General features: G+C 63.4%; 161 protein-coding genes and 6 pseudogenes (2 of these 167 only partly in view). 104 read left to right on the forward strand and 63 right to left on the reverse strand.

Annotated features, from left to right (window positions below; all coding sequences use genetic code 11):
• Positions 1-203, reverse strand: partial view of an AraC family transcriptional regulator gene (locus AC3IR9_RS09910; protein ID WP_489295556.1) — the start only. 751 nt of this gene lie to the left of the window's left edge; 203 of the gene's 954 nt are visible here — the first part of the coding sequence; its start codon is at positions 201-203; the stop codon falls past the left edge of the window.
• Between the two features lie 149 nt (positions 204-352).
• Between AC3IR9_RS09910 and AC3IR9_RS09915 the strand changes: the two genes are divergently transcribed.
• The 8 genes from AC3IR9_RS09915 to AC3IR9_RS09950 all read left to right on the forward strand — a co-directional run bounded on the left by AC3IR9_RS09915 (position 353) and on the right by AC3IR9_RS09950 (position 11,478).
• Positions 353-1,732 carry an MFS transporter gene (locus AC3IR9_RS09915; RefSeq protein WP_489295557.1) on the forward strand — a complete coding sequence of 460 codons (1,380 nt, stop codon included), beginning with the start codon at positions 353-355 and terminating at the stop codon, positions 1,730-1,732.
• A gap of 56 nt (positions 1,733-1,788) precedes the next feature.
• A complete protein-coding gene (locus AC3IR9_RS09920; RefSeq protein WP_489295558.1) occupies positions 1,789-2,799 on the forward strand; it encodes an SDR family NAD(P)-dependent oxidoreductase in 1,011 nt (336 codons plus the stop codon).
• A gap of 13 nt (positions 2,800-2,812) precedes the next feature.
• Entirely contained in the window at positions 2,813-4,249 is a 1,437-nt protein-coding gene (locus tag AC3IR9_RS09925; protein WP_489295559.1) for an aldehyde dehydrogenase family protein, read from the forward strand.
• 91 nt (positions 4,250-4,340) lie between these two features.
• A complete protein-coding gene (locus tag AC3IR9_RS09930; protein ID WP_489295560.1) occupies positions 4,341-5,108 on the forward strand; it encodes a MipA/OmpV family protein in 768 nt (255 codons plus the stop codon).
• A 16-nt stretch (positions 5,109-5,124) separates the two neighbouring features.
• Positions 5,125-5,811, forward strand: a complete 687-nt coding sequence (locus AC3IR9_RS09935; protein ID WP_489295561.1) for a response regulator transcription factor — start codon at positions 5,125-5,127, stop codon at positions 5,809-5,811.
• Positions 5,808-7,175, forward strand: a complete 1,368-nt coding sequence (locus tag AC3IR9_RS09940; RefSeq protein WP_489295562.1) for a HAMP domain-containing sensor histidine kinase — start codon at positions 5,808-5,810, stop codon at positions 7,173-7,175. Before AC3IR9_RS09935 ends, AC3IR9_RS09940 begins: the two co-directional genes overlap by 4 nt.
• Positions 7,176-7,261: 86 nt before the next feature.
• Positions 7,262-8,425 (forward strand): efflux RND transporter periplasmic adaptor subunit, encoded by a 1,164-nt coding sequence (locus tag AC3IR9_RS09945; RefSeq protein ID WP_489295563.1) that lies wholly within the window; start codon positions 7,262-7,264, stop codon positions 8,423-8,425.
• Positions 8,422-11,478, forward strand: coding sequence for an efflux RND transporter permease subunit (locus AC3IR9_RS09950; RefSeq protein WP_489295564.1), 3,057 nt, complete (start codon positions 8,422-8,424; stop codon positions 11,476-11,478). Before AC3IR9_RS09945 ends, AC3IR9_RS09950 begins: the two co-directional genes overlap by 4 nt.
• 20 nt (positions 11,479-11,498) lie before the next feature.
• On the opposite strand, the gene AC3IR9_RS09955 is transcribed toward AC3IR9_RS09950, so the two are convergent.
• Entirely contained in the window at positions 11,499-12,092 is a 594-nt protein-coding gene (locus AC3IR9_RS09955; protein ID WP_489295565.1) for a TetR/AcrR family transcriptional regulator, read from the reverse strand.
• Positions 12,093-12,223: 131 nt separating this feature from the next.
• On the opposite strand from AC3IR9_RS09955, the gene AC3IR9_RS09960 reads away from it, so the two are divergent.
• From AC3IR9_RS09960 to AC3IR9_RS10005, 10 genes are all read left to right on the forward strand, one after another.
• Positions 12,224-13,237 carry an NAD-dependent epimerase/dehydratase family protein gene (locus AC3IR9_RS09960; protein ID WP_489295566.1) on the forward strand — a complete coding sequence of 338 codons (1,014 nt, stop codon included), beginning with the start codon at positions 12,224-12,226 and terminating at the stop codon, positions 13,235-13,237.
• A gap of 3 nt (positions 13,238-13,240) precedes the next feature.
• Positions 13,241-15,133, forward strand: coding sequence for an MBL fold metallo-hydrolase (locus AC3IR9_RS09965; RefSeq protein WP_489295567.1), 1,893 nt, complete (start codon positions 13,241-13,243; stop codon positions 15,131-15,133).
• A gap of 209 nt (positions 15,134-15,342) precedes the next feature.
• Positions 15,343-16,449, forward strand: coding sequence for an efflux RND transporter periplasmic adaptor subunit (locus tag AC3IR9_RS09970; protein WP_489295783.1), 1,107 nt, complete (start codon positions 15,343-15,345; stop codon positions 16,447-16,449).
• Positions 16,446-19,544 carry an efflux RND transporter permease subunit gene (locus AC3IR9_RS09975; RefSeq protein WP_489295568.1) on the forward strand — a complete coding sequence of 1,033 codons (3,099 nt, stop codon included), beginning with the start codon at positions 16,446-16,448 and terminating at the stop codon, positions 19,542-19,544. The genes AC3IR9_RS09970 and AC3IR9_RS09975 overlap by 4 nt, the downstream gene beginning before the upstream one ends.
• A 34-nt stretch (positions 19,545-19,578) precedes the next feature.
• The gene (locus AC3IR9_RS09980) at positions 19,579-20,565 is read left to right on the forward strand and encodes an aspartyl/asparaginyl beta-hydroxylase domain-containing protein (protein WP_489295569.1); all 987 of its coding nucleotides are present in this window, start codon (positions 19,579-19,581) and stop codon (positions 20,563-20,565) included.
• Positions 20,566-20,639: 74 nt separating this feature from the next.
• Entirely contained in the window at positions 20,640-21,335 is a 696-nt protein-coding gene (locus AC3IR9_RS09985; RefSeq protein WP_489295570.1) for a response regulator transcription factor, read from the forward strand.
• Between the two features lie 76 nt (positions 21,336-21,411).
• Positions 21,412-22,662 carry a sensor histidine kinase gene (locus AC3IR9_RS09990; RefSeq protein ID WP_489295571.1) on the forward strand — a complete coding sequence of 417 codons (1,251 nt, stop codon included), beginning with the start codon at positions 21,412-21,414 and terminating at the stop codon, positions 22,660-22,662.
• Positions 22,663-22,809: 147 nt separating this feature from the next.
• Positions 22,810-23,607 carry a MipA/OmpV family protein gene (locus AC3IR9_RS09995; RefSeq protein WP_489295572.1) on the forward strand — a complete coding sequence of 266 codons (798 nt, stop codon included), beginning with the start codon at positions 22,810-22,812 and terminating at the stop codon, positions 23,605-23,607.
• 60 nt (positions 23,608-23,667) lie between these two features.
• Complete coding sequence (locus tag AC3IR9_RS10000; RefSeq protein WP_489295573.1) at positions 23,668-25,119, forward strand: efflux transporter outer membrane subunit; 1,452 nt, start codon at positions 23,668-23,670, stop codon at positions 25,117-25,119.
• Positions 25,120-25,503: 384 nt separating this feature from the next.
• Positions 25,504-25,878: a hypothetical protein gene (locus AC3IR9_RS10005; protein ID WP_489295574.1), complete on the forward strand. Its 375-nt coding sequence runs from the start codon at positions 25,504-25,506 to the stop codon at positions 25,876-25,878.
• Between the two features lie 144 nt (positions 25,879-26,022).
• Here AC3IR9_RS10005 and AC3IR9_RS10010 read toward each other — a convergent pair whose 3' ends face one another.
• The 3 genes from AC3IR9_RS10010 to AC3IR9_RS10020 all read right to left on the reverse strand — a co-directional run bounded on the left by AC3IR9_RS10010 (position 26,023) and on the right by AC3IR9_RS10020 (position 28,135).
• Positions 26,023-26,463: a hypothetical protein gene (locus tag AC3IR9_RS10010; RefSeq protein ID WP_489295575.1), complete on the reverse strand. Its 441-nt coding sequence runs from the start codon at positions 26,461-26,463 to the stop codon at positions 26,023-26,025.
• A 69-nt stretch (positions 26,464-26,532) separates the two neighbouring features.
• Positions 26,533-26,796 carry a DUF3653 domain-containing protein gene (locus AC3IR9_RS10015; protein ID WP_489295576.1) on the reverse strand — a complete coding sequence of 88 codons (264 nt, stop codon included), beginning with the start codon at positions 26,794-26,796 and terminating at the stop codon, positions 26,533-26,535.
• 280 nt (positions 26,797-27,076) lie between these two features.
• Positions 27,077-28,135 (reverse strand): hypothetical protein, encoded by a 1,059-nt coding sequence (locus tag AC3IR9_RS10020; protein ID WP_489295577.1) that lies wholly within the window; start codon positions 28,133-28,135, stop codon positions 27,077-27,079.
• A 1,370-nt stretch (positions 28,136-29,505) separates the two neighbouring features.
• Here AC3IR9_RS10020 and AC3IR9_RS10025 point away from each other — a divergent pair.
• Together AC3IR9_RS10025 and AC3IR9_RS10030 are read left to right on the forward strand one after the other, a co-directional pair.
• Positions 29,506-31,167, forward strand: a complete 1,662-nt coding sequence (locus AC3IR9_RS10025) for a hypothetical protein (protein ID WP_489295578.1) — start codon at positions 29,506-29,508, stop codon at positions 31,165-31,167.
• Positions 31,157-32,098: an AAA family ATPase gene (locus AC3IR9_RS10030; RefSeq protein WP_489295579.1), complete on the forward strand. Its 942-nt coding sequence runs from the start codon at positions 31,157-31,159 to the stop codon at positions 32,096-32,098. Before AC3IR9_RS10025 ends, AC3IR9_RS10030 begins: the two co-directional genes overlap by 11 nt.
• A 1,894-nt stretch (positions 32,099-33,992) precedes the next feature.
• On the opposite strand, the gene AC3IR9_RS10035 is transcribed toward AC3IR9_RS10030, so the two are convergent.
• Both AC3IR9_RS10035 and AC3IR9_RS10040 read right to left on the reverse strand, forming a co-directional pair.
• Positions 33,993-34,502: a hypothetical protein gene (locus AC3IR9_RS10035; protein WP_489295580.1), complete on the reverse strand. Its 510-nt coding sequence runs from the start codon at positions 34,500-34,502 to the stop codon at positions 33,993-33,995.
• A 726-nt stretch (positions 34,503-35,228) separates the two neighbouring features.
• Complete coding sequence (locus tag AC3IR9_RS10040; protein WP_489295581.1) at positions 35,229-35,474, reverse strand: helix-turn-helix domain-containing protein; 246 nt, start codon at positions 35,472-35,474, stop codon at positions 35,229-35,231.
• Positions 35,475-35,568: 94 nt separating this feature from the next.
• Here AC3IR9_RS10040 and AC3IR9_RS10045 point away from each other — a divergent pair, with 94 nt between their 5' ends.
• The 6 genes and pseudogenes from AC3IR9_RS10045 to AC3IR9_RS10070 all read left to right on the forward strand — a co-directional run bounded on the left by AC3IR9_RS10045 (position 35,569) and on the right by AC3IR9_RS10070 (position 42,053).
• The gene (locus AC3IR9_RS10045; RefSeq protein ID WP_489295582.1) at positions 35,569-36,369 is read left to right on the forward strand and encodes a hypothetical protein; all 801 of its coding nucleotides are present in this window, start codon (positions 35,569-35,571) and stop codon (positions 36,367-36,369) included.
• A gap of 623 nt (positions 36,370-36,992) precedes the next feature.
• Positions 36,993-37,553, forward strand: a complete 561-nt coding sequence (locus AC3IR9_RS10050; RefSeq protein ID WP_489295583.1) for a cyclin-dependent kinase inhibitor 3 family protein — start codon at positions 36,993-36,995, stop codon at positions 37,551-37,553.
• A 1,280-nt stretch (positions 37,554-38,833) separates the two neighbouring features.
• A pseudogene (locus AC3IR9_RS10055) lies at positions 38,834-39,004 on the forward strand (arginase family protein); the annotation flags it as partial.
• A gap of 358 nt (positions 39,005-39,362) precedes the next feature.
• Positions 39,363-40,130 (forward strand): DUF1353 domain-containing protein, encoded by a 768-nt coding sequence (locus tag AC3IR9_RS10060; RefSeq protein WP_489295584.1) that lies wholly within the window; start codon positions 39,363-39,365, stop codon positions 40,128-40,130.
• Positions 40,131-40,270: 140 nt separating this feature from the next.
• Complete coding sequence (locus AC3IR9_RS10065; RefSeq protein WP_489295585.1) at positions 40,271-40,618, forward strand: hypothetical protein; 348 nt, start codon at positions 40,271-40,273, stop codon at positions 40,616-40,618.
• Positions 40,619-40,947: 329 nt separating this feature from the next.
• A protein-coding gene (locus AC3IR9_RS10070) for an IS3 family transposase (protein ID WP_489295586.1) occupies positions 40,948-42,053 on the forward strand; the annotation gives its coding sequence in 2 pieces (ribosomal slippage) (positions 40,948-41,206 and positions 41,206-42,053; 1,107 coding nt in all).
• A gap of 709 nt (positions 42,054-42,762) precedes the next feature.
• Here the strand turns inward: AC3IR9_RS10070 and AC3IR9_RS10075 are convergent.
• Positions 42,763-43,689 (reverse strand): hypothetical protein, encoded by a 927-nt coding sequence (locus tag AC3IR9_RS10075; RefSeq protein WP_489295587.1) that lies wholly within the window; start codon positions 43,687-43,689, stop codon positions 42,763-42,765.
• A 192-nt stretch (positions 43,690-43,881) separates the two neighbouring features.
• On the opposite strand from AC3IR9_RS10075, the gene AC3IR9_RS10080 reads away from it, so the two are divergent.
• From AC3IR9_RS10080 to AC3IR9_RS10090, 3 genes are all read left to right on the forward strand, one after another.
• Entirely contained in the window at positions 43,882-44,034 is a 153-nt protein-coding gene (locus AC3IR9_RS10080) for a hypothetical protein (RefSeq protein WP_162292569.1), read from the forward strand.
• An 83-nt stretch (positions 44,035-44,117) separates the two neighbouring features.
• On the forward strand, positions 44,118-44,819 hold the full coding sequence (locus AC3IR9_RS10085) for a lasso peptide biosynthesis B2 protein (RefSeq protein ID WP_489295588.1): 702 nt from the start codon (positions 44,118-44,120) through the stop codon (positions 44,817-44,819).
• 81 nt (positions 44,820-44,900) lie between these two features.
• Complete coding sequence (locus tag AC3IR9_RS10090; protein ID WP_489295589.1) at positions 44,901-46,673, forward strand: asparagine synthase-related protein; 1,773 nt, start codon at positions 44,901-44,903, stop codon at positions 46,671-46,673.
• Here AC3IR9_RS10090 and AC3IR9_RS10095 read toward each other — a convergent pair.
• Genes AC3IR9_RS10095 through AC3IR9_RS10110 form a run of 4 tightly spaced genes read right to left on the reverse strand, consistent with a single transcriptional unit; the run spans position 46,670 to position 52,600 of the window.
• Complete coding sequence (locus AC3IR9_RS10095) at positions 46,670-47,380, reverse strand: ABC transporter ATP-binding protein (protein WP_489295590.1); 711 nt, start codon at positions 47,378-47,380, stop codon at positions 46,670-46,672. The genes AC3IR9_RS10090 and AC3IR9_RS10095 overlap by 4 nt on opposite strands.
• 12 nt (positions 47,381-47,392) lie before the next feature.
• Positions 47,393-48,745 (reverse strand): ABC transporter permease subunit, encoded by a 1,353-nt coding sequence (locus AC3IR9_RS10100; protein WP_489295591.1) that lies wholly within the window; start codon positions 48,743-48,745, stop codon positions 47,393-47,395.
• On the reverse strand, positions 48,742-50,205 hold the full coding sequence (locus AC3IR9_RS10105) for a DUF3526 domain-containing protein (protein WP_489295592.1): 1,464 nt from the start codon (positions 50,203-50,205) through the stop codon (positions 48,742-48,744). The genes AC3IR9_RS10100 and AC3IR9_RS10105 overlap by 4 nt, the downstream gene beginning before the upstream one ends.
• Positions 50,206-50,215: 10 nt before the next feature.
• Positions 50,216-52,600 carry a TonB-dependent receptor plug domain-containing protein gene (locus AC3IR9_RS10110; protein WP_489295593.1) on the reverse strand — a complete coding sequence of 795 codons (2,385 nt, stop codon included), beginning with the start codon at positions 52,598-52,600 and terminating at the stop codon, positions 50,216-50,218.
• 172 nt (positions 52,601-52,772) lie between these two features.
• Between AC3IR9_RS10110 and AC3IR9_RS10115 the strand changes: the two genes are divergently transcribed.
• Positions 52,773-54,479 carry an ABC transporter ATP-binding protein gene (locus AC3IR9_RS10115; RefSeq protein WP_489295594.1) on the forward strand — a complete coding sequence of 569 codons (1,707 nt, stop codon included), beginning with the start codon at positions 52,773-52,775 and terminating at the stop codon, positions 54,477-54,479.
• Positions 54,480-55,773: 1,294 nt separating this feature from the next.
• Here the strand turns inward: AC3IR9_RS10115 and AC3IR9_RS10120 are convergent.
• Positions 55,774-56,994: an ISL3 family transposase gene (locus AC3IR9_RS10120; protein WP_489291085.1), complete on the reverse strand. Its 1,221-nt coding sequence runs from the start codon at positions 56,992-56,994 to the stop codon at positions 55,774-55,776.
• Between the two features lie 272 nt (positions 56,995-57,266).
• On the opposite strand from AC3IR9_RS10120, the gene AC3IR9_RS10125 reads away from it, so the two are divergent.
• From AC3IR9_RS10125 to AC3IR9_RS10165, 9 genes are all read left to right on the forward strand, one after another.
• Positions 57,267-61,352, forward strand: a complete 4,086-nt coding sequence (locus AC3IR9_RS10125; protein WP_489295595.1) for an RHS repeat domain-containing protein — start codon at positions 57,267-57,269, stop codon at positions 61,350-61,352.
• Position 61,353: 1 nt separating this feature from the next.
• Positions 61,354-62,256 carry an RHS repeat-associated core domain-containing protein gene (locus AC3IR9_RS10130; protein WP_489295596.1) on the forward strand — a complete coding sequence of 301 codons (903 nt, stop codon included), beginning with the start codon at positions 61,354-61,356 and terminating at the stop codon, positions 62,254-62,256.
• Positions 62,253-62,588 carry a hypothetical protein gene (locus tag AC3IR9_RS10135; protein ID WP_489295597.1) on the forward strand — a complete coding sequence of 112 codons (336 nt, stop codon included), beginning with the start codon at positions 62,253-62,255 and terminating at the stop codon, positions 62,586-62,588. Before AC3IR9_RS10130 ends, AC3IR9_RS10135 begins: the two co-directional genes overlap by 4 nt.
• Positions 62,589-62,688: 100 nt before the next feature.
• Positions 62,689-63,627 carry a hypothetical protein gene (locus AC3IR9_RS10140; RefSeq protein ID WP_489295598.1) on the forward strand — a complete coding sequence of 313 codons (939 nt, stop codon included), beginning with the start codon at positions 62,689-62,691 and terminating at the stop codon, positions 63,625-63,627.
• A gap of 377 nt (positions 63,628-64,004) precedes the next feature.
• The gene (locus AC3IR9_RS10145; protein ID WP_489295599.1) at positions 64,005-66,233 is read left to right on the forward strand and encodes a TonB-dependent siderophore receptor; all 2,229 of its coding nucleotides are present in this window, start codon (positions 64,005-64,007) and stop codon (positions 66,231-66,233) included.
• Positions 66,234-66,300: 67 nt separating this feature from the next.
• Entirely contained in the window at positions 66,301-66,582 is a 282-nt protein-coding gene (locus tag AC3IR9_RS10150; RefSeq protein WP_489295600.1) for a hypothetical protein, read from the forward strand.
• Positions 66,569-66,868: a hypothetical protein gene (locus AC3IR9_RS10155; RefSeq protein WP_040007713.1), complete on the forward strand. Its 300-nt coding sequence runs from the start codon at positions 66,569-66,571 to the stop codon at positions 66,866-66,868. Before AC3IR9_RS10150 ends, AC3IR9_RS10155 begins: the two co-directional genes overlap by 14 nt.
• An 11-nt stretch (positions 66,869-66,879) precedes the next feature.
• Positions 66,880-68,457 (forward strand): PepSY-associated TM helix domain-containing protein, encoded by a 1,578-nt coding sequence (locus AC3IR9_RS10160; protein WP_489295601.1) that lies wholly within the window; start codon positions 66,880-66,882, stop codon positions 68,455-68,457.
• A 449-nt stretch (positions 68,458-68,906) separates the two neighbouring features.
• Positions 68,907-70,021, forward strand: a protein-coding gene (locus AC3IR9_RS10165; RefSeq protein WP_489292866.1) for an IS3 family transposase whose coding sequence is annotated in 2 segments (ribosomal slippage) — positions 68,907-69,159 and positions 69,159-70,021 — 1,116 coding nt in all. Because the reading frame shifts where the segments join, the coding sequence is not laid out codon by codon here.
• Positions 70,022-70,132: 111 nt separating this feature from the next.
• On the opposite strand, the gene AC3IR9_RS10170 is transcribed toward AC3IR9_RS10165, so the two are convergent.
• Positions 70,133-70,384 (reverse strand): hypothetical protein, encoded by a 252-nt coding sequence (locus AC3IR9_RS10170; RefSeq protein ID WP_489295602.1) that lies wholly within the window; start codon positions 70,382-70,384, stop codon positions 70,133-70,135.
• A gap of 513 nt (positions 70,385-70,897) precedes the next feature.
• Between AC3IR9_RS10170 and AC3IR9_RS10175 the strand changes: the two genes are divergently transcribed.
• Positions 70,898-71,347 carry a BLUF domain-containing protein gene (locus AC3IR9_RS10175; protein WP_489295603.1) on the forward strand — a complete coding sequence of 150 codons (450 nt, stop codon included), beginning with the start codon at positions 70,898-70,900 and terminating at the stop codon, positions 71,345-71,347.
• On the opposite strand, the gene AC3IR9_RS10180 is transcribed toward AC3IR9_RS10175, so the two are convergent.
• A protein-coding gene (locus AC3IR9_RS10180) for an IS3 family transposase (RefSeq protein ID WP_489291038.1) occupies positions 71,344-72,449 on the reverse strand; the annotation gives its coding sequence in 2 pieces (ribosomal slippage) (positions 71,344-72,191 and positions 72,191-72,449; 1,107 coding nt in all). The two genes, AC3IR9_RS10175 and AC3IR9_RS10180, sit on opposite strands and share 4 nt — an antisense overlap.
• Before the next feature lie 630 nt (positions 72,450-73,079).
• Positions 73,080-73,979 carry a transcriptional regulator GcvA gene (gcvA, locus tag AC3IR9_RS10185; RefSeq protein WP_489295604.1) on the reverse strand — a complete coding sequence of 300 codons (900 nt, stop codon included), beginning with the start codon at positions 73,977-73,979 and terminating at the stop codon, positions 73,080-73,082.
• A gap of 99 nt (positions 73,980-74,078) precedes the next feature.
• Here gcvA and AC3IR9_RS10190 point away from each other — a divergent pair, with 99 nt between their 5' ends.
• Genes AC3IR9_RS10190 through AC3IR9_RS10205 form a run of 4 tightly spaced genes read left to right on the forward strand, consistent with a single transcriptional unit; the run spans position 74,079 to position 76,981 of the window.
• Positions 74,079-74,933, forward strand: coding sequence for an MBL fold metallo-hydrolase (locus AC3IR9_RS10190; RefSeq protein ID WP_489295605.1), 855 nt, complete (start codon positions 74,079-74,081; stop codon positions 74,931-74,933).
• Positions 74,930-75,796 carry an MBL fold metallo-hydrolase gene (locus AC3IR9_RS10195; RefSeq protein WP_489295606.1) on the forward strand — a complete coding sequence of 289 codons (867 nt, stop codon included), beginning with the start codon at positions 74,930-74,932 and terminating at the stop codon, positions 75,794-75,796. Before AC3IR9_RS10190 ends, AC3IR9_RS10195 begins: the two co-directional genes overlap by 4 nt.
• Before the next feature lie 43 nt (positions 75,797-75,839).
• Complete coding sequence (locus tag AC3IR9_RS10200) at positions 75,840-76,526, forward strand: hypothetical protein (protein ID WP_489295607.1); 687 nt, start codon at positions 75,840-75,842, stop codon at positions 76,524-76,526.
• A gap of 41 nt (positions 76,527-76,567) precedes the next feature.
• Entirely contained in the window at positions 76,568-76,981 is a 414-nt protein-coding gene (locus AC3IR9_RS10205; protein ID WP_489295608.1) for a nuclear transport factor 2 family protein, read from the forward strand.
• Positions 76,982-77,223: 242 nt separating this feature from the next.
• Here the strand turns inward: AC3IR9_RS10205 and AC3IR9_RS10210 are convergent.
• The 3 genes and pseudogenes from AC3IR9_RS10210 to AC3IR9_RS10220 form a co-directional block, all read right to left on the reverse strand.
• A pseudogene (locus AC3IR9_RS10210) lies at positions 77,224-79,752 on the reverse strand (TonB-dependent receptor).
• Positions 79,753-79,836: 84 nt separating this feature from the next.
• Complete coding sequence (locus tag AC3IR9_RS10215; protein WP_489295609.1) at positions 79,837-80,799, reverse strand: FecR domain-containing protein; 963 nt, start codon at positions 80,797-80,799, stop codon at positions 79,837-79,839.
• Positions 80,796-81,377, reverse strand: a complete 582-nt coding sequence (locus tag AC3IR9_RS10220) for a sigma-70 family RNA polymerase sigma factor (RefSeq protein WP_489295610.1) — start codon at positions 81,375-81,377, stop codon at positions 80,796-80,798. The genes AC3IR9_RS10215 and AC3IR9_RS10220 overlap by 4 nt, the downstream gene beginning before the upstream one ends.
• A gap of 197 nt (positions 81,378-81,574) precedes the next feature.
• Here AC3IR9_RS10220 and AC3IR9_RS10225 point away from each other — a divergent pair, with 197 nt between their 5' ends.
• The 4 genes from AC3IR9_RS10225 to AC3IR9_RS10240 all read left to right on the forward strand — a co-directional run bounded on the left by AC3IR9_RS10225 (position 81,575) and on the right by AC3IR9_RS10240 (position 87,356).
• The gene (locus tag AC3IR9_RS10225; protein ID WP_489295611.1) at positions 81,575-82,372 is read left to right on the forward strand and encodes a DUF4198 domain-containing protein; all 798 of its coding nucleotides are present in this window, start codon (positions 81,575-81,577) and stop codon (positions 82,370-82,372) included.
• Between the two features lie 30 nt (positions 82,373-82,402).
• Complete coding sequence (locus tag AC3IR9_RS10230) at positions 82,403-83,308, forward strand: EF-hand domain-containing protein (protein WP_489295612.1); 906 nt, start codon at positions 82,403-82,405, stop codon at positions 83,306-83,308.
• Between the two features lie 112 nt (positions 83,309-83,420).
• The gene (locus AC3IR9_RS10235; protein ID WP_489295613.1) at positions 83,421-84,872 is read left to right on the forward strand and encodes a DUF2271 domain-containing protein; all 1,452 of its coding nucleotides are present in this window, start codon (positions 83,421-83,423) and stop codon (positions 84,870-84,872) included.
• Between the two features lie 123 nt (positions 84,873-84,995).
• Complete coding sequence (locus AC3IR9_RS10240) at positions 84,996-87,356, forward strand: TonB-dependent hemoglobin/transferrin/lactoferrin family receptor (RefSeq protein ID WP_489295614.1); 2,361 nt, start codon at positions 84,996-84,998, stop codon at positions 87,354-87,356.
• Between the two features lie 100 nt (positions 87,357-87,456).
• Here the strand turns inward: AC3IR9_RS10240 and AC3IR9_RS10245 are convergent, their stop codons facing one another.
• Positions 87,457-87,681: a hypothetical protein gene (locus AC3IR9_RS10245; RefSeq protein WP_489295615.1), complete on the reverse strand. Its 225-nt coding sequence runs from the start codon at positions 87,679-87,681 to the stop codon at positions 87,457-87,459.
• The gene (locus AC3IR9_RS10250) at positions 87,615-88,004 is read right to left on the reverse strand and encodes a TonB-dependent receptor domain-containing protein (RefSeq protein WP_489295616.1); all 390 of its coding nucleotides are present in this window, start codon (positions 88,002-88,004) and stop codon (positions 87,615-87,617) included. The genes AC3IR9_RS10245 and AC3IR9_RS10250 overlap by 67 nt, the downstream gene beginning before the upstream one ends.
• A 162-nt stretch (positions 88,005-88,166) precedes the next feature.
• Here AC3IR9_RS10250 and AC3IR9_RS10255 point away from each other — a divergent pair, with 162 nt between their 5' ends.
• On the forward strand, positions 88,167-88,706 hold the full coding sequence (locus AC3IR9_RS10255) for a fimbrial protein (protein ID WP_489295617.1): 540 nt from the start codon (positions 88,167-88,169) through the stop codon (positions 88,704-88,706).
• Positions 88,707-88,793: 87 nt separating this feature from the next.
• A pseudogene (locus AC3IR9_RS10260) lies at positions 88,794-88,994 on the forward strand (hypothetical protein); the annotation flags it as partial.
• A 1,019-nt stretch (positions 88,995-90,013) separates the two neighbouring features.
• On the opposite strand, the gene AC3IR9_RS10265 reads toward AC3IR9_RS10260, so the two are convergent.
• Positions 90,014-92,110, reverse strand: coding sequence for a prolyl oligopeptidase family serine peptidase (locus AC3IR9_RS10265; RefSeq protein WP_489295618.1), 2,097 nt, complete (start codon positions 92,108-92,110; stop codon positions 90,014-90,016).
• 198 nt (positions 92,111-92,308) lie between these two features.
• Positions 92,309-94,384 (reverse strand): S9 family peptidase, encoded by a 2,076-nt coding sequence (locus AC3IR9_RS10270; RefSeq protein WP_489295619.1) that lies wholly within the window; start codon positions 94,382-94,384, stop codon positions 92,309-92,311.
• A 672-nt stretch (positions 94,385-95,056) separates the two neighbouring features.
• Here AC3IR9_RS10270 and AC3IR9_RS10275 point away from each other — a divergent pair.
• From AC3IR9_RS10275 to AC3IR9_RS10285, 3 genes and pseudogenes are all read left to right on the forward strand, one after another.
• Positions 95,057-98,173, forward strand: coding sequence for an autotransporter domain-containing protein (locus tag AC3IR9_RS10275; RefSeq protein ID WP_489295620.1), 3,117 nt, complete (start codon positions 95,057-95,059; stop codon positions 98,171-98,173).
• Positions 98,174-98,283: 110 nt separating this feature from the next.
• Positions 98,284-99,419 (forward strand): annotated as a pseudogene (locus AC3IR9_RS10280) (IS3 family transposase).
• 358 nt (positions 99,420-99,777) lie between these two features.
• A complete protein-coding gene (locus AC3IR9_RS10285; protein WP_489295621.1) occupies positions 99,778-103,068 on the forward strand; it encodes an autotransporter family protein in 3,291 nt (1,096 codons plus the stop codon).
• A gap of 13 nt (positions 103,069-103,081) precedes the next feature.
• Here AC3IR9_RS10285 and AC3IR9_RS10290 read toward each other — a convergent pair whose 3' ends face one another.
• Together AC3IR9_RS10290 and AC3IR9_RS10295 are read right to left on the reverse strand one after the other, a co-directional pair.
• Positions 103,082-103,357: a hypothetical protein gene (locus AC3IR9_RS10290; RefSeq protein WP_489295622.1), complete on the reverse strand. Its 276-nt coding sequence runs from the start codon at positions 103,355-103,357 to the stop codon at positions 103,082-103,084.
• Positions 103,358-104,067: 710 nt separating this feature from the next.
• Positions 104,068-104,988, reverse strand: coding sequence for an aspartyl protease family protein (locus tag AC3IR9_RS10295; RefSeq protein WP_489295623.1), 921 nt, complete (start codon positions 104,986-104,988; stop codon positions 104,068-104,070).
• A 104-nt stretch (positions 104,989-105,092) separates the two neighbouring features.
• Here AC3IR9_RS10295 and AC3IR9_RS10300 point away from each other — a divergent pair, with 104 nt between their 5' ends.
• Both AC3IR9_RS10300 and AC3IR9_RS10305 read left to right on the forward strand, forming a co-directional pair.
• The gene (locus tag AC3IR9_RS10300; RefSeq protein WP_489295624.1) at positions 105,093-105,800 is read left to right on the forward strand and encodes a response regulator; all 708 of its coding nucleotides are present in this window, start codon (positions 105,093-105,095) and stop codon (positions 105,798-105,800) included.
• A 32-nt stretch (positions 105,801-105,832) separates the two neighbouring features.
• Positions 105,833-107,161: a sensor histidine kinase gene (locus tag AC3IR9_RS10305; RefSeq protein ID WP_489295625.1), complete on the forward strand. Its 1,329-nt coding sequence runs from the start codon at positions 105,833-105,835 to the stop codon at positions 107,159-107,161.
• A gap of 229 nt (positions 107,162-107,390) precedes the next feature.
• Here the strand turns inward: AC3IR9_RS10305 and AC3IR9_RS10310 are convergent, their stop codons facing one another.
• The 8 genes from AC3IR9_RS10310 to AC3IR9_RS10345 all read right to left on the reverse strand — a co-directional run bounded on the left by AC3IR9_RS10310 (position 107,391) and on the right by AC3IR9_RS10345 (position 113,801).
• The gene (locus AC3IR9_RS10310; RefSeq protein ID WP_489295626.1) at positions 107,391-107,642 is read right to left on the reverse strand and encodes a hypothetical protein; all 252 of its coding nucleotides are present in this window, start codon (positions 107,640-107,642) and stop codon (positions 107,391-107,393) included.
• Positions 107,639-107,866 (reverse strand): site-specific integrase, encoded by a 228-nt coding sequence (locus tag AC3IR9_RS10315; protein ID WP_489295627.1) that lies wholly within the window; start codon positions 107,864-107,866, stop codon positions 107,639-107,641. Before AC3IR9_RS10315 ends, AC3IR9_RS10310 begins: the two co-directional genes overlap by 4 nt.
• 495 nt (positions 107,867-108,361) lie before the next feature.
• Positions 108,362-109,476, reverse strand: a protein-coding gene (locus AC3IR9_RS10320; protein WP_489292866.1) for an IS3 family transposase whose coding sequence is annotated in 2 segments (ribosomal slippage) — positions 108,362-109,224 and positions 109,224-109,476 — 1,116 coding nt in all. Because the reading frame shifts where the segments join, the coding sequence is not laid out codon by codon here.
• Positions 109,477-110,096: 620 nt separating this feature from the next.
• Entirely contained in the window at positions 110,097-110,585 is a 489-nt protein-coding gene (locus tag AC3IR9_RS10325) for a hypothetical protein (RefSeq protein ID WP_489295628.1), read from the reverse strand.
• A gap of 126 nt (positions 110,586-110,711) precedes the next feature.
• The gene (locus tag AC3IR9_RS10330) at positions 110,712-111,557 is read right to left on the reverse strand and encodes a serine hydrolase domain-containing protein (protein WP_489295629.1); all 846 of its coding nucleotides are present in this window, start codon (positions 111,555-111,557) and stop codon (positions 110,712-110,714) included.
• 227 nt (positions 111,558-111,784) lie between these two features.
• Positions 111,785-112,360, reverse strand: a complete 576-nt coding sequence (locus AC3IR9_RS10335; protein ID WP_489295630.1) for a TetR/AcrR family transcriptional regulator — start codon at positions 112,358-112,360, stop codon at positions 111,785-111,787.
• Between the two features lie 9 nt (positions 112,361-112,369).
• Positions 112,370-113,254, reverse strand: coding sequence for an NAD(P)H-binding protein (locus AC3IR9_RS10340; RefSeq protein WP_489295631.1), 885 nt, complete (start codon positions 113,252-113,254; stop codon positions 112,370-112,372).
• Positions 113,255-113,336: 82 nt separating this feature from the next.
• On the reverse strand, positions 113,337-113,801 hold the full coding sequence (locus AC3IR9_RS10345; protein WP_489295632.1) for a hypothetical protein: 465 nt from the start codon (positions 113,799-113,801) through the stop codon (positions 113,337-113,339).
• Between the two features lie 776 nt (positions 113,802-114,577).
• On the opposite strand from AC3IR9_RS10345, the gene AC3IR9_RS10350 reads away from it, so the two are divergent.
• Together AC3IR9_RS10350 and AC3IR9_RS10355 are read left to right on the forward strand one after the other, a co-directional pair.
• Entirely contained in the window at positions 114,578-115,558 is a 981-nt protein-coding gene (locus tag AC3IR9_RS10350; RefSeq protein ID WP_489295633.1) for an alpha/beta hydrolase, read from the forward strand.
• A 32-nt stretch (positions 115,559-115,590) separates the two neighbouring features.
• Positions 115,591-117,072: an OprO/OprP family phosphate-selective porin gene (locus AC3IR9_RS10355; protein ID WP_489295634.1), complete on the forward strand. Its 1,482-nt coding sequence runs from the start codon at positions 115,591-115,593 to the stop codon at positions 117,070-117,072.
• A gap of 236 nt (positions 117,073-117,308) precedes the next feature.
• On the opposite strand, the gene AC3IR9_RS10360 is transcribed toward AC3IR9_RS10355, so the two are convergent.
• From AC3IR9_RS10360 to AC3IR9_RS10375, 4 genes are read right to left on the reverse strand one after another with little or no spacing between them, the layout of a single operon-like run.
• Positions 117,309-118,493 carry a Wadjet anti-phage system protein JetD domain-containing protein gene (locus AC3IR9_RS10360; protein ID WP_489295635.1) on the reverse strand — a complete coding sequence of 395 codons (1,185 nt, stop codon included), beginning with the start codon at positions 118,491-118,493 and terminating at the stop codon, positions 117,309-117,311.
• A complete protein-coding gene (locus tag AC3IR9_RS10365; RefSeq protein ID WP_489295636.1) occupies positions 118,490-121,906 on the reverse strand; it encodes an SbcC/MukB-like Walker B domain-containing protein in 3,417 nt (1,138 codons plus the stop codon). The genes AC3IR9_RS10360 and AC3IR9_RS10365 overlap by 4 nt, the downstream gene beginning before the upstream one ends.
• On the reverse strand, positions 121,893-122,507 hold the full coding sequence (locus AC3IR9_RS10370; protein ID WP_489295637.1) for a DUF4194 domain-containing protein: 615 nt from the start codon (positions 122,505-122,507) through the stop codon (positions 121,893-121,895). Before AC3IR9_RS10370 ends, AC3IR9_RS10365 begins: the two co-directional genes overlap by 14 nt.
• Positions 122,504-123,931: a Wadjet anti-phage system protein JetA family protein gene (locus AC3IR9_RS10375; RefSeq protein WP_489295638.1), complete on the reverse strand. Its 1,428-nt coding sequence runs from the start codon at positions 123,929-123,931 to the stop codon at positions 122,504-122,506. Before AC3IR9_RS10375 ends, AC3IR9_RS10370 begins: the two co-directional genes overlap by 4 nt.
• Before the next feature lie 63 nt (positions 123,932-123,994).
• Here AC3IR9_RS10375 and AC3IR9_RS10380 point away from each other — a divergent pair, with 63 nt between their 5' ends.
• From AC3IR9_RS10380 to AC3IR9_RS10400, 5 genes are all read left to right on the forward strand, one after another.
• On the forward strand, positions 123,995-124,840 hold the full coding sequence (locus AC3IR9_RS10380; RefSeq protein WP_489295639.1) for a helix-turn-helix transcriptional regulator: 846 nt from the start codon (positions 123,995-123,997) through the stop codon (positions 124,838-124,840).
• A 617-nt stretch (positions 124,841-125,457) separates the two neighbouring features.
• A complete protein-coding gene (locus AC3IR9_RS10385; RefSeq protein WP_489295640.1) occupies positions 125,458-126,624 on the forward strand; it encodes a hypothetical protein in 1,167 nt (388 codons plus the stop codon).
• On the forward strand, positions 126,621-128,393 hold the full coding sequence (locus AC3IR9_RS10390; RefSeq protein WP_489295641.1) for an ATP-binding protein: 1,773 nt from the start codon (positions 126,621-126,623) through the stop codon (positions 128,391-128,393). The genes AC3IR9_RS10385 and AC3IR9_RS10390 overlap by 4 nt, the downstream gene beginning before the upstream one ends.
• 56 nt (positions 128,394-128,449) lie before the next feature.
• Positions 128,450-129,265, forward strand: coding sequence for a hypothetical protein (locus AC3IR9_RS10395; RefSeq protein ID WP_489295642.1), 816 nt, complete (start codon positions 128,450-128,452; stop codon positions 129,263-129,265).
• Complete coding sequence (locus tag AC3IR9_RS10400) at positions 129,262-129,831, forward strand: hypothetical protein (protein ID WP_489295643.1); 570 nt, start codon at positions 129,262-129,264, stop codon at positions 129,829-129,831. Before AC3IR9_RS10395 ends, AC3IR9_RS10400 begins: the two co-directional genes overlap by 4 nt.
• A 412-nt stretch (positions 129,832-130,243) precedes the next feature.
• On the opposite strand, the gene AC3IR9_RS10405 is transcribed toward AC3IR9_RS10400, so the two are convergent.
• Positions 130,244-131,104 carry an ImmA/IrrE family metallo-endopeptidase gene (locus AC3IR9_RS10405; RefSeq protein WP_489295644.1) on the reverse strand — a complete coding sequence of 287 codons (861 nt, stop codon included), beginning with the start codon at positions 131,102-131,104 and terminating at the stop codon, positions 130,244-130,246.
• A gap of 20 nt (positions 131,105-131,124) precedes the next feature.
• On the reverse strand, positions 131,125-131,445 hold the full coding sequence (locus tag AC3IR9_RS10410) for a helix-turn-helix domain-containing protein (protein WP_489295645.1): 321 nt from the start codon (positions 131,443-131,445) through the stop codon (positions 131,125-131,127).
• Between the two features lie 657 nt (positions 131,446-132,102).
• Between AC3IR9_RS10410 and AC3IR9_RS10415 the strand changes: the two genes are divergently transcribed.
• The 3 genes from AC3IR9_RS10415 to AC3IR9_RS10425 all read left to right on the forward strand — a co-directional run bounded on the left by AC3IR9_RS10415 (position 132,103) and on the right by AC3IR9_RS10425 (position 135,109).
• Positions 132,103-132,273, forward strand: a complete 171-nt coding sequence (locus tag AC3IR9_RS10415; RefSeq protein ID WP_019184226.1) for a hypothetical protein — start codon at positions 132,103-132,105, stop codon at positions 132,271-132,273.
• A 215-nt stretch (positions 132,274-132,488) separates the two neighbouring features.
• Positions 132,489-133,603, forward strand: a protein-coding gene (locus AC3IR9_RS10420) for an IS3 family transposase (RefSeq protein ID WP_489292866.1) whose coding sequence is annotated in 2 segments (ribosomal slippage) — positions 132,489-132,741 and positions 132,741-133,603 — 1,116 coding nt in all. Because the reading frame shifts where the segments join, the coding sequence is not laid out codon by codon here.
• A 400-nt stretch (positions 133,604-134,003) separates the two neighbouring features.
• A protein-coding gene (locus AC3IR9_RS10425) for an IS3 family transposase (protein WP_489291038.1) occupies positions 134,004-135,109 on the forward strand; the annotation gives its coding sequence in 2 pieces (ribosomal slippage) (positions 134,004-134,262 and positions 134,262-135,109; 1,107 coding nt in all).
• A gap of 9 nt (positions 135,110-135,118) precedes the next feature.
• Here the strand turns inward: AC3IR9_RS10425 and AC3IR9_RS10430 are convergent.
• Positions 135,119-136,204, reverse strand: coding sequence for a tyrosine-type recombinase/integrase (locus AC3IR9_RS10430; protein WP_489295646.1), 1,086 nt, complete (start codon positions 136,202-136,204; stop codon positions 135,119-135,121).
• A gap of 103 nt (positions 136,205-136,307) precedes the next feature.
• Here AC3IR9_RS10430 and AC3IR9_RS10435 point away from each other — a divergent pair, with 103 nt between their 5' ends.
• The 7 genes from AC3IR9_RS10435 to AC3IR9_RS10465 all read left to right on the forward strand — a co-directional run bounded on the left by AC3IR9_RS10435 (position 136,308) and on the right by AC3IR9_RS10465 (position 163,002).
• A complete protein-coding gene (locus tag AC3IR9_RS10435) occupies positions 136,308-137,225 on the forward strand; it encodes a DNA-binding protein (protein WP_489295647.1) in 918 nt (305 codons plus the stop codon).
• A gap of 1,656 nt (positions 137,226-138,881) precedes the next feature.
• A complete protein-coding gene (locus AC3IR9_RS10440) occupies positions 138,882-140,537 on the forward strand; it encodes a Hint domain-containing protein (protein WP_489295648.1) in 1,656 nt (551 codons plus the stop codon).
• A gap of 63 nt (positions 140,538-140,600) precedes the next feature.
• Positions 140,601-146,129, forward strand: coding sequence for a hypothetical protein (locus tag AC3IR9_RS10445; protein ID WP_489295649.1), 5,529 nt, complete (start codon positions 140,601-140,603; stop codon positions 146,127-146,129).
• A complete protein-coding gene (locus AC3IR9_RS10450; protein ID WP_489295650.1) occupies positions 146,126-149,833 on the forward strand; it encodes a hypothetical protein in 3,708 nt (1,235 codons plus the stop codon). The genes AC3IR9_RS10445 and AC3IR9_RS10450 overlap by 4 nt, the downstream gene beginning before the upstream one ends.
• Positions 149,821-151,074, forward strand: coding sequence for an MBL fold metallo-hydrolase (locus AC3IR9_RS10455; protein WP_489295651.1), 1,254 nt, complete (start codon positions 149,821-149,823; stop codon positions 151,072-151,074). Before AC3IR9_RS10450 ends, AC3IR9_RS10455 begins: the two co-directional genes overlap by 13 nt.
• Positions 151,071-158,462: a LysM peptidoglycan-binding domain-containing protein gene (locus tag AC3IR9_RS10460; protein ID WP_489295652.1), complete on the forward strand. Its 7,392-nt coding sequence runs from the start codon at positions 151,071-151,073 to the stop codon at positions 158,460-158,462. The genes AC3IR9_RS10455 and AC3IR9_RS10460 overlap by 4 nt, the downstream gene beginning before the upstream one ends.
• Positions 158,389-163,002: a hypothetical protein gene (locus tag AC3IR9_RS10465; protein ID WP_489295653.1), complete on the forward strand. Its 4,614-nt coding sequence runs from the start codon at positions 158,389-158,391 to the stop codon at positions 163,000-163,002. The genes AC3IR9_RS10460 and AC3IR9_RS10465 overlap by 74 nt, the downstream gene beginning before the upstream one ends.
• A gap of 191 nt (positions 163,003-163,193) precedes the next feature.
• Here AC3IR9_RS10465 and AC3IR9_RS10470 read toward each other — a convergent pair whose 3' ends face one another.
• Positions 163,194-164,177 carry a LacI family DNA-binding transcriptional regulator gene (locus AC3IR9_RS10470; RefSeq protein WP_489295654.1) on the reverse strand — a complete coding sequence of 328 codons (984 nt, stop codon included), beginning with the start codon at positions 164,175-164,177 and terminating at the stop codon, positions 163,194-163,196.
• Between the two features lie 164 nt (positions 164,178-164,341).
• Here AC3IR9_RS10470 and ptsP point away from each other — a divergent pair, with 164 nt between their 5' ends.
• From ptsP to AC3IR9_RS10495, 5 genes are all read left to right on the forward strand, one after another.
• Positions 164,342-166,843, forward strand: coding sequence for a phosphoenolpyruvate--protein phosphotransferase (ptsP, locus tag AC3IR9_RS10475; RefSeq protein WP_489295785.1), 2,502 nt, complete (start codon positions 164,342-164,344; stop codon positions 166,841-166,843).
• A complete protein-coding gene (locus tag AC3IR9_RS10480) occupies positions 166,840-167,796 on the forward strand; it encodes a 1-phosphofructokinase family hexose kinase (protein WP_489295655.1) in 957 nt (318 codons plus the stop codon). The genes ptsP and AC3IR9_RS10480 overlap by 4 nt, the downstream gene beginning before the upstream one ends.
• A gap of 41 nt (positions 167,797-167,837) precedes the next feature.
• Entirely contained in the window at positions 167,838-169,541 is a 1,704-nt protein-coding gene (locus AC3IR9_RS10485) for a PTS fructose transporter subunit IIC (protein ID WP_489295656.1), read from the forward strand.
• Positions 169,542-169,622: 81 nt separating this feature from the next.
• The gene (locus AC3IR9_RS10490) at positions 169,623-170,879 is read left to right on the forward strand and encodes a carbohydrate porin (protein WP_489295657.1); all 1,257 of its coding nucleotides are present in this window, start codon (positions 169,623-169,625) and stop codon (positions 170,877-170,879) included.
• Positions 170,880-171,150: 271 nt separating this feature from the next.
• A protein-coding gene (locus tag AC3IR9_RS10495) for an IS3 family transposase (protein ID WP_489290575.1) occupies positions 171,151-172,238 on the forward strand; the annotation gives its coding sequence in 2 pieces (ribosomal slippage) (positions 171,151-171,403 and positions 171,403-172,238; 1,089 coding nt in all).
• On the opposite strand, the gene AC3IR9_RS10500 is transcribed toward AC3IR9_RS10495, so the two are convergent.
• The 4 genes from AC3IR9_RS10500 to AC3IR9_RS10515 all read right to left on the reverse strand — a co-directional run bounded on the left by AC3IR9_RS10500 (position 172,166) and on the right by AC3IR9_RS10515 (position 175,870).
• On the reverse strand, positions 172,166-172,453 hold the full coding sequence (locus AC3IR9_RS10500) for a nuclear transport factor 2 family protein (protein WP_489290577.1): 288 nt from the start codon (positions 172,451-172,453) through the stop codon (positions 172,166-172,168). The two genes, AC3IR9_RS10495 and AC3IR9_RS10500, sit on opposite strands and share 73 nt — an antisense overlap.
• On the reverse strand, positions 172,422-173,033 hold the full coding sequence (locus AC3IR9_RS10505; protein WP_489290579.1) for a hypothetical protein: 612 nt from the start codon (positions 173,031-173,033) through the stop codon (positions 172,422-172,424). Before AC3IR9_RS10505 ends, AC3IR9_RS10500 begins: the two co-directional genes overlap by 32 nt.
• A 341-nt stretch (positions 173,034-173,374) precedes the next feature.
• The gene (locus AC3IR9_RS10510) at positions 173,375-174,379 is read right to left on the reverse strand and encodes an extracellular catalytic domain type 1 short-chain-length polyhydroxyalkanoate depolymerase (protein WP_489290580.1); all 1,005 of its coding nucleotides are present in this window, start codon (positions 174,377-174,379) and stop codon (positions 173,375-173,377) included.
• An 87-nt stretch (positions 174,380-174,466) separates the two neighbouring features.
• Positions 174,467-175,870 carry a GntP family permease gene (locus tag AC3IR9_RS10515; RefSeq protein ID WP_489290581.1) on the reverse strand — a complete coding sequence of 468 codons (1,404 nt, stop codon included), beginning with the start codon at positions 175,868-175,870 and terminating at the stop codon, positions 174,467-174,469.
• Between the two features lie 157 nt (positions 175,871-176,027).
• Between AC3IR9_RS10515 and AC3IR9_RS10520 the strand changes: the two genes are divergently transcribed.
• The 4 genes from AC3IR9_RS10520 to AC3IR9_RS10535 all read left to right on the forward strand — a co-directional run bounded on the left by AC3IR9_RS10520 (position 176,028) and on the right by AC3IR9_RS10535 (position 183,003).
• Positions 176,028-178,226, forward strand: coding sequence for a TonB-dependent receptor (locus AC3IR9_RS10520; protein ID WP_489290583.1), 2,199 nt, complete (start codon positions 176,028-176,030; stop codon positions 178,224-178,226).
• A gap of 11 nt (positions 178,227-178,237) precedes the next feature.
• A complete protein-coding gene (locus tag AC3IR9_RS10525) occupies positions 178,238-179,116 on the forward strand; it encodes an alpha/beta fold hydrolase (RefSeq protein WP_489290584.1) in 879 nt (292 codons plus the stop codon).
• The gene (locus tag AC3IR9_RS10530) at positions 179,113-179,598 is read left to right on the forward strand and encodes a MaoC family dehydratase (protein ID WP_489290585.1); all 486 of its coding nucleotides are present in this window, start codon (positions 179,113-179,115) and stop codon (positions 179,596-179,598) included. Before AC3IR9_RS10525 ends, AC3IR9_RS10530 begins: the two co-directional genes overlap by 4 nt.
• A gap of 69 nt (positions 179,599-179,667) precedes the next feature.
• Positions 179,668-183,003, forward strand: a complete 3,336-nt coding sequence (locus tag AC3IR9_RS10535; RefSeq protein WP_489290587.1) for a hybrid sensor histidine kinase/response regulator — start codon at positions 179,668-179,670, stop codon at positions 183,001-183,003.
• A gap of 18 nt (positions 183,004-183,021) precedes the next feature.
• Here the strand turns inward: AC3IR9_RS10535 and AC3IR9_RS10540 are convergent, their stop codons facing one another.
• Entirely contained in the window at positions 183,022-183,696 is a 675-nt protein-coding gene (locus AC3IR9_RS10540) for a response regulator transcription factor (RefSeq protein ID WP_489290589.1), read from the reverse strand.
• A gap of 88 nt (positions 183,697-183,784) precedes the next feature.
• Between AC3IR9_RS10540 and AC3IR9_RS10545 the strand changes: the two genes are divergently transcribed.
• Positions 183,785-185,638, forward strand: coding sequence for a 3-hydroxybutyrate oligomer hydrolase family protein (locus AC3IR9_RS10545; RefSeq protein WP_489290591.1), 1,854 nt, complete (start codon positions 183,785-183,787; stop codon positions 185,636-185,638).
• Between the two features lie 24 nt (positions 185,639-185,662).
• Entirely contained in the window at positions 185,663-187,324 is a 1,662-nt protein-coding gene (locus AC3IR9_RS10550; RefSeq protein ID WP_489290593.1) for a fatty acid--CoA ligase, read from the forward strand.
• Positions 187,325-187,349: 25 nt separating this feature from the next.
• On the opposite strand, the gene AC3IR9_RS10555 is transcribed toward AC3IR9_RS10550, so the two are convergent.
• The gene (locus AC3IR9_RS10555; RefSeq protein WP_489290594.1) at positions 187,350-187,505 is read right to left on the reverse strand and encodes a hypothetical protein; all 156 of its coding nucleotides are present in this window, start codon (positions 187,503-187,505) and stop codon (positions 187,350-187,352) included.
• A 27-nt stretch (positions 187,506-187,532) separates the two neighbouring features.
• Positions 187,533-188,543, reverse strand: a complete 1,011-nt coding sequence (locus AC3IR9_RS10560) for a glycoside hydrolase family 43 protein (RefSeq protein WP_489290596.1) — start codon at positions 188,541-188,543, stop codon at positions 187,533-187,535.
• Positions 188,544-188,648: 105 nt separating this feature from the next.
• Between AC3IR9_RS10560 and AC3IR9_RS10565 the strand changes: the two genes are divergently transcribed.
• From AC3IR9_RS10565 to AC3IR9_RS10615, 11 genes are all read left to right on the forward strand, one after another.
• Entirely contained in the window at positions 188,649-189,578 is a 930-nt protein-coding gene (locus tag AC3IR9_RS10565; protein WP_489290598.1) for a 2-dehydro-3-deoxygalactonokinase, read from the forward strand.
• Positions 189,579-189,771: 193 nt separating this feature from the next.
• Positions 189,772-190,818 carry an aldose epimerase family protein gene (locus AC3IR9_RS10570; RefSeq protein ID WP_489290600.1) on the forward strand — a complete coding sequence of 349 codons (1,047 nt, stop codon included), beginning with the start codon at positions 189,772-189,774 and terminating at the stop codon, positions 190,816-190,818.
• 114 nt (positions 190,819-190,932) lie between these two features.
• On the forward strand, positions 190,933-192,081 hold the full coding sequence (locus AC3IR9_RS10575; RefSeq protein ID WP_489290602.1) for a cellulase family glycosylhydrolase: 1,149 nt from the start codon (positions 190,933-190,935) through the stop codon (positions 192,079-192,081).
• A 75-nt stretch (positions 192,082-192,156) separates the two neighbouring features.
• A complete protein-coding gene (locus AC3IR9_RS10580) occupies positions 192,157-194,898 on the forward strand; it encodes a TonB-dependent receptor (RefSeq protein WP_489290603.1) in 2,742 nt (913 codons plus the stop codon).
• Positions 194,899-194,997: 99 nt separating this feature from the next.
• The gene (locus AC3IR9_RS10585) at positions 194,998-195,714 is read left to right on the forward strand and encodes a FadR/GntR family transcriptional regulator (RefSeq protein WP_489290605.1); all 717 of its coding nucleotides are present in this window, start codon (positions 194,998-195,000) and stop codon (positions 195,712-195,714) included.
• A 10-nt stretch (positions 195,715-195,724) separates the two neighbouring features.
• Positions 195,725-196,360, forward strand: coding sequence for a 2-dehydro-3-deoxy-6-phosphogalactonate aldolase (locus AC3IR9_RS10590; RefSeq protein WP_489290607.1), 636 nt, complete (start codon positions 195,725-195,727; stop codon positions 196,358-196,360).
• On the forward strand, positions 196,357-197,505 hold the full coding sequence (gene dgoD, locus AC3IR9_RS10595; protein ID WP_489290609.1) for a galactonate dehydratase: 1,149 nt from the start codon (positions 196,357-196,359) through the stop codon (positions 197,503-197,505). Before AC3IR9_RS10590 ends, dgoD begins: the two co-directional genes overlap by 4 nt.
• An 8-nt stretch (positions 197,506-197,513) precedes the next feature.
• Positions 197,514-198,275, forward strand: coding sequence for an SDR family NAD(P)-dependent oxidoreductase (locus AC3IR9_RS10600; RefSeq protein WP_489290611.1), 762 nt, complete (start codon positions 197,514-197,516; stop codon positions 198,273-198,275).
• Complete coding sequence (locus AC3IR9_RS10605) at positions 198,272-199,204, forward strand: SMP-30/gluconolactonase/LRE family protein (RefSeq protein ID WP_489290612.1); 933 nt, start codon at positions 198,272-198,274, stop codon at positions 199,202-199,204. Before AC3IR9_RS10600 ends, AC3IR9_RS10605 begins: the two co-directional genes overlap by 4 nt.
• Positions 199,201-200,760: a sodium/sugar symporter gene (locus AC3IR9_RS10610; protein ID WP_489290614.1), complete on the forward strand. Its 1,560-nt coding sequence runs from the start codon at positions 199,201-199,203 to the stop codon at positions 200,758-200,760. Before AC3IR9_RS10605 ends, AC3IR9_RS10610 begins: the two co-directional genes overlap by 4 nt.
• 5 nt (positions 200,761-200,765) lie before the next feature.
• Entirely contained in the window at positions 200,766-201,836 is a 1,071-nt protein-coding gene (locus tag AC3IR9_RS10615; RefSeq protein WP_489290616.1) for a sialidase family protein, read from the forward strand.
• A 48-nt stretch (positions 201,837-201,884) separates the two neighbouring features.
• Here the strand turns inward: AC3IR9_RS10615 and AC3IR9_RS10620 are convergent, their stop codons facing one another.
• Positions 201,885-202,661 carry an AraC family transcriptional regulator gene (locus tag AC3IR9_RS10620; protein WP_489290618.1) on the reverse strand — a complete coding sequence of 259 codons (777 nt, stop codon included), beginning with the start codon at positions 202,659-202,661 and terminating at the stop codon, positions 201,885-201,887.
• A gap of 133 nt (positions 202,662-202,794) precedes the next feature.
• Between AC3IR9_RS10620 and AC3IR9_RS10625 the strand changes: the two genes are divergently transcribed.
• The 3 genes from AC3IR9_RS10625 to AC3IR9_RS10635 all read left to right on the forward strand — a co-directional run bounded on the left by AC3IR9_RS10625 (position 202,795) and on the right by AC3IR9_RS10635 (position 206,998).
• Positions 202,795-204,225: an efflux transporter outer membrane subunit gene (locus AC3IR9_RS10625; protein ID WP_489290619.1), complete on the forward strand. Its 1,431-nt coding sequence runs from the start codon at positions 202,795-202,797 to the stop codon at positions 204,223-204,225.
• A 101-nt stretch (positions 204,226-204,326) separates the two neighbouring features.
• Entirely contained in the window at positions 204,327-205,403 is a 1,077-nt protein-coding gene (locus AC3IR9_RS10630; protein ID WP_489290621.1) for an HlyD family secretion protein, read from the forward strand.
• Positions 205,400-206,998: a DHA2 family efflux MFS transporter permease subunit gene (locus AC3IR9_RS10635; protein ID WP_489290623.1), complete on the forward strand. Its 1,599-nt coding sequence runs from the start codon at positions 205,400-205,402 to the stop codon at positions 206,996-206,998. Before AC3IR9_RS10630 ends, AC3IR9_RS10635 begins: the two co-directional genes overlap by 4 nt.
• Before the next feature lie 45 nt (positions 206,999-207,043).
• On the opposite strand, the gene AC3IR9_RS10640 is transcribed toward AC3IR9_RS10635, so the two are convergent.
• Together AC3IR9_RS10640 and AC3IR9_RS10645 are read right to left on the reverse strand one after the other, a co-directional pair.
• Complete coding sequence (locus tag AC3IR9_RS10640) at positions 207,044-208,618, reverse strand: S15 peptidase family protein (RefSeq protein ID WP_489290625.1); 1,575 nt, start codon at positions 208,616-208,618, stop codon at positions 207,044-207,046.
• A 149-nt stretch (positions 208,619-208,767) separates the two neighbouring features.
• Complete coding sequence (locus tag AC3IR9_RS10645; RefSeq protein WP_489290626.1) at positions 208,768-210,816, reverse strand: TonB-dependent receptor; 2,049 nt, start codon at positions 210,814-210,816, stop codon at positions 208,768-208,770.
• 278 nt (positions 210,817-211,094) lie between these two features.
• Here AC3IR9_RS10645 and AC3IR9_RS10650 point away from each other — a divergent pair, with 278 nt between their 5' ends.
• From AC3IR9_RS10650 to AC3IR9_RS10660, 3 genes are all read left to right on the forward strand, one after another.
• The gene (locus AC3IR9_RS10650; RefSeq protein ID WP_489295787.1) at positions 211,095-211,484 is read left to right on the forward strand and encodes a DUF2946 family protein; all 390 of its coding nucleotides are present in this window, start codon (positions 211,095-211,097) and stop codon (positions 211,482-211,484) included.
• A 139-nt stretch (positions 211,485-211,623) separates the two neighbouring features.
• Positions 211,624-213,663 carry a TonB-dependent receptor gene (locus AC3IR9_RS10655; RefSeq protein ID WP_489290628.1) on the forward strand — a complete coding sequence of 680 codons (2,040 nt, stop codon included), beginning with the start codon at positions 211,624-211,626 and terminating at the stop codon, positions 213,661-213,663.
• 1 nt (position 213,664) lies between these two features.
• Positions 213,665-215,122 (forward strand): PepSY-associated TM helix domain-containing protein, encoded by a 1,458-nt coding sequence (locus AC3IR9_RS10660; protein WP_489290629.1) that lies wholly within the window; start codon positions 213,665-213,667, stop codon positions 215,120-215,122.
• On the opposite strand, the pseudogene AC3IR9_RS10665 reads toward AC3IR9_RS10660, so the two are convergent.
• Positions 215,076-215,459, reverse strand: a pseudogene (locus AC3IR9_RS10665) (LysR substrate-binding domain-containing protein); the annotation flags it as partial. The gene AC3IR9_RS10660 and the pseudogene AC3IR9_RS10665 sit on opposite strands and share 47 nt — an antisense overlap.
• 52 nt (positions 215,460-215,511) lie before the next feature.
• Here AC3IR9_RS10665 and AC3IR9_RS10670 point away from each other — a divergent pair.
• Positions 215,512-215,670: pseudogene (locus AC3IR9_RS10670) on the forward strand (aldo/keto reductase); the annotation flags it as partial.
• 115 nt (positions 215,671-215,785) lie between these two features.
• Here AC3IR9_RS10670 and AC3IR9_RS10675 read toward each other — a convergent pair.
• From AC3IR9_RS10675 to AC3IR9_RS10700, 6 genes are all read right to left on the reverse strand, one after another.
• Positions 215,786-218,041, reverse strand: coding sequence for a TonB-dependent receptor (locus AC3IR9_RS10675; protein WP_489290631.1), 2,256 nt, complete (start codon positions 218,039-218,041; stop codon positions 215,786-215,788).
• Between the two features lie 226 nt (positions 218,042-218,267).
• Positions 218,268-219,296, reverse strand: a complete 1,029-nt coding sequence (locus AC3IR9_RS10680; protein ID WP_489290633.1) for a dipeptide epimerase — start codon at positions 219,294-219,296, stop codon at positions 218,268-218,270.
• 203 nt (positions 219,297-219,499) lie between these two features.
• Complete coding sequence (locus AC3IR9_RS10685; protein WP_489290635.1) at positions 219,500-220,945, reverse strand: serine hydrolase domain-containing protein; 1,446 nt, start codon at positions 220,943-220,945, stop codon at positions 219,500-219,502.
• A 37-nt stretch (positions 220,946-220,982) separates the two neighbouring features.
• Positions 220,983-222,602 carry an N-acyl-D-amino-acid deacylase family protein gene (locus AC3IR9_RS10690; RefSeq protein WP_489290636.1) on the reverse strand — a complete coding sequence of 540 codons (1,620 nt, stop codon included), beginning with the start codon at positions 222,600-222,602 and terminating at the stop codon, positions 220,983-220,985.
• Entirely contained in the window at positions 222,602-223,657 is a 1,056-nt protein-coding gene (locus AC3IR9_RS10695) for an alpha/beta hydrolase (protein WP_489290638.1), read from the reverse strand. The genes AC3IR9_RS10690 and AC3IR9_RS10695 overlap by 1 nt, the downstream gene beginning before the upstream one ends.
• Positions 223,658-223,911: 254 nt before the next feature.
• Positions 223,912-224,835, reverse strand: a complete 924-nt coding sequence (locus AC3IR9_RS10700) for a LysR family transcriptional regulator (RefSeq protein WP_489290640.1) — start codon at positions 224,833-224,835, stop codon at positions 223,912-223,914.
• Between the two features lie 199 nt (positions 224,836-225,034).
• Between AC3IR9_RS10700 and AC3IR9_RS10705 the strand changes: the two genes are divergently transcribed.
• From AC3IR9_RS10705 to AC3IR9_RS10715, 3 genes are all read left to right on the forward strand, one after another.
• On the forward strand, positions 225,035-225,901 hold the full coding sequence (locus tag AC3IR9_RS10705; RefSeq protein WP_489295789.1) for a pirin family protein: 867 nt from the start codon (positions 225,035-225,037) through the stop codon (positions 225,899-225,901).
• A gap of 76 nt (positions 225,902-225,977) precedes the next feature.
• Complete coding sequence (locus AC3IR9_RS10710) at positions 225,978-226,658, forward strand: hydrolase (protein ID WP_489290642.1); 681 nt, start codon at positions 225,978-225,980, stop codon at positions 226,656-226,658.
• Positions 226,659-226,745: 87 nt separating this feature from the next.
• Complete coding sequence (locus AC3IR9_RS10715; RefSeq protein ID WP_489290643.1) at positions 226,746-227,387, forward strand: hydrolase; 642 nt, start codon at positions 226,746-226,748, stop codon at positions 227,385-227,387.
• Positions 227,388-227,444: 57 nt separating this feature from the next.
• Here AC3IR9_RS10715 and AC3IR9_RS10720 read toward each other — a convergent pair whose 3' ends face one another.
• From AC3IR9_RS10720 to AC3IR9_RS10740, 5 genes are all read right to left on the reverse strand, one after another.
• Positions 227,445-227,996 carry a DUF998 domain-containing protein gene (locus tag AC3IR9_RS10720; RefSeq protein ID WP_489295790.1) on the reverse strand — a complete coding sequence of 184 codons (552 nt, stop codon included), beginning with the start codon at positions 227,994-227,996 and terminating at the stop codon, positions 227,445-227,447.
• Between the two features lie 152 nt (positions 227,997-228,148).
• The gene (locus AC3IR9_RS10725) at positions 228,149-228,361 is read right to left on the reverse strand and encodes a heavy-metal-associated domain-containing protein (RefSeq protein WP_489290645.1); all 213 of its coding nucleotides are present in this window, start codon (positions 228,359-228,361) and stop codon (positions 228,149-228,151) included.
• 101 nt (positions 228,362-228,462) lie between these two features.
• Positions 228,463-228,966, reverse strand: coding sequence for a Cu(I)-responsive transcriptional regulator (gene cueR / locus AC3IR9_RS10730; RefSeq protein ID WP_489290646.1), 504 nt, complete (start codon positions 228,964-228,966; stop codon positions 228,463-228,465).
• A gap of 43 nt (positions 228,967-229,009) precedes the next feature.
• A complete protein-coding gene (locus AC3IR9_RS10735) occupies positions 229,010-230,032 on the reverse strand; it encodes a 2Fe-2S iron-sulfur cluster-binding protein (protein WP_489290647.1) in 1,023 nt (340 codons plus the stop codon).
• Positions 230,029-230,686, reverse strand: partial view of a heavy metal translocating P-type ATPase gene (locus tag AC3IR9_RS10740; RefSeq protein ID WP_489290648.1) — the 3' end only. 1,883 nt of this gene lie beyond the right edge of the window; the window shows 658 of its 2,541 coding nt (coding positions 1,884-2,541); the start codon falls outside the window, past its right edge; its stop codon occupies positions 230,029-230,031. The genes AC3IR9_RS10735 and AC3IR9_RS10740 overlap by 4 nt, the downstream gene beginning before the upstream one ends.

Raw genomic sequence — 230,686 nt, forward strand, 5'->3', positions numbered from 1 at the left:
AACACATCGCCCTGGTTGACCCGGACCGGCGACGGCTCGCCATCGATCAGCAGCCAGCAGCCGCCCTTCACCAGGGCGAAGAACTTCAGCTTGTCTGGTACCGGGAAGCGCAGCGACCACGCGCCGCCGGCACTGAAGCCACCGGCGACCACTGGCTGGACATTGGCGAGGCGAAGCACATCGGAGAGTGGATCATTCTGCATATCCGGACTATCGCGCAAGAATTTCGGACGTACAAGCATTCAGCGTCCGGATGCGTCGCCGTAGCCTAGCGTCCTTACTGGACAGCCTGCGGTGAACCGATGCGCCTACCCCCGTTTATCCCGTGCGCGCGTGCGCCAGTGCGGCGGCCATGACGGGGGCTGGCGATGCCGCCGCCCGCCCGGTGCCGGATGCTTCATCCGGGATCGGCGAAGGACGCGCCTGGCTCACCGTGTTCATCCTGCTCCTGTTGGCCATCCTGGCCTCCATCGACCGCAATGCGATCTCGTTGATGGTCGACCCGATCCGCGCCAGCCTCGGGGTCAGCGACCTGCAGATGGGCCTGCTGCAGGGGCCGGCATTTGCGCTGTTCTTCCTGATCGGCAGCCTGCCGATGGGCTGGATCGTGGACCGTTACTCGTCGCGCTGGACCCTGTATCTGGGCGTGACGGGCTGGTCGTTGGCCACCATCGCCTGCGGCATGGCTGGCTCGTTCTGGGAGTTGATGATTGCGCGCTGCCTGGTGGGTCTGGGCGAGGCGGTGCTGCAGCCGGCCGGCTGGACGATGGTGGCGCGGATCTTCCCGCCCCGACGGCTGGCGCTGGCCATCGGGGTGCTCTCGGCCGGTGCGCAGATCGGTGCGGCCAGCTCGTACCTGCTTGGGGGCTACCTGATCGCCAGTGCCGAGTCGCTGGCCGGGTCGCCGCTGCCGCTGGTGGGCCAGATGGCGCCCTGGCAGCTGGTGTTCATCGCCGCCGGCGTTCCCGGCGTGGTGGCGGCATTGCTGGTGTTTGCCGTGCCGGCCGCACCGCGCCAGCCGCTGGGCAGTATGGGCGCACAGGCCCCGGCACAGGGCGAAAGCACCCGCGTGCGCAGCTTCGTGCGCGCCAACTGGCGTTTCCTGGGCCACCATTTTACCGGATTCAGCCTGCATGCGGCTGCCGTGTTCGGCGCCGCGGCGTGGGTGCCTACCTGGTGGATGCGCGGTTACGGCATGGATGTCCGCAGTGTCGGATTGACCTTGGCGTTGCTGGCGGTGCCGATCGGCGCGGCCGGGGTGATCTTCGCTGGCTGGTGGGTGGACCGCCGCTTCGCCGCGGGCCGGCGTGATGCGCATCTGGCGCACTTCGCCAACGTGGCACTGGTCATGGCGCTGGTCGGCGGCGCCGGTTTCGGCCTCGGCGGCCCGGCACTGGTGGCGATCATCGCCTTTGCGGTCATGCAGTTCCTGCAGCCGTTCTCCGGGGTGTCCGGTGCGGTGCTGCAGATCGTGACGCCAGCAGCGCTGCGCGGCCGCATCTCGGCCGCTTACATCATGTCCTACAACGCAATCGGCATGGTGCTGGGGCCGAGCGTGATCGCCCTGCTCAGCGAACACGTGTTCGGCGCCGAACGGCTGGGCATGGCCATCGCCTGCAGTTACGCCGGCTTCGGCGTGCTGGCCTGGTGGCAGCTGCGCGGCGGTCGCCGCCATGCCGCCGACGCGGTCCAACGCCGCCAGCAGCTGGACACCGATCCCGCCCCCCGCTGATCCGATCCCACCTCTTCGCCTGCTGGCACTGCGGCAGGCATCCCTGGAGCATTGCAATGACCACACAATCCCCCTTGGGCACCGGTTTCACGGCGGCCAGCACGGCCAGCGAGGTAGTGGGCCGCGCCGATCTGTCAGGCCGCACCGCGATCGTCACCGGTGGGTACTCCGGGCTCGGCCTGGAGACGGTGCGGGTACTGGCAGCGCGCGGCGCACGCGTGGTGGTGCCTGCCCGCGACCTGGCCCGCGCCCGCGCGCGTCTGGACACCATCGGCAACGCCGAGGTGGTTGCGATGGACCTGCTCGACAGTGATTCCATCGGTGCCTTCAGCGAGCGCTTCAATGCCGCCGGGCAGCCGCTGCATATCGTGGTCACCTCGGCCGGGATCATGGCCAGCCCGCTCAGCCGCGACCCACGTGGCCATGAAGCGCATTGGGCCACCAACCATCTGGGCCATTTCCAGCTGGTCACCCAGTTGTTGCCGTCGCTGCGCCGCGCGCAGGGCGCGCGGGTGGTGTCGGTGTCTTCGCGTGGCCACCGCTATTCCGACGTGGTGTGGGAGGACCCCGACTTCCAGGCGCGTGCCTATGAGCGCTGGGCGGCGTATGGACAGTCCAAGACCGCCAACATCCTGTTCGCGGTCGCCTTGGACCAGCGCGAGCGCACCCACGGCATCGGTGCCTTTGCCGTGCATCCGGGCACCATCGTCGGAACCGGCCTGGAAAAGCACCTCAGCCACGATGAACTGCTGGCCGGTGGGGTCATCACCGCCAACGGCGAACCGATCCTGGATCCGTCCCGGCAGATGAAGACGGTGGCCCAGGGCGCGGCCACCCAGGTCTGGTGCGCGGTGAGCGAGCAGCTGGCCGGCCTGGGCGGGGTGTACTGCGAAGACGTGGATATCGCCGGTTTCATGGACGCCCAGGGCCGGGTCGAGATGGCCGGTGCCAATGCACTGCGCGGGGTGATGCCCTATGCGGTGGATCCCGCGCAGGCGCAGCGGCTGTGGCAGCTGAGCGAACGACACCTTGAACGTGGCGCACCTGCGCCGCACACCCCGACCTGAGGCTGGAACCCTTTTGAAAACCATCGACCAACACTACATCGACGGCCAGTTCGTCGCCTCGCACGGCACCGACATGCTTGAACTGGTCAATCCGGCCAACCGCACCGTGATCGGTACGGTCACCCTCGGCGACGAGGTGGATGCCCGGCATGCAATCGCCGCCGCCAGGCGCGCGTTTCCCGCCTATGCGCGCAGCACCCTGGAGCAGCGGGCGGGCCATCTACAGGCGATCCATGACGCGATCATGGCACGTGCCGAACACCACATCGCCCAGCGCACCGAAGAATATGGCGGCGTAGCCCGACACAATCGGTTCTCCATCGCCGGGGCGGCAAAGGTGTTCCTCAACATGCGCAAGTCGATGTTCGAGGTGCCGTTCCAGCGCCGCATCGGCCAGGCCAGTGTCAGCCTGCGGCCGCTGGGTGTGGCGGCCCTGATCACCCCCTGGAACTCGGCGATCTTCATGATCTGCAACAAGCTGGCGCCTGCACTGGCGGCCGGTTGCACGGTGGTGATCAAGCCCAGCGAGCTCAGTGCGCTGCAGGTGCGCTTGTTGACCGAATGCCTGCACGAGGCCGGGCTGCCACCAGGCGTGGTCAACGTGGTCAACGGCCGCGGTGACAGGGTCGGCACCGAACTGTGCACCCATCCGGACGTGGCCAAGGTGTCCTTCACCGGTTCCACCGCAGTGGGTCGCATCATCATGCGTCATGCCGCCGACAGCATGAAACGGCTGACCCTGGAACTGGGGGGCAAGTCGGCGCATCTGATCCTGGACGATGCCGACCTTGAGCAGGCGATTCCGTTCGCACTCGGCACCGGCTTCATGAACAACGGACAGGCCTGTATTGCCGGTTCGCGCATCCTGGTGCCACGCGCGCAGCGCGATGCGGTGCGGGCGGCATTGCTGCGGCACCTGCCGGCCTGGCCGGTCGGCTTGCCCACCGATGACCGCACCGCGATCGGCCCGGCGGTGAGCCAGGCGCAGTACCAGCGGGTGCAGGCCTACATCCGTGCCGGCATCGACGAAGGCGCCGAGTTGCTGGCGGGCGGCGAGGGCCATCCGCCAGGCCTGGAGGGCGGGTGGTTCACCCGACCCACGGTGTTTTTCGATGTGCACAACGACATGCGCATCGCCCGCGAAGAGATCTTCGGCCCGGTGTTGTCGGTAATCCCGTATGACGACGTCGACCATGCCATCGCGATCGCCAATGATTCGCCCTACGGGCTGCAGGGCTGGGTAAGCACGGGCGATGTGGCGCGTGGCGTGGCGGTGGCGGCAAGGATCGAGGCGGGCATCCTGATGGTCAATGCGGTGTACGACCTGCTTGATGAGGCCGGCGCGCCGATCGGCGGTTTCAAGCAGTCCGGCATCGGCCGCGAATTCGGCACGCATGGCATCCAGGAGTACCTCGAGCCGCAGAGCCTGTTCGCCGGTGCGGCGGCTTAAGCAGTTCCTAAAAACTGCTGCGGACAATCCACCCGGAGCGCCATCAATCGTGGTGGCGCCACCGGCTGGCCTTCCGCAGAGGATTCCCCGCATGTCTGATCGATCGTTCCCTTCCCCGCACGTCGTCCTCTCCCTGGCCGCCCTGGCACTGTCCGGCATGGTCAGCGCCGCCGAGCCCGGGCAGGCCTCCCGCTTCGGCGTCGGCGCCAGCGTCGCCCGCCTGGAGCGCCCGTATGCCGGCGCCGACCGTACCACCGTCGCCTTGCCGCTGGTGTCCTACGAAAGCCGTCGTTTCAGCATCAGTGGCCCGGTGATCGACCTGAAGTTGATGCCCGAATCCAATGTCAGTGCGCGCCTGCGCCTGCGTTACGAGCCTGGTATGGGCTACGAGGCCGCCGATGCGGCAGTGCTGGAGGGCATGGCGCGACGCCGCGGCGGCCTGTGGTGGGGTGGGGCGGCGCAATGGACCACGCCGCTGGGAGAACTGCGCGGTGAGTGGCTGGGCGACCTGTCCGCGTCCAGCCACGGCCAGCGCGGCACGCTGGGCCTGCATTACCCGACCGGGCTGGGCGATCTGACGATCACCCCGCGGGTGGAACTGGTGTGGTTGAACGGCCGTTATGCCGAGTACTACTACGGGGTGCGCGGCGATGAAGCGCATGTCGGCCGCGACGCCTATTCGCCGGGTGCCGTGCTGCAGCCACGGGTCGGCATTCGCGCCGACTACCGGCTGACCTTTTCCGACCGGGTGTTCGTGGATGTCGCGGCGACCCGCCTGGCCTCGGCCGTGGCCGACAGCCCGATCGTCGATGGATCGCGGGTAGCGACGATGTTCGTCGGTTATCTGCACCTGTTCTGATCTGGAGGCTGACCCAGTGAACCTCGCCGAGGCTTGCCCACCGCAGCTGCTGCTGGTCGAAGACGACCCGCTGCTGGCCGAGGCGATCTGCGCCTGTGTTGCCCAGCAGGGCTGGCGCATCGAGACAGCGGGCAGCGCCGCGGCGGCACGAGCGCTGCTGCAGGAATCGGCCTGGTCGGTGCTGCTGCTCGACATTGGCCTGCCCGATCAGTCCGGGTTGTCGCTGCTGCGCTGGCTGCGCAGCCGCTACGATGCAACGCCGGTGTTGATGATCACCGCGCGGGCCCAGCTGAGTGATCGCATCCGCGGCCTGGACGAGGGGGCCGACGACTATCTGGTCAAGCCGTTCGATCTGGACGAGTTGTTGGCACGGGTGCGTGCACTGGTCCGGCGCAGCAAGGGTGCCTTGACCCCTGAGCTGGCCTGCGGCGAGGTGGTACTGGACCCGCGCGCCCGGACCGTGACCCGCGGCGGCCACGAGGTACTGCTCAGCGTGCATGAGTACCGCACGCTGCTGGCGTTGATGGAGCGGCCCGGCAGCGTACTCACCCGCGATGCGCTGGAGCGGGCGGTATATGGCAATGATCTGCACGTGGAGAGCAACACCATCGCGGTGTTCGTGCACCAGCTGCGCCGCAAGCTGGGCGAGGCGATCGTGGCGACCGTGCATGGGCACGGCTACCGGCTGGGAGCGGTACGATGAAGCACCGTTCACTGCAGGGCCGCATGCTGCGCGCGTTGCTGGTGTGGGTCCTGCTGGCCTGGGTGGTGGCGCTGGCCACCCTGCTGTTGTTCACCCAGGCCCGGCAGACCAGCAACTGGGACGAGAAGCTGCAGTCGATGGGGGTGCGCACGCTGCAGCTGCTGCCGGCCGACATCGGCACCCGGCCGCTGTCGACGCCGCGGCTGCAGGCCCGCACGGACAGCCTGGATGCCGCTGATGGATTGACCTTCCAGGTCTGGCAGGATCACCGGGTACTGCTGGCCAGTACCCCCGGCGCCCCGGCGCAGGCATTGCAGCCTACCTTCGGCGCGGGCTTGTCCAACGTGCAGGTGCAGGGGCGGCCGTGGCGGGTGTTCAGCGTCAGCGACCGCAGCGGCCGTTACCAGGTGCAGGTAGGCAATGCACGGGCGCTGATCAACGCTGATTTCCAGAAGCACTCGGCCAAGGCGGTGACGCTGGCCGCACTGGGCATGGGCCTTGCCGGTGGCGTGATGTGGTTGGCACTGCGCGCCGCGCTGCGCCCGATCGCGGCCTTCGAGCAGGGTACCCGGCAGCGCCCGCGGTTCGACCTGACCCCCTTGCCGACCGACACGCTGCCGCAGGAACTGTTGCCGCTGGTGGATGCGTTCAACGCGATGCTGGTGCAGCTGGATGCGGCCATCCAGGCCGAGCGGCAGTTCATCAGCGATGCCGCGCACGAGCTGCGTACGCCGCTGGCGGCGCTGCAGGCGCAGCTGGAGGTGGCGATGCGCGCACGCAGCGACGGCGAACGGGCACGGGCGCTGCAGACCCTGCTGGTGGGGGTCAAACGCAGTGGGCGTCTGTCCGAGCAGTTGCTCGACCTGGCCCGGCTGGAGGTTGGGCAGCATGCCCCCGAGCGCGGATGGCACGACCTGGATGAAATCGTCGGGCATGTCGTGCATGAATTCGAGGTGGGCGCGGTGCGCAGCGGGCGCCTGCTGAGCAGCGCACTGGCGCCGTGCCTGCTGTACTGCGACGTGGACGAGCTGGGCATCCTGGTACGCAATCTGCTCGACAACGCGCTGCGCTACACCCCTGCTGGCGGCGCGGTACGAGTCGCCTGCGGAACGCTCGATACGAACGGCCCGGTCTACGTGAGCGTGTCCGACAACGGCCCGGGTGTGCCTGACAATGAGCACCAGGCGATCTTCCAGCGTTTCCACCGCGCCAGCGGGCGGCCGGCGGCCCGCGGCAGTGGCATCGGCCTGTCGCTGGTGGCCCGGATCTGTGCGGGCTACGGCGCCAGGATCGACACCGGGCCCGGATTTGGCCATCCCGGGTTCTGCGTGCGCGTGTGCTTTCCTGCCGACGGCGCCAACTGAGTGCACCGCCAAGAAGTTCTTAATGCACGCCTGCGAGTCTGCATCGACCGGGCAGGCGCCCCTTGTTTACCAGGATGATCAGCACGATGGACAGCATCTGGACACGTTGGCGACAGCGTTGGCGACGCTCGCGTCGCCACTGGTTGGCGGTGGCCGCACTGGGCACGGTGGGGGTGGGGCTGATCGTGTTGATGCGTCCGGCTCCGGCCCCAGCCGCGGAGGCGGGTGGGCTGCGGACGCGGGCGGCGTTGAGCGTCAGCGTCGCCAAGCCCCGGCTGATGCGCTGGGCCGATACGCTCGATGCCTCGGGCGCGGTGTTCGCATGGCACGAAGCGGTGATCGGCGCGACGTCCAACGGACTGCGGCTGGAGACCGTACCGGCACAGATCGGCGACCGCGTGCGCCGTGGCCAGGTGCTGGCCACCTTCGACGACCGCCCGCTGCGCGCGCGCCGCGCCGAACTGCTGGCGATGCGGCAACGCGCCCAGGCCGACGCCGAGCAGGCAGCGCTCAACCGCGACCGGGCGTTGCGTCAGCGCAGCAGCGGGGCGATCAGTGAACAGGACATTCTGGCCAGCGTGACCCGCGCACGGGTCGCAGCGGCCGAGGTGGCAGTGGCCGAGGCGCAGGTGCAGGCCAACCAGCTGGAGCTGGCCTACACGCGGGTGCGCGCGCCCGATGACGGCCTGATTTCCGCGCGCCAGGCCAGCGTGGGCATGGTCGCCAACAATGGCCAGGAGCTGTTCCGGCAGATCCTGCAGTCGCGCCTGGAATGGCGTGGCGAACTCAGCGCCGAACGCAGCAGCCAGGTGCGGCCCGGACAGCCGGTACGGATCGCGTTGCCCGATGGCGCGTTCAGCATCGGCAGCGTGCGGCAGGTGGCCCCGGTGCTGGACCCTGGCCAGCGACAGGCACTGGTGCAGGTTGACCTGCCCGCCGATGGCGGTGCCCGCGCCGGGATGTATGCCAATGGACAGATCACCCTGGGCGAGCGCTCGGCACTGGTGGTGCCGGCCGCGGCGGTAGTAATCCGTGACGGTCGCGAGCTGGCGTTCGTCGTCGGTGGCAGTGCGGCGTCGGCGACGGTGATGCAGCGGCTTGTGCGGGCGGGCCGGCGGCAAGCGGGCCTGGTCGAGGTGCTGGAGGGGCTGTCGGCGGGCGATGCGGTAGTGGTGCAGGGGGCTGGATTTCTGGCAGACGGTGACCGCGTGCAGGTGGTGGCCGCGGCCGCGCCGGGGGCTGGTCCGTGAACCTGGCAACGTGGTCGCTGCGCAATCCCATTCCGGTGGTGCTGCTGTTTGTGCTGCTGGTACTGGGCGGGCTGCGCAGTTTCCAGTTGCTGCCGGTGCAGGATTACCCGGATATCGAGCTGCCGACCGTGCAGGTGGCAGTGGCCCAGCCGGGCGCGGTGCCGGCGCAGCTGGAAGGTGAGGTCGCGCGGCGGATCGAGGATTCACTGGCCAGCCTGGCGGGCCTGAAATACCTGCGTACCTCGATCAGCGACGGGCTGGTGCGGGTCCGTGTCGAGTTCGAACTGGGCAAGCCATTGTCCGACGCCCTGATCGAAACCAAGGATGCAGTCGATCGGGTCCGCGCGGACCTGCCCGCCGATGTTCTGCCCCCCAGCGTGAGCGCGGTCAATGTCGCGGTCAGCCCGGTGCTGACCTATGCGGTGCGCGCCGATGCGATGGACGAGGCAGCGTTGTCCTGGTGGATAGACGACAGCGTGGGGCGCAGCCTGCTCAAGGTGCCTGGCGTAGCGCGCGTGGGCCGCGTGGGCGGGGTGGAACGCGAAGTGCAGGTCGACCTGGATCCGGCGCGGATGGCCTCGCTGCAGGTCACCGCCAGCGAGGTGTCGCGCGCACTGCGTGCCAACCAGCAGCAATCCTCGGGCGGGCGCCTGCATGTGGGCGACGGACAGCAATCGGTGCGTACGGTGGCCACTGTCGAGCATGCCGACGCTCTGGCCGCCTGGCCGATCGTCCTGGCTGACGGTCGCCGGCTGCGGCTGGACCAGGTTGCGCAGGTGCGCGATGGCCATGCCGAACGCAGCCAGGTGGCCTTGCTGGACGGCACGCCGGTGATCGGTTTCGAGGTGTATCGGGCGCGCAACCACGACCAGTTGGAGATCGCCGAGGGCGTAGAGCGCGCCGTGCTGGCCCTGCAGCAGGCGCATCCGGGCCTGCACATTACCCGCGTGCTGAACCGGGTGGACTACACCCATGAGCAGTATCGCGGCTCCATGCAGATGCTGTGGGAGGGTGCGCTGCTGGCAACGTTGGTCGTGGGCTGGTTCCTGCGCGACTGGCGCGCCACCCTGGTGGCAGCCACGGCATTGCCGCTGTCGATCCTGCCCACCTTCATCGGCATGCAGTGGCTGGGCTATTCGCTCAATACGCTGACCCTGCTGGCATTGGCGGTGATCGTGGGCATCCTGGTCGACGATGCGATCGTGGAAGTGGAAAACATCCAGCGCCACCGCAGCGCCGGAAAACCGATCCGGCAGGCGACCGAAGACGCCGTCAGTGAGATTGCGGTCGCCGTGCTGGCCACCACGCTGACGCTGGTGGTGGTGTTCCTGCCCACCGCCCTGATGCCCGGCGCGGCCGGCCTGTTCTTCCGCCAGTTCGGCTGGACCACGGTGATCGCCGTGCTGTCCTCGTTGCTGGTGGCGCGGCTGCTCACCCCGGTACTGGCGGCCTGGCTGCTACGTGGCGCCGTGCACCCGGCCGCCCGCGTTGATGGGCGGGTGATGGCCCGCTATCTGGGCGCGGTGCGCCGCTGCCTGGCGCATCCGTGGCGCACGTTGCTGGCAGCAGCGCTGTTCTTCGCCGGTTCGATGGCGCTGCTGCCGCTGTTGCCAACCGGTCTGGTGCCTGCCGCCGATCGCGGCTTCAGCTCGGTGCAGTTGGAGCTGCCACCGGGCGTCTCGCTGCAGCAGACCGCGGCCAGTGCGGAGCACGCGCGCAGGCTGTTGTCCGGCATTGATGGCATCGCTGCGGTATTCGTTGCTGCCGGCATCAGCCCGGCCAGCGCCGACGGCGGCGCGCTGGGAGACCCCCGCCGGGCCAGTCTGACCCTGATCCTGGCACCGCGCGGCCAGCGCCCGGCGCAGGCGCGCATCGAAGCACAGGTGCGCACGGCGCTGGCGGCATTGCCGGGTGTGCGCATCGCGGTGGGCGCCGGTGGGCTGGGCGAGCGCCTGGAACTGATCCTGGCCAGCGACAACGCGCCTGCACTGCAGGCCGCCGCGCAGGCACTGGCGCGTCAGTTGCGCGATGTCGATGGCTTGAGCAGCATCCGCTCCAGCGCAATGCTGGAACGGCCCGAACTGGTGGTGCATCCGTACCCTGCATTGGCCGCCGAGCGCGGGGTCAGCGCGGCGGCCGTGGGCGAAACAGTGCGCATCGCCACGCGCGGCGACTTCGACGCGGCGCTGCCCAAGCTCGATCTCGGCAGCCGCCAGCTCAACGTCCGCGTCCAGCTGGCCCCGGCCTACCTGCGCGATGTGGAAGCCATCGCGGGGTTGCAGGTGCCCGGCCGCGATGGGCTGGTGCGCCTGTCCAGCATTGCTGCGATCGACATGGGCAGCGGCCCGGCGCAGATCGAGCGCTTCCAGCGCAACCGTCAGGTCACCCTGAGCGCCGACCTTGGCGGGGTACCACTGGGCACCGCGATGGCGGCGGTGCTGGCGCTACCGGTGGTGCAGGGCTTGCCCTCGTCGGTGGCACTGCTGCGCTCGGGGGATGCCGAATGGGCCGGTGAACTGGCGGCCTCGTTCGGCTGGGCGGCGTTGATGGCGTTGGTGTGCGTGTTCGGTGTGCTGATGGTGCTGTTCAAGGACGTGTTCCAGCCGTTGACGATCCTCTCGGCCATTCCACTGTCGCTGGGCGGTGCGCTATTGGCGCTGCTGCTGGCACGGGCGGAACTGGATGTGCCGTCGATGATCGGGCTGGTCATGCTGATGGGCATCGTCAGCAAGAACTCGATCCTGCTGGTGGAGCACGCCGCGAGCGCGATCAACGGTGGCGTCGGTCGGGGCGAGGCATTGGTGGAGGCCTGCCGCGCCCGTGTGCGCCCGATCCTGATGACCTCCATCGCGATGATCGCCGGCATGCTGCCGATCGCGGCGGGCTTCGGTGCCGATGCGAGCTTCCGCCAGCCGATGGCGCTGGCGGTGATCGGCGGGCTGAGCAGCTCCACTCTGCTGAGCTTGCTGGTGGTGCCGGTGGTGTTCGACCAGGTCGCGCGTGCCGAGCAGTGGCTGCGCGGGCGCTGGTCGACCGTGGCGCCGGTCCGGTGAGCCGGGCCGATGGGCAGTGCTCAAGCGTGGCCGGGGGCGTCCACCAGCGCCTGCAACATCGGGCCGAGCAGGGAGACCAGCAGTGCTGGTTCGGCATCGGCCAACGCGGGCAGGGCGATCATCTGGCGCATGACCTGGAAGCCGGCGACAAATGCCAGGACCAGCGCAGCGCGCTGGTCGGCGTGAGGTCCGCTCAGTGCAGTGGCCAGGTCGGCCTGGTAGTGGGCGTGGATCTGCTCGCTGGCGATCTCGGCCGCACGCTGGCTCGACGCCGAACGCAGCATCATCTGGAAACCGTCCAGCGGGGTCTGCCCGCGCTGGGTGATGGCAACCAGGCCGGCGGCGATGTCGTGGCCCAGGGTGGGCGATTGGAGGGTGGCCGTCGTCAGCAGGGTGGGGGTGGCCATCGCGCCGGCGATCACTTCGGCAAACAGCTTTTCCTTGGACCCGAAGTAGCGGTTGACCAGCATCGCGGTGACGCCCGCACCGGCGGCGATCTCGCGCACCCCGGCGCCGTCGTAGCCGGAATGTGCGAAGGCGGTATGGGCCGAGGCCAGGATGGCCTGGCGGGTGGCGGCGGCATTGCGGCGCCGGGGCGCGGCAGGGTCGGTCATGGCGGTGGCCCAGGATTAGGTATACGGGTGTAGACAAGTCTATCACCCGCGTGTAGTCTACGGCTGTAGACATAAGTATTCCCCGTTTGACCGGCATCGCGCCGGCCCTCCCTCCGATGAGTGCTCTGCCCATGAATGAGATCGTGCTGGTCACTGGTGGCAATGGTTTCGTTGCCAGCTGGTGCATTGTTGAACTGCTGCGTCGCGGCTACCGGGTGCGGACCACGCTGCGCAGCCTGTCCCGGGAGGCTGCGTTGCGCGCGGCGGTGGCCGCCGCAGTCGATGCCGGCGATCGGCTCAGCGTGGTGCAGGCCGACCTGACCGCCGATGCAGGCTGGCAGGCGGCGCTGCAGGGGGTGGACTACGTACTGCACGTGGCCTCGCCGCTGGGTATCGGCAACCCGGCCGACCCGGCCACGCTGGCGGTGCCGGCCCGCGACGGCACGTTGCGGGTACTGCAGGCAGCGGTCGAGGCAAAGGTCAAGCGGGTGGTGATGACCTCGGCAGCCACCACCGCCACGCCGCCGCTGCAGTCGGCCGACAGCCTCAGCGATGAAAGCGTCTGGTTCGACCCGCAGGAACCGGCGGTGGATGCCTATCGCCAGTCAAAGCGCCTGGCCGAGCAAGCGGCCTGGGATTTCATCGGTCGCCAGGGCGGTTCAATGAGCCTGGCCACGGTGTTGCCGGGGGCGGTGTTCGGGCCACTGCTCAGCCACGACAGCCTGGGCTCGGTGCAGGTCATCCAGCAGCTGCTGCAGGGCACGTTGCCGGCCACGCCGCGGTTGGGTTTCGAGGTGGTGGACGTGCGTGATCTGGCCGACCTGCACATCCGTGCAATGACCGCACCGAATGCGGCCAACGAGCGCTTCCTGGCCAACGGCGAATTTGTGTGGATGCACGAGATGGCCACGCTGTTCCGCAGCCAGCTCGGCGCTGCCGGGGTCGAAAGCGCCCACGCGCCGGATGCCGGATTGGGTGTTCCGGCTGGTTGCGCGGTTCCAGCCGCCGCTGCGGGCGATGGTGCCGCGGCTGGGCAAGCGCCACCTGCATTCATCGCTGAAGGCGCAGCAGCGCCTGGGCTGGCGGCCGCGACCGGCCAGTGCCACTTTGCTGGATTGCGCGCGCAGCCTGATCGACGGCGGTGACGCATGAGGCTCCTGCTTTCCGGCGCCACCGGCTTTGCCGGCGGTGAAGTGCTGCGCCAGGCCCTGGCCGATCCGTCGGTCAATGCCGTGACCGTACTTACCCGTCGGCGGTTGGCAATCGACCACGCCAAATTGAAGCAGGTGGTGGTCGAGGACTTCCTGGATTACAGCGGGATCGATCTCTACAACCACGATGCCTGCATCTGGTGCCTGGGTGTGTCGCAGGGCAGCGTCGATCAGGACGAGTACATCCGGATCACCCATGACTACACCGTGGCGGCGGCCAAGGCGATGTGGGCGGCCAATCCAAAACTCCGCTTCTGTTTCGTGAGCGGCCGCAGTGCCGACCCGAGCGAACAACGCGCCTCGCTGTTCAGCCGGATCAAGGGACGCACCGAACGTACGCTGCAGCAGCTTGGCCCCGGTGCCACCTGGATCTTCCGCCCCGGCTACATCCGGCCGACCCGGCGCAGCGGGCCGCAGCGCGATCTTGCGCGTCTGTTCACGCCGATCGGCACCGTCATGGCGTGGTCCAGCGACGCACTCGCAGTGGATTGCGACCAGCTTGCGGCCTGTCTGCTCGACGTTGCCGGCAATGGCGCCGACGAGCCGCTGCTGCTCAACGCCACCATCCGCCATTGGCGCGCGCTCGGCGGCGGCCCGCCGGCGCAGGGAGGTGGCCGGCGCCGCGGGTGGGCGTTGTTCAAATGGGCCGGGATCAGCGTGTTTTCGCTGCTGGGCGGGGTGGTGGCGGTGTTCCTGATCAGCGGCTGGACGGCACTGGGCGCCGCGCCGGAAGGCAGCCGGCTGGTGCGCGCGCAGCAGTCGGGCCAGTGGAGCCACGGCAGCTTCCAGAATCCGCAGCCGCTCTGGGCCGATGCAGGCGGGGCATGGCGACGGCTGTTGTTTGGCCGTTCGGCGATGCACGTGAGCCCGGATGCTCCGGTTCCGGTCGTACGTACCGATCCTGCGCAGTTGGCCACGCCGCCAGCATCCGGCCTGCGGGTGACCTGGTTCGGGCATTCCTCGGCGTTGCTGGAGATCGACGGCAGCCGGGTGCTGGTTGACCCGTTCTGGAGCGAACGCGCCTCGCCGGTCGGCTGGGCGGGTCCGAAGCGCTGGTTCGCCGCACCGATCGCGCTGGATGCGCTGCCGCGGATCGATGCGGTGATCATCTCCCATGACCATGTGGACCACCTTGATTACCGCACCATCGCGGCGATGGCCGGCTGGGACAACGTCTTCGTGGTGCCGCTCGGGGTAGGGGCGCACCTGGCCAAGTGGGGCATCGATGAACATCGCATCGTCGAGCTGGACTGGTGGCAGTCGCAGCGCGTGGGCAGCCTGGAAATCGCCGCTACCCCGGCCCGGCATGGTTCGGGCCGGTTGGCCACCAAGTCCAACCGCACCTTGTGGGCTGGCTATGCGTTGATCGGGCCGCAGCACCGGGTCTGGTACTCGGGTGACACCGGCTTCCACCAGGACCTCGAACGTATCGGTGAACGCTATGGTCCTTTCGACCTGACCCTGATCGAGGCCGGTCAATATGACGCGCTCTGGCCCGATACCCATCTTGGCCCGGAGTTGGCGGTGGAGGCGCATCGGTTGGTACGCGGCAGGATCATGCTGCCGGTGCACTGGGCACTGATCAGCCTGGGCGAGCACCCGTGGACCGAGCCGGCCGAACGGGTGCTGGCGGCAGCGCGCTGCCAGCAGGTGCAGGTGCGACTGCCGCGTCCCGGCGAGAGCATCGAGCCGGCCACTGCGCCGCCCACGGTGCCGTGGTGGCCGCAGGTGGAGTGGCGCAGCGCCGAACAGGATCCGGTGCTGGCCACGCTGGATGGCACGCCGGAGCATCGCGTGGCTGCACCGACCTGCCTGGCGGCGGCTGGCTGAGGCCAGGCCTGCTCGCCTGAGCCTGCCGCGACAGCAGCTGCCGTGCGCGACATTGCGACGACATCCAAGGGCCATTCTCCTCCGCAGCGCTTCGCCACCCAGGCAGAGCGCATCCCAGCGGCAGGATAGCCGCCGTACGAGCAGGCCCGAGGAACACCCCAGCAATGAAACGTGGTCGGATCGCCCTCGCGGGAGGGATCAGCTTGGCAGTGGCACTTGTCGCAACGGTATGGGTGCAGCGCCACAACAACAGTGCAGTGCAGGACCCGGCGCCTGCGCCGGTGATTTCCGTTGGCGTGGTGCGGCCCCTGCAGATGTCGCTGCCGGTAAGGGTGTCGGCCACCGGGAGTGTGGCTGCCTGGCAGGAAGCCAGCGTGGGTGCAGAGGCCAATGGCTTGCGACTGACAGAGGTCCGGGTCAACGTCGGTGACGCAGTGCGACAGGGGCAGGTGCTGGCACGCTTCAGCCCGGACCTGATCCAGGCCGAGCTGGCCGAAGCGGTTGCCGCTGTCGCGCTGGCGGATGCGGAGGCAGTGGAGGCAGCCGCCAACCAACAACGAGCCCAGATGCTGGATGCATCCGGGGCGATATCCCGGCAGCAGGTGAGCCAGTACCACGCCGTCGCACTCACGACCCGCGCGCGTCTTGAATCTGCCCAGGCAGCCGAGAGAAAGGCCCGTCTGCGATTGGTGCAGACCCAGGTGCTGGCGCCCGGTGACGGGATCATCAGCGCACGCACCGCCACCGTCGGCGCCGTGGTGCCCGCCGGCGAAGCGCTGTTTCGACTGATCAGGGACGGCCGCCTGGAATGGCGCGCGGTCGTGTCATCCACCGACCTGCAGCACTTGCAGCCTGGACAGAAGGTGCAGATCACCATGCCCGGCGCCGGCAATGTCGAGGGGCGCCTGAGGATGCTCGCACCGATGATCGACCCCGCCACACGCAGCGGGCTGGCCTACGTGGATCTCCCCGCTGCCGCCCCCTTGCGTGCAGGCGCCTTCGCGCAGGGCTACATCGCGGTAGGCAGCGACACCGTATTGACCCTGCCACACCGCGCGGTTCTGCTGCGCGACGGCTTCCACTACGTCATGCAGGTCGGGCAGGACGGCATGGTGAGTACCCGGAAGATCGGGGTGGGCCGCCGTAGCGGTGAGCGGATCGAAGTGGTCTCCGGACTGGGCGCCTCCGATCCAGTGATCGCCTCCGGCCTGGGCTTTCTCAATGACGGCGATCTCGTGCGGGTGCTGACCGTCGCTGACGCTGGGCCCGCCGGCCCGTCCGCGATGCTGAGCGTTACGGCAAGGGGTGGCCAGTGAACCTCAATCTTTCCGGCTGGTCGATCCGCAACCCGGTCGCGGTCACGCTGTTGTTCGTCCTGCTGGCGCTGGCAGGTACTGCCGGCTTCTGGGCCATGAAGGTACAGAATTTTCCGGATATCGATTTCCCCATCATCACCGTGACGGCGACGTTACCGGGGGCCTCGCCTGCGCAGCTGGAGAATGATGTTGCGCGAAGAATTGAAGACTCCCTGGCCAACATCCAGGGCATCAAGCACATCAAGACCACTCTCACCGACAGCGTGGCGACCATCAGCGCCGAGTTCCACATCGGCAAGCCGGTCCAGCAGGCGATGGATGACGTGCGCGATGGCGTGACCAGCATCCGCGCCGAGCTGCCTGCCGACATGCAGGATCCGGTCATCAAAAAGGTGGAACTGGCAAGTCAACCGGTGGTGACCTATGCGCTGAGTTCGACCTCCCTGGATATGGAAGCGTTGTCGTGGTTCGTGGACAACCAGGTCAGCAAGCGCCTGCTTGGCAAGGCAGGCGTGGGCGCGGTGTCGAGGGTGGGCGGTGTGGATCGGGAGGTGCAGGTGACACTGGATCCGGATCGACTGCTGGGGTTGAACGCTACTGCTGCCGAGATTTCCCTGCAGCTGCGCCAACTGCAGTTGGAAGCTTCCGGTGGCCGGGTGGGCATTGGAGGCGCCGAGCAATCGGTGCGCACCATTGCCACCGTAGACTCGGCGGCACACATCGCCGCTATGGCCATCACTCTCACGGACGGTCGTCGGATCCGGCTGGCCGAGGTCGCCGAGGTTTCCGATACCACTGCCGAGCTGCGAACGGCCGCTCAAATGGATGGGTGGCCGGTGGTGTCATTCGACGTACTGCGTGCCCGCGGGGCGGGTGAGCTGGAGGTGGCCGCGGCGGCCAGTGAGGTGATCGCGCAGTTGCAGCAGGACTTTCCGCAGATTCGGTTCGAAAAGGCGGTTGACCATGTCGCTCCGATTGCCGAGAACTACATCGGCTCGATGCTGCTGCTGCTCGAAGGTGCCGTGCTGGCGGTCATCGTCGTGTTCTGCTTCCTGCGCGACTGGCGCGCGACCTTGATTGCCGCGGTGGCATTGCCGCTGTCGGCCATTCCCACTTTCGCGGCGATGCACTTGATGGGATTTTCCCTCAATACAGTGTCGCTGCTGTCCCTTTCATTGATCATCGGCGTACTGGTCGACGATGCCATCGTCGAGATCGAGAATATCGAACGCCACCTGTTGATGGGGAAGACGCCCTTCCGCGCCGCCGACGAGGCGGCCAGCGAAATCGGCCTGGCGGTGGTCGCCACAACCCTCACACTGGTGGCGGTGTTCCTGCCAACGTCGCTGATGGGGGGCGTAGTAGGGCAGTACTTCGTCCAGTTCGGTTGGACGGCGGCGGTGGCGGTGCTGTTCTCATTGCTGGTCGCACGCATGCTGACGCCGACCATGGCCGCCTACCTGCTGAAGGCGCCAACCCGGCGGCGCCGGCAGCCGCGCTGGGTACTGCGGTATGTAGGGGCGGTACGGGCGTGCATGCGCCGACGTTGGCTTACCCTCGCGGGTGCGGCGCTGGTGATCGGGCTGGGTCTGCTGGTCGCCGCGCAACTTCCAGGCGAGTTCATGCCTGCCGATGACGGCAACCAGGTCCAGGTGAGCCTGACGCTGCCACCCGGCAGCGTCATTGGCGACACCCTTGCGTTGGCCGAGGACGCCCGCGCGCTCATCGCCCATAGTCCCTACGTGGCCTCGGTCCATACGGCCGTTGGTGGGGGCGGCTCCGGTTCAGGCGAACCCGGTGAGTCGGCACCAACAGCGAGTGTCGGCATGGCAGTGCTGACGGCGACCTTGGTCGAACGTGGCCAGCGCAACGGATTTACCAGGTCCACCATCGAGAGTCAGTTGCGCGTGGAGCTGCAGCGGCTACCTGGTGCGCGGGTCAGCGTGGGCAGCGGCAGTGAGGCCTACGAACTGGTACTGAGCGCCGAGGATGGGGATCGACTGACCCGTCACGCACGGATTGCCGAGAGGGAGCTGCGCGGCATTCCGGGGGTAGGGGCGGTGATTTCCTCCGCAGCCCTGGTGCGTCCGGAGTTGGTGGTGCGGCCTGACTTCGCCCGCGCCGCTGACTTGGGGGTCACCTCCAGCGCCATCGCCGACACCTTGCGCGTTGCGACGCTGGGCGACTACCGCCAGGACCTCGCCAAGTTGAATCTGAGCGAACGGCAGATTCCCGTGGTAGTGCGGTTGGCCAACCGCGGCCGCGAAGATCTGGACACCCTGCGTCGCCTGCCCGTTCCAGGGGTACGCGGCCCGGTGCCGCTGGAAAGCGTCGCAGACGTGGCGTTGCTGTCGGGTCCAGCCGAGCTGACCCGCTACGACCGGCAGCGCAACGTCAATCTCAAGGTGGAGTTGAACGGCCTTCCGTTAGGGGATGTGGAGCAAGCAGTGCTGGCACTGCCGAGCATTGCCCAGCTCCCGCGCGGCATTACCCGGACGACCGCCGGCGATGCCGAGGCAATGGGTGAACTGGTGGTGGGTTTTGCCCTGGCCATGTCCGCTGGCGTGCTGTGTGTGTACATGGTGCTGGTGCTGCTGCTTAAGGATTTCGCCCAGCCACTGACCGTACTGATCGCACTATGCCTGTCCATCCCCGGTGCGTTCGTGGCGCTGCTGCTTGCCGGCCAAAGCCTGTCGATGCCCTCGATGATCGGCCTGATCATGCTGATGGGCATTACAACCAAGAACGCCATCCTGCTGGTGGACTACATCATCATCGCGCGGCGCGTTCTGGGCATGAACCGTCACCGCGCGATTATCGATGCGTGCCGCAAGCGTGCGCGCCCGATCGTGATGACCACGATCGCCATGGGCGCCGGCATGCTGCCGGTTGCACTGGGCATGGGTGCCGATCCGAGTTTTCGCGCACCGATGGCCATCGTGGTGATCGGGGGGCTTCTCACCTCAACGGTGCTGTGCCTGCTGGTCATCCCGGTGGCCTACAGCGTGATGGATGACCTCGTCGAAGGCCTGCGCAGGCGCTGGGTTTCACGTCCGGAACGGAATTCCGAACGGTCCGTGGCCCGTCGCGCATGAGCTTCCTCCACATCCTTTCGTTCAAGGCGTCCGCATGAACCTGATCACGATGACGATGGCCGCGCTCCTGGCGTACGTCGCCGGCAGCATCATCTACGTATACCGCTTTCGCGGGCGGCAGCGCTACGCTAGTTTTTCCCAGTACCTGCGCAAAAGCTGGCCGCTGTTCGCGCCCCTGAACTGCCTGCTGTATCTGGCAACGGCGCGCGAGGCGCGCTACCCGGTACTCGAACCGCACTACATCGACGGCATCCACCGGCTCCGCCGCAACTGGCGCCGGATCCGCGACGAGGCCATTCGACTGCATACCGCGGGCGCCTTCGAGGCGGCCTCGGCACCGGGCTCGGCCGGGCATCATGACCTCGGTTTCCGCACCTTCTACAAGCGGGGTTGGCGCAAGTTCTACCTGATGTGGTACGGCAATCCGCACCGCTCGGCCGAGCGCCTGTGCCCGGACACGGTACGACTGCTGGAAGGCATCCCGGGGATACGCGCTGCGATGTTCTCGGTGCTGCCGCCCGGGGCAGAACTGAGCATGCACGCCGACCCGCTGGCATGCTCGCTGCGCTACCACCTTGGCCTGGACACGCCAGATTCCATGCAGTGCTATATCTGCGTGGATGGTCTCTGCCTACCGTGGCGCAATGGCGAGGATTTCGTATTCGATGAAACCTATCCGCACTATGCACGTAATGATACCGATGCGCTTCGCGTGATCCTGATGTGCGACGTGGAGCGCCCCATGAACCTGGCGGGGCGCGCGTTCAACCGGGTCTACTCCGGGCTGGCCAGGGCCATGGCCGTACCTAACACCCCCGAGGACCGGCAGGGTGCCATCAGCTGGCTGTTCGCACGGCTGACACCTCTCCGCGAGCGCGGCCTGGCACTGAAACGCGCACACCGGCCGCTGTACACAGTGCTCAAAACACTGCTCAATACTGCTCTTGTCCTGCTGTTCTTCGGGATGATATTGGCCGTGCTAGAGTTCTTCACGCGGATGCTCGGCATCGTGTGGGACTAGCCGGCCATGACAATCATCGGGCACCGGCAAGGTGCGCATGACACTTGTGGAATACTTGACCAGGTGAGGGTGCCATGACCAGGGAATCGCTTTCGATCCTGATCATCGAAGACAACGCACAGCTGGCGGCAAACCTGTACGACTATCTGGAGGCCTGCGGGCACAGCCTGGATGCCGCACCCGATGGCCTGTCCGGACTCCACTTGGCCTCGTCCCGGGATTACGACGCGATCGTATTGGACTGGAACCTGCCCCGACTGGACGGCTTGACCGTGCTGCGACGGCTTCGCGGCGAAGCCAAGAAGCTGGTGCCGGTCATCATGCTTACCGCCCGGGACCAGGTGAGCGACAAAATCGATGGCTTCGAGGCGGGCCTGGACGATTACCTGGTCAAGCCGGTGGCGCTGCCGGAGATCGAAGTCCGGCTGCGTTCACTGGTCACGCGCCGCCGCCAGTCCGGTGCCGCTGAGAACGTGCTCAGAGTGGGCGACCTGGATTTCGACCTCGGTACCCTGCAGGCACAACGTGCCGGAAGGAAGATCACCCTTACCCGGACCGGCCGTCGCCTGCTTGAACTGCTGATGCGCGAAAGCCCCCAGGTCGTCACCCGCGCCCGTCTGGAACGCGTGGCCTGGGGCGACACATCGCCCGGAACCGACCTGCTGCGATCACATATGTACGTCTTGCGCCGTGCGATCGAACACGATGCCGAGTCGCCATTGCTGCATACCGTGGCCGGTTCGGGTTACAGGCTGTGCGAACGTGACTGACCCCACCTCCGCACCTCCACGCAGCCGCGGCGTTCACTGGTGGACCAGCGTCGCACTGATCCTTCTTGGGTTGTTGATGCTGTTTGCAATCGGTGTGCAGAGCTTCAGTGGGCAGCTGCTGATGGAGGATCGGTACTGGGCCGACCTCACCCGCGCGATATCTGCGGACCATGCCGAACGCGTCCGTGAAGGCAATGCGGCCGACCTGCCGCACCAGGGGCTGGTGCGCTCCTGGTATCTGCTGGATGGCGCCAATCACCCGGATATACCCAGCCGCTTGGCCGATCTTCCGCCGGGATCGTACAGCTCGGAGGCCTCGCTTCTGGGAGATGCGATCAACCTGGATGGCGGTGAGAGCTATCACGCGCTGATCGTCGACCTGCCGCCGGGCAGGCTGCTCACCGTGGTCGACATCGAGCCGCTGGAGCAGCAGCAGAACAGCTATGCGCGCGCCAGTCTGCTATGGGTGGTGTGCTTTACCGCCGTGATCGGTGGGTTCATTGCCTGGCTGCACGCCAATCTGGTGCGACCGGTGCGCGACCTGGCTGAGCGCATGCAATCCATAGATCCCAGCGATACCGGTGCGCGCCTGCCCACCAACTACAAGCGCGACGAAATCCAGGTGATCGCCCAAGCGAGCAATACCCACATTGAACGGGTGGAGCAGTTCATCCAGCGCGAACGCAGCCTGCTGGACCAAGCCAGCCACGAGTTCCGGACCCCGATTGCGGTCATCGCCGGTGCGGTGGATGTGCTCAAGCAGCTGCCGCTGCCAGACGCTTCGCGGCCAGCACTGGGCCGTATCGAGTACGCGGTTGAAGATCTTTCCGAGACCATGGTGGCGCTGCTGTACCTGGCGCGGGAGGCAGCCCCAGGCGGAGAGGTGACCGACCTGACCGCCCTGCATGAGTTCCTGCCAAGGTTGGTACGGGACCATGAGTACCTGCTACGCGGCAAGGATGCCCGGCTGCGGTTGGGCGTGCTGGAGCCTACCTTCATCGCCGCGCCGGAGGCCATGGTCCGCATCGCAGCCAGTAACCTGATCCGCAACGCGATCGAGAACACCGAGGTGGGCTTCGTCGAGATCACGCTTGCGCAGGGAATCCTGTCTGTTGCCGATTCGGGCAGCGGCTTCAATCCGGTGGAAGCAGCGCGTCGCTACCGCGACAGTCTGCGTCTGGCTGGCCCCGCGCGAGGGCAGGGACTTGGCCTGTTCCTGATCGGTCGCATCTGCGACCGCTTCAAGTGGACGCTGAGCATCGATTCCGGGACGCGTGGCACCCGCGCAGACCTGGACGTGTCGGCCAGCATCGTGGATATCCCGTAAGCGTACAGCCCGCATTCATTGCCGCATCGTCGTACGCGACATTTCAGCGACATCGCCACTTCATCCTGACCTGGAACCGGCCGCGCGCAACGCACGCGGCTTCTCCCGCCCACGCGGGTTCCACTTCCTGGTGAGGTCTGACGTCTTATGATCAAGTTCCTGTGGCCCGTGTTGGCATGCAGCCTGTCGTTCAATGTAGTGGCCCAGGAGGGTCCCGGGGGCGACCCCAGCGAGCAGGGGCCACCCCGCTGGGGCCTGGGGCTGGCCGTGGTGGTGACCGACAGCCCTTACGCCGGAGAGGGCACTCGCGTGCTGCCGATCCCGCTGGTCAGCTACCACGGTGAGCGCTTCTACTTCGAAGGCCTGGGCGCCGGCTGGAAGTTCATCGAAAATGATTCTTTCGAGCTGTCGGCCGTGGTCAAAGCGCGGATGGACGGCTTCAAGGTAAAGGACCTCGGGCGAAACGAACTGGCCCGCAATGGGCTGGACTATCGCCTCCTTGAGAACCGCGATATGGGGCTGGACCTGGGTGCCAAGGCGAAGTGGAGTGGTCGTGGCGGCGAACTTGAGGCTGAGCTGCTCGCAGATGCCACCGACACCAGTGGCGGTCAGGAGCTTTCGCTGCAGTACGGCTATGGTTTCAGCGTCGGCAAGGGCCGCCTCACGCCTAACGTAGGCGTGACCTGGCAGTCCAAGGACATGGGCAACTACTACTACGGCACCCTGAAGGAAGAAGTGGCGCGTGGCGTGGTGGACTACAAGCCGGGCGCGGTCACCATTCCCCACGTAGGCGTCAGCTACTTCAGGCCCCTGGGGGAAAAATGGACGCTGCTGGGCTTCGCCCAGTACAAGATGTTGCCGGACAAGATCACCGACAGCCCACTTGTCGAGCGCGACACCAGCGGCAGTGCCTCGGTATTCGTTGGCTTCTCGCGCGGGTTCTGATCGTGGGGCGGCGAGATCGCCGCCCCGTCCATCCATACCCATTGCTGGGGAACGATTCCGGTGGCATTTCGTTGCTTCACTTTCCTGTTGCCAGCGTCAGCGACGATGATTGTGGCGTGCATCGCCCTTGTGGCGGGCTGCTCGCTGGCGCCTGGCCATACCCGACCGGTGCCGCCGATTCCTGCGCAATGGACCGACGGCACCGATGGGGCAGGGGGGCGCAGTGCAGCGGCTGACGCTGCGCCGATGGGCTGGCGCGATCTCATCGCCGACCCCGCACTGGACCAACTGATCGAGCTGGCGCTGCACAACAACCGCAACCTGCGGCAGACCCTATTGAACGTGGAGGCCGCTCGCGCCCAGCACAGGATTCAGCGTGCAGCGCGTCTGCCTTCAATTGGAATCGATGCCGGCATGACACGCCAGCGCGAGACAGCGTCTGGAAACCTCCAGACTACCTATCAGGCCGGCATCGGCATGGCTGCCTTCGAGCTGGACCTGTTTGGCCTTGCACGCAACTTGTCGGACGCAGCCTTTCAGGACTATCTCGCCACCGAGGAAGGCGCCAACAGCGCCCGCATCAGCCTTGTGGCGGACGTGGTCCAGACATACCTGGTGCGCGACGGTGCCCAGCATCGCTATCTGCTGGGCACGCAGTTGTTGGGGGCGCGCCAAAAATCGCTTGAGCTGACCCGCCAACGACGCGACCACGGGCTGGCCAGCGAACTGGATGTACACGATGCCACTGGATTGGTGCAGCAGGCTGAAGCGGATCTGGAGCGTATCGATCGCCAGTTCCGCCAGGCCGGCAATGCACTGGCTCTGCTGGTGGGTAGCACTGACGCGGCCACCCGGCTGCCAACGCTACCAAGTGACGCGCCGGTACTGGTACAGGGGATCGCCGCCGAGCTCCCGTCCGACGTGCTGGACCGTCGTCCCGACATCCGCGCGGCCGAGCACCGCCTACAGGCAAGCAACGCCAACATCGGTGCGGCGCGCGCCGCGTTCTTCCCACGGATAGCACTGACCGGTTCATTCGGCAGCGCCAGTGCCGAGCTATCCGATCTATTCGGTTCCGGACAGCGTGTGTGGTCGTTCTCACCCCAGATCAGCCTACCGATCTTCAGCGGTGGCGCCAATCGTGCCAATCTCGACGTGGCGCATGTGCGCAAGGAGATCTCGATTGCCGCCTATGAGCTTGCGATCCAGGTCGCCTTTCGCGAGGTGTCCGACGCACTGGCGGCAATCGACACGCTTCGCCGCGAAGAACAGGCTCAACTTGCACTGGCCCAGACCAGCGCGCAGGTGCGCCAACTGTCGGAACTGCGCTACCGCAGTGGCATTGACGACCACCTGCGCTACCTGGATGCACAGCGCAGCGACTACAGCAATCAGATGGAGCTCATTGCGGTGCGGACCGAACAGCAGATTGCCTTATCAACGCTACTGCGTGCGCTGGGTGGCGCGTGGTATCCGGTCGGTGGAGGGCAGGCAGGTACACGTGCCCGCTGATGCAACGTGGTCGTAGTTGCGCAGTCCGTTGCGTTGGAAGGGTGGAGTCATAACGCCCGCCCTCCCTGAGGCAGGCTCGCTGCGGGGGACGAGGGATGTTTATCGGGGTAGGAGGAGGGCCCCTCCCACCGCTACTCGACCAAGCCGGCGTAACATAACGAGGTCGCTCACCTCGAGAGTTAGACCATCTGCGCCATGCGAGATCATCGAGACCAGCTACGTGTACACCCGGGCAGGCGTCTTCGGCGTCGAACGCACCGAAGTAGGGTACCGCGTCAGACAGATTGAAGGTCCCAGGCTGAGGGGCGAGAACCTTGAGAACATGATCAAGCAAATTGACAGCTGGAATCGCAAAGGCGGAGCCGCAGCCGCGAAGGGGGTTACATGTTCGTCCAAAAGCTGCTGATCGCGGCAGTGATCGCCGGTGTAGCCGCAGGCTGCTCGAGCACCGCTGCAAAGCCCGTCGGCGATGCCGGGGAAACGCTGATGGAGGTCAAGGGAGTAGTAGAGATCTTTTCCGGCGGCCATGGCTTGGGCTACGTCACATTGGATGACGGCAAGTGCTATGACCTGGCACTTCCGGCCAGCATACTGAAGAACAGCCGGCGCTGGGACACGAAACGGGTCGTAATCACCGGCTCACTTCAGTTCAGGCCCCGAATCGATGAAATGATGTGGTTCGACATCAAAGATCGAAAGGTCGAAGGGTTTGGCTGCTCGGAAGATGTGATCTACGTGGAATCCATCAAGAAGCTCTAGCGCATTCCCCGGGAAAGCTCATGTGGTCAGATAGTTGGTCCAACTCGGAAGGGGGCGAGGGCGATGATCTCGCCCTCTGTGGTTCTGATGTTGGGCATGTGGTTCTGAGGGATGACGTGATGCATCACACTGAGGATTGGTGCCTTAGCAAGGATCGTGAGGAAGATCGCGCCAGCCGCCTTCAATTCGCGAAAAACGCCGTCCTTGTATACACCGCTCTCCAGCACGTAAAGGCGAGGGCGAGTAGTTCTCTACCGGTAGGCGGATTGTCACTTCACGAGGCGATACAGCTTCAACAGCTGCTGCCAGTTCGCGGTCCAGCTTCGCCATCTCGGCCTTCAACTGGGCCTCTTCCTTCGGGGTCATGGGCCTGGTCAACTCTCTTGTCATGGCGGCTGCTTGCCTTCGGGCATTCCATTCAATGAGGCCCATCACGAGAACGACCGCCAGGACAACACCTCCGGCGACGTAGGCCCAGCTCGGTGTCTGCTCAGTCTTGCGTACCGGCTGCGCTCGTTCGCTACGGAAACGAACGTCCTGCAAGTCGGGCGTACTGAAAGTTGGCTCGTGTCGTTCCTTGTCCATGAATCCCCCTAGATCGTGTCCAGGGGCATTCTAGCCGGCGTGTAGGGGCGATACCCCTACGAAGACGCCTCAGCCCGCAGACTGTCCGAAGTGGCGCTCCCGGAAGTCGCCCAAGTCTACAACCACGACCTTGACCATCTGGCGCTGACCGGCTTTTCGTGTGCCGGCCTCAGCCTTGCGCCGGGAAGCGAACCCGGCCAACCTCAGTTCCATGTGGTTACGCCACGCCAGCCCAACAAGGCGCTCGGGGGTCATGCGGTCGCCATCGGGGCTGACAAGGAAATTGCCGCGAACGCTCCAGCCCGCGAAGGGGCCGCTCAGGTACTGACACATGCATCAATGCTCGCTTTGTCCTTGGAACCACAGGGAGGCAAGAACAGCCGGCCCAACTCAAAGTGCTTCTCTCTACGTCAACTAAAATCAATGGGTTGCGGCAGTTGGGGGTCCGGCGGTAACACTTTCCACAGCCCGTTCCTCCAACTAAATTTGATGCATCAGCTGCGCCCCAACTAATCTTGCAACTTTACTGAATGCGTTTGCAAAAGGGGCTTCGCTTGGTTTCTGGGCACCCTGCTGACCGCGGGCTTGGTGGTCAGGTCGGTGGCCTAGCTGCTCATCGCGGCAAGGCGAACACTGGTCCAGTGGCTTGATCTGAATCCACCCTGTCATGCCGGTCCGTGGTGGCAGGCATTCTTCCAGCTTCCGCCGAGGAGAGCCGGCTCAGCTCCTTGTCCCAAAGGGAACTCATTTGCCCCGTCAGGTCGGCGCAGCCCATAAGAACTTCCTCGATTGCTTCGGTTGTTGTTAGGCCCGAAGAGTAGAAAGCGTTCTGGACTTGATACGGATAGGCGCGTTCAAGAACGACCTGACCAAGTGCATCAAGGTGCTTGGCCGCCTGCCGAGCACGAGGCCTGTCCTCGACCAACACCAAGCGAATCCCTATCTCAAGAGGCGGGGGTAGCCCTGGGCTGCGCGTCGAACGTGCGCCGTCGTTCGATATCAAATGGTTGCTTCTTCTCAATTCGGCAATCAGCTCTTCGGCTAGCTCCGCAGCCTCGTCCAGGCCGAGTGAGATCAAGCCGTTTCTGAACGTGCACGCCGCGTCAGCACAAGCGGCGCTCAAGTCGTCGACAACGGGCGTATGGCCCAGGTGGAGTGAATGCCAAACGGCGATGTGGTGAAGCCCGTGGGTGAGTGCAAGGCACTGCGGCAATGGGGTGAGAAGTAAAGAGACTGTAGCCACTGCCGCGGCACCTAAGCCGCTCTCGTCCAGAAGCAAGAGGGTCGCAACGGCCGGGACAGAAAGTGCGAACGCTCCGATCTCGCTGAGCCCGTCTTCTACCAACTTCTGACTTGCCTCGATATGGGGGCAGACATCTCCCAGATAGGGAGAAAGGTCATTGAGAAGCCATTTGGATGATTCCGGGACGCGCGATGAGACGCGCTCAAATAGGTTGAATTTCACAAGGCCATCGGGCGAGTAGATCTCAGGCCAGTACGTCCCGTCGGGCGACCTGCCCAGCTCGTAGGCGCTCTCAAAGAACTTGGGGGCTAGGCGCAACGGCAGAGGGGCTGGCTCGTGCCCAAAAACAAAGGTCTCGAACGGGACAATCGGCAATGCTAGCTGCGCATTCAGCTGTGCAAGCGCATTGCAGCCAAAGCGCGCCTTCATATATCGGGCCCAGATACGCGGCCCGATGCGCTCACCGGCTCCCAGCAGTCTCCTGCCCATAGGTATCGGCCCCTGACGGATAAAAAAAATATCCGATCGAGACAGATTCTGGCTCGCCGATTACGCTCCAAGCAAGTGCTTCAAAAATTTGTTTCATCTGCAACGAAAAACAGCCAGTCCCGGCAAGGACTGGCTGTTGGAACGGGGACGATCCCGTGTGTTGCGATGCCAAGGCTAGATGCCCCGCTACGGGGTGTCAATGGCGTACTTCGTCCATGTGCCTAGCGCCGCGCGGGGAAGTCCTCCTGAATACGGACAGGAGGAAGAATGGCTGGGGTTCAACAGAAATCGCCGCGTCAAGCGCAGCGCGACCGTGTCTCGTCTTCTATCGAGGCGCGGGGAGAGACGGGCGGGAACATCTGGCTAGTTCGGCCCCCGTTTGCCAGCCGGGACTTGGTTCTCAGTAGTGACTTCCAAAGGCAGGCCTTCTATCTGATCGAAGGCGAGCACTCGTTTGTGCGCATCGACTACGCCGAGTCATGGTGGTCTGGCTCCCGCGCGAGCCCGCTGGGCTCTGCGCTTGGCGAGGCTCGGCACTTTGCAAGCGCCTCTACCAATGAAGGGGGGCGGTGCGAGGTCTATCTCGATCCCCGGGGCACCTCGCCCGCTGCCGCAGATACTGGGACAAACGCTGAGCTGCTGTACGTCAGCGACCACACACTTAACGCAAACGCGCAGCGCGTGGAAAACTGGTCGCGGGTTGTCGCCTGCATTCGGAGGCTGCTCGTTGGCGTAAGTCCAGTTGTTGAACGCAGGATCCTGCTTGAGTTGGGGGCCGTCAGAGGCATCTCTATGCGAGAGCTCGCTTACCGATTGGCGGATCTCAATCCTGCAGTTCTTCGAGGTACTGTCGCTGCGCTTCTGCGCAATCGAGAAGTATGCTCCGACTTGGATGTAGCCCCCTGGTCGATGGCGACCAAGCTTCGTATGGCTGAGAGCCCATGAGCGGAGAATTTCGCTGGACCAGGGCGAACACGCCAGTAGGGCGCCTTGCATATGAGAGCTGGACGAGCATCTCTCTGGACGGCTTAGATGATCTGGCGAGTGTGAGGGTCCATCTTCTGACAAAAGCAATCAAAGATTACATCGATGGTGAGCCGCATGATCGGTCCCTGGAAGCGCGCGGCATCTACAGGTCAACCGTCCTGAGGGCATTTCGTCGGTGTACCGCACTGGACTCTTTCGGACGAGTAGTTGGTTGGCCAGGTGTGCTGCCTTACCGTCGGCTGCAGCCTCCGCAGCGACGCGCACCTTTGGTCAGAACGGGACGGATGGCGCAGGGCGGGCTAACAGGAGCACTGGCTAGCACATTGAATAGCTATCCGGCTATCCGAGACGGGATTGATGACTTCCTCATGGGCTGCGCAATGAGGAAGGTGGGGTATGAGGCGGGGATCTCTGCTGCCAGCGTTCACGGCAAGTTCCTCGCGCTTTGCAAGGCAGCCGGCATACCTGAATCAAAGTGGCCGTTCACTACGAAGTACCAGGGTAGAGAGTCGATTCGACGGTACTGCAACAAGTTCGTAAGCGATAACTACGATCAGATCGTGTCAACGCAGTACGGGTCAAAGGCAAGGGCTCGGGCCAATACGTCAACTGGATGCAGGAGCCGACTTGTCTGCACCAGGCCGTTTGACATTGTTGAGCTTGACGAGCACAAGTGCGGATTCATTGGGGCAATAGGCGTTCCCTCCCCAGAGGGGCTTCGCTGGCTGCCCATGGAGCGGATCACGATTGTGATGGTCGTTGAGAGGTTCTACAAGGTCGTGCTGGGCTACGCGGTTGTTCTGCGGCGTGAGGCCAATTCAGGGGACGTGTTGGATGCTTTGAATGTGGCGTTGGGGGCCGATGCGCCTTCTTGCGCTGTCGAAGGCCTCGCCTACTCATCTGTCGCCAAGCTCCCGCGTGAACTATCAGAGACATTCCGGTGGTGTGGGTTTGACGCACTTCTACTAGATAACGCGCTTGCCCATCTAGCTAACGATGTAGTGGAAAGGGCCAGGGACATAATTGGGTGTGACGTGAACTTTGGCCCGAAAGCCCGTTTCGAGCGCAGGGCGCTGGTCGAGAACGTCTTCGGGCTGCTAGAGCGGCGAGGGTTCCGAAGGATTCCGCTCACCACTGGGGTCAGTCCGATAGATCCGCAGCGCCAGTCTCCAGAGAAGGTTGCCGCGCAGGCTCGAATTCCACTGGAGGCATTATTGCAACTCATTGACGATGTTGTCGGCGAATACAACACCCATCAGGGCAAGGCCAACTATGGTGACTCGCCGATGGGGAGGCTGGAAGAGGGTAACGATGACCAAGATGGGATGGGCTTCTTGTTTCCCGTTCTGCCGCCGCTTCCGGCACATGTGGCTGGGCTGGACATGTCCGTCTACAAGGTCTCAGTGTGCGGTAGCAAGAACAAAGGGAGGCGTCCGTACATCACATTCATGAAGGAGGCCTACACTGGTCCCGCGCTATCTAGAGATTTCGAACTTATTGGTAAACGTGTTCACTTGCACGTCCGCCGAAAAGACATAAGGAATATCGACGTTTTCGCTAGATCCGGGAGTTTCATCGACACCTGCACCGTAATGGGTGGGTGGTCCCGGCACGAGCATTCGGTTGATGTGCGTTCGCACATCAACTCACTCATTGCTACAGGGCAGCTCCGCGTTGGCTACGGCGAGTCTGCAGTTGCCAAGTTCAACGAGGCCGTCATGAATGCCTCTGAGTCGGACAAGAAGACACAGCGTCCGAACAAGCGCCTGTTGTCAACCTTTGCCGCGACATCAGAGGTGGCAGGGCTTAAGCCCGAAGAGGGTGGCTCGTCAAGAGGTGCAATGCCTGTGGGTGGCACCAACGCGTTGCATCCCGGGGAGGCTCAGCTGTCTGGGTCCGATGAGGACGCTGATCTGATGCCATCGGATGAGTACCTGGACTACAAGTTCACATCTGTCTTGGGGATGGAGAGCGATGAGGATTGAGGAAGTAGAGAAGTTGAGGGCTCGATACTGGGCACTGCATCCGTTAGTCAAGGCGAACGCGGTCATTCAGACCCGGACGATGAGGGATGCTATCGCTCGCGTGATGCGTGCTGCAACCAGGTCTCGCGCATCGATTGCCTTCTTCGCACATCCTGAATTTGGCAAGTCATTCTGCATCAAGGCACTTGAAGCGGAACTGGCCACAAAATTCCCTAACGCAGGGATTCTGCATCTGGAGTTCGGAGACGATGATCTCGCGCCGTCCGAAGGGCGCATGATTGAGACGATGATGCTTGCTGCAGGCTGCGGAGGGGGAATGGCCAAGTCTGTTGCTGGAAAGCGAGACCAGATTCATCGCGCTCTCCTCGCGCTCTCTGGGGCTAAGAGGCACATCTTTATGCTCATAGACGAGGCTCAGGAAATGAAGAATCAACATTTCCGCTGGCTCAAACGGGTCATAAACCATCTTGCGCGGTCTGATGTTGATGTGACGACGGTCCTGTTTGGGCAGATGGAGCTGGAAGCAACCAAGAAGGAGCTTGAGATTAATGGGAGATCAGACCTGTCAGTTAGGTTCATGAGTCGACTTTACCGGTATCGGGGCGTGAGAACTGCGGAGGACATCGAGGTGATCATGAAGTCGATCGACAATTGCAGGTGGGCTGTTGAGGGGCAGGAGCTCCTCTTTACTGAGTTCCTGTTTCCAAAGGCCTATAGCGCAGGATTTAGGTTCGAGCAGCTGTCAGGAAGCGTGTGTGACGCAGTTGGCAATGTGCCTGGGCTTCAGTTGAAAAAGGGGATTCCAATGGCAGTGATTGGATCGTTTCTCGCCTCGTTGTGTGACGAACTCAAGGACAAGGATGTGGCCGGCATGGAAGTTGATCCACGGCTCATTAAAGCCACATTTATCGCCGCCTATCGTGATGTGTAGGCAGGGACTGAAGGTGGGTGGTCGCCTCCGTAGTTCAAGCTCGCATGACGAGTCTGCATGGAAATGCGATCTCCATGGAATTCTTGCGTAGAGAGGAGTGTGGAGGTGGACGCCTACGCACCTTGGCGGATCGATAGTGAGTTGCCTTACGAAAGTGCGTACTCGCTGTTCAGTAAAGCGGCATGGTGGAAGTCTGTAACTCCCAGTTCCCTGCTCGCCAGCTACGTGGGCGAGGGGAGGCCCACGTATGGGCGCCGGTCACGCATGGTGATGTTCGGAATGCCTGATATTTGGATCAGAAGTCTTTATGGCTTGTCTTGCCTTCCTGCCACGACTCAGGGGACTTTGCTAGACTCCCTCGTTAAGGCAGAGGCTGATCAGAGAGTGGGTGTTGCCGATCTGTGGCAATCGCCAGTGTTAAGGTTCTGCCAGGAGTGTGTCTCACTTGGCGTGCATCTGTGGATCCATCAGCACACTCTCATCGTAAAGTGCCCGGTGCACCTGATTCCGCTTACATCGGCTTGTGCTCGCTGCGGCCAGCCGATTCAAATCTCGTACCGGGTCTCTCAAGCGCCATTCACATGTCTGTGTGGACACTCACTGGTCGGTTCCGCGGGCTGTGCTGCTGTAGCTGAGCGTGAAGACTTTCGGTGCTTGCCCCGGATTGCTGAAGAGATGTCTGGCTGGCTTTCACTTGCCGCCGCACAGGCATCCGCAGTGGAATTGCCGGGAGCGTGGCAGGCGCAACATTTCGCTGAAGTCTGCGCAATCAGTCTGCAGCGGCTTCCTATTCCGGCCTGCATGCGTCGTAAGATCGACCCACGTTTTGACGTTCGTCTCAAGAGCGTTGGAGTTTGCGATGGTTCATTGAAGAGCGTGACCGCCGGGGATCTCGAGTGCGGGAGTTTCCAGTGGCCTACATCAGGAGAGACGGAGCGCAGCGAAGGTCTCGCCTCCGATGGCTCTCCTCCCATTATTGGAGCAGTTGCTAGTGCGTTTCGGAGAGTGGCGATCGCCCATCTTGTGGCCACTTCGAAGCATGCATGCATAGACTTGCCCTGGCTCATGTTTCGTGAGTCGCTTCTATTGTTGCAGGCTGATTCAATGTCTGAGTTGGTGCAGTGCTGTCCGGTCGGTGTAGGCTTCTGGATCTGGAGAATGCTCTGTGACGACCTACTCTCAATGATTCGCCGGAACCCCCTGAATGCTTGGCAGTCTGAGCTGTTGAAGAGTCAGCTAGGTGGAAACTGCGCGCTTTATCTGCTGGCGAGGTCCGAGCTGCACTACTGCATTCGTGCATGCGAGGAGGTGTTCCAGAGGCATCAAGCGGGTCAGATGGATCTAAGTGAAGTTAGGCAGGCGCTATTGGGGCTCAGGGACCTTTCCGGGAGCTGGGGGGCTGTGGGCGGATTTCGTTTGAGGCCCCTGGAGGTCAATGGACGCTGGGTCTATACGTCTGTTGATGTCACTGAGCTTTTTTCAGGTGCGTGCGCAGATGGCGAGACTTGTGCCCCGAGGCTCAAGCGCTTCCTGAGTAGTCGCTACGATGAATCGGTTGCTGCGAGGTACGCTGAGAGTCTTGCGGATAGCGCCAGTCAGAGGCGGCGCGGAACCCCAGCGCTCAGCGGATTGGCGATGGTTGGGTGCGAACGGCGGGTTCTTTTGCCTTACGAAGATGGCGCAAGTTCTATAGGCCAAGTGGGGCGCAACGATCCCTTGAAGAGCGCTGGAATTCAGTGGCTGGACTTGGTCATCTCCCTCCGGGGTCTTTGATCAGATACTCCTGTTGCCGCTTCCGGTACTCATATGCATCCTTCTTCTCGCGACGTACGCGGGGCGCAAAGCGCGATGACCCTCCGGATGTCGGGCGACGCCTGATTCTTCGATGTTCAGATCAAACGGGCTTCCCAAGGAGCATCATCATGGCCACCGATACTCCAACACAACCAACAGTTGAGATGATCGACGCCATGAGTGCACGCCGCGCATTTTCATAGAGCTTTCGCTGCGTCGACCTGCGATTCCTATCCAGCCAGGGGCGGAGGAGTAGCCACAGAATGCCAAGTACCAGAATCAATGGTGAGTTGACAGTCCAGTAGAGCAAGGGCTCTGCAAAGCTCCGATGATTCATCGACCATGCAATCCAATGCGCAAGAAGACCAAGATAAAGGGCCATCGAGCTGATCTGTACCATGTGGAATCGGAAGCCGACCCTCGGGCGGGCCTTTACGTCCAGCTGAGTCACTACGATCTCCAGCCGGTGAATGAGCATCGCGATCGCCGCTGTTGCAGTGATTAGGCTCCATCCAATCGCAGCATAGAGCAGGCCACTGAACTCAAGCATCGTTTCCAGCTGTTCAAAGGCGACTTGGCCAATCGCTGATATAGCCTCGGCCTTGTTCATCTCTACAAACATCGACTGAAGCTGCCGGCATGCCGACACCCACGGGGTAGTCGCGGCGCTCACTAGAGCGAAACCGGCCCAGAAGCGCTTCCAAAAGCTCGGCTGGGGCGTCGCTGAGAAGGAGCGTGGATCGCCCCAGAGGGGAAAAACCGCCAGCAACATGTATGGGCGAGCCTCTGCCCATCTTCTTGCTTTCCGGGTTCGCTTATGTGCGATGGCCTTCAGCGTGCGGATCTTCCGAACGGCCGCATCTTCCAATGAAGAGAGGTGGACCGACACGACATACGTAGCACGACATGCCCACCGGAGGGCGCGAGGAGTGCGTCGTAGTCCGTTGCGAAGTTGGTCTGGAGTAGGACGGAGAAATGTCTTCACCGGAACAACTGTAAGGGCCGTACTTCATCGACAGTCATGATCACTGCGCACATCAGGGTTCCAGAAACCGCCCTAAAGTTTGGCCCGCCCATGCCGAGGCCCTCCGTCCTGGGGCGAATGCGACGGTGTCACCAGTAGGGCGCAAGATCAGGCGTGGCGGGCTGGCGGCTAGAGCATGGTTCAGGCGAGTAGGGCGAAGGGGCAGTCTCCGTGCTATCCAGTCGAAATCTCACAAGAACTGTCAGATTGGAGGGCAGTGTGGGCCAATGGCGTTCGACAGGGTGAGCCTACAGGTGCGGGATGTGAGGTATCTGGTAAGCAGCCAACGAAGCTGCTCCCCTCTTGGAAGCTTCAGCCCTTGAGCCGCTTCTCAAAGTCGGCAATTAGCTTACCTAGCGACAGGCCCGTCAAGCGTGCAATGTCCCTAAGCTCAACCACGTCGATCCTGCGCTTTCCCGTCTCAACATCGCTGATGAACGATTGGCTACGCCCAAGCTTGCTGGACACTTGCGCCTGGGTGAGGCCGGCTGCCACCCGCGCATCTCTGACGGCCTCAATCAGGGCAGCGTATTCCTTGCGATGGATGGACTTGGGCACGGCCGCACCTTGGTTGAGCGGCTTCAGAAGCTATATCCAGTTCTCCGATATCTAAAAACCAGATATGCTCTCTTCCTCACAGAAGGGGCAGAGCATGGGCAACTGGCAACATCGACACACCGTGGCAGCCCACAGTCGGCTTGGCCTGGTGCTGGGACTAACGGTCCTGGCTACCGCCTGCGGCGGACCGATGGACAGAAAGCTGGTCACCGACGGTACGCAGCAGCAGTACAGAGCCTCGATTGATGCGATCGATGCGGAACTGAGTCCACATGAGCGGGATGCCTTTAACTGGGCTGTGGCCGGCCTTGATCTGGACAAGCTCAACGCGGCTTATCCAAACGCCTCTGTAAAAGAGGTCGTCAGGACGCACATTGAGCGCATCAGGGATGCCAACCCAAGGGAAGTTCGAACGCTCCGGGAGCAGGCGCAGGCGCAGTTGGCGACAATCGCAGAGCTTGGAAAGGTTCGTGCGAATGGCCCTAAGCTTGAGATAGAGGACAGCTTCTTTGGCCTCAAGCCGTCCATTGAGGCTCGGATCGTTAACGGCTCATCTTTGCCGCTAAGCCAAGTCAGTTGGGAGGCAGTGCTCTACATCAACGGCGACGCGCAGCCTGCCGCTACGGCGAGGGTCCACAGTGACTTCCGCAAAATTGATGGCCTGAAGCCGGAAGATGGCGTCACGGCCCGATTCAATGTTGGCTTCGTTAAGGGTGACGAGACGTGGACGACGCTCGCGGTCCGACAGGCCTCTTCCACGCACGTCGAACTCACCGTCATCCCTCTGACGGCTATGGACTTCAGTAATAAGCCTTACGTGACGGCCGACCATCAGAAGAGGATTGAGCTTCTTGAGAATCAACTCAAGGAGGCAGACAGATTCTCGGACATCTGATGCTTCGGGACCCGACAACTGCGCTCGGCCGGCACGGGCAGGGCACTTCTCCATCCATTCACGAATCAACCTGCCAACAGAGGTCAGCGACCAATGCGACCGACCATCCTTGCTATGGACCTCGAAGGAACGCTGATCTCAAACGCCGTCAGCCAAATTCCACGCCCTGGACTCTGTCGATTCCTCGAGACGGCCAATGAGCTCTTTGAGCACTTGGTCATCTACACCTCGGTTCCGGAGCCCGCATTCCGCAGAATCGCCGCACTTCTGGTGGGGGAGGGCTGCGCACCTGCTTGGTTCGCTCAAATCCCGTACACGAACTGGAGTGGCGCAACCAAAGACCTTGGGAATGTGTCTCCGACGCTTGGCGCAGCGCTACTTCTGGACGACTACAGGGCCTACATCCATCCAGGGCAAGAAGGCTACTGGGTTGAGGCGTCTCTGTTTGACTCTCCGTACGACGTGAGTGACAACGGTCTGGATGTAGCCCTGCGCGTGCTGAGGGAGCGTTTGACCGCACTCTCGTAGCGCGCCTTACTCAATGAACGGCTTTGCAAGTGCACCTAGTCCGAACTGCACCACGGTTGCCGAGATAGAAAGAGCCAAAGCTCAGGAGAGCCTGCATGATGCGAACCAGTTTGACTCATCCACTGATCATTGCGGAACTCCCTGTTGGCAACAGGGGAGGGGCCATTGGCGTGACCTTCGCGCCGGGCAAGTACCAAGAGGCCGCCATGACCGGAGCATGGGCGAGAGACTTGGAGCGGGACATGTTGGCGATTCGGCAGTGGGGCGCCGCACACTTGATCTCGCTGCTCGAGCCATGGGAATTCATCGAACTTCAGATAGAGAGACTTCCTTCGGTCGCAGCGGGGCAGGGCCTCGCGTGGCACCCGTTGCCAATTGCCGACGGTTCTGCACCAGATCAGAGGTTCCTGCAGGGCTGGCCAGAATTGAGTTCAGAGCTCATCCGTGATCTCCATTCCGGCCAACGCGTCGTCATCCACTGCAAAGGTGGGCTCGGCCGAGCTGGAACCGTTGCAGCCATGCTTCTGCTGCAAAGCGAAACTGCGCAGACACCCCGAGATGCGATGAGAATGGTTCGCCTTGCGAGACCCGATGCGATCGAGACTATGGCCCAGGAAGAGTTCTTGAAGCACTGGGCGCTGTGCTTACGACCGTAATCCGTGGAATGAATGCAGTGCGAGCTTGTTGGGCCTCGACTACGGGGCCCTGACCACCTGCATCAAACACTGGCAGTGGAGTGGATCTCTGAAAGCAGCGACGCCCGCCTTCTTCGCACCTAGCCGTCTCGGTGACTTCTTGCAGTTGGGCGATTCTAATCTGCGTTTCCTGCGAGCCCAGGCGGACCACTAGCTCGCAGCTCGCCTCAGCTTATGCAAGAAAGGATTCGTATCGAGTTTCAATCGCGGAGCCGCTAAAGCCTCCAGTTCTCACTTGGCTCTAACCAGTACTCTTTGCCCAGGGGGATGAACGTCCCCAGTGCAACGTCCAGGATCAACGGCTGACGCCATCCGCGATCAGGCAAAAAGCAGAAGTCGGTTGTCGCAAGCGACCCGAACTGGGCTCGGGTAGCGAGCCATGTACATCTCTTGTTGATCTCGCGATCAAGCACTCGACGAGCAGCTTCCCCATCCATATCGCTTTGCAAGAACTCCGACGCGGCATTGCGCATGCTGGCCCATAGCACGTACCTCTTGCGACCCAGGCTCAACGCATTCCATTCCGGAAGCTGAGTGGATCTTAGGCCATCTCCCAGTGCAGGGCGCAACCGGTGCTTGCGTAGGAGATTGGCGAGGTAGGCTCGGGCTTCGCTTTCAGCGAGCGAGTTTCCCAAACTCCGTTTGGCGCCAACTGGGCATTCGGCGGCCCAGCGGATGAGCGCATTGGTCAACTTAGCCTCTAGGTTCACGCCCTTTCGCGACCAGGCGGCCTGATAAGTCCATGCCAAGGGCTCATACAAGGACCTGGCATCTGGCTTGAGCCCTTCAAAGGGGGGGCGCTGCAGGACCCGTAGCGAAGCAAGCGTATCCAGGGCAGCAGACGCCAGTCCTTCCGCTGCAATAGGCGCGCTTACTGTCCTTGAGCGCTCCAATGCACACCAGGCACAAGCCAGGAACGGCCCGATAGAACGAACGAAATCGTCCAATTCTGGCCAATGCGAAATGAGGGTCGGTTGGGTGACAACATAGGCCACTTTGCTCTCAGGTCGCCGCCTAGCCGGCTAGCATAGCGACAGACTCAGTCAGTGTCTATCTGATCTTCCGATATCGATGAGCCGCAACTGACATGGCAAACGAGCTGGGGTACAACGTCATCCTCACCCAAGATGCCCTCTACCAGTCGCCTGACTCAGTCGCCGAGCAGATCAAAGCCGCAGTGGGGATATGCCTGTCTACATCACCTTCGATAGCAATGCCCTAGATCCTTAGTCTGCCCGGGCACAGGCACCCCCGTACTTGGTGGCCCCTCCACTTTCCAGGCCGGCGAAGTCCTTAGGCGTCTGATCGGTCTCAATGTGGTGGGCGCCGACCTGGTCGAAGTGGCTCCGATGTACGACCCGAGCGGGGTGACGACGCGGTCAGCTGCAGCCGTTGCGCGTGACATGTTGTAGCTGTTGGCGGACCCCTCGGCAGCCAACAAACAAGCTCTTGCTAAGTAATCCGGCCAGCTTGGCCAACGAGAGCGAAAATGACCCTGGTGTCTGGCCATCGGTACGGCCAGACACCAGTCTCAACTCTGCGACCGTCCACTCAGCGGCCGCTTCCCATCCCGCGAGTTGCAGCCGCCCGCATCGATGCTGGCCAACCTGTCAGGGGCTGGCCAGCGTGTCACTGACGCTACCACCTGTCGGCAAATCGCAATGGAATATGGAATATCAGTAGATATTCGTTCAGACTCGGCTGCGCTTGGGTTGAAGGCTGCCCAGGCCAAGGCAATGAAGCCCATTCCCTGAGATCGAGGATGGAACCATGAAGATGATCACTCTAGCGCTTTTGATGGTTGCTTCAGGTGGTGTGAGTGCGGGGGAGTTCACCAAGCCAGTTACGGTCAATCTCTTGCCTAACGGCATGATCGAACTGGCTAACGATGTCATCTACACCGATGATGCAGGCCGAAAGTGGCGAGCTCCAAAGGGCACCATTGCCGATGGAGCGTCGATTCCGCGCATGTTCTGGAGCGTCATTGGTGGCCCGCTTGATGGGGACTATCGAAACGCGTCCATCATCCATGACGTCTATTGCGTCAGTCGCAGCATGCCGTGGAGGGAAGTGCACCGCGTCTTCTATGAGGCGATGCTTGCGAGCAAGGTCGACCCTTACAAGGCTAGAGTCATGTATGCCGCCGTCTATCATTTCGGCCCGCGTTGGAACATATCAGTGCCGATTGAATCCAAAGATGTCGCCGCCGTCAGGCATGAGCTTGCAGATAAATCAGAGCTATTCGGGCTTCCAGGTCAGGCCTCCGAGGTGAAATTCACCTTGCCTGCGAACTCCGGCATGCTGGGAGGCCTGAAGGATGGCTCTTCCAAGTCCATCCTTGTCTCATATTCTGCTCAGGATGCTCTGGATCTTGATGGGACCACACTGAAGAAGCTCCTCACGACCTCCGACTCCGTTCAGCTTTTTGCCACGGCAGATCCAGTGTCATCGGCCAGCGCTGAAGACCTGGAGAAAGTTAAGGAGTACGTGAAACACGATCGCAGTCTCGACGATATCGAATCTATGACCTTTGAGTAGGCTTTATCATGCTACATGCCCAATAGGTAGGACATGTAGCGGAGACTCCTGGGACCCTCCACTGCCTAAGCGGGAGAGTCCTAGTGTCCTTTTCGTATCGCAACAAAAAACAAAGAAAAATCACAGGGAAGAAGTTCTCAATGCCCTATTCCAAAGAGTCGCTGCCGAAACGAGAGCGTCTGGATCTCCTTTTCTCCGCGCTTGAGGCTGCCGAGACTGCCGCTGATCTCCAGGAAGGATGGTCACTCGTAGATCGAGAGCTTAGGCTGATCGAAGACCAATACACGAGCCTTCCCTACGATCGTCCCAGCAACTATGGCCTAGCGCAACGGATGTACATCCCGCCACTAACGCTGCAGGACGCCTGGAGTCAATCAGACGGTTGGAACTCTGTGGACCTCTTTGCCCACCAGCTTAGAATCTCGGAAACTGGCGGCATCGAAATCATTGACAAGAAGACGGGAAAAGCTATCTTTTCCAAGCATTGAAGCGACTCAGCCGGGGAAGCAAAGTCTCGTGCGATCTAGGCCCGCCAGCGATGCATCCACCTGGCTCTGTCATCTCAGTGAACCCTGAATCCCTCATCTGTGGCCAATAGCGCTTTTGCCGTGGTAACTGATGTATGTCGCGACAACTGCGGGCTATCCGCAGCCGGTGCTCATCGCGCAAGACGTGCTCGATCATTCGGTCCGATTTCGCCAGCTCAACGGGCGCGCGTCTGAGGCGGGCGGCCAGCTGTTTGGCACCGTCAACGTCCCCCCAAGATTGAGTAGCGCAGCTGTTTGGAGTCCAATCCTCAGTGACAAGGAGATTGGACGTGAAGAAACGCTTTTCCGAAGAACAGATCATCGGCTTCCTGCGCGAAGCAGAGGCCGGCATGCCCATCAAGGACCTGTGCCGTCAGCACGGCTTCAGCGAGGCTTCGTACTACCTGTGGCGCAGCAAGTTCGGTGGCATGAGTGTGCCCGACGCCAAGCGGCTCAAGGACCTGGAGGCTGAGAGCACGCGCCTGAAGAAACTACTGGCAGAGCAGGTTTTCGAGAACAACGTCATCAAGGATGCGTTGCGAAAAAAGTGGTGACCGCCCCGGCGCGCAGGCTGCTGGTGCGGAGCATGGTCGAGAAGGGGTTGAGCGAGCGGCGAGCGCTGACGGTGGTGCGGATGAGCGCCAGCGCGCTGCGCTATGAGCCTCGGGCCGACCGCAACGTTGAGCTGCGCGAGCAGATCGCTGCGCTGGCGCATCGGCACAGACGCTACGGGGTGGGCATGATCCATTTGAAACTGCGGCAGAAAGGGCTTGTCGTGAACTACAAACGAGTGGAGCGCCTGTATCAGGAAGCGGGCCTGCAGGTGCGTCGCAGAAAGCGTAAGAAGGTGCCGATAGGCGAGCGCCAGCCTCTCCTGCGGCCGTCCGCTGCCAATGAGGTGTGGTCGATGGACTTCGTGTTCGACCGCACCGCGGAAGGCCGGGTGATCAAGTGCCTGACCATCGTCGACGACGCCACCCACGAGGCTGTGGCCATCGAAGTGGAGCGGGCAATTTCCGGGCAAGGCGTGTCCAGGGTACTGGACAGACTGGCCATGCAGCGCGGCTTGCCACGAGTGATCAGGACAGACAACGGCAAGGAGTTTTGCGGTAAGGCGATGGTGGCCTGGGCTCACGAAAAGGATGTTGCCCTGCGTCTGATCGAACCGGGCAAGCCGAACCAGAATGCGTACGTCGAGTCCTTCAACGGACGGCTGCGCGACGAATGCCTCAACGAGCACTGGTTCCCGACGTTGCTTCATGCCCGTACCAGTATCGAAAGCTGGCGGCGCGACTACAACGAAGAAAGACCCAAAAGAGCGCTTGGCGGTCTAACACCCGTCCAGTACGCCGCCCAGTTGGCGGCGAAGAAAGATAACATCAGCACCGGACTCTAAACCCGCCCACTACTCAAGCCGGGGGGACGTCGCCGTGGCTGGCGGGGAAGTGCTGATCACCAGAGCAGCCGGGCCCCATGCCGGCGATACGCGTCGTCGCTATGCCTATCGCTCTAACCCAGGCGCCGCCCAGCGCTGCATCGATGAGTATGGTCAAGTCGGCTTGCTATACCTGGGCGAGTGGCACACCCATCTCGAGACGTCTCCGAACGCATCGACGACCGATGTGGAGGCGATGAGGCGCCTGCGGTCGCCTCGCAGACGCGGGTGAGCACGCTGCTCATGCTGATCCAAGGAAGAGCCCAGGGTGTCGACGGGCTAGCGCTGTGCTCATTCGATGATGATGGGGTCGCCCGGTGGCAGATTGCACAGGGAGTGCATCGGGAGAACGTACGGTAACGGCACATGGTGTTCGCGCTGCGCCGCGGCCAGGATCTGGTCCACGGCGGCGGCCGCTTCTGCAGACAGTCGCGCGCAATCGGGTGGGTGGAGAGCCGATCAACGGTCAAGGAAGGGATGATCCGCGTTCTCGGCGCGCGCCAAACTTCAACGTGTCGATAAGCGTGCCTTATCGTGGGAGCGCTGATATTCGCGATTCTCTCGAGACTGAGGCTGGTGATGCAGACCATCCGCTGGTTGACGCCCATCTTGGCAGGGGCATCAACTCCGCTTCTAACCGCATGGATTCTTTGAGCTGGACCGGTAATCGCTAGAAAGAGGGCACCGTGATCCTCTGTAAATCCAGCTTGGCCCTAAGCGCATAGTGTTTGCGGGTGACCGGCACGATGCAGGTCAGGCTCGGATCGAAGTAATCCTTGAACATCGGCGGTCGCGAAGCGCCCAGATAGAACTGCCGATCCTGCTTGACCGCAGCTGGCAACAACACGTCGGACAGATCGCTGTCCGACGCATCGGTCACCAGGCAGGGCGCATGGCGGAAGCCGAGCCTGCGCAGCAGGTACAGTCGATGTGATCCATTGGTCAGGATGATCCGGCGGCCAACGCGTGTGGCACTGATCAGGTTGTCGCTGAAACCGAGATAGATGACAAGGGCGTGGCTGGCCGCACCGAACGGCTCGTAATCGGCGATGGTACGAGGGTTGATCGTCGCCACGTCGAGGAACCGCAGGTCGTTGGACGCAGATGCGAAGGTGTAGCTGCCATCGGACTGGGTAAAGCGCACATCCGGATGCGCGTGGCGTCCACTTCGTGCCACCAGTTCCATGATCTCGAGTGCATCGGGTGACGCAGCAGTGGTCGCTGCAAGCTGATCGATGTGGCGCAGGTTGATGCATTCCTGGAACACCACCAGCCGGTCGATCTCCACCATCTGCCAACTGCGGGGCACCACGCTCGTCATGCGGTGCATCGAGGGCTGACGGAGGACCTGCTCGGCCAATGGCCGCATCTCTTCGGGCAGGGCGAGGACATCCATGGCATCGGCGTCATCTGCTTCGTCCTGATGAAGACGACGCACCAGGGCGCGTGCGTTCCGCCATTCCTCCACCAGCATCACTTCATCAAAGCTTCCAGGCGGGCAGCGCTCCCTGACGAAGCGGATGAACTTCGGCAGCGGAAACAGGCCCTTCAGCAGAAGGGTGGGATCAAGGCCATCGTCATTGATCTCGGTGGGCATCCATCTCGCTCTCTTGGGAGTCGCTGCAGCGACGCCCGATCACGGTCGGCCGTCACACCAAAATAATATGTTATATCGTAACATTTACATGCCTTGGCGGCAATCGTCCTGAAACACGCAGGGCGACGCTGACTTGGCCGCTATGCATCCACTGCATCGCGTGGGTGCATCCACTGACTAGAGGAGATGTTCATGAACGAACTGATTGAGCTGGGCGTAGTGGCTGGAGAGCAGAATCACGAAGACCAGGGTGAACTGATCGAGCTGGGCTCGGTGGTTTCCGAAACGAAGGCGCACAACCACGGCACGTTGTGGGATGGCGTCTTCCCGACCACCTCGCCCTGATCCATTGCACCCTGCATGACCTGCGGTGCATGCCCCCGCATGCACCGCTCTGATGCCTTTAGCAGCATGAGATCACGCTCGCGATGGACCAGCCTGAAGCCCCTTACTTCCTTTCGAAGCACGCACATGTCTGTGTGACCGGCGACGCGATGGTCATTCTTGACCAGGCCTCCGGCAGCTATCTCTCCATCGATCGGCGCGGGGCGGCGGGGCTTGGCGGGCTGGTGCAGGACTGGCCTCTGGCCAGCGATGGAGCGCCGAGGCCGAGGATGCTCCAGTCGCTGCTCGATCGGCGCCTGATCACGCAGGATCCGCTGCATGGCAAATCCGCAGCAAGCGCCGAAATCGCGTTGCCCCGGCACTGGGTGCGCGAGGGTGAGTCCCGAGGATGTCCGCCGATCACGGCCCGCGATGTGCGCCGCTTCCTGGCCTCGGTCACGCGCGCGGCCTGCAGCAGAACGTTCCTGCCTTTCAGCTATACGGTGTCGGCAGCGCGCAGGCGCGGCCAGGAAGCCACGCCGGGCGAGGTGGACCTGCGGCAGCTGGCCCTCCTGGTTCGGGTGTTCGATTGGTTGCGACCGATCGCCTTCAGGAAGACCGATGAGTGCTTCCTCTACTGCCTGGCCATGCGTGAGTTCCTGTCGCGGTACGGCATCGTTCCCGTGTGGGTGTTCGCGGTGCGGACCCAGCCGTTCGCAGCGCATTGCTGGCTGCAGCGCGGCGACCAGGTCCTGACCGACATCCCCTTCAACCTGCGCCGGATGACGCCCATCCTGGTGCTGTAACCGGCCTGAGGCATGTACCGATACATTGCTCTGTTCTGGAACGAACATTCCGAATCCGCTCGTGCGCAGGCTTTGCAGGCCATGAAACGAATCGAAGCGGGCCGCCCCGGAATCGCCTGCGTGATGAAGGGCAGCGGCGGCACCATCTATGCCCAGAGTGACAACCCCGGTTACTTCGAATACAGCCGGTCCGGCCCGCTGGTGGTACTCGGCAAGCTATTCCACAAGGTGTTCGCCGCCGATACCGTTCCCGCACAGGCATTTCCCGATACTGCATCGGCAGACGCCGCCTGCAGTACGCAGGGCAGGAGCCTTGTGGCGCAGTACTGGGGGCGCTACGTTGCCGTGGGCTACCAGCCGGATACCGCCAGCTGGTTCGTGCTGCGCGACCCGACGGCGGAGATACCGTGCTACATGACCACGGTCGATCAGTTGACGGTGATCTTTTCGAGCCTGGAAGACTGCCTGTTGCTGGGATTGGGTGACTTCAACGTCGACTGGTCGTTCCTTTCCTATTCGCTGCTGTTCCCGTTCCGTGACGGCCTGCAGACAGGCTTTGAAGAGGTCACCGCCCTCGAGGCGGGCGAGGCGGTGGAGATCCGCGATGGCCGGCCGATCGGGCGGCACTACCAATGGGATGTGGTGCGCCAGGCCAGTGAAGCGCCCATCGAAGATCTGGAGGAAGCCGTGCAGCTGGCACGTGCAACGCTGCTGGGCTGCATCGGTGCGCTGGCGAGCCAGCATCGTTGCATCCAGCTTCAGCTGTCCGGCGGGCTGGACTCCTCGATTGTCCTGGCCGGCCTGCTGCATGCGCCCTCCGCACCAGAGGTGAAGTGCGTGCATCACTACGATGCCAGCATTGGTGCCGATGAGCGCATGTTCGCGCGCATGGCCGTTGCCGGTGCCCGTGAGTCCTCCGGAAGAAGCTGCGAGTTCGTCGAGTACCAGCGGCAGCCGCACTGCTCGCTGGAAGAGATCATGGACTTCCCGCGAACTGCCCGGCCTGCGCATTGCTCAGGCTACCTGCTGCATCGACGCGACGTGGATTTCGACGCGGACACGGTGCAGTTCACCGGTGTCGGCGGTGATGCGGTCTTCCTGCGCTTCAAGGGCAATGCCGCTGCCATCGATTATGCGTGGCGACGTGGGATCGGCCGCGACTTCTTCCGTGTCGCGTTCGAAACCGCGCAGTCGGGCGATTCGCTTTACGGGGTATTCAAGGATGCCATCGTCCATGGCGTGTTGAAGAAGCCAGGCAGCATCAACGGCCGCTGGGGCAACCCGTGCGAATGGGTGAAGGTGGATGCTTCCGAACAGGATGGCATGCCGCCGGCCTGGCTGCGGCATGCGCGCGCACAGGGGCACAAGCTCTCACCGCACAAACTGGCGCACATCGGCCGGATGATCTTCCCGACCAGCGTGCTCGATCCCTTCGAGGGCGCAGGACGCTGGCACGGCGTATCGCCGATCAGCGCACAGCCTGTGGTGGAACTGTTCGCCCGCCTGCCGCTGCACCTGTTGATGGCCGGCGCTGAAGACCGGACGATCGCGCGTCGTGCATTGCAGGGACTGTTGCCGCAGGCGCTGCTCTCGCGCAAGGTGAAGTCCTACCTCGATGATCACTCGGTGGCCGTCACCCAGCGGCATCAGCAGTTCATCCGGGGCCTGCTGGTGGATGGCCTGCTGGCGCGGCGGGGCTACATCGACAGCGCATCGGCCGACGCGGGCATCCGCAGGGTCAGCCCGGATCACTCATCCCAGGTACTGGGTATCTTCGGCCCGCAGGTCAACATCGAAGCCTGGCTCAGGCGTTGGATGGGCCGGCTAGGCGTGCCTGAGGCCGGCGTGGCCTAGGTGCTCCGGCTCATTTCCTCAAGGTAGAGGTTCTCAAGATCATTGGCGGTAATCGTGCTGGCATCCAGCGTCCTGCGCAGCCTGCCGGCCTGCATCAGTCCGATGGTCGTCGCCACTTCGCGGGCACGGAACAGATCGTGGGTGGCCATCAGGATCGCCGTGCCGCGGTCGCGCTGGCGCACGATCAGCTCGTGGAACTCGGCCGAGGCGGTCGGGTCCAGGCCGGACGTCGGCTCATCGAGGAGCAGCGCCCTGGCTTCCTTGATGATGGCCAGCGCGATGCCCACCTTCTGGCGCATGCCCTTGGAGTAAAGGCCGACGCGCCGCCCGAATGCCTCGGGCGCCAGCCCGGCGGACCTGAGCGCGTCCTTCAGCCGTGCGGGCGAGTGCTGCTCCACCGCAGCCAGGCGCGCGAAGTAGTCCAGGTTCTCATAGCCGGTCAGTTCATCATACAGCGCCACGTTCTCCGGGATGTACAACAGGCGCCGGCGCACCTCCTGCGGCCGCTGCCAGGTACTGAGCCCATCAACCTCCGCGGATCCGGAGGTCGGCTTGAGGAAGCCCAGGAACAGCTTGATCGTGGTCGACTTGCCGGCCCCGTTGGCACCCAGCAGGCAGAAGATCTCGCCGGGGCGCACCGTGAAGCTCACATCATCCAGCGCCCGATGCGTGCCGTGTTCCTTGACCAGATGCGTTGCAGTCAGCATGTGTGATGTGCCTCAGGGGGTGGCCAGCCGACGCCGCATCGACCAGGCCGCGATCAGCAGAAGGAGGGTGGCAACGGCCAACGCGGCCAGGTCGATAAGTACGCCGCGTTGGAGGGCGCCCGCCGTTTCCTGGAATTTGAAACGGGGCAGGGCGTCGTACTCGGCCAGCGTCTGTGGCACGTCACGGTCCAGATAATCCTTGTGCAGCTGTCGACGTGCGTGCCAGTACGCGAGGACCTGCTGCTGGAACGCCAGCGCCCGATCGGCGTCGGATCCGGCGAGGCGGTCCAGTGCATCCTGCACCGCGACCGACGGCAGCAGCAGGCGCGCCCGGTCGAGTGCCTGGCGCCGCGCATCCTCAGCCTCTGCATGCGCGGCGATCAAGGGCGCGATGGCTTGGTCGGCCTGGAGCAGATCGGCATAGGCCACGCGGACGGCATCAGCAATGCGTGGCGACCGCGTGGCGGGGGGGGCTGCCGCGTGGCGCAGCTGCTGATGGCGGGCAGTGTCGGCCAGCTGCGCCTTCAGCCTGGTCGCCAGCTGCATCTGTGAGGGCGGTGGAACCATCAGGTTCACTGCTGCCAGGACCAGCGACGGGGCCATGACAACGATCAGCAGCCATAGTGCGCCAGCGGCAATCGCGGCCTCGGTTGTGCGCCGGGCGAAGCAGCCGATAAGCACCGCCAGCGCCAGCCAGAAGCTGCCGTAGGCGAGCACGATCAGAGCAAGCACGGCCAGGCCGGAAGGGCTTGTTGCGCCCGAGCCAGCGGCAACGGTAAGGATGATGGCCAGTGCAGGCAGCAGCACGATGGCGCCGCGGGCCGATGCCTTCACCGCGATCAGCCGTCCTGCCGCGATGGGCTGTGACAACACCAACGCTGTGATGCCGCGCTCGCGTTCGCGCGACCAAATGTCGAAGGTGGTCGCCAGGATGACCAATGGCAGCAGGAACACAATGACGAAGGCCAGGTCGAATCGGCCAGCGGCCTGCACGGCGGGATTGCCGATGTCAGACCACACATGTCTGAGCAGCTGGCTGCGGTCACCCAGCGCAACGACGTCGGCGGTATAGGGGTAGGCATCCGCCTGCCCAATCGACAGTGCCGCCATCGCGCCGGGCCGAAGCACCGGCTGGACGCGAGGCAGTACCGAGGGCGCCTTGCCAACGAACCCCCGGCTGCGGTCCCTCGCATCCTGCTCTTCCGCATTGATCAGGCCAATGGCTGCCTCGCGCTGCCCGACCCACGCACTGCCATTCCATGCCCCATAGGCCGCGAGCACCACCAGCAGGCCGAACAGCACCGGCAACGCCCGGTCACGCAGCAGGCGACGGATCTCATGCCCTGCGATCGACAGGCTGCTCATGGGGCACTCACGAGATGCCGCGCCGACGTGAACATCAGCACCAGGGCCAGCAGCACCCAGGCCAGCAGGATGGCGAAGTTCACCGACCGTGCCTCGGCGATGTGGCCCAGCGGCGGCTGTTGCGGGCTGTACGCCACGGAGCGGGTAAGGGTCGCAATATCGGCCAGATGCTTGCTGCCGTTCGCGGCCTTGTGCTGTTTCACTTCCAGGTTGAGTGCCTGGATCAGCCGGTAGCGATAGTCTTCGACCCCGCGCAGGAACGCCAGGTGCGCAGGGAAATCAGTGCGAGCCAGCCCCCGTGACGTAGCCTGCAGCGCGATGGTAGGGGACATCGCCGCGAAGGCACGCTGCGTGATCTCCTGCCGCCGGTAGGTGGCGTAGATACGTTCGAAGTGGCGGTTGTAGGTATCCGTGGAATTCGCCTCGGCGAACTCCAGCGCGACACCGCGGAAACTGATCGGAAGATCATCCACATCGTTCACCTGGTAACGCGCCAGCATCTCCTCTCTCAGCGCATCCAGCCGCTTGTCCGCCGGGTCGTGGCCATCAGCACCGTTCTCTGCGTCCTCGGTGACCGCCGCGCGGAACGCGGGTGCAGTAGGCGTGGGATCCAGCAATTCGGCCAGTGCGGGGGCCACCCGCGGCGCGAGCAGGGTGGCCACCACCCAGAAGCCGAGCAGCACCACCAGGGACGTACGTGCTGCGCTGAGGCGCGCCGAGACACCGATGGTGATGGCGCAGAACACCATGAGATAGAGCGCATACGCCGCGATCATCGCAACGAGCGCCATGATGTCGGCCGTGCCGAGGGTGCGTCCGGCCATACTTGGAAGACTGACCGCCAGCAGGGCGACCAACAGCAGCAGCGATGCCGTCGCCAGCGCGATCAGCCGTCCACCGATCAGTACCTGGGCCGATGCACCACTGCCGAGCTCCTGGCGGAGGGTTTCGCGGGCGACATCGCCGGAGAGGCTGGCGAATCCGGCAAGGATGATCAGCAGGGGCGCCCCGACCTGCAGTGCCCATGCTGCAGAGAAGCCATCGAACCGGCTGAGCGCGGCGCCGGCCTCGACGGGTCGGTGCCGGGCCGGGTTCTGCGCATGACCTTCAATGAACACCGAGGTGCCGACGAAATCAGTGATGCCCGGGTCGAGCGCCGCCAGCGGCCGCACCGGCGCGGGGATGGCGCGGCCGACGTGCGCGGCGGCATGCGGGTCGATCGTGCCCTGGCTGTCCCACAGCCCGGCCTCCTGCTCCGCTACGATCTGGCGCTCCTGTGCCTGCTGGGCCAGCCGTGCTGTACCCGTGGCAACCGACGCTCCCGCAAGCAGCAGCAGGGTCAGCGCAAGCCACAACAGACGCCGCTCGCGCCACATCAGTTTCAGCTGGGTCGCGGCAACGGCCAGCGTCTGGCGCAGGGCCGATGCGGGTCTGGAGAGGGCGCGAGAGGCATCGCTCATGGCGGGCGCCCTACCAGCGATGGGTCAATGTCATGGACAGGAAGCGGCCGAGCGCCGTTGCATTGGTCGGGTCGAAACCGGTGTTGATGCTGTTGACGATGAAGGGCGGATTCCTCTCGAACAGGTTCTGTACGTTGAAGGCCAGCGAGGTGCCCTGCCCAGCACCGGCAGAACCGCTGAAGTCATACCTGAGATTGAGGTCGACCGTCGTCCACGAGCTGACATGGGGGTCGATGCGGTTGGCCGGATCGCGATAGCTGTCCGCGTAGTTCACGAACAACCCGCCGGCGACCTGCCGGTGGCTTACGGCGAGGCCACCGCGCACCTTCAGGTCAACCGGGAAGTACACCGTGTTCACGGCATCGACCTCGGGCGCGGTGGTGGTCACGCGGCGCTTGGAATCAATGATGTACTGGCCGGCAAGGTTGAATGCGATGCGGGTCTGGCCGGCGTCGAAATCGTAGGAGCTACTGAAATCGACACCGCGCTGCGAAGTAGATGCGTTGTTGCGGAAGCGGTTGTCGAGGATGACCTGGCTGCCGGTCTCATCAGTTCCGGGAGGCAGGGCGTATGGACCCACCCGCGATACGAACAGGCCCAGACCGGAGGCGCCGAGCTGGCGCGCCTGCTGGATCTGCTGCGGGGTCGGATTGACGGTCAGCAGGTCTGCATAGGGGGCGGTGGACTGAAGGAACAGCGACGGGAAGCTGCCGCCGAAGCCGCTGCCGATCCGGTCGGCATAGTCGATGTGATAGTAGTTCGCGTCGATCTTGAGCCCGGGCAGGGACGGGGGCGCAAACGAGAATCCGCCGGTCCAGGTCTTGGCGCGTTCAGGCCCCAGGTCCGGGTTGCCGTTGGAGAGCATCATCAGCACCGTGCTTCCGTTGGCCGCGCTCGGATTGGGCGCCTTGGCCACCACCACTGTGTTGTTCAGCTGCATGTCCTGGTAGACCGGCGCCCGGTAGGAGCGGCCGTAGCTGGTGCGGAATGAAAGTCCTTCTGCCGCTTCCCACAGCAGGCCGAGCTTGGGATTGAGGGTGGAACCGAAATCGCTGTAGTCATCGTAGCGTGCGGCCGCGGTCAGCGAAAGGCGGCGAACAGCAGGCTTGTCCGCCAGCAGCGGAATGTTGAGCTCAGCGAAGGCGGAACGGATCGTGCGCTGCAGGTCCAGCGGCTTCTCAAGCCCACGGTGGTCGCGCAGTTCATAGCCATCGTGGCGGTAGGCGGCACCGAATGCCGCGCGTACGCCGCCGGCCGGAAGATTGAACAGCTCGCCATCGGCGATCACTTCCAGGTAACGCGATTCGGAATTCGTGTCCGTCGGTGGTGCGGTGCTGACCGAGCTTCCGGTGATGGTGGTTCTCTCGTAGGAGACGTCGCTCCTGCCGAATCCGGAATTCAGCCGGGCCTGCCACTGGCGCGGAAGCTCGAGGGTAAGGCCGGCGAACACATCGAACTGCCGCGTGTGCGGGAACAGGCGGGTCTCGTCGGCGGTCCCGGAAATGGTGGTGTCCATCTCGCGCTTGGCAAAGGAGCCGGTCAGGTTGAGCGTCAGCACATCACTGAGCTCCTGCACGCCGTCCAGATACAGGCTGTGCCGCTTCGAGCCGGGATAGATGTCGTACGGCCTGACCGTAACGTTCCTGGAAAAATCCTTGTCGACTGCCGCAAGGTTGGCCTGTTTCAGGAACTCGTAGCTGGCCATCAGATGGCCGCCATCCCATGACCATCCGGCCGACTGTGATGCCTGGTATTCGTCCATGTTGCCGGTGGTGACGCTGCCATAGCGCAAGGACGTCTCGTAGCCAGTGAAATCGCGGCGCAGGACGATGTTGACCACACCGCCGACGGCGTCGGTGCCGTAGATGGCCGAGGCGCCATCGGTGAGGATTTCCAGGCGCTCGATGGCACTCAGCGGAATCAGCGAGATGTCGACGTACTGATAGCGGTTCGAGGAGGTCACACGGTGGCCGTTGATCAGCGTCAGCGTGGTGCCTGTGCCGAGGCCACGCAGGTTGATGGCAGTGCCCTGGCCGAAATTGTTGCCGGTATCGCGGTCGACGCCGAGGTTGCCAACATTGGCGCCGTTGGCGCCGCCACCGAAGTTCTGCGGCAGCTTCTCGAAGAGCTGCTGCAACGAGGCCACCCCGGTTCGATCGATGGCCTCCCTGTCGATCACGATGACCGGGGAGGCGCCGCTGCCGATGGCATCGCGGATATTGCTGCCAACGACCATCACCTTGTCCAGCGTGGTGGTATCGGATCGCCGGTCGCCCTGAGCAGGGCTGCGGGAACTACTGGCATCCTGCGCCATCGCCGACGCGTTGAGCTGCAGTGCGGCGGCCAGGCTGGCGACCACCAGTGCCGCCGGCCTGGCGGTGGATGCGTTGTTCATGCCCCGGTCCATCGATCTCATCGGATGTTGGTCTGCGGCACGAGCCGTCGCGCCTTCAATAGCAATGTTATATCATAGCATTATGGGTGCGCGATGGCCTCCTGCTGCACCAGGAGGCGAGGGCAGGCGCACCGCACACAGGAGCCACTGCACCGATGCCGGACCGACGCTGATGAAAATGTTCGCCCTGCCGCCGCCGGTCACCGAGATCCTCGCTGCGTACTGGAAGGCGGACCGCAGGCTGCTGCTGCTGATCGCCGCCATCGTCGTGCTTTCCAGTCTGGCCACGGTGGCGGCGCCGTATCTGTTCTCGCGCCTGATCGACCGCATCAGCGCGGAGGGCATCCGTGAACTGGCGGGATGGTTCTTGCTCTACGCGGTGGTGCTCGGCGCCGGCAGCGTCCTGCAGAACACCGTGCAGTACCTGTCATTCCTCAGTGGCGAGAACCTTGGTTTCATCACCAGCACCCGCTACTTCGCGCGCCTGGTGAAGAAGACCCACAGCTTCTTCCTGGATTACAACGCAGCAGAACTGCAGGCCGCCGGGGAAAAGGGACGCAACGCCCTGAAGATCGTGGTCCAGCTCGGCCTGGTCGTGTTCATTCCCAGCGCACTACAGATTCTGCTGACCTTGGTGACGCTGGGCGCGCTGATCAACCTGCAGGTAGTGGCGATCGTGCTGGGCTACGGTTCTGTTGCCGTCACGCTCTCGGCCATCGCAACCCGCCGTGCGCGGATCCATCGTGAGGCGGCGGTCGAGGCGGGCCAGCAGAATGCGCGCTTCGTCGGCAACGCGATGAACGCGATGGAGACGTTGCGGCAGTTCGGTGGCAGCGCGTGGATGATCCAGCGCTTTGAGCAGAAGGCCCAGGAGGTCCGCGACAGCTGGCGCGCTTACGTGCTGCAGCGGATCGGTTTCATCGCGCTGCTGGGCATCGGCCTGGCGGCCGAGTTCATCGTCACCTTCGCACTGCTGATCCCTCGCTATCAGAGCGGCGACCTTAGCGTCGGCGATATCGTGCTGTTCAACTTGCTGTTGCTACAGCTCAACATGCCCTTTGAAATGATCGCGCGCTCGATCGATGACGTCGCCCGTTCGTGGACCTTACTGACGCCGCTGTCGGCGCTGTGGGCGGCACCCGAAGAACGGCAGGCCGCGAATGCCGGCCGATTCCATGGAGAATGCGCCCGGATCGAGTTCCAGCATGTCAGCCATCGCTACGGCAATGGCCGCGGTGTCCGCGATGCGTCCTTCCATGCAGAGCGCGGCGGCATCAACTTCCTGATGGGGGAGACCGGGGCAGGGAAGTCGACGCTGTTCAACCTGGCACTGAAGTCGATCGAGCCCCAGGCAGGTCGCATCCTAGTTGATGGCACTGACCTGGCCCGCATTGACCGTGCCGCGTGGCACGCCGCCGTCGCCGTCGTTCCCCAGGATGTGATCCTGCTCAACGAGAGCTTGGCCGACAACATCCTGCTGGGGCGCCCGCGTGACGACGCCCGGTTGCGCCACGCCACCCACAAGGCGTCGATCCTGGCATTGATCGACTCGCTTCCCGAAGGCTTTGAGACCACGGTGGGCGAGCGCGGCCTCAAACTTTCCGGCGGCGAACGGCAACGCATAGCCATCGCGCGTGCACTTTATGGAGAACCCGCGATCTTGTTCCTGGATGAAGCCAGCTCGGCACTGGATGAGGTGACCGAACGAGAAATCATTGCTCACATCCGCGAACTGGCCGAGGAGGTGACTGTACTGGCCATCACACATCGATGGAGCGTCGTGACCGCCACCGACCATGTCATCCATCTCGCGAGCGATCGAACTCACGTTTCGTCACGGGGGCAGAGCTGCGCGAATGCAGCCTCCAATCTCAAATGACTCTCAATGCAGTTGCGTAAAAGTACTCTCTCGGATCGCCATTGGCACGCTGCTGTCCTCTCCAAAGCGGCGCAAGCGCAGTGAGCATGAGTTTGGCGCTGCCACGGCGGGCATCTACCAGAGTACGTGGAAGCCTTCAACATGGCATTGCTGGCTGGGACGGCATAGGCCAGCATCGCCCATCTGCAAATCAATCGACTGCTGCCATTGGAAATGAGTGATCGCAGCGCGTCGGAAGTATGTATCTACCGCTTGGCGCGTGCTGTGTCGATGGTACGCGCGCGGTGGCGTCCACCGCGCCGGGCTTGGATCCAGCAATTGTGGTTGTGCGCAGCGCTGTGCCCGGCGCTGCCATTGGTGAATCCGGCAACACCGGGCAGGAGGTACTGATGCATCTGCAGATGCGGCGCAGTCCAAGTTGATGACCGGGGCAGGCGCGATGTATCGCTGACAGGCGGCGTGACGCGTACTGGCTGCCTCGGCGGGCGGCTCTACGAATTCACCATCGTCATCCGTCATCGCAACAGCACAGGCGCTCCTGTTCTCCTCAATGGTGAATGTACGGAAGAGAGACAGCAATTGGGTAACAGTTTTCGGGCGGCGCTCCCTTTGGAATCTCCACTTTCACTCCTCAGAGCTTCGGAGCTTCCAGCACGGCGCATGGGCCGTGGCACAAGTTGAGTTGGCCTGATCGCATCAATTGCGAACGCGTCGCATTTGCAATAACATAAAGACTACAGCGTCTGGGTCCCGCCATCGTCCTCTAGAGGACGATGGCGGAAGTGCAAGGTGGTTTGATTGCTGATTGCATCAAAGCGAGCACTTCCGCCATCTGAGCGCGCTTGCAAATTAAACGGATAAGGACGAAGGGATGCGATTAGATTCAACGAAGAGCAAATTTCGTTTTATGGCAGCGTGCATCAGCGCACTTTTTCTGGCCACTATGCTGTCAGGCGTTGTACAGGCGCAGCAGGGCATTCAGCCATACCAGGAGTATGACAAGAAGCTGCGCTCCACAGAGGTGGTGGATGCTCTGACGTCGGATCTTTTTGGCGATTCGGTCAACCCGTCAGATCAAAGTGCCTTCTTTGCACAGACCGATATTGATCTGCCCGGCAACAACGCATTGCCCGTGGCACTGACTCGTCGACTATCGGTGCGGCCCGTTACAGCCAATGTGGCTTCACCGGAGGCCTATGGAGGGGCCGCCGACTGGAACATTGACGTGCCCTACATTTCCGGTGTGTTCGACACAGCCTATGGTTGGACGTATAACCATCAGGCAAAAAAAGGTTCATCGCGGAATACCGGGGAACGCTGCACGGATTTTCAGGAAGAAGTACTCCTGATCCCGATAGCCGTAGGCCCGGCGTTTGATGACCTTGATGGTGTTGTTGATGCCTTCGACGATGCTGGTATTGAGGCGGTGTCGGCAACGCGACACGATCCCATGCAGATAGGCTTTGAGCCGTTGTGCAAACAGCGCCAAGGCGGCGATTCCGCTGCGCTGGGCCTGCTCCAGCCACTGGTTCCAAGCCTTCCTGGCCCATCCGGGATGGCGGTAAAACCACAGTCGCTTGAGCTCATCACGCATCAGATAGGTGGTGAGGAGCGGTTGATTTGCTTCCAGCAGCTCATCCAGCCGCACCGTCTGATGCCGGTCCAGGTTGCTGCGATTGCGCAGTAGCAGCCATCGGCTGGATTTGATGACACGGCGCGCAGGCTTGTCGTGCCGGAGCTTGTTGGCCTGGTCCACGCGAACCCGGTCGATCACTTCGCGACCGTACTTGGCCACCACATGGAACAAGTCGAAGACGATCTCGGCATTGGGACAGTTGGCCCGGATCTCCACTTCATAGGCCGTCGTCATGTCGATCGCCACGGCGCGCAATTGCTCGGAAACGCCCGGGGGAAGCTGCTCAAAAAAGGCACGCGCCGTATCGCGGGAGCGCCCGTTGCCCAGCCAAAGTACCTGGCGACTGATCGGATCCACCACGACCGTTGCATAGCGGTGACCCTTGTGCAGCGCAAATTCGTCCATCGCCAGGTAGTGGATCTGGCTCCAGTCCGGGGCTTGGACAGACTCACGCAACAAGGCTTTATCCAGTGCCTTGACCGTATGCCAGCCCAACTGGAAAAAGCGTGCCACGGCCAGGATATTGCTGGATACCAGCAACTGGCTGACCGCTTCGGCCAGCCGGTCAGTGACCCGCTGGTAGCGGCCAAGCCAGCTCAACTTCTCCAGGCGCGGCCCAGCGCACTGGGGGCACCAGACGCGCCGTCGCGGCACCACCAGCGCAACGCGCAATGCCATCAGGGGCAGATCGCGTACCCGGCGCACCGTCGTCTCGTGCACTTGCCGGCATCGGCTCCCGCAGTGCTCGCAATGCATCGTGCGGGCCGTGGGTTTGAGGTAGATAGTGACGGTCCGGCTGTCGCCTTCCGGCCAGGCGATCCGCTCCACCCGGTAGCCTTCCCAGCCACCCAGCCTCTCAATCGTCTTCCGATCCAGCATGACCTGACCCCTGAGGCCCTGATTTCAGGCTTCAAGGGTAACGGGAGCCGGCAAAAGCTCCACGCTATTCCGCGATGAACCCAAAAAAAGCCCCGCGCTGTAGTGCTCAATTCATTCCCCGTGCCGATCCCCCCATGCGGCTTGGGGACATCTGGTCGGGCTATATCGTCAATCTCCCTGGGCAGGGGCCACGCTCGTTGGTGGCCAACCCAGTGCCGAGTTTGAGGCCGGCAAGCCGCCAAGGTTCGGCCTGGAGTTGGTCGACAAACGCGATGGACGCCATCAGCTGCACGCCGATGGTCGCTGGCTTGGATGGTGAAGGCTTTGTTCTTCAGACCATATCGGGAATCAAGTACACGTTCAATGTTGCCACCACTCGATTCGCAGGCAATATGAGCGCCGCTGACGCTACCAAATCACGCACCGAGATCTATTTGTTGGCCAGTCGGATCGAGGATCGTCACGGCAATACAGTCGAATTCACCTATGACGGTGACGGTCATCCAGTTCGCATATATTCGAGCGACGGCCGGGTCATCACCCTGGCTTACGCCGGCGGTCGACTGCAGACTGCGTCGGCCAACGGTCGCACTTGGAATTACAGTTATACCTCCCGCGCGTTGCAGTCGGTCACCCAGCCGGACGGTGCACGATGGGAAATCAACCATCTCACCGATCTTGAAGTGCCGTTCAAAATTTGGCCAACAAATCCATTCCTTGGGTGCGACGAACCTCCGCTGCACAATAAGATCTACACTTTGCGCATGACGCATCCATCCGGCGCAGTGGGCACATTTGAGTTCCGATATGCGCGCCACTATCGGTCGGGTGTTCCGACAACCCAATGCATAACCGACGAAGAGGACGGCGTCCTATACAACCGACTGCTCGTCTCGCACTATTTCGATATCTTCCGCATGCAGCGCAAGAGCATCGAGGGGCCGGGCGTAGCGCCGATAAGCTGGGTATATGGAGGTGAGAGTGCCCGCCAGAACCTCTGGAGCGGTACGGGTCCCTACTGCACAACCTGTACGCAGCACAGAACCATGACAATCACCAATCCTGATGGTAGCCGGCTAGAAGAGGACTATGGAATCGCGTTCAGGCTTAACGAAGGAAGACTGCTGGCCCGGAGAACTGTTGCGGCTTCGGGCACTGTACTCGACTCAGAGGTTCTGACATATGTTGCCGATGACCAGATGCCGTCGATGCTCTTTCCTGACAAGTATGGCGCAGCCATGGGCGCGAACGACATCAGCTCGTCACTGATCAGGCCGTTGCAACGTCGTGAGAGGACACGTGATGGCGTGACGATGCGTTGGCAAGCCACTACCTTCGATGGCTACGGTCGACCCGCAGGCGTGATCCGAAGCAGTTCGCAGGGCGCAAGTCGTTCGGACACCACCAGCTACTACAACGACACCAGCGCCTGGATCCTTGGTCAAGTGTCCAGTCGGACCAATGACACCACAGGCCTGATTGAAGTCCAGACCACCTTCAATGCGAAGGCTCTGCCCATCGAGCAGCGGCGATTCGGCAAATCTCTGCAGACGCTTGCCTACCATGCCGACGGCAACGTTGCCAGCATCGCTGATGGCCGCGGCAACACTACATTGCTCAGCAACTGGAAGCGGGGTATTCCGCAGTCGATCGCCTTTGCTGATGGCACGTCGATTTCGGCGAGCGTCGATGACAATGGCTGGATTCGCTCTGAGACAAATGAGTTGGGTTACCAAGCGAGCTATGACTACGACGCAATGGGCCGGCAGACACTGAAGACGTTTGCGGAAGGTGACAGCGTAGCGTGGAACCCGACAATCCAGGTATTTGAACGTGTGAACTCTGCTGAGCATGGCCTCGGGGCAGGTCACTGGCGCCTCACAACCAACACTGGAAGTCGGAACTCAGTGATATGGTTTGACGCGATGTGGCGACCAGCGCTGGCCCGAGAGCAGGATGCCAGCAATCCTTCGGTGACTCAGCGCTACCAGCGATTCGTCTACGATCATGCCGGTCGTACGATCTTTCAGTCCTACCCCGCGTCATCCAGCACCGCAAGCACAGGGAGGTGGCAGGAATTTGATGCGCTGGGACGGATCACCTCCAGTTCTTCTGACAGCGAGCTGGGCCTGCTGACGTCGGTCACCGACTATCTTCCAGACATGCGCGTCAGAACTACCGATGCCAGCGGCAGGTCGACCATTGCCCGCTACCTCGCGTATGACCTGCCGGACTATGACATGCCGGTCGCAATCGAACATCCCGGCGGTGCGTTCACTGACATCGGTCGCGATGTATTCGGGAAAATTACGTCTATCAGGCGGCGCAATGCGAATGGAAGTCAGTCGCTCACCCGTTCCTATGTTTACAACCCTCAGCAGGAACTATGCAAAATCGTGGAACCGGAGACAGCGGCAACAGTGTTGGCATACGACAACGCAGGGAATGTTGCCTGGTCGGCCGCAGGAGTAGCGCAGGTAGCCACCACCAGTTGCGATGCAGCCGCTGCGCATGCATCGGGACGTCGCGTGGATCGCACCTACGATGCAAGGAATCGCCTGAAGCAACTACTATTCGTTGATGGCAGCGGTGACCAGTCGTGGCAATACAACGGTGCAGGCCTTCCCAGCCAGGTCACTACAAGCAATCCAGCTGGAAGGACTGTCATCAACAGCTATACCTACAGCAAGCGAGGGCTTGTCACCGGGGAGACACTTCAGCAGCCAGGCACTGCGAGCTGGACGATGGGGTACGGCTACGATGGCAATGGATCGCTAGCAAGCATCCAATATCCCAGTGGCCTGCAGCTGACATTTGCGCCGAATGCGTTGGGTCAACCTACCCGCGCCGGTACGTATGCTACCAATGTCATCTACCATCCAAATGGTGCAATAAGCGGATTCACTTACGGAAATGGTATCGCGCACAGCGGAGCGCTGAACAGTCGGGCGCTCCCGGCCGGCTCGATAGATGTGGGCGTTCTCAACAGCAGCTTTGCCTACGACAGGAGTGGGAACGTCGCGAGCATTACCAACGCCATTGAACCGATCAAATCCGTGAATATGCAGTACGACGCACTGGATCGTCTCACGCAAGCGACATCGGGCGCATTTGGCGGAGATTCTGTCTATCACTATACGTACGACGTGCTGGACAACCTGCGCAGCGCGAAGCTCGGCGGAGTCAAGGAGCTCAACTATTGGTATGACGCCAGCAATCGGCTTACCAACGTCAATCGAGACGATGGCAGCACCATCATTGGATTGAGCTACGACGTTCAGGGGAACTTGGCGAGAAAGAACGGCGAGTACTTCCGCTTCGATCTTGGGAACCGCCTCCGTGATGTGGGCAGTCGCGAGACCTACGCTTACGACGCTCATGGTCGCCGCGTGGGCAGCTACAGCAGCGTTGAAGGCGACATTCTCTCTTTTTACGGCTATGACGGCGTTTTACGTCGTCAGCAGAACAAGCGGACGATGAAGGACGTCGAGTACCTCAGTTTGGGCGGAAGATTGATTGCCCAGGTTGAAGAGAGTATGGGTGTTGCCGTGCCTCAGCTTTCAGGGCCAGATACAGTGAGCACAGGCAGCTATACGATGTTGTGGAGTGCTATCACTCAAGCTTCAAGATATGAACTCCGCATGTCCTCCAACGCCGGGCTGACTTGGAGCATCCTATACACGGGAGGCGCCATTTCCCACTCACTCACTGGTGTTTCGAAAGGCATAAGGCAGTATCAAGTGCGGGCCTGCAACACCAACGAATGCAGCACCTGGAGTGCCTCCACCACCGTGCGCCATCTTCCAATCCCCGTTCCGACTGCAGCGCCAGTGCTTTCAGGACCTGCTGAATCATTCGGCAGCTATGAGTTCCGCTGGACCGGGGTGGCTGATGCAACATCGTACCGCTTTCAGGAGCTGGTTCAGGGCGGGGATTGGGTGTTGATCTCTGATCTGGCAACAACCTCCCACTCATTCGGTGGGCGCCCAGTGAGCCACTATCAGTATCGTGTCAGCGGTTGCAGCGAAGGCGGATGTGGTCCATGGAGCGCGATCGCAGCTCACGATGTGCGCTCGGCGACACCGTCGCTTCCAGCCAATGTGATTATTCGCAACAAAGGTCCGAGCTGGATCATTGGCTCGGACGTGTCGTGGTCTGCGTCAACTGGCGCCACCTACTATGAAGTCAAGGATCATTTTCCACCATTTGAAGGGACGCATGAGAGAACCAGAATCTATAACGTCGGACCTGCGCTGAGTTGGTCCTGGAGCGGGACCATGGTTGCCGACCTGTATGTAAGGGCCTGCAATGAGTTGGCCTGCTCAGATTGGGTCTACGCGATTCTGGGGGAACGCTGACATGCGCCCGAGATCAAAGAGCTTCCTTGCGTCATTGCTGGCGCTAGTTGTCTTGGCAAATCTGTGTATTTCTGCGCCGGTGTTCGCAAAGACAGTAACGTACCTCCATGTTGATTCGGTTGGTTCGGTGGTTGCAGAATCGGACGCGCATGCCAGGGTAATCAAGCGGTACGTGTACGAACCGTATGGGGCAATGGTTGATGGCCAGGCCACAAATTCGCCTGGGTACACTGGGCATGTAGGTGACTTAGCCACCGGCCTGAATTACATGCAGCAGCGTTACATGGACGCGCAGTTGGGAGTTTTTATATCGGTGGATCCGGTGACGCCGTACAGCCAGCCGGTCGGGGCGTTCAACCGCTACCGGTATGCAAACAGCAATCCGTATAGATTTGCTGATCCAGACGGAAGGGCTACAAGAGATCTGGAGTACCTGTACAAGGTATCGGGCGCTCAGCCGCCACCTTCAGATGCGACTTTCCCTGAATTCATTGAGGATGTTGCGCACTTCATAAATCCCCTCATGCCCGCTGCAGAATGCCAGCGCGACGGGTGCGGCGTGGGTGGCTGGACGATTGCCGCATTGGGAGTCATCCCTGAAGGCAAAGTTGCGAGCCTGGCGCGCTTCCTGAAAACGTCGGAATTTGGTGGTTCGATTGCTGGCAGCCTCGCAAAGACTTCTCGCCTGTATCAGGGTCAATCCATCTATCGCGTTACGAATAGAGTGGATAATTCCCTGTTGAGCAAGGGTGACTATCTTTACCTCGATGCCGCACACAGGAATCATCTAGAGGTTTTTGATCGCAACGGCAAGGCAAAGGGCGTCCTGAATCTAGATGGCTCACTCAATCAATCAAAAACGGAAACCGCCCTTCAGGAAGGGCGAAGGATAAATATAAAATGATGAGCTTGAATGTATCGCGCGCTTACCAGATTGTCTTACAGTTTGCCGAGAAGTGCCCAAGGTATACAGAGCAGGAGGTGGGCGATCTGGAGAATGAGGCCAAGGAAGCAAACTCGGACTTGGAGACCGACATCCGTGGATTTGTCGATGCCTTGGCAAGGACTGAGAAAGCCTTGGAGAGCAAGGACGATGATTCAGTAGTGGCAGCGATCATAGATCTAAGAATCGCGCTAATGAGGCTTGGTAACTGCCTAGGAAACCTGACGGATGCGATTTCCGGGTTGTTTGAAAAACAAGCAATCAGGAGGCATGACTTGGGGGCGGAAGAGTGAAGGGTGGTGTGCTTCTGAAGAGAAGTGACGTGGTAGCGCTATGCTATGCATGCAACTGATTCGAAATTTTTGGATGTCCACTCTTGGCCGAAAGCGGATCGTGCTGATCAAGACCAACCTATCCACCGACTCGCAGCCACAGGCGCAGTTCATGCGCGCATCTGCCTTCGGTGAGATCGACGCACCGGTCTACTACGCCGACTTTGCCACATCCCTTGCGGACTTCCTGCTGTTGTTGTGGGAAGGCAGCGTAGCGGGTGGAACGGACTATTACGTCGGGTTTGGCAAGGATCTGCCGGGCAGCGCATTCGATGGGCAGGGTTTGGCAACGCTGAACCTGCTGGTCATCGCAGGCGACCAACAGGCGCTTGCACCCGGCGGTCGTACGTTGCGCTCCTTCAACAACTGCCTGCTTGTGGCCCCGGGCCTGGATGCGTCGATCCACAGCCTGTACGCCGAAGCCAGTGACGAACCGGACCTGGCCGAGGTACCGCTGACGCCGCCGGGCACGGCCGGATTTACGCTGACCATCATCACGCCCACCGGCGACAGCTCCAAAGCGGCCCTGCAGGATCGCTACAACACCCTGGTGTACTGGTGTACTGGTGTGCTGGTGTACTGGTGTACTGGTGTGCCGACAGCAGTTCGCCGTACGCGATCGCACCGGCGTGGACGCCCGCGCTTCCCAAGCCCACGTAAGAGTGTTATCCAGATCCAAGCGAGTCCTCTCCAAGACCGAGGAGGTCATGCCCTGCGCGCCCGTGATTGCAAGGTACTCATCAAGAGCAGGTGGCTTGGCGGTTGGGCTGAAGGTCGAGGTCGTGAGCCAGGCCCGATGGGCCATCGAATAGTCAAGTCGATCTCGTGTGAAGACGCGTACCGAGCCAACTGCCTGCTCGCCGCTCGGACCCTTACGGAGGTTGATCGCCACCGAGGGGCGCACCGCGCCGAAGAGCAGGAATGGGCGCGCGAACGCGCAATGTGGGTTAACGAACGGGAGAGAGAGCGAGAAGCAGGCCCTGGTTGCGACCGGACGTGAGGGGGATGCCGGCGCCGCGCCGACAGCGCCTGCGCCCGCGCCGCCGGTTGGAGGCGCAACTGATGCGGGGATGGCCGCTGCGGTTCAAACCAGTGAGTCGCTGAGACTCGTGCTGCTGTCTGCTGTCTGCTGTCTGCTGTCTGCTGTAGTTGTGGTGTTTTCAGCGCCCGCAGGCTAGGGAGGTTATGACTCAGTCCTGTGGAGGGAAGCACCCTCATGGGGTCTACGTGGCGGTGGTGTAACCGGGCAGGACAGGGCGCGCAAGGGAGGGCCGCAGAGGATGCTAGTGCGAACGATTTGCATTTGGTATTATTTAACGCGAAATTAACGTCGCCGCAGCTGCCGCCTAGGGCGCACTTCCTACCGTAGGCCTCCAAATGAATAAGATCGCCACCATTTCCCGCGCCCCGATGCGCTCGCTGTTGTCCGTATCCATTGCCTTGATGCTGGCCTTGCCTTTGGTTGGACACGCTGAAGATTCATCCCCAATGACACCCGATGGCAGCGCCACCACACTGGATGCAGTGCGGGTCAACGCCTATCGCACAACCACCCATACCTCCGGCGCTACCAAGACCGACACTCCGGTTGCGGAAATGGCCAAGTCGGTCTCGGTCATTGCCCGCGAGGAGCTCGATGCCCGCGGTGTGCAGAACCTCAACGAGGCGATGCGTTACGTGGCTGGTGTTGTCCTGGAGAGCGGCGGCATCGACAACCGCGTCGATGACTTCCGCATCCGCGGCTTCGATGCCGGCAGCTGGAGCAACAATGTCACCATCGATGGTATGCGCGCTCCGCAGGGTGGCCAGTGGAACCGGACCATGGTCGACAGTTGGAATTTGGACCGGGTCGAGGTGCTGAAGGGGCCGTCGGCCGTCATGTATGGCCAGGTGGCTCCGGGCGGCATGGTCAACCAGGTCAGCAAGACCCCGACACCTGATCAGCAGCAGGTGCTGCAGTTGGGTCTGGATGGGAACGGCCAGTACAACAGCGCATTCGACCTGGGTCTGGCATCGGATGACAAGCGCCACCTTGGGCGTCTGGTGGGCCTGTATCGCGACGGTGACACGCAGATCAAGCACACCCAGCAGGAGCACTGGTTCCTGGCCCCCAGCTATACCTTCCAGATGGCCGAGCGCACGCGACTGACGGTGTTGGGTCTCTATCAGCGCGATGACGGCGGCTCGACCTACCAGTTCCTGCCAATGGACGGCACGCTCAAGGCCACCCCCTATGGGCGCATGAAGAACACGACCTTCATTGGCGAGCCGAACTGGAACACCTACGACCGCACCATCTGGACAGCCGGCTGGCTGTTCGAACATGCCTTCAACGAGAACTGGACCCTGAGTCAGGGTGCCCGCCGTACCAACGTGGAATCGACCTTCCGCACCGTGGTGACCAATGGTGGCCTGAACCCAGATGGCCGCACGCAGAAGCGACGCGCCACTTGGGGTGAGGGTGACTCCCAGGGCGACACCATCGACACCCGCGTTACCGGCAAGTTCCAGACCGGCTCGGCTGAACACACGCTGCTGGTAGGCGTGGACTGGCAGAAGGCCGATTGGGATGCGGCACGCGGTGCGATGCGTGATCCGGCGCCGATCGACATCTTCAATCCGGTCTACACCGGCTATGTTCCGGTGACCAACAGCATCAGCTACTCGGGAGGCGTCAACCGCCAGACGGGTGCCTACCTGCAGGATCAGATCGCGCTGGACAAGTGGCGATTCACCGTGGGTGGCCGTTACGACTGGACCAAGGACGACACTTGGACGCAGTCGTACACCGTGGCTACGGATCGCTACGGCGCACGTGCGCCGAGCCGCATCAAGAACGAAGCCTTCAGCGGCAACGCTGGCATCCTGTTCGTAGCTGACAATGGCCTGACGCCATATCTGAGCTATGCGGAGTCGTTCCAGCCCGCAGGCAGCACGGCTACCCAATCGTTCGACCGGACCCCATTCGACCCGATCACCGGCAAGCAATGGGAAGTCGGCGTGAAGTATCAGCCGACTGCATTCGATGGCCTGATCACGCTTTCGGCCTACGATCTGCGCCAGCAGAACATCCTCACCAACGACCCTGATCCCAGCCACAACACCTGCGGCACGACTGGGTCCAGCCAGTGCCAGGTCCAGGATGGCGAAGGTCGCGTGCGTGGCGTTGAACTGGAAGGCCGTGTGACCCCCCTCGATGGCTTCAGCGTGATCGGCGCCGCATCGTGGATGGACTCGGAAGTCACCAAGAGCACCAACGGCTATCAGGGCAAGCAGCTGGCGATGGTTCCGGACTGGACCGCTGCGCTGTGGGGTGACTACACCTTCCAGGGTGGTGCGCTGGCGGGCTTGAGCCTTGCCGCAGGCGTCCGCTACAACGGCGAAAGCTATGGTGACAGCGCCAATGTCTACCTGATTCCGTCCTACACGATGTGGGATGCGGCTATCCGTTATGACGTAGGTGCGATTGGGAGTGTGGGCACGCAGTTCGCACTGAACGTCAGCAACCTGACCGACAAGCGATTCGTGACCACGTGCAGCGGTGTCTCCTCGTGCTTCTTCGGCACGGGACGCACCGTCACGGCTACTGCTCGGTTCACCTGGTAACCCTTCTGCCCCGTGAGGCCAGCCAGTCACGGGGCTTTCCTATGAGACTTCCAGAATGGCGGTAGTGATGGCAGTGCTGGCTTCAGCCGCGGGTGTGGTTGGGGCATGGCTGTTCTATCTGGCGTCGCCGAAACAGCAGTGGCGGCACGCCGGACCCTGGCCTGTCCGCGGAAAATGGATTCCCGGCAGCACCTTGTCGCTGATCTCCTTGGCCTTGTTCCTGTCTTTGATGGGAAGCGGTGCGGCCTTCTTCACCTGGTTGACGATTCTGATGCTGGTCTGGTCGGCCGCGCCCTTCCTGGGCGTCTGGCGCGCTCGACAGCGTGGAGGTGCCCATGGCCGGCCCTGACAAGCTGCAGAGCCGGCACTGGTTCGGGAAGACGTGTGCCGGCGTACTGCTGGGCTTCGGGCTCTCCCTGGCCTTGTCGGGCCTGTTCGCGTGGTTCGGGCCCGGCGGTATTGATGGCGGGGGCGGCAAGGCCCAGTTCAACATGTGGCTGGTCGCGCTGCTGTGGGCCCCGATCCTGTCATTTGTTTTCCTTTTTCGTAGTAGCGCAAGCGCATGGCTATGGCTCGGTGCTGCCAACGTGGTCGCCTTTGGCGCGCTCTGGCTTGCGCGCAGCCATCTGGGCTGACTGGACCTCACATGAAGATCCGCAATGACATCATCAAGGTCTACAAGGATGTGCACATCTGGGTCGGCATTTTTGCTGGCCTGATGCTGTTCGTCGCCTTCTATGCCGGCTCGATCACCATGTTCGAGAAGCCGCTGGAGCGATGGGCCACACCGCCGTCAAAACTGTCTGCACCCGTGCCGATGGCGCGTGCGCCGGAGCTGTTGGCGGCCGTGCTGAAGGAGCATCCCGAGGCGGCGAAGAACTACAGCGTGATGGTGCAGACGTCGCCCGAAGCGCCAGCTCGCGTGATCTGGCGAGTACGTGGCGACAAGCCACGGCAGTTCACGGAGTTTGGCGCAAGCTTCGACCCGAGCGGCCATCTTCTGGTGGAGCAGTTGCGCAAGGCACCGGTGCCGCAGCTTGTTGATACCCTGCACCAGTTTGTCGGGCTGCCGTTCCCAGATGCGATTTCGCGCCCCATCATGGGCATCATTGCGCTGATGTATGCCGTCGCATTGATCTCCGGCGTCATCGTGCTGCTGCCAACGCTGGTGAAAGACTTCTTCGCGGTAAGGGTAGGCAAGAACATCAAGCGCATGTGGCTGGATGTGCACAACGCGCTGGGCATTGTCAGCCTGCCGTTCCACCTGATCATGGTCGTGACCTGCGTGGTATTCGCTTTCCACGATCAGATCTACGACATCCAGGACAAGGTGGTTTATCCCAACGGCATCCAATGGGGCGAAGAGCACGATGCCGGGCCCGCTCCGGGCGCCCAGCCTCTGCCTGCTCCGGCACTGCTGGAAAAGGTAGAGGCACAGCTGCCAGGTTTTGTGATCTACAGCCTGGGCTTCCAGCAGAAGGGTAGTGTGGTCGAGGGGCGTGTCACCGGCCTGGATATCCGTTACGGGACCCGTGCCCGCACCTACATGAGCACCCATCTCGATCCCTACACTGGCGTGGTGGACACACATGATCTGCCAGGGCACATGGGCGGCTGGGATACTGCTGTCAATGCCTTCTTCATGCTTCACTTCGGCAGCTTCGGCGGCAACCCCGTGCGCTGGATGTACCTGCTCCTTGGGCTTGGCGGTGCGATCGTGTTCTACACCGGCAACCTGCTGTGGATCGAGTCACGACGCAAGAAACAGCGCGATGCCAACCTACCGGAGCAGAAGCGATCAACCCGGGTGCTGGGATCGCTGACCATCGGTGTGTCCCTGGGCTGTGTCATCGGCATCTCGGCAACACTGGCAGCTACCAAGTGGCTTCCTGGGCTGGTTGCCAATGTCCCGGCATGGCACGACGGTATCTACTATGCGGTCTTCCTGCTGGCCGTCGGCTGGGCATTCCTGCGCGGGGCTGCGCGCTCGTCATATGAGTTGCTTTACGTTGGCGCGATGGTGACGGCACTGATTCCGGTTGGCAGCCTTGCAGCATTGGCTGGCGTGCCCGGCACCTGGAACCATTCAAGTGCTGGGGTCGCTGTGGACGCGACCGCAATTGTCGCTGCTGTCATTCTCTGGCAGCTGGCGAGGTACTCCAAGAAGCGCGCAAAGTTGGGTCACAAAGACAGCGTTTGGGCCATCAAAGGGAGTTCTCCCTAGGGCAGGGCGCGATCAAGTGGCCGAGGATTAGATCGGCCTTCGGAACTATCTCCGAGGAGGGCAGGGCCGTTCTGCGGCCGCGTCAATCTGCTCAGTAACAAACTTGAAGCCTTGGCGTAGACCATCGAGGTAGTCGCTGGCCGCTTCTCCACGCTCGTCGGCATGGCTCTCCACGACCATCGGAATCAATTGCGCCCACGCGGCGCGCAAGGCCGAGGGATTAGAAGCATTGGCGACAACCGCTCGCATGGCGCATTCCAATGCCCTGGTTCGGCCATCGGACTTGGCAATACGGCGCTCGCACTCCCTAACACGCAGCTCCAGCACCAGCGCACTCCCTAACACGCAGCTCCAGCACCAGGAACGCGCCTTCCCCTCGTAAGCTCCCCCGGCAGCCAGACACCCGATAAGTAGAGCTTTCTGGCATCTTTAACCAGCCAGGAGGTTGCATGCGCACATCAAGATTCACCGAGACGCAGATCATCACGATCCTCAAGCAGGGCGATGCCGGGCTTGCGGTGAAGGATCTATGTCGCCAGGCCGGCATCAGCACGGCGACGTATTACCAGTGGAAGAGCAAGTACGGCGGGCTTGAGGCGTCCGAGCTTCGTCGAGTCAAGGACCTCGAAGCTGAGAACGCCAAGCTCAAACGCATGTATGCGGAAATGGCGCTGGACAACGCGGCGCTGAAGGACCTGATCGCAAAAAAACTGTAGGGCCGGGTCAGAAGCGTGAGGCAGTGCGTTTCCTCACCGAGGTGCACGCGCGCCCCCTGAGCCGGTCCTGCGGTTATGTGGGTTTGTCTCGTGCGGCCTGGTATGCGCCGCCACTGGACTGGACCGTGCGCGATGCGGAGTTGATCTCGGCATTGGCCAAGCTGGTCGAGGAGCGGCCCAGTCGAGGTTTCTGGAAGTGCAGCGATCAACTACGCAAGAAGCGACGGGACTGGAATCCGAAGCGGATCTATCGGGTATACAAGGCGATGAAGCTCAACCTGAGAAGAGCGGCCAAGCGCCGTCTGCCAAAGCGCGAGCGGGTGCCGCTGTATGTTCCCAGGCAGCCAGATACCGTCTGGTCCATGGACTTCATGAGTGACGCGTTGGCCTGTGGCAAACGATTCCGAACGTTCAATGTGGTCGACGACTTCAACCGCGAGGTGCTGCATATCGAGGTGGATACATCACTCAACTCTGGTCGCTTGGTGCGCGTGTTCGAGCAGCTCAAACGTGATCACGGATTACCGCAGGTTCTACGGTCGGACAATGGCCCTGAGTTCCTGGGCGAAGCATTTACCCAGTGGGCCAAACTCGGCGGCGTGGCGCTGCGATACATCCAACCTGGAAAGCCCAACCAGAACGCCTTCATCGAACGCTTCAACCGCACGTTCCGTGAGGAAGTGCTGGACCAGCACCTCTTCGCACGCCTTGAGGACGTACGTGAGGCAGCGCATTGGTGGATGATCGATTACAACGAGATTCGTCCACATGACTCGCTCAGCGGCATGAGCCCCGTCGAGTACCGTACCGCTCACACCAGAAGCTCTACTTTAGAAATGTCTGCTTGACGGGGGAGCTTACGCCCTCGCTTGAACATGGCTCCACTCCCCGTGGCGGGGCCGACAGGCCCCTATCGCGATTGTCGCGCCAAGCCATGGGCAATGTGAGCCACTTCTCGTTCAGTTTCGGGGATGACGGATATCTGATGGACAGCCAATCAGGCGGGCGTTGCTAATTGCTTGGCGCTTACCGCAGGCGCGGCAGGACAACACGGTTCCTCCTCTGACATGCTCCATCTCTTGCTCGTTCCACACGCCGGCTGCCCCGCAGGCAGTGCAGGTCGCTTCAATCTGCAGGGCATGGGCCAAGCCGCCCTCTGCGCCAAGCCTATAGGTGAGATCGGTGATCTTGAATATGCCGGTGTGACTCATCGGAGCATCGAAGTGGGTCTATTGCGGAAAGATACGGCTAAGGAGATATCGGGAACGTGGGCGCGATGTTGAGGCGCGGTAGCACCGCCGCCTACTCACTGCCCTGTGAGCTGAATTCCTCAAGCCTGGCACGACTGACCGACTGGTGGTTCCCGCAGCCAGGGCAGTCGAGAGCTGCAGCACCATTGAGGTCAACCAGTCCATGCCCGGGTGTGGCTCTGAACTGCCGTGAGCATTTCAAGCAGGAGCAATCAATGCGGGTTACCTGAAGCAAGGTGCCATCTGCACGGGTCACTCCTTCGACGCTTGTTACATAGAACTGTCCGATGTCGCGCATGAAGATGAACGAAGTCCTGAACGTGGGGCGCCCATAACGCGGCTTGCTCGGGCGTTAGATCCGTTGATGGGAGCAGCAGATTCTGAAGAGTTAAGAATGCACATCCCGGCCCCTACTTGTGCCGAGTGGTAGAGTGTGAATAGGTGCCGATGGGGCCCTCTTTCAAGGCAAAGACCATGCCCATTCGGGCCGTTGTATACGCAAGCGAAGCAGCTGAAGGTCTTTCGATTGATCAGCTGGAAGCGCTCGTAGCCGATGCTGCCAGGTTCAACAAAGTTGCAGGCGTGACGGGAGTTCTGCTGTACGACGGAGCTGGATTCGTGCAGTACTTTGACGGCCCGGAAGATGGGGTCGCCTGCGTCTATGAGCGCGTGCTGCAATCGACGAGCCACACGGGCGTCGTAGAACTGGCGAGAGGCCGCGTATCTACGAGGCAGTTCCCCTATTGGTCAATGCATCGGCCTCCCGCCGATCAGCTGCTCGTGGGCAGGCTGGCAAGGGCCGATTGGTCGCGCTTCAAGAAGAGTGAGCCTGAGGAAATTGCTGGATCGGTGTGGGGAATTGATGTGCTGGCCGCAGCTGTAGCCCCCCGACGTCCCCCCGGCTTGAGTAGTGGGCGGGTTTAGAGTCCGGTGCTGATGTTATCTTTCTTCGCCGCCAACTGGGCGGCGTACTGGACGGGTGTTAGACCGCCAAGCGCTCTTTTGGGTCTTTCTTCGTTGTAGTCGCGCCGCCAGCTTTCGATACTGGTACGGGCATGAAGCAACGTCGGGAACCAGTGCTCGTTGAGGCATTCGTCGCGCAGCCGTCCGTTGAAGGACTCGACGTACGCATTCTGGTTCGGCTTGCCCGGTTCGATCAGACGCAGGGCAACATCCTTTTCGTGAGCCCAGGCCACCATCGCCTTACCGCAAAACTCCTTGCCGTTGTCTGTCCTGATCACTCGTGGCAAGCCGCGCTGCATGGCCAGTCTGTCCAGTACCCTGGACACGCCTTGCCCGGAAATTGCCCGCTCCACTTCGATGGCCACAGCCTCGTGGGTGGCGTCGTCGACGATGGTCAGGCACTTGATCACCCGGCCTTCCGCGGTGCGGTCGAACACGAAGTCCATCGACCACACCTCATTGGCAGCGGACGGCCGCAGGAGAGGCTGGCGCTCGCCTATCGGCACCTTCTTACGCTTTCTGCGACGCACCTGCAGGCCCGCTTCCTGATACAGGCGCTCCACTCGTTTGTAGTTCACGACAAGCCCTTTCTGCCGCAGTTTCAAATGGATCATGCCCACCCCGTAGCGTCTGTGCCGATGCGCCAGCGCAGCGATCTGCTCGCGCAGCTCAACGTTGCGGTCGGCCCGAGGCTCATAGCGCAGCGCGCTGGCGCTCATCCGCACCACCGTCAGCGCTCGCCGCTCGCTCAACCCCTTCTCGACCATGCTCCGCACCAGCAGCCTGCGCGCCGGGGCGGTCACCACTTTTTTCGCAACGCATCCTTGATGACGTCGTTCTCGAAAACCTGCTCTGCCAGTAGTTTCTTCAGGCGCGTGCTCTCAGCCTCCAGGTCCTTGAGCCGCTTGGCGTCGGGCACACTCATGCCACCGAACTTGCTGCGCCACAGGTAGTACGAAGCCTCGCTGAAGCCGTGCTGACGGCACAGGTCCTTGATGGGCATGCCGGCCTCTGCTTCGCGCAGGAAGCCGATGATCTGTTCTTCGGAAAAGCGTTTCTTCACGTCCAATCTCCTTGTCACTGAGGATTGGACTCCAAACAGCTGCGCTACTCAATCTTGGGGGGACGTTGGAACGGCCGGATGATCGCCACGGCGTATGCCAAAAGTGACATCCAGCGTCCGTGCGTGGTCCAGCCGATTGTTGGACAGCTGGCGTCGCCCGGTGAGCCGCTGCAGACTGTGACGCCTAGCATGGCCCAGACGGATCTGCTGGCTCATGCTCGTCTGCAGGCCAGCTACCTGAATGAGCAGCTGGGCCGGAGAGCGGCAGGGGGCCGGCTGCTAGCTGGGTTCCTGATGAAGGGGCAGGCCGTGCTCAAGGATCTAGGGCAGATTTAGAGTGCAAGGAATGGGGGGGGCCGCTGTTGGGCTCTGCAGGAGACGGGGCTCAGCTCGATCTTTGGAACGGCAATGCTGAAGTGTGATGCACGTAGGAATAGGCAGGCGATCAGCCAAGCGGCTTTTCCGGCAGTTCTTGGGTCAGACTGCGCCAGCAAGCAGTCATATTTACATCCCTTTCACCCCTACATTCTTTCAAAAAAGCAGAGCGCCGCTGACTGGAACGCCAGGGGGACCCCGTCGGCGGGCTGAGCATACATGTTGCTCGCTGCAGGTTTAGTGCATTAAATTGCGTTACGGCTCGTCTTTCAGCCATTGGCAAAACGCATCCACCTCGGGGCGATCCTGAGCCACTTCCCGGCAGATCAGCCAGAATGCGTAACGGTTCTCCAGCTCCAGGTTGAAGGGTTTCACCAGCCTGCCTTGTCGAAGATCATCTTCCACCAGTGGCGCTACGCCGAGCGCGACGCCGTGGCCCGCCACCGCTGCTTCCTGTGCAAGATAGATGCTGGGAAAAACGGGCCCGGCGCTGGCGTTGACGTTGGTAGCGCCCGCAGCCATCAGCCAGTGCGACCATGCGGGCACGCCAGGGCGGCCCGTGGCACTTTCATCGTGCAGCAATGTGTAGTGGCGCAGATCATCTGGCTGCTGCAGCCTGCGCGCAGTGTCAGCCAACAGCGTTGGCGAGCACACCGGAAACACTGGCGCCTTCATCAGTAGTTCTGCGTGTACGCCGGTGTAGCTGCCCGCGCCGTAGCGGATGCCTACATCGAAGCCTCCGCGCAGGAAGTCAGCATGTTCATTGCCGGTGTCGATGCGCACCCGGACGTTGGGGTGCGCATGGTGAAACAGGTGTAGCCTTGCGGCCAGCCATTTCGCGGCAAACGATTCCATGGTTGTCACCCGCAGCTCGTGCGGTGCACGCGTCCTGGCGCGGTCCAGCGCCAGGTCCAACTGCCCAAGCAACTCGCCGACCGTTGTTGCCAACGCCTCACCCTCCGAAGTGAGTGCGACGGCGCGGTGAGTGCGCTGGAACAGGCTTACACCCAGATGGGCCTCGAGATGCTTGACCTGGTGGCTGACCGCAGCCGGGGTGACGAACAACTCGCGCGCCGCCCGATTGAAGCTGAGGTGGCGGGCAGCCGCTTCGAACGTGCGCAGCGCATTCAGTGGAGCAGTGGGGCGGGCTTTCACGAGCGCCTTCCAAGGCAGGGACACTGCCATCGTAGCGCATGAATTTTTCTAATGCGAAGCGCAGAACTACTCGTTTGTCGGGCGCTGCATGGGCTGGCGATGATGCACATCCTCCCACCGGGAAAGTCCACCGTGCGTATTCAGGAGCTAGCCCCAGATGTGCTGATGTTCGTCGGTGACCAGGTTGAATCGGTCGCTACCGCATTCGTAAACGGTGACCAGGTGCTGCTGGTGGATGCGCTGGGCAGCGAGGAGGATGCCACCTGGTTGAGGGAGGTGCTGCAGGGGCAGATGGGAAAAAGGGTCCGGCTGGTTGCCGCCACTCATTTCATGAGCGACCACATCTGCGGCATGACGCTCTTTCCGGAAGCGCTGACCCTGGCGCACCGCCATCACCGGCACGCCTTTCTTTCGCAGAATCGGCCGGTGGCATCGTTCTACCGCGATCCGGATATCGTGTTCGACAACTTCGCCATGCGCTGGGGGAGCCACCAGTTGCGCTTCCTGTACAACCCAGGCAAAACGATGGACCACATGAGTGTGGATGTACCGACCGCCGATCTGGTCTGCGTTGGCGACAACATCGTCGGCAACATCGTCTATCTCTCACGATCGGACCCGGCACTGCAGCGCGCCGCCATCGGACGTATCCAGCAGTTCGGGCGCAGCAGGGTGGTCGGTGGGCATATCGGTGTCTTCGATGCGCCGGTGCTGGGCAATGCACTTCACTACCTGCGGCGAATGCAGGAAATCGTCGTGGACATCCGGCTGCGAGCCACACCAACGGAAACCACGCCACTGATAGCAACCATCAGACTGGAGGATTGCATCGCGTCAGGGGTAACGCCGACGGCATTCGAACGAGAGTGGCATGGACACAATCTCACGGCGATCGTCGCGCAGTCGATCTTCTCTCTGGATGCTGCGCTGGCAGCAAGGGAGCACACCGCATGAAGCACGATCCGGTCAGCGCGCCCGCGCTGGGTAGTCGCAGACGCTTCCTTGCCAGTTGCGCCGGTGTGGCCGCTGCGGCGCTGGTCCCTGCCAGCGCCGCAACCCCACCGGCGGCACGGCGTACCCTGCGTGCTCAGCGATTGGCGTGGGCAGGGGTGCGACTGCAGTTGCCGGAAGGCACGCTGCTGATTGATCCGCTGGTGAATCCCGCAACATGGGGCAAGGCGTTGCCGGACCGGTTGGTGCCGGTGAACGATGTGCTGGGTGAAAGCCATGTACTGATCACCCACACCCACTCGGACCACTTCGATGCAGACGCGGTAGCGGGGGCGCTGACCAAGGGGGGAGCAATCGCGCATCCCGCCGGCCTGCAGCCCACGCCGCTCCCCGCAGCTGCACGGGCGCGGCCGAGTGCGCTGTGGGAGCCTCAACTGCTGGGCGACTTCACGGCAACGCCGGTACCGGCATCGGATGGCTACGGCGATACGCAGGTGTCCTGGGTGGTAACGGCGGGCGGCCGACGCATCTTCCATGGCGGCGACACCCAATGGCACGGCCACTGGTGGCGCATAGGCCGCCAGTTCGGACCGTTCGATGCCGCCTTCCTCCCCATCAATGGCGCCACGTTCGGCTGGCGCGAACCCGTAAGTGGACAGCCGGGCGTACTGACGCCGGAGCAGGCGGTGGCAGCGGCGGCAATCCTCGGCGCACGCACACTGGTGCCCATTCACTATGGCATCAGCGGAATGGACAAGTATGTGGAAGTGGACGACCCGCTTGGGCGCCTTCGCAAGGCTGCCCGTGACCGCGCAGTCGCCGTGCAGGTCGTCGAACCGGGCGCGTGGCTGACGTGGCCGACGTAGTACGGTTCCCGCGCATGAATCATTCCTGGTACTGGGAGAACCCATGAATCGAGCAAACCGCACCGCGATCGCCATCGCGCTTTCCTGCCTTTCCGTGACCTCCCGGGCAGCGGAAACGACCAGCCCCAAACGCCCTTCGGTCGAGCAGCTGCAGAAGCTGATCGTCAGCACCTCGCCGCAGACCCGCGTGGACGCCGCTGACAAAGAGCGCATCACGGCCCGCCGGATCGACATCGTCGACGAGAACGGCGTGATTCGAATGACGCTCTCAGGCCAGACGCCGCCGCCCATCATCGACGGCATCCAGTACAAGCGAGCCTTCAATGTTGCTGGCATGGTGCTGTACGACCACGAGGGGAGTGAGCGTGGTGGCTTCGGAACCGCAGACGTAGAGGGCGGCATGGCCGTACTGGCGCTTGACTACCCGGCCATGGATGCCATTGGCTGGCGCGTGTCGCCTGACGGGAACGTGCGTTTCTCGATCAACCAGGCCCCGCCGCTGATTCGCGAGCCACGGCTGGACAATCGCCTGATTCCCGGCGTGCAGACCCCAACCCGCATCGAGATGGCAGTGGCTGCCGATGGCACCCCCGCGATTGCGCTGAACGATCAACAGGACCGCGCCAGACTGCGCCTGACTGTGACGCCGGAAGGCTACGGTGCAATCGAGTTTCTGGACGCACAGGGTAGGGTGATCCATACGCTGGCGCCCGAAGCCCATCGGGAGTGATGGTAGGTCCTCATTGATACAGCAATCGCTATGGAGCCCGAATGGACACTGAGATACGGCAACTCGAAGAAGCACTGCGTATCGCGATGCTCAGCAGCGACGTGGCAGCGCTGGACGCCTTGATTGCAGACGCCCTGATCTTTGTGGGGCCCTCGGGTGAAGTTATTGGCAAGCAGGACGATCTGGCACTGCATCGTTCCGGCCGCCAGAAATTGAGCATGGTCGACTGGCAATCTGTGGAAATCGCGATGCATGATCAGACGGCTGTTGCACTCACCACTGCGGACCTGGCCGGAACCCTCGACGGGGTGGCCTTCTCCGGCCGCTTCAGATACTGCCGCTTCTGGGGGAAGAGGTTAGGTGCATGGCGGATATTGGGAGGATCTGTCGTCTCCCTGCCGGCGCAGGATAAACCGAGCTGCTGGACAGAAGACGCCCCATGTTTTGGAGAATGACGGCGGGTAAGCTCGCAGGATAGGAGATGCTTATCAGGGGTAGGGTAGTGCGGTTGTCGAGCAAAGAATGCTGACCTCCCACCTGGGCGATCAAACGTGCGGTGTTCTGCGTCCTGCTGATCGCAGAAAGCGTGGGCCGCAGTTGCTGCGGCCCCTTATCCGTTGCTCTGCTCACCCGTCCAAAGCCCTCACACCCCTCGGCTTGGTCTTCCAAGGAATGCGAGTGGGACTGGTGACGTCAGCTACCAGGTATGGGAGTACGTGACTCGCAACGATGCGCCAGGTGCTGGCAGGTGGCTGGTGTTGTTGTTGTTCCTGAGAAGCTGGCTATACAGGGGGTAGTAATAGCGGTTGAAGAGATTCTCTATTCCGCCGGAAACCCGATTGTTTGAGTTGATCGACCATTGAGTCATGACGTCCACGGTCGTGTAGCTTTGGGTGTCGTAGCGCCCGAACCCGGTTCGGCCATCCAGGCGGTAGTCCTTGGATGAGTACGACGTCGCTTGAATGCGGTGAGTCCATGCATCTGTGGGTCGGTACTCCACGTAGGCCGTCAGCTTCAGCGGAGGAATGCGGTACCCCGTCATGTCCTAGTACGCACTGGCCGACTGCGGACGCTCCCGGCCCTTGAGCCAGGCCATTGACGCACCCGCGCTCCATGGCGAGTTGGGGTCAAAGTAGTCCAGGCTGGCTTCGACACCATGGATCTTTTCTTTTGTACGCAGCAGAGACAAGCCATTGTTGAAGCTCTGTACTGCGCCCAGGTCTGACTGCGACTGAAACACAGCGATGCTTGCCGTAGACAGATCAAAGGTACCCCGCCAACCGAGCTCGAAGGTGTCCGTCTTTACGGCTTGCAGGCTGGAGGCCGAGATGCTGAACGCCGGAGTGGCGTTGCGGATGACGACGCCGATATCCGGCAACTCAATGCCCTGCCGGAAGGAGGCATAGATCTCCTGGCCCTTTACAGGGGTGTAGATCAGCCCGGCGTTGTAGGTCGTCGACGAGTAGTCCACTGACCCGCCCTTGACCTGCCGAGGCGCCGCTGCGCGTGATTGCGACAGGGGGACGAAGTCGTCGAATCGAGTCTTTGCCTTGTCGAACCGGATGCCTGCTTCGGCGGAGAAACGCTCATTGAACTTATGCTGGAACTGTCCAAACGCCGCAACGTTGCGGGTGGTGACTGGCGGCATGTAGATGAGTCGACCGGTTTTCCTGAAGACGAGCCCGCCACTTGCGTCGTAGGCCAATGGATCAAAAACATCGATGGGCATGTCGCTGCGCTCGCGATTGAAGTCACTGCCCCAGATCAACAGGGTTCTTCCGCCGTCGCCGAACTGCGTCTTCACTGTCAGCCGCCCTCCCATCACCTCCGAGCGCTGCATCGTCTGGTCAACATGGGCGCCTCGCACTGGCACTGCACGCGCATCGAACGGCGCAAACCGGGTGTAGAAGTCCCGGTAGTAGATCTGCGCTGCAAGGGTGCTCCCGAGGAGGTCGCGATGTTCGTAGTCGATACCGACGAGCTTGTTCTGGACTTGATTCTGCCTGTCCAGCTCGAGCCCCTTGATCGAGCGCGCGGGTGCTGATCCAAGAGCAAGACGGGCGACTGAGGGGTCCGACGCGTAGTCGCTATCCTGCCTTGATTCCAGATAGCTCAGCGAGAGCTGCAACCTTTGATCCTCATCCAACTGGAAGCCGAGCTTGCCGGTTCCGTTGATCGTATTGGAATCAAAAAGGTCGCCCTGGCTCGGCTCGGGCGCAATTCGGTGCCCGCGAGCGTCGAAGGATGCTCCAGTGTGCCGCGCGCCAAGACTGAAGGAATAGTCGATCCGGTCATTTCCTCCTGAGAGATAGTGCTGCATCTCGCCACCAAGGCCGGCTGCCGAAAGCGTGGAGAGGGGGCTGTTTGCGGTGATCGTCGACTCCATCCGCAGGCCTCCCGTTGGTCGTCGGGTACGGATGGAGATCACTCCGCCTGGCGCGCCGCTTCCGTAGATTGCGCTGCTGCCGCGCAGGATCTCGATTTCTTCGATATCTGCAGGATTGATGTTTGCAAGATTGCGTGACGAATCGCGTCCGGTGTTCAAGGGAATGCCATCTACGAGAATGAGCATGTTTCGTCCTCGCAGCGTCTGACCGTAGTCGGTCACCGTGTGGCTTGAATCTGCCATGCCGGGTGTTGCTTTACTGATGAGAGTTGCAATGGAATCCGAGCCGAGACGAAGCGTCTCGATCGCCTGTCTATCGAATACCGTCACTGGCTGGGTAGGGGGTATCACCGTACTTTGAGTTCGTGCCGTGACGGTTACTGTGGATAGCTCTGACGCCACCGTCGGATTTGGCCAAGCATTTGCTGCGCGAGCAGCAGGCTTGCTAGATGGATCGGGGCTGCGCCGCTGGAGAACGTAGCTGCCTCGATCAGAACGAACGCCCTCAAAGCCCGTGTTCTTCAACAGGGCGGCGAAGCCCGCTTCGACTGTGAACTGTCCTGAGAGCCCCTCTGCCTGCATCCCTTGGATCTGAGAAGGGTCCAGGCTGAGATTGACGCCGGATACCGCTGCAAAGCGGATCAGGGCCGCACCCAGCGGCGATGCTGCGATACGAACCTCGGTTGCTCCCTGGCGCTGGGTGGGCTCGGTCGCTGTCTGCGCAAAAGCAGCGGACACCATGCCCAGGCTCGCCATGGCCATGGTGGCGATCTGCATGGCGTGGACGAGTGGGCGAACACCAGGGCTGGGGGTGTCGCGCAGGAAGGGCGTTCGTTGCATGAGGGAGCGTGTCCTTCTTCAGGTGGATGAAGTCTTCTCCTTACATGACAGGCGAGGCGGTGAATCAGGACATGCGAGGCGCACCTAGGTGGCGGTAACGTTGATCCAGTAGGAGGTCCTCTCCTGTATCCGAACGGGCAGGCTCTTTGCGAGCAGACGCAGAATCTCATCCGGGTCCTTCAGCTGGAACGCGCCCGAGACAGGCAGACCGGCAATGGAAGGATCGCATCTGATGATGCCGCGGCGATAGCGCGTCAGCTCCGAAAGGAACTGATCGAGCCTCATTCGATCCGCGAATAGAACGCCTATGAGCCAGCCGTCCGCACCGTCGGGCACCGGGGCGAGCTCCCCTGCGCCTTCTGGGGTGATCCGCACCTTCTCGCCCGCCAGCACTGTGAATCTTTCTGCCGTCGTCACAGGCGCAGCCGTTGCGGTGCCTTCCAACACCGTAATATCTGTGTAGCCGTCAGTGCAGCGGACCATGATGCGCGCCTGCTTGCTGACCAGGCTCGCATGCGCAGTGTTGATCTCGCAGGGGAGTGGGGGGCGAGTGCCCGATCTGGATGCGTCCAGCAGGATCTCCCCCTCAATAAGGCGGAGGTTGATTGCCAGGCTGTCTGCATGAACATCGATGGCCGAGGCGGTATTGAGATCGACACGCGTCGCGTCGTTCAGTTGAACCGTCTGCCGTTCACCGGTTCCAGTTCGGAAGTCGGCCCGGAGGGCTTGACCTGTGGACGAACGATAGAACCACCAACCCGCTGAGGGCGCAATGGTCAGAGCGCCCAGCATCTTGAGCACGCCCCGTCGCGAAGTTGCACGCCGCCGATCCAGAACACTCATGCCCACGTCTGCGGGCACGGAACCAAAGCTCCGGTCAATCTCCAGGGCTTTACGCCAGATGTACTCATTGATAGCACTGGTCGAACGCCACCGTTGTAGTGCTTCGGCGTCTGATTCGCTGAAGTCGGGCGACCTGGATCGCGCAAGCCACTGGGCGGCCTCGCCGATCAATGCCTGGTCGAAGCGTTGGGGGCTCGGGTTCATTGATCGGCGGATAGCACCAGTCGAAGACACTGTGCATACGCATCCGACATGTAGCGGGTGACGGTTCGCACACTGACCTTCAGAGACGCTGCGATCTGCCCATAGCTCATGCCATCCAGCTGTGAAAGCAGAAACGCGCGCCGGACTTTCGGAGGAAGGCCATCCAGCATCCTGTCCAGTTCCAGCAGTGTTTCAAGCACCACGGCCCGCTCCTCCGGAGATGGCGCGTAGGATTCGGGCTTTTCACGCAGGGAACTGAGATAGGCCTTCTCAAGCGCCTGCCTCTGGTATCGGTTGATCAACAGACGCTTGGCGACAACGGTCAGATAGGCTCTGGGCTCGCTTATCCGATCCAGGTCGCGTGCACGACAACAAAGTCGAGCGAAGGTGTCCTGCACGAGATCGGCTGCCTCATGGTGGTCAGCCATTCGTTGTCTCAGCCATGCGGTGAGCCAATGCCCATGACTCAGGTACATCGCTTCCAGCGGTCCGTGGTCATGCGAAGTGTCGCTGGCAGTCTTCAATGCAGGCCGCCACAGCGGTTCGCGCCGAGCGATGAGAATTGGAATTGGTTCCATGTCTATAGCGGTAACGGAAGCAGTTGAAGACCAGCTCCGAGACTCTGTTTCGGGGACTTCCGGATACCAGGACTACTTGAAGCGATACATTTCGCCAAATTTCACTAATTGATAACGAATCGCATTTGTCATAGCATTCCGCTCGCCAGCCCGGACCTCGTCTCGCCAGCGCCCCGCTCACCGACACGAAGGCGCCCATGAAGACTGCATCCCTGCTGGCCACTGCCGCCCTGGCACTGGCCTCTTCCCTGCCGGCATCCGCCCACACCCCATATCTGGTGCCCAGCAACTTTGCTCCCCGAGCGGGCCAGACCATCGCCCTGGACGCGTCGTTCGCAGAAGCCTTCTTCGTACCGGAAGCCGCATTCGACGACAGCCAGTTCTCGGTCACCGGCCCGGACGGCGCTGAAGCGCCGCTGGCCTCGCAGGTGATGAAGACCCGCACCGTGGCCGAGTACACACTGCCGGCGGGCACCGGCACCTACCGCATCAGCACCGGCCCGCGTCTGGGCGCGCTGTTCCGTATCTGGGAGCAGAACGGCAAGCGCGAGAGCTCGCGTGACCCGGCAGCAAAGATTCCAGCCGGTGCCAAGGTCATCTCCGATTTCCAGTCGCTCACCCAGGCTGTCAGCTACGTCACTGCGGGTAACCCGGATCGCACTGCGCTGGCCCCACGCAACAAGGGCCTGGAGCTGGTGCCGGTCACGCACCCCAGCGATCTGTACGTGGGGGAGGCCTTCGATTTCATCGTGCAGTACGACGGCAAGCCGTTGGCCGACCAGCTCTTGGAGATCACCGAGGCGGTCTGGAGCTCGGATCGCACGCCGCAGGTGGCAAACCTTAAGAGCGATGCCGCCGGGCACGTGCGTTTCCCGCTTTCCGTCGCCGGCACGTGGCTTGCGCTGACCCGCTACCGTACGGCCGCGCCGGCAGGCGCGCCGGTGGCCGAGTACAGCAACAGCGTCACGCTTTCGTTTCGCGTGCTCAATCCCTGATTTCCCTGTAACACCGCCTTCGAGGTCGACATGAAAATCACCGTGCTTGCCAGTGCGTGCGTTGCCGCGCTGCTGCTTTCTTCTGCTGTTTCCGCCCAGACCACCCAAGGCCCGCGTCCGCTGGTGGGCGGCCACGGCAACAATGTGCTGGCCTTCATCGCCGAGCACGACGACAACGGCGATGGCCGCGTGACGTGGCAGGAGTTCGAAACCTTCCGGCGCACCCGCTTCGACGCCACCGACACCAACAAAAACGGCACCGTGGAAGAAACAGAATACGTGGCCGAGTTCGATGCCCGGGTGGCGGCCGAGATCGAGCGTGAGCGTGCCGCCCAGGTCGAACAGACCAAGGCGCGCTTTGCTGCCCTGGATACCGACAAGAACGGCCAGATCTCCCGTGCCGAGTTCGATGCCGCCGGCGAGAAGACCTGGCAGGGCGGGCAGAAGGCGCTGGCCAGCAAGGCTACGGACGCCAAGGCTGCGCCGCAGCGCGAAGCGAAAACCGCCGCCGGCGCCCAGCGCTTCGACAACCAGCCACGCAGCCGTCTGGGCATGCCGACCAGTCATACCGCCGCCGGCTTCCTGGAGCTGTACGACGAGAACGGTGACGGCAAGGTCGACCGCGCCGAGTACCAGCGGGTGCGCGATGCACAGTTTGCCCGCACCGACAGCAATGGTGATGACCAGCTGAGCCTTGAGGAGTACCTGGCCGAATTCGAGACCCGCGTGGACCGCCGCATCGATGCGATGGACCAGGGCGGCGACCGCCAGGTGCATGTGCGCTTTGGTGTGCTGGATGCCGACAAGGATGGCCACATGACCTTCGCCGAGTACCAGGTGTCGGGCAAGCGACTGTTCGAAACTGCCGACCGCAACAAGGATGGCGTGGTCGATGCGGCCGACGCCAAGGTGCCGCCGCCCGCACCGCGCCGTTGATTGCCCGGGTCCCCCCGAGCGGGTGACCCGTCGTTGTAACCGTTGTCCTTCCCGCTGACCGGGCCGTCTGTATCAGGTGGCCCGGGAGGCCCTGTGCCCGATCGAGCCCTCGATGACGTCCCTTTCCAACCTGCTGCTGGCGACCTGCGTGACGCTGTGCGGACTGCATGCCGGCGGTGCCAGCGCTGCCGAACTGCACCGCGATGATGTGCTCGGCACCTCGCTCGACCTGCGCATCGACGCACCTGCAGCGCAGGCTGCAGCTGCCCAGCATGCGGCACTGGCCGAGATCGAGCGGCTGGATGCCGTGCTCAGCCGTTGGCGCTCGGACAGCGAGCTCAGTCGCTTCAATGCCAGCACCGGGCCCCAGCAACTTTCCGGCGATCTGCGTGCCGTGCTGCGCCTCTGCGAAGAATGGCGCGCACGCACTGAAGGGCTTTTCAGCTGCCGCCTGGGCGCGCTGGCACAGCGCTGGCGGCAGGCACAGGAGCGTGGCGTGCTGCCGACGCGCGAAGAACTGCGTGGACTGGCAACGGCCGCGGCGGCGGCTGAAGTCAACCTGGACGACCGCCAACCAATCACGCGTCCACCAGCGGTGGTCTTTGATGTGGATGCCCTGGCCAAGGGTTACATCATCGATCGCGCCCTGGCAGCGGCCCGCGCCGCAGCGCCTGCGGCCACTGCCATCGGCCTGGATATCGGCGGCGATGCCCGTTACTGGCAGGCCCGCGGGGCAGGGCAGCCGTGGCTTGTCGGCATGGCCGATGCGCGCGCGCCGCGCGACAACGGGCCCGCGTTGGCCACCGTGGCGCTGCGCTCGCAGGCGATCGCCGCCAGCGGCCATGCCACCCGTGGCTACACGGTCGGCCGACGCCAGTACAGCCACATCCTCGATCCCTGGTCAGGCTGGCCCATGCAGTTCGCACCGTCTGCCACCGTGGTGGCCGCCGATACCGCAAGCGCCGATGCGTTGGCCACCGCACTGTCAGTGATGCCGATCCGCTCTGGCCTGGAACTGGCCGACGCGATGCCGGACGTGGCCGCGCTGATCCTCAGCGATACCGGCACCGCCTTTGCCTCGCAGCGCTGGCCCGCATTGCTGGTAGTTCAAACCGGCCAGACGGCAGCGCCCGAACAGCTGGTCATCGATTACCAGGTGCCACAGCTTGACAGCGAGCGTTACCACGCGCCGTACCTCGCCCTGTGGATCGCCCGCGAGGACGGCAGCCCAGTGCGCCAGTTGCTGGTTCTGGGCGAGCGCTCGCGCTATCTGCAGGATCTGCCGCAGTGGTGGCGCCGTTATGGCCGTGACGATCTACCGGCGATCCAGGGCATCGCGCGCCCGACGCGCATGCCGGGCCGCTATTCGGTGGCGTGGGATGGCCGCGACGATCGCGGCCAGGCCCTACCGCCGGGCTCTTATCGCGTGCAGGTCGAGGCGGCTCGCCAAGGCGGCGGTCACGAATTCCTGTCCGTGCCGATCAATACCGGGCAGGGCACGGGCCTGCCGACGCAAGCAGACGGCAGCAGCGAGATCGGCGCCCTGCAGATCTCTAGGCCCTGACCCGAATCCTTTCCTACTCCCAGCAACGCAGACCGCGCCGCACCCCGGCGCTCCGCAGCCAGGAACGCCACGGACGACTCCCCGCCCGTGGCGACACCACCTTCCACCACTGCGGAGTCTCCGATGAAACTGAAACCCTCACTGCTGGCCTTGGCCATTGGCACCAGCCTGGCCCTGCCGACACTCACCCGCGCGGCCGCCCTTGAAGCGGACAGCACCCTTGACACCATCCAGGTGACCGAGACGCGCAAGAAATCCGACAACCAGAACGTCACCACACTGTCTGCCAAGACCTTGCGGCAGCAGGGTGCGCAAAGCATGGAAGACGCCATCCGCTACGTGCCGGGGGTCGAAATGGTCGACCTGGGCCGTGCCGGCTTCAACGGCTTCAACATCCGCGGCCTGGAAGCCGACCGCGTCTCCATCACGCTCGATGGCCTCAGCTTCCCGCAGAGCATGGATCCGGGCAGCTACCAGCCATATGAGTTCTTCCGTTCCGGCCGTGGCAGCGTCGATCTGGAAGCGGTCAAGACGGTGGAGATCATCAAGGGTGCCGATGCGATCACCGCCGGCAGCGGTGCGCTCAGCGGCGCGGTGATGTTCACCACCAAGGACCCGGCCGACTTCCTCGAGGCCAGCGGCAACGACAGCTTCGGTTCGGTGAAGTACGGCTATACCGGCTCCAACGACGAGAACATGGGCTCGCTGACTCTGGCCAACCGCACGGGTCGTTTCGAATCGCTTCTGGTCTACACCAAGCGCGATGGCCACGAGACCGAATCCTGGTACGACACCACCCTCAACCGTCTCGGCCCAGGGCGCCGCACGCCCGATCCGGTCGATCGCGAGAACGACAACCTGCTGTTCAAGGTCAACTTCCTGGCCACCGATGCGCAGACCTTGGGCGTGATCTACGAGCGTGCCCGCGCCACCAACGATGTCGACAACTGGACTCGCAGTGATGGCACCGGGTCGTACTTCTTCCGCAGCGCCGAAGATCGCAGCGACCGCGATCGCTACGGCCTGAAATACACCTGGCGCGCCGGCAATGCGCTGTTCGACAGCATGGACGCCACCGCCGATTACCAGAAGAACTACATCCAGGGCCAGACCAACGTGTTGGTGGCCAACGGAACGGCCGCGACCTACGGCACCCGGTGCTCGGCCACGGCGCTGTGCTCGCGCCAGGAGAACCGCTGGGACACGCAGAAGCGCCAACGCGTCGCCCTGGATTTCGACAAGAGCGTCGAAGCCGCCGGCCTGCGTCACGACATCGTGTATGGCGCGGCCCGGCAGCAGGCAAAGATCCACTGGAACTCGGTGGACTCGCGCTGGGGCAACACCGGCACCCTGTTCACCCGCGAAACCGACCCGTCGCTGTGGCCGGACACCCGCGAAACCGATCTGACCGCCTACGTGCGTGACCGCGTGCGCCTGCTCGATGACCGTCTCAGCCTGACCGGTGGCCTGCGTTACGACAGCTACAAGTACACCCCGCAAACATCGGCTGGCAGCAACGGACAGTCCGGTTACAAGGGCGGTGCGGGCAGCGTTGGCGTGTCGAAGTTCTCCTCGCCAACTTGGAATCTGGGCGCCGAATTCAAGTTCACCGACAGCCAGTCGCTGTGGATGCAGGGCGGGCGCGGTTTCCGCGCACCCGGCGTGAATGACATGTACGGCAGCTCGTCCACCACCGAGATCACCCGCGTGTCCGACGGCGCCACCGTCACCGTGCCCGACGGTAGGAGCAACCCGGATCTGGATGCCGAGCGCAGCCTCAATCTGGAACTGGGCTGGCGCTTGCAGAGCGATCGCCTGCGTCTTGGCGTCTCGATATTCCGTGACAAGTACAGCAACTTTATCGATACCGCGCAGTTCGTGGCCGACGAAGGCACCCGGTACCGCAACAACCGGGGCGTTGTCAGCAACGGCTACACCTACACCATGCCGATCAACCGCGGCGAGGTGGAAGTGAAGGGCGTGGAAGCCGAAGGCATGTGGCTGATGGCCGACAACTGGCTGGCCCGCGTGGCTTACTCGTACAACGAGGGCACCGACAACGACGATCAGCCGCTGGCCAGCATCATCCCGGCCAAGGCCGTGGGCGGCCTGACCTACAACGCACCCTCGCGGCGCTGGAGCGTCACCGCCAACATTACCCACCAGCAGCGCAAGGATCCGTCGGATTACGGCAAGAGCATCACCAACGGCAGCTACGGCGTTGAAGTGGTGCCGGTCTATGCCCACAAGGCCCGTGAGTACACTCTGCTGGATGTATTCGGCAACTACGCCATCACTCCCCGGATCAACCTGACGGCGGGCGTCTACAACGTGTTCAACAAGGAGTACTACCTGTGGAACCGGGTGCGTACCGCTGGCGCCGGTACTGCGATCTTCCAGGGCGCAACCAGTCCGGATGGCATCGGTCGCTGGTCACAGCCGGGACGTAATGTCCGCTTCACCCTCAGCTACGACTTCATGTGAACCGTCAAAAGGGTCGTAGGCACCGAGCGCCTGCGGCCCTTCAATGCAGGTGGACGACCGCTCTCATCGCCCCAGGCACAGCAGCCCGGGGCGGCGGGATTCACCACTGATACCGCAGGCTGGCAGTGACGATGCGCGGATAGCCGTAGTAGCACCAGGTCGCGCTGTTGCAGGCTGACACGTACTTCTCGTCGGCGGCATTGGCGGCATTGACCTGCAGGCGCCACAGGCCGCGGTCGTAATGCACGCTGGCATCGATCAGGGTGAACGACGGCGTGTACCAGTCGTTGTAGACATCGCCGTAGATGCCACCGTTGTAACGCACGCACGCACGCACGCACCGAAGCCGAACCCACTCAGCGCGCCGGCGGTGAAGGTGTAGTCAGCGCCGAGCGAGGCGCTTTGCTTCGGCACCAGCGCAATCCGCTTGCCCACCGAAGCAGCATCGGTGCTGCGCCGGACCTTCGCATCGAGGCGGGTGTAGCTGCCGTAAACGCTCAGGCCCTGGCCACTGTTCCAGCGGCCTTCCAGCTCGGCGCCACGCACGCGGGTCTGACTCTGCTGGATCGAGGAAAAGGATCGCTGTTCAGTCGGCAAGAAGGGCTCGGTCAAAGCCAATTCCTCCTCGTTATCGCATGAATAAAGCATGAATGGAGTGATTGCGGGCGGGAGAAATGAGACTTGCGTCGCAATATAGACTTTGCCAACCTTGGCGCGTCGGCCTGAATGCGAGCACCGACCGTCCAGGGGGTGCCTTGTGAGTTGGGTCGAGCCTCCTCCTAAATTTCACTTTTTCTCAGGTTGATTGAATTGAACAAGATCAAACGCTTGGCTGCTCTAATGATCATTTCGGCACCACTCTCCGCCAACGCCGCCGACGGCACCGTCACCTTCAACGGCAAGGTGACCGATAAGACTTGCACCATCGCTACCCCGGGCGGGAAGGACTTCTCAGTCAGCTTGCCCACGGTTGCTGTAAGCAGCTTGAATTTTTGGAAGACGGCTGGACGTACACCGTTCTCGATCAACTTGACCAATTGCAGTCCCGGCAACGTTGCTACCTACTTTGAGCCAGGTCCGACCGTCGACTCCAAAACCGGTTTCCTGATAAATCAAGCTCCGAGCAGCAACCATGCCCAAATGGTGCAATTGCAACTGCTGGGTTCGAACAATGAAGTTCTGCGGATCTTTGCCTCGGGCTCCAACCAAGCGCAGGAAAACTCCCAGTGGGTGACCGTGGCCGCCGACGGGACCGCGAACTTGAACTACTACGTTCAGTACTACGGGTTTCCGAACGTCACTCCAGGTGAAGTAAAAAGCAGCGTCAAGTACACGATCATCTACAACTGATCGTCACTGCACCCGCACTGGCTGATGTACGCGTCGGCCAGTGTTTTGATGTACTGCACGCCCCTTGAGTTTTAGACCGCACCGACGGCTGTCGGTCACGACCGAGCCATCATCAACATCAAGCCCGAGCACGTCGGTGCCTGGCTTAACCTGGATTCCGCGGACCTGGCCGCGCTGTATCGGGTCTTTGATGACAAGCAGCACCCCTTCTACGAGCATGGAGTCTCGGCCCGTAGCGCAGCTGCTCAAGACGCCTGTTCAACTCGGTGGTCTGAACTTCACGGATGAAGTCGTAGAGCTCAGCCATTTGCGCGTGCTGCACCGTGAAACATATGACGACGTTCTTTTCGAGAAGCAGACCCGATAGGTGGGCGGGGAACGCCGAACTTCCGGCGTCTGTGGTCAGGGTCAACTCGACCCTGAGGTGATCTGACGCAAAGGTGGACTCCATGCGAAAGCTCGAGATGGACCAAAAGTCGAATTCACCATATTCTCCGGCCATGCCTCCCTCCGCCGACTACCAAGGCTTCCGCACTGCTCCGATCCCATCTGGCTGAGGCTAGACGGGGAGGGTTGGGTGCTGTGATAGAACGGGCTACAGATTGCCTGTGTCATGCCTGCCAAGGAGCAGGGTTTGGGCGTACATCTAGACGTTCGGAGGATGTGGCAGACGAAGGATGCGCGGGCGGCCAGCACGGGCAGCGGAAGCGGCTACACAGAATGCTGGTGCGCGACCAACCTCTACCCAGACTGCGGGCAGCCGTGGCTCGGATGGTGGACAGGACGCCTATCGAGCCGCCACGACCGATGCCCGGCCTGCCGCTAACCGGCAAAGAGCTGCAGGCCTAGCGTCTGTCGAAGCGACTGCAGGCGCTACCTCGAAGTGAAGGAAGTGTTCGATTCCCCCCAGTCGCAATCATTGGTCGTGCGCTCAGTTGCCGCTAACGGTCCTTCTTCCCACCGAAGTCGATTGTTTGGTCGTTCCGATGTCGATCGGACGACCAGACTTCTGTGCTGCGGCACTTGCTTTCCCTGGCTGCGACTTGAGCGGGGAGATCCTTCACGAGAGCTGAGTCGCGGCAGGTTTGGTGAAGCGCCGAGTCATCGTAGGTAGCGCAAGCCGTTAGGACGGCACCAATGATGAGTGCAGCTGCAGGGACGACAAATTTCATTTCACTATTCTCGCTTTTTTCTCTTGATTTGGTCGTGCTCTACAGTTGGTGAGACCATTTTCAAGCATCGACATGCTGCTAAAAAACTCCACAAACAACGTCGTCGTTTCACGACGTTGTTTGAATGAAATTAGCTTATTTGCCGCCCAACCGCTCCCACAGGAAGCTGTAGGCCAGTGCGGACATGTGCGCGGCCTGCGCGTTGTTGGCCGCACCGCCATGACCGCCTTCGATGTTCTCGTAGTAGGTCACATCCTTGCCGGCATCGATCATCTTCGCGGCCATCTTGCGGGCGTGGCCCGGATGTACGCGGTCATCGCGGGTGGAGGTGGTGAACAGCACCGGCGGGTAGCTCTTCTTCGCGTCGAACAGGTGGTACGGCGAGAAGGTCTTGATGAACTCCCAGTCGCTGGTGTCCGGGTTGCCGTACTCGGCCATCCACGACGCGCCGGCCAGCAGGTGGCTGTAGCGCTTCATGTCCAGCAGCGGAACCTGCACCACCACCGCACCGAACAGCTCCGGGTACTGGGTCAGCATGTTGCCGGTGAGCAGGCCACCGTTGCTGCCGCCCTGCACGCCCAGGTGCTTGGCAGAAGTGATCTTGCGGGTGACCAGATCCTGGGCAACGGCGGCCATGTCTTCATAGGCCTTGTGACGGTTCTGCTTCAGCGCCGCCTGGTGCCAGCGCGGGCCGTACTCGCCACCACCACGGATGTTGGCGACCACGTACACGCCGCCCTTCTCCAGCCAGGCGCGACCCATGCCACCGGAATACGCCGGGGTCAGCGAGATCTCGAAGCCACCGTAGCCGAACAGCAGGGTCGGGTTGGAGCCATCGAGCTTCATCGCCTTGTCGTGCACCACGAAGTACGGCACGCGGGTGCCGTCCTTGCTGGTGGCGAAGTGCTGTTCGATGACCTTGCCGTCGGCATCGAAGAACGCCGGCATGGTCTTCAGCACTTCCGGCGCCTTGCCGATGTCGGCGATGGCCAGGGTGGTCGGGGTCAGGTAGTCGGTGGCGGTCAGCCACACTGCATCGCTGTCATTGCTGTCGACCGCACTGACGCCCAGGGTGCCGAAGGCCGGCGCGCCGACGAAGTCGCTCTTCTGCCAGCCCTTGGCGGTCGGGGTCAGCACCGACAGGCGGTTCTTGACGTCGTCCAGCACGTTCAGCACCAGGTGGTTCTTGGTCCACGAGGCACTGGCCAGCGAGGTGGTCGCGGTCGGGGTGAACAGCACCTCGAAGTCGCGCTTGCCGGCCATGAAGTCGTCCAACCGGGTGGCTAGCAACGAGCCGGAGGCGTACGTCCTGCCACCCACGGTCCAGGGTTCACGCGGCTGCAAAGTCAGCCACTGCTTGTGCAGGCCCTTCTTGGCCGAGTTCGGTGCATCGATTATGGTCAGCTTGCCATCATCGCCACGCAGGTAGAGCTCATTGTTGTAGGCAGTCAGGGCACGGATGACCAGGTTGCGCTCAAAACCTGGGGTGTCGTCGTGTACTGCTACGATGCGTGTGTCCTCCACCTTGCCTTCATAGACCAGGCTGGCCGCGGACATCGGCGTGCCACGCTTCCATAGCTTGGCCACGCGCGGGTAACCAGAGGTGGTCATCGAGCCGGTACCGAAATCGGTGTAGACGAACACGGTGTCGCGGTCGATCCAGCTCAGGCCGCCCTTCGATTCGGGGCGGAAGAAGCCGTCCTTGATCCAGCTCTTGCTGGCCAGGTCGAACTCGCGGGTGACATCGGCGTCGGCACCGCCGCGCGACAGCGCGATCAGGCAGCGGCTGTAGTCCGGACGCAGGCAGTCGGCGCCGTGCCAGACCCAGTTTTCGTTCTCGGCCTTGTTCAGCGCATCCAGGTCGAGCACGGTCTCCCAGGTCGGCGAGGCCTTGCGGTACTCGGCCAGGGTGGTGCGGCGCCACAGGCCGCGCTCGTGCTGCTTGTCCTTCCAGAAGTTGTAGTAGTAGTCACCGATCTTCTGCACGCCGGGAATCTTGGCGTCCGAGTCGAGCACCTCGCGGATGCTGGTCTCCATCTGCTTGAAGGCCGGGGTCTGCGCCAGGCGCGCCTCGGACTTGGCGTTCTGTTCCTTGACCCAGGACAACGGCTTGTCGCCGGTGACGTCCTCCAGCCAGGCGTAACGGTCGGTGTCTTCAGCGGCCACGGCGGTACCCACCGAGGCAGCGGTCATCATGCCGGCCAGCAGGCAGGCGGAAGAAAATCGCAGCATTGCAGCTCCAGAGAGATAGTGGTCGCTTGGCGCCATCGTGCCTATCTGATGTGCCAAGCAAATGGTCAAGTTGGGAAAGCTTGTCGTTGCGGCGAACTGCCCAAGCCAACAAGTCGACAGAAGTTCGCGGAGAGCTTCAGACACAGAGAGTGGAGGTGCCGGGCTGACTGCTCCACTTGTCAGCCTTGGAGTTGTTTCCTAGTTGAGAACCTTTCGTTCACCACTTTTCAATGCGAGCGCTAGCTCTGGGATGTCCTCGGCACCCACAGGAACGGTAATGCTCGACCCACTCAACGCCGATCCGATGGGTTCAGATCGTCCGCCAAGGCACTTCGACAGGAAGGTCTCAGCGACAGCGGTGAAGGCAGTCGAGTTCTCCGCGCGAACGAAACCGTGCCCCTCATCAGGGAATAGAAGGTAGGTGACCGGAATGTTGCGGACCTTCATCGCTTGAACGATCTGATCGCTCTCGGCCTGCGGAACCCGCGGATCGTTGGCACCTTGCGCAATCAGCAGCGGTCGGCTGATCTGGTCTGTGCGATGGATCGGGGAGCGCGCAGCCAAGAGCTTTCGTCCCTCGTCGGTTCGAGCATCGCCGACGCGTCTTGCCAATTGTTCAACGAAGCTTGACCAGTGAGCCGGAGTGCTGGCAATCAACGTTTGCAGATTGGACGGACCAACCACGTCGACGCCGCATTTGAAGGTGTCCGGCGTACTCGTCAGGCCCACCAGCGTTGCATACCCACCATAGCTCCCACCCATGATGGCGACGTCCGAGCTGGTGGTGACACCTGTGTCGACGGCCCACTGTACGGCGTCGAGCAGATCGTCATGCATCTTCGCGCCCCACTCGAGATTACCCTTGTTCACGAAGTTCTTGCCAAAGCCGGTCGAACCACGGAAGTTGACCTGCAACACTGCATAGCCGCGGTTGGCAAGCCATTGCACGTGTGAGGAGTAGCCATACTTGTCTCGATCCCACGGGCCACCATGGACCAGAAGCACCATTGGAGATGGTTGCTCAGGACTTCCGTCAGCGTTGAGATCGGCGTGCTTAGGCAGCGTGAGATAGCCAACCAAGGTCAGTCCATCGCGGGTGATCAACTGTTTTGGCCATTGAGGTGCAAGCGGCTTGTTGTCCAGTTTAGGGCGGCTGGAAAAAAGAGGGGTCAGCGTCCCATCGGCGCTGCGATCATATCGATAGAAGTGTTCGGGCTCCTGGGGAGATGAGTAGGACACGATCCAGGTGCGGTCATCATCTGTACGCGCTGACAGGGAAATGTCCCCAGGGCCCAGCTCCCTGAGCTTGTTGAAATCGGTGGCGAAGGAAGGGACGAGTGGAACCCACTTCTCCCGCAGGTAGTTGGAGGCGGCAGCCTGCGCCGAATCTCTGCTTGGGGACAGGATGACGTCAGTTACGTCCGCTTTGGGGTCTTCATGCAGAAGCGAACGCTTGTTGGTGCTGAGCTCCACAGAGAACAAGGCCGTTGTGTTCCTGTCTCGTGAATCAAACAGATAGGCAATTTTGCCATCTTCGCTGATGCCGCTGTAACCCGTCGTCAGCGCATCTTCGAAGGGGACAGTGTCCATTGCTTCCCACGAGCCGCTGGCAGAACGCCACAACACATCGAAGCCGCCGTCATCGCGTGCACGCGTTGCGAGGCGCGGAGTGAAGTCATTATCGGTGACGTAGCTTCGGAAGTTCTGATCATTTCGCTCCACTAGCGTACGAGTTCCACTGGTCAGGTTGACTCGATACAGGTCGTGCCATTGCGGGTCGCGATCATTCATTCCGATCAGCACCTCTTCGGGATGCGAACGGCTGATGCCAATGATCGTTGCTTGGATCTTTTCGAACGGGGAGATGTCCCGCTGTTCGCCGGTGGCAACGTTGAGCGCGAAGACGTGATAGTTCTCGTCGCCACCGTTGTCGCGAACAAAAAGGAGGGTGCCGGGAAGGTGGGACCAGGTATAGGAACTGATCCCACGCGACCGATCCTGAGTCACCGCTCTAGCCTCTGCTAAGTTGTCGGCCGGCGCAATCCAGACATTTGGGACCCCGTCGCTGGGCGCCACCCAACCGATATAACGGCCATCGGGGCTGATCGTTACCTCGGTGCGTTCTGGATTGCTGAAGAGCGCGTCTCTGGGGATCAGCTCTACATCGCTCAGCTTGATTGACTTCACGGCTTCGCTTCGTGAGGGCTCTCCGGCTTGTGGCGTGCAGCCGGCAACGGCAAAAGAAAGTGCAGTAATGGCGGCGATACTTCGCACGTAGAGTCTCCAAGGGGAAGAGGAACTGAAGAGGAGTCCGACACTTGATTTCCTTCACTGCAGCCGGGCCGAAAGCTCTCAAGTGAAGATCTTCCGGCAGGCAGAGAAGAGATACCGCTCCGCGAAGCCGTTTACATGTGATGAAAGTCACGTTTTTGTCGTTGAGGCGCATTCGGCCTCCGGACGTCTTCCCAAGCCATAAGTGGTTTGGCCGCCGTCGGCAGCCCTTTCCTCTGCCCGTCGAAGTCTGGGGGCAAGGTAATCGGGCACTTTTGCCGAACCAATTCCGGCTGTCTCACAGTTTCCTTGGCGAGGTCTGGGCCGGCGTGGCCTCGGGGCTGGGGGGAAGGGCCCTCAGAGCCGTTAACGCGTAGCTGATTCACGGGTCGCATGTTGTGACCAAGGACACGTTGCGCGCCCTTGGGTGCAATGTTATATCGTGACACCGGAGATCTTATGCAGTGCTCGTCTTGGACAAACAGCCCCCTCTAGGGGACTGGCTGCTGTGCTGTGCTCAGCTTCTGAGCCGCGTGGGTTCTCGTCCCCATTTTCTCACTGGCGCTTGGGAGGAGACGCAATCAGTTGCTGTGCAAAAAGCGCCACCACAAGCCTTAAGGGCAGTCCTTATGACGATGCGGCCCTTACCCTTCTATAGCCCTCAGGAACAAATGAATGAAGAGCATTGCCTTTTCACCTCGATTCCGCCGCCCCTGCCTGCTCGACGCTGCCATCTGTGTCGCGTTGACTACAGCTACGTTGCCGACCGTCGCGTCGGCATACACTTTCCACGTCAATGGTGATCGAATCATCGCGACGGGTGGTGTCAACTATGATGATCACACAAGGTTGCGCCAGGTACTGGATGCGGTGGCGAGCAACGGCAAGGTCATCAGCCAGGTGGTGTTCCGCGACAGCCCTGGCGGCGATTCGGCCGCGGGTCGAGGGACCGGCGAACTGCTTCGCCAGCGCGGGATTACCTCGGTCTTCCAAGGGAAGTGCATCTCAGCCTGCGGCACCAGCTTCATTGGAGGCGTCGAACGTCGCATCGCCAACTACGACCTTCCCGAGCTCGATTCCCGCTTTCCTGACAATATTTTCATGATTCATGGCAGCACCAGCGGAGACGGCAAGGTGGTGCCGATCGCACAGCAGGTGTCAGACGAACACTATGCCAAGATGATGCAAGGCGTCGCATCACCGGAAGCCATTGCGCGCGTGGTGGGTGCCATCAACGGCATGCTGGTTCCCTACGACTCATTCCTCTACTACTACGATCCGAAGACTGGCAAGCCTGCGCAGTTCTGCCCCACCAAGGACAATTGCACCGTCTATGATGGTGTAGACATCCTCAGCGACCGGATCATCACCAACGCGGAACGCGTTGACCTGTCCGCTGACTATCTCCGCGTGGCGGGAAGCGTGCGTGGTGATCTGAATCCCAACTTCTATGCAGGGCAGTATGAGTACGCGTCCGGCCTTGGTGCGGACGGCTACGGTGCGGCCCCGTTCGACGCAGCTAAGATCGCCTCGGGTGATGTCTTCGGCATGATCCGGCTTGAACGTGGCGGCACATGGCTGGCTGATACGTCCAGCGGGACAGAGATCCTCTGGGCGGAGGCTGGAAACGTGAATGTGACCAGCGGCGCCCGCTTGGTCACGCTGCACACCATCGTGGGAGCAGCAGGCGCCGTGACGCTTCAGGGCGGGCAACTGAAAGCTGAGAATACAACGGTCTCGGGCCTGCTCGGCATTGGCGCTGGCGGTGAGCTGGACAACAAGGCGGCGGTTCTGGTCAATAAGGGGGGGCGGGTGGCGATGGCCGGAGGGACCATTAAAGCCCAGTACACGATCCTGAATCCGGGATCGCGATTGGAAGGCCATGGAACCATTGCAGCTACCAGCTTTGTGGACTTCCCGAACGAACCCGACTATGCCTGGAATGCTCCGACAGTGACGCAAGTAGCCGTGAGCGGTGGTGATCTCCATCCGCAGGGCGGGCAGCTGAAGGTCGATGGCCTTGTGTTCTTTGGCAAGGGGGGGAGATTAATGTTCAACATCACCCCGGAAACACGCCAGGCTGGCCTGGCGCTGGGTGAATTCGAAGTACATCGCTGTGGGAGTTTCCTCAACTTCTTCGAGTGCGGAAATGGACCGGCCGTCACGGCGCCGGGTTTCCTGATCGGCGGCACCGTAGGCAAGCTCGCTCTGGACATCGCACCGGGGTACTACCGGCAGGATCTTTCGATTCCCCTTGTGGACGGACGCATCTATGGCAGGAACGAAGGTATTCAATTAGTCGGCAAGCTGTTGAACGATCGCGACAGTGAGTTCGATGCTAGCGTGCCGCAGCTGCAGCCCGGCCAGGTGGCCTTCACTCGTGCCGAGCGCCAGGACGATTCAGGCTACAGCGTCGATCTGACCAGTGCCGATGCGGCGCAGCGCAGGTTCCACCCGCGCAACAATTCGCTGCTCAGCTTCAGCATCAGGCAGATGGGGAATGGGATCTGGGCGGTCGCCAATCCTGCTTTCGATGATGTCTCGCTGTTCGCCAACGCCGCATCGGGCGCAGGTCTCGGAGAAGCATTGAGGACGGCGGCATCACAGCCTGCTTCGGCGCTGCATCCGTTGCTCGGCATCCTGCAGTTCGCTGACCGCGATGTGATCGCACAGCAAGCCGGTGCACTGCGCGGTGATGGCCACGCCAGCCTGCGCCTGGCCGACAACGCGCTGGTTGGCAGCATTGGCAGCGTGGTGCAGCAGCATCAGGCCGCACGACGCAGCGGCAGCGGTGACGCCGGCGGCTTGGCGGCACAGGCTGCGCAGGCGGCTTCGGCGCAGCCCGGCATGGCCAATGGCAGCCTGTTCAACCAGTTGGCGATGCACCTGGTGGAGCCGGCGGGGGCGGGCGGTGGCAACACCAGCTTCGGCGGCGAAGCACCACGCAACCACGGCCTCTGGGGCCGCGGCTTCGGCAGCCATGGCCGCATCGACGGTGAGGGCGGCGTGGCCGGCCTGAGCCATACCGTCGGCGGCATCGTGCTCGGTGCCGATACGCAGCTGGCCGATGACCGGGTGACCCTGGGCGTCAGCGTTGCCGCCGCCGACATGTCGACCAAGGGGCGTGATGGTTCCGGGTTCACCGGCGACGTGCGCGCACTGGATGTGGGCGGCTACCTGGATGCCACCTACTCGCTTGGCTACCTCTCGGCCTCGGTGCGCTACACCGATCTGCGCCACGACACCCGCCGCAGCATCGAGGGCATCGACGGCCTGCAGGGCCCGCTGCGTGCCAAGTACAACAACGATGCGATCTCGGCCCGCCTGGAGCACGGCTTCTCGTTCACCACCGCCAAGGGCGTGGTGATCCAGCCGCTGCTGCCGGTGGTCGACTACGCGCGCACCTCGGCCACCCGTTTCAATGAAGGGCAGGGTGCTGGCGCGCTGGTCGGGCGTGGTGACAGCCTGGAAAGCATCCGCGTCGGCGCGGGCCTGCAGTTGTTCAAGACCTTCGAAGGCAACAACGGCGAGCGCATCACCCCGCGCGCGCGCGTGGTCTGGCAGAAGGAACTGGGCGACACCCAGGCCCGTTACAGCACCGGCTTCGCCGCTGCGCCGGACCTGGTGTTCGGTGCCAGCAGCCAGACCGTGGGCGAGCAGGTGCTGGCCTGGAACCTGGGGGTGACCAGCCGCGCCAGCGATCGCCTGTCGGTGATGGTCGACTACGTGGGCGAGCGTCGCGACGGCCAGCTCCAGAACGGCGTGATGCTGGGCCTGGGCTATACGTTCTGATGTGATGAACCACCCCGTCTCCAAGGATGGGGTGGTTCCGTTCCAGCCTCTGAATCACCCCGACTTTCCTAGACACCTTGCAGCCATAATTCACAGCTCTAGTGGTGTCTATGAGCAGCAAGCGATACACGCAGGAGTTCAAGGTTGAGGCGGTCAAGCAAGTCACTGACCGCGGACACTCAGTCGCCGATGTAGCAAGCCGGCTCGGCATATCGATCCACAGTCTCTATGCCTGGCGAAAGCAATACGCCAATCCATCATCCACGCATCCGGCGGCAATCGATCAGGCGTCCAAACTACGACGGGGGAAGTCGGAGTTGCGGCGGGTGACCGAAGAGCGAGACATCCTAAAAAAGGCCGCAGCGTACTTTGCCAAGCTGTCCGGGTGAAGTACGCGCTCATGCTCGATCATGAGCAGCAATTCCACCTTCGATGCACGTGTAAGGTGTTTGGCCTGCATCCCAGGGGGTACTACGCCTGGCGGAGCGCCCCGATGTCACCAAGGCCCAAGGATGACATGCGTGTCCTGGGCCTGATCAAGCAGTGCTGGCTGGAAAGCGGCGGCGTGTACGGCTACCGGGATATCTCCCGTGATCTGCGCGACTTGGGTGAATCGTGTGGCAAGCATCGGACGGCGCGATTGATGCGACAAGAATGTCTGCGGGCCCAGGCAGGCTATTGCCGCCGGCTGGGCATGCGCGGAGAGAAGCCGGCTATCGTCGCCAACAATCAGCTGGCGCGTTAGTTCGATCCGAGCATCGCCAATCCGGCATGGGTGACCGACATCACCTACATACGAACGCACGAGTGCTGGCTGTACTTGGCTGCGGTACTGGATCTTTTTTCAAGGAAGATCATAGGCTGGGCAATGCAATCGACGATGCACGCCGACCTGGTGCTGCAAGCCTTGATGATGGCCGTATGGCGATGGAAGCCGCCCGCCGGGATGCTAGTGCATTCCGATCAAGGCACGCAGTTCACTGGACACGACTGGCAAGATTTCCTGAAAGTGCATGGACTGGTCAGCAGCATGAGCCGGCGAGGCAACTGTCACGACAACGCGGTCGCCGAGAGCTTCTTCCAACTTCTCAAACACGAGCGCATCAAGCGCCGGATCTACGTGACTCGCGAGGAAGCAAAGTCCGACGTCTTCAACTACATCGAGATGCTCTATAACACCAGGCGACAGCACGGACACAACAACGGGCTGTCTCCGGTAGGGCTCGAAAAGCAGCAATCAAAATGAGATTTCGGGGTGTCTACAGAAGCCGGGGCGATTCAGCGCGATCAGCACTTGCACCGTGATAGCAGTTGTCACCCCTTGCCCCAGTCTTCATCGGGCCCCTCGCTTGGGGCTTCGTCATCCTCAGCAGCCGACGCGGCTTGAACGCTTGACCCGCCCCAGTTCCTTCGCTCCTATCTGGGCCGCGTCTGGCCTGCTGCATCTGCTCCAGGGCTGGGGGGCATGTGGGAGTGGGCGGCTGGGGCTGGAATCAGCCCGTGGCAAGCCTCAGACGGACCGTCTTGATTTCACGGGACCTAGCACTTTCGAGGCTCAGGATTACATTGAAGTATGATGCCGAGCTCACCCTAGGGTCTAGCACATGAACGCCAAACAAGAATGCGCGCCCGATCACACAATGGAATCACAGAAGCCGGCGCTGGCTCTGGCATGGGCTGGGCGTCCCCTCGTTCGCACCCGGCTGAAGGCCAGGCCACGCCTGCTGGTGCTTAGCGGCGCCATCGCGGCGTGCTTCCATGCTGGAGCTGTTGATTTCACCACCCCGGTGACTGCGGTGGCAGGCGAGGTCGTAAGCCTCGCACCGGGCGATACGGTAACCGTTGCCAATGGCGTTGCGCTGAGCGCTTCCGGACAGGGAGCCTACATCGGCGCTGAGGGCGTCACCTTAACCTTGGGGGACCTCGGCACCGGTGTGACCTCAACGCAGGGCGGATCTGTGAACTTGCGCGACAGCACGCTTAACCTAAATCCAGCAACCGGCAGCGTATTCTCAGCCCTTGATGCCTCGGGAGCGAACAGTACGATTACGACGTCGAACGTGAACATCACGGCGCTGAGCAATGCTTCGGGCTTTGCCACCGTGAATGCACGCGATGGCAGCCAGATCTTACTAGAGGGCGGCCGCTTGACCAGCGAGGGCAGCGCACTGCTGGCCACCGGCAGCGGAAGCTACATCGTGGCATATGGCATCGCAATTGCTAGCGGAGTCAATGCCACCATTGCAGCAGAGGAAGGGGGGGTGATCGCGCTTGAATCGCTCAACCTCGCTTACCAGGATGGCGACAACGTCGCGGGCGTCGATGCCTACGGTAAAGATTCGAAGATTTACCTGACAAGGGTCACGATGAGCAATGGCATGTTGTACGCCAATGCCGGCGGGAGTCTCGATCTTGAATATACCTCGGTCACCAGCAAGGGAGGCGTACTGAAATTGCTCGGAGACAAAATTGGTGGATTCACTTCTTCGGCCACCATACATCGAGGCGTGCTTGAGAGCGACGGCGGCCATGTTCTTAGCGTAAGCGAAGCAGGACAACTGACCACGATCGGAACAGCCATAATTTCTCAGAATGGCGCCTCTGGAATACACCTTTCGGACGACACCTCATTCGCTGAAGTGTACGATACAGACATCCATACTGACGGGGCGTTTAGCGCAGGAAAAGGCATATACGTGGAGGGCGGCCTTGCAAATGTGAAGGGCGGAACCATCAAGACCGAAAAGGGCGGGTACGGCCTCTATCTGGAGACAAGGTACTCGGGCGCGTCATCCGGCCGGATCAGCACCGATGGCCTTGTGATCGCAGTTGATGGGAATGGTGCTACCGGTGCATTTGTCAGTGGCGAGAAGTCACACCTCGACTTCGTGAAAGGCTCCATCGATGCGCTAGGCGACTATGGCGCTGGCATCAAGCAGATTGACGGTGGCGAACTCTCCGTGACAGATGCAGTCATCCGCTCCGATGGGCTGGGCTCGGCCGGCTTTAGCGCCTCAAGTACTACGGACAGCCCACTGGTGAATGTAGCGACATTCACTCGTAGTGCCTTGGATACAACCGACGGCACCGCGATTTCAGTCAATGCCGGCAATCACGCAATCCAGCTCATCGACAGCACTGTCATCAGTCGTCGAGATCGCGATGATAGTAGGGGCGAACTGGTCTCGGTCAATGATGTGATGATTGATCCCTTGGAAGGCCCTTTCAGCCTGCTCCTAGCTGGCGAGGTGAGGCTTGATGCGAACAATTCCAAGCTGACGGGCGACGTGTCTGTAAACAGTGCAACAGCCCAGGTTGCTATCGTGCTGAATAACGGATCGACGCTCACAGGTGCGCTGAGCACCTTGGCTGCGAACCGTGTTTCCAACTTGTCCATCGATACCACCAGCCGCTGGAACGTTCGCGGCGAGTCGGCATTGCGCATGCTGGACCACGCTGGCACCATCGCCTTCGTCGCGCCGACCCAAGACGACTTCAAGACACTCACAGTCAGCGGAGACTACATCGGCAACAACGGCACCTGGATCATGAATCGCAAGCTGGGTGATGACGCCTCGCTGGGCGACCAGGTGGTGATTCAGGGCAACAGTAGCGGTACTGCAGGCATCAGCGTGCTCAATGCGGGAGGAGCGGGCGCTGCGACCAGCGAGGGCATCCGCTTGATCAGCGTGACCGGCCAGTCCAACGCACAGTTCACCCTGCTGGGGCGCTCGGTGGCGGGTGCTTATGAGTACCAGCTGTTCAAGGGCGGCATAACTACGCCGGGCGATGGCAACTGGTACTTGCGGTCAGAGGTCACCCCGCCAGTTACACCTCCTGTGACCCCGCCAGTTACACCTCCTGTGACCCCGCCAGTTACACCTCCCGTCACCCCACCAGTTACGGCCCCTGTCACCCCGGTTACGCCGCTGAGAATCGAACGCCCCGAGCCGGCCGCCTATCTGGCCAACCAGACCGCGGCGCTGCGCATGTTCCGGCACAGCCTGCACGACCGTGCCGGTGATACGAGCACGCTGTCGCAGGAGCCGGATGCTGTGCGTGCCACTGCATGGGCTTACCTGCGCAGCAGCCAGCGGGATGGCCGCAGTGCCGGCGATCAGGTCAGCGTCGACAGCCATGTCGACAGCCTGTTGCTGGGCGTCGGTCGGGCGTTCGAGTCCAACTATGGCGGCAGCCTGCAGGTGGGTGTGATGGGCGGCCAAGGCCGCGCGCGCAACAACACTACCTCACGGGTGACTGGCTATAGCGCGCGCGGTGATGTCACCGGCACAAGCCTGGGCGTGTACGGCACCTGGCTGCAGAATGCAGCCACGGGAAGTGGTTTCTATGTGGACAGCTGGCTACAGTACGGCCGCTTCCGCAACAGCGTGCAAGGTGATGGCTTGCAGAAGGAGCGCTACCGCTCGCGCAGCTGGACCGGCTCGGCCGAGATCGGCTACGCGATTTCGCTACATCAGAACGAACGGCGCGCGATCTACCTTGAGCCGCAGTTGCAGGTCCTGCACAGCCGTTACGATGCTGACCGCGTGACCGAAGTCAACGGTACCGTGGTGCAAAGCGAGCGTGCCGATGGCGCCACCACTCGGGTCGGCGCCCGTCTGTACACGCGTTCGTTGACTCTGCGTCAAGGTCAGGTGCATCCTTTCTTGGCAGTGAACTGGTGGTCCGGCGGCAATGCGTCGGCGATTGCGATGAATGGCGAGCGGCTGCCGCGCGATCTGCCCCGCGATATTTACGAGGCCAAGGCCGGTGTGCAAGTGAATCTGTCGGGCGGCTGGCGCGGCTGGCGCGGCTGGGGCCAGATTGTCCATCAAAGCGGCAGCCAGGGCTATAGCGATACCAACGCGCAGATCGGTGTGTCGGCGAGCTGGTAAGTGCGCATTCGACCTAAGCGGAAGGCCCGCCAGTGGGCGAGCCTTTCTTTCTTAACACCATCGGCGTCGGTGCGCCGTAGGGGCACAGGGAGGCCATCAGGCCGGCACCGATGCTGACGCCCAGCTTGCCACGCAGGTCGTCGCTGAAGGCGAGGTAGTCGTTGCCGCCTTGCAGCTGGTCGAACGATGCGTTTGCGCTCGCGCTGACGGCGGCAACCTCCCCGGCAACAGGGTGTTCCCAGGTCGCGACAATGTCCGGATGCAGTGCTGCGAACACCAGATTGGTCATGATGATGCCGGCCTCGGGCTGCCTGTCGCCCAGGTTGCTGAAGGCCAGCTATTCAACCGTGAGCCGGACACCATCTCTGCAGGCGTGGCGGGCGTGTATGGAAATGTCCCCGTGGACACCACTCAGTACGACCTACTCGGTCGTAGCGTCGTCGCCAGGGCGGCCTATCGCTTCTGACCCAGCGCCGTCCCGCCGAGTGCGCGATGGCACCAGCTCGCGGCGGCGTCACTTTGCAGATCCAGACCACGTGCCAGCTGGTGCCGGCGGGAGCAGGCACTGAGCAGGGCAAGGAATTAGGAATGTTTACGGGGGTAGGGCGCATGTCCGCTTTGGGCCGAAAGCGGACAAAGGTCGAGCCTTGAACTGACCTGACAATCGGCCAGTTGCTGGCGCAATGGGCGCTGCGTGTGTCGCCGCTGCCGCAGCACTTTCCTGCGCTTGGCACCCAGTTGCGGTGGGCACTCTTTCTCGACAGGGGCAGCTCTGCTGCTGTTCTTCGCCGCGGTCTTGGATGCCTATCTGGCCGAGACCACGAGCGCGCGCGAGTACCGGGAACACCGCGATCTGCAGCCCATGCTGGTGCACCTGCAGTAGTTGCTGGCTGGTCCGTGGGAGAACACCAGTCCCTTCCAGCCTCCCTGCAGACGTCCACACGTCGAGGCAATAGGTGGAAGGCGCCGGGCAACGCGGCTCGGCGCCTTTCCCGCCGATCAACCGGCGGATGGGGCCTGCAAGCAAATGCGCTCCGCGCCGGCGGTAATGTCGATCTTCGCGCCATGCATCGCATCGGCCCCTAGGATTAGCGCCGGCCGCTTGTCCAGACCCAATGCCTTGAACACCGGCAGATCGCTGATACGCACTTCCATGGCGGCGTGCAACCAGTTGCTGCTTGCCATCGCAGGCAAGGTATAGAGCCAGGTGGGATGCTCTTGGCCACCCAAGCCGGACGTACCCTTTTCGCGGATTTTCACGCGAGGGTCGGTGCCATCGGTACGGACTCCCAGCGCGGCCGCGGCTGCGGCGTTGAGCACGGTCTGCGCTGCGCCAGTATCGACCACTGCGATGGCCTCCACGTTCTCCCTACCAAGGCGGACGGTGATGAAGGCGAATCCCTTCATAGCCGGTCCACGCGCCGGTAGCGCATTGGCCTGGCAATGCGCGCCGTCGGGCAGGGTCGCCGGCGACCAAAGCTGTAGGGTGCCGGCGGCGAAGTCCCACCGGGTATCCCAGCGCCGGGTGAGGTCATTGCCGATGATACCGTCGATTGCCGGGTCATCTCCACTGGGGAGCTTGCTGAGGTCAGTCTGCACCGCCGTTGCCTGCAGCTGCAAGCTACCCAGCTGCCAGGTGGTGGTGCGCACCTGTCGCAACTGGGTGCCGCTGGAGCTGGCCCCTTGTGCTCCCGATACCACGCCCTTGCTGTCCTGCAGATTGTAGCGGCGGGCGACCCGGTCATCGACCAAGGTGGCGCCGGCCGCGCTGTCCACCACGAACCGCAGCGGCTCGGCACGTCCATCCAGGTTCACGGCAATGGCAGGGTGGCTGCCCTGCATCCACATCGGCAGCGTGTGGGCGGGGGCCGCCGATGCGGGCGTAGCGAGGGCGAGCAGTGGAAGCAGGATGAGACGCATTGTGGTTCTCCGGTACAGGGTAAGCAGCATTTGCGCGTGCCAAGGTATCGCGATGATGTCCAGGTTGATACCGTATCGATACATTCCGGATCGATACTGCGCGCATGAGCCGTTCTGCCCAGATCATCGTTGTCGACGACGACATCAGTATTCGCGATGCCATCGCCGAATGCCTTGAACTGCACGGGTATCGGATACGTATGGCTGCCGATGCGGCGACGCTGGATACGCTGCTGCTGGCCGAACGCCCCGATCTGATCATCCTCGACTGGATGATGCCTGGCGAGGATGGTCTATCGGTCTGCCGGCGACTGCAGGCGCGCGCCATTCCGATCCTAATGCTGTCGGCGATGGGCAGTGCGCCCGATCGTGTGATCGGTCTGGAAATGGGTGCCGACGATTATCTTGCCAAGCCCTTTGATCCGCGCGAGCTGTTGGCGCGGGTGCGTGCTTTGCTGCGTCGACAGGACAAGCTGCGCGTGCAGGCGGTTGCCGAGTTGCGCTTTGGTGGATGGTGCATGTTCCCCGATCAACGGCGTCTATTGGCGCCCGATGGCAATGAAGTGGCGCTGAGCCGCAGTGAATTTACGTTGCTGCAAGCATTGATCGAGCGCGCCGGACGGATGCTTGATCGGGAGCGGCTGATGCAGCTGGTGCACGGCGAGCAGAGCGACAGTGTTGACCGTTCCATTGATCTGGCAGTCAGCCGCCTGCGACGCAAGCTGGAACGAGCTGCGAGAGGCGGCGAGGGCTTGATCCTGACGTTGCGCGGAGAAGGGTACCGCTTCGGTCGCACGGTGGAACGCCTGTGACGCAGCGTTGGTCCACTGGGCGCTGGATTGCCATGCTGGCATTGGCAAGCCTGTTGCTGGCAACTCTGGTGAGTGTGGCGGTGGTGGGCTGGTTGCCGCGACCGGTGCCACCGCCCATGCGGCTGGGGCAGGCGGTGCAGGTGCTGCGCGGCGAGATCGCGGCAGGCAACGTGGGTCTTCGCGTGCAGCAGCGGGCTGCAGCACCGTCCGGCAGCCTCAGCCCTTGGTTGTCGATGCTCGCCGCGCAGCAGCTGCAAGTGCCGGCATCCCAGGTGCGCCTGATCTGGAGTGGTTCGGGCAAAGTACCCGAGGTGCAAGTTATTGAGGGCAGTACCGTGCTCAATGCAGCACAACGCCATCAGTTCCTTCAGGCGCAGGGGCAGCTGCTAGGCGCGATGCAGTTGCCGCCGTTCGAGCTGGCGGTCCAGCAGGCCGATGGCCACTGGCGGGTGGTCGGTAGTGATCACAGTGACCTGGCGGCGTGGCGGCGCCAGGTGCTGCTGGCCCTGCTGGCCGGCACGGTGTTGCTGGGGCCGTTGGCGGCTTGGGCCGCGATTCGTCTGGGGCGTCCGCTGCGCCGGCTGGCCGATGCCAGCGCCGAGGGCGACCTGCGCTCGATGGCGCCGCTTCCCGACGATGGTCCGCGCGAAGTCCAGGTGCTGGCGGCGGCGATCAATGCTAGCCGCATTCGGTTGCGCGAACAGGCGCAGGAAATGACCCGCATGCTGGCAGCGGTTGCGCATGACCTTCGTACGCCACTGACGGGACTTCGGTTGCGCGCGGAATTTGCACCGCCCGAGGCGGCTAGACGTATGGTTGCCGATATCGATCGGATGAACGTGATGATCCAGCAAGTGCTCGATTACGCGCACGGCGAATTGGAGCCGCCATCAATGCAGTTGCTGGACCTGGCCGCTTTGCTGGAGGACTGTGTGCAGTCGGCCCGACTGCGCGGAGTGGAGATTCAGACCGATTTGCCGGGTGCCTTGCTATGGGAGGCCGATGGACTGCTCCTGCGTCGTGCGCTGGACAATCTGATAGATAACGCCGCCCGCTATGCCGGGCCAATGGAACTGCAGGTCCGCTGCACAGACGACGTACTATTGCTGGATCTAGCCGACCGTGGTCCAGGCATCCCGGCAGAAGATCGGATGCGGTTGCTGCGCCCTTTCCAGCGCAGTGAGGCTTCGCGCAGTCGGGCTACCGGAGGGGCTGGGCTGGGCCTGGCCGTGGCGGCAATTGCAGCGCGCCAGCATGGCGGCGAACTGCAGCTGCTGGATCGGGTAGGCGGCGGGCTACTGGTGCAGATGCTGTTGCGGCGAGAACGCTCCAGCACCTCAACAGCAAAGTTCGGATTGTAGGCAGGGTTCTCAAACCGCCAGCGCTCCTCAGAATCCTGAGTGGGCTAGCGCGGCTACGCATCTTGCGATAGACGTGATGCTAGGTCGCGAGGGGCTCAGCCAGTAGCTCGACGGTCGATAGGTGATGCGGTGTCAGGTGCTGCGTTCAGAAGCTCATACAGAGCAGCGATCGCGGCGCGCTTCTCTGCGTCGTATTCGAGGAAGTTGTAGTGACGCTTCTGTACGCCGCTCAGGCCGTGGGATTGCAGGTGTCCAGGCACTTCTTCGGAGAGGCCCAGCGCGGCGAGCCTCGTCTTGACAGTGCGGCGCAGATCGTCCGGTGTAAGGGGGACTCCAGCTCTTCCGCAGCGACCATCGCCGCGACCACTGGATCCATGACTCCCCGGAAATCGTCATAGGTCGCAGGGGCCTTGCCATCGGTGAGTGAGAACAGGTGTGGACCGGCTTCGTCACCGCGCAAGAGGCCCAGATCGATGATCACCTGGGAAGCAGCGGCACCAGGTGCACGCGGGGTTGTCTGCGACGCCCCTTGTTGTCCAACAGCTGTACGGATCCGGTACCGGTGTCGGCATCGTGATCGGACCACCGCCGCCGGATCAACTGCGCAATCCGCTGGCCGCCGGTCAGCAAGTGGAAGCGGAGCAGGGCACCTTGCCGATCGGGCATGGCCTCGATCCCTTGCCAGTAGGCGCGGAGCTCGGCCACCGAGAGCACCCGATCGCGCGGTTGGGTTGAAAGTGACCATGCTAAATGGAGGTTCCATGCGGTTGCATGCCATACTCGTGCGATCCTGGAAGGCAATCTCTACTTCCATTACCTCATACTATCACCACCTGGAACGGCTGGAAGAGGCTGGCCTGGTGGAGATAATTGAGCGGCGCAGCACCCGTCGCCGGCCCGAAGCGGCATATGCAGTGGTGTCGCGAGAGCGGTATTCGGCCGACGCACTGCGCACGGAGGGGGGCGCAGAAACCTGATCAAAGTGGCCACCAGTGTGGTGAGCGCCAGCCTGCGCGCCTTCGCGGCGGCAGCAGCGCAGGCAGCGGCGCGCTTCGAAGGCAGCCAACGCAACTGCGCTCGGCATGCGCATGGAAGGTATCCGCAAAGATCTGGTGCTCGGGCACATGAGGGCGTTGGATGCCAGCGATTACTGAATAAAATTGGCCTATCACTGAGGAAGCTGTATCGTAAGCTCCCCCGTCAAGCAGACATTTCTAAAGTAGAGCTTCTGGTGTGAGCGGTACGGTACTCGACGGGGCTCATGCCGCTGAGCGAGTCATGTGGACGAATCTCGTTGTAATCGATCATCCACCAATGCGCTGCCTCACGTACGTCCTCAAGGCGTGCGAAGAGGTGCTGGTCCAGCACTTCCTCACGGAACGTGCGGTTGAAGCGTTCGATGAAGGCGTTCTGGTTGGGCTTTCCAGGTTGGATGTATCGCAGCGCCACGCCGCCGAGTTTGGCCCACTGGGTAAATGCTTCGCCCAGGAACTCAGGGCCATTGTCCGACCGTAGAACCTGCGGTAATCCGTGATCACGTTTGAGCTGCTCGAACACGCGCACCAAGCGACCAGAGTTGAGTGATGTATCCACCTCGATATGCAGCACCTCGCGGTTGAAGTCGTCGACCACATTGAACGTTCGGAATCGTTTGCCACAGGCCAACGCGTCACTCATGAAGTCCATGGACCAGACGGTATCTGGCTGCCTGGGAACATACAGCGGCACCCGCTCGCGCTTTGGCAGACGGCGCTTGGCCGCTCTTCTCAGGTTGAGCTTCATCGCCTTGTATACCCGATAGATCCGCTTCGGATTCCAGTCCCGTCGCTTCTTGCGTAGTTGATCGCTGCACTTCCAGAAACCTCGACTGGGCCGCTCCTCGACCAGCTTGGCCAATGCCGAGATCAACTCCGCATCGCGCACGGTCCAGTCCAGTGGCGGCGCATACCAGGCCGCACGAGACAAACCCACATAACCGCAGGACCGGCTCAGGGGGCGCGCGTGCACCTCGGTGAGGAAACGCACTGCCTCACGCTTCTGACCCGGCCCTACAGTTTTTTTGCGATCAGGTCCTTCAGCGCCGCGTTGTCCAGCGCCATTTCCGCATACATGCGTTTGAGCTTGGCGTTCTCAGCTTCGAGGTCCTTGACTCGACGAAGCTCGGACGCCTCAAGCCCGCCGTACTTGCTCTTCCACTGGTAATACGTCGCCGTGCTGATGCCGGCCTGGCGACATAGATCCTTCACCGCAAGCCCGGCATCGCCCTGCTTGAGGATCGTGATGATCTGCGTCTCGGTGAATCTTGATGTGCGCATGCAACCTCCTGGCTGGTTAAAGATGCCAGAAAGCTCTACTTATCGGGTGTCTGGCTGCCGGGGGAGCTTACGGTGGCGTGGTACTTGTGGGCTCGAACGAAGACATTCGTCGCGCTGAACGGAGGAGGGCATCTGCCAGCGTTTGGCTTCGTACTTGCTTCATTTCTGCTGACTTCAGCACTGATCGTGGCACTGGTGTTAGCCATTGTCTCTTAGGAATAGCTATCCAACAGCCATCCCGGCCGCTGGCGGTACCCAGACCAGGGCGAGGTCCCGATTAAGGCCTGAGTGACGTCCGGGCGCAAGCGATTGATCTCTAGCTATTGAGCACATTGTTTGCGAGGGTGGTCGCCCGGCTGACAGACAGCACCTCGATCAGGTCCCGCCGCCTATGCCTAGATCGCCCCCAACCTCTGAGCAACTTCAACAGGCCTGGCACTTGGCTGAGGCCGGGTCGAGCGAGCTGGAGCAAGTCACGGAGACGTTGGAGTCGCTCCGGCGTCCGGCGGTGACCAATGGGCGGCGCCGCGCGCCGCTAGGTCCTGACGCGACCTTCTGCTTTGGAAAGTCCAGGATTAGGGATGTTTATCGGGGGTAGGGTGGAGGGCAGCTGTTGGCCGTTAGGGGACGCTATGCATCTGCTGCCAGTGAAGTGGGGCCGTCGATGCCGGTTGAGGTCGCGGCGATTCATGGCGACTTTCCCCGCAGCTCGAAGAGACAGCCTTCGTGCACGGCGCCCCCCAATCATTCAATCGCGAATCCGGCAACTCGGCCCGTCTCGTCCAGCCGGACCGTATAGCCGATGAACGCACCCGGGCCGAACTCGGCCACATAGCTGTACAGCGTTCCTTTTCGCCCTGGCGTGCGCCCTTGAACACCATCGCCGTTGGCGCGCCGTAGGGGCCCAGGGAGGTCATCAGGTCGGCACCGATGCCGGCACCCAGCTTGCCACGCAGGTCGTCGCTGAAGGCGCTGTAGTCGGTGCCGCCTTGCAGCTGGCCGAACGATGCGTTTGCACTGGCGCTGACGGCGGCAACCTCCCCGGCAACAGGGCGCTCCCAGGTCGCGACGATGTCCGGATTCAGTGCGGCGAACACAAGATTGGTCATGATAATGCCGGCTTCTGGCTTCTTGTCGCCCAGGTTGCTGAAGGCGAGGATGCGCAGGCCAAGATCCGGGAAATACTCATCGGCAGTGGTGAAACCTTGCGAGCCGCCGGTATGACCGATCCGTGCCTACCCGTACGCCGTATCCACGAACATGCCCAGGCCGTAGCCCACCGGCTTGCCATCGGTGGTGACGAAGGAGGTCTTCATCTGCGCATAGCCGACGTCGGACACCACCTTGCCCCCGCTTAAGGCGGCGTCCCAGCGCGCCAGGTCATCCAAGGTGCTGGCCAGGAAGCCGGCCGCACCGCTCCAGTCCGGATGGAAATACGGTGAGCGCCGCAACGCCTTCTGCTCGTGCCGATAGCCCACGGCCATGCGGGACAGGCGGTCGCTGTCGGCCAGGGTAAAGGTACGCGTCATTCCCAGCGGCGTGAGCATGTGCCGCTGCAGGTAGTCGCGGTAGCGCTCGCCGGATACAGTTTCAATCACCTTGCCGAGCAGCGCGTAGCCGGTATTGGAGTACGACCAGCGCGTGCCCGGCGGGAAGTCCAGCGGCCGGTCGGAAATGCGCGCGATCAGGTGCTCGAAGTCAATGGGGCGGGTCACCAGGTCGTCAACCTCCGCTTCCGGCCCGTCGAAATATTCGTGAAGGCCACTGGTGTGGGTCAACAGCTGGCGCAGGGTCACCTCGGTGGCGTGCGGCGCGTGCGGCAGGTAGCTCGCCAGCGGGTCGTCCAGCTGCAGCTTGCCTGCTTCCTGCAACTGCACGATAGCCGCAGCGGTGAACTGCTTGGTGATCGAGCCGATTTCGAATGGGGTATCGGTACATACCGGCAGGGCGCGCTCACGGTCGCGTAAGCCATAGGCGCTGGAATAGATCGGCGTGCCATCAAGGATCACCGCGATGGCCGCGCCGGGCACTTGGAAGCGCTGCATGACCTGCTGCACATCGGCATCGATGCGCCGTGCCACGGTCGGGTCGATGGCGGAGGCAGGGCTGCCAACAGGGCAGACAAGTGCGGCCGGCACCCTGGGCGAGGCCGGGGCGGTGAAGGTGACAATGACGGCGGCAAGGCCGCCTGCAACCTCAACTTATCGATCGATTCGGATGACGGTCTTCATTTATACGTACTAGTGATGACGGATCCCGCTCGCTGACCATCCCTTAGCCTTGCAGCGGTTCTCCATTCCACTACGCCTTAAGCCCCAACTACTGCAGCGAGCACGGCTTCGCGAACAGCATGCGACAGCCCTTGATCGCGAACCTCGGCGGGCTGCCGCAACAGCGTCAGAATCGTCCCCGTCGCCCCTGCCTGAAGTAGTTCGAGGGTGCGTGCTTCTGTGACCCGCAAACGTCCCGTGCTTGCAAGTCGACGAACCTTGTCCCGCAGAAATTCCGTTCCCTGGCGCATGGCAGGAGTCTCACGTGCTTGAGTCGAGCGCAACACCATGACCAGGAAGATGGCTGGTCGCGCCAGTCCGAACTCAATGTGTAGATCCCATCCCTCGCGCAGTTCCTGCAATGGGTCCGTCGTTGTCTCCCGTCGGGCCTTGGAGCCGACATAGGCCTGCAATGCGTGCTCTGCAACTGCGTCAAGCAGACTGTCCTTGCCGCCGAACAACCGGTACAGGATGGGCGGCTGAACACCCGCTGCCGCAGCGACTGCGCGAGTCGTTGCCGCTTCGATTCCCTGAGTCGTAATCAAGTCTTCGGCCGCAGAGAGGATCCGCTCGCGGTGAGTATTTTTTGCGTCTGGTGGAAGGCTCGAAGTCATGTATGAAATTCAGCGAAGCTGCCTGGAAGCATTCGGGAGCTTTGCCTCCAGGAAGCTGCGTAGCGTAGCGGCTGGGCGGCCAAGCAGATGTGCCAAGGTCGGATTGACTGTAGCGAACTCGCCGGCTTCCGCAGCATGGTAGTAGCCAAGGACTATCTGAACCGTCGATTCAGGCATGCCTGAAGATCGCAGAGCAGATGCCATTGCTTCCTGGGTCACAACCTTGCGCACGATCGAACAGCCCAAGAGATCAGTTGCCAACGCGGCCAGGTCGGCCAGGTCGAGCGCTGCATCACCTGTGAGCGGCGGCGTCGGACCATCGAACTGGGCCTTGCCAGCCAACAATAGTGCGTCCACGGCCGCCAGGTCATCATGCGTGGTCCACGCCACCTTGCCGTCGGGCGGCCCAGTAAGCGCACCCGAAGTGAAACCCGCCTGATTCATCATGTAGGCGCTGCTGGCGTAATAGCCGTGACGCAACGCCGTCCACAGCAGGCCCGAGCCGGCCAATAGTCGCTCGGTCTCCGCATGGTCCCGCCCCGGCGGGAACAGCGAGGCCGGGGACGCGGAGACTTGGCTTGTATAGAGCAGCCGATCAACCCCCGCGCTCTTGGCTGCTTCGATGACATTGCGATGCTGGGCAAGCGAATCGCCGCCGGTGGCCGAAGCATTGGATGAAATCAGCAGGACGCGCTCGGCCCCCTCGAAGGCGCGACGCAAGCCTGCGGGATCCGAGTAATCGGCCGTTCGTACCCGGATGCCCTGGTCGGCGAAATTCTCCACGGCGGCAGGGTTCCGGACAGTGACGCCGATGCGATGAGCAGGGACATGGGTAAGCAGGTGTTTGACGACGAGTTGGCCCAATTGGCCGGCAGCGCCTGTGACGATGAGCATAGGGAAGAGCCTGTGGCTGGACGGGATGTTATCAATGATAACACAGTATCGATATCATTGATAACACTTCACTCTCTGAGCTTCAGGCGGGGGATGCATCTGTGGTGCTTCGCCAGACCATTGCGACGAGCCAGAATGAGAACAGCTGGACGATGTCGGCCGCCGCAGCCTCACACTCCACGCGTGCTTTGCGGGTGAGGGGATGCTCAGGTTCAATTGTGCCAACCACGGCATCCCCAAGGAGCATGTCGTAGCCTCGTGCCATCAAGGCCTGTTGCTTCAGGAGAAGGACATCCTTCCCCCAAGTCAGATCGAACGAGCGACCCGCTATGCCACGTTTTTTCGCGACGGCGACAATGTTCTCGCCCTGTTCAAGGGTCCAGCACGCATTCACCCATCCCTTCTTTCGGACCACGAGTCTAGCGTCATTGAACAGGATGGTGCCCTGATCGGAGAATGGCTCGAACATGATCTGCGCGTCGCCAAGAGTAAGGCCAGAAACCACATAGTTCCACGAAAACACAGAATGGGGTGTGCATTTCAGCATCGGATCCGACCTCGGCACTGCGGAGCTGCAGTATCCCTCGTGCGCCCCCGGCCGGGGACGTTCTGGACAACGCTGCAGCAAATTCGGCAGTAGTGCCGGCCGCTGGCCGGCAATCTGGAGGTCCATCAAGTCTATGTTGGCAGGCCCCGCATGCAGCATGGATCAGGTGCGCTGCGAGTAGTTCAGCGATGTAGCTGCTTTAGTGGGAAAATCCGGATCTGCCGGAAAGGTCCAGAACACACAGACACGTCGCCATCATGATCACCAAGGTACAGCCGTTCACGCGCGGTGGAAGCTCGATGGGGGAACCCAACTGCAGTGGGCGCTACCGTTACGACGTACCAGGCCAGCGTATTGCTTTGTCAGCCTTCAAGGCTCCCTTCCAGGTCACAGCGCAGGCGGACGTGCCAAGCGCCAATGTCGCCTACTCGTTTGGCCAACGTGGCTGGCTGGATGATCTGACTTGCTACAACAACCTCAGCATGACGCGCCCAGTCGGACACAGCGTGGGGGTGCGCGATTCGTGGCAGAACGTCACCGCGTGCAGCCCGCAGAAGGGGGCTTCGCCTGGCGAAGTCGGTGTCAGCGTCGTCTGCACTTGTGCAGATCGATGCTGCAGTGCACACGGCACGGTGCAGCTAGTCCTATCCGGCTATAGGACGCCAGCGCGGCTCGCCCCACACTTCGCCCTGTGAATGCCTACGGGAGGGCGTGAGATGAGTCTGTATACGGGGAGGCTGCGCTGGCTGGCACTGCTTCTGTTCCTGTTGAACCCTTTGCTTGCGGGCGCGGTGCCGTCAGTGCCGCCTGCATTGGCACCCGAGGTGGTTCCGCTGTGGCCACAGGACCACTGGCAGCAACGCGCTCGTGGGCCGGAACGGATCGGTATCGAGGGCAGCGCAAAGGGCGCGGTCTCGGGAATCAGTAACGCGCGCATGGAGATCTACCGACCGCTGAAACCGAACGGGACAGCCGTGGTGATCTTCGGCGGTGGGGGTTACTTCCGCATCCAGATCGGCAGCGCTGCCAAGCCGACGGCGCAGTGGCTGCAGTCGCTGGGTGTAACGGCCGCCGTGGTCTACTACCGGCTGCCTGCTGATGGGTGGGCACCGGTCTCGCCCTTCCAGGATGGCCAGCGCGCCATGCGGCTGCTGCGCGCGCAGGCGGCAAGCCTGGGGGTCGATCCGGAGCGCATCGGCGCATTGGGCTTTTCCGCCGGGGGCAATCTTGCCGGTATCGTTGCCACGCGCTTCGACGCCTCGTTGTATCCGCCGGTGGATGCAGCCGACCAGCTGTCCGCGCGCCCCGACTTCCTTGGCATGATCTATCCGGTCGTTTCGATGCGCGCGCCGCTGGACCAGACCCGGTCGAAGCGGGAACTGGCGAGTCAGGACGACGCACAGCAGGCCTATTCGGTCGAACAGCACGTCCGCAAGGACATGCCGCCGGTGTTCCTGGCCCAGGCCGTGGATGATCGCACCGTCGATGTCGGCCACAGCGTGGCGATGTACCAGGCCACGCATGCGGCAGGCATTCCGGTAGAGCTGCATCTGTTCGAAGCCGGAGGTCACAGCTGGGGGTTGGGCAAGCCCGGAACATTGGTCGCGCAGTGGCCGCGCCTTTTCGCCAGCTGGGCGCGCAGTCACGGCTACCTCGGACCACCGCCTGCGCGACTTCCGCCGCACGATACCAGCGGGATGCCCGCTGCCGCTGCTCAGCCACAGCCTTCGCTGGGCGATGATGGCGCGGGCGACTGAGCCGCGCACTGTATTCCATTCGGGAGAACTGCATGAATTCACTGAAGCGTGCCGCGCTTGCCGCGGCTGCCGGCGGCAGCCTGTTGCTGGCTTCACCCTCTGCGCTGGCCGCGGCTGGCGATACCAAAGCCGGATTGCGTGCGCAGGTGCAGCAGCAGGCAAAGCAACTGCGCGAGCAGGCATCCCTGCTGGAGCAGCTGAGCGCACGCCTGGCTGCGCTGGAGAGTGGATCGCAAAGTACGGGCGGGGCACCCGGCAGCGATGCGAACGTCGACGCGCAGGTGGCTGCGGCCATCGCGGACACCCGGCAGGATGACATGACCATTCTGCAGGCGCAGGTGGCGCAGCTCGCCGCGACCGGTGGAGGAGGTGATGGCAATGTGCGCTGGCGCAAGGGCGGCCCTGAGTTCCGCAGCAGTGATGGCCAGTTCACCTTCCACCCCCGTGGTCGCGTGATGGTCGATTTCAGCAGTACCCACGGCTCCGGATTCGGCGCACGCAACGTCACCGGCACCGACCTGGCCAGCGGCCGCCTCGGTGCCGAAGGTCAGATGGGACCACTGGGTTACAAGATCGATGCGGAGTTTGCGGGCAACGATGTCTCCCTGAAGGACACCTATCTGTCCTGGGACACGCGGCTCGGCAGCCTGCCAACGGAAATCTACGTGGGCAACAAGCTCAAGGACCGTGGCCTCGATGGTGGCACCAGCGGCGTCAATACGCCTTTCATGGAGCGCAATGCGGTGGCGTCGGTCGGTGCACAGCAGAGCGGGTACTACGGGCTGGGCGTCACCACCAAAGTGATCGGTGATGGCTGGCACGCCAGTGTCGCGGTGACCGGCGACGATATCGGCAATGACAGCACGGCCAGCGACACCCTTGCGTATCTGCTGCGCGCACACTGGAACCCGCTGCGTGGCCAGGCAGGCTTCGTGCATCTGGGCGGCTGGTACTGGTACGAGGATCTCGGCCAGGACGTCGGCAGCATCAACAAGACCGCTCCGATCGCGCTGGGCTGGAACGGCAATGTGCGCGTGTCGGCCAGCTCCATCGCCAACGTCACCGACAACCGCGCCTGGGGGCTGGAGCTGGGCGGAGTGTACGGCCCGGTGTGGGCCTTCGCCGAACACACCACCCGCACCATCGAGTCGCGTACGGTCGACTCGGTCGACCAGCGGGCGACGTCGATCTACGCAGGCTGGCTGATTACCGGCGAGCGCCCCGGATTCAGCAGCCGCTCCGGGGTTTGGGGCACCACGCGGGTATTGCGTCCGGTGCAGGAAGGTGGCGTTGGCGCGTTCGAACTGGCCGCGCGCTATGACCGCTACGACTTTCTCGATGCGGCACGCGGCGGCGAGGGCACTGCATGGACGCTTGGGGTGAACTGGTACCTCAACAACTGGTCGCGCCTGATGCTGAACTATGTTCACTGGAAGACCGACAACAAGGTCGGCAACGCCCAAGGACCTGATTCCGGCAATACCGTCGGCGTGCGAGCGCAGGTTTCGTTCTGATCCCGGCCGGCGATCTGCAAACATCGGTCCTGGCTTGTCGATGGCGCGGCTCGATCGCGGGATGGAACGACAGTCATTGGCGCGCGCCAAATGGGCAGCGGGCGAAGGATGGTATGGCCAAGCAGACGACGTCCGCTTAGCCGAGGCCGGACAATGGGACGGGGATTAGGAAGATTTATCGGGGGTAGGGAAGGGGGCGTGATTCCGATTGGCGTTGGCGAAGAAGCAGAAGATCCTTACATGTGGCCAGCCGCGCTCGGCAATAGAATGGGCACATCCTCCTGCTCCATCACCGCTGGCGGGAACGATTCCAGTATGTGCGCGAGTTCTGCCCAGCCGGCCCGCCGGGCACTGCGCACCATATCCTGACGCATGCTGTCTTCGGCCGGATCGGCAGATGCCAAGTCGGAGGGGTCCATAAGCCAAGGTAGCAGAGGCCTTGGCGCCAGCGTGGAAGCTATGACCGCCGCGATCCGGAATCCGCCGACGTCGATGTCTCCCCAGTGATAGACCGGCGTTGAAACCGGCAGCGCAGAAACAATCGCGGCCAGGGCGCGCCGCCAGACGGGCGAGGGCATACCGCCGGTGAAAAGTACTAGTCCTTGACGTTGTGCTTGTTCGGTTCTCGCCACCAGTTCAAAGGTGGTCCAGTTCTCAACGCAGAGCACCCATTGGGGATCGCCGGTGAACCCAGTTACCTGTCCGGGACTCACGGCCAGGTACTCATAGGCGAGCTCGCGCTGACCTGAGACTTGCAGGTGCACATGGCCTTTCCCGGCCAGAGCAAGCGGCAAAGGAGCCTTACGCAGGCCAATGCCGGAGAGCACATCTTCCCAGTGCCCGGAAGGCGCACGCACCGCAGGTGCGGTCAACGCATCGAGCTCAACGATAAGGGCCTCGATGCGCTTGCTGTCCCGGAACAGCTGCCGGCTCGCCACACGAACGGTCGCTTCCTCCTTGAGCGCAGCCATGTGAGCGATAACTTTTGCTGCATCGACGAATCGCTCGAAGTCCTCAGGGCCTCGCCTCCGGACCTGTTGTAAGCCGCGCCAGATCTCCAGCACCTCATCCAGTGCCGGCACGGCTCCGCGCCAGGGCGCGAAGGCCGAGGCTGCTCGATCTAGGAGTGCTTGCTGGGTTGGAACCTTCAGGAACTCAGCCAGCTTCTGCGCATCGGATACTGTCACCGCATCCAGCGGGCGGTCCTCTCCGCCATAGCGATTCCACATCAACGCGACAGCGCCCGCCTCGTTCGCCGCAGTGAAATAGGCGTTGGCCTGCTCTCGCTGATCAAGCGAGAGCGAGAGGTAGGGGCTATCACGCCCGTCCAGCCGGGCCCGCACTGCACGACGGACTCCCTTCACCTGTGCACGTTCGGCAGAAGCGAGCAGCTTCTCAAGGGTCTTGCGCGCAAGGCTCATCCTGGCGCGCCTTGGTTGCCCTGCAGGCGCTGCATTTCACGCAGGATCAGGTCCGGGTGGTAGAGCGGGTTGTCGCTGGCCAGAAGCTCACGTGCAGCCTCGCTGAGCCTGTAGCGTTCCAGGTGGATGGTGCGGCTGCCATGTCGCGCCATGTCGTAGTACACATCCAGGAAACCGCTGAGCTTGGGCTGATCCGTTTCAGGGCCCGCCATCAGAAGCTGCAACCCCAGGGTATTGAGATAGTCCGCCACGGCACGGACGTTGGTAGCGTCCATCTTGTCGAATGCCTCATCCAGAAGCATCAAGCCACCACCGGCGTTACGCCCGTGCAGATTGCCGTAGGCCGCAGCTAGTGCCGCACCGAAGATCACATAGAGCGGCGTGCGGTGCTCGCCACCGGAGCCCGGCCCGAAGCGCTTGCTCAGCACGCCGATGGACTCCCCGTCACGCAGGATGTCGATGTCGAAAGAGAAGAAGCGCCGGTAGTCCTGAAGGGGGCTGCTGTCCTGCAGCAGGGGACTGCTGGCGTCGGCCTCGATCAGTTCCCGGAACTCGGGAGGCAAGCCCTCGGCCTTCTCCCAGATGGCGTCCTGCTGATCGACTTCCTTCAAGCGCTGCAGGAACTCATACAGCGGCCTGTATGCGTCTACCACGTGGTGCCTGAAGAAGTAGCGTTCTCGATTCGAGAACTCCGGCGCCTTCTTGAGGACCTGGTTGAGCGCGGAAATCTGCTCTTTCACCCGATCAAAGCCCGCCAGCAGTGATTGCACCACGTCCGTGCGGAAGACACGCTCGGCAGCCTTCAGTGCTTGTTCGGCCTCTGCCTCCTTCTCTGCCAGGGCCAGCGTCACCAAGCGCTCCTCTTCCTGCTTGATGAAGGCCGCACGGGAGACCCAGTCGCCCGCGATATCAGCATTGACGCTGAACTCGATTCGATAGCGCGAGAGCAATGTGCCAGCCTCGACCTCTGCCTGTTGGGCCTTGTCACCCAGCTGCTGAGCTCGCGTACGGCAATGATCAACCAGCACCGTAGGTGCCGCCTCGGCGTAATCTTGCTCCAGCTTTTCCCTCAGCCTGTCGACCTCGGCACTGTCGTAGAGCGGATCCTGCCAAAAAGCCTTCTCCCGTTCCCGAGCGGTGCGAAGCATCTGCTCAGCGGTGGCCAAGGCCCGAGTGGCTTGATCCTGAAGCAGCTCCACGCGCACCAGCTCCTTGCTCCAGTGAAGCGCCTGCTCATTCGCTTTGGTCAGTGCGAGCTCCGTCAGCCGAACACGCTCATCCAGAGACGCCACCTCGCTGGAGGTGGACGCGGCCAGGCGCTGCTGAACATCATCCAGATCTGCCCACTGGGTCTGTAGCACGATGGTCAAGCCGGTCAGGCGCTGGGAAATGGCTTCAGCTGAGCCATACGTGCTCAGGGCCTGTGTGGCCTGCCGATGTGCGGTCAACACGCGGCTAGACTGTTCGAGCTGCTCAGACAGCTGCCGAAACTGCTGTTCGGCCAGCTGCCGGCTGGCTTGTCGGTCCTGACGGCCGATCTGCAGATCCACGGGCAGGCGCCGACGATCGATACCGCCTCCGCCGGCAACCATGCCGTCATCGGTAATGGCGCGGCGCGAGGCAAGCAGTTGCGCCTCGGTCTCCACGCACTCGACCTGGCCCAGCTCGCCGCGCAGATAGGCCACAGCATCAGCGTTGCTACCTTCGATCAGGCTCGCTGCCAGCAGTCCGGGTTCCTGCGCGCGCCAATGCCGCAGGCGAGAGGGCGCCGCGATCTTTGCCCCGTAGATCGGCTGATTCCTCTTCATCTGACGATACACACGCACGGCACGCTCTTCGTCGTCGCGCTTGACCAACAAGGCTTGGGCATTCAGGCCCAAATAGGCTTCCATCGCAGCCTGCCATTTAGGCTCACTGACCTGAACAAGGTCACAGACCGGAACAGCCTCGATGTCCTCTTCCTGCAGTCGACGTTGCACCAAGTCGACAGGATCCGCCAATCGGGACAATCCTTGGGTCGTGCGGGCAAGAGCACGACGGGCTGCATCCGTTTCGGCGGAAAGCTCCTGGTGAGCCACATCAAGCGTGTGGGTTGCGCGTCCACTCAAATGTGCGGCACGTGCCATCGCGTGAGCCAACGCGTTGATATCTTCGCCCTGGGGCAGGCTCCGAGCGTCAAGCTGACCGAGTGCGCGGCTGATCTGCGTGCCCGCCAGTTCAAACTGCACGCTGTCAACTTGCAGGGCAGGTTGTCGCGTAGCACTTGCCACTGCACGGAGCATGCCGTTCAGTTCGTTGGACAGGGCGTCGTTGGCTAGTCGGGCAGCCTTTTCCCGCTCGTGGAGCTGTCCGGTCACCTCTGCGCGGTTCTGATAGCCAAGATCTCTGGCCCGATCTTCGCGGGCCTGTCGATCCGCATGTGTGGCACGTTCCAACTCCGCTTCGGCCCGCTGGCCCTCGGCCTTGGCGCCAGTCATGCGGGCTTCCAGTTCCACCAGCTGATCTTGCTGGTGTGCCGATTCGCTTCCGGCTGCCTCGACCTCGACGGTGGCCGCCAGGCTCAGCAGGTTGGCCTGCCGCGTGCGCTGTGTCTTGACCTTCGTGTACTCCCGCCCTACGGCCTGCGCGCCTTCGATCTGTTCACGAATGCGCAGTACGAGCTCGCGCATTTTTCTGAACTGATCAAGGCCCACCTTGAACTCGCGGATGTTTGTTGGGCTGGCCTGAATCAGGTTATCCCGCAGGGCCGTGCTCAGATCATCCATGACCTTCAGCTGGAGGGAGCGCTGGAATGCGTTCCGGAACATCAGAGGATTGGGCTTATCGCCTGGAGCTGCCAAATGATCGATCAACAACTTGCGGACGAACTCCTCCCGGTTCTGTGTGATCAAGGAGGTGCGCGCAGAACCGGCCTCATCGACCAATGCCTTCAATCGATACTGCGCGTCTTTCCACGGCAAGACGCGGACTTGCCCATCGGGCAGCGCTTCCACCAGGTCCGCGCTAGTCAGGTCAACGCCGGGCAGGATGTACAAGCCATGGAAGGAGTGCTCGACCGCATCTACACGAGCGGAAAGCGCCACGCCGGCGGTCACTACCTCGCCGGTATCCTCGTCCCGAAACACCAGGCTGATATAGGTATTGGAAATGTCACGGCAGCGGCCGTGCTCGCTCTGATCGTAGATGCCCAAGCAGTAGCTGCGAAGCGAGCGATCCCGGCGCTTTCCATCGGCTTGTGCATTGAAGTGCACGCGCTGGGTGTCAGCGCCCAGCATCACTGTTTGCACGGCATCCAGCAGGCACGTCTTGCCGGTGCCGTTGGGTCCCAAGAACGCCGTGTTGCGCCCGACATCAAGATCCTCGCGCTCATAGAGGAAGAACTGCAGCAGGCTGATCCTGTTAAGCAACTTCATCGTCGTCCTCCGTGTCAGAGCCGATATGTCCGTAGGCGGCCAGCTGGTGAAGTGCTACTTCGCCGATGACGTCTTCGATGGCGGGGCGCACCACGACGACGAAGGGATTGCTGGGATCGCCCGTAGGTCGTTGTTGGACGATGCCGTGCCGACGTAGCGTACGAAGGGATTCCTCCACCTCGCTCTGCTTGAACCGCCACTCGATGTTCAAGTGTTCCTGCCATGCCTGCTGGATCTCAACGAGCTCGCAGACGATCTCGCCATTCTCGATGTCGGCGCGCTGCATCTTGTCGTCGTAGAGCCGACGAAGGATTACCGCCATGCGTGTATCAAACAGGCGCATCCTTGGGCCGACGCGGTGACGGGCCATCAGCACCACGTAGCCGTGGTGGGGCCGGTGGAGCAGCTGCCGGCCGAAGGGTTCGAAGACATTTCGGAAGGCGGACAGATACCTGACGACCAGTTCGTAGGCATGGCGACTGCCATGATCCCTCTCGTGGATTACCTGGTAGGTATCCAGGCGCGTGGCGGCCTTCTCCAGGTCTTCAACCGTCACCGTGCCCTCACTGGTTTCGGCGATTCGATTCCATACTGAGCTCATGCGCGCTTCTCCCGATGCACGACGAAACGTCGATGTTGAACGTAGTCGCCGCGTGTCCATGTTTGACCAACAAACTTGACCGACATGCCGGGCACCATGCCGACAAACGGATCTTCAGACGCCACGGCGATGGGGGCCTCGAATCTTGAGGCAATCAGGAGCAAGCGCTGATAGCACGCCAAGTCGGCAATGGACTGGATCGTCAGATCCTCAGATCCGATCTCGTGGGCGCTGCCCAGGTGCCGGACCACGTAGGTGGCCAGCTTGATGGGTGTGACAAGTCGCGCCTCGGTCATGCTGCGGCGCAGGGCGTCCAATGCGAGTGCATCCAGAGTGGGTGGTGTCTTGACCACCGCAGTTCCGAGGTTCTCCTTCGGTGGCGTGGGTGGCGGGGCCCACCACTCAGGCCCCAATGGCTCGGCGGGCAATGCATCGGGCAACGCGATGTGGCCTTCGGGCAGGTGCCGAATGGCTTGGCACGCCTTGGCAAGCAGGGCGTCGAAGGAGCGTGGCGCCCGCGCCTTGTACTCCAGGTAAGTCAGGGCGCGCTGATTGGCGGCCCGGATCTCGTCATCCAATCGCTTCAGGTGCTGCTCTACATCCTGCAGGCGCATCAGCCGTGATACGTCGCGATCAAATAGGCGCTGGCCGCGAGCGGGATCTCCGGAAGCGAGCTTCTGGATGTACCACTGCTGCAGCGGCCCTAATAGCTCTTCGACGTGGCTGCAGCGCAAGGTGTCGTGAATGATCTCGGTACGATGCTGCAACGGATGGTGGGAGGTGCGGATCTCCAGGTAGTCGCCAATGAACAACTTCTGGATATAGCCCTCGAAGAAGCCTTCGACGAACTCTCGGGTAGTGCCTACTTTCTGCAGGCGTTCCATCAGGTCATAGACCTGCACGCCCGTGTTGGCGATGTGGGTCCAGAGGGTGTGCGCCTGTCGGGCCGCTTCATGGAACGATCCCCCATCGGCTTTGCCTTCTACGACCAGCCTTACATTGGAATGGATCGACAGCACCTGGCTGCCCAGGAAGTTGGGGCCGCGCTCGGAGAACTCGACCAATGCCTCGTAGAACTGCGCCGCGATGGGGCGCACCGTGGTGACGGTACGGACGCCCCGTTGACGCTCGGAGAGCCAGTCAGCGTCGCGGAACGTCAGATAGATGTCGTTGGCCCTGATGGCCACCGGTGAATCCAGGGTCTGGCCTTGATCATCCAGCCACGGGTCATCGTGAATCAGGTGGCTCTCGATGACGCGGATGACTTTGGCCTTCTCGATCTCCAGTCCTGGCGCGCCGGCGCCATCGCCCCAGAGCTGATCGAACAAGCGGCAGAGAACCGACCAGTAGTGGCGGTGATTGGTGGCAGCCAGTGGCCTGAACAGCGTGGCCGGGATTCGGTCAAACAGGGGCAGTGCATCCATCACGGCGAACCTGATTTATGTTAGATTGGTAGTAACATTAGATTCATAGTAATATCAATCCCCATGCCCTTGTCAACACTGCCCGCCGAGGCGCGCCTTCGAGCCATTGAGTTGCTCCTGTTATGGGAGGGCCAGCTGAGCAACGCGCGCCTGCGGTCCTTGTTCCCGGTGCACGCGACGCAAGCCAGCCGCGATATCGCGGCTTATCGGCAGCAAGCGCCGGGTAACATTGAACGCATCGAAGGGGCCAAGGACTACGCCCCCACACTGCGGGCCAGGCCAGTCCTTACCCAAGGCGTGTTTAGCGAGTATGCCCAGCTCATCGGGGCAGTATTGCCGGGAGCGGATCTGGCAGTGGGCATTGCCGCTCACCGCGTCATCGCCGATCAAACCACGATCGCCCCGGAGGTGTATCGCGTATTGCATCAAGCGATCGCACAGGGAACGGGCGTGCGAGTCAAATACACTTCCATGAGCGATCCGGCGCCGCATTTGCGTGAGTTATTTCCGCACGCGTTGATCCAAGCCGGACCGAGATGGCACCTCCGTGCTTGGTGTTGTCGCCATAGGGAGTTTCGCGACTTCAATCTCGGGCGCATGCAGCAAGCAGAACCAAGTAGCCAAGCACGTCCGATCAGCCCGGACGAGGATCGCGGATGGGTTCTGCGAGTCAGCGCTCATCTGGTTCCTCATTCGGCCCTGACACCAGCACAAGCCAAGCTTGTCCGGCAAGAGACGATGCAGGGAGCTAGTGCATTGGTCATTGAAGAGCGCCAAGCCTTGTTGCCCTATTTGCTGCAGGCCTTCCGTGCTGCTTGGCTGCCAGAGCGCCAGTTGCCTCCTGATTACCTGCTGCAAGTCCGTAACCCCGAGGGTCTGCTGGAGCAAGTGCTCTGGAAAGAAGCTTAAGGCTCAGTCCGTCTTTGGCAGCGCCGGGCGCTGCTAGTCCCTGACGCGACCTTCTGGTTTTGAGAGTCCAGGATTGGGAAGATTTATCGGGGGTAGCCAGTGCTCAGCTCTCGACCCGAAGCGGACATCCGGCCATGCGCCCCCGCCGATCCCGGGTCTGGATCTGCAATAGGCTGACGAGCCTCCGAAATGTAGAAGTTTTGCCATGGACATCTCCTAGGGCCGGGGACGGCATCGTTCTCTCACAGGGAGATATAGTCGTGTCGCGGACCTGCTTGCCTGCGCGGTGCGGCGCCGAGTCGGGGTCCGGCTTTGCAACCGTTTCTTGACCGGCTATGAGCTACCTAAGATCCGGTCAGATCAAGGGGATGCGCACTCCTCGGGGGCGCGCTGTGGGCAAATCGTATGACCAGACCCACTCCCCCGCATCCGATCGCCCAAGCGGGATGACACCTGAAACCACGGCCGCAACTTCTGGCGGTAAGCGCCCACTTAAGGCGGGGTGCGCTACAGTACCCGGGGCACAGGAAGGGGGAAGGGGCCCAGTGGTACGCGGTCCAGCGTGGGCGTTCGCCTGACGCAGGAGCCTTCCTTCGGGGAAGAGAGAGGGAGCAGGTATGACGGACGCCATCAAACTCGGTGACATCTACGACAAGAACTTGAACTTCCTGGTGGGATCGGGGGCGTCGGTGGGCTTGTTTCCCACCCTCGCGTTGCGTCTGCGCAACGACGCCGGCGACGCACATACCTTGGAGAGTCTGGCGACGTGGTTCGAGGAGCGCAACGATACGCGCTTCGACTGGCTCTTTATGCACTACTACGCGACGTGCATCCGCCCAGCACAGGCCTATCACCCGAGTGCCACGGACAGCGTCGAGGCGAAAGTGGTCATCGCCAACTACGAGACCTTCCTCGGCACCGTATTGCACATGTTGCAGCGGCGCAAACCTCTCGACAAACGCTGCAACATCTTCACGACCAACTACGACGCCTGCTTTGCGCAGGCCGCGGACCGTATACTCGCCCGCGCCAGCGACGATTTCGTCGTGAACGACGGCGCTCGCGGATTCCGTCGTCGCTATCTGCAGGCACGCAACTTCAATACGTACCTGTGCCAGACCGGGGTCTTCGAGCGCACCCAAACCAGTGTCCCGCAGGTGAACTTGGTCCACCTGCACGGCTCCATTTACTGGCGCAAGGAAGGCGCCGGAATTCTGGTCGACTATCAGGCGTCTGCACTCGACAGCCTGATCCCGGCCGAGCAGATGGCGGCTTTGAACGCGTTTTCGGCGACCTTGCTAGACGAGACCGCCGGCGTGGCCGACCTCGTCGCGCCACCTCTGCCAGACCCGGTGCGCGATGCCTTCTGGGAGGCCTACCGGAAGCTGCCGATCGTCAATCCGACGAAGTGGAAGTTCCACGAGACCGTCTTCGACGAGCACTACTATCAGATGCTGCGCCTGCTCAGTTACGAGCTGGAGAAACCGAACGCGGTGCTCATCACGTTCGGTTTCTCGTTCGCGGACGAACACATCCTCAATCTGTTGACGCGATCGCTGGCCAACCCATCATTGCAGGTGTTCGTGTGCTGCTACTCCGCGGGTGAGCACGCATGGCTGTCGGGCCTCTTCAAGGTCTACAGCAACGTCCGCTGCATCACCCTGGACAATGGCAAGCTTGATTTCCAGGCCTTCAACGAGCAGATCTTCACTATCTCTCCGCCGACTGACAGCCGGCAGCCCGTGAACGCGGAAGCCGTCGCGGTGCCGGGGGAGGGCGGATGAGCATCCGCGTCGGCGAGGTCATTGCGGTGCACGGCGTCAAGGTGACCCTCAGGATCGATGAGGACTCAAGCAAGGAGACGCTCTTCTACAAGGGTGACAAGTACAAGGGCGTCTCGATTCGCGAGTACATTGCGATTCAACGCGGGTTTCGCAGCATCGTTTGTCTGGTGGAAGGCGAATACCTCGACGAGAACCGGGTCGAGGCTGATGGGGTTCGATCCAACTACATCCGCAAGGTGGACGCCAAGCCGGTGGGTTACTTCGAGGGCAATGAGTTTCGCCACGGCATTAAGTTCATGCCGATGATCAAGGACTCCGCGTTCCTTTTGCAGGAGAGCAGCATCGGTCAGATCTACGGCAGGGGCGCAGGGGCCGGGTTCATCATCGGCAAGATGCTCAAGGAGGAAATTCCCATTGGGTTGCCCTGGCAGCGCCTGTTCAACAGCCACATTGGCATCTTCGGCAATACCGGAAGTGGCAAGTCCAATACCCTGACCAAGCTCTACACCGTCCTCTTCGAGCAGAAGGCGCAGACGATGGCGGGTCGCAGCAAGTTCATCGTGCTCGACTTCAACGGCGAGTACACCGGACTGCAACTGGTGCCCGCGCACGCCAAGCAGGTGTACCGGCTTGCCACGCAGCGCGGTCCCGGCGATAAGTTTCCTCTCAACCAAGACGAGTTCTGGAACGTGGAGACCCTGTCTCTGCTGTTTCAGGCCACCCAGAACACGCAGCGCCCCTTTCTCGTCCGACTGGTGGAGGGGCGCAAGCTGTTCGAGCATGCCCCGGATGCGCTGAGCAACTATGCGAAGTTGACGTTCGAGCGTGTTTTCAGTGCCGCCGCGCCGCGCGCCGAGACCCTGGACCTGCTCCGGCGGATCGCCACCGTGCTCAGAAATGTCCCTTTGCAGGATCAACTCAAGGACATCTCCTGGCACAGCCGCGATCACTACTTCTTTCGCAGGAGTGACGGCGTGTTCTTCAATGCGGACGGTCAAGCGTATGCAGCTACGCTGCGGCCAACCGTTGATGGCCTCGATCTAGGCCCTCTGGATCCGTTCCAACAGCTGATCGTCCGGATGTACTTGCAGCTTGTGCGCGAACTGATCCAAGGTTTCGTCCAGTTCGACCATATCCAGCCGATGATTAAGCGGATGGAGGCGTCGCTGTCGAGTTTGCAGAAGGTCATCAACGTCGGCGTCAACGACCCGGATCCGAGATTGGTCACGGTGATTTCGTTGAAGCAGTGCAACAACGAGACGAAAAAGGTGTTGCCGCTGCTGATCGCAAAGCATTACTACAACCAGCACAAGGATTCAGTGGATTACCCCCCGAACAAAACAATCCACCTGATCGTCGACGAGGCGCATAACATCTTGTCGCAGCAGTCGGCCCGAGAACAGGAGAGCTGGCGCGACTATCGCCTGGAGCTGTTCGAGGAAATCGTAAAGGAAGGGCGCAAGTTTGGCGTATTCATTACCATCTCCAGCCAGCGGCCTGCTGACATCTCGCCGACAATCGTGTCCCAGCTGCACAACTTCTTCATCCACCGCCTGGTCAATGATCGCGATCTATTCCTGATCGACAACACCATCACCACGCTGGACAGTTTGTCCCGATCCCTGATCCCCAACCTGGCCCAAGGCTGCTGCATTGCGACGGGCACGTCGTTTGATCTGCCCATGGTGCTGCAGGTCGACCCGCTGGATAAGTCGAGACAGCCCGACAGCGAGGACGTCAACCTTGAACAATTGTGGCGTGATCTATAACCGGTCGTTGTGATCCGTCCCGATCCGCTCTCTGCGTTCCACGCGAGGCTTTGCAGATGCCTGCAATATTCAACCAGATCTTGATTCTTGATTCGATTCCCGTCGGGGAGTACAACACCGCGCGCCGTCTCTGCGACGACATGGCCGTGTTGGCAACCGCCTTGGGTGAAGACGCTCCGGCTGTCGTACAGCTGCGGGTCGACAGCGCAGCGCACTTTGCGCACGTCATGCAGGAGTGTGCGCAGCTTGCAGCGCGAGAACCATACGTCCCGTTGGTTCACCTGGAGTGCCATGGCTGTCCGGAAGGGGTCCAGTTCGCAGATGGCTCACAGGCGACATGGCCAGAGATGAAAGCCATGCTGACCCCGCTCAACATCGCGACCCGCCTGAACTTGATCGTCGTCATGTCTGCGTGCCATGGCAGCGCCCTGGCTCGCGCCATTGAGATTACGGACGCGGCGCCGGTGTGGGGCTTCATCGGTCCGAATCGAGTTATGCGGGCGTGGGAACTGGAACGCAGCTTCGTCGCCTTCTATCGGGCGCTGCTGTCGACGCACTCGTCGGTGGAGGCCGCCCAAGCTCTACGCGCTACTGCCGAGGCGGGCACCTTCATGGTCATGAGCAGCGAACGCATGTTCGAACTCGCAAGCAGGTCCTATCAGGACAGGCAGTGCCAAGCCGATGCCATCCGCGACCGGGCGTACGCGTTGCAGCAGGCAGCGCAGGCGCGCGGTGTGCAAGTGCCGATCGAGGAAATCGAAAGCAGGCTCGCCGATCCGGGCTGGATCGAACGCTTTCATCGCGCCTTCTTTATGGTGGAGCAGTACCCGCAGAATGCGGAACGCTTCCCTATGTCGGCGCCGGCCGCATGACTTTGGATCTGCGAGCACTGAAGGTTCGCGGGTATGGCGACCACGACTCCGAATCCTTCGACGACTACATTTCCCGCTGGCCGGCGGAGCTGGACAACTTCCCGCACGAAGTGGTTAAGGACTGGGTGTGGCGGCATTGGCAGGACTTCGCCGACCTGTGGTTGCACCGCGACATTAGTGCCTTCACGTTCCAGCGCAAGCGCTACTTCCAAGAGGCAATTCTAGGAATTGGCCGCTTCGACAGTTGGGACGATCTGGCCACGCGATTCCTCGATCTGCATGATGATCTAGATTTTCCGCTTGGCCGCTACATGGTCACCCGCGGGACCTTTCCGGTCCCCATCATCGTTGCGGCCAACAGCGAAGGCTTGACGCATCCGCGCGGCCCGACGATGCAGTCACACCATCTCATTGAAGGGCATAGACGCCTTGGCATGCTGCGCGGTCTGATCGCGCTCGAGCACCCGAGCGTGCAAGAGCACCACATCGTCTGGGAGGTGACGCTGCCGCGCGGCCAGTTCGCCACTGCGGGTGAGGGGTTCACGCCCGCTTTCACGGACACCTAAAAGAAGGCCGATCCAGGCGATGGCGCATTTCAAACGGCCGATGCCGGATCTCGCCGGAGGCGGCGGGCAGGGGATTAGGGATCTTTATCGGAGGTAGCGCGTGAATGTCATCTCGCGACGGCAAATTAACATTTATCTGCCCGGAAATCGCCTAGCTTGGCAGCGAAGCTACGTAAACTTACGATCCCGCTGTACTAGAGTGACAGCCTCCAGTTGGGCGCTTTACACGTAAGCCCTGAGGTCGACCTAGCAGCCCTTGCGGCGGAGTTGCCGCTCGGCACAGGACCCTGGGAGGAAAGATGGATCAATTGGCCTGCGCTTGTCTGCTTCTGGCTGAAAGTTGTTGCAATTGCGTACGCCTACTGCCTCCTGCTTCTGTACTTAGCCTTCGCCATATCCTGTGCGCCTCAGACTAATCTGTCCAAGGTGCCCAGACTTTGGAACACCTAGGAAGTACCAGAAGCGCCAGTGTGTAGTCGAACTGGTCGGCAGTGACCTTCATTTCTTTCAGGCTAAGCCCATCCTCTGCATGCTTGAACCAGGCGCGTGCCGGAATTTCCACACCCAATCGTTCGTGCACGATCTGCCTGTTAGCAGCCAGTGTGTCCTCACCGATGGAAATCGCGCTTCGCCGTGCACGGAAGAAGGCGCCGCCAGTCCGCGCTGACCGGCTCGAAATTGACCAATTTATGAAGCCATCGGTATGGGAAACGAGCACGGCGCAATGCTCGGTGTGCTCGATCCAGCGCAACGCAGCAGCGGTCAGCGACACGCCGTATCGATCAGCGCAATCGGCAAGGACCTCAAAGTTGGCACCGTCTTGGGTGCTTTGGCGGAAGTCATCCAGAGGCATCAGAAGCGTTGCCGCAAAGGCGTTGGCCTGGGCTTCCATCGACGCTTCTTGCTCAGTAAGGCTCACCATGTCTTGCGTGGCGCACCGAAAGTCGATGCGATCTTGTCGATGCAGCAGGTAGTGGCCAAGCTCGTGAGCTTGCGTGAAGCGGATGCGGCCAGGGGATTTCAGCGTCTGGTTGTAAAGCAGCATCCACTTGCTGCGCGTGTCGTTTGCGAAAAGTGCGCCCTCAAAGGACTTGATGTCGGCCGATTCGACGTTGGTGATGGGGTCATCCCAGTGGAAGATCTCTGCCGCCCCCTTGGCCAATGTCACGACGTCAATTGGAAAACGAGGGTCCCCGTGCGCCGCCGACATTGCGTTGAGCAAATGCGTCAGACGGTAGGCAGCCTTGGAGGGAGTGAGCACATCAGCGTTCATCGGCCAATCCTTTGGCAATGTTAGGACTTCTTGAAGGTTTCCATGATCCTGCGCATCTGCTCTTTGGCGGTTGAGTCAAGCTCGCCGTAGTTCCTAAAGAACGCCTGGTCGAGATGTCGCTCCTCCGGACTCGTCGCTTCCTCATCCAGGAAATAGGACACATCCATAGAGAGGGCCTTAGCTAAGGCGCCGAGCTTTTCAACCGACGGGCGAGGGGACTCTCGGTTCTCCAACTCCCACAAATAGCTCTTACTCATGCCAGCGGCGTCAGCGAGCGAGTCGAGCGTGAAACCCTTTTCGCGCCTTAGGTTCTTGATTTTATTGCCAAAAATGGTAGACATCGACGGTTCCTTGGAGGCCGGCACAGCGCCAAGTGCCACTATACCGAACAAAAGCTTTGACAGGAGCGAACGATGCAGGCAAGATCGTCCTGAAAATTCGCTGCACCGAACAAAAAATATCGCTATAAAAACGTGACTCGGTTCACATTTGGCTAAATCGCTGTGCTAGAGTCCAACGCAAAAGGGCCCGACCGAAAGGTCGAGCCCAAGATATAGGGGTGCTAATTTTTTTCAACACAACATGCAGTGGCTCACTTGGTCACTGATGAAGCTAAAATCTCACCGGCAAGGCGTTCAGCTGGTGAGGTCTTTAAGACTGGCTGCCTCGCAAACAGCCGTAAAAGTATAGCGCTCTGCAAAAGAGTGTCAATACACCAGTCTTGAAGTTGTCGGATGAGCGCCCTCAACCAAGAGGACCACCGGCCGTGTCTACAACGACCGCTGCCCCTCGTCCTGGCTACAAGCTCATCTTCCGGGCAGTCATTACCTTGAAGAATGGCAAGAAGATCCACGCTTCTGCTGCGGGCTTGAAAGCTTGGCCGATTTGGGTTCCTGACGGGTAGTCAGGTGATGTGCGGGGCGGCATCGCTGCCCCGCCTTCAACGGTCAGGACCAGTCGCCTCTTGTGCTTTTCTTCCTCAACTACCGAGAACTTCAATGGCTACCAATCCACCGAAAGGCGACGGTCACCGCAATGGCGCGGTGCGCAACCGGTCGCAGACCCAGACCCCGGCCGGCAATTTCGTCAAGCGAGACACCGGTACCGGGCGCTTCATGGACGTCAAAGCAGACAAAACGCCCTTCAAGGGCGTTCGCAAGGAAAAGTAAGTGACGGTCGGTGGTGCTAAGGCGCCACCGACCAATTAGCTGCTGTCAATTTCAGGAGAAGCGCTTTGCCGAACTTCATCATCAACAAGAACGCACAGACCAACGGTGATCACGAGGTGCATAACACCACCACGGGATGCTTGCGTAAGCTCCCCCGGCAGCCAGACACCCGATAAGTAGAGCTTTCTGGCATCTTTAACCAGCCAGGAGGTTGCATGCGCACATCAAGATTCACCGAGACGCAGATCATCACGATCCTCAAGCAGGGCGATGCCGGGCTTGCGGTGAAGGATCTATGTCGCCAGGCCGGCATCAGCACGGCGACGTATTACCAGTGGAAGAGCAAGTACGGCGGGCTTGAGGCGTCCGAGCTTCGTCGAGTCAAGGACCTCGAAGCTGAGAACGCCAAGCTCAAACGCATGTATGCGGAAATGGCGCTGGACAACGCGGCGCTGAAGGACCTGATCGCAAAAAAACTGTAGGGCCGGGTCAGAAGCGTGAGGCAGTGCGTTTCCTCACCGAGGTGCACGCGCGCCCCCTGAGCCGGTCCTGCGGTTATGTGGGTTTGTCTCGTGCGGCCTGGTATGCGCCGCCACTGGACTGGACCGTGCGCGATGCGGAGTTGATCTCGGCATTGGCCAAGCTGGTCGAGGAGCGGCCCAGTCGAGGTTTCTGGAAGTGCAGCGATCAACTACGCAAGAAGCGACGGGACTGGAATCCGAAGCGGATCTATCGGGTATACAAGGCGATGAAGCTCAACCTGAGAAGAGCGGCCAAGCGCCGTCTGCCAAAGCGCGAGCGGGTGCCGCTGTATGTTCCCAGGCAGCCAGATACCGTCTGGTCCATGGACTTCATGAGTGACGCGTTGGCCTGTGGCAAACGATTCCGAACGTTCAATGTGGTCGACGACTTCAACCGCGAGGTGCTGCATATCGAGGTGGATACATCACTCAACTCTGGTCGCTTGGTGCGCGTGTTCGAGCAGCTCAAACGTGATCACGGATTACCGCAGGTTCTACGGTCGGACAATGGCCCTGAGTTCCTGGGCGAAGCATTTACCCAGTGGGCCAAACTCGGCGGCGTGGCGCTGCGATACATCCAACCTGGAAAGCCCAACCAGAACGCCTTCATCGAACGCTTCAACCGCACGTTCCGTGAGGAAGTGCTGGACCAGCACCTCTTCGCACGCCTTGAGGACGTACGTGAGGCAGCGCATTGGTGGATGATCGATTACAACGAGATTCGTCCACATGACTCGCTCAGCGGCATGAGCCCCGTCGAGTACCGTACCGCTCACACCAGAAGCTCTACTTTAGAAATGTCTGCTTGACGGGGGAGCTTACGCTTGTACATGCCGCTGGCGGCTAACCAGATCAGCCTGGGCTCTCATGCCACATGTCGACAGGCTGTTGCTGATGCCAAAGCCCGTTGGCCGCAAAACCGCATCAACGGGTGCTACTACTGCGCCAATGCGTGCCATACCAGCTAGCCTGCAATTAGAGTGCCGGCATATAGCCGGCACTCTTTCTGCATGATCGATACCCAGGGAGGCGCACCAGAACAGTTCTTGGCCCTATGTTTGTTCAAGCATTGAACGCTTAGGCAGAGACCCTCCACGATATGCCCCCCTCTCCTAGTCATCCTCCAAAAGACGTGCAGCCGCGACGTCCCCCCAAGATTGAGTAGCGCAGCTGTTTGGAGTCCAATCCTCAGTGACAAGGAGATTGGACGTGAAGAAACGCTTTTCCGAAGAACAGATCATCGGCTTCCTGCGCGAAGCAGAGGCCGGCATGCCCATCAAGGACCTGTGCCGTCAGCACGGCTTCAGCGAGGCTTCGTACTACCTGTGGCGCAGCAAGTTCGGTGGCATGAGTGTGCCCGACGCCAAGCGGCTCAAGGACCTGGAGGCTGAGAGCACGCGCCTGAAGAAACTACTGGCAGAGCAGGTTTTCGAGAACGACGTCATCAAGGATGCGTTGCGAAAAAAGTGGTGACCGCCCCGGCGCGCAGGCTGCTGGTGCGGAGCATGGTCGAGAAGGGGTTGAGCGAGCGGCGAGCGCTGACGGTGGTGCGGATGAGCGCCAGCGCGCTGCGCTATGAGCCTCGGGCCGACCGCAACGTTGAGCTGCGCGAGCAGATCGCTGCGCTGGCGCATCGGCACAGACGCTACGGGGTGGGCATGATCCATTTGAAACTGCGGCAGAAAGGGCTTGTCGTGAACTACAAACGAGTGGAGCGCCTGTATCAGGAAGCGGGCCTGCAGGTGCGTCGCAGAAAGCGTAAGAAGGTGCCGATAGGCGAGCGCCAGCCTCTCCTGCGGCCGTCCGCTGCCAATGAGGTGTGGTCGATGGACTTCGTGTTCGACCGCACCGCGGAAGGCCGGGTGATCAAGTGCCTGACCATCGTCGACGACGCCACCCACGAGGCTGTGGCCATCGAAGTGGAGCGGGCAATTTCCGGGCAAGGCGTGTCCAGGGTACTGGACAGACTGGCCATGCAGCGCGGCTTGCCACGAGTGATCAGGACAGACAACGGCAAGGAGTTTTGCGGTAAGGCGATGGTGGCCTGGGCTCACGAAAAGGATGTTGCCCTGCGTCTGATCGAACCGGGCAAGCCGAACCAGAATGCGTACGTCGAGTCCTTCAACGGACGGCTGCGCGACGAATGCCTCAACGAGCACTGGTTCCCGACGTTGCTTCATGCCCGTACCAGTATCGAAAGCTGGCGGCGCGACTACAACGAAGAAAGACCCAAAAGAGCGCTTGGCGGTCTAACACCCGTCCAGTACGCCGCCCAGTTGGCGGCGAAGAAAGATAACATCAGCACCGGACTCTAAACCCGCCCACTACTCAAGCCGGGGGGACGTCGCCGGGTTGGCTGTTGCTCCGCCCGCCTGAAAGTACCCCACAACACTCGATACCGACCGGTGCTCGGTCAGCTGCATGATTGCCGGCAACGCTACCCCTTGGCGGCTGGCCTCGGTCACGAACCCCGACCGCAGGCTGTGCCCGCCAAAATCCCCCTCCAGCCTCGCCAGGCGCGCCCGCCGCTGCACAATCTCGCCCACGGCCGCCGGGGACAGGGCAGGGCCCACGCGCTGTTTCCACAGCCGCCGGAAGATCGCCCCCTCGGTGATCCCGGAGGCCTCCAACCAGTCCTGGAGGGCGAGGGCAGCGCGATCCAGCACCGGCTTGTCCGGCGTGGAGGTCGCGGTGACGCCGGCCTGCTGGGTCTTGCTGTGTTCCAGTCGGTAGATATAGCCCGCTTCACCGATGCGGCGTAGGTCGCGCAGGTCGGCCGCAGCGATCTCGCTGCGTCGGCGGCCGCCACTGGCAAATCCGAAGCAGAGTAGGGCGCGGTCCCGAATTCCTTCCAGGCTGTCGTCGCAGGTGGCCAACATGGCCTCCAGCTCGGCCAAGGTGATCGCAGTCTTCTTGCGTGGGCGCTCGCCGCGCTTGACCGCGGCCCGCGCCGCGCGACTGAGCACGGTGCGGATTGCCGGCTGCTCGCAGGGATTGGCCACTTGCTTGAGTCGGTGCGCGGTGGACAGCACGGCAACGCGGTGGCGCACGGTGGCCAAGGTCCACGGGCCGACCTTGGCCTTGAGGCCAGCGGCCACCAAGGCCTGATCGACGGCCGGCGGCAACTCCCAGGCCAATTCGCCCTCAGCCGACCTGCGCTGAACATGGTCGACCACGAACTGCAGCACGACGGCCTCGGGTACCGGCAAGGCCAGCTCGATGCCGTAGCGCGCCGCATGCCAGCCAGCCCAGTAGCGCAGGGCGCTGCTGTAGCTGCGGGTGGTGTTCTCGGCCGCGGCTTCGGCCAGCAGCTCGCGGACCGCATCGGCAGCTTGTTGGGCCAGCTGTTCGGGCAGGGCCAGACTGGTGGCCGTCGCGACAAGCACGGGAATTGTAGAATTATCTTTCATACTATGTAATGTACGCTACGATTTGAAGTTCGTACCCGCGATAATCATCACTTATCGTGAGTACGCTACCAGCAGAGTAGGGCGCCAGTAAAGGAGACTTCGCATGGCCCGCGGCATCACTGAATCTGACGTCCATAGCGCCGCCGACGAGTTGGTCGGCAAGGGCGAACGCCCAACCGTCGAGCGGATCCGGGCTCACCTGGGGACAGGCTCGCCGAACACCGTGACCCGCTGGCTGGAGACGTGGTGGAAGCGACTTGGCACGCGCCTGCAGCCAGCGCGTCCGGACCTGGAAGATGCACCAGCGGTGTTGGCAGAACTCGCCGGACAATGGTGGGAGCTAGCGTTGAGTCATGCCCGGGAGGCCGCCCATCGAGAGCTTGCAGAGGCTGAGCAGTCACTGGCCGCCCGGCGTGATGCACTGGAGGCAAAATCCCGGCTTGTAGCTGACGAGCTGACGCAAATGCGCTCAGAGCGCGACGATGCTCTCACAGGAGAGAGGATTGCCGCTACGCAAGCTGCAGAGCTACAGCGATTGGTTGACCAGCTCCGTCTGCAGATGTCAGAGCTTGTAGAGCAGCGGGATGTCGAGCTTCGAAGAGCCGATCGAAATGAAGCATCGAGACAGCAACTCGACGCCAGGCTTCATGAGGCGCTAGAAACGGCGAAATCTGAGCGAGAAGACTGGGCCGAGTACACCAGATCTGTCGAGAATCGGGCGCTCAGCGATGTTGATCGCGCCCGACAGGAGGTGAAAGAACTCCAGGTGCAGCTAAGCAAGGCATCCGAGCAACACAGAGCTCTTGAGAAGCAGCTGCGTCAGGATATCCAGGCCGCCCAATCAGCGGCCGCCACGGCCAGTCAGTCTGCCGATATCCTGCGCGGCAGATGTGACGCGCTCGAGGGACAACTTTCAGGGCTTCGAGATTTGCCAGCTCAGCTGGAAGTTGCATTCAAGCGATCCAAAGAAGTTCGCATCGCTGCTGATTTTAGGCCGAAACGCAAGCGGTCGAAGCAATGAGCGCGCTGAAGTAGCACTTTTACTTGGAAGGCTCGCCTCCAGAAGGCGAGCCGAATCACCTCGGTTCCTGCAGTCGAGCCTAGTGGACGCCAACTAATGGCGCTACTTACTTGATGGAGGCGCCAACTTCAGAGAAGTAGCGCTAATACGTTGAGCGGCGTAACAACTTTAGTTGGGTCGGCTAGAACGATGCCAGTACCAGTTTGAGCAGGCCGCCGTAGTACCCCAGCCCGGCCACCCAGCGATTTAACATAATATACATTATGCGAAATGGAGTTTCGTTCCATCAGAGGCTTCGCCGGCTCTTCCTGGTGACGAAGCAGGTAAATCTGCAACCTAGCGCCACGTAAATCTGCAATTACTTCAAGCGAAGTGCCGAACCATCGAACGTCGTCCATTTGTCACGTGAGCCTGGATGCCCTGGCGCGGATGAAGCGTTGTTCGTAGGGCGTGGCCTAAATATCCCGGCCTATCGCTCGCGACAGCGCAGCCAATGCCCCTGCCCATCCCGCAGCTGCTCCCACCCGTTACTAAGTCGCCTCATAGCGCTACCACCGATACAGGCGAGTCCGAGCCCCTTGGCATCTGTGGTGCCAAGCGAAGGAAGCTCGACAATTCGGGCGGATGGCACGGGCGCACCGGCTCGCTTTGCTTCTCCCTGTACCCAGTCACGTTCGACACCCTTGCAATAGATGTACCAATGAGGGGCGCGCACGCGGTACTGCTCGCACTTGAGCGGCTCAGCGGGAAGATAGGTGCGAGCGCTTTTGGGCGACGGTGCAGACGAGCGCGGTGCTGGACCGGTGGCGGTATGAACCACCCGCGCAGAAACTGGACCGGCAACCAGCGCCAGCGCTAACAAAACCACTCGTACGTCCATGTATCCCCCTGTGTCTGGAGGCATCATATCCAACGACTGTGTATTCGGTCACGGTATTGGCTGCCGTAGCGATTCTGCTGCTGCGCTCTCTTGGTCCCACCCGCGATCTCAATCGCCGAGCTGGGCAAGGATTGCGAGTCGAATGCGCCCTTTCTCGCCGAGGTTCGCGCGGTGGCAACTGCCCTACCCCTTGCCTGCCGCCTGACTGCGGCCGGAGGCAGCATGCCCGGCGAAGCGGTGTGAAAAAATCTGGCGCGATAACGGAAAAGTATCGCCATCACGACGCATTGGCCATGAAATACGAGCGCGCGATCACATAAATGGCAATGCGTTGCGTCATTTTCTTGACGCCTCTCCGTTCTCCGCATTCCGGTGAAATCGCGAGTTACTTCACATACTGCATCGGCATGATATCTAGCTATCGATTACGTATCGCCAAAGTGCTTGACAAGATTCATTCACCGATGCAAGCATCGAACGCGCAACGGGGGCTGATTCGCGTGCGCACAGGGTAATGAAGATGCGCATGCCGACGACACTTCGAAATCCATACGAAAATCGCTCTACAGGTAGGCAGCAGTATGCTGCCACGCAACTGTATTTATTGATTTCAGCTTGGCTTGCTCTGACGTAGCCGCCGAAGCAGTCTACGCGCGGCTTTGCTGCTCCTTGTGCCATCCATTGTCATGCCTGCACAACACACGGCGCTGGCTATGCGCAGTTGGCAAGCCATGCGGCTCCTCTACACGCATCCCTTCATGGAAGAGAGGTACACGATGTCGACGCTCGTTCCCAGTGCGCGCCTGCAATCAGCCGCTGAAGCACTACTGACACAGCCCCTTTTGGCTGGCGAGGCACCGATTCCGCATGCTGCCGGTGACGATGCGCACGTCGCTTTCATGGAGGAAATTGCCCTGCTCCATGGCTACACCGCTGATCGATACCCGGCGCTGTTCTCGTCGTTCCACGATAAGGAAACGCCGCAGGCACGGCTTGACGGCCCCTCCAACACGGGGGACTTTGTCGATGGCCAGCTCATTGACTACCTTGCCCCCCTGGCAACGAATGGCATGGCCAGCGCGCACGCAATCGTCACGCGTACTCGCCCCGTAGCCTCGACCTACGTCGCGATCAGCGTGATGAATGTCAACGGGCCCACCAAGACGGTTCTGGCATCCGGCTCCAGCCTGAGCTATCTGCAGCAAACCTGCGAGGTTCAGACCAACGATACCAGTGCATTGGTACTCCCCTCGACAGGACAGAACTTCGCGACCATGTCGTGGTCCATCGAGTACAGCGACGGTACCAGCGAGTCCAATTTTGTTTCGACTCAGTGGGCTTATCAGACGTCGGCTGACCCGGATGTATCCGATCCGGCCATCAGCACGCGGACGCGCGGCGATCTCGGCAACGTCATGATCGGACTGTCACGAGGCTTCAATAGCCCGGCAAACAATACCGACATCGACTATTGGTTCTGGCAGACGCAGTACCAGAATACAACGCTGCTGGTGCCCTTCCAGGGGGCGATGCACTTCACCAAGCCCATCGCGCCATTGAGCAGCGCCAATCCCCAGTTGTTCTTCTACCTTGCGCGTGCGGAAGGTGGCATGAGCGAGCTGGTTGCGGCCAATGCACAGCCGTACATGAGCGGGTTCTCGATCGATGACAAGGACCCCTGCAAGCTCAATTTCAAGCTCATGGCCAATCCCAATGATCCTGGCAACGCAATCAATTTCGGGTTCAGCCCTTGGGTCGCAGACACCAGGACGTTCTTCACCGGCAAGGTGGTGGTGACGCTCAATGACAATTCGCCGGCGTGGTCCAGCGTTCTAAGCTCGACGTTGCCGGACCCGAACAGCGCTGATGGCGTCAAGTACATCAAGCCGATCGTGTACGTCTGGCATTGCCTGGCCGCTGGAACCCAGATCCAGATGGCTGATGGCTCTACGCAGGCCATCGAGGCCATGGATGCCGGCATGACCGTGCAATCCGCTGGCGGGACACAGAGCGTGCAAGCCACGCTGGCCCAGCCCCACTGGGGTACGGTGTTTGTGATCCAGACCCAAGGTGGACTCTCCATCACCTGCTCGGGCACCCATCCGATGCTGACGCCAGGCGGGGCTGTTCAGGCCGCGGCATTGGCGCCGGGCTCAGTCGTGTTGACGCGTAGCGGGAATGACACCGTGTCCGCCGTCACCCAGCAACAGCAAAATGGGGACGGGTTGTTCAACCTGTGGCTCGATGGCGCCAGCGGAACATCTTCGTTCTACGCAAATGGCTTCCTGGTCGGCGATTACCAGATGCAGGTCGCCCTGCAGCAGCAGCCTGACCCAGCGAGCGTCCTGGCGCGCTTGCCGGCACACCTGCATGCCGACTACGTCAGCCACCTGCAGGACCAAGCGACCCGGCAAGCTCGGTTGACCAGCTGACGGGGCGCGACAATGCCAGATCCTCTTGTTCCTGGCCTGCCCTCCATCGTCTCGCTGAGCTGCGTGAGCACGCTCATTCGCGGGGAGTTCGACTTTGTTCCCTCGCGTACCGTCACCCTTGGGCTGTTCCAGCGCTCCGTAACGGGCCAGCCGTTGGCGACAGCGACCAGTTCGGGGGCTGCCGCCAGCATCTTTTACCAGGGGGCACTGGATCCTACCGTTGTCTACTACGTCGCTCTCGCCTTCGACCCCGCCAATGGCCCGTGGGGTCTGCCCGTGGTCCTGGTCTGGCAGGCCCCTGCACTGTCGGTAGCTTACAACCGGCTGGAGCGCATCAACCTGGCCTGGACCTTGCCGGTGCAGACCACGATCAGCCAGGTGCGTGCAACCCTGTACAACACCAGCACCTGGACCCGTGTGGCAACGGGGCTGTTCTCAGGTAGCGGTGCCGAGCTTGTGCTGCCGGTCCCTCTGGATCCGCAGGCTACCTACAAGATCTCGCTGATTGGAACCCATGGTGTTTCCGCAGGCGCTGAGGCACTCTCGCCACCGCTCTCATTCGCCTCACCTGCGATCAGCGCCGTCGGCTACACGGCAGCGGGGCCGCAGGCGTGTACGTTGACGGTCAGCCTGCAGGACCCCGTGCCCGCGCAGACCAGCGTTTGCGCGCAGCTCTTTCGCGATGGCGCCGTTGTCCAGCAGCAGACATCCGGCAGCGGCCCAGTCACCTTGGCGCTCAGTCGCCCGTTGGACCCGCGCTCGAACTGGCAGATCCGCACCAACTATGTTGCTGGTGTGTTGTCGGGCCCACCGGGCGCCCCGTTTGTCGTGGACGTGCCAGGTGCGCCACCGATCGCTTCGGTGTTCTACGCCGGTGGCAGCATTGTGGTCTCACTGGCAAAGCTGCCTGTTCCACGAGCAGCGGTGGCCCTCTTCCGCGGCTCCCCCGCGGGTAGGAACTGGATTTCGTCAACAACCATCGAAGGCCGTTCGGCCAACCTGACGGTGGCAGCCGGGGTACTCGATCCTTCTTTTGAGTACACGGTGGCAGTGACGCTTGATGCAGCTGCAGCTGTCGTCGCCTGGGGGCCAGCAACGCCGCTGGTGTGGCAGCAGCCGACACTGGGGGTGGTCAGCGTTGCATCCGATGGCGTGGACATCGGATGGACGCTCCCTGTTGCCACGACGATCTCGTCGGTCACTGCAGTGCTCTATGACAGCACCGAAGAGGCGGTTGTGGCCTCCGGAACATTCAACGCGCAAGGGGGGCGCCTGTCCCCTGCGCTGCCGTTTGATCCGAGCCACAGCTACACCGTTTCTATCGCAGGAACCAACGGCATAGCAAGCGCTGAGCCGGCTGTCTCGCCGCGGCTCATCCTTGCCGCGCCCCAGGTTTCCGCTGCCGTCTATACATCCCTGGCGGTTCCCAACAGCTATCAGGTTACGGTCACCGCGGCGGTTGGCGACTCACCGCCGGGGACCGTTGTTGGGCAGCTGCTCGCCGACGGTGCGATCGTGGCGACGCAGGCTGCCGCAGGCAGTACGGTGACCTTCGCACGCAACCAGCCATTGGACGCTTCGGTCACCTGGCAGGTGGCTCTGGCGTATCGATCCGGCCTGGTGGTTGGCCCTGCGGGCATGCCGGTCACCATCCCACGCCGGCCGCCCCAGCTGGTATCGGCCGTGTACGACGGGAGCACTTTCAAGGTGGCCTGGAGTGAGGTTGGTGGCGCAGGCGCGACCATCATCCGGGTAGACGATGGGATCGTGGTTGGCCAAGTGACGGCTACGGATGGCTTTTCGGCCACTATCGTGCCCCAGGTGGCGATAGAAAGCACAAAGCGTTATGCGCTGATCCTTGTGCCGGTCACCGGGAGCGCGCGAGGCATTGCTTCAACGCCGATTCCGCTGATCGTTTCCGCGCCCTCGTTGACCGGCATTCAGACCTCTTCGCTGCAGGCAAGGGTGGATCTGGCCGGCGTCGATCCGGCCGCAACGACCACCGAGCTGCTGCTGGGCACTACTGACGGAAGTCTGTTGGTGACGCCTGCTGGTCTGAAGGGGGGCTTCACTGCCCTGCCCCATTCGGCGAGCGGCGGGTTGACCCTGGCAGCAAGGGCGAGGGCCGGCGGTATCCTCGGGCCGCCTTCGACAGCCACGCCACTTGTTCTACTCGCACCCACGATCAAGGACATCTCATTCGATGGCGAGGCAGTCAGCGGCAGTGTCACGCTACCTGCCGGTCCGGTGCTGGACACACCCGTAGCGACGATCACACTCCTTGTCGATGGCAGCCCATTGGGCGAGCCGGTGCGGGCCAATGCGCAGGGCGCGTTCTCACTTCCGGCCACGCCCGCCGGCGGCATCGGCCTCAGCCTGATCGCCGCCTTGAGCGGCACCGCATCCGGGGCGGCCCTTATCGGGCCTTCATCGCTTGCCGTGCCGGTGCTGTCCTGCGAACCCGAGATTGCCTCTGCCTCACTCACCCAGGTCGGCGACTCCGCGTGGAAGGTGGCGGCACAGTGGCGCGCTCCCGCCGGAACTGCCGTTGAGCGCTATCGCGTCACCCTCGCGCAGACGGACGCGCCGGCGACGCAATGGACCGTGACCGGTACCTCATTGCTCCAGGATGCCCCTTCATTTGATGTCAACAAAGCCCTGGCATTGACCGTTCAAGCCATCGGCAACCATTGCGTTGGACCCCGTAGTCGTCCAATGAGGTTCCTGCCATCTGCCATTGGCACGGTGAGCGCGCGCGTCGATGGACGCCAGCTTTCCGCCACCTGGGCGACCCGCACTGTTGCCGGTTCCCCGTCGGGGTTCCGGCTGCGATTGGTGGAATCCACGGCCGATGGAGGCTGGGTGACGGTGGCCAGCAGCCCCGAAGCTGCCGCGACAACCGCAGTACTGCCGCTGCCCTCGGCGCGCCTGGATGCCAGCGCCGTGTTCGGCGTGGCGGTGGATGCTGCGGTGGGGGGCGCATGGGTATCGACTCAGGCGGTAACCCGGTTGCTGACCACGGCTCCCTCGATTGCCAGTGCTGCCGCGCTCGCTGAAGGCAGTATCGCGCTTGGATGGGCCTGGCCGGGCGGCAACGCGCCGGCCGGGGTCGATGGCTACATTCCTGTCGTGCTTTGGAATGGCAATGAAACCCCCCTTCCCGCGGTTCCAGCCACGCCGCTGCAAGCGACGATCGCACTACCGCCCACGATCCCGGCAGGCGCCTGGATTGCCCTGCGCGCAGTCTCGGCAACTATCATCGGCCCGGCGGGGGACGGCGTACCCCTGCTCACCGAGGCCCCTCGCAGCGTGAATGTCGACTACGGCGGCACAACGCTCCTTGCCTCTTGGAGCCGGTCGACCCAACGGGACGTCGACAGCTACGTCGTGACCTTCACGCTATCGGGCGAAGACCCCGTTGTTCAGACCACGGCAGAAACCCGTTGGCAAAAGCCCATTGTGCTTCCGCCGGGAAAGACGGCCACGATTGCGGTGGCGGCGGTGGCCGGAGCAGCCACCGGTCCGGCTTCACCCACGGTTGCCGCAATTCAGGCAGTGCCGGCGATCACCCGTGTCGCTTTTGATGGATCCAGCATCACTACGGCCTGGACGGAAGTTGCTGGCAGCAACGGCTACGTCGTGGACGTCACCTCTGTCCGCACTGGAGTGGTCAGGTCAATCAATACCAACGGAGCCAGTGCGGTGCTTCCCGTCGTCCTGGACCCTGCACAGGCCTTCAGCGTCAGGGTGCGCGCAGTGAATACGTCGACGTCCTCGGCAGCTGCAGGACCTCGTGCGTCGGCCAGGATCATCACCCAGGCGCCGGCAGTCCAATCCATTGGTTTCAGCTCCGACGAAAGCTGCACCCTCACTTGGATGAGCGTGCCGGACGTGACCGGGTATCGGCTGCTCATCGCCAGCAGTGGCGCCGATTCCATCAGCCGGGATGTTCCGGCATCCCAGGGTCCGACGGTCAGCATCACACTGCCGACCGGCACCTTCAACGCGAGTTCCGCATACAGCGTGGCGGTCAGCGCAGTCGCAACGGTCGACGGCTGCACGTTCAACGGTCCATCGGATAAGCCGGTTCCAATCATCACGCATGCACCCAGCGGGTTGTCTGTTACCTTCAACGGCTCAATTGCCGTCGCCACGTGGGATCCCCTGCTCGATGCCAGCGTAACCGGCTATCGCGTCTCCCAGCTGTCCGGCAACGTTTCAACAATGTTGGGTGAGACCAATCTCACCCAGCTAAGCGCCCCACTTGCGACCTGGACTGCGGCCGACAGCATCGTGGTACAGGCCATCACCGCCCAGCCGGCGTCGGCACAGCTCAGCGGGCCAGGTGCCCGATCGCCCCTCACCCAGCGTGCGTTGTTCCTCTCCAGTGGCCCATCAGTTTCCTACATTGCCCCGGCGCGCATCAGTCCGGTAACCCCGTCCGTAGTCACCGTGCTGTTACCGGACCTGTTCCCAGCGGCGCCGGTGTCGCTGCCCAACGCTCCGCCGTTCGAGGTGGCGCTGATCGGCCCGGCACCCGGTACGGGGTGGCAGCCTGGACTGTGGTATCAAATCGCCTTTGCCGCCGACAGTGCCGTCTGGGATTTTGCCGGCCAAGGATCCGGGCCGATCCGCACCACCGTGCGGGATGCGTACCGCTCTTTCCTGAGCCAACTGCACGATGCAAGCGCATCGCCGCTGGCGATCTCCACCGTGCAACAGGCAATGGCGCGGGCAATGCCGCAGACCTTTGCCGAGACCCTCTACTACTCCTACGGCGTGGATTTCGCCGGCGGCTACTTCGATCTACGCCCGGGCATGGTCCTGCGCGTGGAGTACGCCGCTTACCAGGGGTTGGGAGCGATGCCAGACTCGCAGTATCTCTCCGGCTTTGTGACCAGTGCGACAGCCGAGTACGAGATTGCCTCTTACTCAACCGACGGAAAGTGGCTGGTTGGCCTGGATGCCTTCCTGGCCAACCTTGCCGGTGCGCACGGGCTCAACATCAACCCGGCACCGCCGCAGCAAGGCAAGTCCTACGGTGGTGCTGGCGCCATCGATGCCTTCTTCAGCCAGTTCGAGCAGCCCTTCCTGAGGCTTGTCTATGCGCCGGATCTGCTGGCCAACAGCAGTACGGGCTCGGCCATCATTCAGCGCAATCCAGTGCTCATCGCCGCCAACAATCTGGATGATATCGAGGCGGCAACGCGCAGCCTGCGCCGGGGCAATCCGCCAGGCAGCGAAGTAGCTGCCGTTTACCTGCGGGGACGGGCCACATTCAGTGCGGCCATTGACGTGTTCGTCAATGGTCACCGCCAGCGGGTTCCAATTGGTACGACGATCGGCAACGTACTGTCGGCGCGCGCCGCCCGCCCCCCCGTTGCCGGCCTGTCGTTGGTCGGCATCCGCTTGCTGCGAAGCGGCGGCGCAACGATCCTGGCCGGCGACAGCACCTCTACCTTCACACCGGGCGAAGGGTTGGAGGTGCGATTGGATTGGACATCCGGTATTGCCGCTGCCCCCAGCCGCGACTGGCTGGACCTGCCGCTGCTCCATGGTGACCGCATCGAACTATCCGGAGCCGCCCGATGAGCGGGGCGCAACCCATCTTCTCCCGTGTCGCACAGTCCCCACTGTACTGGCTTGATTCGCTCAATCCGATCACCGGATATCTTGCTGACAGTGGTTCGATGCTAGGCACCAATCCAACGCTCGGTGACACCTGGGCCAACCGCGGCGGTACCTACCTGCTGTTGGGCCAGCCCATTGCCGATGCGTTGGCGTTCCTTGGGGAACTGGAGGCTTACCTGGGCGCCTTCCATGCGGGCGGCGCACCGCGATTTCTGTGGATACTTCAGCCCAACCAGGGCTATCTGACCTGGTCCGTCAGGGAGTTGACCGTTGCACCGGGCCACGCTGCGGGTAGCTGGGTGATCGCACAACGGCTGGATTTCGATTTTGCCGACAACGCACTCATCGTGCACAGTGGCGGCACGATTGGCCCGGCAGATGGCGGAGACCTCGGGTGGGGCTTCGCGCTGGGCGACAACGCTTCGTCGGCGCCACTGACCTTCTATAGCACCGGCGGACAATTTGACGCAGCCTTGGGCACCTCCTCGCTTTGCATGGCTGGTGATGCTGCCGGTTGCTGGCGTGCGCGCCTGGATCTCCCCGCCCCGTTGGATGCGACCGATGCATTTGTCCAGCTGGGATGTTCCATTCGCTACTTCACCGCTCTTCCCGACACCGGACAGATTCACGCACTAACCTTCCAGGTCCTGCGTCAGCCGGACGCTACGCCTTTCTCTCTCTATGCCAATCTGGATGCGCAGCGCCCGCTTGACACCGGGCGCACGAACTTCGGGTTCTTCTCATGGAGCAGCCCGCAAACGGCGCCGACCTTCTCCTCCGGCTACGCCACTGCACGCGGCCATGCGGTCGATCTCATTCCGCAGGCCTTCAATCCCGCTGGCGCACCGCCAGCGCGGCTGGTGTTTGCGATCGCACCCTTCTATGCCACCGAGTCGTCACCTGGGGGCTACTACCTGACACTCGAGGGCGGGTTCGGTCTTGGCATCGTTGCCCGACAGAGCGGGACAACCGCGATTGAGCGTTTGGTTTGCGGTGCATCGGCGCTTGAGTACCTGGGCGTGCCGGGCACGGGTGGGTCGACACTGCTGTTCGTCCCCGGCCAGGCCGCCTACGCCGATCACCAGGGGAATGATGGCCTGGGTGCCCTTACCGGACTGGGCACCACCGCCTGGGTCTACGCTGCCGCGTCATCGGGACAGCGCATCGGCTATTTCGCCCAGCCCGAAGATGCACCGTTCTACACCGCGCGGGATACGATTCAAACGAATCCTGAGGGTGGGGAAGGCACCACGCCATTCCTGGACTTCCTCGAGGTGCGTGCCTCCACGCTATCGCCCCCCGCCCCCGGGCTCGCCTTCCCCATGGCGCCGTTCCGCAACCTGCCTGCTGACATGCTGCTCGATGCACTGCAGGTCGAGCAGCTTGCCTTGGCGCCCATGCGCCGCAGCGTGCTGACCCGAATGGCGACGGCACGGGTTGCTCACTCCTCCGCCTCCCTGCTCCTCCCGCCCGTTGCAGAGGAGGCGCTGCCTGTGGCGGCCACGGTCGGTGTCACGCCCCAGGGCATGGCGGTAGGCATGGACGCCGACGGACAGCATTGGGTGTGGAGCGCATTTGGCCAGGCCGCAGCAAATGGCGCGGAGCCCGACCTGCGCTTCACCTCGGTCACAGGAGAGTTCCGTCAGGCGTTGCTGACCAATAACCTGTTCATGGTTCTGGGCAACGCCGAGGTCTTCAAGACCGCAGGATCGGTCGAGTACCGCCTCACCCTGCTTGACCTGGACGTTATCGAGACCTTGCCCGGTGGCGGCGGCCTGCCTGCGGACGTCATCGCCGACGTGCGCAGTTACATGGCCGCACAACGCTATCCGGTCTACATCGACCTTCTTCATTTCCGCGCGGCACTGAACAATGCCCACCCAGGCATCACCGATGCGCAGGCGCGCGTGTTTCAACGGTTCGCAGGCAGGCTCTCGCCGATTGTCGATGGCTGGACGTTCCGCATGTCGCCGGACAACTGGACCTCTCCTGGCCGTCGCGGCCAGACCAACGCCTACCTGATCTACAAGTTCAACCTCGGCCGCAGTCTGGCCGACATGGCCGCAGACGTGTCGACCTGGGCCTGGCCTGAGGTGGCAAGCCCCAGCGGTGACCCGACCACCGCCAGCGCTGACATCCTGCAGATCATCGCCACCGCCGCCGGTCGAACCAGCGCGAGCAGCGCGCTGTATGCGCCGTTCAATCGACTGGTCAACGACCCGAACTGGACAGGGGTGCTTGCGCTGTCGGTGGAGGTTCCGCTCGATCAGCTCCCTGCCCCGCTCCAACCACTGGCGGCGGGAATCGACCCCGGCGCCTTCTACGCCCACCACGTCGGCATCGCAGCAACCCCCTATCAGCTCCTGAACGGCGCGCTCGACTTCCAGCGCAGCACGTTGTTTGGACTGATCGACTATGAGAACCAGGAGCACCAGTACTTCGCCGAGAACATCCGCTTCGCCTTCCGCGTGCTGCAGCTGAGTGTTGGCTTCCAGAATTCCGTGGTGACCACCTTCGCCAGCCGCGTTGAACTGATGATCAACCGCCTGTTTGGGGCGCCCGCGCGCCTGTTCCCCACCTCGCAGGGAAACAACATCATCCTCACCGGCGCCCATCAGGTTCAAACCCTTCCCGATGGCAGCGAACACGACACGTATGTATTTGCGATGGACGGCCAGAACGAGTTCGCGCTCGACGGACTGGTACTGCAATCGGTGCAGCTGATCGCCACCGACATGGTCACCGCCCAGGCCGCGTCGGAACAGCAGGGTGCGACCGTCACCGCGACCTTCAGGATGAGCGGAAATCTGCGCTTCTTTGAACCTGACCACTTCGACCCCTTCTGCTGGGGACCGGCAGGCGATGGCACCGACGGCTACCTTCGTTTCGGCAATCTATCGGTGGACATGCAGTTCAACCTTGGCGATCCAGAGAACACCACGGTGTTCCGCCTCAACGATGGCGCGCTGTCCTTCGATCCCGCCAACAGCGTGGCGCGCCCGAACTCACTGGTACAGCGCTTCCCGGTGCGGTTGGCCGCACTCATCACCACGCCCGACCCCGCGCTGCCCCAGGCGGCCAACGCTGACCAGGCCGGCGTGCCACTCAGTCCGGAACGCATGGGCTTTGTCTCAGTGAGTGCTCCCATCGACCAGGGCGTGCTGAGTGAGCCCTGGTACGGGCTCAACTATACGATCGACCTGGGCACGCTGGGGGCGCTCGCCGGCAGCGCCAGCCTCTCCCTTTCGGTACTGGCAGGATGGAGTCCCGGAGTGGATGGCGTCACGCCCAGCATGTATGTAGGCGTCAAGCTTCCCGGCACGAAGGAGGCCTTCGGCGTCAGCCTGCCCGTACAGGGAATACTCAAGCTTGGCTTCCGCTCGATAGAGTTCCTGGTGGACAACCCGCAGGACCAGCCGAGAACCTACACGCTACGGCTGCGCGACTTCGCCCTGCGGGTCCTTGGCCTGAGCTTCCCGTCCGGGCACAACGACATCGTGCTGTTCGGGAACACCGACCAGAACGCAACCGACAAGGTTGGCTGGTATGCAGCCTACGCACAGGACGACGCCCCCGCCGCCGGGGCAGCCCGTACAACGCGCAGCACTATTTCGCAGGTACGCGCCCTGCCCCGCCCGAATCGAGATGTGCAATGGCCGCACTGACGCGTGTCGCGGTCCTGTTCTGTGGCCAGGGCATGGCGACGTTGATTGAACACCACCCCGACGGCAAGGAGGACGGGGTACCCACTGAGCTGGTGCTCGTCGACTTCGGCGGCAACCAGCGCTACGCCGACGAAGCCTCCAGCTACGTGGTGGAAAAACTGAAGGAACAGAAGGCCGCGGGCATGGATCCGAACCTCAATACCGTGATCATCTCGCACCAGGATGGCGACCACGTGTCGCTGCTGCCTTCATTGGAAACGGCAATCCGGGCCGCAGGCATCGAGCCAATATGTGACAACTGGTATCTCGGCGGATGCAACTGGTCCAAGACCAACCAGAAGAAGGTTCAGTCCTTCGCAACGTTCATGAGCGACGATGACGATGCCGACCTGGCGTTCAACGAGCCCTTCGACACCAGCTACGGTAGCGCGTCGACGCGCGCCAAGGTGGGGTACCTGACAAAATTCGGCAAGACCTTCATTCGTGTCGTGGTATCGGGGCTGAAGCTGTCCAGTGGCGGTGAAGACATCATCCGCAACGCCTCGTCCTCGGTTATCTGCGTTGAGAATGGTGAGTGGTCGATGATACTGCCAGGGGATGCGACGTATCACACCATGGCAAAGGTCAATGACTTCTATACGAAGTGGAAGAAGAACCCTCTCATCCCAACGGTGTTTGCATTGCAGATTCCACACCATGGTGCGTTGCGCACCGCGGTAGAGAACTACGATGCGCAGAAGCCGATAGACAAGATGAACTTCTCGATCATCAAGACATTCGCAACCAACCTTTCACCGCAGCAGGTCGTCGCCAGTGCAGGGCCACGAAACAGTCATAACCACCCGATCAAAGAGGTCATCGACGTGTTCGATGGCACGCTGAGCACGTCCTACTCGCGCACCTATGTTGCCTATGTCTTCAGCAAGAAGAAGGCCACCAAGGATGCCGGCTGGGAGCAGTTCACAACGACCAAGGGCATTCAAACGACGGTCCACCAGATCAATGGATCAATGCAGTACGGAAATGTTTTCTACGACATCATGGATTCGACCGCACTTGGCCAGCAGATCCCGGCGGTGTCCTTCCAGCCGCGTGGAACCTATCAGGACCTGCTGGCCCGCTACGGCGAACTCGCCGCAAGCGACGCGTGGTTGCGCGATGCGATGCAAGCCGATGCGGCGCGCGATGACGACAGCCCCCTGCGTGCGCCCACGCCCACCGCCGATGAGCTCAAGTCGTGACGACCCCAGCGAGCCTTTACGCGGATTTCCTGGCGCTGATCAGCGCCGGAACGCTCTCTGGCGACGCACCCGCTGGGCTGGCCACGCTCCTGGCCAAGCTGGGTGTGACCAGCCTCGCACTTGGCAATGGGCAAGCCGGGCAGACGGTCAGCGGCGCCTGGATGACCGGCAGTACCCGGTTTCGCAGTACCGACTGGCGCTTCACTCTCGATGGCCAGCCCGCTGCGCGCGGCGAGGCCAGTAGTCCGGCAGAGCTGACGCTGACGCTGACGATTGCAACGCAGGACGTCCCCTGGACCTTCTCCCAGGCGTTTCCAGATCAGCAGTTGCCGAAAAGCCGACGTGCCAAGAGCACGATGGTGCCTGCTCCACGTGGACAGGGCTTGGTTCTGGGCCCTTCTGTGGTGGCTCCATTGGTTCTGGAGTCGCCGACGATTGGTGTTGTCAACTACCCGGCGGGCGTTGCCCCGTTGCCCAGGCTCTCGGGCTGGCTCAGGCTTACCGGCAGCAGCCTTGCCCCCTACATCGATTACCTTGGAAGCGACCGCTTGCGCCTTGAGGGGAGCGTCGACCTGGGCAATCCCGCCCAGCCGATCTTCTCCCTGGACGCCCCCGCCCCGAACGCGACAACCGGCTTTGGCCCGCATGTGGCGCTGGATGCTGTCGGACTTCGGCTGCGCAACGATTATCCCGACCCGAGTCCCCTGCCCTTGCAGGGCGCGCCTACGTCAGCGGCAATGCTCTATGCGACCTTCTCGGCCGATACCGTGCCCAGAACAGTCCTGGACATGAGCACGCCGCTCCTGATCGGCGACCACATCTGGCCCATCTACGTCTCCTTCGGCAAGAACCCCCTGACGCTCGGCACCGGGGCGCAGATGCTCGGCAAGCTGATCGGAGCGCCTGACGGCGCGTTTGACCTGCCTGCTGGCGTTCCGCTTCTCAATGCGTTTGGCGTGTCCGAGCTGGAGTTCGGGCTCTATCCGCCCGCCAGCGGGAATGGCCCCGGGGTCGCCTACTCATCCATCACGGTCGTTTCAACCGAGCCTTGGCAGCCGCCCGTTCCCTTTGTCCAGATCGATCAGGTGGGGGTGCGCTGGACATTTGACTGGTCAAGCGATCCCACACTGATGACGGCCTCAATCTGGGGCACGATGAGCTTCGGCGCAAAGAAGACCAGTTCGCTGGGGGCAATGGCACCGGTGGTGTACCGCGCGCCATTGGGGTCCAACGCGCCGGCCGATCCGCCCAAGGTAACGCTGACCGTGCGTATGGACATCCCGGACATGGCCTTCCTGGCCTATACCGAGAATCCGATCGAGCTGCCGATCGCCGATGCCTTCGCGGCGTACTTTTCCACCCCACCACCGGACGTTCCCAGGTCGTTGACGATCAGCGATGCGAGTTTCCTCGCCTCGCTACCCCGCAAGACCTACCAGGGCGAGATGACGGTGCTCGGCCAGTGGCCGCTGACGTTCGGCAACATCGTCTACAACCTCGATCGGATCGAATTCAGGGTACAGGTCTCGCAAAGTGCCGTTTCAGGCAGCATCGTCGGCACGGTATCCATGACCCTTCCTGAGGCAACGCCGGTGCAGCTCATGCTCGGCGCCGAGTACCCGGGCGACGGGCATTGGCTGTTCAGCGGCGAACTGGTGGGGGGGCCCATCAATCTGCCCAAGTTCGTGACGGCATTTCTGGGCTACCCGTATCCGGACTGGATGAAGAACGACACGTTCGTTCTTGAACTCACCGCCTTCTCGGTCAACTACAGCACCGCCCCTGGCAATCCCTACCGCGTTTCTGCAGGCGTGGCCGCCTCGCTGAAGGACACGGTGCTTGGCATTCCCGTCGCAATGACCGCGACAGCGAAGATCGAGCGGCAGACCCGCGAGAGCGGCGACGACGATCTCAATCCAGCGACGCAGACCAGCGGAACATTGAGCGGAAGCTTCAGTGTGTCCCGACTGAAGCTGACCGCCGGGCTGTCTTTCCGGGCCAATGAAAAGACCTACCTGTTCTCGGTGGCCTGGCGAAAACTGGTCCTGAGTGGAGCGACGGCATGGATAGGCAAGGATGCCGCTCGACACCAGATCCTGACGCTCCGTCTGTCCGGAGAGACGCTGGGCGGGGTCATCCGGTTCCTGGTGGGCCTGGCCAATCCCAATGCCAATTTCCGCCTCGATCCCCCCTGGGATTTCCTGGACACGATCGAGCTGGGCCGCTTCGCCGTCGTGATCGACCCCACGCTGGAGCAGGTCACGCTCACCTACGATCTTGGGCTTGAACTGGCGTTTGCGCGCATCGATACCGTAGGACTGCGGTATGACCGCAGCACCGGAACGCCACAGGTGAACGTTGTATTGACCGGAAAGGTGCTCGGCACCGCCTACACGCCCGACAAGCCGCTGAGCTGGGACGCCATCAACCAGGCCCCGCCCGCATTGCCTGGCAAGGGTCAGTCACTGTTCGATCTGCGCTACTTCGGACTGGGTCAGCACATCTCCCTGGACGGGATGACCCGCTACACCTCGATCGCCGAGGTGATCGAGGCCATGCGCGACGACATGAAGCAGGTTGACGATCTTCGCAAGAACCCGTTGCGCTCGGGAAAGACCCGCTTCGACGCCGCCAGCCAATGGCTGTTTGGCATCGATTGCAAGGTCATGGATACCGTCTCGCTCAAGTTGGTTCTGCACGACCCGGACCTGTACGGCGCCCTGATCGCGCTCTCCGGACCCGACGCGGGGTCGCTGGCCGGGCTGAGCTTCGAGCTGATGTACAAGAAAGTCACCGCTGATATTGGCGTGTTCCATGTTCGACTGCAGATGCCAAGCGCGTTCCGGCAACTCCAGTTTGGTGCGATCTCGGTGACCCTGGGCATCATCAACGTCGATGTCTACACCAACGGCAACTTCCTGGTCGATCTCGGCTTTCCGCACAATCGTGATTTCTCCGTCTCCTTCGGTCTTGAAGCGGGCATATTCAATGGACGGGGTGGCATTTACATCGGCCTGCGCGACGGGGCGACCTCTGATCGCGTACCCAGGATCAGCAACGGCACCTTCAGCCCGGTGATCGAACTGGGGGTTGGACTGGAGATCGGCGTCGGCCGCACCTTCAACAAGGGGCCGCTGAGCGCCGGTTTGTACGTCGACGTAGTGGTCATCTTCGAAGGCGTTCTTGGCTGGTTCCGCCCCGCCGACGCAGGCCGGCCCAACGCGCTCTACTACTGGTGCCGCGGCACGGCCGGCATCGTTGGCAAACTCTATGGTTCGGTTGATTTCAAGATCATCAGCGTGTCGGTCAGTGTGGAGGCGCACGCGTATGCAACCCTGACCCTGGCCTCCAACCAGGCGACCCTGATCGAACTGGACGTTGGCGTGTCGGTCAACGCCAAGGTCAAGTTCTTCTTCTTCTCCGTCTCCTTCTCGTTTGGCCTGCAGATCGAGGCATCCTTCACCATCGGCCAAAGCAGTGCGACGCCCTGGACCCTTCTTCCCGGTGAAAGCACCCGCAGCCGGATGTCGAGATCGAACCACGCCTATACCCCGCCCCGACTTCGGCCAGCACACGTCAAGTCGATCACGCGGCACGCCTATCGACTGCAACGTTTCGGTCACCCCGCATCACCTGCGCTGGCCGCTGCAGGCAGTGCAATTGCCCGATCCCACGCTGGGCCGCCGCAGGCGTTGCGGGGCAACGGCCTGGTCGCGGGCATCGGCGAGCCGACCGCGACGCTCTATCACCTGCAGTTCGCCAGAGATGCCGCCGTCTTCCCACAGGGTGAGGTTCGCAGCGGTGCGATCACGCTGGTGCCGGCGTTCACCATCGCCAACGTGCCTGTCGCCTGGAGCGCCGGGGGCGTGCCCCCACAAGATCCAGATCCGGATTACCGCATCGCGATGCTGCTTCTCGCCGATACGGCGGTGCCGCCCGATCCTGACACCATTGCTGACAGTCAGTGCCCGGACATCGGGTACAACGCGGTGGCCGTGGATGCGGCATCGACGACCTTCGGCAACCTTGTTGAGGGTCTACTGCGATGGTCTCTGGACGCACTGGGTGTAGCCGGTTCAACGGCGGTGGTGACGTTGGGCGCACTAGAGGAGCTGGTTGAGCAACTGGCGATGCCCGAAGCGGCCAACCAGGGCTTCACCTGGCCCAATATTGATGGCTTTTTCAGTCACAACCTGACTCTGGCGCTCAGCGCTGCGCCGGATGGGGAGCTGCCCGCTGTCGGGGTGACCGTGTTCCCGATGGTTCCAACACTGGAGTGGGAGAGCCCACAGCTGCCTCCCGAACAGGCGCAGCGCCAGTTCTGGAGCTATCAGCCGGTCGATGCCCACTATGAGACGCAGGCATTGGCCTACTTCGCACGCCTCGATGCGCGCGCGCCCAACGATCGTCCCAACATGGAACATCGTTTGCGGACTGCGGGGGATGACAGTGAGTCAATGGCCTCCTTCGTGTTCCGCGACTACTGCCTGATGGTCGCGCGGGCCGCCGCCCAGGCTGCGGTCAACCTGCTGTCGAGCTATCCGCACCACGTTGCGGCTACCGATAGCCTGGCAGGCATTGCCGCTAGCTTCCCGACCACGCAGGTGGCGTATGTCCGCCGTCCTGACGATGACGTCGACGCGGTTGCCGAGGTCTATGGATTGTCCGCAGCCGAGCTGGTCGCGCTCAACCCTGGCATCGTCGCTGCCATCTCGGCGACCCCGGTCGGGGCGATCATTGCCGTCACGCTCGGCGTCACCTCCCAAAGCATCGCCGGTGGCAACCCCTCCTGGCCGCTGGTGGCCGGTAAAACCGTAGCGCTGGGCGAGCTGATGGTCCAGATCCAGCCGGGCGATACCCTATCGGCGATTGCCGAGCACCACGATGTCGAGCTGGCATCGTGGATGGCCAGTCCCGCGCTGCTACGCGCGACGGGTGTCATCCGCGCCGGCGCCTCCGCTGCGTTGCCATCCTTCTCGTACGCCAATCCACTGGCGCTTCCTCTGGAGACAGTGGCGGCGGCATTCTGGGTGCGATTGTCGGGCTATCCGGTCCAGACCTCGTTGCCCGACTCAGCCTGGTATGCCGAAGCGATCGCCGCGCTCAATCCGGACGCGATCCCGGTCGATGGTCCGCTCCCCCCCACGCTGTTGGTGCCGGCCCAGTTCGATCAGGACACGCCTGCCTCACCGGCAGCGCCACTGACCTGGAGAACCTTGCCCGGTGACACCCTGGACAGCGTCGCAGGCGCAGTCGCGGCGACCCAGAGGGGCACTTCTGATCGTGTCTACGCCGCCTGGCTACAGGCGGTGATTGTCGCCAATGCAACGCCGCTGCCCGGCCATACCATCGCGATGCCGACAGATGCGGTGCTGGTAGTACGGCCAAACGATACGCTGGCCATGTTGCGGCTCCGGCTTTTGATGGATGGCTCCGAGCCCGATCAGCAGGCTGGTTTCACCGCGTTGATGGCAGTGGCCGACGTGCTGACCCCGCTCGCGATGCTGGCCGTGCCTGGCGCCCAGGGAACCACCGCCGATGGCCAGACGCTGCTGGCCTTTGCGCAAAGCTATGGCTTGCCGCTCGAGGACCTCGGTGCCCGCATTCAGCACGCCGCCGGGGTACTGGCGGTAGTTCCGGACAGTGCCCTCAAGATTCCAGTCGTCCCAGCGCTACAGTTGGACAGCCTGATGAGCGCGCTGCACGACCCCAGGGTTGAGGCCGGTATAAGCGGCCAGATCGCTCGATTCATGCTGCACGGCGCACGGCTTCCGGCGCCGGTGCTGGTCGATGGGACATACCAGGCGACCGGTCCAATGACCGGTCTTTACGAGCTTGTTGGGCAACAGGTTGTTGGCCCACCGCCGGGTGACGGCGGGCCGTCGCTGGCACTCTCGTTGACGATGCGCCAGGGGCAGCCTTGCACGTGGCTGCGCTTGGCCGCCGCCACGACAGTCGCTGAAGGCCAAACACGGGCTGACCTGTCTGAGCGGCATCCGCAGATCCATGCGTTCAACACCGGTCTTTCCCGTTGGAGCGCCGAAGCAGCCTTGCCGGCAGGCATGGTGGTACGCACTGGCACTGTCGAATCGATCACGCTGGCGTTGACCGCTGCCCAGCTGATGGCCAACTACCCTGCCAACAGCTTGGTGCCGACGCTGCAGGGCGCCGTTTCGCCGCTGTGCCTTTACCGTGAAATGAGTGTGCGCCACGTGGTGACGCAGGCGATCGCCTGGCGCACGACGGTAGCACCGCAGCTACCCGGCCCGGTGAGCACGGGCAGTTCCCCCAGCGTGTGGCTGCTCCCCGCTGATATGAGGGCGATCTCCGCTCCCGGTGGGAGCCCGGCAAGCTTCTCATTGCGACAGGTGACGCCCCAGCAAACCGCTTCGACCGAGCCGGTAGCGCTTGATGCCTATGCATGGGGCACGCTCATCGACGTCGATGTCTGTGCCATACCAGGGTCACCGCACACCGTGGAGGTACTGGGTGCCGACACCGCCGATCGTCAGCGCCTGGCCAGCCTGCTGCAGTACCTGGGTGTCATTCAAGAGAGCAACGGTCAGCACAATGTACCTCCCGCAGGCGAAGGCGCGACGCTGATCCTGGCCTGGCAGCTGCCGGTGTCGTCCGGAACGCCAACGGCGCTCACGACCACCCCGTTGGACCTGGCGGCAACGTTCCTCGTCAAGGCCAATCTCTCCACCGAGACGCACAGCGGGGCGTCTGCAATCCGCACACGCCTGGACATGCCTGCACCGACCGCCGGTCCCTACTTTGCATCGGCTAACGACTCGGCCCAGTTCATGACACTGCTCTGGGAAGCCAGCGTGGTCGGCGGTGGCGGCTGCTGGTTGCGGGCGACGGGCGGTGAGGAGCCGATACCGCAGGGGATCTTCGATCAGGATGGACGTGCGACGTTGACGATCCTGATCCAGCTCGCGTCCCAATCAACCATCAACGGAACCGCCGGCTGGCCGGTGCGCAAGCTGTTCCCGTTCAACGATTGCGCCGTGGTCGGCGATGGGGTGGACCCTGGCTCCATCACGCTGTTTGCGCAGGCCAGCGAAGGCGCCGAACTTGACCGTGTAGCGACGGTGCCACAAGGCCAGGTGGGCTTCACGCTTGACCTGGCCAATCCGGGAAAAGATGCCACAGAGGGGAGCCAACAGCTGGCACTGCGCCAGCTGTACAGCTTGATCGGTTATCAGCTGACGGAAACGCCAGCCTTCACCGGCAGCGACGAGGGTCAGCCGGTGGGGCCAGCCGCCGCCAGTGCATCTGGATCCGCCGACGAAGACGTTCTGGAAGTTGATGCGCGTCGTACCGATCCATCGCTTCGCCAAAACCAATCCGCTGCTCGACCTGCCGGCCTATCCGCCGCGTGAGCTAAGCCCTTATGCCGGTATTGCAGGTGCAAACACGCAGGAGGGCTGGACGCTGGCCAAGGCGCGGGTGGCACTCTGGTTCCACGACGTGCTTGGCAATGCCTCTGCCGCCGCAGGCAACGCCCAAGGCCTTCCCCCAGAACTACCGGATACACCTGCAGCCAACGGGCTCGCCGACCTGGTGGCGGCCGTAGACGTGCCCGTAGGCTATACCGACGTCCTGATCGGGGTTGGCAGCTGGCCCTGCACCACCCTCAGCTATGAGGTGATCGCAGATCCTGCTGTGGGCGGACAGGCACTCTTGTTGGTGCGCGCCGCGCTGCAGGCCATCGCCTATCAACCTGGTGCAGGCGAAGGGGGCGATGCACTCCGTGGCAAGGCCGAGCGCGACCGCGATCGCTACGCCGCCATCTACTATCAAGTCATGCAGCCTGATCTGCAGGCAGCTGTTCTGACCAGTTTGCGCCAGTTGCGTGGCTCGGCACCGGACGTGGTGCCGGTGCCGATGGCTCCCCTGCGGTCGTTGGCCATTGGAACCTACGTCTTTGTCGGTGGGCAGTCCATGCGCCGCCGCTTCCTGGCCCAGACACCGACATCGATCAACGCCACCCTGGCCCACTTCGGAGTGTCCTACCGATCGCTGGGGAGCGCCAACGTGCATGTTCGGCTCGATGCCATTCTGGCCGGGCCGCACTTCGCGCTTCCGCAGTCGGTGATGTTCCGGGCGGGTCAAACCGTCGCGGAGGTGGCAGCGGCAGCGAAGCCGCCGGTGGATGCAGTACAGATCCTGCAGGACGACGACAATGTCCACCTCCCCCTGATGCCAGGGGTCGAGATCACGATACCGGCGACGGCCTTGACCGTACCAGCGTCAGCGATGACGCTACTGGCGCTGCTTGGCCTGGCAGGCTGCTCCCTGGAACGGCTGATCGCCGCCAATGCCGCGCGGCCAGGCCTATTGACGCCAGGCTTCATCTTTGAGTGCAATGGCATCCGCGTTCAGGTTGACGAAGCGGGTCCAGGTGCTGAAGCCACACTCGCTGGTGTGACGTCCGTCTTCAACGGTCGGGGGCTGCCCTTCAGCCCAGCGATGGTCGCTTCGCTCAATGCCGATCGACCGGGCCTTTTCCGCAGCGGCGCCTCCCTGGCGGTCGACGCTTACCTCCTCAAGAGCACCGATACCCTGGCGTTGAACGGAACAGGGGCCACCTCTGCCCAGATCGCGGCACTCAACACTCAAACCACGTCCCTCTTCCCGGATGGCACGCCGCTGTTCCTGCAGACCCTTCCAACGGCCCTGCCTGCCGGCGCTACGCTGGGCGAAATCGCTGCCGATGCGGCTATCGCTCCCGGCGATCTACTCCGCCACAATGGAACCGCTGCGCTCGCAACCGCGGCGCATGTGATTGTCCCAGGCTTGAGTGACTGGCCAGAGGACCTCACCGTGCCGACCTCGCCCTGTTCGATCCGGGCTGGGCAGACCCTGGCCGAGCTGGCGCCGTGCTTCGGGCCGCCGGACAGCAACCAGGCCACCCTGTCACCACTCGCGCTGGCCACCCTCAACCGTGCGATGCCCGCGGTGATCGCTGGAGGCCGCACCGTCACAATTGCTGGTAGCAGCGTCGATACGTTTGACGGTGACAGCTTCAATTCGGTCTGCAACCGCTTTGTCCCAGCGATTTCGCTCGATGCCCTGGTCGCCTCCATCGAGGCTACTCCGGGAGTGCTCGCCGCTGGCGGCCTTCTGGTGTGCCCGCCAGCGCGGCTTGGCACCGCGTCAACCGGGCAGCCAGGCGTAACCGCAATGGAGGCCGCTGCCCGCTTCGGGATTGATCCGTCCAACCTTCTAGGGGCAAATGCTGGCACGCCGGGGTTGCTGGTACCCGGGGTGGCACTGCGAGCATCCAGCACCGATACCCCGGAAAGGCCGTCGCCGCGGCAAACGATCGCCGCCGCGGACAGCATGACGGCTTTGTTGGAGCGCTTCGCTCACGACGGCATTTCCGTCACGATTGATGGCCTGCTCGCAGCCAACGGCGATATCGGCTTCCTCGCCGCAGGCGCGTCGCTGACCCTGCCTCCCGCAGACGCGCTTTGCCAGGCGCCGCTTGCGGTCCCCGCCGCGAGTGGCGGGTTGACCTGGCGCTGGCCCGATACCGTGTTCCCGATTTGCAGTTGGCTGCAGCTGGAGCGCGCCTACGCGCTTGCCGATCCAGGCTTGGCGGGCACACCTGAGCGCCCCTCGGCAGTCGTACGCGCTCGCACGGCGCTGGCAACGGCGCGTCAAGGCGTGCCCTCCAATGCTACGAAGACCGGTCCGACAACACTGGTAGGATTCGCCACCCAGCTCCAGGCTGCCATCGCCGGGTTGCGCGTAGCCACTGGCAAGACCCTGGCCGGGCAGCAGGAGACCGGTGGCACCGATGTGTGGGCGGTTGATTTCACTGCCACCGGCATTGCGTCGGTCACCGTTGCTCCCCCCGTGCCCGAGATCGCTGGCACGGCGGGCCCGCAGCCACGCAGCTTTGCGCTGCGGCCGCTGTCCACCGCGCTTGTCGCGCGACAGAACGTTCAGATAGCGGTTCTGGATCCGATCACCGGGTTGCTTGGCCAATCCAAGACCAGCGACTACCAGGGAATCGATCTTGACGTGTGGGCAAGCACCTTCTTGACGGACCTGGAGCATGTCATCTCTGCTGCTTATGTCACCAACGCCTACCTGGTGAACAGAGCCGCGCTGGAGACCATCATCGGCGCGAAGAAGTCACTTGCCGCCGCTATCGCCGACGGCCTCGATTACGTGCTGGCCGATGATGGAAATGCAAACGCGGATACCTACCGCGCATCTGCGGCCGAAGCGTTGCGTCAGTCGCTGCTGGTCTCCCTGACCCAGGGCTACCGGACGTCCGCGGTGATTCAGTATGCGACTGCCATAAACAGCGTGTTCGACAAGCCTACGGCACGGCTGTCGGGCGTACCTGTCGCCACCCTGTCCAGTGAGGATCCAACGCTGAAGGCGGCATCACTCAGCAACGGCAAGGTCTCGTTGAAGGCCGGTCCATCACTTGTCGATGTACTGGTGTCTGTGCCGGACGTGGCGGCCCACCGAAGCCTGACGATGCAGCTTGACTATCAGGTGGTCGAGCTGGAGTTCAACATTGCAGAGGTAGTCGATGGCTACGCGAGTTCGGATTGGCTGAGTTTCGTTACCCCAATTCACTCAGGCACACCGGGTGCGCTCGACCTTGCCCTGGGGACACCGACGGTACCCATTCCGCTGCGTGCCTATCCGCAGATGCCGACGCTGCTGGATCATCGCGCGATCCAGGCCAGAGCGCCCGCTTCGGTGAATGATGCGGTCCGCTGGTCTTATGCGTTCATGCTACGCCACCAGTCCACCGAGCAGGATCAGATCGAGATCACGCTCACCTTCAACGCCATTCCGACCACGGTGCGCAAGCGCACACTGGCCGAGGACGACCTGTTTGGCCAGTTGGCCCAGTACACCGAAAATGCTGCAGGGCTATCGGAGCTGCTTGCCGGGCTCGCCGATGGGCAGCCGCCTGGCGACGGGCCGCGGCTGGCCAATGCACTGGCCAGCTTTGCAGTCTGCGCCGCTGGCGTGGCCAGTGCCTGGGCGCGCCACTGGACCTCTTCGGCAATGGTCCGGCCCAGCTTCGTTCGAGCGGCAACCCGCGGTCCGGTGCAGGAGGTCTACGGGTTCAGCGCCAGCCTGGCGACAGACCAACGTGCCACGTGGTATCGCAGCCTCACGCTGGTACGCACTGCAACGCCGGAGGGAGGCAACCTGGCCTGGCCCACCGTTGCCTGCCTGACACCTGACGGCGTGACCCACCGCTTGACTCCCGTGGCTGGCCCCGTCGTGGGCATGGGAGAGGACCCTGGCGTGCAGTGCTATCTCTTCCCCACCGAGGAGGGAAAGCAGGTACCTGCGTTCGAACTGCTGAGTTTTGATTTCAGGTTCGACGGGTTGGCGATCGCGACCTATCAGAACGCGATTGCCAAGGTCGCGGTCGTTCGGAATGAACGACTGTTGGGGCCGGCAGGTGCCGCTACGCGTCCTGACTTCATCTACCGCACGCCGGTAGTGAGCTACCTGCAGCCGGTAGTGCCATTCATCGATGTTGCCACTTCACTGCCAGTTGGTCGCTGGTCCTATGACCCGGTGGCCTGCCCGCTGGAGGCCATGTTCACGACGATCTTTGACGGAGGCGCCCGCAATCGCACGATCGTCTGCGGAATACGCTACGGCTATCAGCTCGCCCCGGGAAACCCGCCTGACGTGCCGGTCCTGGAAACGCATCTGCCGGTCTACCAGACGCCTGCGTTCGTCTACTCCCCCACGACGGTGGCCGATATCTGCGCAAAGCTGGAGCAATGGAACCGGGGCAACCTGCCTGCTCAGGTTGATGGTCGCTGGACCTTCTGGATTGAACTGCACTCCTCGATTGACCCTTCCCTGCAGCGCCCGCTGCTGCGCCTGAAGAGCCTGGTCGCACCGCTGGTGCCTTCGGTGTGAGGACCGCCTGCAGGACGGCCGGACATCGCGCTGACCTGGGCAGGGCATGGATCCGCAGGCCGCGCGATGCCGGCGGATGCGTTGCACCGCGCGCCGGATGCGGGGCGTCTGCATTTGAGGTTGGCGCATGGCGCGGATGGGGAGGCGGTGAGCTGGACTGGCCATCGGCGCTGACGACCTCATCTGCCGGCTCATTTCCCTGCCGTAGATCCCCGCACCCTGCATCGCCCTGTCATCACCAGTCTGCGCACGGGCAATTCCGGCGTGCGCAGACGTTCCAGCAACAGCGACATCGCGGCGCGTCCCATCTCTTCGACCGGCTGTTCAACCACGGTGATGCCTGGCTCTACCAACTCGGTCCAACGTTCGTTGTCGAAACCTGCCAGCGCCAGCTCCCCTGGGATCGTAAGGCCTGCGTTGCGTGCCGCCTTCAGTGCCCCCATCAGCAGCAGGCTGTTGCTGGTGACCAGCGCTTCGGGCCGTGACGGGCTGGCCAGCCACTGGCCGGCTGTAGCGATGGCGGCTTCGGCAGTGGGTTCGACTTCCCGGTAGTCCGGCTCCAACCCGTGCGCACGCATTGCAGAGAGGTAGCCATCTCGCCGCTCGGCTGCGGTAGTACTGGTGCTGCCGAACAGGCCGCCGATGCGACGATAGCCACGTTCGACCAGGTGTTCGACCAGTCCGGCCATCGCTGCCGGGTTATCAAGCACTACGCTGTCGATCGCGCCGCCGGGTGCGGCGCGATCGACCAGCACGGTGGGATGGTCCAGCGTCAGCCGTTCCAGCCGGCCCAGCGTGGTCCGGGTCGGCGCGAAGATCAGCCCGCTGATCCGCTCTTCCTGCATCAGTTCCAGGTACAGCGCCTCGCGCTCAGGGTCTTCGTCGGTGTTGCAGAGGGTGACGCGCAGACCTTCGCGATAGGCCACCTCCTCCACCGCGCGGATCAGCGCCGTAAAGAACGGGTTGCGGATGTCTGCCACGATCACGCCGATGATGCCGGTGTGCCGGGTGCGCAGCCGCCTTGCCTGCAGGTTGGGGCGATAGCCTGTCTGGCGGACCGCCACCTCCACCCGGGCGCGCACCTCCTCGCTGACCGGGCCACCACTCAGCGCCCGCGACACCGTGGATTTGGACACGCCCGCCACGCGCGCGACGTCATTGATGCTGATGCTCATTGGAAACGTTCCCGGAAAATGGCGCTACTTTTGGCAGGCGGCCCTGAACAGACATGCTAACCGCAAAGCTGCAAGGCACTTTTGTGCAGTGCACATTGAAATTTGATGTGGGAACGTTCCCAATACCTCCCAGCACACCGCCCCTGGAGCCTGCCTTGCCCTCCCTGCCCCCCTCCTCTCCCGTCAGCCGGGAACTGATCCGCCTGGGCGCCCGCGCCCGCGACAAGGCCGACGCCATCGCCCAGGCGGCGCAGATGCTGGTGGCTGCCGGCTGCGTCGCCCCTGGCTACGAGGCCAGCATGGGCCGCCGCGAACAACTGGCGGACACCTTCCTCGGGCACGGGGTGGCAATTCCGCACGGGCTTGGCGAAGACCGCCAGATGGTACGTCGCGACGGCATCGCGGTGCTGCAGTTGCCGCAAGGCGTGGAATGGAACCCGGGCCAGGTCACCCGGCTGGTGGTCGGCATCGCCGCCCAGTCCGATACGCACATCACCCTGCTGCGCCGGCTGACCCGGCTGATCCAGGATGAGGCCACGCTGCAGCGCATGTTCACCACCAGCGATGCGAGCGAGATCGTTGCGGCGCTGGCCAGCGATGTTGCGACCACCGCTACCGGCGCGCCGGCAGCCGATCTGGCCGAACGCTTCGACTGGGTCATTGCCTACCCCAACGGCCTGCACGCGCGCCCGGCCACGCGCTGGGCCGAGACCGCGCGCAGCTTCGCGGCCCGCGCCCAGGTGCGCGCCGGCCACCAGGCCGCCGATGCCAAGAGCCTGGTGGCACTGCTGCAGCTGGGGCTGCGTGAGGGTGATGCGGTCACGGTTTCCACCGAGGGCGCCGATGCGCCGGCGCTGTTGGCAGCACTCCGCAAGGTGATGGACGGGCTGGTACCACAGGAAAAGGCCGATGCCGAGCGCGCAGCGCAGCGCAAGGCCGCGCCGGTTGCTGGCTGGAATCCGCCCGACGCGCAGGCCACGGTGGTCGGTATCGGCGCCAGCCCCGGTCTTGCGATCGGTCCGGTGCATGTGCTGAGCAGCACGCAGGCCGAGGTTGCCGACCACCCCACCCCGCTGGGCGAAGGCGGCGCACGCCTGCAGGACGCGCTCGGCCGCACCCGCCAACAGCTGGCCGCCCTGCAGGACGACACCCAGCGCCGGCTCGGCGCCTCCGACGCGGCGATCTTCAAGGCCCACGCGGCGTTGCTGGACGATGCGGACCTGATTACCCGCACCTGCCAACTGATGGTGGACGGCCACGGCGTGGCATGGTCGTGGAACCAGGCCATCGAACAGATCGCCAGCGGGCTGGCGGCGCTGGGCAACCCGGTGCTGGCCGGGCGTGCGGCCGACCTGCGTGACGTCGGCCGCCGCGTCCTGGCCCAGTTGGACCCGTCTGCGGCCGGCGGCGGCCTGGGTGACCTGCCGACGGAACCGTGCATCCTGCTCGCGGCCGATCTGTCGCCGTCAGATACCGCCAACCTCGACACCCGCCGCGTGCTCGGCCTCGCCACCGCACAGGGCGGGCCGACCTCGCACACCGCGATCCTCTCGCGCACGCTGGGGCTGCCGGCGCTGGTGGCCGGTGGCAAGGAACTGCTGGCGATCAGCGCAGGCAGCGAAGCGATCCTCGATGGCAGCAGCGGGCGGCTCTATCTGTCTCCATCCCCGGCCGATCTGTCCTCGGCACGCGCGTGGATCGCCGAACAGCAGGAGATCCGCGAACGCGAAGCGGCGCAACGCGCGCAGCCTGCGCAGACATCGGATGGCCACCGCATCGACATCGGTGCCAACGTCAACCTGCCCGAGCAGGTACCGCTGGCGCTTGAACAGGGCGCGGAAGGTGTGGGCCTGATGCGCACCGAGTTCCTGTTCCTCGAACGCGGCAGCACGCCCAGCGAGGACGAACAGTACGCCACCTACGTGGCCATGGCGAAGGCGCTGGACGGCCGCCCGTTGATCGTGCGCGCGCTCGACATCGGCGGCGACAAGCAGGTGGCCCACCTGGAACTGCCGCACGAGGAGAATCCGTTCCTGGGCGTGCGTGGTGCGCGCCTGCTGCTGCGCCGCCCCGACCTGCTGGAACCGCAGCTGCGTGCGCTGTACCGCGCGGCGAAGGACGGTGCGCGCCTGTCGATCATGTTCCCGATGATCACCTCGGTGCCCGAGCTGATCACGCTGCGCGGCATCTGCGAGCGCTTGCGCGCCGAGCTGGGGGCGCCCGAAGTGCCGGTCGGCATCATGATTGAAGTGCCGGCCGCCGCTGCGCAGAGCGATGTGCTGGCACGCCACGCCGACTTCTTCTCGATCGGCACCAATGACCTGACCCAGTACGTTCTGGCGATCGACCGCCAGAACCCGGAACTCGCCGCCGAGGCCGACAGTCTGCACCCGGCAGTGCTGCGCGCGATCCGCGCCACGGTTGAGGGCGCGCGCGCGCATGGGCGCTGGGTAGGCGTTTGTGGCGGCCTGGCCGGCGATCCGTTCGGCGCGGGGCTGCTGGCCGGTCTTGGCGTGGACGAACTATCCATGACACCGAACGATATCCCGGCGGTGAAGGCGCGCCTGCGCGGCACCGCGCTGGCCGATCTGCAGGCACTGGCCAGAACCGCACTGGATTGCGAAACCGCCGAGCAGGTGCGTGCGCTGGACGGAGCGCGGACATGAGTACGCGCGCCATCACCATCACCCTGAACCCGGCGATCGACCAGACCGTGCGGCTGGCGCGCCTGCAGCCGGGCCACGTGCACCGCGCCCGCAGCAGCCGTGACGACGCTGGCGGCAAGGGCATCAACGTTGCCGCCTGCCTGGCCGACTGGGGCGTGCCGACGACCGCGCTGGGCGTGCTCGGTGACGGCAACGACGGCGTGTTCCGTTCGCTGTTCTCGGCACGCGGCATCGCCGACGGCTGCGTGCGCGTGCCAGGCCAGACCCGCACCAACATCAAACTGGTGGAAGAAGACCGCAGCGAGACCACCGACATCAACCTGCCCGGCCTGTCGCTGGGCAGCGCCGAACTGGATGCGGTGTCCCGCGGGCTTGCCGACCTGCTTGTACCGGAGCTACCGGTGGTGCTGTCCGGCAGCCTGCCCTCGGGGCTGCCAGCCGATGCGTGGGCGCGACTGCAGGCGCAGGCCGGCGCCGCTGGCGCGCGCGTGCTGCTGGATACCAGCGGCGACGCACTTGTTGCCGCCTTGGGCGGCATGCAGGGCGCGCTGCCCTATGCGGTGAAGCCCAACGGCCATGAGCTCGAGGCGTGGGCCGGCAGGTCGTTGCCGGATCGCAGCGCACTGCGGACAGCCGGCCAGAGCCTGATCGAACGCGGGGTCGCGCTGGTGGCGATCTCGATGGGCACCGACGGCGCGCTGTTTATCGATCGCAATGGCGCACTGGTGGCGCGACCGGCACGGTTGGCGCAGGGCAGCTCGGTCGGCGCGGGCGACGCCATGGTTGCCGGCATTGCCGCCGCACTGCTGGAACCGGCCTTCACCCTGGCCAACTGCGCACGGCTGGCGACAGCGTTCTCGATGAGCCGGCTGGGAAGCGGAGATGCGCGACGGCTGGATCCGGCGCAGGTGCGCGAGTGGACCGGCGATGTACTGATCGAACAGTTGGATTGAACCCACTGCAAGCACGAACCCGAAGAATTCCTGGAGTTTCCATGCACGCTTCCATCGTCGTCATCGCCGCAGGCGAACGCAGCATCGAGGCGATTCTCGCCGCCGAAGCGCTGCGCCGCGCCGCCCGCCAGCGCGGGCTTGAACTGGTGATCGAAATCCGCAGCGACCAGGGCGTGACCGACGCTCTGCCCGCCGCACATGCCGCCGCCGCGACACAGCTGCTGCTGGTGGGCGACGGCGAGGCCGACACGTCCCGCTTCGGCAATGCCGGCATCGTCCGCGCAAGCCTCGGCGAGGTGCTGGACGACCCGCTTGCTGCACTGGCACCGCTGGCCGTCGCGCCGACGACCGTATCCACTGCGAACGCCGGCAAGCACATCGTCGCCGTTACCTCCTGCCCGACCGGCATCGCCCACACCTTCATGGCGGCCGAGGGCCTGCAACTGGCCGCCAAGGCACTGGGCCACCTGATCCGGGTGGAAACCCAGGGCTCGGTCGGCGCGCAGGACGCATTGAGTGACGAGGAAATCGCCGCCGCCGACCTGGTGCTGATCGCCGCCGACCGCGAAGTTGATCTGTCACGTTTCGCCGGCAAGCGGCTGTTCAAAAGCGGTACCAAGCCGGCGATCAACGACGGCCAGAACCTGATCCGCAAGGCGCTGGCCGAGGCCGGTGTGCACGCCGGTGCGGTCGCTGCCGGCCGCACAACCGAAAAGACCAGGACCACCGGCCCCTACAAGCACCTGATGACCGGCGTGTCTTTCATGCTGCCGTTCGTCACCGCCGGCGGCCTGCTGATCGCACTGGCGTTCGCGCTGGGCGGCATCTACGCCTTCGACGATGCACACAAGGGCACGCTGGCCTGGTCGCTGTTCCAGATCGGCGCCAAGTCCGGCTTCATGTTGATGGTGCCGGCCCTGGCCGGTTACATCGCCTACTCCATCGCCGACCGCCCCGGCATCGCGCCCGGCATGATCGGCGGGCTGGTTGCGGTCAACATGGATGCAGGCTTCATCGGTGGCATCCTGGCTGGCTTTATCGCCGGCTACGGCGTGTACTGGATCAACCGTGCGCTGCGCCTGCCGCGCAGCCTGGAAGGCCTCAAGCCTGTGCTGATCCTGCCGGTGCTGGGCACGCTGCTGGTCGGCCTGTTGATGATGTACGTGATCGGCACGCCGGTCGCTGGGCTGCTGGCGTGGCTGACCGATTGGCTGCGCGGCATGCAGGGCAGCAGTGCGATCCTGCTGGGCCTGCTGCTGGGCGGGATGATGGCGGTGGACATGGGTGGGCCGGTCAACAAGGCCTCCTATGCGTTTTCCACCGCGCTGATTTCCAGCCAGGTCTACACGCCGATGGCGGCGACGATGATCGGTGGCATGACGCCGCCGCTGGGCATCGCGCTGGCAACCTGGCTTTTCAGCAACCGCTTCACTGCCGAGGAACGCAGCACGGCCGGTGCCGCCGGCGTGCTGGGCCTCAGCTTTGTTACCGAAGGTGCGATCCCCTATGCCGCGCGCGATCCACTGCGCACCATTCCGGCGCTGATTCTTGGCTCTGCCGTGGCCGGCGCGATCTCGATGGCCGCTGGCGTTGAACTGAAGGTTCCGCACGGTGGCGCGTTCGTGCTGCCGATCCCGAATGCGGTTACCCACCTGGGCGTCTACCTGCTGGCGCTGCTGGCCGGTGTCGCGGTTACTGCGGTCGCGCTGCGCGTCCTCAAGAAGCCGGTCACGTCCTCGTCCTGACCCCTTCCGTTCCCACGCTCATCCGCCGGTCCCTGCGCATGCATGGGCCTGGCGACCCATGACCTGCACCAGGAGCCCCGCATGACCCTCCTTTCCCGCCGCCGCCTGTTGCTGGTCGCGATCCTGCTGGCCCTGCCGTCGCTGGCTACCGCCGCCGACGCAGGCGACGTCTTCGTCCCCAAGCTTGCCTACACCGGCGAGGCTGCCGCCACGCTCGACGGTGGCAAGCGCAGCGGCACAGCCTATGCCGGCCAGTTGATGTTCGGTGCCGACGTGAACCTGGATGCCGCGTTCGGCTGGCGGGGCGCGACGATCAAGGCCTACGGCATCAACCGCCATGGCACCAACCTCGCTAGCAGCAGCACCGGCAACAGCACCTCGGTACAGGAAATCTACGGTGGCCAGGGTACGCGCCTGGCCAACCTGACCCTGGAACAGAAGCTGCTCGACGACCGCCTGGTACTGGAAGCCGGGCGCAGCGTGGCCAACATCCATTTTCTCGGCTCCGAGCTGTGCCAGTACTTCCAGGGCAATTCCGCCTGCGGCAACCCGACCTACGTCTTCCGCACCAGTAATTTCACCTGGTGGCCGGTATCGAGCTGGATGGCCGATGCCACCGCCTGGGTGACGCCCGATGTCTACGTGCGTGTCGGCGCTTACCAGGTCGATCCGAGCCAGGCCGAGGACGGCCAGCACGGCCTGAAATGGAGCACCAACCAGGCCACCGGCTGGGTGGTGCCGTACGCGATCGGCTGGCGCAGCCCGGCGTCGGCGCGATTGAAGGCCAGGTATGAACTCGGCGGCTGGCAGGACAACTCGACCTACCGCGATCCGCTACGCGACGCCAACGGCATTCCGGCGCTGCTGAGCGGCCGGGAATACGCAACCCGCCACGGCCGCTCAGGCGCGTTCGCCCGCTTCGAGCAACAGCTCACCGGCGACGGCGACGGCCGCGGCATGACCGTCTTTGGCGCCGCGCTCAAGGGCACCTCCGGCCAGTTGATCGAGGATCACTTCCTGCAGGCCGGCCTGGTGCAGAAAGGCACGTTTGCCAGCCGACCGCAGGACAACATCGCCTTTGTCGTCACCCAGCAGAAGTACAGCGGTATCGCCCTGGAAAACCTGCGGCTGGCCCGTGCCGCGGCCGGCGGCAGCGGCACCCCGCACGGCAGCCAGGTGATGATGGAGTTGAGCTATGGCATCCAGCTCACCCGGCAGCTTCGGATCGCGCCGAACCTGCACTACATCGTGCATCCGGACCAGTTCGACGAACCAGCACGCCAGCGCAACCTGCCGAATGCGCTGATCGCCGGGATGCGGATAGATTGGAGCCTCTAGGGAGACCGGCACTCTGTAGAGCGAAGAATCGCGACCGCTCGTTGTCGAGCTGGCGGGCGCTGGTCAGGCGCTTATACCAAGATTGCGAAATGGAGTAATGGCTCGTCTGACCCTGCAACCTACGCATTGCTCGAACGGACAACCAGACCAGGCATGCACTCAGGGATACGAATATCCCGGAACAACACTCGCTATTGCTTCTGGTAATCCCCCCGCAGGTTAGTAGCAGCCAGAAGTGGAATTTTCTCGTAACCTAACCCGAGGAGATCCCATGAAGAAATCACGATTCACCGACAGCCAGATCATCGCCGTACTCAAGCAGGCCGAGGCCGGCACGCCTGTCCCGGACCTTTGCCGACAGCATGGCATCAGCTCAGCGACGTTCTACAAGTGGCGCAGCAAGTTCGGCGGCATGGATGCGTCCATGGTGTCCCAGCTAAAAGAACTGCAGGACGAGAACCGGCGGCTGAAGAAGATGTACGCCGATGCCCAGCTCAGTGCCGAGCTGCTGAAGGAAGCGCTCTCAAAAAAATGGTGAGGCCATCTCAGCGTCGCGAGATGGCCAGACTGGCGGTCCAGGCAGGCATCACCAGCATCGTTCATGCGTGCAGGACGTTCGAGGTGAGTCAGACCTGCTACCGCTATCAGGCCAAGGCCTGCCAAGAAAATGCGATCATCGCTGACTGGTTGCTCAGGCTGACCAGCGCCTACCGCGATTGGGGCTTTGGGCTGTGCTTCCTGCACCTGCGCAACGTGAAGGGCTTCGCTTGGAACCACAAGCGCGTGTATCGGATCTATCGCGATTTGGAGCTGAACCTGCGCATCAAGCCGCGTAAGCGCATCGTCCGAGAAGTGCCGGCGCCGCTAGCGGTTCCGAAGGCGGCGAACCACACTTGGTCGATGGATTTCATGCACGACCAACTGGCTGATGGACGCAGCTTCCGGATGCTCAACGTACTGGATGATTTCAACCGGCAGGGTCTGGCGATGGAGGTCGACATCTCCTTGCCTGCGGCGCGCGTTATCCGCAGCTTGGAACAGATCATTCAATGGCGCGGAAAGCCTCGCGCCATACGCTGCGACAACGGGCCCGAGTACATCAGCGGAGCGCTGCAAGCATGGGCCGAGCAGCAAGGCATTGCGCTGCTCTACATCCAGCCAGGCAATCCTCAGCAGAACGCCTACATCGAACGCTACAACCGGACCGTGCGTTACGCTTGGCTTGCCAGCAATCTGTTCAATGACATCCAGCAGGTCCAGGACATCGCCACCCGTTGGCTATGGACTTACAACCACGAGCGACCGAACATGGCGCTCGGCGGCATCACGCCAATGCAGAAGCTTGCACTGGCAGCGTAGTTCCACTTTTGGCGACCGCTAAAAGCGGGGGGATTACCCCCCGAGCGATGCAACTGCAGGTCATCCGCCTTCGTATAGATGCCGCCCCCTGGCCCGACGAACACCAGGTCATCATCAATCAGGACGTCCAACTCAGCCACATCGCTGTGCAGCATGGCAACGCGAAGCCGCTCTTCGTACGCTTCAATCTGCATGTGCGTTCGCCAGCTCCGCATCGGCCTCTGGCGCCAGGGTGTGAATCACCTCGCCTTTCGCATTGAGGAACTCGATGGCGCCGTAGCCTTCTTCGGTTACCGTCAGCCGCAGGCGTGTCCTGTCGGCCTTGTCGTTCAACGCGATCGCGGGGGCTCCGTCGGCACCCACCACCATGCGGATGCGCGTGGACGTTTTAACCCCGGGAACCAAACGGTTGTCCAGGGCCGGTTCGCGCAGCAGCGGCGGCGCCTGGTTGATCGAGAACGCCACCTCCCCGTCCGGCGAAACGCGCCAGCCGATGGCATCCATCGCCGGGTGATCCAGGGCCAGAACGGCCATCCCCCCGGCTACATCGGCGGTGCCGAAGCCGCCCCGCTCGCTGCCCTTGTCGTCGTAAAGCACCAGCCCGGCGACGTTGAATGCCCGTCGGTATTGGATCCCGTCGATGATCGGGGCCGGCGTCCGGCCTGAAAGGGTCATGCGGATCACGCCGTTCTCGTCGACGATATCGATGCGTTGGGCAGTGATCCGATCATGGTCAGGCGTGGCGACCGTTGTCTCCGGACTGCGGGACTCGATGATGCGTTGCAGCGCGCCCAACGAGGGCCGGGACGGACCTGAATCCTCCGTCGCATGGGACAGGGAACAGACAACTAGCGGGGCAAGGTGGAGTTGATTCTTCTGATTACCGCTATCCGATGGCAGCAGTCTATTCGGGGCGGCATGTACGCCGTTTCGATCTGAATCTCGTGACGCGCGACGCATTCCGGGCAGGAAGGCGGTCACGCATGGAGCGCGGGTACGGCTCGTGGGTGGGATCGCGCGCCTGGGATCTTTTGACGTGTTTGGCGCCATTCGCGCGCGACGGCCGCAGAAGCAGCGGACCAACGGTCCGCTCTACGAGATCCCCGGCCTTTGGGCGGGCCGGGGATTCCATAGGCTCAGCGCTGCTGATCCTTCAGGAACAACCACGTAATCAAGGTGGCATCCGGTCCCTTGGGATCGGTAAACGGCAATCCCGTCTGGCTGCCACTCCAGGCATGGCCCATCCCCTGCACAACGTAATGCTGGGCCAGCGTCCTGCCGCCGTAGGTGTAGGTGTCAACCCGATATGCGCGCCCACCCGGCACCTGCCCGTTGTAGGTATTGGTCGGCACATACTTCACCGAGTCGTTGTCCAGGCCATCGTCGGCCAGGTCATTGGTCTGCAGGAACTGGCGCACGGCCTGCTGCCCGTTCACCGGGTTGACCGTAGCATCGGCGCTGCCATGGAACACCAGCACCGGGACCGGTCGCGGCGTCGGCGAGCCCGAGCACTGCCAGGCCAGCCGCCCGTTGCTGTCCGGCGAGTAGATGCTGCCGGCCAACAGCGCGTAGGCGCTGCCGGAGATCGTGGTCGCGCCCTTGTACATGCCGCCGGAATGGATCGCGCCGGCGGCGAACACATCCGAATAGCAGGCCAGCATGATCGAGGTCATTGCACCGCCGGCGGAAATACCGGTGACGTAGACCCGGTGCGGATCGATGCTGTAGCCCGTTTTCACCTTGTCCACGATCCCGGCCAGGATCGAGGCCTCACCGCTGCCGCGCGCCTGGTTGATCGGCAACTGCCAGTTCCAGCAGCGTGCGGGGTTGGCAGTGACGTTCTGGCGCGGGTACACCACGATGAAGCCTTCCGTATCGGCAACGTCATTGAAGCCCGACGCCTCGCCCATCAGGTTCGGCCCGTTGACGCAACCGTGCAACACCAGCAGCAGGGGTAGCGGCTGGGTTTCGTCGTAGCCGGCCGGCACCCACACCTGGTACTCGCGGGCGCCGAAAAGATTGCCGAACAGACCCACATCCCAATGTCCGGTGGGGCTTGCCGCAAAGACGCTGCCTGCCGTCGCCAGCCAGGTGCACAGCACCAGTAGTACTGCCTTGATCGAAGCGATTCCAGATTTCATGACCAGATCCTCATGCGTGAGTCGTGGATGAAGGGGTACCGGGAATCCTCGTGGACCAGCCTTCCAGAGGGTGCTGCGACGCCGCTGTCAAACCCAGCCGGTGGCGTAATAGATGCCGATCACCACGAACACCGCGAGGGTCTTGATGATGGTTACTGCGAAAAGGTCCTTGTACGCCTGGCGATGGGTCAGCCCGGTCACCATCAACAAGGTGATGACCGCACCGTTGTGCGGCAGGCTGTCCATGCCGCCGGAGGCCATCGCAGCGACGCGATGCAGCACCTCCATCGGGATGCCGGCAGCCTGCGCATTGGCGATGAAGGTGTCCGACATGGCGGCCAGGGCGATGCTCATGCCGCCCGAGGCCGAGCCGGTGACGCCGGCCAGGCCGGTCACCGTGACCGCTTCATGCAACAGCGGATCCTTGATCGAGCCCAGTGCGTTGGCCACTATCATGAAACCGGGCAATGCGGCGATCACCGCACCGAAGCCATACTCCGACGCGGTGTTCATGGCGGCCAGCACCGCACCGCTGATTGCCGCCTTGGTGCCCTCGGCAAACTGGGTCACCACCGGGCGCCAGGCCAGCGCCAGCACCGACAGGATGCCGACCAGCAACGCCCCCACCACGGCCCAGATCGCCCCGATCTTCGCCACGTCCTGCACCACGGGCGCGGCGTTGCCCATGATCGATGGCACGAAGCTGTGCGCGCTGCCATACCAGTGCGGCATGCCCAGGGTGAACAGCTTGTTGGAGAGGAAAACCAGCACCAGCGGCAGCACGGCAATGCCCGCATGCGCCAGGTGGGTGCCGGTGAACGGTGCCGGCTCGTTGACCAGGGTGGCCGGGTCGCCGTAGCCCTCGCCGTTGCGCACGGCAACGCGACGGCGCCACTCCAGGTACGCCATGCCCACCGCAAGCACGAAGAGGCTGCCAAGTGTGCCCAGCACCGGTGCGGCCCAGGTATTGGTACCGAAGAACGTTGTCGGGATGATGTTCTGGATCTGCGGCGTCCCCGGCAACGCGTCCATGGTGAAGCTGAAGCCGCCCACCCCCAACGTGGCCGGAATCAAGCGCTTGGGGATGTTGCTCTGGCGGAACATCTCGGCCGCGAACGGATAGACCGCGAACACCACCACGAACAGCGACACGCCACCATAGGTGAGCAGGCCCGAGACCAGCACGATCGACAGCATCGCCCGCTGCGGACCGAACAGCCGGATCGCCGCGCCGACGATGGACCTTGAAAAGCCGGACAGTTCGATCAGCTTGCCGAACACCGCGCCCAGCAGGAACACCGGGAAGTAGAGCTTCAGGAAGCCGACCATCTTGTCCATGAACAAGCCGGTGAACATCGGTGCCACCAGCGAGGGATCGGTCAGCAGCACCGCGCCGAGGGCGGCGATGGGCGCGAACAGGATCACGCTGTAGCCGCGGTAGGCCATCAGGATGAGGAAGCCCAGTGCTGCAAGTACGATCAGTAACGACATAGGGTGCTTCCAGGTGAGGACGCGCCCAGTATCCGGATCTGACCGCCGCTGCCGACTGGACCTAGGTCCACTCGCCGGTGCACCCCGGCACCGTTAGCCTAGGGCTCATGGGTGGCATTGGGCCATCTGCAACGCACATGCCTTGGGGGAGGACCGAATGAAACGGAATTGTCTGAGTATTATGATCGGCGCGCTGTTGGCCTCCGGGCCGGTCCTGGCACAGGAGGCGCCCCACGCCGCACCGACGGCAGGCAAAACCGCTTCGGCCACCAACCTGGACAGCATCACGGTGACCGCGCGCAAGCGCGAGGAAACCCTGCAGGAGGTTCCGGTGGCGGTCACCGCCTTCACCTCTGAAGCGCTGGACAAGATGAACATCCAGGACATCGGAGACCTCGATGGCCAGGTCCCCAATCTGACCATCTATGCCGCACGCGGCGCCAGCAGCACGGTCACCGCGTACATCCGCGGGATTGGCCAGTCCGATCCGACCTGGGGCGCCGATCCGGGCGTGGGCATCTACCTGGATGACGTCTACATCGCGCGCCCGCAGGGAGCGCTGCTGGACGTCTTCGACGTATCGCGCATCGAGGTGCTGCGTGGCCCACAGGGGACGCTGTATGGCAAGAACACCATTGGCGGTGCGATCAAGTACATCTCGCGTGGCCTGCCCACCCAGACCGAAGGCTTTGCCCAGATCACCGTGGGCAACTACAACCAGCTGGATGCCAAGGCAGCCCTCGGCGGCCCGCTGGGCGGGCCCGACAGTGGCCTGCGCGCGCGGGTGGCAGTGGCCAGCATGAATCGTGACGGCTTCGGCGAGAACACGTTCAACGGCCAGCCGGTCAGTGACAAGCAGATCAATGCGGCACGCCTGAACCTGGGCGCGTATGCGGGCGAGGATCTCGACGTGCAGTTCGCGCTGGACTGGATCAACGACCAGTCCGGTATGCGCGGCTCGAAGATGCTGGCGCCCAACCCGTTCGTGCGGGCCTACCCGCCCATGGATAGCCGCTATGACATCCGCTCGGGCATGCGCAACATCAACAACGTAGAGACCAAGGGCGCCTCGGCCACGGTGAACTGGCGGCCCAGCGAAGACGTGGCAGTGAAATACGTGGTGGCCAAGCGCGAATCGGACAGCGAGGCGAACATCGATTTCGACACCACGCCGGTCAAGCTGGCCGACGTGGGCGGCACCTATACCGACAACCAGGTCAGCAACGAGGTGCAGCTGAACTATGATGCCGGCGGCCGGGTGCGCGGCGTGGTGGGCCTCTACCAGTTCAGCGGTGAGGCCGGTGGGCAGATCCAGAACAATTACTTCAGCGCGCAGTTTGCCGACAACCAGGGCAAGGTGCTGACCGACAGCATCGCGCTGTATGCCGATTGGACCTTCGACCTGACCAGCAAGCTCAAGCTCGACGTGGGCGCCCGCTACACCGACGAGGACAAGCGCGCGATCGTGTTGAACCGCCTCTACGCCGACCCGACCTTCAGCCGGCCCGTCGCAGTGACGGCGGATTTCGACAAGAAAACCAACTTCACCAATGTCTCGCCCAAGGTATCGCTGGACTACCAGCTCACCCCGGACATCATGGTGTACGGGTTGGCCACGCGTGGCTTCAAGTCGGGGGGTTACAACATCCGCGCCAACGCCGTGGCGGTGCCGCGCTCGGCCGAACCGTTCGATGATGAATCGGTGGACAGCGTCGAGATCGGCAGCAAGATGGCCTTCCTCGACCAGCGCCTGTTCCTGAACCTGTCGGCCTTCCACAACAAGTACAAGGACATCCAGCTGTCGGTGTTCACCGGCATCGATACCAATGGCGATGGCGTCGACGATGCCTTCTTCGGCGACTTCACCAACGCCGGTTCCGGCACCGTCAACGGCCTGGAAATCGAATACCAGTACCTGCCCACCCAGCACTGGCTGATCTCCGGCAACCTGGCGTGGCTGGACACCAAGTATGACCAGTACATGGACCGCGGCATCAACGTTGCCGACAAGATGAAATTCACCAACGCACCGGACTTTTCGGGCGCGTTGAATGTGGAGTACCGCACCGAGCTGGCCAAGGGCGGCAACCTGTCCGCACGGGTGAGCTACAGCTACCAGAGCGAGGTGTGGCCGACCACCGACCTGAGCCCGGTGATCCGCCAGGAGGGCTACGGGCTGGTCAATGCCGGGGTGATCTGGAAGCTCGATGACGCCTGGACGTTCTCGCTGCAGGGCACCAACCTGGCCGACAAGGAATACCGCACCACCGGCTACAACATTCCGGCGGTCGGCACGCTGATTGGTTTCTACGGCCCGCCGCGCCAATATAGCCTCAGCGTCCGTTACGATTTCTAGGAAGCCCCTGCATGACGCCGTCTTACGATGACCTGTACTGGCACAGCAGCGATGGCCTGCCCCTGCACGCGCGCGACCATGCACCGGCCGCGGGGCAATCACCCCGTGGCACGGTGGTCTGCATTCCGGGGTTGACCCGCAATGGCGCCGACTTCGATGCCCTTGCCGAGTCGCTGACCGCCGTCGGTTGGCGCGTGCTCGCCGTTGACCTGCGTGGGCGTGCAGGGTCGGCGCGTGCACCGGACCCGTCCAGTTACTCCCCGCGCGCCTATGCCGACGACATGGTGGCGCTGCTGCAGTCACAACACATCGACAAGGCGGTGTTCATCGGCACTTCGCTGGGCGTGCTGGTCACCATCACCCTCGCTTCGCGCGCGCCCGAGGTAATCGCTGCAGCGGTGCTCAACGATGCCGGCCCCAAGGTGCCGCGCGAAGCCCTGGCGCGGATCGGCAAGTATGCCGGCAAGCCGGTGCCACCGATGGATCCCGCGCAGGCTGCGGCCTATGTGGAATCCATCGGCAAGGCCGCGTTCCCGCGCTTCACCGCCGAGGACTGGCGGGCGATGGCCGCACGCACCTTCCGCCAGCGCGACGATGGGCTGCTGGAGCTGGACTACGACCCGGCCGTGATCCGCACCACGCGGCCGTGGGTGCTGTGGCTGCTGCGCCCGGTGCTGTGGCGCGCGGTGCGTGGGCTGACCGCACGCGTGCCGGTGCTGGTGGTTCGCGGGGCGTTGTCGGACATCCTGCCAGCCGATGTTGCACGCAGGATGGCCGCTACCTCCCCCACCGCCCGCCTGGTCGAGGTGCCGGAGGTGGGGCATGCGCCGACCTTGTCCGAACCTGCGGCACGTGACGCGATCCTGGTGCTGCTGGAGCGCGTGCGATGAGCACCGACGCGACGATCACCGAGCTCCCTGCTGCGCTGCAGGCCCTGCGGCAATGGGCGGCAAGCGAGCGGCTGGGCGGCGGCACGCGCATCGCGCAATCGCGCATCGATGCCTTCGCAGACGCCACCGGTGACCACAACTGGATCCACGTCGATCCGGCCCGCGCGCAGGCCGGATTGCCGGGCGGGCAGACCATCGCGCACGGCTTCCTTCTGCTCTCACTTACCGTCGAAGACGATGTGGCCGCCCTGACCGGCTTCCCCGGCATCGCCCACGTACTGAACTACGGCTTGAACAAGGTCCGCTTCCTGGCGCCGGTGCCCAGTGGTGCCGAGGTCCGGGTGCGCTCGCGGCTGGTATCACTGGAAGCACGCCAGCCAGGCCAGTGGCTGCTGACCCAGCACAAGACCGTGGAGGTGATCCCCGGCGGCGAGGTGGCACTGGTTGCCGAGCAGCTGTCGCTGATCGTGACCGCCGCCTAGCGCTGGCCCACCCCACAGCGCATGGCCGGCCGGCTGCCCGCCGGCTGCGGTTCTCTCTACACTGGAGCGATGTTGACGCCCTCCATCGTCCTGTTCGCCTGCATCGCCTGGACCGTGCTGCTGTTTGGCGTCGCCCTGTGGGGGGAACGCCAGGGGCACCGCCTCTCCAGGGTCTGGCCGGCCATCTACGCGCTGTCACTGGGCGTGCACTGCACCGCGTGGACCTATTACGGGGCCGCCTCGCAGGGCGTGCAATGGGGCTTCCCGATTCCGCCGACACTGATCGGCATGGCGCTGATCTTCGCCTTCGGCCTGCCGTTCCTGGTCCGGCTTGGGCGGTTGGCCAAGCAGCACAACAGCGCCACCATCGCCGACCTGGTGGTCGCGCGGCTGCGTGCTGATCAGGGGCTTGGGGTCACCATCACGCTGGTCGCACTGTTCGGCATCATTCCTTACATCGCGCTGCAGCTCAAAGCCGTCAGCCAGGGCCTCGGCGCATTGCTCGGTGATGCGTTCGCGGCCAGTGGGTGGCGGCTGGACATGTCGTTCTGGTTCGCGCTGACGATGGCGGCGTTCACCATGCTGTTCGGTGCGCGCAAGGCGTCGGCCACCGAGCACAACCGCGGCATCGTGGTCGCGCTCGGCCTGGAATCGCTGTTGAAACTGGCAGCGCTGCTGGCCATCGGCCTGTATGCCGGCGTATCGGTGCACCAGGCGGGCACGCCCCTGCTTGACAAGATGGTGCAGCTCCCCTCCCCGGCGGTCATCCCCGATTTTCTCACCATGGTGGCGCTCGGTGCGATGGCCGCGTTCACCCTGCCCCACCAGTTCCATGTGGGCGTGGTCGAGCTGCGCCGGTCCTCGGATCTGAAGACGGCGCGCTGGCTGTTCCCGCTCTACCTGTTGTTGATCGGCCTGCCGTCGGTGCCGATGGCGCTGTCCGGTGCCGCACAGCTGCCGGCGTCGGTGTCGCCCGACCTGTACGTGCTGGCCCTGCCGCTGGAACGCGGCCACCACCTGCTGGGGCTGCTTGCGTACCTGGGCAGCCTGAGCGCTGCCACCGGCATGATGATCCTGTCCGGGCTGACCCTGTCGATCATGCTCGGCAACCACGGCGTGGGCTCACGCCTGATGGGCGGCGCCGATCGTTTCGACGCCGGCGCCGACCTGCGCCCGCGCGTACTGGCGTTCCGTCGCGCCGGCATCCTCGCTGTGTTCCTGATGTCGTGGCTGTACAGCCGTGCGATGAGCGGCACCGAGGCGCTCAGCGATTTCGGCCTGATGTCGTTCACCGCGCTGTCTCAACTGGCACCGGCGGTCCTGCTGGCGGTGTATCGCCCGCGTACGCCCTCCCCGGCCATCATCGCCGGCATCGTACTGGGCTCGCTGGTCTGGCTGTGGCTGGTGTTGCTGCCGATGGTGGTCCCGGCCCCGCCGCCGTCGGCCAACCCCGACGGGCTGCATTGGCTGGCGATGTTCTCGCTGCGCCTGCAGCCGGGGCATATCGCCATCAGCATGGGCGCCAGCCTGGCGGTCAACCTGGTGACCGTTGTACTGGTGTCGCGTGCGGTACGTCCGTCGCTGCCGCGGCAGCGGGATGCGGTGGCCGCCGCGTCGCTGCGCAAGACGGCCGGTCGCTTCCTTGGCCAGGAACGGGCACGGCAGCTGATGGACGGACATGACGGGCAGATGCTGGATGACGACCGGGTCACCGCCATCGAGCGTGAACTGACCGCCGTGGTCGGTGCCGGCATGGCGCGGCTGCTGGTGGAGGCCGCACGCGATGGCGGCGCCGCGCCCCTGGACGCGGTCACCCGCGCGGTCGGCGAAGCCACCCAGGTGCTGCGCTTCAACCAGCGCCTGCTGGAAGCGGCATTGGAAAACATGAGCCAGGGCATCAGCGTGGTCGATGCGCAACTGCAGCTGGTGGCCTGGAACAGCCGCTATGCCGCGCTGTTCAAATTTCCCCCGGCGCTGCTGCAGGTGGGACAGCCGGTGGCCAACCTCACCGCCTGGGCAGTGGGACAACTGAAGATCGGCGACAGCCCCGGTGACACCCCCGACAAGGCGTTGCAACGCCGCGTGGTGCACATGCGTCGCGGCACCCCGCATCTGTCCGAGCGGATATTCCCAGACAACACCATCGTTGAAATCCGCGGCAATCCCATGCCGGGTGGCGGTTACGTGGCCACCTTCACCGATGTCACCGCCTTCCGTCGTGCCGAGGACGCACTCAAGCGCAGCAACGAAACCCTCGAGGGTCGCGTGCAGGACCGCACCGCCAGGCTGGAGCAGGCCGTGCACGAGGCCGAACGGGCCAACGTGGCCAAGACCCGCTTCCTGACCGCGGTCGGCCACGACCTGATCCAGCCCTTGCATGCGGCGCAGTTGCTGACCGACGCCATGTCCCAGCACATAGAATCGGAGTTCCTGCACAGCTTCCTGCGCCAGATCCGCGGCGCCCTGGACTCCACCGATGACCTGCTCTCGGGCCTGCTGGATATTTCGCGGCTGGAAGCCGGTGGGCTGGTCGCCGATCCGCGCCCGTTCGCGCTGTCGACGGTGCTGGATCCGCTTGCGCAGGAGGTCGCCGTGCTGGCCGCCGCGCACGGCCTGCAGTTCCGCTATGTACGGACCCGCGCCTGGGTACACAGCGACCCGTTGCTGCTGCGCCGCGTGCTGCAGAACTTCCTGGCCAATGCCATCCGCTACACCCGCCGTGGCGGCGTGCTGCTTGGCGTGCGTCGCCATGGCCGCATGTTGACCATTGGTGTGCATGACAGTGGCCCCGGCATCGCTGCGGAGCAGCAGGCGATTGTGTTCGAGGAGTTCCACCGCGGCGACCGCAGCAATGGCCAGGGACTGGGCCTTGGCCTGACCATCGCGCACCGTATTGCCGACCTGCTGCATGCATCGCTGGAACTGCATAGCGTGCCCGATCGCGGCTCGGCCTTCTCCATCAGCGTGGCGCGGGCAACGCCGCCTGCCGCCCCTCGAACCGAATCCCCTGCGGGAGGAAACAGCACCCTCAAGGGCACCCGCGTGCTGGTGGTGGACAACGATCCAGACGCGCTGGAGGCCATGCGACAGATGCTGCTGTCCTGGGGCTGCGAGGTCATCGCGGTGCGCGACGCCAGCGCGATGGATTCCTCAACACACGAGGCTGCACTGTGGTTGTTCGACTACCACCTTGACGAGGGCGATACGGGTATCGCGCTGTGGAAGCGCCTGGTCGCCGCGCATGGGCCGCGGCCGACGGTGATTCTCAGCGCCGATACCGGCAGCGACACGCGCGAGGCGGTGCGCGGGGTGGGTCTATCGCTGCTGAACAAGCCTTTCAAGCCGTTGGCGCTGCGTTGGGCGATCAACCATCTGCTGGCAACGCCCGGCGCGGCAAACGCCTGACCCCGCACACGCTGCAGATCAGGCGTCCTGCGCCTGTTCGATCTGCCGGGAGGGATCGGTCAAGCCCATTTCGTGCAGCACCCGGATCGCCTGCGCACGATTGCGTACACCCAGCCGGCCCATGATGCGGGTCATATGCGCCTTGACCGTGCGCAACTGCACGCCCAGCCGGTCGGCGATCTGCTTGTTGAGCAGCCCTTCGGCCACCAGGCTCAGCACCTTGTACTGATGCGCGGACAGGCTGGCCAGGCGCGAGGCAAGGTCGGCGTCCTTGCTGAAGGGCGTCACCCGCGCCACGGGCTCGCGCAGCAGCGCCGGGATCCAGCGCTCACCCTCCAACACGGTCTGCAGTGCGGACTGCAGGTCGGTCAGCCCCGAACTCTTGGGCAGATAGCCGGCAGCGCCCAGATCGATGGCACGGCGGATCACGTGCGGCTCTTCATTGGCCGAGACGATGATGATCGCCAACCCCGGTTGCAATGCACGGATGGTCGCCAGCCCGGCAAGCCCATGATTGCCCGGCATATGCAGGTCCAGCAGCATCAGGTCGATCTGCTGGCTCTCCAGGATCTCGAGCACGCCGTGCAGCGAATCGGCTTCGCTGATCTGCAGATCGGCAACCGCCTCTTCAGCCGCACGATGCAGTGCCGCGCGGAACAAAGGGTGGTCATCGGCGATAAGCAGGGTCGGCATGTCCAGCGGAGATTATCAAATCGTCCGCCGTTGGGCACGGGTACCTAGGTACGCTGGCGCATCCGCCGTGGATTGCTAGTGTGGCGCCATGAACATCGCCCGCCCCGCTACCCTGCTTTGCGCCGCGCTGCCGCTGCTGTCGGGCTGCGTCTCCATCGCCCATGCCGCCACACCCAGCCACATCCCTACAGTCCCGGTGTTCGAGCAGTGGCGGGAAACCGGGCATCGCGGCAACGATGACCTGCTGACTGCGGGGTTGGGAATCGACGCCCTGCGCTCGGCCACCGCGCCGGGCTTCGCCCGCCCGGCCCAGCCTACCGCCGACGAGGCCCGGCGCCGTGCGATCTGGAGCAGCTGGCGCGGTATCGCCGACCTGACCCCCGGCGGTGGCTTCGGCGATGTTTATGGCAGCCTGCAGGCGGCCCCGGGGCGCGAATTCTCGGCCTATGCGCGCGTCCCCGGCGCGCGCCACCCCCACCGCGTACTGGTGCAGGTGCCCGACAACTTCGACGCCTCGCGACGCTGCCTGCTCGTCGCCGCATCGTCCGGCTCGCGGGGCATCTATGGCGCGATTGCCGTTGCCGGCAGCTGGGGCCTGGCGCACGGCTGCGCCGTCGCCTATACCGACAAGGGCGCCGGCAGTGACTATTACGACCTGGACGCCAGGATCGGTTTCCAGGCCGACGGCACGCCCGCCAGCCAGGGCGCACTGGCATTCGTTCCCGTGGCTGCGGCAGCCACGCAGGGCATCGCCTTCAAGCACGCCCATTCGGGCGACAACCCGGAAGCCGATTGGGGCCGGCATCTGCTGCAGGCGCTGCAGTTCGGCCTGCAGGCGCTGGACCGCGCCTACCCTCGATCGGCCCCGTTCACGGCGGCCAATACGCGCACGCTGGGCGTGGGTGTTTCCAATGGCGGTGGCGCCGTGCTGCGTGCGGCGGAGATCGAAGGCGACTGGTTCGATGCGATGGTGGCCGGCGAACCGAACGTCTCGGTTGCCGGTGCACCGCCGCTGTACGATTTCGTGACCCAGGCGGCGTTGCTGATGCCCTGTGCGTTGCTGGCACTGGATGATCTGCCACAACCGCCCCTGCAGGCACAGGCAACGCTGGCAGGGGCCCAGCGCTGCGCCATGCTGAAATCGGCCGGGCAGGTGCAGGGCGATGACACGACGGCACAGGCACAGTCGGCACGGCAGCAGCTTGCCGACGCTGGCTTGAGCGACGGTGCGCTGCGCGCTGGCGCGTTTTCGACCGGTTTAGATCTGTGGCGCGCGATCGCGGCGACCTATGCCTCGGCCTATGGACGCTATGGCGCTGGCGACCATCCCTGCGCGTACCGCTTCTCGGCCACCGGGGCTGACGGTAAACCCGGTCCGGCGGCAGCGGAGGTGCGTGCCACCTGGTGGAGCGAGGGCAGTGGCATTCCGCCGGGCAGTGGCGTGGTGCTGGTGGATGGCAATGCGGCACGGTCGGCAGACGATCCGCTGCGCGGCCTGAACTGCCTGCGCGCGCTCGGCATGGGCGACAGCACCGATGCCCGGCGGGTGCGCACCGGCATCGCCGACGCCAGCGCCAACGCCCCGCGTCGCGGCCTGCCGATCGTGGTCATCCACGGCATCGACGACGGGCTGGTGCCAATCAGCATGACCAGCGATCGCTACGTGCCGCTTGCACGCAAGGCAGGCGCGCAGATCGCCTATTGGCGGATCAACAACGCACAGCACTTCGACTCGCTGATGGCCTTCCCGGAGTACCGGAAGCGGTATGTGCCGCTGCTGCCCTATATGTTCGCGGCGCTGGACCAGGTGTGGGGGCACCTTGAGGATCCAGCGCACGCGCTGCCGCAGGATGCACTTGTGCAGCCAACACCACGCGCTGAAACACCGTTGCTGCGTGAGCAGCTGTCCATTCCCGCCGTCCAGGCCATTCCCGGCCGCTGACGCGTTGCTTACCAGGATTACCCGATGTCGCCCACCTCCGCCGCACACGTGACCGCCCCCGAGGCCAACGCCTATCCGCTGCTGATCAAGCAGCTGCTGCACACGCCACTGGCGGTGCGTCCCGCGCAGGAAATCGTCTACGGCGACAAGGTTCGCTTCGACTACCGCACACTGCAGGCGCGCATCGGCCAGTTGGCCGGGATGCTGACGTCGCTGGGGGTAAAGCACGGCGATACCGTGGCAGTAATGGACTGGGACAGCAACCGCTACCTGGAGAGCTATTTCGCCGTGCCGATGATCGGTGCGGTGCTGGTGATGGTGAACATCCGGCTGGCGCCAGAGCAGATTGCCTATACGCTGAATCACAGCGGCGCGCGGGTGCTCCTGGCCAACCGTGAGTTCCTGCCGGTGCTGGAAGGCATCGACGAACAGCTGCCGGATCTGCGCATGCGGATTCTGCTGGATGATATGGGGGGTCCACTGCCCACGGGTTTCGTTACCGAGTATGAAACCGGGCTGCGCGGGGCCACGCCCATCACCCGCTTCCCGGACTTCGACGAGAACACCCGCGCCACGATGTTTTATACGACCGGAACCACCGGCCTGCCCAAAGGCGTCTACTTCAGCCACCGGCAACTGGTACTGCACTCACTGACGGCGATGGCCGCCCTGGGCAGTGCGCCCAGCCAGGGGCGCCTGCACCGCGATGATGTCTACATGCCGATCACCCCGATGTTCCATGTCCACGCGTGGGGCCTGCCATACGTGGCCACGCTGATGGGCGTCAAGCAGGTCTATCCCGGTCGCTATCTGCCGGGGCAGCTGCTGGCGTTGATCGCCCGCGAGAAGGTGACCTTTTCGCACTGCGTGCCGACCATCCTGCATATGCTGCTTGACCATCCAGGCGCTGCCGATACCGATCTGCGCGGATGGAAAGTGATCATCGGCGGCGCGGCACTGCCGCGGGCACTGGCGCAACAGGCACTGGCACGTGGCATCGACATTTTCGGCGGCTACGGTATGTCCGAGACCTGCCCCTTGCTCACCCTCGCCCAGATCGATGCAGGCGCACTGGCCGGTTCGGACGAGGCGCTGTCGCTGCGCACCAAGGCCGGCATCCCGGTGCCGCTGGTGGACCTGCGCATCGTCGACGAAGACATGAACGATGTCGCCCACGACGGCATCGCCACCGGCGAAGTAGTGGTGCGCGCGCCCTGGCTCACCCAGGGCTATCTGCACGACCCGAACGCGTCGGCGGCCCTGTGGGCGGGCGGTTACCTGCATACCGGGGACCTTGGCACCATCGATGCCGGCGGCTACCTGCGGGTAACCGACCGCATCAAGGATGTGATCAAGACCGGCGGCGAGTGGATCTCCTCGCTCGCGCTGGAAGACATCATCGCCCTGCATCCGGCGGTCAACGAGGTCGCCGTGATCGGCATCGCCGATGCGAAATGGGGCGAGCGGCCATTGCCCTTGGTGGTCAAGCATGCCGGCAGTGATGTGACCGAAGCGGAGATCATAGAACTGGTCGCGGCACGCAGCCGCTCAGGCGATATTTCCCGCTACGCGATCCCGGACCGGGTCAGCTTCGTTGAGTCGATAGAACGCACCAGCGTGGGCAAGATCAACAAGAAGCAGCTGCGCAGCCTGCATGACCTGAGCGCAGCCGCAGACGCCCGCTGACAATGCGTCCGCACGTGGAGGACCTTTACATACTGGTGCACCACGTGCGGTGCCTGCCACTTCGCAAAGCGGTCAGCACCAACGCTTCCTCAACGACGAGGCGAAGCGCATTCTCTTCGGGCTCACCGATGTCGGCAAACGAGAGGTGATAGCAGGGATCGAGTGCTTCGGCTGCAGTCATTCCAGTCATTTCCAGTCGTCATAGCGACTACTCAGGACCGCCCAAGCCGCGCCCCACCGGCAGCTCCAGCACGGGCATCCCTTCCTGGTCCCAATGCACAGGCTGCACCCGTGGCGAACGCTTCCCGGTGCACCCCATCCCGGGCCCCGGATTGGCGTGATACACAATCCACGGCGTGCCGTCGCTCATGCGGAAGAACCCGTTATGCCCCGGTGCATACACACTCCCCGCAGGGTTGCTGGCAAGGATGGGCTGTTCCGCCTTGGTCCAGTCCCTGGCATTCAGGGGGTCAGCCCCTGCCTTGGCATGAAGCAGCCCGATGGCATACCCATCTGACCAGCAGGCGCTGCCAGAGTAGGCCAGGAAGAGATCTCCGGCGGGTCCCTGCAGGAACTCCGGACCCTCCAGAATCTGCCGCCCGCCTTGCCGCTCCCATGCCTGGTCGGGGCGCGCGATGATCGTCTCCTTACCAGCCAGGGTCCAGGGATTGGACATGGCCACGATGGCCAGCACGCTATCGGGGCCGACATAGGGCGAGTAGACAAAGTAGCGCTTGCCCGCAGCGACGAAGGTGGTGCCGTCAATACCGGGGTGCGCGGTGGCCAGACGCCCATGATCGCGCCAGACGCCCTTGGTGGGATCGGCGCTGCGGTTCTCCAGCACAAACACGCCGCGATGCGAGTCCTCCTGGCCTTCGGCAACACCACTCGCGGCCGCCGTGTAGTAGATGTACCACTTGCCATCGATCCGATGCAGCTCCGGTGCCCAGATCGACGTCGCGTTCTGACCCGATGCGGGTGGGCGCCAGACCGTGATCTCGCGTGCCTGGTCAAGGCGCGACAGGTCGGTGGTCGCGCGAATGGCCAGGCGATCGCCGTGGGTTCCCATGTAGTAGAAGACCTCCCCTTCCCTGATGATCCATGGGTCCGGGCCGGACGCCAGCAGCGGATTGTCGATCGCTGGCTGGATTGCGGATGCGCCTGCCGATGCCTGCAGGAGCGCTGCAGCCACCAGCGCACGAAGCGTGCCGTTCAACATGTTCCCCTCCCGTGGGATACCGCTCTGGCGGGGTTGCCAGCGCGCCGCAACCAAACCATATAATCAGACAATAGGCAACCACGCCTTCCCTCCGGAGGACTCGTCATGCAACACCACGACAGCGACAGCATCATTGGCATCAACTGGGGCGGCTCCAATCTAAGGGCTTACCTGATCGGCACCGATGGGCAGGTGATCGACTCGCACGAGGCACCCGCCGGGGTCGCGATGCTGCAGCGCGACGGCATGGTGGCGGCGGCCGATGCGATCCGAGCGCGCTGGCCCAACGCCGGCCACGCCTATGCCGCCGGCATGATCGGCTCCAGTGTCGGCTGGACAGACGCGGGATATGTGGACTGTCCTGCGGGCGTTGCCAGCGTGGCGCAGCGTCTGGTCTCCACGCGGATGGGCAGCCTTGAGCTGAGCATCGTGCCCGGCATGGCATGCGTGCGTCCGATCGACGGTGCGCCCGATGTACTTCGTGGCGAGGAAACCGAGCTGCTCGGCCTGCTGAGTGGCGGCAACGTAAGCGCTGATTGCATCGTGGCCTTGCCTGGCACGCATACCAAATGGATTCAACTCAGCGACGGCCGCGTGGACAGCTTCATGACCTGCATGTCTGGCGAGCTCTTCGATCGTCTGGCCAGCGGCGGCCTCCTGGCCTCGGTGCTTGAAGGGCCGGGCGCGCCGGGGCCGGCATTCGCCGATGGCGTACGCACTGCGGCAGAGGGCCCGCTCGGGCTGGGCACCCTGCTCTTCGGTGTGCGCGCCAGGATGCTTCGCGGTGCCCTGCCGCGCGACCAGACCAGTGCCTACCTGCGCGGGTTGCTTGCCGGTGCCGAGATTGCAGATGCGTTGGCGCTGTTCCCCGCGCTGAAGCGCGCTTCGGTGCCGCTGGTGGGTTCGGGACCTGTCACTCGGCTCTACCAGGCGGCGCTGGCCGAGCTGGGTATTGCGGCGTACCCGGTGGCTTCTGCCGACGCGGTCGTGCGCGGCTTCTCGGCCATCCATGCAATGGCGACCAACCTTCGCTGATGCACCACCCCAGGACGCTTGCTGCGTCGCAACGTGCGTATTGTCTGATTATATGGTTTTGTACGCTCCACGACATCGAGCGGGGGCTGGAGCAATGTTTTCTGGCAAGGGGAAGACGGCGGGATTGATCGGCGTACTGGCGCTTTCCGCAGCAGGTGTTGCGGGGGCCCAGGAGCGGGCGGTGATCGGCACGATGTCAGATGGCACCCCGGTGGAGTCGCTCCTGTTGCGGGATGGCACCGGCATGCAGGCACGGGTGCTGACACTGGGGGCGGCGTTGCACTCGCTTGAGGTACCCGACCGCGACGGCAGGTATGCCGACGTGCTGCTGGGTGACCGCACTCTTCAGGCCACGCTGGACAAGCCGCAGTACTTCGGCACCATCGTCGGGCGCTTCGCCAATCGCATCGCGCACGGACGCTTCACCCTGGATGGCAAGACCTACCAGGTACCTACCAACAATGGCCGCAACAGCCTGCATGGCGGCACGCATGGGTTCGACAAGGTCGTCTGGACGATCGTGGAAGCTGCACCAGACCACGCCATCCTGCAGCACGTCAGTCCGGATGGGGACCAGGGCTTCCCGGGCACGCTCACGGTCACCGCCACCTACGCGTTGAAGGGCGATGGTCGCCTGCTGATCGAGTACCGCGCCACCACCGATGCACCGACCATCGTCAACCTGAGCAACCACGCCTACTGGAACCTTTCCGGTGAGGGTTCCGGCTCGGCCATGGAACATGAGCTGACCATTCCAGCCAGCGCCTACACGCCGGTGGATGCGACGTTGATTCCCACTGGCGTGCTGCAGCCGGTGCAAGGCACCGTATTCGACTTCCGCAAGGCCAAGCCCATTGGCCGCGACCTGCGCCGGGGTGATGAGTCGCAGCTGCTCCACGGCCAAGGCTACGACCACAACTGGGTGATCAGCAAAGCGCCCACGCGTGAGCTGCGCGAAGTGGCCCGGGTGCATGACCCGCGTTCGGGCCGGGTGATGTCGCTGCTCTCCACGCAGCCGGGCCTGCAGTTCTATTCGGGCAACTTCCTGGATGGAAGCACGGTCGGCAAAAGTGGCCATGTGTACCGTCAGGGCGATGCCATCGCGCTGGAGCCGCAGCTGTTCCCGGACACGCCCAACCAGCCTGCGTTCGGCTCGGCGCGGCTGGCACCGGGTGAGACCTATCTGAACCGGATCGTCTACGACTTTTCTACCGATCGGCAAACGCCCACGCGCCGCTGATCACGCGTATCGCGCACCCGTCGGCCACCGCGCCGGCACCGCTACCTTCCACGTACCACCCGCCTCCCGGCTTCGGCCAGGACGGGCAGCTCATGACCCAAGGAGATGCATCTCATGCGAAAGTGGCTTTCCCCCCTGCTGGCGACATTGCTCGCCGTGGCGCCGCTGGCGCATGCCAACGAAGGTGCGCGCTGGACACCAGCCGAAGCCGAGTCGTGGTATGCGAAGCAGGAATGGCTGGTGGGCGCGAACTACACCCCCTCCAATGCCATCAACCAGCTGGAGATGTTCCAGGCTGAAACCTTCGACCCGGAGGTCATCGACCGGGAACTGCGCTGGGCGCACGAACAGTTCGGCATGAACACCATGCGCGTGTACCTGCACGACCTGCTTTGGAAGCAGGATCGGCGGGGCTTCCTCAAGCGCCTGGATACGTTCCTGGGCATTGCCGAGAAGAACGGCATCCGGCCGATGCTGGTGCTGTTCGACAGCTGTTGGGACCCCGATCCGGTGCTTGGCCCGCAGCGCCGGCCGATTCCCGGCGTGCACAATTCCGGCTGGGTACAGAGCCCCAGCCGCCACATGCTGGTCGACCCCGCCAACGATGCGCACTTCCGTGACTACGTCGAAGGCGTCGTTGGCGCCTTCGCCCATGACAAGCGCGTGCTGGCGTGGGACCTGTGGAACGAGCCGGACAACCCCGGCGGCGGCAACTACATGGACAAGCAGTTGAAAGGTGAGCAGGAACGCATTGCCGAGCTGCTGCCGAAGATCTTCGAGTGGGCCCGTGCCAGGAAGCCGATGCAGCCGCTCACCAGCGGTGTATGGATCGGTGACGACTGGTCGCCCGGCGCGGCATCGCTCTCCTCCATACAGCGCACCCAGCTGGAGCAGTCCGATGTCATCACCTTCCACAACTACGAACAGCCTGAGGCGTTCGTTTCCCGCATCGCACAGCTACGCAAGTACGGCCGTCCGCTCATCTGCACGGAGTGGCTGGCACGTGGCGCGGGCTCCAACGTGGACACCATCCTGCCGATCGCGCGTCGCGAGAACATTGGAATGATCAACTGGGGCTTCGTGGATGGTGCCATCCAGACCCGTTTCCCGTGGGACAGCTGGCAGCGCCCGTACACGATGGAGGCGCCGACCGTCTGGTTCCACGACCTGCTCAACGCCGATGGCACGCCCTACCGGGCGCGGGAAGCGGAGCTGTTCCGCACGCTGGCAAAAACCCCGCGCACGTCCGTTCCCGCCTTCTGAAATCAATCAGTCTGGCCATCGCCCGATGGCCGAACACCCACCCGCGCCTGCTTTCCGGAATCCGGAGATACCGCAATGACCCGTCGTTCCTCACGCACCCTGCTTTCCCTGGCCATCCTGTCCGCCCTTGCCCTGCCCGCCCTGGCGCAGGCCCAGCAAGCGGGTACGGCGAACGCGGCCGAGCAACCGACCGGCCAGCCGACGGCCGTCGACCTGGATACGGTCACCGTGACCGCGCTTCGCCAGAGCCTGCAGACCGCACAGACGATCAAACAGGAAGCGGCGATGGTGGTCGACTCGATCGTCGCCGAGGACATCGGCAAGTTGCCCGACAACAGCGTGGCCGACGCGCTGCAGCGCGTCACCGGCGTGCAGATCGCACAGGGCAGCCAGGGCGAAACCACCGGCGTGGTGATCCGGGGATTGCCGAATGTGATCAGCACGCTCAATGGTCGCGAGATCTTCAGCAGCTCGGGCCGGGGCTATGCATTCCAGAACCTGCCGGCTACCGCCATCAAGAGCCTGAACGTGTACAAGAGCAGCGAGGCCAGCCTGCCGCTGGGCGGCATCGCCGGCCTGGTGGACATCCAGCTGCGCCGCCCGTTGGACTTCGACGGGGCCGAAATTGCCGGCACCGTCACCGGAACCCATAGCAAGTACGGCGGCGATGTCGATCCGTCGGCCAGCCTGCTGCTCAGCAACCGCTGGGATACCGACGCCGGTGAGATCGGTGCCATGCTCAACGTTGGCTACATCGGCAAGCGCTATGCCTACGATGCGGTGTGGGGCGACTTCCCGAAAGTACTTGAGAATCCCGACGGTACGCCGATGCGCACCGATGCCGGCAACCTCATTGCCGCGCCGAACGGCTGGGGTACCAACTACAACCACGGTGACCGCAAGCGCAGTGCCTTCAACTACGCCCTGCAGTGGAAGCCGAGCGAAAACACCGAGGTTTACCTCGAAGGCCTGTACGACTACGTCCGCGATGACTACGACCAGGCGTTTCTCTTCAGCTTCCCGGTGGGCGCGGTGCCGCCCACCGGCCTGCAGGTAGGCAACAACTGCTATGCCAACCAGCTGGGCGGCCCACTGTCCGGGCAGACCATCTGCGACGCCAGCAGCGGTTCGTGGACTGGCGATACCTATGCGGCCAGCAGCACCCAGGCGCACAAACAGCGCGGCCAGGACATCCAGAACGCGCTGGGCTTCAAGTGGCGCGGCGACCAGCTGCAGTTGTCCACCGAGGTCGCCCGCACCTCGGGGTACTACCGCGATGAGAACTTCATCATCGACACCTTCCTGGGCGGGCCGATCACCACGATCTGGGACGGCACCTCGGGCAAGCACCAGAACTGGCACCTGGCGGGCGACCCGGCCATGGACCCGTCGCGTTTCTACCTCAACGGCCTGTTCCAGACCTGGGGCGAGTCCCGCGGTGAGGAGAACAGCTGGCGTGGCGATGGCAAGTTCGAGTTCCTCGATGGGCCCATCGCGTCGCTGCAGTTCGGCCTGCGCTATGCCGACCGCAACGCCAGCGCCAAGGGCAGCGTGGAGATCAGCACCGCGCCCCCGGGTGGTGCCGGCACCGGCAACATCACCGCCTCGCCGAACCCCGCCAACCAGGTGGCCGGGCTGTTCCCCGCCAACAGCTTCTTCTGCAGCAAGCGCGGCAACTCGGCATTGAGCCAGTCCTTCCTCACCCCCTGCTACGACTACCTGATCGGCAATGCGGATGCACTGCGCGGCTACTACGGTCTGCCGGATGGGCTGGCGGCGGAGAATCCCGGTCGCTTCTTCGATATCCAGGAGCGCAAGTCCGCCGGCTACCTGCAGGCAAAGTACGACATCGAGCTGTTCGGCCTGCGCGTGGACGGCCTGGTGGGCGTGCGCGCGGAGAAGATCAAGCGCGAGCTGAACGCGTTCTCGTTCGATGCCAGCACCGGAACCTACAGCGCAATCTCCCGCAATACGCAGGACACCAACACCCTGCCCAACGCCAGCTTGAACCTGCATTTCAATGAGCAGTGGCAGCTGCGCATCCTTGCCGCCAAGACCCTGAGCTACCCGGATTTTGGCGCGCTGAACCCGTCGATTTCGCTGAACCCGGGCACGGTCAACCGAGCCGGCGTGGCCAGCAGTGGCAACCCCGATCTGAGCCCGATCAAGTCGACCAACTACGACATGTCGCTGGAGTGGTATTTCTCGCCCGTGGGTTACGCCAGCGCCGGGGTTTTCTACCGCGATATCGACGGCTACATCCAGAACTACATCACCAATGTGACCATCGCCGGGGAGGACTACGAGCTTTCTTCGCCGCAGAGTGCCGGCAGTGGCCACCTGCAGGGTGTCGAGCTGGCCTACCAGCAGACCTTCGACTTTCTGCCAGGGGCGTGGAGCGGCCTGGGCGCGCAGCTGAATTACACCTACATCGAAGGCGACACCAAGTCGCCGGAGTTCATCGGCGGCCCGATCATCTCCCGCCCGCTGCAGAACGTCTCCAAGAACAACTACAACGCCGTGCTGTTCTACGAGAACTTCGGCCTCTCCGCACGTCTGGCCTACGGCTACCGCAGCCGCTACATCGACTTCTTCACCCAGCCCACCGTAGCCGGGACCGAGGACCAGGTGGAACCGGCCAGCTCGCTGGACTTCTCGATCAGCTACGACCTCACCCCCCGCGCCACCGTGGTGTTCTCGGCCACCAACCTGCTGGGCAACGACCTGCACCAGTTCTGGGGAAGTGGCGATTCGCGGCCGCGCGATATCCGCTATCAGGACAAGACCGTGGGCATGGGCTTCCGGTTCAAGCTGTGATGACCGAACTCATGTCCCTGCCCGGCACCCCGTCGCATCCCTTTTGTCGGATAATAGGAGTGACCGCAGCCTGCGGAGCACCAAGCCAAAAGGGCGCCTGTGAAACGGATCGAGGTACGCAACCTTTACGACCAAGTCACCCAGGAGATCGGGCAGAGAATCGTCAGTGGCGAGATCAAGCCGGGCCAGTACCTGCCCAAGGAAGAGCTGTTGGCGCAGACCCTGTCGGTGAGCCGATCCGCGTTGCGCGAGGGGCTGAAGGTACTCGGCTCCAAGGGGCTGATCGAAACCAAGCAGAAGACCGGTTCGCGGGTACGCGAACCACGGCACTGGAAGCAGCTGGACAGCGACATTCTGGCCTGGCGCTGTGCGTTGATGCCCACCCAGGACTTCGTGGACAAGCTGGTGGAGATGCGCGAGGTCATCGAACCGGCGGCAGCGGCGGCGGCGGCCCAGCGCCGTTCGCCCGCACAGTTGGCCCGGATCAAGGCAGCCTATCAGGCGATGGCCGACGCCACCGACCAGGACGCGTGGGCCAAGGCCGACCTGTCGTTCCACGAGAGTGTGCTGGAAGCGACCAACAACGAACTGCTGGGCTCGTTGTTCTCGGTCATCGACGCGGCGCTGGGAACCTTCTTCCTGCTGTCGGCGCAGACCGCCAAGGACTTCAAGTATTCGCTGCCGCGGCACTTCGACGTGTACGACGCCATCCGGCAGAAGCAGCCGGAGGCGGCGCGCGCGGCCATGCTGGAGATGATTGCCGATTCCCGCGCCAACCTGAAGGGAATCCGCGCCCCGCGCCGACGCCCTCGATAAAGGACTCCCGATGAGCACCGCCTGGATGCAACCCCTCCCATTGGTTGCCATCCTGCGCGGGCTCACCCCGCAGGAAGCACCCGCCATCGGTGCAGCGCTGGCGGACGCGGGCTTTCACCTGCTGGAAGTCCCACTCAACTCGCCGCAGCCGCTGCACAGCATCGAGCTGCTGGTGAAGCAGCTCGGCGACCGTTGCCTGATCGGCGCGGGTACCGTGCTGTCTACCGCGCAGGTACAGGAGGTTGCCGATGTCGGCGGCCGCCTGGTGGTCATGCCACACGCGGACGTGGAGGTCATTGCCGCCGCGCACGCCAAAGGCATGCGCTGCACGCCGGGGGTTGCCACGCCCACCGAGGCGTTTGCCGCGCTGCGCGCTGGCGCCGACGCGTTGAAGCTGTTCCCTGCAGAACAACTTCCCCCGGCGGTACTGAAAGCCTGGTCCAGCGTGCTTCCCGCAGGGACGCCGCTGTTGCCGGTGGGCGGTATTACCCCGGAACGGATGGCCGCCTACCGCGCTGTGGGGGCGGCGGGTTTCGGCATCGGCTCGGCCCTCTACGCCCCCAGGACGCCCGCAGCGGAAGTGGCGCGCCGTGCGCGCGCCTTCATTGACGCCTGGAACTGCACAAACACGGACTCCCACGCATGAAGATCACCGCCATCACCCCCTACCTGGTGCCCCCGCGCTGGCTGTTCGTACGCATCGATACCGACGCCGGCATCAGCGGCTGGGGAGAACCGATCGTGGAAGGTCGCGCCCATACCGTGGCCGCTGCCGTGGAGGAACTGTCCGACTACCTCATCGGCAAGGATCCACGGCACATCGAGGATCACTGGAACGTACTTTACCGGGGGGGCTTCTACCGGGGCGGTCCGATCCTGATGAGTGCGCTCGCAGGGCTGGACCAGGCGCTGTGGGACATCCATGGAAAAGCGCTTGGTGTCCCCGTCCACGCGCTGCTGGGTGGCCCGGTGCGCGACCGCATCCGCGTGTACTCGTGGATAGGCGGCGACCGGCCGGCCGATACCGCCCGTGCGGCCACCGAAGCGGTGGCGCGCGGCTTCACTGCGGTGAAAATGAACGCCACCGAGGAAGTGCAGTTCGTCGACACCCACGACAAGGTCACGCGGGTACTGGAAAACGTGCAGGCCGTTCGCGATGCCGTAGGCCCTGACGTGGGCCTGGCGGTGGATTTCCATGGCCGTGTGCACAAGCCGATGGCCAAGGTGCTGATGCGTGAGCTGGCCCCGTTCGGGTTGATGTTCATCGAGGAACCGGTGTTGTCCGAGCACCTCGAAGCCATTCCGGAACTGGCCGCGCTCTCCCCTGCCCCGATCGCCCTGGGTGAACGCCTGTATTCGCGTTTCGACTTCAAGCGCGTGCTGCAGGCTGGCGGCGTCGACATCCTGCAGCCAGATCCCTCGCATGCCGGTGGCATCACCGAAACCCGCAAGATCGCGGCCATGGCCGAAGCGTACGACGTCGCAATCGCCCTGCACTGCCCGCTGGGTCCGATCGCCTTGGCCGCCAACCTGCAGCTGGATGCGGTCTGCTACAACGCCTTCATCCAGGAGCAGAGCCTGGGCATCCACTACAACGCCAGCAACGACCTGCTCGATTACCTGGTGGACCGCTCGCCCTTCGACTACAAGGAGGGCTTCGTCAGCATTCCCGACGGCCCCGGGCTGGGTATCGAAATCAACCAGGAATACGTCGACGAGCGTGCCGCCGAAGGACACCGTTGGCGCAACCCCATCTGGCGCCATGCCGATGGCAGCGTGGCCGAGTGGTGAGCGCGATGATGCCCATGACACGTTATCCCAGTTTGAATGGCCGGGCGGTACTGGTCACCGGTGGAGCCACCGGCATCGGTGCCGCATTCGTCGAGCATTTCGCCCGGCAGGGCGCGAAGGTCGTGTTTCTGGACATCGACGACAGCGGTGCCCAGGCACTGCTGGACGGCTTGCACGATGTTGCGCCTGCACCGCGCTACCTGCACTGCGACATCACCGATATCGCGGCCTTCCAATCCACCATTGCCGATGCCCGCCGCCTGGTCGGACCGTTTTCGGTGCTGGTCAACAACGCTGCCAACGATGCGCGCCACGCCCTGGCAGACACCGCCGTGGCTGACTTCGAGCGCGCCATCGCAGTCAATCTTCGCCACCAGTACTTCGCCATTCAGGCCGTTGTTCCGGACATGCGGGCGTTGGGCGCTGGTTCGATCATCTGCCTGGGTTCTACCGGGTGGATGATCAAGAACAGTGGCTACCCGATGTATGCCATGGCCAAATCGGCGGTGCATGGCCTGGTCAACGGCCTGGCACGCGAGCTGGGGCAGGATCGCATCCGTATCAATGCGCTGGTGCCCGGGTGGGTGATCACCGAGAAGCAGCAGCGCCTGTGGCTGGATGAAGAAGGCCAGGCGCAGCTGCGGCGTTCGCAATGCCTGCCGGGGTATCTGCGCGCGGACGACCTTGCACGGGCGGCGCTGTTCCTGGCCGCTGACGACAGCCAGATGTGCACCGGCCAGGACTTCATCGTCGATGGAGGATGGGTGTGACCGGCCCGGTGACCGTCGCGGTACCTGCGGGCTGTACCTTGGGGGAAGGCGTGCTGTGGTGCGACCGCGACGAGGTCGTGTATTGGACCGACATCGCCGAGTCACGGCTGTGGCGGTATCGGCCGGAGGACGGAGCGGTGGCCAGTTGGCCGATGCCCGAACGGCTTGCCGCCCTGGCCCTTTGCGAAGCGGAAGGCTGGCTGCTGCTGGCACTGGCGTCGCGCGTGGCCTTCTTCCACCCCGGGCGCAGCGAATTGCGCGACGTGCACCGCCTGGATGCGGTGGCGCAGACCCGCGCCAATGACGGGGCCTGCGATCGCCAGGGGCGGTTCGTGTTCGGCCTGCTGCATGAGCCTGCGCAGGGCCCCCGGCAACCCGTTGCGCCGTTCTACCGGCTCAATGCAGACCTGAGCCTGGAAGCGCTGCCGCTTCCGTCGGTGGCCATCGCCAATAGCGTGGCCTTCAGTCCAGCGGGCGACACGATGTACTTCTGCGACTCGCTGCAGAAACAGATCTGGCGATGCGCTTACGGCGACACCCTCGGTTCGGTGCAGCGGTTTGCAGATCTGCGTGCCGAAGTCGGCGAGCCCGACGGCAGCGCGGTCGACACCGAAGGCGGCCTCTGGAATGCCCGCTGGGGGGATGCCCGGGTGGTCCGCTATCGCCCCGATGGCCGACAGGACCAGTCCATTCCGCTTCCGGTCGGCCAACCCACCCGCCCCGCATTCGGCGGTGCCGGACACCAGACGATGTTCATTACCAGCGCCCACGACGGCCTGGATGCGGCCGCGCGTGCACGCGATCCCCTCGCGGGGCATCTGTTGGCCATCGACGTCGGCATCGCCGGGCTTCCCGAGCCCCGGTTCGCCGGACACCCAGACACCTTGCCTCCCCGCGCACAGCGCGGGACGTTCGCGGAGATTCCATGAGCCTTTCCACCCTCGATATCAGCATCGTACTGGTCTATCTGACGGGCATATTCGTCCTCGCGCAGTGGGTGTCGCGCGAGAAGGCCGGCCAGCAGAAATCGGCGCAGGATTATTTCCTTGCCAGTCGCAGTTTGCCGTGGTGGGCGATCGGTGCATCGCTCATCGCCGCCAACATCTCGGCCGAACAGATCATCGGCATGTCCGGCTCGGGCTATGCCATTGGCCTGGCCATCGCATCCTATGAATGGATGGCCGCGATCACCTTGCTGATCGTCGGCAAGTGGTTCCTGCCGATTTTCCTGCGCAATGGCATCACCACCATGCCGCAGTTCCTGCAGGAGCGTTACGGCAACCGCATCCGCACGCTGATGGCGGTGTTCTGGCTGGGGCTGTACGTGTTCGTCAACCTCACTTCCATTCTGTGGCTGGGCTCGATCGCCATCGCCGGCGTCGCCGGTCTCAACCAGGACGTGGCGCTGGTGCTGCTCGGCGCGTTCGCGTTGGCCTACCAGTTGTATGGCGGCCTGAAGGCCGTCGCGCTGACCGATATCGTGCAGGTGTCGCTGCTGGTCCTGGGCGGCCTGCTGGTGACCTTCATCACCCTGGGCCAGATCGGCAATGGCAGCGTCAGCGACGGCTTCATGCAGCTCTGGCAGCAGCACCCCGAGCGATTCGAAATGATCCTCAGCAAGGACAACCCGTTCTACAAGGACCTGCCGGGCTTGTCGGTGCTGCTGGGAGGCATGTGGATCGCCAACCTGAGCTACTGGGGATTCAACCAATACATCATCCAGCGGGCGCTGGCCGCCAAGAACCTGCGAGAGGCCCAGAAAGGCGTCGTCTTCGCCGCCTTCCTAAAGCTGCTCATCCCGGCCATCGTGGTACTTCCCGGCATCGCCGCGGTCATGCTTGCGCCTGATCTGGAGCGCCCAGACGCAGCGTATCCAACCATGCTGGCCCTGCTTCCCAGCGGCATCCTTGGCCTGGTGTTCGCTGCCCTGGTGGCCGCGATCGTGGCGTCGCTCGCCTCGAAGATCAACTCGGTGGCCACCATTTTCACCTTGGATTTCTATGCCAAGCGCGCACCGGAGGCATCCCAGGCGAAGCTGGTCGGGGTGGGCCGGATCGCCGCCTCGGTCGCGATCGTCGTGGCCGTGCTGACCGCTCGCCCCCTGCTGGGCGGGTTCGACCAGGGTTTCCAGTACATCCAGGAATTCACCGGCTTCTTCACCCCGGGCATCGTGGTCATCTTCCTGCTGGGCCTGTTCTGGAAACGTGCCAACGAAGCGGGCGCGCTGGCCGCGGCCGTGGGTTCGTTCGTGCTCTCGCTGGCCTTCAAGCTGTTGTGGCCCTCACTGCCGTTCCTGGACCGCATGGGTGTGGTGTTCCTGGCGACCGTGCTGCTTGGGGTGGGCGTTGCCTTGGCCACCCACGCCAGTGGCGACCGCGACCGCATCCGCACCGACGATGTCGCCTACGCCACCGCGCCGTCGTTCAACATCGCCTCGTTGGCGGTGCTGGCGATCCTGGTGGCCCTGTACGCAACCTACTGGTGATTGCCATGCGCCTGACGCTTACCCATGCCCCTGTCCGCCATCGGCTGCTGCGCACAATGTCACTGGTCGGGCTGATCGCGGCTGCGGTGCCGGCCATCGCCACCGAGGTGACATGGGCCGGTACCGCAACCGTCGATGCCGGGAACGCAGGCTGGGGACGCCTGGCCAAGCTGCCGGACGGTCGCTGGCTGGCGGTGACCACGCGCTATCCCGGGGGACAGTCCACCCTGCTGCAGCTCTCTGTCAGCACCGACAACGCCCGCACCTGGAAGCCGCTGTCGCGCGTGGAAGAGCCCACCCGCAAGCTCGACAACGGCGAACTCCTGGTGCTGCCCGATGGGCGGGTACTGCTGGCGATGCGCTCGCTGATCGACAAGGTCTCCTATCGCCTGCAGGTGTACGCCAGTGATGATCAGGGCACCCGGTGGGCATTGCTGAGTACCATCGCCGCCAATGAGGCCCCGGCAGGCCGGGAAGACCGCGGGATATGGGAACCGGTGCTGACCCTGCTGGAGGATGGCGCGCTGTCGGTGGTGTACGCCGACGAAACCCGCGCGGACGAGCGCCCTTCCTACAACCAGGTGGTGTCGCAGCGGCTGTCCAACGACGGTGGCAGGACCTGGGGGCCGGCAGCCACCATCGCCCGGCAACCCGGTGGCGGGAAGCTCCGGCCCGGCATGCCGGTCATGGCCCCTCGCCTGGGCGGCGGCTACCTGATGGTGCTTGAGACCTGCGGCGATGACCCGCAATGTCCGGTGTCCTACAAAACCTCGGCGGACGGCCGCAGCTGGCCGGACGGTCTGGGTACGCCATTGGCCGAGCATCGCTGCGGTCCCCACGTCATGACGGCTGCAAGCGGCACGATGTTCGTCACCTCGTGTGCCAATGAGGTCAGCGCGAGCGAGGACGGCGGGGCCCACTGGCAGAAAGTGAGTCCTCCGGCGTGGCCGCTGGGTTTCCAGCACTCGTGGCCGGCCGTGGTCGAATTCGGGCCGCGGGACATCGGCGTGATCAATGTGGTGAACGGCAGCGTGCAGATCCGGTTTGGAACGTACACGTCTGCAGATCGTCGTTGAACTGCTCGACCTCCCGACCGCATGGCATCAGCATGCGAACCAGGCAGTTCACGCTGTTGAGACCAGGTATTCTGTCGGCGACACGCCCAGGGCGCGGCGGAACATTGCCGAGAATGCGCTGGGGCTGTGATAGCCATGCTCCAGCGAAACCTCCAGGATGGACGCCCCGGAGGCAAGCCGCGGCAGGCTGAGCAGCAGGCACATCTGCCGCCGCCAGTCTCCAAAGCTCATCCCGACCTCTTGATGGAACCGTCTTGCGACTGTTCGCCCGCTTACGTTCATTTCGCGGGCCAATCCCTCCAGCGTTACCGGTTCGGCCGGTTCGGCGATCATTCGCTCGCAAAGACGCAACAGGGTGGCGTGACGCGGCAGCGGAACGTGAAGTCGAAGCCGGGGAGCCACTTCGATCTCGTCCAGGATCAACTCCATGACGCGATGGTCGCGGCCCCCGTCGCCGTAGTCCAGGCGTATCCCGGTGGCGGCCACGATGGCCTCACGCAGCAGCGCGGACACCTCGATGACCTCGCACCGGGTGGGAAGGTTCGGCCGTACCTGCGGCGCAATGTAGAGGGTCCGCATGGCGACATCGCCGGCGATGCGGATCCGGTGCACGACATCGTCGGGCATCCACACCGCCCTGCCGGCCGGTACCACCCAGCTTCCCCCCGCGCTGATGACCGTCAACACCCCCGAAAGCGCATGGATCAACTGCGCCCGTGCGTGGCAGTGGGGGCGGATGTGTTCGCCATGGGCATGGCGGGTGGCCAGGGCCGCAACCGGGCGGTCGGTGGCGTGGCAATCGTTGACGGTGCGCGCTCTGTCCATATCTAGACGATAGTAGTCCTGTACCCGGGAGAAGGACAGGCCGGAGGGTGGTCTTATGTGGCCCCAGGGCCGCGCGCCACCCACACCTACCCCGTCAATGACTGCTTCCCGACCGCTCTTGTTGTGTCTACTGATGTCCACCGCGCTTTGCGGGTGTGCCGTCGGTCCAGGCCGATCCCCACGCTCCACCCTCGGCGCGCCGCCATCGCTCGACCCGCCGGCCAGCGCGAGCGTGGGCACGCCCACCGTGCCGCAATGGTGGAGCCTCTACGAGGATCCAACGCTCGATGCGCTGGTCAACGAGGCCCTGCAGAACAACCGCGACCTGCAGGTGGCCTCGGCCAATCTGGCCGAGGCCCGCGCGGCCCTCCGCGAACGCCAGGCCAGTCGCCTGCCGGTCACTACGGTGTCCAGCGACATCGGGTATGGCAGCACGGTCAGCGACCAGATCGCGGCGGCATTGGATCAAACCGAGGTCCGTACCGGCCAGCGCTATGGCGCAGGCTTCTCGACCGGCTGGGGGCTCGACCTGTTTGGCCGGATCGGCCGCACGCTCCAGGCCGCCCGCGCCGACGCCGCGTCGGTCCACGCCGCCGAAGACAGTGTGCGCGTGGTGGTAGCCGCCGAAACCACGCGCGCCTACCTGGAAAGCTGTGGCTACGCATTCCGCGGCACAGTGGCTAGACGGTCGCTTGCGGTGGTCACCCGCGACCTGCAACTGAGGACCGCACGGCGTGACGCGGGCGCTGCGGGGTCATTGGAGGTCGCTCGATCCGCGGCGCGGGTGGAGCAGGCACGTGCGGCGATCCCCGTCATCGACGCAGGGCGGGAGAATGCGTTGTACCAGCTGGCCGTGCTTACCGGGCACCTGCCCGATGACCTGTCGCCCGCTGCAGCGGGCTGCGTTGGCGTGCCGCAACTGAAGGCGCCGATCCCGGTCGGTGACGTGACGGCCCTGCTCCAGCGCCGGCCGGATATCCGCGCGGCGGAGCGCCGGCTTGAAGCCAGCACCGCGCGGATCGGCGTAGCCACGGCCAGCCTGTATCCAACGGTGTCCATCGTCGGCGCCGTCGCCAGTTCCGCGCCGGCCGTGGACCAGATGCGCCACCACGGCTCGATTGCATGGGGCATTGGGCCGGTGCTTTCGTGGAGCTTCCCCAACTTCAGCGCTGCGCGCGCGCGGATAAAGATGGCGGAGGCGCAGGAAGTCGCCGCCCTTGCGCACTTCGACGCGTCGATCCTGACCGCACTGAAGGAAGTGAAACAGGCGCTCGCGACCTATGCGGCGTCCGTGCGCCAGCGCGATGCCCTGGCGACAGCGGCCGGGCAGAGCCGTGAGGCCGCGCGGTTGGCCGGGTTGGGCCGAAGCGCCGGCGCGGCGAGCGAACTGGATGTGCTGGATGCACAGCGCCGCGATGTCGAGGCCGAAGCGACGCTCGCCTCCGCCGATGCCGACGTTGCCTCCGACCAGGTGGCGCTGTTCCGTTCCCTCGGCGGCGGCTGGGAACGGGCGCCGGTGGTGCACATCCCTGCCATCACCCGCGCCGTCGATAGCGCTCGCTGATTACGTCCCTCCCTCCACTCCCCTCTCCTCTGATAGACGACATGACCGATACAACTCCCTCCCCACGCGCACAGACCGGCATGCCCGGTCCGTTCCTCCGCATGACCCGCCGACCTGTGGCGATGGCTGTGATCGTGCTGTCGCTGCTGGCCGCCGGTGGCGCCGGCATTCGATGGTGGACGGCCGGCCGCTTCGTGGTGAGTACCGACAATGCCTACATCCGCGCTGACATCGCCACCGTCAGCCCACGCGTTGCCGGCTATCTCGCCAACGTCGAGGCGCACGACAACCAGCGCGTCTCCACCGGTGATGTCCTGGCGACGCTCGATGATCGGAACTACCGCACGCGCGTGGCGAAGGCAGGAGGTGCGGTCGCGGTGGCGAAGGCCAAGGTCGCCGCACAATACGCGGCCATTGCCAATCTCGACGCGCAACGCGAGCGTCAACGCAGCGTGATCGCCGCGGCCGCCGCAGAGCTGCAGGCGCGCCAGGCCGATCATCGACAGGCGACCCTGGACTATCGACGCGAACAGTTGCTTGAGCGCCAGCAGGCCTCCGATGCAAGGCATCTGGAAGCAGCAGATGCCAGTGCGACGCGTACCGCGGCGGCCGTGGAGGCGGCGCGCGCAATGGCGGCCTCGAGCAGGGCCTACTCGACGGTGCTGGCGACCGAGCGCCAGCGGTTCACGGCTGCGCTGGATGAGGCACAAGGAATGTTGATCGAGGCCGAAGCAAGCCTGGCGCTGGCCGAACTGGAGCTTGAACACACCGTGATCCGGGCGCCGATGGCAGGCACCGTCGGCCAACGCGCCGCGCGGGTTGGCGAGTACGTCGGCACCGGCAGTCCCTTGATGGCCATCGTGCCCGACGAGATCTATGTCGTCGCCAACTACAAGGAGGTGCAACTGGAAGGCGTGGCACCAGGTCAGCCGGTCGAGGTGGAGGTCGACGCACTGGGAGGCCGGGCGCTGAAAGGCCATGTCGTGAGCTTCGCGCCAGCATCGGGCGCGCAGTTTGCGCTGTTGCCGCCGGACAACGCCACCGGCAATTTCACCAAGATCGTCCAGCGCATTCCGGTACGCATCGCGGTGGATAGCGGTCAGCCCGGGCGTTCCTACCTCCGCCCGGGAATGTCGGTGGTGGCTGCGATCAATACCCGCGCCGAACCCCGCCCATGACCGCTGCCACGGCTGTTCCCTCCGAAGAGAGGGTCTCCCTGCGCTCATGGGTGGCAGTGATCGGCGGCGTGGTGGGTTGTTTCATGGCGGGCATGAATGTCCATGTCACCAATGCATCCCTGCCGGATGTGCGTGGATCGCTGGGTGCGACCTTCGAGGAAGGCTCGTGGATCACGACGGCCTATCTCGTCGCGGAGATCATCGTGATTCCGCTGGCGGCGTGGTTGGCGTCGGTGTTCACCGTCCGTCGTGTGCTGATGGTGGGCGCCGCGGGTTTCGTGATCTTCTCGATGGCCTGTTCGATTGCGCCCAACATCAACGCCATGATCCTGGCGCGTACGCTGCAGGGTGCCTTTGGCGCGGTCCTGATTCCGCTTTCGTTCCAGCTCATCGTGACCGAGCTGCCGTCGTCGAAGCACCCTTTCGGCATGGCATTGTTCGCCATTGCAAACAACGTTGCCCAGGCCGCGGGGCCCTCGCTTGGGGGCTGGTTGACCGATGTCTATTCGTGGCGCTCGATCTTCTATCTGCAGGTGCCGCCAGGACTGCTGCTTCTGGCTGCGATCGGCTGGTCCATCCGGCCGCAGCCCATGGCCCTGGAGAAGTTCAGGACCGGCGACTGGGGCGGGATCATCGCCATGGCATTGGGCCTGTCCGCCCTGCAGATCATGCTGGAGGAAGGCGGACGCAAGGACTGGTTCTCATCGGCCTTCATCATCGAGGCCGCGCTCGTTGCCGCCGTGGGCCTGGTGGCGTTCGTGGTGATCGAGCTTCGCCGCAGGGAACCTTTCCTCAACCTGCGGCTGCTGTCCCGCTACAACTTCGGGTTGGCCAGCCTGATGCAGTTCACCTTCGGCGCGGTGGTGTTCGGGGTGGTGTTCCTCATTCCCAATTACTTCTCCGACGTGCACGGCTACAACGCGCGCCAGATCGGGCTGACCATGATCCCCTACGGCATTGTGCAGTTCATCATGTCCTTCGCTACGCCGCCCCTGATGAAACGCACCAGCGTGCGAACCGCCATCGTTCTTGGCTTCATCATCATGGCGGTGGGCTGCCTCATGAACATCCATCTGGATGCCAATGCGGCAAGCAACATCATCGTGCCCTCGCTGATCGTGCGGGGCATCGGCCAATCGCTGATCGTCGTGGCGCTCAGTGTCATGGCCGTGGAAGGCCTGGAGCGCGCTGAACTTGGCTCTGCGGCCGGTGTCTTCTCCATGGTGCGCAATGTCGGTGGTGCCATTGGCATCGCGGTCGCCAGCCAATTCATCGTGACCCGGGAACGGCTGCATGCGCTGCATATCGGGGAATCGGTTACGCCGTTCTCACCGGCAACCCAGGAGCGGGTCATCGTGCTGGTCCGGGAGCTGGTGAAGTTCCCCGTGGATGGTGCATCGGCCCTGTACAGCAGCGGGTACGCACTGCAACGGCAGCAGGCATTCTCGATCCTGGACAAGATCATCCATCGAGAGGCCCTGTTGCTTGCCTACAGCGATGCGTTCCTGGTCGCCGGTGTCGCCATGCTCGCCTGCGCAGCCGGCAGCCTGATGCTCCGTGGCAAAAGGAGGCCTTCGTCCAGCCCGAAGCAGTAGATCTGCTTCGGGCGGTCGCGGCACCCCCGCTGGACTCCAGCCGCCTCAGTGCAACGGCACCCTCAACAGCGAAGGCGCTGCGACCGGTGAACTGAAGGTCACTGCCCCACCCAGCTGGCTGATACCGGCATAACGCACGTCCACCGTATCCACCACCAGGGTCAGGCGATTGCCCGCCGGAATGTTCCAGCTGCTCGCCTCCAGCCGCAGGTCCAGGGTGGTTGCCTGGCCCGGCGTTGCGCCGCGCAGGGTGTAAGGCTTGTGGCTGATCAGCTGGCCGTTGCCCAGCACATCTTCCATATAGAGATAGGCATAGAGGGTGGTGTTGGCCTTTGTCGGGGTGACGGTCACGCGCAGCTCCGGCGTGCCATCCAGCCGCCGCGCGCTCCAGTATGTCGGCCCCCGCCATACCCCGGCGGCATTGCGGGCCACCCAGGGCAGGTAGGCCCCCGGCGGGACGTCGACCATCTGCAGCCCGCCGGACACCATCGCCACGCCGGAGTTGGCTGCGGTAGGCAGGCCACTGCCGATGGTGTAGCGCCAACCGTTGCTTCGCGCTCCTTCGGCCAGCCCGCCGCTGGGCAGTATCAAGCCGCCTGGCGCAGTCAGCGAATAACTCGTGGCACCGGCGGCAGTGGCCTGCCAGTTCGCATACCCGCTCCACGTGCCCTTCTGCGACTTCAACTGCACGGCCGGCTGGCGATCGATGCCATTGGCTTCGCCCTTGAGATAGTGGTCGAACCAGTCGCCTACCGAGGCGTAGACCTCGTTGGGTACGCCCAGTGCACCCAGTGCCTCATTGAGCGCGTGGTCGCCGTGGCGCAGCTGAAGCTGCTTGGGTCCCTTCAGTGCGTTGAAGAAATCCACCAGTTGCCCCGGGGGGAACAGGCTGTCGTTGAAGGCATTGGCCAGGAACACGGCCGGGCGGTTGGTGTTGATCTCCTCCAGGCTCGCGGCCGGGCTGCGGATCGACGCCACCGGCAACAGCGAATCCACCGCGCCCTGGAAGTTGCCAACCAGTACGTTGCGGTTGATGGCGCTCAACTCTGGTCCCGCGCGCCCGGTCACCACCCCTGCCGCTACCAACAGGGCGATGCCCTGTGCGCTGGGGGTGTCGTTGCTGTAAAGCGCGGATCGCAGGTCCGCCCAGCCACTGAGGGCGGCGACGGCCTTGATGCGGGGGTCGCGCGCCGCGGCCAGCAGGCTGGTCCCGGCACCGTAGGAGATGCCGGAAACGCCGATCCGCGCAGGGTCGGCCTGGGTATTGGCCAGCGCCCAATCGATGAGTGCACTGACGTCCTCGACCGTGGCCGGCCCGGCGATATCGATGGCGCCGCCGGATTCCCAGAAGCCGCGCGAGCTGAAACTGAGGACCACGTAACCCCGCTGGGCCAGTGATTGGGCCACCCCGACGTACTCCACGCCCGGCACCGCCCAACTGCTGGGCATCACCAGCAAGGGCAGCTTGCCCGGGCCCTGGTCCTGCGGCTCGATCACGAAAACCCCGAGCGGCGTCCCGTCCCAGCTGGATACCGTACGGTAGGTGGTTTTGACCGTTCCTGCCCAGGCAACCGGTGACAGCCCGGCCAGCAGGATCAACAGCAACAATACCTTGCGCATCGTCGTCTCTCCCCGTCGCAGTGAGTGCGTCGAGGCGAACCGTACCAGTGCGAATGGTCCGGGGCACCTTGCGATGCAGCATGCGAAAGTCGGCGGCTCCGTGGCATCACGCGCGGGTACCGCAAGGACCCTGGGCGCATGCCCTGCCCTCACAGCGCCAGGTTGACGCCGATGTACAGCGAGCGCCCCGCCGCAGGGGAGAACATCGGCTGTGCCGTGGCCTGGAAGAAGCTGTCGTACCAGACATATGCATACTCGCGGCCGGTAGCATTCTTCAGCTGCAGGTCCACGCTCCAGGCCGGGGTGAGCTGGTATTTCGTGCTCAGGTCCAGCACCGCAAAGCGGCCATGCTTTCCGGCCACGTTCTGCTCCTCCAGGTAGTAATCTCCCTGCGCGCGGCCCTGCAGCCCGAACTGCAGCGCATCGGTTGCCCGTAACGTCACGCCGAGGTTGCTGATATGGCGCGGTACGGCGGCCACCTCGTTGCCCTCCAGCGAATCGACATCGATGCGGCCGTCGCGTTTGATCTTCGCTTCCTGGTAGGCATGGGAAGCCCAGAGTGTCCAACGGTCGCCGATCTCCGCGCTGATCTGTGCATCCACGCCGCGTCGGCGGGTCTTGCCCAGCTGCACGGTCGTGCCCGTGGCCGGCATGTTGGAGGTCTCATTTTCCGCCACCTGTTGCCATGCGGCCAGACGCGCCTGGGCACCCGGGAACGGGCTGAATTTCATCCCCAGCTCCACCCCGGTATTGGTCGAAGGACGCATGTCGGCCTGGCCCGGGGTCAGGTAGGCCGGTGCCGTGGACCCGGTCAGCACCTGCGCGGTGCGCCCCCAGTTGGCGTACACATTGGCATCGGGCGACAGCGCATACACCAGGCTCAACTTGGGCTGGTGGATGCTGCCGTCGCGCTGCAACCTGCCCGTGGTGCCATCGGGCAGACGCGTATGGCCATCGTATCGATCAACGCGGTACGCCGGTACGATCCTGAGCGCTTCGGTCGGCTGGTAGATCGCCTGCACATAGCTGCCCCAGTTGCCGAAGGTATGCCGGTCATCGTTCTGGATGCGTGCGGGCGTGGTCTGGAAATCGGTAGGCGCGGCATAGTTGAAGCGCAGACGCTGGTACCCGTTGTCCTGGTGCTCGTAGTTGATGCCACCTTCCAGGCTGAGCAGGTCGTTGGCCTTCCAGGTGAGTGTGGTGAGCATCCCTGCCTGCCGCTCGTCCCAGATGCGACGCTGGCGCGGCGCGTTTCCGCCTGGCAGGTCACTGAAGGTGACCCGGCGGTCATCCTCATAGCGGTTGTAGTACAGCAGTGCGCCAAAGACGAGGCTGTCGGCCAGCCTCAGGTCCATATGGGCGGCGACCTGGCGCATATCGCGATCATCACCGTCATTGCCGTTGCGGATGGCCGTGCCGCGACGGCCGGCCTGCATTTCCGCTGCGGTCATGAAGCCCGGCTCCTCGGCCTGCTGGTGGTACGCGCGTGCGGTCAGCCCCACCCGCAGGCCATCGTCGTCCAGCGTTCCATAGAACCATTTGCCGCCGAGGGTGTATTTCTTCGAGGCATCATGGTCGCGGTAACCATCGGAGTCCTGCACACCGATGAAGTAGTTCTGTGCAACGCCATTGTCCTGTCGCCCGACGGCCAACTGCCCGCTGCGGGTGTTGTCGCTACCGTAGCCCAGGCGTGCGTCGGTGTAGTTGCCGCCCTGCCGCGTGCCGAAATTCACGTTGCCGCCGATGTTGTGCAGGCCGTAGCGCGGGTCGTTGGTACCGCGCACCACTTCGATATAGCTGATCTCCAGTGGGAACAGCATGTCGATGAAGCGCTGGTTGCCACTGTTGACGTTGCTGGGGACGCCATCGATGAGGGTCTTGATCGCGTTGAGGTAGCCCTCGCCGTTGAAGGCACGAAAGCTGACCTTGCCGGACTCGGCGCCCTGACGCGTTTCGGTCAGCTGGATACCGGGCATCTGGCCCAGCAGTTCCCAGCTCTGGGACACGTTCCTGTCCTGGATCTGGTCGGCGCCCAGTACATCCACCGAGGTCAGTATCTGATGGGCGCTCAACGGCCCCTCTGCCTGCTGGTGGACATCGACCTTGCCGAGGGTCAACGTGGAATCACCAGACTGGGCGTATGCCGGTCGGGTCAAGCAAGCGGCCGCGATCGCGACCACGAGAACAGGGGTTTTCATGGAGACCTGGGAGGCAATGGGGGGGAACTGAGATCGAGAACGCGACCCGATTTGCAATATTATAACATTTCGATAAAACGAGGGGACTTTGCCTGGTTCCCGCGTGGGGCGTGCGCAATCCGACCGCGGCCGCCCACTTGCCAGCACCTGCGACATACAGTCGCAGAAGCGCCTGCCGGGGCATTTTTGCCGCTGGCGTTGGCGCTGCTTCCCTTAGACTCTGGCGCGTGCGCTACCCCGTCCTCCACCGCTGGCTTTACGCCTGGGCATGCCTGGCCATGCTCCTGGTGGTGGTGGCGCCACTGATCAGCCGCGCGTTGGCGCATCCAATGGCTGCGGCCATGCAGGCACCGGACACCCCTGCCGGGCATCACCCGGCCATGGAGTCCGATGCGGCGTCGGCACACCCCCTGCACCACGCCATGATGACGATGCCCGCGCATGCCGATGCGGCGGCGTCCACCGATCCGCATGCCGAGCATGAGATGGGCGTGGACTGCGACTACTGCCTGATCGCCGCCCGGATGATCAGCCTGCTCGTTGCATTGCTCCTGCTGCTGGCCACCTGGCTGGCGGTCTTTCGTGCATTGGCAGGACGGGTCGACACCCGATGCTCCCCTGCCCCGGGCACGCTGGGCGCGCGCGGCCCACCCGCACTGGCCTGCTGATCCAGCGCACGTCCTGAAGCGCGCATCGCGGTGCGCATGGACCTGGATCTTCCCCTGCCCATCCAGTGCCCGGCTGACCTGCCGGTTCTTTCTCCTGTCTCGATCACGCGGTGATCGCGGCATCTCGATGTTGTGCACAATGAACAGACTTCACTCTATTGGCCCGCTTTCCACGGCCACTCTGGCCGCACTCGCGTGCGCTGCCGTGACGCCCACGCAGGTCTCGGCCCAGGACGGCACCGTGCTGACGCTGGGCACCGTGCAGGCTCGCGCGGCAGCCGATCGCGAACGTTCCGCAGGCGCGGTGTTCACCTCGGTGGACATCCTCGGCGGCGACCTGCTGCAGCAGCAGAAGGTGGACCACAGCTGGGAGCTGCTGATGACCGCCCCCGGCGTGCAGGTCACCCAGTTCAAGATGGGCACCGATGCGGGTCGTTTTTCTTTCCGCGGGTTCAACGGCGAAGGCCGCATCAATGCGGTCAAGCTGCTGATCGATGGCATCCCCAGCAATGACAATGCCGGCGGCATGCCCTACCTGGATGCGGTGTTTCCGCTGGACATCACCGCGATGGAGATCGTGCGCGGTACCAACGACGCCCGCCATGGCCTGCATGCCATCGCCGGTAACGTCAACGTGCTGACCCGCCAGGGCGGCAATGACGGTCAGTTGAGCGTGACCGTGGGCAGCTTCGGCACCCAGGACGTGCAGCTGGCCAAAGGGTTCGAGAACGGCGCCTGGTCGCAGAACTACTTCGTCGGCTGGCGTGGCGCGGACGGTGAGCGCGAGCATGCCGATGGCACGCAGCGCAGCTTCGCCGGCAAGTGGTTCTATACCGACCCCGATGGCCGGTGGCGCGCGGGGCTGAGCAGCCGCTACTACAGCAACGCAGCGCTGGAAGCGGGCTATCTCAGCTACGCCGAGGTGCAGGCCGATCCGAAGCAGTCGCCGGACTATGCGCGCGATGACCGCAGCGAGCGCGAGACCGTGCAGACCGCACTGCATCTCGATGGCACGCTGGGCAGCGACTGGCAGTGGAATGCCAAGGCCTACCAGAACCACTACCGCAACCAGCGCTGGGTGACCTTCACCGCCGGCGGCGCGCAGCAGGAACGTTTCAACGATGAGACCCATCGCGGGCTGATCCTCAACACCACCTGGCGTCCCAGCACAGCGCTGGCCGAGGTGGTGCTGGATGCCGGCGTGGACGGGCAATGGCAGGACAACGCCGCGGCCCGCTACCGCACCGTGGCGCGCGTGCGCCAGGCCACGCTGCGCGACTGGGATTTCGATCTCGATATCCGCGGTGCGTATGTCCAGGCGGTAATCCGGCCAATGGACGCGCTGAAGATCGTGCCGGCCTACCGGGTGGACCGGATCGACGGCGGTTTCCGCAATGTGGCCGCCGGTAGCCGGGCGCCGGTGTACGACTACGGATTGATCAAGCAGCCCAAACTGAGCGTGTCCTATGACCTGGGCAGCACCACCGTTGCCTACGCCAACTGGGGCCGCAGCTTCCAGATCGGCAGCGGCAACGGCGCCTACCGCACGCAGGCCAGCAACCTGTCGCCCTCGATCAACGAGGGCTGGGAAACCGGCATCAAGTGGGCGCCGGGCCACGGCCTGCAGACCCGCCTCGCCTACTGGGAACAGCGGGCCTCCGACGAGGTGGCCACCGTTTTGGGTGTCAACGGCACCGTGGGCAGCAACGAGGTCGGCAACGTGGGCCAAACCCTGCGCCGGGGCTGGGACGCGCAGCTGACGTGGCAGGCCGACGCGCACTGGCGTGCCTGGGCGTCGTACTCGCGGCAGAAGGCGGTGATCGAGGCGCCGGACCCGAGCGCGCCGCAGACCCGTGGGCGGCAGATCGAAAACGTGCCGAACTGGCTGGCCAGCGCCGGCGTGGCGTATTCGCCCATCGCCGACTGGACCTTCAGCGCCTGGGGCAATGGCCAGGGCGACTACTTCGTGGAGCGCACCAATACGCTGGGCCGCCATGGCGGTTATGCACTGTTGAACCTGAGTGCCACCTACCGCCTGGACCCGCGCAACAGCCTTGCCCTGCAGCTGAAGAACGCCACCGACCGCTTCTATGTGTATGCCTGGTATGACAGTGGGTCCGCCGGCTACTCGCCCGGTGATGGCCGCGCACTCTACCTGAGCTGGACCCGGGAGCTCTGACATGGATGCCGTTGCCAACCCGCACCGCTCCGATCGCTGGCGCTTCTACCGTGCGGTGTGGCGGTGGCACTTCTATGCTGGTCTGTTCGTGCTGCCTTTCATCGCCTGGCTGGCGCTGACCGGGGCGGTCTACCTCTACCAGAAGCCCATTGATCGCTGGGTGCACCACGATCTGAAGGTGGTCGATGCCACGCCGGCTGCCGCGTCGCTCCCCAGTGCCCAGATCGGCGCCGTAATGGCGGTGAGCAAGGGGGAGGTGTTCCGCTACAGCACGCCTGAGCGCGCCGACGGGAGTGTGGAAATCGGCGTGCTGCAGGGCGACGGGCGGCGCGAGATCTACTACATCGATCCCGGCCCGGCGCGGGTGCTCGGCCACCTGCCGGAGAAGGGAACCTTCTCCGGCGTGGTGCGGCGGCTGCACAGCCTGGATCTGCTCGGCAACTACGCCAGTGCGCTGATCGAGATCGCCGCCGGCTGGGCCATCCTGCTCGTGCTGACAGGCCTCTATCTCTGGTGGCCGCGCGGGCAACAGGGCGGCATCACCAGCGTGCGCGGGCGACCGGTGCAGCGCTTGTTCTGGCGCGACCTGCACGCGGTGACCGGCGTCTGGGTTGGCGCGGTGTTGTTGTTCCTGGCGGTGACCGGCATGCCCTGGTCGGTGGTCTGGGGCAACCAGGTCAATGCCTGGGCCAATGGACAGCAGTACGGCTATCCGGCCGGCGTCCGCGTGGACGTACCGATGTCGCATCAACGGCTCGCCGATACCACCATGCCGACCTGGTCGATGCAGCAGGCACAGCTGCCGGTGTCGTCGCTGCCACGCGCCCAGCACGCCCACGCCGACAAACACGCCGGGCATGCGGGGCACGGTGGCGGCGCACTGGGGGACCTGTCGCCACAGCCGGGTGCCATCGGAATCGATGCGGCGCTGGATCGGTTCAACCGGCTTGGCATGGCGCCGGGCTACAGCGTGGCGCTGCCGCGTGGCCCGATGGGTGTCTATACCGCCTCGGTCTACCCGGAGGACCTGGCGCGCCAGCGGGTGGTCCACCTGGACCAGTACAGCGGCCGGGTCCTGTTGGACATGGGCTACGCCGATTACGGTGCCCTGGGCCGCGGACTGGAATGGGGCATCAACGTTCACCTGGGACAGGAGTACGGCAGCTTCAATCGGCTGTTCCTGATCACCGCCTGCACCGCGATCATCCTGCTGTGCGTCAGTGGCGCGGTGATGTGGTGGAAGCGGCGCCCCATGGGCGGTATTGGCGTGCCAGCGCTGCCCAGGCAAGGGCGAACGATGGCCATCGTCTTCGCACTGCTGTGCGTGGGAGGCGTGCTGTTTCCGTTGGTGGGCCTGTCGCTGTTGGTGGTGGGTATCGCGGACTTCATCGCGACAGGCGGTTGGCGCCGGCCTATCCGATGCCGGCGCGATCGGGCAGCGCCTTCACGAAGTCGATGAACATCCTCAGCGCCGGCGGGATCAGGGTCCGGTTCGGGTAATACAGATACGGACCGGAGAACGACTGCCACCACGGCTGCAGCACCGGCTCCAGTGCGCCGGACGCCAGGTATGGCTGCAGCCAGTCCTCGAACAGATGGATGATGCCGCTGCCGGCCACGGCCGCTTCCACTGCCAGGTCAATGCCGCCGCCGATCTCCACCAGCAGCTGCCCGCGTGGGGCAATGGTGATCACGTCCGGCCCACGCTGGAACTCCCATTCCGCGATCGCGCCGCTGGGAAAGCGCCCCCGTATGCAGGCATGCGCCAGCAGCTCGCGGGGATGCGATGGCCGGCCAGATGGGTACGCATTGTCCGTAATCCCGTACAGCCTGTTCTCCATTGGCTGGGTGGCACTCGCCTGGCTGATGCGCCGGTCACCCAACATCCTGCCCATTCCCGGTACCTCTTCGCTGGATCACCTGCGCGAGAACATGGCGTCGGCCCATTGGGTGCTCGACGACCAGGACGTCAGCGCACTCAACGCCGTCGCGCAGATCTCACGCTGAGCGTTCCGTCAGACGGGGTCAAACCGGAAACCCGTTGAATCGGCGCAGGATTCCGCCGGGCCCCGCCGAGCGGCCGCGGCACCGGAGGGTGCCGCGACGCCCTGGCAAGCCTGGATCAGAAGCTGTAGTCGAACGAAACACCCACGGTCCGCGGCTGCATCATGACCGCGTTCCAGCGCCGGTAATTGGTGGCGCTGCCCGCAGGCAAGGTCCTGCCGGCGGCAACGTAGATATCCTTGTTGGTCACGTTGGTGATGAAGAAGCGGATGGTCGAGTTCTGGCTGCTCACTTCGGCAGTCAGGTCCAGGGAGGTGTAGCCGGGCAGCTCGATGGACTGTGCTGACGCCACCGAGGCCTCACGCTCGCCGTAATAGCGCAGCGCACCGCCGACACTCCAGCCCCATTCGCCGCGCGTCGGGAACTGATAGTCGGCCTGCAGGCTGCCCGCCCACTCCGGCACCTGTGGCAGCCGGGCGCCGGATTCGGCCTGGTTGGCCCCCGCGCCGGGGCGCGCCGGAGGAATCGGCGCGGTCAGCTTGGCATCGGTGTAGGCCATGCTGGCGCTCAGGCGCAGCCCGTCCATCGGCATCAGTGCACCGGTGAATTCAACGCCCTGGCTGCGTGCACTGCCACCGTTGACGCCGTAGGAGATGCCCTGCGGCGTGACCAGGTTCAGGCGGATGTCATCCCAATCGATCCGGAACGCGGCCACTTCCACCAGTGCACGACGATCCCAGAAGTGGGTCTTCAGGCCGGCTTCGTAATTGGTCAGGGTGTCCGACTTGACCTGCGACGGCACCTCGGGCGCAGCCGGGAGGATGGGATTGGGACTGCCGGCACGGTAACCGGTGGCGACGCGCAGATAGGCCATGGTGTCCTTGCCCAGGAACAGCCGTGGACTGGCGCTCCAGGTGGTCACGCTTTCCGACGAGTCGGTGATCCGCTGCACCCCGTCCCCACCGAGCGGGCCGCCCAGGGTCTGTCGGAATACCTGGTCGTTGCGCGCATGGCGCACGCCCAGCGCCAGATCAAAACGGTCGGTGAATTTCCAGGTGGTGTTTCCAAACAGCGCCTTTTCACGGTAGCTGGTCAACACCGAGGCGGTGAACAGGGCGAGCACCGGGTTGAGTGCCGGGCTCAATGCACTGCCATTTTCGATGTAGGCGGCATCTTCGTCGGTATAGAACGCACCCAGCTGCCATTGCAGGCGGCTGTCACCCTTGGAGGTCAGGCGCAGCTCCTGGGTCCATTTTTTGAGTTCGATGTCGGTGTCCAGCGCGGCGTAGGCCATTACCGGGCCCACGCCAGGCGTCTGCCCCAGCAACGGAACGTATTCCACCGACTGGTCCTGCAGCCGCCACGAGTTGGACTTCATCCAGCTGCTGGAGGAGGTGAAATCTGCCCAGCCCAGATCCCAGTCCACGCTCAGCCCGTAGACGTCGTACTTGATCGTGCTCGGCTGCAGGAGCAGGTACTCGTTGGCATAGCCGGGCAGCTTGGGTTTGAAGGTGACCGGATCCAGTGCGACCGTCGCGAAATTGTCGCCCTTGTTTTCCTGGCGCATCGCCGTCAGCAGCACGTCAACGGTGTCCGACGCTTTCCACAGCAGCGACAGGCGACCGGCGTTCTGGCGCACGTCGTTGGTATCGCGGCGATGCAGCACGCTGTTGTCGATCCAGCCCGGGCTGGTCTGTTCGGCGTAACTGGCGCGCAGCGCCAGCTGACCTTTCACCAGCGGCACGTTGATCGCCGCGCGCTCGGAATGGCCAACCCGGCCACCGTCGTCGACGACCCGCATCGTCGCGCCGGCGCGGCCGGCGAAATACTCCAGGTCCGGCCGCTTGGTCACGTACTTGACCACCCCGCCCAGTGCACTGGCGCCGTACAGCGTGCCCTGCGGGCCGCGCAGCACTTCCACGCTCTGTACGTCGTAGGGCAGCAGGTCGAACATGCCCGAGGTGGCACCGGACAGCGAACCATTGGCGGTCAGCGGGACGTCATCGACATAGATCGACGTCGAGGCGGTGTTGCCCATCGGGGTGATGCCACGGATCGAGATCGTCGAACGGCCCGGTGCGCCCAGGCTGGAGACCTGCAGGCCGGGAATCAGACCGGCCAGGTCGTTGACGTTGTTGACCTGCAGGCGGTCGAGCTGCTCTTCGCTGATCACGCTGATCGACATCGGGATGTCGGTCACCACTTCCACGCGCTTCTGCGCGGTCGCCGTCACCGTCTCGAGCGTGTGCAGGTCGTCGCGCTGGGTGGGAGCGGCCGCATCCTGCGCCAGCACCGTTGCGCTGCAGCCCAGGGCCAGGATGCCTGCAGTGCAGGCCAGCGACAACGCGTTCATTCGGAGCGAACAGTGACTCATGGTGGTGACACCTCGGTAGCGAAGGTGGACGCCCACTTGGGTGGGCGTGGAATGCGGCTCATGGGAGTAGCGCAGCAGCAGGGGTGACGACGTTCCGTACATCTGCCGGCGGTGACATCGGCAGCGCGGCACTGATGCGCTTGTGAAGGTTTTGTTCACAAGCCCATATAGGCCACAATAGTCCTGAACAGAGAAGTGTCAATCATGCATCGCAACATGGGCGCATTCAGGTCGATATGGCGCTGGGCCGGCCTGCCTCAGCGCCCTGCCCCCATACCGCCTCGTCGCACCAGATCGTGCCGTCGCGATAGATGACAGCCGGCGTGCGGTCCTGCTTGAGAAAGGTCGGCCCGTCGAGATCGACAAGATCGCATCGCTGCCCGACCACGAAGGCCGGCGCGGCGCCCAGGCTGCTGCACACCATGCAGCCGACCATCACGCCCAGATCGGCGTCGCGTGCCGCAGCGGCGATCATCAGCGCTTCGGTCAAGCCGCCGCACTTGTCGAGCTTGATGTTGAACACGCTGAAGCGGCCTTTCAGTCCTTCGACATCGGCCAAGGTCAACGCACTTTCGTCTGCGGCCAGGGGAATGGGCGATACGAACCCGTCGAGGTCCGATTCACGCCCGCGTGCCAGCGGTTGCTCGATCAGTGAGACCTCGGCGGCGACCATGGCCGTCACCAGCCGGTCGAGATCGCCGATCTGATAGCCCTGGTTGGCATCGACCCCCAGCCACACCTCCGGGCGCGCCGCGCGGATGGCATCGACGCGCGCGATGTCGAGATCGAGATCACCGGTCAACTTGACCTTGATCGAGCGCGCCTGGCGATAGGCGACGGCCGCAGCGGCCATGCTTGCCGGCTCGTCGGCGCCGAGGGTGAAGGTCGTCGGCAACGGCCGCGGCGCGTCCACACCGGCAAGCGCCCACACCGGTTTGCCCGTGCGTTTGGATTCCAGTTCCCACAGCGCGGCATCGACCGCATTGCGCGCCCCGCCGGCTGGCAGGATCGCGCGCAGTTCTTCGCGCGTCGGATGCGCCTCGATCGCATCACGCGCGGCGTCCAGCGCGGCGCGGAGGCTGTCGATGGTTTCACCGAGGTAATAGACCCCGGTCGCTTCACCCCGGCCCACGTGCGTGCCGTCATCCAGGGTGACCAGGCAGGCATTCCGGCTATCGAATACATGGCTGGCAATGCGAAAGGGAACCGCAAGGCGCAATGCCTCGACCGAGACTCCGAGTGTCAGGCGCGCCATCAGACACTCACCGATCTGGCGACAGTCTCACGCGTTCCGGGCAGCACTGCCCACGGCTTGATCGAACACATCCTGTTCCCCTGCCTTCTATCGAATGATTCTCTATTTGAGACAATAGTTGTCTCTTTGGAGAACTGTCAATGGCGTTTCGCATTTCTGCAGTCAGGGGTGGCCGGCAGCGATCGTCGCCACCGGCGTCACGGTCACTTCGCAGGGGTCGCCGGGGCAAGCGCGGCGGCGATCTGCGACAGATGCTTGTTCCAGTCGAACTTCTTGCCTTCCGGGGTCCAGCCCAGGCGCACGATCACCGCGTCCTGCGACGGGATCACCGCCACGATCTGGTGATTGTGGCCCATCGCCATGAAGGCATCGGGCGCCACATCCTGCAGCACCTTGCGCCCCGCTTCCGCTTCCCCGGCCTCGGCCCGGTTCAACCAAAGCTGCGCACCATAGGAAGGCCGCGCCGAGGCCAGGGTCGGCGTCAGTGCGAAGTCCAGCCACGCCTGCGACAGCAGCCGCTTGCCACCGGCTTCACCGCGGTTGAGGTGAAGCAGCCCATAGCGCGCCCAATCGCGGGCAGTGGCATAGCCATAGGAACTGCCGACGAGCACACCGGACTCATCCGGTTCGATCAGCGCGCTGCTCATGCCGGTGGGCGCGAACAACCGCGTCTGTGCAAAGCGGGTCATGCCCTCCAGCGTTCCGCCGGTCGCCTCGAACACGATCCGCGACAGGATGTTGGTGGTGCCCGACGAATAGCTCCAGTGCGTCCCCGGCGCGTGCTCAAGGGGAAGCGCGGCAGCCAGGGCGCCCATGTCGCCTGCCTCGAACAGCATCTTGATCGACTCGTTGCCTGGCAGGTAGCTTTCGACGAACGTCAATCCGCTCGACATCGTCAGCAACTGGCGCAGCGTGATGGCTGCGCGGGGATCGCCCGCACCCTGCCATTCGGCAACCGGCGCGGGGGCATCCAGGGCGAGCACGCCGTCATCGACCAGCAAGCCGACCAGCGTTCCCATGATGCTCTTGGTTGCCGACCACCCGAGCATCGGGGTGTTCTGTGTAAACCCCGGTGCATAGCGCTCGGCAACGATCGCGCCACCCTGCACCACCACGATCGCCCGGGTGTCGGGATAGCCTGCGATATTCTGCTCATCGAAGGCGGCACGCACCGCTGCATCCAGCGCGGCCCGGTCGATCCTGGTTTCGGCAGCGGCCTGGCGCGCGGCCACCGGCAGATCCCCCAACGGCCATGGCCTGGCCGACAGCGGCTGCAGCGGCGTGAGCCGGGCAGCCTGCGCATTGAGCGTTTTGAGCGCTACATCGCCGGTGGTCAGCGTACAGCCGACTGCCGGACGATGGAGTGCGGTACGGGTGGCCGTACCGGGGGCCGATGCGGTCACGGTGCCTGCCTTGCGATCTACCGACAGCACCACTGCCTGGGTGAACGGCGCCAGCGCGTGGATATCGTCACGCAGCACGTCGGCCTCGGCACGTTCGGCCACGAATATACCGGCGCATGCGATCTGTGCGGCCACCGCCGTGCCCAGATCGCCCGGGCTGGTGATCGGTGGCGCGGCAGCGAGCGCCGGGCCGGATGCCGCAAGCGCCAGGGCGACAAGGCCCCACCGGGAAGAGTGTCCGAGCATGATGAACGACCTTTGATCTGTGCAGCGATGGAGTGGATCAGCCCTTGCGGCATTGGTGGCGCAACACGGCCCCGGCTTTGGCACCGGTATGCTTGCCGCCGTCGAAGGCGACCACACCGTTGACGATCACCGTCTCGATGCCGGTCGGCGATGCAGTAGGCGCTTCCCAGCTGGCGACATCATCCAGCGTGTCCAGGTCGAAGAGCACGATATCGGCGCGCATGCCTTCGCGGATCAGCCCACGGTCACTCAATCCCATCCGCTGTGCCGGCCAGCTCGTCATCTTGCGGACCGCATCCTCCAGCGACAGTACCGGGCGTCGCTTTACATACTCGGCGATGATGCGCGGGAAGGTGGCATACGCACGCGGGTGCGGCAGGCCAAGGGCGTCGACTTCGCCGAACTTCACCGCCGACGCCGCATCGCTGCCGATGCTGACCCAGGGCTGGCGCAGTGCCAGTTCGACATCCTGTTCGCTCATCATGAAGTACAGCGCGACGGCGCGATTGGGCAGCCCTTCGAGCGCGATGTCCCACGCGGCATCGGCCGGATCCTGGTTCAGCTCGGCACCGATCTCGGCCAGGCTCTTGCCGTGGAAGCGCCGGTACTTGTCACTGAAGCCATTGGCAAGACGCACGTTCTCGAAGCCGCCCGAGGCATGTACCAGGTTCGACCAGCCCGGCATCGAGCCTGCGGCCACTTCCTTTTTCATGCGCTCGCGCACCTTTGGGTCGCGCAGGCGCGCAATTCCCTTTTCCAGCCCATCGGCCCAGACCCAGCTCGGCGCGATGATTTCCAGCCCGGTGCCGCCGGCGGTATAAGGGTAGAGGTCGGCGGCCACATCGACACCGCGCGCCCGCGCCGCATTGATCGTCGCCAGCGCCTGTGGCATCAGCTTGCCCCATTGGGGAGCGAAGGCCGCCTTCAGGTGGAAGATTTCAACCTTGACCCCGCCCTTCTCGCCGATCTCGATGGCTTCCTCGATGGCCTTGACCACGCCCTCGCTTTCGTCACGCATATGCGTTGCATAGAAGCCGTCGCATTGCGCGGCAACCTTTGCCAACGAAATGAGGTCTGAGGTGCTCTGGAAGCTGCTGGGCGCATAGATCAGCGCACTGGAAATGCCGAACGCGCCGGCCTCCATCGCGACCTTGACCTGCTCGCCCATCGCATCGAGCTGTTTGGCGGTGGGGGCTCCCGCCGCATCGCCCATCACATGCACCCGGGCCTGGGTCGACGAATAGTAGGTGCCGAAATTGACGGAAATACCCTGCGTTTCCAGCGTGCTGAAATAGCCGGGGATCCCGGCCGCCGGTACCGGCGGTCCGCCCTCGCCCCCGATCAGGGTGGTCACGCCCATGCGCAGCTTGTTCTCCGCAGCGCCATCCTTGAGCAGCGCGGCGCCGGACTGGTCCATCATGTCGATGAAACCGGGCGCGACATAGCGGCCCCGTGCGTCGATTTCGCGGGTACCACGCCCGGGAATCTGACCGACCTGGACCACCCGTCCATCCTTGACCGCTACATCGGCCCGGACCCACGGGTTGCCGGCACCGTCGAGCACGCGACCATCGCGGATCACAAGGTCATAGTCAGCGGCTGCCGCAGTAGTGGCAAGCAGCATCGACAAGGTCGTCCAGAGAATTCTACGCTTCATCATTCCATTTCCTCAGGGGTACGGTCGCCGCGCATTCCGGTTGCCGGGTGCGGCTGGGGCTGTTCTGCGCGCACGTCATCCACGACCTCACGGACCGCGTCGACCACGCGATCAGGCTGGTCGATCTGGATGTAGTGGCCGGAATCGCTCACGATCTGTTGCCGGCCACGGGTCGACATGGCGGCCTGCTCGGCATGCAAGGTGCGCCATTCCTGCTTGAATCGCCCGCCCTCCGCCGCGGTCATGCCCAGCGCCGCCAGCTCTTTGGAGGTGAACGGCATCAATGCGGTCAGCACGATCAACGGGCGATCGCCAAAACTGTGGACCTCGCGCGCGTCATCCATGGTGCTGTCAAAGCCATCGACCTCGGATTTGGCGCCTTTGATCGACGCGCTGGAAAACGCGGTTATCTCAGCGGCCTCGTCCTTGGGCCGCTTGCCCTGGTCGGCACGCGAGAACAGGAATCGCACCAGGCCGGTCCTGGACAGCGCCGAGGCCGTGTTCATCAACAGCGATACCTTGCTTGGATGGACATTGACGCTCACCACGCTGCCGAGCCGGGCGATCTGATCGGGGTGCGAGGGGTCCACCATCACCAGCCCGGCGACCTGCTCGCCATAGCGCCCCACATAGGTCCGGATGTACGGCCCGCCGATGGAATGACCGACCAGCACCAGCGGATCGGAGATGTCCGCCGCTTTCAGCAGCGCATGCAGGTCCTCGGCCACGGCGGCGGCGCGCTGCGGCGAATCCTTGGCGTCGCTGCGCAGGATGCCCGCGCGGTCATAGGCACAGGTGCGGGTGAAGCCTGCGATCCGGTCGTGCACCAAGGTCCAGTCGAGCGTGCCGCCCGTGCCCAGCCCGGACTCCAGGATCACCGTTGGCGAGCCGCTGCCGCGGCAATCGATGTGCATCGCGCGCCCGCCGATGTCGACCATTTTCCCGCGCAGCGGAAAGTTCGCCTCGGCGTTACGGCGCCCCAGCGCCTCGTAGACCACCCCGACCAGGGTGAGCAGGATCAACAGGGCAAGCAGCCCCAGAAGGAGCCACTTCACCCACCGCCACACTCGCCGCCAACCGCTCACCTGTGTCATTTCATGCTCTCTGGAATGCCGTACTAAAACCCGTGTGTGTTGGGAGCGTGATCATTTCGCGGGTGCGCCGATCCGGTGGTCCGATCGCGATGCAGTCCTGATCTGCTGACGATAATCCCAAGAGGGATATAAACGTCCTAATGAGAGAATTGTCAATGTGCAGCGCGGCAGGGACGCTCGTCCGTCCCGCCGGGATGCTTACGCACCGGGCAGCCCTAGGGTTCGTCCAGCGCCTGAAATCGCTCGCCGAGGTGGTCGACCAGCGCGCGCACGGAAGGCAGCAGGCCACGCCTGGAAGGAAACACCGCATGGATGATCCCGTGCTTGGGAGTCCAGTCCGGCAGGACCTGCACCAGCGCACCGCGACGCAGGTGGTCGGCCAGCAGCATCTTCGGCAGCATCACGATGCCGACACCGGCAACGGCAGCGGCTGCAAGTGCGGTCATGTCGTCGGTCAGCATTCTGGGGACGTGGTGCACCGAGGCGGTGGCCCCGCCAATTCCGGACAGCTCCCACACGTGCGATTGCTCCTGACCGCTCAAATCGACTGTCGGGAACCGCGCCAGGTCCGCGGGAACCGCCGGTAGCCCGATACGGTCCAGCAATGCCGGGCTGGCCGCCATGCACCAGATCCGCCTGGACAGGACCTTGATGATGAGATCGCTGTCTTCCAGCGGTGGCGGGCGTACGCGGATGGCCACGTCGATGCCCTCCCCGACCACGTCGACCCGACGATTGGTGGCTTCCAGCACCAGGGTCACCTTGGTGTTCTGTGCCAGAAAGTCCGCGAGCATCTGACCGATGCTTGCATGCAGCAGCGCGACCGGGCACGACACGCGGATGACGCCCCGGGGCTCCGAGCGCGACAGCGCAACGGCCTCCTCTGCGGCTTCGGCCTCCACCAACATCGCTTTGCAATGTCGGTAGTAGTCCTGCCCGATCTCGGTGATGGAGAAGCGGCGTGTCGATCGCTGGATCAGGCGGACACCCAGTCGTTCCTCCAGCAGCGCGATACGACGACTCAACTTGGATTTGGGGACGCCCAACGCTCGACCCGCCTGCGAGAAGCCGCCGTGCTCCACGACCCACGCGTAGTACAGCAGGTCGTTGAGATCGATCGACCGACCAGGAAGAGTCATCGATTACTCCAGGGTTCCGCCAGGTCGTTCAGGTCATGCATGGCTCGCGCCCTTGAGGTACGGGATAGATGTAGCACACCGGCATCGATTGTTCACCTAATAGGACTCTGATGGCAAAAACCGCTATCTACCGACCCCATCGTCCCGGGCGTACTGTCTCTTCAACGCAAATCCGGGACCTCCCGGGACGGAGTCAGTGATGAAGGCAGTTCTTGGCGTCTACAGTGCCCCGCGCGCCCATTGGGTGGGTGACGGGTTCCCTGCCCGCTCGATGTTCTCGTACAGCACCCATGGTCAGCACCTCAGCCCCTTCCTGCTGTTGGACTATGCCGGTCCCCATCGTTTCGAGCCTACCGATCAGCAGCGCGGCGTCGGCCAGCACCCGCACAGGGGCTTTGAGACCGTCACCATCGTCTATGACGGTGAGGTGGCCCACCAGGATTCGACCGGGGCCGGCGGCACCATCGGCCCGGGGGATGTGCAGTGGATGACCGCGGCCTCGGGCATCCTGCATGAGGAATTCCACACCCCCGCGTTCGCCCGCCGTGGCGGCACCCTGGACATGGTGCAGTTGTGGGTGAACCTGCCCGCCCGGGACAAGATGGGCCCGCCGGGCTATCAGACGCTCCTTGACCAGGATATTCCGGTCGTGGACCTCCCCGACGCCGCCGGCCGTATCCGGGTGATCGCCGGTGAGTTCGCAGGGTCCCATGGCCCGGCACGCACGCACTCCCCGTTGAACGTCTGGGACATCCGGCTTCAGCAGGGGCATGAGCTCAGGTTGCCTGTGCCGGAAGGCTGGACGCTGGCGGTGGTCGTGCTGAAGGGCAGCGTACGAATCAACGGGGGGCAGAGCGTTGGTGAAGCACAGATGGTGATGCTCGACCGCAAGGGCGAAGGCGTCTTCATGGACGCGGCGAGCGATGCCACCGTGCTGCTGCTCAGTGGCGAGCCCATCGACGAGCCCATCGCAGGCTACGGGCCGTTCGTCATGAATACCCAGGAGGAGATCGCCCAGGCCTTCTCCGATTTTGAAAGCGGCCAGTTCGGTCAGATTCCGCACTGACCCCAGCACGGGGCGGCGCTGTTCCCCCTGCCCCGTCCCAACGCCCCCCACCACCCCACATTCCAGGAGAATGACTATGAGCGCACCTGCCAACTTCAACGGCGCCCGTCCGGTGATCGACCCGGACAATGCCGCGATGCTGCTGATCGACCACCAGAGCGGCCTGTTCCAGACCATCGGCGACATGCCGTTCACCACCGTACGTGCCCACGCCACCGCGCTGGCGAAGATGGCCACGCTGACGACGATGCCGGTGATCACCACCGCCTCGGTGCCGCAAGGCCCCAATGGCCCCTTGATCCCGGAGATCCACCAGGCCGCCCCGCATGCCACGTACGTCCCGCGCAGGGGCGAAATCAATGCGTGGGACAACCCGGAGTTCGTCGCCGCAGTGAAAGCCACCGGCCGCCGGCAGCTGATCATCGCCGGCACCATCACCAGTGTGTGCATGGCATTCCCGGCCATTGCCGCAGTCGCCGATGGCTACCAGGTGTTCGCCGTCGTCGATGCGTCGGGCACCTACTCGAAGATGGCCGAGGAAATCACCTTGGCGCGCGTAGTGCAGGCCGGCGTCGTGCCGATGGACACCGCCGCAGTGGCCTCGGAGCTGCAGCGCACCTGGCATCGCGATGACGCCGAGCAGTGGGCCGCGATCTACACCCACATCTTCCCCAACTACCAGTTGCTGATCGAGAGCTACCTGAAGGCACAGGACGTGCAGAAGCACCAGGAACCGCTGGATTCGCAGCGCAGCTGATCCCGCCGGGGCGGCGTGTTGGCTGACGGCCGCCCCGCATTGGCGCCCCCCCCTGCGGCTCTGTGCCGCCTCCTCCGGAGAATTGCAATGTCCAGTGAACCGATCCGCGATCCGAACAGCGATCACCTGCTCACCCCGCAGAATGCAGCATTCATCATCATCGACTACCAGCCCGTCCAGGTGAACTCCATCGCCTCGATGGATCGCCAGCTGCTGGTCGACAACATCGTGGGCGCGTCCAAGGCCGCGGTGGCGTATGGCCTGCCGATCGTGCATTCGACGGTGAATGTAAAGACCGGCTTGAACAAACCGCCGATTCCGCAATTGCGCAAGGTGTTGTCCGACTACCCGACCTACGACCGCACTACCATCAACTCCTGGGAAGACATCGACTTCCGCAGGGCCGTCGAAGCTACCGGTCGCAGGAAGCTGATCATGACCGCGTTGTGGACCGAGGCCTGCCTGACCTTCCCCGCCCTGGACGCCCTCAAGGAGGGTTACGAGGTCTATGTCGTGGTCGATGCCGTTGGCGGCACGTCCGTTGCCGCGCATGAAGCGGCGCTGCGTCGTATCGAACAGGCCGGCGGCCAGCTGATCAGCGTGCCGCAGCTGTTCTGCGAACTGCAGCGCGACTGGCAGCGCCATGAAACGGTGCCGGACTTCATCAAGCTGTTCATTGAAACCGGTGGCACGGCTGGCATCCAGTTCTCCTACGACCAGACCGAGTAAGCCCATCGAGGGAGCGAGGCCGACGCCTTGCTCCCTCCGTGCCGGCAACGCGGCCTGTTAGCGACGCAGCTCCAACGCCGCGACGGTGTACCAGCCAAACGCCGGCAGCAGTGCCAGCCGTTGGGTAAGGCCGTGGTACGGAGGCGGGTCCAAGCCGACCACCATCAACCAGAGATAGGTCATGGCCACCAGCGAGGTCCAACGCGACGCCCAGCGGATGCGCGAAGAGGCCTGCGGTCCAAGCTCCACCAGAAAGAGCAGCGGGGTAAGCACCGAAAACATGCCGATGCCGTAGAGGCCATGCAACGGGCTGCCCGTGAGGAAGATGCCATTGCTGAGCATTGCTATCCCAAACAACGCGGACGTCACTGCGGTGAGCACGAAACGTCGGCCCGGTATCAGCAGTGACAGGCTGAAAACAAGGATGGCTGTTCCACTGATCGTCGCCGCGATGTGCTCGGCATAGGCAGGCAGCCCCGGCAGCAGGCCAAGCTCGCTCAGGTGTTGGGAGACCGAGCTGTATCCGGGCACGGTGAAACCCACCAGGATCAGGACCAGCATCGCGCCAAGGGGAAGGAACACCGCTTGTCGGGTCGCCCATCCACGCATCGCAATCACCGTCAGTCAGTCGGGAAAGCGGCGACGTTAGCAGTTGCCTTCATGTTCGTCATCCGCTCGGCGGCCGTTCGCCCGTCGAGGCGGACCTGCATGCCGTGGCCGGCGGGTTACCCCGGCCACGGGTACACCCCGCTTCTTCCCGGTTACGACTGCGTTGCGCTGTCTCCGCGGTGCGGATACCCGGCCTCGGCCAGCACGGCAAGGAAGGCGGCTTCATCCAGTACGCTGTCGACCCGCACCTGGCGTGCAGACGGGTCGGTTTCGATACGCGCCTGGGGGTCCACGCTGAGCAGCGCGGCTCTCACCGGCGCAGCGCACGAGCCGCAGGTCATGGTCGGAATGTGGAACTGATGCATGTGAAGCTCCTGGTTGGTGGGTACACCGACCATCCTGGGCGTTGACAGCGTGACAAGGTCAATCAGGAATTTCGACCGCTCGGCCAATCCTTCCCTGCCGTTCAGGACATGCTACGCGTCGTTGCCTTGCGCACGCGCGATGACGCCGGCATATCCAGGCCAAAGCGCGGCGTCTTGCCGGTTGCCCCGGGCCGACTGCCCCGCTCCCGCGATGCGGTCGGGTCTGCCAGGTCTTCGATGATCGGGCAATCGGGGCGATTATTGCCGTGGCAGTGGTTGGCGAGCTCGCGCAGCGTATGCGCCATGGCCTGCAACTCCGCGATCTTCGCTTCCAGCTCCTCCACATGGGAAAGCGCGACCTTCTTGACATCGGCACTGGTCCGCTCGCGGTCGCGCCAGAGCAGGAGCAGTTCGGAGATCTGCTCGACGGTGAAGCCCAGATCGCGTGAGCGGCGGATGAAGCGAAGGCTGTTGGCCTCCTGCAGGGTGTAGTTCCGGTAGCCGGCGTCAGAGCGGCTGGCGCACGGTATCAAGCCGATTTTCTCGTAGTACCGGATCATCTTCGCCGACACGCCGGAGAATGTTGCTGCCTGGCCGATATTCATCGTGCTTCCCTTGGTAACGTCCACATCAGTATAGAACCCCGTTTCAAGCGCCCACCGGCGCCGCGTCGGGGGTAAAGAAGACATCGGCATGCAGGTCATCCGGACCGAGGCGCGCCGCCCGGCAGATGCGCATGGCTGCTTCAACCATCGGCGGTGGGCCGGCCACGTAGGCCTTCCATCCCTCCATCCGCGGGTGATCCTCGGCAACCGCGTCGGTCACCCACCCGGTTCGCCAGCGGGCCTGGTCGGCGTCCTGGGAGAGCACCGGGGTAAAGGTCAGGTGGGCGTGCGCCCGGGCCAGCTGCTTGAAATGCGCAACCAGGTACAGGTCACGCGCGGTACGCGCGCCGACGTACACATGGATCGGCTGCCGCGTGCCGTCTGCCAGCGCCGCCTCCACGATCGCAAGGATGGGCGCCAGGCCGGAACCGCCGGCAATACAGAGGATGGGGCCGGCATGCTGCCGACGATAATGTGACGCCCCCAGCGGCCCCTCCATCAGTACCGGATCGCCGATCCGCAAGCGTGCGTGGACCCGCTCGCTCGCAAGCCCGCCGGGCACCCGGCGGATGTGGAAATCGAGCTCGCCCGCGCCGGTCTGGCCGGCCATGGAGTAGTCGCGGGGCGGCGCGCCCGGGAAGGTCAACCGTACGTACTGGCCAGCACGGAACGCCATCGCTTGAGCATCGCCGACCGCAAGGCGGATGCGCTTGATATCGTGCGTCAGGGTCTCGATTTCCTGCACGTGGCAGTCCAGGCGTTGAACCGCGTGGGAGGGGCCTGCGTCGAGGTCAGCGGCCCAGGCCGCGACCAGATCGGTCTGCGGCAGGGCACTGCAGGCAAGGAACCACCCTTGCGCCTTCTGCACGTCGGTCAGGGCGAAACGGCTGTGCGGCCGATGCTGGACCGTTCCGCTGATCAGGCGTGACAAACACGAACCGCAGCGACCGGCGCGACACCCATGCGGATAGGCGATGCCGGCCGCCAAGGCGGCCTCAAGCACGGTGGCGCCCTCCTGCACCACCAGTGTTCGCCCTTGCTGGGGCAGTTCGATGTAGCGGATCATGGCCGCGCTTCCTGCGGGACCGCACCGGCCTCCATGCGCATCGGCGCACGGAAGCGCTTGAGCCGCAGCGCGTTGCCCAGCACGAAGATGCTGGAGAGCGCCATCGCGGCAGCGGCGAAGATCGGCGACAGCAGCATGCCGTTGAGCGGATACAGTGCGCCGGCCGCGACCGGGATCAGGACCGCGTTGTAGGCGAAGGCCCAGAACAGGTTCTGTTTGATGTTGCGGATCGTCGCCTGGCTCAGTGCGATCGCGTTGGGCACGCCACGCAGGTCGCCGGACATCAACACCACGTCAGCCGCTTCGATCGCCACATCGGTACCGGTACCGATGGCCAGCCCGACGTCGGCCTCGGCCAGTGCCGGGGCGTCATTGATGCCATCGCCGACAAAGGCGACGCGCGCACCGTTGGCGCGGAACCGCTTCAGCGCGGCCACCTTGCCATCGGGCAATACCTCGGCGGCGACTTCGTCGATGCCCAGCTGCCGGGCAATCGCCGCAGCGGTGGCCGCATTGTCGCCGGTGATCATCGCCACCTTGAGGCCCAAAGCATGCAGGGCCCGGATCGCTTCCGGCGTGGTTTCCCTGATCGGGTCGGCAACGGCGATCACTGCCGCCAGGCGGCCATCGATGGCCGCATACAGCGGGCTTTTG

The sequence above is a fragment of the Stenotrophomonas sp. GL_101 genome, assembly GCF_057835675.1.

Excerpts from the sequence above, each read along its gene's own strand:
- AC3IR9_RS09915 (WP_489295557.1), top strand. The coding sequence starts at position 353 with ATGACGGGGGCTGGCGATGCCGCCGCCCGCCCGGTGCCGGATGCTTCA.
- AC3IR9_RS09920 (WP_489295558.1), top strand. The coding sequence starts at position 1,789 with ATGACCACACAATCCCCCTTGGGCACCGGTTTCACGGCGGCCAGCACG.
- AC3IR9_RS09930 (WP_489295560.1), top strand. The coding sequence starts at position 4,341 with ATGTCTGATCGATCGTTCCCTTCCCCGCACGTCGTCCTCTCCCTGGCC.
- AC3IR9_RS09940 (WP_489295562.1), top strand. The coding sequence starts at position 5,808 with ATGAAGCACCGTTCACTGCAGGGCCGCATGCTGCGCGCGTTGCTGGTG.
- AC3IR9_RS09945 (WP_489295563.1), top strand. The coding sequence starts at position 7,262 with ATGGACAGCATCTGGACACGTTGGCGACAGCGTTGGCGACGCTCGCGT.
- AC3IR9_RS09955 (WP_489295565.1), bottom strand. The coding sequence starts at position 12,092 with ATGACCGACCCTGCCGCGCCCCGGCGCCGCAATGCCGCCGCCACCCGC.
- AC3IR9_RS09960 (WP_489295566.1), top strand. The coding sequence starts at position 12,224 with ATGAATGAGATCGTGCTGGTCACTGGTGGCAATGGTTTCGTTGCCAGC.
- AC3IR9_RS09965 (WP_489295567.1), top strand. The coding sequence starts at position 13,241 with ATGAGGCTCCTGCTTTCCGGCGCCACCGGCTTTGCCGGCGGTGAAGTG.
- AC3IR9_RS09980 (WP_489295569.1), top strand. The coding sequence starts at position 19,579 with ATGAACCTGATCACGATGACGATGGCCGCGCTCCTGGCGTACGTCGCC.
- AC3IR9_RS09985 (WP_489295570.1), top strand. The coding sequence starts at position 20,640 with ATGACCAGGGAATCGCTTTCGATCCTGATCATCGAAGACAACGCACAG.
- AC3IR9_RS09990 (WP_489295571.1), top strand. The coding sequence starts at position 21,412 with ATGCTGTTTGCAATCGGTGTGCAGAGCTTCAGTGGGCAGCTGCTGATG.
- AC3IR9_RS09995 (WP_489295572.1), top strand. The coding sequence starts at position 22,810 with ATGATCAAGTTCCTGTGGCCCGTGTTGGCATGCAGCCTGTCGTTCAAT.
- AC3IR9_RS10005 (WP_489295574.1), top strand. The coding sequence starts at position 25,504 with ATGTTCGTCCAAAAGCTGCTGATCGCGGCAGTGATCGCCGGTGTAGCC.
- AC3IR9_RS10010 (WP_489295575.1), bottom strand. The coding sequence starts at position 26,463 with ATGGACAAGGAACGACACGAGCCAACTTTCAGTACGCCCGACTTGCAG.
- AC3IR9_RS10015 (WP_489295576.1), bottom strand. The coding sequence starts at position 26,796 with ATGTGTCAGTACCTGAGCGGCCCCTTCGCGGGCTGGAGCGTTCGCGGC.
- AC3IR9_RS10020 (WP_489295577.1), bottom strand. The coding sequence starts at position 28,135 with ATGAAGGCGCGCTTTGGCTGCAATGCGCTTGCACAGCTGAATGCGCAG.
- AC3IR9_RS10030 (WP_489295579.1), top strand. The coding sequence starts at position 31,157 with ATGAGGATTGAGGAAGTAGAGAAGTTGAGGGCTCGATACTGGGCACTG.
- AC3IR9_RS10035 (WP_489295580.1), bottom strand. The coding sequence starts at position 34,502 with ATGAACAAGGCCGAGGCTATATCAGCGATTGGCCAAGTCGCCTTTGAA.
- AC3IR9_RS10045 (WP_489295582.1), top strand. The coding sequence starts at position 35,569 with ATGGGCAACTGGCAACATCGACACACCGTGGCAGCCCACAGTCGGCTT.
- AC3IR9_RS10050 (WP_489295583.1), top strand. The coding sequence starts at position 36,993 with ATGATGCGAACCAGTTTGACTCATCCACTGATCATTGCGGAACTCCCT.
- AC3IR9_RS10060 (WP_489295584.1), top strand. The coding sequence starts at position 39,363 with ATGAAGATGATCACTCTAGCGCTTTTGATGGTTGCTTCAGGTGGTGTG.
- AC3IR9_RS10065 (WP_489295585.1), top strand. The coding sequence starts at position 40,271 with ATGCCCTATTCCAAAGAGTCGCTGCCGAAACGAGAGCGTCTGGATCTC.
- AC3IR9_RS10075 (WP_489295587.1), bottom strand. The coding sequence starts at position 43,689 with ATGCCCACCGAGATCAATGACGATGGCCTTGATCCCACCCTTCTGCTG.
- AC3IR9_RS10080 (WP_162292569.1), top strand. The coding sequence starts at position 43,882 with ATGAACGAACTGATTGAGCTGGGCGTAGTGGCTGGAGAGCAGAATCAC.
- AC3IR9_RS10085 (WP_489295588.1), top strand. The coding sequence starts at position 44,118 with ATGGACCAGCCTGAAGCCCCTTACTTCCTTTCGAAGCACGCACATGTC.
- AC3IR9_RS10090 (WP_489295589.1), top strand. The coding sequence starts at position 44,901 with ATGAAACGAATCGAAGCGGGCCGCCCCGGAATCGCCTGCGTGATGAAG.
- AC3IR9_RS10095 (WP_489295590.1), bottom strand. The coding sequence starts at position 47,380 with ATGCTGACTGCAACGCATCTGGTCAAGGAACACGGCACGCATCGGGCG.
- AC3IR9_RS10100 (WP_489295591.1), bottom strand. The coding sequence starts at position 48,745 with ATGAGCAGCCTGTCGATCGCAGGGCATGAGATCCGTCGCCTGCTGCGT.
- AC3IR9_RS10105 (WP_489295592.1), bottom strand. The coding sequence starts at position 50,205 with ATGAGCGATGCCTCTCGCGCCCTCTCCAGACCCGCATCGGCCCTGCGC.
- AC3IR9_RS10110 (WP_489295593.1), bottom strand. The coding sequence starts at position 52,600 with ATGAACAACGCATCCACCGCCAGGCCGGCGGCACTGGTGGTCGCCAGC.
- AC3IR9_RS10115 (WP_489295594.1), top strand. The coding sequence starts at position 52,773 with ATGAAAATGTTCGCCCTGCCGCCGCCGGTCACCGAGATCCTCGCTGCG.
- AC3IR9_RS10120 (WP_489291085.1), bottom strand. The coding sequence starts at position 56,994 with ATGCTGGATCGGAAGACGATTGAGAGGCTGGGTGGCTGGGAAGGCTAC.
- AC3IR9_RS10125 (WP_489295595.1), top strand. The coding sequence starts at position 57,267 with ATGGACGCCATCAGCTGCACGCCGATGGTCGCTGGCTTGGATGGTGAA.
- AC3IR9_RS10130 (WP_489295596.1), top strand. The coding sequence starts at position 61,354 with ATGCGCCCGAGATCAAAGAGCTTCCTTGCGTCATTGCTGGCGCTAGTT.
- AC3IR9_RS10135 (WP_489295597.1), top strand. The coding sequence starts at position 62,253 with ATGATGAGCTTGAATGTATCGCGCGCTTACCAGATTGTCTTACAGTTT.
- AC3IR9_RS10145 (WP_489295599.1), top strand. The coding sequence starts at position 64,005 with ATGAATAAGATCGCCACCATTTCCCGCGCCCCGATGCGCTCGCTGTTG.
- AC3IR9_RS10150 (WP_489295600.1), top strand. The coding sequence starts at position 66,301 with ATGGCAGTGCTGGCTTCAGCCGCGGGTGTGGTTGGGGCATGGCTGTTC.
- AC3IR9_RS10155 (WP_040007713.1), top strand. The coding sequence starts at position 66,569 with ATGGCCGGCCCTGACAAGCTGCAGAGCCGGCACTGGTTCGGGAAGACG.
- AC3IR9_RS10160 (WP_489295601.1), top strand. The coding sequence starts at position 66,880 with ATGAAGATCCGCAATGACATCATCAAGGTCTACAAGGATGTGCACATC.
- AC3IR9_RS10170 (WP_489295602.1), bottom strand. The coding sequence starts at position 70,384 with ATGAGTCACACCGGCATATTCAAGATCACCGATCTCACCTATAGGCTT.
- AC3IR9_RS10175 (WP_489295603.1), top strand. The coding sequence starts at position 70,898 with ATGCCCATTCGGGCCGTTGTATACGCAAGCGAAGCAGCTGAAGGTCTT.
- AC3IR9_RS10190 (WP_489295605.1), top strand. The coding sequence starts at position 74,079 with ATGATGCACATCCTCCCACCGGGAAAGTCCACCGTGCGTATTCAGGAG.
- AC3IR9_RS10195 (WP_489295606.1), top strand. The coding sequence starts at position 74,930 with ATGAAGCACGATCCGGTCAGCGCGCCCGCGCTGGGTAGTCGCAGACGC.
- AC3IR9_RS10200 (WP_489295607.1), top strand. The coding sequence starts at position 75,840 with ATGAATCGAGCAAACCGCACCGCGATCGCCATCGCGCTTTCCTGCCTT.
- AC3IR9_RS10205 (WP_489295608.1), top strand. The coding sequence starts at position 76,568 with ATGGACACTGAGATACGGCAACTCGAAGAAGCACTGCGTATCGCGATG.
- AC3IR9_RS10215 (WP_489295609.1), bottom strand. The coding sequence starts at position 80,799 with ATGAACCCGAGCCCCCAACGCTTCGACCAGGCATTGATCGGCGAGGCC.
- AC3IR9_RS10220 (WP_489295610.1), bottom strand. The coding sequence starts at position 81,377 with ATGGAACCAATTCCAATTCTCATCGCTCGGCGCGAACCGCTGTGGCGG.
- AC3IR9_RS10225 (WP_489295611.1), top strand. The coding sequence starts at position 81,575 with ATGAAGACTGCATCCCTGCTGGCCACTGCCGCCCTGGCACTGGCCTCT.
- AC3IR9_RS10230 (WP_489295612.1), top strand. The coding sequence starts at position 82,403 with ATGAAAATCACCGTGCTTGCCAGTGCGTGCGTTGCCGCGCTGCTGCTT.
- AC3IR9_RS10235 (WP_489295613.1), top strand. The coding sequence starts at position 83,421 with ATGACGTCCCTTTCCAACCTGCTGCTGGCGACCTGCGTGACGCTGTGC.
- AC3IR9_RS10240 (WP_489295614.1), top strand. The coding sequence starts at position 84,996 with ATGAAACTGAAACCCTCACTGCTGGCCTTGGCCATTGGCACCAGCCTG.
- AC3IR9_RS10250 (WP_489295616.1), bottom strand. The coding sequence starts at position 88,004 with ATGCTTTATTCATGCGATAACGAGGAGGAATTGGCTTTGACCGAGCCC.
- AC3IR9_RS10265 (WP_489295618.1), bottom strand. The coding sequence starts at position 92,110 with ATGCTGCGATTTTCTTCCGCCTGCCTGCTGGCCGGCATGATGACCGCT.
- AC3IR9_RS10275 (WP_489295620.1), top strand. The coding sequence starts at position 95,057 with ATGAAGAGCATTGCCTTTTCACCTCGATTCCGCCGCCCCTGCCTGCTC.
- AC3IR9_RS10285 (WP_489295621.1), top strand. The coding sequence starts at position 99,778 with ATGAACGCCAAACAAGAATGCGCGCCCGATCACACAATGGAATCACAG.
- AC3IR9_RS10290 (WP_489295622.1), bottom strand. The coding sequence starts at position 103,357 with ATGACCAATCTGGTGTTCGCAGCACTGCATCCGGACATTGTCGCGACC.
- AC3IR9_RS10295 (WP_489295623.1), bottom strand. The coding sequence starts at position 104,988 with ATGCGTCTCATCCTGCTTCCACTGCTCGCCCTCGCTACGCCCGCATCG.
- AC3IR9_RS10300 (WP_489295624.1), top strand. The coding sequence starts at position 105,093 with ATGAGCCGTTCTGCCCAGATCATCGTTGTCGACGACGACATCAGTATT.
- AC3IR9_RS10305 (WP_489295625.1), top strand. The coding sequence starts at position 105,833 with ATGCTGGCATTGGCAAGCCTGTTGCTGGCAACTCTGGTGAGTGTGGCG.
- AC3IR9_RS10325 (WP_489295628.1), bottom strand. The coding sequence starts at position 110,585 with ATGACCAATCTTGTGTTCGCCGCACTGAATCCGGACATCGTCGCGACC.
- AC3IR9_RS10335 (WP_489295630.1), bottom strand. The coding sequence starts at position 112,360 with ATGACTTCGAGCCTTCCACCAGACGCAAAAAATACTCACCGCGAGCGG.
- AC3IR9_RS10340 (WP_489295631.1), bottom strand. The coding sequence starts at position 113,254 with ATGCTCATCGTCACAGGCGCTGCCGGCCAATTGGGCCAACTCGTCGTC.
- AC3IR9_RS10345 (WP_489295632.1), bottom strand. The coding sequence starts at position 113,801 with ATGCTGAAATGCACACCCCATTCTGTGTTTTCGTGGAACTATGTGGTT.
- AC3IR9_RS10355 (WP_489295634.1), top strand. The coding sequence starts at position 115,591 with ATGAATTCACTGAAGCGTGCCGCGCTTGCCGCGGCTGCCGGCGGCAGC.
- AC3IR9_RS10360 (WP_489295635.1), bottom strand. The coding sequence starts at position 118,493 with ATGAGCCTTGCGCGCAAGACCCTTGAGAAGCTGCTCGCTTCTGCCGAA.
- AC3IR9_RS10365 (WP_489295636.1), bottom strand. The coding sequence starts at position 121,906 with ATGAAGTTGCTTAACAGGATCAGCCTGCTGCAGTTCTTCCTCTATGAG.
- AC3IR9_RS10370 (WP_489295637.1), bottom strand. The coding sequence starts at position 122,507 with ATGAGCTCAGTATGGAATCGAATCGCCGAAACCAGTGAGGGCACGGTG.
- AC3IR9_RS10375 (WP_489295638.1), bottom strand. The coding sequence starts at position 123,931 with ATGGATGCACTGCCCCTGTTTGACCGAATCCCGGCCACGCTGTTCAGG.
- AC3IR9_RS10380 (WP_489295639.1), top strand. The coding sequence starts at position 123,995 with ATGCCCTTGTCAACACTGCCCGCCGAGGCGCGCCTTCGAGCCATTGAG.
- AC3IR9_RS10385 (WP_489295640.1), top strand. The coding sequence starts at position 125,458 with ATGACGGACGCCATCAAACTCGGTGACATCTACGACAAGAACTTGAAC.
- AC3IR9_RS10390 (WP_489295641.1), top strand. The coding sequence starts at position 126,621 with ATGAGCATCCGCGTCGGCGAGGTCATTGCGGTGCACGGCGTCAAGGTG.
- AC3IR9_RS10395 (WP_489295642.1), top strand. The coding sequence starts at position 128,450 with ATGCCTGCAATATTCAACCAGATCTTGATTCTTGATTCGATTCCCGTC.
- AC3IR9_RS10400 (WP_489295643.1), top strand. The coding sequence starts at position 129,262 with ATGACTTTGGATCTGCGAGCACTGAAGGTTCGCGGGTATGGCGACCAC.
- AC3IR9_RS10405 (WP_489295644.1), bottom strand. The coding sequence starts at position 131,104 with ATGAACGCTGATGTGCTCACTCCCTCCAAGGCTGCCTACCGTCTGACG.
- AC3IR9_RS10410 (WP_489295645.1), bottom strand. The coding sequence starts at position 131,445 with ATGTCTACCATTTTTGGCAATAAAATCAAGAACCTAAGGCGCGAAAAG.
- AC3IR9_RS10415 (WP_019184226.1), top strand. The coding sequence starts at position 132,103 with ATGGCTACCAATCCACCGAAAGGCGACGGTCACCGCAATGGCGCGGTG.
- AC3IR9_RS10430 (WP_489295646.1), bottom strand. The coding sequence starts at position 136,204 with ATGAAAGATAATTCTACAATTCCCGTGCTTGTCGCGACGGCCACCAGT.
- AC3IR9_RS10435 (WP_489295647.1), top strand. The coding sequence starts at position 136,308 with ATGGCCCGCGGCATCACTGAATCTGACGTCCATAGCGCCGCCGACGAG.
- AC3IR9_RS10440 (WP_489295648.1), top strand. The coding sequence starts at position 138,882 with ATGTCGACGCTCGTTCCCAGTGCGCGCCTGCAATCAGCCGCTGAAGCA.
- AC3IR9_RS10450 (WP_489295650.1), top strand. The coding sequence starts at position 146,126 with ATGAGCGGGGCGCAACCCATCTTCTCCCGTGTCGCACAGTCCCCACTG.
- AC3IR9_RS10455 (WP_489295651.1), top strand. The coding sequence starts at position 149,821 with ATGGCCGCACTGACGCGTGTCGCGGTCCTGTTCTGTGGCCAGGGCATG.
- AC3IR9_RS10465 (WP_489295653.1), top strand. The coding sequence starts at position 158,389 with ATGCGCGTCGTACCGATCCATCGCTTCGCCAAAACCAATCCGCTGCTC.
- AC3IR9_RS10470 (WP_489295654.1), bottom strand. The coding sequence starts at position 164,177 with ATGAGCATCAGCATCAATGACGTCGCGCGCGTGGCGGGCGTGTCCAAA.
- AC3IR9_RS10480 (WP_489295655.1), top strand. The coding sequence starts at position 166,840 with ATGAGTACGCGCGCCATCACCATCACCCTGAACCCGGCGATCGACCAG.
- AC3IR9_RS10485 (WP_489295656.1), top strand. The coding sequence starts at position 167,838 with ATGCACGCTTCCATCGTCGTCATCGCCGCAGGCGAACGCAGCATCGAG.
- AC3IR9_RS10490 (WP_489295657.1), top strand. The coding sequence starts at position 169,623 with ATGACCCTCCTTTCCCGCCGCCGCCTGTTGCTGGTCGCGATCCTGCTG.
- AC3IR9_RS10500 (WP_489290577.1), bottom strand. The coding sequence starts at position 172,453 with ATGCGGAGCTGGCGAACGCACATGCAGATTGAAGCGTACGAAGAGCGG.
- AC3IR9_RS10510 (WP_489290580.1), bottom strand. The coding sequence starts at position 174,379 with ATGAAATCTGGAATCGCTTCGATCAAGGCAGTACTACTGGTGCTGTGC.
- AC3IR9_RS10515 (WP_489290581.1), bottom strand. The coding sequence starts at position 175,870 with ATGTCGTTACTGATCGTACTTGCAGCACTGGGCTTCCTCATCCTGATG.
- AC3IR9_RS10520 (WP_489290583.1), top strand. The coding sequence starts at position 176,028 with ATGAAACGGAATTGTCTGAGTATTATGATCGGCGCGCTGTTGGCCTCC.
- AC3IR9_RS10525 (WP_489290584.1), top strand. The coding sequence starts at position 178,238 with ATGACGCCGTCTTACGATGACCTGTACTGGCACAGCAGCGATGGCCTG.
- AC3IR9_RS10530 (WP_489290585.1), top strand. The coding sequence starts at position 179,113 with ATGAGCACCGACGCGACGATCACCGAGCTCCCTGCTGCGCTGCAGGCC.
- AC3IR9_RS10535 (WP_489290587.1), top strand. The coding sequence starts at position 179,668 with ATGTTGACGCCCTCCATCGTCCTGTTCGCCTGCATCGCCTGGACCGTG.
- AC3IR9_RS10540 (WP_489290589.1), bottom strand. The coding sequence starts at position 183,696 with ATGCCGACCCTGCTTATCGCCGATGACCACCCTTTGTTCCGCGCGGCA.
- AC3IR9_RS10545 (WP_489290591.1), top strand. The coding sequence starts at position 183,785 with ATGAACATCGCCCGCCCCGCTACCCTGCTTTGCGCCGCGCTGCCGCTG.
- AC3IR9_RS10550 (WP_489290593.1), top strand. The coding sequence starts at position 185,663 with ATGTCGCCCACCTCCGCCGCACACGTGACCGCCCCCGAGGCCAACGCC.
- AC3IR9_RS10555 (WP_489290594.1), bottom strand. The coding sequence starts at position 187,505 with ATGACTGCAGCCGAAGCACTCGATCCCTGCTATCACCTCTCGTTTGCC.
- AC3IR9_RS10560 (WP_489290596.1), bottom strand. The coding sequence starts at position 188,543 with ATGTTGAACGGCACGCTTCGTGCGCTGGTGGCTGCAGCGCTCCTGCAG.
- AC3IR9_RS10565 (WP_489290598.1), top strand. The coding sequence starts at position 188,649 with ATGCAACACCACGACAGCGACAGCATCATTGGCATCAACTGGGGCGGC.
- AC3IR9_RS10570 (WP_489290600.1), top strand. The coding sequence starts at position 189,772 with ATGTCAGATGGCACCCCGGTGGAGTCGCTCCTGTTGCGGGATGGCACC.
- AC3IR9_RS10575 (WP_489290602.1), top strand. The coding sequence starts at position 190,933 with ATGCGAAAGTGGCTTTCCCCCCTGCTGGCGACATTGCTCGCCGTGGCG.
- AC3IR9_RS10580 (WP_489290603.1), top strand. The coding sequence starts at position 192,157 with ATGACCCGTCGTTCCTCACGCACCCTGCTTTCCCTGGCCATCCTGTCC.
- AC3IR9_RS10590 (WP_489290607.1), top strand. The coding sequence starts at position 195,725 with ATGAGCACCGCCTGGATGCAACCCCTCCCATTGGTTGCCATCCTGCGC.
- dgoD (WP_489290609.1), top strand. The coding sequence starts at position 196,357 with ATGAAGATCACCGCCATCACCCCCTACCTGGTGCCCCCGCGCTGGCTG.
- AC3IR9_RS10600 (WP_489290611.1), top strand. The coding sequence starts at position 197,514 with ATGCCCATGACACGTTATCCCAGTTTGAATGGCCGGGCGGTACTGGTC.
- AC3IR9_RS10610 (WP_489290614.1), top strand. The coding sequence starts at position 199,201 with ATGAGCCTTTCCACCCTCGATATCAGCATCGTACTGGTCTATCTGACG.
- AC3IR9_RS10615 (WP_489290616.1), top strand. The coding sequence starts at position 200,766 with ATGCGCCTGACGCTTACCCATGCCCCTGTCCGCCATCGGCTGCTGCGC.
- AC3IR9_RS10620 (WP_489290618.1), bottom strand. The coding sequence starts at position 202,661 with ATGGACAGAGCGCGCACCGTCAACGATTGCCACGCCACCGACCGCCCG.
- AC3IR9_RS10625 (WP_489290619.1), top strand. The coding sequence starts at position 202,795 with ATGTCCACCGCGCTTTGCGGGTGTGCCGTCGGTCCAGGCCGATCCCCA.
- AC3IR9_RS10630 (WP_489290621.1), top strand. The coding sequence starts at position 204,327 with ATGACCCGCCGACCTGTGGCGATGGCTGTGATCGTGCTGTCGCTGCTG.
- AC3IR9_RS10635 (WP_489290623.1), top strand. The coding sequence starts at position 205,400 with ATGACCGCTGCCACGGCTGTTCCCTCCGAAGAGAGGGTCTCCCTGCGC.
- AC3IR9_RS10640 (WP_489290625.1), bottom strand. The coding sequence starts at position 208,618 with ATGCGCAAGGTATTGTTGCTGTTGATCCTGCTGGCCGGGCTGTCACCG.
- AC3IR9_RS10645 (WP_489290626.1), bottom strand. The coding sequence starts at position 210,816 with ATGAAAACCCCTGTTCTCGTGGTCGCGATCGCGGCCGCTTGCTTGACC.
- AC3IR9_RS10650 (WP_489295787.1), top strand. The coding sequence starts at position 211,095 with ATGCTCCTGGTGGTGGTGGCGCCACTGATCAGCCGCGCGTTGGCGCAT.
- AC3IR9_RS10655 (WP_489290628.1), top strand. The coding sequence starts at position 211,624 with ATGAACAGACTTCACTCTATTGGCCCGCTTTCCACGGCCACTCTGGCC.
- AC3IR9_RS10660 (WP_489290629.1), top strand. The coding sequence starts at position 213,665 with ATGGATGCCGTTGCCAACCCGCACCGCTCCGATCGCTGGCGCTTCTAC.
- AC3IR9_RS10675 (WP_489290631.1), bottom strand. The coding sequence starts at position 218,041 with ATGAGTCACTGTTCGCTCCGAATGAACGCGTTGTCGCTGGCCTGCACT.
- AC3IR9_RS10680 (WP_489290633.1), bottom strand. The coding sequence starts at position 219,296 with ATGGCGCGCCTGACACTCGGAGTCTCGGTCGAGGCATTGCGCCTTGCG.
- AC3IR9_RS10685 (WP_489290635.1), bottom strand. The coding sequence starts at position 220,945 with ATGCTCGGACACTCTTCCCGGTGGGGCCTTGTCGCCCTGGCGCTTGCG.
- AC3IR9_RS10690 (WP_489290636.1), bottom strand. The coding sequence starts at position 222,602 with ATGAAGCGTAGAATTCTCTGGACGACCTTGTCGATGCTGCTTGCCACT.
- AC3IR9_RS10700 (WP_489290640.1), bottom strand. The coding sequence starts at position 224,835 with ATGACTCTTCCTGGTCGGTCGATCGATCTCAACGACCTGCTGTACTAC.
- AC3IR9_RS10705 (WP_489295789.1), top strand. The coding sequence starts at position 225,035 with ATGAAGGCAGTTCTTGGCGTCTACAGTGCCCCGCGCGCCCATTGGGTG.
- AC3IR9_RS10710 (WP_489290642.1), top strand. The coding sequence starts at position 225,978 with ATGAGCGCACCTGCCAACTTCAACGGCGCCCGTCCGGTGATCGACCCG.
- AC3IR9_RS10715 (WP_489290643.1), top strand. The coding sequence starts at position 226,746 with ATGTCCAGTGAACCGATCCGCGATCCGAACAGCGATCACCTGCTCACC.
- AC3IR9_RS10720 (WP_489295790.1), bottom strand. The coding sequence starts at position 227,996 with ATGCGTGGATGGGCGACCCGACAAGCGGTGTTCCTTCCCCTTGGCGCG.
- AC3IR9_RS10725 (WP_489290645.1), bottom strand. The coding sequence starts at position 228,361 with ATGCATCAGTTCCACATTCCGACCATGACCTGCGGCTCGTGCGCTGCG.
- cueR (WP_489290646.1), bottom strand. The coding sequence starts at position 228,966 with ATGAATATCGGCCAGGCAGCAACATTCTCCGGCGTGTCGGCGAAGATG.
- AC3IR9_RS10735 (WP_489290647.1), bottom strand. The coding sequence starts at position 230,032 with ATGATCCGCTACATCGAACTGCCCCAGCAAGGGCGAACACTGGTGGTG.